The organism is Chitinimonas taiwanensis DSM 18899 (genome assembly GCF_900119825.1).
Classification (GTDB): Bacteria; Pseudomonadota; Gammaproteobacteria; order Burkholderiales; family Chitinimonadaceae; genus Chitinimonas; species Chitinimonas taiwanensis.
In genome coordinates this window covers 1-198,863 of record NZ_FPKR01000010.1, presented here as the reverse complement: position 1 = coordinate 198,863, position 198,863 = coordinate 1, and the positions used below count along the sequence as shown (strand labels likewise).

Here is a 198,863-nt window from a genome sequence, read left to right as displayed (position 1 = left end):
CGGTTTTAATCCATTCTGACCAGGGTTCACAGTACGGCAGCGATGACTGGCGTCGTTTCTGTGCCGCCAATAGGCTCGAACCCAGCATGAGTCGGCGAGGGAACTGCTGGGACAATGCGGTCGCTGAATCTTTCTTCAGTAGCCTGAAAAAGGAACGTATCCGTAAGCGCATCTACAAAACGCGTGAATTGGCTCGCGCCGATGTATTTGACTATATCGAAGCGCTTTACAACCGTGTCCGCCGTCATAGCCATCTTGGCGGCGTCAGTCCCGAGGCCTTTGAACTAGCCGCGGCGTGAGGCTGGAGGTTGTCTACCGTTTCCGGGACAGTCCACCTCTCTCATCCGAGAGCTTGTAGGGTTTTTCTGCGGGCTTGGCGCTACGAATGGCTTTGTCAGTGAGTGGCATGGAGGCTGAGCAGTGGGGGTACACAGCTTTGGGGGTATAAGGTCTGGGGCTACAAGATATACCCCCGTTTATGCCCCCAAAGTGAGCTGGCTGTCAACGGATGTGCTTGGATGAACATGGACAAAAAGACTTTAAAAAACCCGCACTTAGGCGGGTTTTTTGTACTTACCAGGACATGTCTGGAAGTGGTGATGGTGGAGCCGGCGGGAATCGAACCCGCGTCCGGAAGCACTCTACAGTGAGTTCTACATGCTTAGTCTAGCCATTTGGTTTTAACGTCTGACACGCCGACCGACAGGCTTGGCATACGCGAGCCACCTAGATTTAACCCTGCAACAAGTAGCCCGCTGCAGGGCGATCTCATGTTAATAACGCTGCTGCCGGTTGCCCGGCCTGGCCCATGAGAGAACCAGTGCAGCGACTAGCCGGGATTAAGCGGCCAGTGCGTAGGATTCGTCGTTTGCGACTAAATCGATTCAGCGTTTAACGGGGTTCTGAGATCCCGGCATGCCCTCATCCGCTTTGCAACCCCCGTCGAAGCCATGTCGACCCCCTAAGGTACAGCGTACGAAGAGCCCTGAGTATACCGAACAGTGGGTGCTGGCGGCGAGCATTTCCTGCAGAAAACGGAGTAGCGCTGGCAAGTAAAGGCCAAATGCCAGAGCTGATCCAGGCGGCTCAGATCACTTCCAGTTCGGCCTTCAGCGCGCCGGCAGCCTTCATAGCCTGCAAAATGGCCAGCAGGTCCTGCGGCGTGGCACCGATCTTGTTGAGTGCACGTGCGACCTCGTTCAAGGACACGGCGCGCGACACGGTGACAACCCCCCCCTTCTCCGCCTTCACATCTACGCTGGCGTTTTGTACTGGGGCTGTTGTGCCGCCTGAAACTGGCTTGGGCTGGCTGACCTCATTGCTGGCCGAGATGGTCACCGTCAAGTTGCCATGCGAGATCGCACATGGCTCCAGGGTCACGGCACGGTTCATCACGATGGAACCCGTGCGCGCATTGATGACCACGCGTGGCAGCACCTCTTCCGGGGTGATGTTCAGGTTTTCCATGCGTGCCATGAAAGCGACACGGGCGTCGGGGTCCTGCGGGGCGCGGACCTGGATGGTGCGGGCGTCCAGCGCACGCGCAGTACCGCTGCCCAGATTGGCATTGATGGCTTGGGCGAGCTTATTCGCGGTGCTGAAATCGGCATCGTTCAGGGCCAGCATGATATTGGTGCCGTCACCGACGCCGCCCGGTACTTCGCGCTCCACAGTCGCGCCATCTGGAATACGGCCTACGGCCAGCTGATTGACCTGGGTGCTGGAACCGGCGGCCGAAGCGCCAGCCCCCGCGACAATCACATTGCCCTGCGCCATGGCATAGATGCGGCCATCGGCGCCCTTGAGCGGACTCATCAATAGTGTGCCGCCACGCAGGCTCTTGGCATTGCCGATCGAGGAAACCACCACATCGATAGGTTGGCCCACGCGCGAGAAGGCTGGCAGGGAGGCGGTGATGCTGACCGCGGCGACGTTCTTCAGCTGCAGCTGGGTGCCGGCCGGCAAGGTCACACCCAGTTGTTGCAGCATATTCATCATGCTCTGGGTGGTAAACGGGGTCTGGGTGGTCTGGTCGCCCGTCCCGTCCAAGCCCACCACAATGCCGTAGCCGAGCAACTGGTTGCTGCGCACGCCGCCGACGCTGACCAGTTCCTTGATTTTCTGTGCCTGCGCCACGCCGACTGTGCACAACAACATCAGGCAGATCAGCAGGCGTTTGGCAGCGCAGGTCAACATGGGCAGTTTTAGAAAGGCAGGAAGCTGAAGAAGAAGCGCTGCAACCAGCCGGCATTGGTGGCGCTAGCGATGGTGCCGCTGCCCACTTCTTCGATGCGGGCCTCGGCAAGCTTGGTCGAGGATACCACATTGCCTGCGGTGATATTGGCGGGGTTCACGATGCCGGAAACACGCAAATAGCTGACTTCACCGCGGATATTGACCTGCTTCTCGCCCGATACCACCAGGTTGCCATTGGGCAAGACTTCGACCACCTGGGCGGTCAGATCGCCGGTGAAACTATTGCGAGTGCTGGCGCTGCCGCTGCCATCCGAGGACACGGTGGACGAGGTCCCCAAGCTCAGACCACGTAGCAACTTGTCGAAGAAGTTGGAGTTGGCACCGATCTCGACGGTGTTCTCACTGGTACGTTCGGCCTGGTTATCGCTGCTGCTGCTGGCATTCACGCGCTCTTCGATACGAATCGTGATGTTGTCACCGGCGTAACGGGCGCTCGGGTCTTCGAACATCATGCGCGCATTGCCGGTCTGAAAGATGGAGCCATTGGCGGCCAGCACCTGCGGTACCGCCACCGGCCGCACGCTGGTCGGCTGGCTGATGATGGTGGGCGGTACGCTGCTGGCGCAGGCGGCCAGCCATAGCGCACTACTGCACACAAGGATACGGCGGATCATGGCGGTTCTCCTGTCAGGGCCATGGGGCGGGCCGTCGGCGGTTTTGGTGCCGTATCAGCCCTGGTCAAACTGGCTTACAGCTGGGTCAAGCGCTGCAACATCTGGTCGGAGGTCTGGATCGAGCGCGAATTGATTTCATAGGCGCGCTGCGCCTGGATCATATTGATCAGTTCCTCGGTGATATTGACGTTCGAGGTTTCCACATACTGCTGGTTCAGCACACCCGAACCGTTCTGGCCAGGGTCGCTGACCTGGGGCGCGCCAGAGGCGGTGGTTTCCTTGTACAGGTTCTCGCCCACGCTTTGCAGGCCGGCCGGATTGATGAAGGTGGCCAGCTGGATATTGCCGATCTGGGTGGCCTGGGTCTGACCGGCTTGCAGCGCCGTCACCACGCCATCGCGGCTCACACCGAACTGCACCGTGCCTTCCGGCACCGTGATATTGCCCGAGATCGGATAGCCCTCGGCCGTCACCAAGACGCCTTGGTTGTTGACCTGGAAGGCACCGTCACGGGTATAGCCTATCGAACCATCCGGCATTTCAATCTGGAAAAAGCCGCGGCCGTTGATGGCGAGGTCGAAGGGGTTCTCGGTCAGCTGCAGATTGCCCTGGGTGTGGATGCGCTCGGTGGCCACCGGCTTCACGCCAGTACCGACCTGCAGGCCGGTGGGCAGCTGGGTCTGCTGGCTGGTTGCCCCCCCCGGCTGGCGTATGGTCTGGTAAAGCAGATCCTCGAAAATCGGCCGGCTGCGTTTAAAGCCATTGGTATTGACGTTGGCCAGGTTGTTCGAGATGACGTCGATGTTCATTTGCATCGCGTCCATACCGGTCTTGGCAATCCACAGAGAGCGCATCATGGCGGCAATCCTTTCCTGTTCTGTCCTGTCGTTTCGTCGCTTATTGCCGGCTTATCAGCTCAGTTGCAGCACTTGGGCCGCTGCACGCGCGTTCTGGTCTGCTGTTTGCAACATTCGTACCTGCATATCGTAATGGCGCTGGTAATCGATCATTTTCACCAGCTGCTCAACCGAATTCACATTGCTGGCCTCCAGCATGCCGCTGGTCATCTGCACGGTGGCATCCACCTGGGCCGGCTGGCCATCGCGCGGGCGGAACAGGCCGTCGCTGCCGCGCTCAAGTTCACGCTCATTCGGTTTAACCAGCTTGATCCGGCCAATTTCATTGCTCTGCGCCGGGTCTTCCACCGGCGCTGCACTGACCGTGCCATCGCGCCCGAAGGTAATCACGCTATTGGCGGGTAAGACGATAGGGCCGGCATCGCCGAGCACCGGGAAGCCATCACGGGTCTTCAAGAGGCCGGTCGCGTCGATTTCCAGGCTGCCATTGCGCGTGTAGGCCTCGCCGTTGCCGGTCTGCACGGTGAACATGCCTTCGGTAGTGATCGCCACATCGAGATCGCGGCCGGTGGTCTGCAAGGTGCCGGGGGAGAAGTCCGAGCCGGTGGTCTGCTCGAGGACAAAGGAACGGCTCTGATAGCCGGTGCCGCCCACGGCCTGCACGGCGCGGAAGGCGGCCAGCTCCTGCTTGAAGCCAGGCGTGGCGGCATTGGCCAGGTTGTTGGCAACCGTGGCCTGCTGCATGCTGCTTTGCTTGGCGGCCGTCATGGCCACGTAGATCAGTCTGTCCATCTTTACCGCTCCTTGGCGCTGGCGCCGGGAGCGGGGCCGGCAGACTTTGCCGGCCTTTCTTGCCGCTCCGCGCTTAGCGCAGGTTCACCAGTGTCTGCAGGATCGAGTCCTGCGTCTTGATCGTCTGCGCATTGGCCTGGTAGGTCCGCTGCGCGGTGATCATGTCGACCAACTCCTTGGTCAGATCGATATTCGAGTCTTCCACCGCCCCAGATTCCAGCGTGCCGAAATCTGAGGTGCCCGGGGTGCCGAGGCGCGCCTGGTTGGAGGCGAAGCTTTCGGCCCAGCGGTTATCGCCCAGTGGTTGCAAGCCCTGTGGGTTTGCGAAGTTGAACAGCGTGATCTGGCCGATCAGGCGGTTCTGACCATTGGAGTAACGGCCAAGAATGATGCCGTCGTCGCCAATGCTCAGGCCGGTGATATTGCCGTCTGCATAGCCGTCCTGGCTCAGTTCATTCACGCCGAACTGATTGCCGAACTGGGTGGTGCCGTCGAAGTAGGTGGTAAACGCGAGTGGCGTCTGCGCACCGCTCGGCGAGGGCACCGGCGAGGTATATGCAAACTGTGTGCCACCGTTCATTTTGCCGGCGGCATCAAAGGTCACATAACCAGGCTGGGTCACCGGTTCGGCGCCATCAAAGCTGGTCTGCACTTCCCAGGCATTCACCGCCACCTTGGTGAAATAGAAGGTCAGCGTGTGAGCAATACCCTGCGAGTCGTACACGGTGGCCGAGGTGGAGTGGGTGTAGCTGGTGGGATCGGAAGGCACTACCGAGGGTGTGCTGCGCGTTTCCAGCACCCCAGCGGTAAAGGCCGAGGCCTCTTGGGTCAGGCCACTCAGATTGATCTCGAAGGTCATACTGCCGGCCGGCTGGCTGCCATTGGCCGGGTAAGCGAAGTTGGCCGCCACCGGCGAGCCGCCGATCAGCTGGCCATTGGCATTGAACAGCACCGGCGAGAGCGGGCTGCCATCCGGCGCAGTGGTGATCGGCGCGCCGCCGTCAATGCTGTAGCTGCTGGCCCAGGTGTTGGCCGCCGTCTTGGTGACCGTCACATCAATGGTGTGCAGCGCGCCATTCGGGTCGCGGAACTGGCCCGAATAGGTGTGCGGCGTACCGACCGGGTCGGCGGCATCCAGATTGGAATTGCTGATCGCAATCGTGGTGTTCTGAGCGCCGGTGTCGTTGACCGTTACCGTGCCGGGAGCCGGCGTGCCGCTTTCCAGCGCGCCGGAGAAATTCAGATTGAAGTTAAAAGGCGTGGTGCCATAGGCCGGTGCGGGCGAATTGATTGGGTAGGATACCGCCTGGCTGGCGCCCGACTGCAACTGGCCGGTGGCGGTAAACACCAACGGTGTAGCGGTATCGGCGAAGCCGCCAGCGCCATCCAGCTGAGTAGCAGCAGCCCAGGTATTGGCCGCCACCTTGGTCAGCCGCACATCCAGGGTGTGGAACTGGCCGGTCGAATCGGCCACGCGGGTCTGGTAGCTGGTGGTGGTACCCACCGGCGCAGCATTGTTCAGCTGCGCGCCATTGATCGACACCGTGCTGGTGCCGCGGGTCACGATGGGCGCACGCGCGTCGAAGTTCATCCCCAGCGTCAGGCCGGCATCGGCCAGTGCCGAGCCGCCGGTGGCCTGGGCACCGATATTGGCAGTCTGAATCTGGATCGCCGCCGGTGTGGCGCCGGTCACCAGCTGACCGTCGCTATTGGCCAGATAACCGGCCAGCTTGTGATTGCCATTGACGATAAAGCCGTTGCGATCGAGCTGAAACTGGCCGTTACGCGCATAGCTATAGGTGCCGGCCGGGTCGATCATGCGGAAGAAGCCATTGCCCTGGATGGCGATGTCGAGCGGATTATTGGTGGCGGTGATATTGCCCTGGGCAAATTGCTGCGCCACGTTCGAGGTGCGTCCGCCGATACCAACCTGCACATTGGTGCTGGCCAGAGTGTTGGCATACACATCGGCAAATTCGGCGCGCGAGCCCTTGAAACCGACCGTATTGGCATTGGCGACGTTATTACCCACCACGTCGAGGAATTTGGAGGCGGAATTAAGGCCGCTCAAACCTTGCTGGAAACCCATGCTGCTTCTCCCGAAATCTCGCTCGCGCGCTTAGCTGATACGAATCACGTCGTTGAGCGACATGCTGCCATTGCCGGTTACCGTCAGCTTCAGGCTGCCACCGGATAGATCAATGCTTTCCACCTTGGCCGGCACATAGGCGGTCAGCTCCTTGGCATTGCCTTTTTCATCGGTGCTGGTGGCGACCATCTTGTAGGTGCCGGCCGGCAATTTATTCCCCTGCGCATCGGTCCCATCCCACTTGACCTCGCTCAGGCCTGCCTTGGGCTTGCCAAGCGCAATCTCATCCACCTTCACGCCATTGGCGTTGTAGATCGCCACCGTCACCGGGCCGGTCTTGTCCGGAATCGCCACGCGCGCTTCACGTGCATTCGTGCCATCGAAACTGAACTTGCTGCCTGGTGCGAGCACCTCGTGGCCGATCAGCGAGGACGCGAGGCCAGCCGCCTGCACCGACAGGCCAGCCTGGTAGCTGGTCGCCATCGAGGCAATGCTGGTGTTGAGCTCGTCGATGCCGGTCACCATCTGGATCTGGGCGAGCTGGGTGGTGCTCTGCGCGCTGTCCATCGGGTTCATCGGGTCCTGGTTCTGCAACTGGGTCATCAGGAGCTTGAGGAAGCGATCCTGGGTTTCCTCGGCTTTGCTCTTGGTGCTGCTCTTGCCGGTATTGATATCACTGCCCTTGTTGGCGGCGTTGATGTTCTCGTACAGGCTGGCGGCGCTGGTTTGATTGATGGCGGTGGTCATGACTGCCCTTCCCTATCAGACCGAGCCCAGCTGCAGCGTGCGCTGCAACAGGGTCTTGGCGGTGTTCATCATGTCGGCATTGGTCTGGTAGGAACGCGAGGCCGAAATCATATTGGTCATCTCTTCCACCACATTCACATTCGGCATGGCGATATAGCCGGTCGCGTCGGCGAGCGGATTGGCCGGGTCGTAAACGAGGCGCGCAGGGCTTTGATCTTCCGATACCGCCGCCACTTTCACGCCCACCGCCTGCGGCTGATTGGCATTGAGCTGGGTGGCGCTGAACACCACCTGCTTGGCGCGATAGGGCTGGCCAGTCGAGCTGGTCGCGCTCTCGGCATTGGCCAGATTGCTGGCCGTGGTATTGAGGCGGATGGACTGGGCCGTCATGGCCGAGCCGGCAATATCGAAGACGCGGAAGAGTGACATGCTGCTTGCTCCTGTTTAGCCTTAAGCCCGTTTTACTGCGATTGCAGGGCCGCCTTCATGCCGGCGATACGCTGCTGCATAAAGGTCAGGCTGGCCTGGTAACGCACAGCGTTATCCGTGAAATTGCTCATCTCGATATTCATATCCACCGTGTTGCCATCGATGGAGGGCTGCACATCGTTGCGGTACATAAGCAGCGCTTCCAGATCGTTCACCGGCTTGCCGGCCAGGTGGCGGCTGTCGGTGCGGCTCAGGCCCACGCCCTGGCCACGCTGCGCGGTCACCGCGCTGCCCAGCGTGGCGGCAAAATCAAAGTCGCGCGCCTTATAGCCGGGTGTGTCGGCGTTGGCGATATTGCTGGCGATCACCTCCTGACGGGTCGCGCGCAATTTCAGCGCGGTCTCGTTGAAGGCAAAGTGGCGATTGATCTTGGACAGCATGGCGAGGCTCTCTGGGTTTGCCGCTTCGATGGCAGGCAGCAGGCTTAAAGCACGCTACGTGCCAGGCACTACAGCCCTTGTATGATCAAGCAGATAGCGCGCGTCGCCCCCGCACTAGTCCTGCGGCCGGCAAGCCTTGCCGCCCGGCGCGGCAAGCCTGGTCCGGCGCAAAAACGGCAATAAAAAACCGACCCCGCAGGGTCGGCTTTCGGTACGGCAAGATCGCGCAGCGGATGCTTACTGCACAATCTGCTTGGCGGCCTCGCCCAGGGCGGCGGCTGGCTTGCTCATGCCCTCGGTGGCCTTGCCGATGGCCGGGCCCATGGCAGCCCAGAACTTGCCCATTTCCGGATTGGACGGCATCGGCTTGCCCAGATGGATATTGTCCATCGAGTTGCGGATGTTCTCGTCGTTATACAGCTGCCAGAACAGGGTGATATCGGCCGGCACACCGAGCGGCACGGCATCATTCATGGCCTTCAGCCCATCCACCTTCAGCAGGGCATTTTCCAGGAAGGCGAGCGCCTCCTTCTTGTTGCGGCTCTTGGCATTGATCATCGCGCCGAGCACACCAACAAACGGACGCGAGGGCTTGCCCTTGATGCTGGGAATCGGTGCCACGCCGAAGTCGATCTTGGCTTCGCGCAGGCCCTGCCAGGCCCAGGGGCCGCTGATCATCATGCCGAGCTTGCCGGCATGCATCTCCGACTCCATCTGACCATAATCGACACCCTTGGGCATCACGCCCTTCTCGATCAGGCTGGTCAGCATCTCCAAGCCAGCAATGGCGCCCGGCTTGGCCACGCCGGTGTCCTTCGGGTCGTAGCTGCCTTTGTTATCGCGGAAGAAGGGATAACCACCATTGGCTGCTAGTAGCGGCCAGGTGAAGTAGGTATTGTTGTAGTCCCACATGATGGCGCGCGCGCCCTTGCTGCGCAGCTGCGCATCCAGCGCCGGGATCTCTTCGAAGGTTTTCGGTGGGCGCTTGACCAGGGCCTTGTTGTAGATGAGGCCGACCGCCTCGACCGAGATCGGGTAACCCCAGGTCTTGCCGTTCACGGTGAACGCATCCCAAGCCACCGAAACGATATTGCGCTTGGCATCCGGCCCCGGATTGACCGGGGTCAGCAGGCCGAGCTTGATCCATTCGCCGATGCGGTCATGGGGCCAGATCCAGATATCGGGCCCGGCGCCCGCCTTGGCCGCTTCCTGAAATTTCAGCGCGGCATCTTCCGGGTGCTCGACCTTGATATTGATGCCGGTCTGCTTGGCGTACAGATTGCCGATCTTCTGAATGCCCTCGTAGCCCTTGTCGCCATTGATCCAGACCGTGATGGTCTTGCCGGCGGCAAATGCCGGGGCCAGCAGTGCTGTGCCGATCAGGGCCAGCAACGCCTGCGATACGCGGCGACGGACTACATTAGGAAAAGCTGCTTTCTTGCTAACGGCCGCAAGTTGCCCTTCGTTGAATCCGAAAGTCATTGTCAAATCACTCCACTGCTCTGGTTGGAAAAGTACGCTCTGACGGCGCTTTTTGCCGGACCGCAGCGAGGCGGCCCGTGCATTCACTGCAACACGGCCCGAAGGCCGTGCCTGGGTATGGCTTACTTGGCGTTCATCAAGGCCAGGGTGGTATCCAGCATGCGGTTCGAATAGCCCCACTCGTTGTCGTACCAGGCCATGACCTTAACCAGGCGCTTATTGCTGACCTTGGTCTGCGAGGCATCGAAGTTGCTCGATGCCGGGTTATGGTTGAAATCGATGGAGACCAGCGGCTTGGTCACATAGGTGAGGATGCCGCTCTTGCTGCTGGCCGCGGCGGCCTTGAGGATTTCATTCACTTCGCTGACCGAGGTGTCGCGGCCGGCAGTGAACACGAAATCGACCAGCGAGACATTGATGGTCGGCACACGCACGGCCAGGCCATCGAGCTTGCCAGCCAGTTCCGGAATCACCAGGCCGATGGCGGCGGCGGCGCCGGTCTTGGTCGGGATCATCGACTGGGTGGCCGAGCGCGCGCGGCGCAGATCGCTGTGATACAGATCGGTCAGCACCTGGTCATTGGTGTAGCTATGCACCGTGGTCATCAGGCCCATTTCCACGCCCAGTGCGGCGTGCAGCGGAGCCACCAGCGGGGCCAAGCAGTTGGTGGTGCAGCTGGCGTTCGAGATCACCGTGTCGCTGGCCTTCAGCGTGTGGTCGTTCACACCGTAGACGATGGTGGCGTCGACATCCTCACCACCGGGGGCCGAAATGACCACCTTTTTGGCACCGGCGGCGAGGTGGGCCGAGGCCTTGGCCTTGCTGGTGAACAGACCCGTGCACTCGAACACCACGTCCACATTCAGGTCTTTCCAGGGCAGCTGGGCCGGATCGCGCACGCTCAGGTAGCGGATGCGGTCGCCATTGACCAGCAGATGATCGCCCTCGTAGCCGACTTCGGCGCGGAACTTGCCGTGTACGGTGTCGTACTCGGTCAAGTGGGCATTGACTTCGATCTCACCCAGATTGTTGATCGCAACGATCTCGAAATCGCCGCGACGGTTGTATTCATACAGGCCGCGCAGCACGTTGCGGCCGATCCGGCCGTAGCCGTTGATTGCGATGCGGATGGTCATGGTAGCTCCTGATTGCTTGAGTTGATGGCGACGCCGTTGTGGCGTTCTGCTTTGTTATCGGTGTGGCCTCGAACGGGCCGCTTCACTCCGTAGAGAAACAGTGCTGCCGGCGCAGCTCAGCTTGCGTCACACCCATCGCCCTTGGCTTGCTATGGCAAGCGCCAAGATCAAAAGGTGGGCACCAGCCCTAGGGCATCTCTCGCCCCATGGCGGCCTCCAGCAATTCGAACCATTGCTGACGATCCAGTGCGAGGTTCTGCGCCGCCACCAGCTCGCGAATGCGCTGCAGCTTGCCGCTGCCGACTACCGGGTGGATGCGGGCCGGATGACGCAGCAGCCAGGCAATCGCCAGCTGTTCCGGTGTGGCGTGCAATTCATCGCCCAGCCGCTGGAGCACCCTGCCCAGCGCGCTCTCGGCCGGCGTACTGGACAGGCGGCCGCCACCAAGCGGCGACCAGGCTTGCGGCATGGTGCGCTGGCGCTGCGCAAGGTCCAGGCTGCCGTCGAACAGTGGCGCGGTATGCAGCAGGGAAATCTCGATCTGATTGGCCACCAGCGGCTCGGCCAGCCGGCTTTGCAGCAGCTCGAACTGATGCGGCAGGAAGTTGGATACCCCGAAAGCCTTGACCTTGCCGGCCTGTTTGAGCGCGGCAAACGCTTCGGCCACCTCATCGGCATCCATCAGCGGGTCGGGGCGATGGATCAGCAGCAGATCGAGCTGCTCGACACCTATGGCCTGCAGCGAATGCTCGGCCGAGGCGATGATGTGCGCACGACTGGTGTTGTAATGTTTCACCCGGTGCTGCGGACGCGCCGGTGTGACCAGCGCGATCCCGCATTTGGAAATCAGCTTTAGGCGCGGCTTGAGCGCCGGCCGCGTGGCCAGCGCGGCACCGAACATCGCCTCGCATTGATAGCCATTATAGATATCGGCCAGATCAAAGGTATCGATGCCCAGATCAAGGCAAGCCTCAATCAGATCAGCCACTTCGGCTGGGCGCATGGCCCAGTCACCGATACGCCACACACCCATGATCAGGCGCGAGAATTCGCTACTCATCTTCCATCCCTTGCATCGCAAATCCAACCGCGCCTGTGGTGCGCAATCGGCTAGGCCTTTTCCAGCAATACCGGACCCGTTGCCTGTAGTTTAACTACACCAGCGCTGACTGTCGCGCTCGTTCCGCTATATGCATCGCGCAAAACCTCACCATCGCGGAATACGCCAGCCACATTCACGCTGATCTCGCCCTGCGCCTTGAGCACCACCACTACCCGGTCGTCCTGCGTGGTACGCGCAAAGGTATAGGGTGCATCCGACAGCTTACGATGCTCGCCGCGTGCCAGTGCCACATGGCGGGCACGGAACTGAGTCAGCTTCTGCCAGTGGGCCAACAAGGCCTGGTCGATGCTGTTCCAGTTCATTGATGAGCGGGTCGATTGCTGCGGATCACCGCTGCTGGCCGGGCCATCCGGACGGGCAGTCTCATCGCCATAGAAAATCTGCACGCCGCCAGGGGCCAGCATCAGCGCGCTGGCGGCATCGAACAGCTTCTCACGATGGAATAAGCGTGTGTCGTGCGAGGAGATATAGGACAGCACATCGAAAGGCTTGCCGCCCGCCCTGCCCTGGCTGAGCTTGCCCGCGTACTCGGCATACATGCTGTCCAGCGCCTGTGGATCGAGCAGCTGGCGATCCTGCAGATCGAAGTTCAACAGGCTGTCAAAGCCGTTGTCGAAGTAGGCATCGCGCTCCACGCCATGCGGGAACACCTCACCCACCATCCAGAACGGTGCATCGTCGATCTTCTTGTCCGGATTGCGCGCCTTCCAGTCGGCCAGTGCCTGCGTGCCCGCCTGCTTGAGGTCGGCCCAGGCATCGAGCTCGACATGCTTGGCGGTATCCACGCGGAAACCATCCACGCCATAGTCGAGCACCCAGTCAGTCAGCCACTTGACCAGATAGCCACGCACGGTGGTGTTGGGCAGATCGACGGCGCGGGTATCGGCCTTCTTCTTCAGGAAGGGCGGCAGGCTGACCGGCTGCTTGGAATCGGTACGGAAATCGGGCAGATAGGCGAGCTGCATGGTCAGATCATCGCTACCACCCTCTGGGTAGCCGTGCAGACCGGCGCGCACCCAGTCACCGCCCCACCACTCGGCCCACTTCTCCTGCTCGCCGTTGTAATCAATCCAGCTGTGGTAGTTCTTCAGGTTGTATTTCTCGTATGCGCCGGGCCACAGCACGGGGATTTTTAGCTGCTGTGCGGTTTCGATATCCAGGTAGCCGGGGTGATTCATCACCACATCGAACAGTACGCGGATGCCTTGTGCATGGGCGGTATCGATGAAACGGCGCAGCTCATCCGGCGTGCCCATATTCTGGTCGAGCACCGTGTAATCGAGCGCGTAATAGCCGTGATAGGAGTAATGCTTGAATTCAGCCTTGCCACCCTGCACCCAGCCACGCAGCTGTTCATAAGGTGCGGTGATCCACAGGGCGTTCACGCCCAGATTCTTGAAATAGCCTTCGTTCAGCTTGGCGGTCAGACCCGCCAAATCGCCGCCATGAAAGGTGCCGATCTCGCGCTCGCCATCCGGCTGGCGGCCATAGCTGCGGTCATTGGCCGGGTTGCCGTTGTAGAAGCGGTCGGTGACCACGAAGTAGACGATGGGGTTGGCAGCGAAGCCAGCCTCGGCCTTGGGCGACGGCGCCGTGGCGGCCGTCGCACTGGCAGCAGCAGGGGCCTGGGCAAGCGGCGGTGTAGCGGCACAGCCGGCCAGCAATAAGGCGGCGCTCAGGGCCGCGAGACGGGGCAGGAAAGTCATCGAAGGTCCATTCAGGCGGAAAAAAAGCGCCCAACCGAAGTCGGGCGCAGGTCGACAATTGCTTACTTCTTGGCGGCGACCGCTTCGTCCTTGGAGAAGTAGATCTTCGGATCGCCCGAGTTGATCCACACTTCCTTGCCCTTGGCGCTGTCGAAGGACATGTCCTTGGCGCCCTGCTCCTTCACATCGCCCTTGTGGATGATGTAGTTGACCTTGCCCGAGGAGCCGAACTTGGCCAGCGGCTGGGTGAAATACACGCCAAAGGCATCGCAGCCCTTGGGCATCAGCGGCACGAACCAGTTGGTCAGGCCCACGTTCGGGCTGCGCCACAGATGGATGCCCCAATCGGCATAGTTGCCATCCGGACGGTTGTAATGGATCACCACTTCATCTGCAGGAGGGGTGTATTCCTTGCAATCAGCGGCGTTGGCGGCCAGGCCGGAAACCATCAAGGCACCCAGCAACACGGATTTCAACAGCGAACGCTTGTTCATCATTTCTACGTCTCCTCTTTCGGGATTGAATCCAAGATCACACTGGCTGAAGACTCAGCCCTTCACTCCACCAGCCGTCAGGCCGGAAATCATCCACCGCTGTGCCATCAGGAAAACCACCGTGATCGGCAAGCCGGACAAAATGGCAGCCGCTGCAAAATCGCCCCAGCGATAGTGCTGCGGATACAGGAACTGCTTGGAACCCACGGCCAGCGTCAGCTGGTCCTGGCTCTGCACCAGAATCGAGGCAATCGGGTATTCATTGATGCCATTGATGAAGGCCAGGATGAATACCACCATCAGAATCGGCAGCGACATGGGCAGCAGTACATAGCGGAAAGCCTGGAAGGGTGAAGCGCCATCCACCTTGGCCGCTTCCTCGATTTCGGTCGGGATGGTTTCGAAATAGCCCTTGATGGTCCAGATATGCAGGGCAATGCCGCCGGTGTAGGCCAGGATCAGCCCGCCATGACTATTGATGCCCAGGCCCGGCACATAGGTGCCGATACGGTCGAAGATCGCGTAGATACCGACCAGGACCAGCACCGAAGGGAACATCTGCAAGAGCAGCAGCGAAGTCATCAGCTGCGGCTTGAACGCGAACTTCATGCGCGCAAACGCATAGGCACAGGTGGTCGACAGCAAGAGCGCGATCAGGGCCGACAAGCCGGCCACCTTGACCGAGTTCCACAGCCAGCCCAGCACCGGGAAATCCGGCTCAATTAGCTGACCATCGGCGCCCTGATAGGAAATCCCCAGCGCCAGCTTCCAGTGATCGAGACTGATCACGGTCGGGATCAGCTCGCCGGTGGCAAAGTTACCCGGGCGCAGGCTGATGGACAGCAACATCAGGAAGGGCGCCAGCGTAAGCGCAATAAAGCAGATCAGACCCACATGCGCCGCCGCGACGCGCCAGCGATGCGATTTATCCAGAACCACAGCCATTTCAACACTCCTCTTCACCCGCTCAGCGCGAGTGGAAAACACCATCTGCGCCGCCGCGGCCCGCAAGGCCGCCAGCGGCTATTTGCACGATCAGCCCTGTTCGTTCGCCGTGGTCTTGCTGATGCGCATATTGACCAGGGAAAGCAGAACCACCATCAGGAAGATCACCGTGGACAGGGCCGAGGCCAGACCGAAGTCCTGACCCGAGTCTTCGAAGGCGATCCGGTAGGTGTAGGACACCAGCACATCGGTGGTACCGGCCGGAATCTTGGTGCCGAGGAAGTCCGGACGACCGCCGGTCAACAGCGCCACGATAACGAAGTTATTGAAGTTGAAGGCAAAGGCCGAGATCAGCAGCGGCGTCATCGGCTTGGCGATCAAGGGCAGCGTGATCTTGAAGAAATTGGTCAGCGGGCCGGCACCGGCAATGGCGGACGCTTCATACAGATCGGACGGAATCGCCTTGATCAGCCCCATGCACAGCAACATCATGTAGGGGAAGCCTAACCAGGTGTTGACGATCAACAGCATGGTCTTGGCGAGGAAGGGGTCGGTGAACCAGTTGGGGGTCAGCCCGAACAGCTGGCCAAGCACCAGATTGATTTCACCCGAGTTCTCGTTGAACAAGCCCTTGAACACCAGGATGGAGATAAAGCCCGGCACCGCGTAGGGAATGAACAGCAGCACGCGGTAGATGGCGCGACCAGCCAGGGCTTCCCAGCTCATCAGCACAGCCAGCACAACGCCTACCGAGAAGGCGAATACCACGGTCAGGCCGGCGAACAGCACGGTCCAGATGAAGATCTGCACCAGCGGCTCGCTCAGGGCGCGATCGCTGAAGATGCGCACATAGTGATCAAAGCCGATCACCGTGGTGAAGCCCGGCTGCATCTCTTCGCCAGCCTGGTTCTTGTAGAAGCCCTGCTCCATGTCCGGGCGCAGTACATCGCCGCTCTCCTGATCAAGCAGGCTGCCATCGGGCTGCTTCAGGTATTGCTTGCGCACCGGCGCAAACTCGCGCAGGCCGGCCGCACTCACGCTCAGGCCATCGGGCAGCTTGACCGTCACCAGCTTGAGGGCTTTTAGATTCTGGATCAGGGTACGGGTATCGGCGGCTTCGGCCAGCGGTGCATCTGCCGGTGTGGGCAGCAGGGCCTCGACCTCCACCGCCTTGTTCTGCAAGGCCAGCGCCGGGGTCACGAATACCTTGCCATCTTCGGCTTCCAGGCGAATACGGTAGGCCGCGCCATCCGGGTGCAGGGTGAAGGCCAGCGAGCCGCCTTCCACCGTATAGGTCTGGTCCAGGAAGTACTGCGTCGAACGCTCGAAGCTCAGCAGATGCTTGGAGCTGTAATTAGTGAAGCCAATCGAGAAGTTGATCGCGATCGGTAGGATCACGAACAGCAGGACCGCGATCAGGCCCGGGAACAGATAGCGGTAGTTGTAAGCCTTGGTCGAGGTGTACACATACACCGCAAGGCCGAGCAGGCCAACCAGGCAGAAGGCTGCCAGCGATTGACCGGACAGGTAGACCTGCAGGCTCAGGTATAAACCCGCCAGAACCACCAGCGACATCAAGACCGCCGGTGCCGCCTTTTTAAACAAACGTCCCATTCTCTATCTTCTCCTTGGCTCGGATCAGCACACTGCAGGCTAGCTGCCGGCAATGCGCTGATCGGAGCCCTCCCCTACGGGAGGGCACCTGCTACTTCAAAGCACTACACGCTTACTTGCCGCCAATACGCTTGGCTGCTGCGTCCAGACCTTCCTTGACGCTCTGACGACCGGTGGTCACGTTCTGCAGTGCCGGTGCCATCGAGGCCCAGAAGCGACCCATCTCCGGCACATTGGGCATGGGCAGACCGGCCTGGGCCGAAGCCATGGTGGCCTTGATGTTGGGGTCGTTCGCCAGTTCCTTGTAGAAGGCCTTGTTGGCCGGCACGCCCAGCGGCACATCAGCGTTGATCTTCTTCAGGCCATCCACGCTCATCAGGTGGTTTTCAATGAAGTCGACCGCGATGTCCTTGTTCTTGCTGCTGTTATTAATCATGCAGCCCAGAACACCCACGAAAGGCGCGCCCTTCTTGCCAGCGATGCTGGGGATGGTGGCCACGCCGAAGTTGATCTTCGACTGCTTGGCGTTGTCCCAGGCCCAGGGGCCAGAGATCATCATGGCGATATCGCCCTTGGCGAAGCCGTCTTCCATATCGGCGTACTGCGCGCCTTGCGGCATCACGCCTTCCTTGACCAGCTTGACCAGCATCTCGACACCCTTCTGGGCACCGGCATTGTTCACGCCGACGTCGCCGATGTTGTAGGTGCCATCAGCCTTGGGCTTGAACACATAACCACCGTTGGCGGCAATCAGCGGCCAGGTGAAGTAGGTATTGGTGTAGTCCCACAGAATGGCTTTCTTGCCTTTGGCCTTCAGTGCCTTGTCGATAGCGAAGATTTCTTCAAAGGTCTTGGGCGGTGTTGGCACCAGGTCCTTGTTGTAGATCAGCGCAATCGCTTCGATGGACAGCGGATAGCCCCACATCTTGCCGCCGATGGTGAAGGACTTCACGGCCAGCGGGTCGAGCTGGTCGAGCACCTTCTTGGACGGCTTGATCGGGCTGACCAGACCGGCGGCAACCCACTCGCCAGCGCGATCATGCGGCCAGCAGAAGATATCCGGGCCCTTGCCGGCTGCGGCAGCCTGCTGGAACTTGCCCGGGGCATCTTCCGGGTGTTCGACGGCCACGGCCACGCCGGCCTTCTTGGCGTACTCATCGCCCACCTTCTGGATGCCGTTGTAGCCCTTGTCGCCATTGATCCACAGCGAGAGCTTGGCATCGGCAGCATGAGCGGCGCCAAAGCTGCCGGCCAGGGCCAGCGCAACTAGTGTTTTGTTCAGCTTCATGATCACTCCATTCGTATTGTGGTTTGGTGGTGCTACGGCTTGGATTACGACTGATGCTCGCTTGTTTACGAGTTCTTTACGCGCTGGAAAGCCAGACCAGCGTCGTCGAATAGATAGCAGTCGGACGGCGCGGCGCCCACATGCAGGGTTTCACCGGCCTTGGCATCGTGCTCGGCATGTGCGCGCACCACGAGGTGATCCTGCGCACCTTCCACATGCACGTAGTAGATGGTGGCCTCACCCAGGTGCTCGGCGGCAATCACCTGGCCGGCAATCTTGTTGCCCTGGGCATCCACCACGAAATGCTCGGGACGAATGCCCAGGGTAACCGCGCTGCCTACCTTGCCGCGGCTGGCATCGACCTGCACCTGCACCTGTGCGCCATCGGCCAGTTTCACCGTGGCCAGCGTCTCGCTACCCGACAGCAGGGTGCCCTGGATGAAGTTCATCTTCGGCGAGCCGATGAAACCAGCCACGAACAGATTGCGCGGATGGTGGTAGAGCTCGAGCGGCGCACCGACCTGTTCCACATTGCCGGCGCTCAGTACCACGATGCGGTCGGCCAGGGTCATGGCCTCCACCTGATCATGCGTCACATAGATCATGGTGGTCTTCAGCTCACGGTGCAGCTTGGTGATCTCGATGCGCATCTGCACGCGCAGTGCGGCATCCAGATTGGACAAGGGCTCGTCGAACAGGAAGACATTCGGCTTGCGCACGATGGCGCGGCCGATGGCCACGCGCTGGCGCTGGCCGCCCGACAAGGCCTTCGGCTTACGCTCGAGCAGGTGTTCGATCTGCAGAATCTTGGCGGCCCGGTCGACCGCCTGCTTCATCTCATCCTTGGAAACGCCAGCCAGCTTGAGGCCGAACGCCATATTCTCGGCCACCGTCATATGCGGATAGAGCGCATAGCTCTGGAACACCATGGCGACGCCACGCTTGGCCGGCGGCACATCGTTGCAGCGCTCGCCGCCGATATGCAGATCGCCCGAGGTGATGTCTTCCAGACCGGCAATCGTGCGCAGCAGCGTGGATTTACCGCAGCCGGACGGGCCGACGAACACCACAAACTCGCCATCCTTGATGTCGAGATCGATGCCATGCAGGGTTTCGATCTCGCCAAATGATTTGCGAATGCCGCGCAAGACGACGTCGGACATAGCTGAATGCTCCGTGTATTGATTCTGATGAGCTGAGGGGCCGCTGGCCGCCTCAGTGGCAAATAGTGGCGAACAGGCCGCCGAAAGGCGCCAGTTCAACATAGTCCTTGTTCAGCAGACCGCCGCCCAGGCCATGACCCTGCAAGGCTTGCGCATCACGCAGGCGCTTGGGCAGCTTGAAGCGCTGCGCTTCTCCGCCCAGGTTGAACGCGCACAGCCAGGTCTGCTCGCCCAGGCTGCGGGTAAACACCAGCAGCGGCTCGGGCGCATCCAGGAAGGCAATATCGCCGGTCTTCAAGACCGGCTGCGCCTTGCGCCAGGCCAGAAACTGCCGATAGAAGGCCAGCGTGGACGCGCCATCCTGCTCCTGCACATCCACTGCGCGGGCCAGGTGTTCCTTGCTGACCGGCAACCAGGGCTTGCTGCTGGAGAAACCGCCATGCTTGGCCTTGGCCTGCCAGGGCATGGGGGTGCGACAACCATCGCGGCCCTTGAATTCCGGCCAGAAGGTGATGCCATACGGGTCCTGCAGCTGCTCGAAGGGAATATCGGCTTCGGTCAGCGCGAGCTCTTCGCCTTGGTAAATACACAGGCTGCCCTTGAGGCTGGCCGACATGGCCAGCAGCAGCTTGGCATAGGCCGGGCTGGTTTCACCCTTGCCCCAGCGCGAGACCACGCGCGCGACATCGTGGTTGCCGATGCTCCAGCACCCCCAGCCCTCGCCGCCTTCCTTCTTGCCGGTCTTCTTCAGCTGCGCTTCCAGCTCTTCCACCTGCTGGCGGATATGCGCGGCCGAGCCGTCCGGGGTGAGCAGATTAAAGCTGTAGGCCATATGCAGCTTGTCGCCGCCCGAGGTGTACTTGGCCATCACCTTGAGCGAGTTATCGTCGCCCACCTCGCCCACCGAGGCGGCGCCGTATTCGTCCAGCAAGGCGCGCACCTTCTGCAGGAAGGCGATGTTTTCCGGCTGCGACTTATCGTATTTGTGCGCTTGCAGGCCGTAGGGGTTGTCGGCGCTCACCGTCTTGCTATCGCGCACGGTGGCCGGCGGGTTGGCGCGCAGCTTGCGATCATGGAAATGGAAGTTACAGGCGTCAAAGCGGAAGCCATCCACGCCGCGCTCCAGCCAGAAGCGGATCGAATCAAGCATAGCCTGCTGCACATCCGGATTATGGAAGTTCAGATCGGGCTGGCTCGAGAGGAAGTTGTGCAGGAAGTACTGACGACGACGCGACTCCCACTGCCAAGCCGAACCACCGAATACCGACAGCCAGTTATTGGGCGGTGTGCCATCCGGCTGCGGATCAGCCCAGACATACCAGTCGGCCTTCGGGTTATCGCGACTCTGGCGGCTTTCCTTGAACCAGGCATGCTGGTCGGAACAGTGGCTGAGCACCTGATCGATCATCACCTTCAGGCCCAGACCATGCGCGGCCTTGACCAGCTGGTCAAAACCGGCCAGATCACCGAACAGCGGGTCGACATCACAGTAATCGCTGACGTCGTAGCCAAAATCCTTCATCGGCGATTTGAAGATCGGCGAGATCCAGATTGCATCCACGCCCAGGCTGGCCACATAGGGCAGCTTCTCGGTAATACCGGCCAGATCGCCCACGCCATCGCCATTGCTGTCAGCAAAGCTGCGCGGATAGATTTGATAGATGACGCCACCGCGCCACCAGTCGCTGGCTTGCTTCGTTTTTTTCATGCTCGTCGCCGCAAATAGATAGGAGCAAAACCGCTCGTCTCGACGCAGACACGCCGAGGCGACCGGATTCGCCACCGAAAAACAGGCGGGCGAGCCCGCCTGTCTCAATCAGCCTGCCCGGGAGGTCTGCGCCTCCCGGACATGGTGTTAGATCAAACCGAAGTTCGACTTACCACCAGGCTTCCATTTGCACGCCGTAGGACGAGCCGCTCTTCTTGTCGGCATAACCCGGTACGGTCACCAGATTGTCGCGACCGGTCTTGGCGCTGGCATCACCCTTGTCCGACCAGCTGGCGTAGGTGTAGTAGGCACGCAGAGCCGGACGGGCCCAGAAGCTCTTACCCAGCGACAGTTGCGGCGCAATGGTCAGCTTGTTGATGTGTGTGGAATCGCCGCCCTTCGGCTTGGTGCGGGTCGTACCAGCTTCCAGCGCCACGCTGTAGTTCTCGCTGAAGTGGTAAACCGGACGAGCCACGAAGGACCAGGTCTTGCCTTCGTTCCAGGGGAACTTCTCATTGGCAATACCGGCAAACACGGCACCGTTGATATCACCGAAGTCGAAGTTGACCGAGTCGATCACGCGCCAGGCCTTGTGGCCCTTGACGTTGGCGCCGCTCCACCACAGGCCCGCGCCATTCAGGCTGCCAGAGTCTTTGGCGGTCTGAATGGTCACGCTGTTTTGCACGCCCTTCATCAGGTTGATCGAGTGGGTAGCCCACAGGGAGTGGCCCTTGGTCTTATCCACGCCATCAGCGCTGTTGTTGCTGATGATGTTGGCACCAACCGACAGGGAGCCGATTGCACCCAGATTCACGCCTTCCAAGCGCAGGTCGTGGTTGCTCATCTGCTTACCGGCATTGCCGATACGGGTAACGCGGCCCAGTTCCTGGTCATCGCCACCGCCGCTGGCCAGCTCCAGCTGAGCGTAGTCGCCTTGGCCGGCGCGCATCAGCGCGTAGGAGAACTTACCAAAGCCGAGGTCAACATTTTCGATACCTGCGCCAGGGCCGGTCACTTCCAGCGTGAACAGGTCGACGATATGCACGTCGGCACGCTTGTAGTAGCGCTTACCAGCCCAGATATTGGCGCTGGCCAGCATGCCGGTGCCGACGCCTTCGGCAACAGCATAGGCTTCGCGGAATGCGGGGACAGATTGTTCGTAGTCTTGGTTTTGCTGTGCGCCAAAGGCCAACAGGGTGTTGATCTTGAACTTGGTGCCATTACTTTCGCCCATATCGGCACCCAGTGCGAACTCGCCATAGGTGTCGCACTCGGCGCCCAGACGGCCAGCGCTGGCAACACGGCCACCAAAGCCGAAGGTGTTGTTCAGCTGGAAGCACGCTTCCTTGCCGCCTTCGCCATTGCTACCCGAACCGCTACGGAGGTAGCCGTTGAAGGTAGTTTCGGCAAACGCACCTTGGGCCATGAAAGCAGCCATTACAGCAGCAAATACTTTGCTCTTACGAGTCATTGGAATCACTCCTCTCCGTTTGGTTGGAAAACCGGTCGCAAATGCTTCCAGTCTGGTGCTACACACCATTACCCCTTTGCTGGGGGGCGTGCTCGGCGTGCCCGGACGGAGAGATGGGCCACTTCGCTACGCCTATCCCGACATCGGCCGACGTGCGCCGCGATCGGGTGAAACTGTTGCGCTTCTCTTTTGGAAGCGTCGTTTTGATACGGTCTTGCTTATGCCTTCAAGGCTGCTGCTTCACGCGCCAATTGGGTGACAACGTGCCATTCACCTGCAGCAACCTTGTCCTTGGGTACCAGCCAGGAACCACCCACACAGGCCACATTGGGCAGTGCCAGAAACCTGGGCGCGCTTTCCAGCGTCACCCCACCGGTCGGGCAGAACAGAACATTGGCGAACGGGCCGCCCAATGCCTTGAGCATGCCCAGACCACCCGCCTGTTCGGCTGGGAACAACTTCATGGCATCGAAGCCATGGGCAAGCGCGGCAATCACTTCCGACGGGGTCATGACCCCCGGCAACAGTGGTATGCCGGCTGCCTTAGCGGCTTCAGCCAATTCATCGGTCAGGCCGGGCGTGACGGCAAAGCGCGCACCAGCTGCCTTCACCTGGGCAAACTGTTCCGGCTTGGTCACGGTCCCCACCCCGACGATGGCATCAGGCACAGCGGCTGCGATGGCTTGGATGGATTCCAGCGCTGCGGCAGTGCGCAACGTCACCTCTAGAACCCGAATACCACCGGCAACCAAGGCCTGTGCCAAGGGCACAGCATCTTCTACACGGTCAATCACGATCACCGGCATAACCGGCGAGGCGCGCATGATGTCTCGAATATTCATCTCGTTCAATTCCTGTTAACGCGGCAACATGAAGCTCATGGCGCCTTGTTCGGCACCACTTGCCACGTGACGGAACACGGCAAACAGATCGCGGCCATAGCCAAACTGGTTGGCGCTGATATCCACCTGCTCAGCCTCGCGCGCATCCCAGACCGCAGCTGGCACCAACGCTTGCAAGGTGCCCGCCTCGGCATCCAGGCGAATCAGGTCACCCGTGCGCACCTTGGCCAGCGGGCCACCAGCCAGGCATTCCGGCGTGATATGAATGGCGGCCGGCACCTTGCCCGAAGCGCCCGACATGCGCCCATCGGTCACCATGGCAACCTTGAAACCCCGATCCTGCAGCACACCCAGCGACGGAGTCAGCTTGTGCAGCTCGGGCATGCCATTGGCACGCGGCCCCTGGAAGCGGATCACCGCCACAAAATCTTTTTCCAGCTCGCCACGCTTGAAGGCATCGATCAATGCGTCTTGCGAATCGAATACGATGGCAGGCGCTTCCACGATGCGGTGCGCGGGCGCCACGGCGGAGACCTTGATCACCGCGCGACCCAGATTGCCCTGCACCAGACGCAGGCCACCATCGGACTGGAAGGGCGCTGCGGCCGAAGACAGTACGCTCTTGTCCTGGCTCTCACTCGGCGCGGCGCGCCAAGCCAGCTGGCCGTCCTGCAGATGCGGCTCGACTGCATAGCGATGCAGACCTGGGCCCATCACAGTCTGCACATCGTCGTGCAGCAGGCCGGCCTTGAGCAGTTCGGCAATCAGATAACCCATGCCACCGGCGGCGTGGAAGTGATTCACATCAGCGCCACCATTCGGATACACCTTGGCCAGCAGTGGCACGATGGCGGAGATATCGTCGAAGTCGGTCCAATCGATCACGATGCCGGCCGCCGCCGCGATGGCGATCAGGTGAATGGCGTGATTGGTGGAGCCACCGGTGGCCATCAGACCAACCAAGCCATTGACGATGGCCTTTTCACTGATCACTTCGGCAAGCGGAATGTATTCATTGCCCAGCGCGGTAATCGCTGCCACCCGCTTGGCTGCCTCGGCGGTAAACGCGGCGCGCAGCGGGGTGCCCGGGTTGACAAAGGCAGAGCTAGGGAGATGCAGACCCATGATCTCCATCAGCATCTGATTGGAGTTGGCCGTACCATAGAAAGTACAGGTACCGGCGCCGTGGTAGGACTTCTCCTCAGCCTCCAACAGACCATTGCGATCGATCTTGCCTTCGGCGTACAGCTGGCGGATGCGCGCCTTTTCCTTGTTTTCCAGGCCGGACACCATGGGGCCGGCCGGCACGAACACGGTAGGCAGGTGACCGAACTGCAAGGCACCGATCAACAGACCAGGCACGATCTTGTCGCACACACCCAGACAGAGCGTGGCATCGAACATCTGGTGGCTGAGCGCGACTGCGGTGCTCATGGCGATCACATCGCGCGAGAACAGCGACAGCTCCATGCCGGCCTGACCTTGGGTCACGCCATCGCACATGGCCGGCACACCGCCAGCAAACTGCGCCGTCGCACCCACTTCACGTGCGGCAGCCTTGATGATTTCCGGGTACTGCTCGAGCGGCTGATGGGCCGACAACATATCGTTGTAGGCCGAGACAATGGCCAGATTCGGCTGGCGCTGCTCGCGCAGCATGATCTTGTCGCCTGCCGGTGAAGCGGCATAGGCATGGGCGAGATTGGTGCAGGACAGACCCTTGCGCACCGGCTCCTTGGCAGCCCAGGCAGCCACCCGCGCGAGGTAATCACCCCGGCTCGGCTTGCTCTTTTGGACGATACGCTCGGTCACTTCGACCAGGCGAGGATGCAGACTCATTAAAACTCCCTGCGCGACCCCTCGGGATCAACACTGGCTACGCTATGGGTTTGATTCGTGAGCGCTTTTATTAGCCCTGCCCTGCGCTTCACTACGTAACTGCACTACTTGTTTTCGATAGTAGTTTTACTACAGCAGGAACGCAAGCCAGCCAGTAGAATTTTTATACTAACAACGTAGTTCTGTTGCAACAAAGCTGCACCCCGATAGTGCGCATCGTGCACCATGCATTCACACCACTAAGCATATATAGGATATCAGCGCATCATGATGATGCATTGCAACATAGAGCTGATACTTTAATACGTCTAACAAAACTACATTGCCAAGCCCAGGCGCAAGTAGTATTGTTTCAAAAAATTCGGCAAAAGCCGTTGTATTCAAACGAAGCTCTCACTCTGAGGACCAAAGGGATGACCTCGATTCAACCCTTCGACATGGTGCTGTTTGGCGGCACGGGCGACCTGGTTATGCGTAAGCTGCTGCCGGCGCTTTACCATCAACATCAAGATGGCAGCCTGCCCGAACAGGGCCGCATCCTCTGCCTGGGCCGCAGCAAGGCCGATCAGGCCGATTATCTGAGTACAGCGGAAAACGCCGCCCGTCAGTATCTGGGCGACTACTTCAATGACAAGGACTGGGCCAGCTTCGCTGCCCGCCTGCTCTATCTGAAGCTGGATGCCCAGGAGAAGTCCGCCTATGCCGCGCTGGCCGACCGCCTGAATGAATTCCCTGAGCACGTGCGCGTGTTCTATCTGGCTACTGCGCCCAATCTGTTCGCCGGCATCTGCGAGAACCTGTCCTCGGTCGGTCTGAACAAGGGCGGCTCGCGCGTAGTGCTGGAAAAGCCACTCGGCCACGACCTCGCCTCCTCGCAGGCCATCAATGCCCAGGTCGGCAAATACTTCAAAGAAGCGCAGATCTACCGGATCGACCACTACCTGGGTAAGGAAGCGGTACAGAACCTGCTGGCGCTGCGTTTCAGCAATACCTTCTTCGAACCACTGTGGCGGCGCGAGTGGATACGCGATGTGCAGATCACGGTGACCGAGCAGGTTGGCGTGGAAGGCCGTGGCGACTTCTATGACAAGGCCGGTGCACTACGCGATATGGTGCAGAACCACTTGCTGCAGTTGCTGTGCTTTATCGCCATGGAACCGCCGGCCAGTGCCGACCCGGATGCCGTGCGCGATGAAAAGCTCAAGGTGCTGCGCGCGCTGCGTCGCTTCGGCCCGCAGGAAGTGGCCAGCAAGACGGTGCGTGGCCAATACAAGGCCGGCGCAGCCCAGGGCAAGCCGGCAGTCGGCTACCTGAGCGAGCCAGGCATCGACCCGAATAGCAAGACCGAGACCTTTGTGGCCCTGAAGGCCGAGATCGATACCTGGCGTTGGGCCGGCGTACCGTTCTATCTGCGTACCGGCAAGCGCATGCAGGAGCGCATGGCCGAGATCGTGATCAATTTCCGCCAGGTACCGCACTCCATCTTCCAGCAGCCGACCGAGACCACCAGCAACCGCCTGGTCATCCAGCTGCAGCCGGAAGAGAGCGTGAAGATGTATCTGCTCGCCAAGCAACCGGGCGACCAGATGAAGCTCAAGAGCGTGCACCTCGACCTCGATTTCGACGAGATGTTCAAGGCACGTCGCCCGGACGCCTACGAGCGCCTGCTGACCGATGTGATCCGTGGCCGCCTGACCCTGTTCATGCGCCGCGACGAGCTGGATGAAGCCTGGAAGTGGGTGGAGCCGATTCTGGATGCCTGGGAAGGCAGTGACGAGCCGCCCAAGCAGTACACCGCCGGCACCTGGGGCCCGGCCGCCAGCTCGGCCCTGCTCTCGCGCGACGGCTTCTGCTGGCACGAAGAAGGCTGAGCAAGACCCCAAGGAATGTCGGGCCACCGCCCGGCATTCCGCATTTCACGGCAGCGGTCTATCCGTCCGCAAGCCGGCCAGACAATGAGAAGAGAACACACCATGGCCGACCTCCGCATTCATGACTACGACTCGCGTGTCGATCTGGATATTTGCCTGGCGCGCGAAGTGGCTGCCGCGCTGGAAACCGCGCTGCGCGAACGCGGCGTGGCCAGCCTTGCCGTATCGGGCGGACGCACGCCAGTCGGCATGTTCCAGCAGCTGCGCCAGATGCGCCTCGATTGGAGCCGCGTGTGGATCACGCTGGTGGATGACCGCTGGCTGCCCGCCGACCATGAAGACAGCAATGAGCGCCTGGTGCGCGAGCATTTGCTCAAATACCAGGTGGAAGCCGCCAACTTCGTCGGCCTAAAGACCGCGGCCGCCACGCCGGAAGCCGGCCTCGACGCAGTCGAAGCCGCGCTGGCACCGATTCCTCAGCCCTTCGATGTGCTAATCCTCGGCATGGGCGAAGACGGCCACACCGCCAGCCTCTTTCCCTGCTCGGCCGAGCTGGCCAGCGCCGCTGCGCTGGACAACCCGCGCCAGGTTGCCGCGGTCAATCCGACCAGCGCGCCCTACGCGCGCATCAGCCTGACGCTGGCCGCCATCGTCCGTTCGCGCAATCTCTTCCTGCACCTGACCGGCACAAAGAAGAAAGCCATTTTCGACGCCGCCATGGCGGCCCCCACCGATCGCCTGCCCATTGCCCGTGTGTTTGATGCCGCCAGCGGCGTCTGCCATATGTATTGGGCCGAGTAATACAGCCATGTCGTTTGCCCACACCTATCCCCGCCTGCTCGCCGATGTCGGCGGCACCAATGTCCGCTTTGCACTGATCCGCCACGAAGGCGCCTCTATCAGCGATGAGCGCAACCTCGTCTGTGCCGACTTTCCCGGCTTTTACGAAGCAGCGCGCTGCTATCTCGATCCGCTCGGCGTGCAGCCGGTCTGGTGCGCGATCGGCATCGCCACCGCCGTGGCCGGCGACGCGATCAAGATGACCAATAACCACTGGGCCTTCTCGCAAGCCGAGCTCAAGGCCCAGCTGGGTCTGGCCGAATTCCGCGTGCTGAACGACTTCACCGCGCTGGCGCTAAGCCTGCCGGTGCTGGACGAAGACGAACTGGTCAAGGTGGGTGGCGGCGAAAAGAACCCCGATCTGCCGATTGCGCTGCTGGGTGCGGGCACCGGCCTTGGTGTGTCCGGGCTGATTCCCGCCCACCAGCCGGGCGAAGCGCCGCGCTGGATTCCCTTGCAGGGCGAAGGCGGCCATGTATCCTTCTCGCCCTTCAATGACAAGGAAGACGAGATTCTGCGCATCCTGCGGCGCGAATACGGCCATGTCTCGGCTGAACGCCTCTTGTCCGGCCCTGGCCTGCTCAATATCTACAAGGCACTGGCCGAGCTGAACGGCCAGCCGAACGAGAACCTGAGCGCAGCCGATATCACCAGCCGCGCGCTGGCCGGCAGCTGCCCGCTCTGCCAGGAGGTGGTCGACACCTTCTGCGCGATGCTCGGTAGTGCGGCGGCCAATCTGGCCATCACGCTCGGTGCGCGTGGCGGCCTGTATATCGGTGGCGGCATCGTGCCGCGCCTCGGTGAGTACTTCGCCAGCTCCGCCTTCCGTAAACGCTTTGAACAGAAGGGGCGTTTCTCCAACTACCTGGCCGCGGTCCCCAGTTTCGTGATCGTGGCCAAGAACCCCGCCCTGCGCGGTACTGCAGCGGCACTCGATGCACTGGCCGTGCGCCACGCCTAAGTCGTGGCCACGGGCGAGGAGACAAGAAAAATATGCTGGAAAAGATCAAATCGCTGCTGAACGAGCTGTCCAAGTCAGAGCGCAAGGTGGCCGAGCTGGTACTGTCGCAGCCGAATTTTGTTGCCCATGCGCCGATTGCGCAGATTGCCGAGATGGCCACCGTCTCGCAGCCGACCGTGATCCGCTTCTGCCGCTCGGTCGACTGCACCGGCCTGCAGGATTTCAAACTGCGCCTGACCCGCAGCCTGGTGTCGGGTGTGCCCTATGTGCACAGCGCGGTGGAGATGAGCGATACCGCGCATGACCTGGCCGCCAAGCTGTTCGACAACACCATTTCCAGCCTGATGCGCACGCGCAATGAGCTGAACCCGGATGCGATCGAGCAGGCGGTCGACATCCTGGCCAAGGCACGCAAGATCGAATTTTATGGCCTCGGCAATAGCGGCATCATGGCTCAGGATGCGCAGCACAAATTCTTCCGCCTCGGCGTGCCCTGCATTGCCTACTCCGACCCACACATCCACGGCATGTCGGCCTCCCTGCTCAAGCCGGGTGACGCGGTGGTGGCGATTTCCAACTCCGGCCGCACCATCGACCTGATCCGCTCGGTGGAGCTGGCGCGTGAAGCCGGCGCGCATGTGATTGGCATCACTCATTCCAATTCGCCGCTGGCCAAGCGCTGCAATGTGACCCTGTACGCCGATACGCCGGAAGACCCGGATCTGTACTCGCCGATGATCACCCGCATCGTCCACCTGGTGGTGATCGATGTGCTGGCCGTGGGCGTGGCCTTACGCCGCGGGCCGGAGCTGATCGACCAGCTCGAGAAGATCAAGCGCAATCTGAAGGAACGCCGCGTACGCGGCTATGAAGATCGCTGAAGAAGATCGCTGAAGAAGATTGTTGAAGACCGCTAGGCAGCACTGCGGCGGCGACTCGCCCGCCCACGCTGCCGCGCACCAAGCCAGCCGGCGCCGCGCGCCTTTTGACTGAACCAGATACCGACCGATGACTGCACTGACCGCCCTGCCCGCCTGGCAAACCCTGCTGGAACAAGCCAGCCAGCTCAAACAGATCGACCTGCGTGCCGCGTTCGCTAGCGATCCGGGCCGGGCCGAGCGTTTCAGCCTGAAGGCCTGCGGCATCCTGCTCGACTACTCAAAGAACCGCATCGACGACGCGGCGATGGCCAACCTGTTCGCACTGGCCCGCGCCACCGGCGTGGAAAGCAAGCGCAGCGAGCAGTTCGCGGGCACGGCCATCAACCGCACCGAGGGTCGTGCCGTGCTGCACAGCGCGCTGCGTGCGCCGGCCAGCAGCGTGATCGAGGTGGATGGTGTGAATGTGGTGCCCGAGGTGCAGGCAGTGCTCGCCCGCATGAGCGCGTTTGCCGACAAGGTGCGTAGCGGCGCCTGGCTGGGGCACGATGGCCGCGCGATCACCGATATCGTCAATATCGGCATCGGCGGCTCCGACCTCGGTCCCTTCATGGCCTGCGAGGCACTCAAGGACTTCGGTGCCGCCGCGCTGAACATGCATTTCGTTTCCACGGTGGATGGCTGGCAGCTGGCCAGCGTGCTGGAAAGGCTCGACCCGGCCACCACGCTGTTCATCGTCGCCTCCAAGACCTTCACCACCCAGGAAACGCTGACCAATGCGCGTGCCGCACGCGCCTGGCTGGTGGACAAGCTGGGCAGCGAAGCGGCGGTGGCCAAGCACTTCGTGGCAGTATCGACCAATGCCGAGGCGGTCAGCGCCTTCGGCATCGACACCGCCAATATGTTCGGCTTCTGGAACTGGGTAGGCGGCCGCTATTCGCTCTGGTCGGCCATCGGCCTGCCCATCCTGCTGTATATCGGCCCCGACCATTTCCGTACCCTGCTGGCCGGCGCGCATGCAATGGACCAGCACTTCCAGCAGGCGCCGCTCGAGCAGAATCTGCCGGTCATCCTGGCCCTGCTCGGCATCTTCTATATCAATGGCATGGGTGCCAGCACCCAGCTGATCTCGCCCTATAACCAGCCGCTGCACCGCCTGCCGGCCTATTTGCAGCAACTCGACATGGAGTCGAACGGCAAGTCGGTACGCCTGGATGGCGCGCGCGCCGACTACCATACCGGTCCAGTCATCTGGGGTGAGCCGGGCATCAATGGCCAGCATGCCTACTACCAGCTGCTACACCAAGGCACCGAGCTGGTACCGATCGACTTTATCGCCGCCCTGGCCAACCCGAAGAGTTCGGCCGAGCACAACACCATCTTGCTCGCCAACTTCCTAGCCCAGACCGAGGCGCTGATGCGCGGTAAGAACGAGGCGGAGGTACGCGCCGAGCTGAGCGCCCAGGGCCTCAGCGGCCCAGCGCTCGAGGCACTGGTGCCGCACAAGGTATTTGATGGCAACCGCCCCACCAATACCCTTCTGCTCGACCAGCTCGACCCGGCCAGCCTGGGCAGCCTGATTGCGCTGTATGAGCACAAAGTCTTTGTGCAGGGCGTGGTGTGGGGTATCAACTCCTATGACCAGTGGGGCGTAGAGCTGGGCAAGCAGCTGGCCAAGACTATTGAAGCCGAGCTCAGGGACGCTGACCGGAGCGGCGAACACGACGCCTCCACCCAGGCGCTGATTGCCTATGTACGCAAGGCCCTGAACGGAAAGCAAAAACTCTAAAGGCGCGGTTGACCACGATGCAGAGCCTAGCGCTTTGCGTTATAACGTCAGCCTTGCTTACCTTTGATTTGATCTGGAGACAGGCATGCAGCATGCGTTTTCGACCCGGTTGGCCAGCTTTGCGGCCTGCCTTTTCCTGAGCAGCGGTGCCCTGGCCATCGACACCACTAAGATGTGGTCGGAAAGTGACGACTATGTGAAATTGGAGGCAGTGAATGCCACCAATAACCACCCGGTGGTGTTCTCTCCCGAACAGCTGAGCAATCTGCTCAGCCGCATTTACAAGCGCGAAGATGACAAGACGCCGCAGCCCTACTTCAGCGCCAATGAAGTCGAGCGCCTGTCGCGTAATCTGCTGCCCTTGTTTGCCAAGGCCCAGCCGGGCGATGACGTGCAGTTCGTCACCTCCTTCCGCCCCGGTGGCCTGTTCTTCATGGCGCGAGAGCTGAATGCCGGCCGCCTGTTTGTCGAGAACGGCCGCCTGAACCTGCTGGCCGGTATGTGCGGCGATGCACCCGACCTCGCCTACTACCACGCCACCGGCAACCGCCGCCCGATCAATCACGGCAGCCGTATCAAACCGGTCAATGGTATGGGCTGCACGCTGCTGAGCGGCAATGGTGCCGAGATCGTCAATAACCGTCCCGACTGGATTAGCATCGATATCAGCACCGCCCTGGCCAGCGAGCCACCCAAGACCTACCAGGGTGGCGCGGCAGCCGACAGCGGTACCACCTTCAAGCCCGCCACGCTGCCAGCCGCCGCCCCGGCCCCGCTACCCAGCGTCGCCGCACCAGCACCCGTTGCTGCGCCGGTGGCCGCCCCTGCAGCCCCGGTGACGCAGAGCGCACCCAGCGCGCCGCAGGCCGTCCTGCCGGCCGCGCCGCTGAGCAAGGCCGAAGAACGCCTGATGCTACTCAAGCGCCTGAAAGACAACGGCCTGATCAACGATGCCGAGTACGAACAGAAGCGTGCGGCCATCGTGAAGGACCTGTAAGCCCCAGGCCGGGATGTCCTCGCGATGTCCCGGCCGGTTTCATTTGGCAGCACCGCATTACTGCAAGAGGCCCTCAAGGGCCCAGCGTGCCAGCTTGGCTGGCCCAGTAAAACCCAAGCAATGAAGAGATAGCGTTGACGCGCCCATTCCTCGCTGCGCCGAAACCCATTCGGCCCCCCTTCCCGGCAACGGGCAGCGCTTCGTGCGCTGCGCGCGCCACCCTCTATCTGCAAGCACAGCCCTGCACGGCCGCCCTGCGCGCGGCCCGGGTGCGCTTGCTGTCCACCGTATAACAAACAGACCCACAAGGTACCCAAGATGGCAGAGCAAAAGCACGATCTCGACCCCGTTGAAACGCGGGAGTGGCTGGAAGCGCTGGATGGCGTGATTGATGCGGAAGGCCCACAGCGCGCGCACTTCCTGATTGAGCAGCTGATCGAGGAAGCGTCGCAAAAGGGCGCGAATATTCCTTACAGCGCCACCACCCAGTACATCAACACCATCCCGGTGGAGAGCGAACCGGCCTTCCCGGGCGACACCGCGCTTGAGCATACGATCCGCGCCTACACGCGCTGGAATGCGATGGCCATGGTGGTGCGTGCCAACAAGCACACCAATGTGGGCGGCCATATCGCCTCCTTCGCCTCGGCCGCCACGCTGTATGACGTGGGCTTCAACCACTTCTGGCACGCGCCGAGCGAAGGCCATGGCGGCGACCTGATCTTCGTGCAGGGCCATGTGGCCACCGGCATCTATTCGCGCGCCTATCTGCTCGGCCGCCTGAGCGAGGAGCAGCTGAACAACTTCCGTCAGGAAGTGGGCGGCAAGGGTCTGTCCAGCTATCCGCACCCGTGGCTGATGCCGGACTTCTGGCAGTTCCCCACGGTATCGATGGGCCTGGGTCCCATCCTGGCCATCTACCAGGCCCGCTTCATGAAGTACATGCAGGACCGCGGCATGGCCCAGACCGATAACCGCAAGGTATGGGCATTTTGCGGCGACGGCGAGATGGACGAGCCGGAATCGCTGGGCGCCATCGGCATGGCCGGTCGCGAGAAACTCGACAATCTGGTCTTCGTGATCAACTGCAATCTGCAGCGCCTGGATGGCCCGGTGCGCGGCAACGGCAAGATCATTCAGGAGCTGGAAGGCGAATTCCGCGGTTCGGGCTGGAATGTGATCAAGCTGGTGTGGGGCACCAAGTGGGACGCCCTGTTCGCGCGCGATAAGAAGGGCATCTTGCCCAAGCGCATGATGGAAATCGTCGACGGCGAATACCAGGTGATGAAGGCGCGCGACGGCGCCTACGTGCGCGAGCACTTCTTCAACACCCCTGAGCTGAAGGAACTGGTCAAGGACTGGTCGGACAAGGACATCTGGGACCTGAACCGCGGCGGCCACGATCCAGCCAAGATCTACGCGGCCTTCAAGCAGGCCAGCACCCCGAATGGCAAACCTACCGTCATCCTGGCCAAGACCGTCAAGGGCTATGGCATGGGCTCGGCCGGCGAGGCGATGAATATCACCCACCAGCAAAAGAAACTGGATATCGACTCGATCAAGCAGTTCCGCGACCGCTTCGGCATCCCAGTGCCCGACGATCAGCTCGAGAACGTGCCCTTCGTGAAGTTCGAGGAAGGCTCGCGCGAGCTCGAATACATGCGCGCGCACCGCATGGCCCTCGGTGGCTATCTGCCGCAGCGCCGCACCAAGGCCTATGCGCTGCCAATTCCGGAACTGGCCAGCTTTGACGCCTTGCTCAAGGGTTCGGGTGCCGGCAAGGAATACTCGACCACCATGGCCTTCGTGCGCATGCTGACCCAGCTCTTGAAGGACAAGCAGATCGGCAAGCACATCGTGCCCATCGTGCCGGACGAATCGCGCACCTTCGGCATGGAAGGCCTGTTCCGCCAGGTGGGTATCTGGAACCAGGAAGGCCAGAAGTATGTGCCGCAAGATGCCGACCAGCTGATGTTCTACAAGGAGTCGAAAGACGGCCAGATCCTGCAGGAAGGCATCAATGAAGCCGGTGCCATGTGCGACTGGATTGCCGCCGGCACCAGCTACAGCACGCACGGCGTGCCGATGATTCCGTTCTACATCTATTACTCGATGTTCGGCTTCCAGCGCGTGGGCGACCTGGCCTGGCTGGCTGGCGATATGCGTACGCGCGGCTTCCTCCTGGGTGGCACCGCGGGCCGTACCACGCTGAATGGCGAAGGCCTGCAGCATGAGGACGGTCACTCGCACCTGATCTCGGCCACCATCCCGAACTGCATCAGCTACGACCCGACCTTCGGCTTCGAAGTGGCGGTCATCGTGCAGGACGGCATGCGCCGCATGTATGCCGAGCAGGAGGACGTCTACTACTACCTGACCCTGATGAACGAGAACTACGAGCATCCGGCCATGCCGGAAGGCGCGGCAGCCGGCATCGTCAAGGGTATGTACCAGCTCAAGGCAGGCGGCGCGGGCGATCTGCGTGTGCAGCTTGGCGGTTCGGGCACCATCTTCAATGAAGTGATCGCCGCGGCCGAACTCTTGAAGACCGACTGGGACGTGGAAGCCGATCTGTGGTCCTGCCCGAGCTTCAATGAGCTGGCCCGCGATGGCATCGCCACCGAGCGCCACAATATGCTCAACCCGGCGGCCGAGCCGAAGCTGCCCTATGTGACCCAGCTGCTCAAGGACAGCAAGGGCCCACTGGTGGTGGCCACCGACTATATGCGCCTGTATGCGGAGCAGATTCGCGCCTATGTGCCGAACCGCTATGTGGTGCTCGGCACCGACGGCTTCGGTCGCTCGGATACGCGCGAGCAGCTGCGCGGCTTCTTCGAGGTGAATCGCCACTATGTGGTGGTGGCCGCCCTGAAGGCGCTGGCCGACGAAGGCAGCCTGCCGCGCAGCAAGGTGGCGGAGGCGATTGCCAAGTACGGCATCGACGCCAGCAAGCCGGCTCCCTGGACTGTTTAAGAGCGTGAGGCGAGCGGAGTGCGGTGTGCGGCCCCTGGCGGCCCTGCCCACTCCACGCTGCCTGATCGGGCGCCGGCTGGCCTAGCGCGCGCCCAACACCTCACCCCTCACAGGAAATGACAATGAGCAATCTGATCGAACTGAAAGTACCCGATATCGGGGACGTGAAAGACGTCGATGTGATCGAGGTCTTTGTGAAAGCTGGCGATGTGATCAAGAAAGATGATTCGCTGATCACCCTGGAAACCGACAAGGCCAGCATGGAAGTACCGGCCGAAGCCGGCGGCGTGGTCAAGGAAGTGCGTATCAAGGTGGGCGACAAGGTCTCGGAAGGCAGCCTGATCGTGCTGATCGAAGCCGCTGGCGCCGCTGCTACCGCGCCCGTTGCCGCAGCACCGGTCGCCGCGCCAGCACCTGCCCCAGCTCCGGCCGCTGCGCCTGTCGCAGCCGCCAGCAGCACGGTGGAAGTCAAGGTGCCGGATATCGGCGACGCGAAGAACGTCGATGTGATCGAGGTCTTCGTCAAGGTCGGCGATACGGTGAAGAAAGATGATTCGCTGATTACCCTGGAAACCGACAAAGCCAGCATGGAAGTGCCCTCGCCCACCGCCGGCGTGGTGCAGAGCCTGGCCATCAAGGTCGGCGACAAGGCATCGGAAGGCACGCTGATCCTGACCCTGGCCGCAGCGGGCACTGCCCCGGTGGCCAGCCCCGCAGCAGCACCGGCACCAGCCGCTGCCGCGCCAGCCCCTACACCAGCCGCTGCCCCGGTGGCCGCTGCGGCAGCCGTTGCCGCCCCGGTCGCGGCCGCCAAGGTCGATGAGGCCAGCTTCAAGGCCGCCCATGCCAGCCCCTCGGTGCGCAAGTTCGCCCGTGAACTCGGTGTGGACCTCGGCAAGGTCAAGGGCTCCGGACCCAAGGGCCGTATCGTCGCCAGCGATGTGCAGGCCTTCGTGAAGAGCGTGATGAGTGGCGCCGTGGCCGCCGGCCCTGCACCGGTCAATGGTTCGGGCGTGGGCCTGGACCTCCTGCCCTGGCCCAAGGTCGACTTTGCCAAGTACGGCCCGGTTGAGAACAAGCCGCTCAGCCGTATCAAGAAGATTTCGGGTGCCAATCTGGCCCGCAACTGGGTGATGATTCCGCACGTCACCCAGTTCGACGAAGCCGATATCACCGAGATGGAAGCCTTCCGCAAGGAAATGGGTGAGGAGCTGAAGAAGCAGAACCTCAAGATCACCCCCTTGGCCTTTCTGATCAAGGCCGTGGTGGCCGCGCTGAAGAAATTCCCCGAGTTCAACAGCTCGCTCGATGGCGACAATCTGGTGCTCAAGCAGTACTTCCATATCGGCTTTGCCGCCGATACGCCGAATGGCCTGGTGGTGCCGGTGATTCGCGATGCCGACAAGAAGTCGCTGCTGGAACTGGCCGCCGAATCGGGCGCGCTGGCCGCCAAGGCACGTGACGGCAAGCTGTTGCCAGCCGAAATGCAGGGCGGCTGCTTCTCAATCTCCTCGCTCGGTGGCGTCGGCGGTACGGCCTTCACACCGATTGTGAATGCGCCCGAAGTGGCGATTCTTGGGGTGTCCAAGTCCAGCATCAAGCCGGTCTGGAATGGCAGCGAATTCGCGCCGCGCCTGATCCTGCCGCTGTCGCTCAGCTATGACCACCGCGTGATCGACGGCGCCTCGGCGGCTCGCTTCACCACCTATCTCGCACAAGTGCTCGGCGATATCCGCCGGCTGATGCTGTAAGGGGCCGCCATGAGCACAATCGAACTCAAGGTGCCCGATATCGGCGACGCCAAGCAGGTGGACGTGATCGAGATCTTCGTGAAGGTCGGCGACACCGTTGCCAAAGAAGATTCGCTGATCACGCTGGAAACCGATAAGGCCAGCATGGAAGTGCCGGCCAGTAGCGCCGGCCAGATCAAGGAAATACGCGTCAAGGTGGGCGACAAGGTCTCGGAAGGCGATGTGATTGCCGTGGTGGAAGCCAGCGCTGCGGCCGCTGCGCCCTCGCCTGCCCCAGCCGCTGCAGCCCCGGCCGCCGCGGCACCCGCGCCGGCCCCGCAAGCGGCCAGTTTCGGCGGTGGCCATGATGGCGAATACGACGTACTGGTGCTGGGCGCCGGCCCTGGCGGTTACTCGGCCGCCTTCCGCGCCGCCGACCTCGGCCAGAAGGTGGTCTTGATCGAACGCTATGCGACGCTGGGCGGTGTGTGCCTGAATGTCGGCTGCATCCCATCCAAGGCCCTGCTGCACAATGCCGCGGTCATCGACGAGGTCAAGCACCTGGCTGCGAACGGCATCAAGTACTCGGAGCCCGAGATCGATATCGACGCACTGCGCGGCTACAAGGACAAGGTGATCGGCAAGCTGACCGGTGGCCTCTCGGGCATGGCCAAGGCGCGCAAGGTCGATATCGTGCGCGGTGTGGGCCGTTTCATCGACCCTTACCATGTCGAAGTCGAGCTGACCACGGGTGCCGAGGGCCAGACCAAGACCGGCGAGAAGAAGACACTGAAGTTCAAGCACGCCATCATCGCCGCCGGTTCACGCGTGATGAAGCTACCTTTCATCCCGGAAGACCCGCGCATCGTCGACAGCACCGGCGCGCTGCAACTGAAGGCCGTGCCGAAGAAGATGCTGGTCATCGGCGGCGGCATCATCGGCCTGGAAATGGGTACCGTGTACTCCACGCTGGGCGCTCGCCTCGATGTGGTCGAGATGATGGATGGCCTGATGCAAGGCGCCGACCGTGATCTGGTCAAGGTGTGGCAGAAGATGAATGCGCACCGCTTTGACAACATCATGCTCAAGACCAAGACCGTGGCGGTCGAGGCCAAGGCCGATGGCATCTATGTGAGCTTCGAAGGCGAAGCGGCTCCCAAGGAGCCGCAGCGTTACGACCTGGTGCTGGTGGCCGCCGGCCGCGCGCCGAATGGCAAGCTGATCGGGGCCGAGAATGCTGGCGTGGCGGTGACCGAGCGTGGCTTCATCGAAGTCGACAAGCAGCAGCGCACCAATGTGCCGCACATCTTTGCGATTGGCGACATCGTCGGTCAGCCTATGCTGGCCCACAAGGCGGTGCATGAAGGTCATGTGGCGGCCGAGAATGCCTCCGGTCACAAGGCCTACTTCGATGCGCGCGTCATTCCGGGCGTGGCCTATACCGACCCGGAAGTGGCCTGGGTCGGCATGACCGAGGACGAGGCCAAGAAGCAGGGCCTGAAGATCGAAAAGGGGGTCTTCCCCTGGGCCGCGTCTGGCCGCGCGATTGCCAATGGCCGCGACGAGGGCTTCACCAAGCTGATCTTCGACGCGGAAACCCATCGCATCATTGGCGGCGCCATCGTCGGCACCCATGCTGGCGATATGTTGGGCGAGATTTGCCTGGCCATCGAAATGGGCGCCGACGCCGTGGATATCGGCAAGACCATCCATGCCCACCCGACCCTAGGTGAAAGCATCGGCATGGCAGCGGAAATCGCCCACGGCAGCTGTACCGACGTACCACCGCAGCGTAAGAAGTAAGCGCTGCGGTGCCACTGGCCCCATTCCGGCACCTGCTGCGGGGATGGGGCTAGCGGCCAGCGCTACCGGGCTGAGGTGCGTCTGAGCCGCCAGCCTTCAGGCAAGCGTCAGCCACCTTCACCAGCACGCCCACAGTTGCTCTGCCATGCTTTTTGGTATCGCCCGAATCAGCCCCCGGCCAGGTCCGGGCAAGGGCTTCAGCAAGGCCTGTGTCGAAAGGTACTGATATGCAGATGCTTGTCCCGCTTGCCCTGTTCGTACTGTTCAGCACACCGCTGCTCGCACAATCCCCCCGCTTGAAGCAACACAGCGCCCAGCAGACGCTGGAGAAAGCCCTGGCCGCCCATGGCGGTGCAGCGCGGATCGCCGCCGCCAGCGGACTCAGCTACCAGCTTGAGGGCGGCTTCTATGCCCCCTTGCAGGCACCCGGCTATCACGGACCTTTCGAGCCGCTACCGCTCTCCGCCCGCTATGTATTCGACTGGGCCGGCCAGCGTAGCGCCATCGACAGCAAGCTGGTCTTCCCCGGCGGATTCACCCTGCATTCGCGCGAGCTGGCCGGTCCTGAATCGGTGCGCATCGATCACGCCGGCCACGCGTTCAGCCGCAATACGCCGCTCAGCCTGGCCGCCAATGCCTTTCGCTATCATCCCCTGCCCCTACTGCGCCAGCTGCAGCACCCCGATGCCGAGCTCAGCGATGGTGGCGAGGACGAGTTCTTCGGCAGCAAGGTGCGTCGGCTGACCGCGCGCTGGCCGCGTCTGGCGACGGGCTTGGAAGTATTGGTGGATGCCGATACCGGCCTGATCGCCGGCTACCGCCAGCCTCGCAGCTACCCCTTGCAGCCCAAGGGGGTGAACACGGTGCGCTTTCTCGACTACCACGAGCTGGCTGGCCTGCGCCTGCCAGCCAAGGTCAGCGGTGAAACCCTGAGTGAGCCACGCCTGGGCTTCGAGCTGGCGCTGAGTGAGCAAACCTTAGGTCCAGCACCGGCCGATGCCTTCGTCGTGCCTGCTGACTATATCGAGGTGCCCGCCGAGTCAGCGCTCGGCCCCTATGTGCGCGAGCTGGCGCCCGATGTGCACTTGGTCGAGCGCCTGGGCGGCCAGGACTATGCGGCCCTAGTGCTGGTATTCGATGATGCGGTGACCGTGGTCGAAGCACCGCTCAATGAGCAGGCCGGCCAGCAGCTGCTGGCGGCAGTCGAGCAGATTGCGCCGGGCAAGCCGATCAAGACACTGGTACTCAGCCATCATCATGACGACCATCTAGGTGGGATGGTTGCCGTGATCGATCGCGGTGCCCGCGTGCTGGCGCCGGCCGGGGCGGAAGCCACGCTCAGGGCCATCTATGCAGCCAAGCACCCGGGCCAGGCGCTGGCCTTTACCGGCATAGCGGCTGGGCAGAAGATGCTGCTGGCCGACGCCCACCACCAGGTCGAGCTGTACAACCTCAGCGACAACCCGCATGCCGAACAGATTCTCGCCCTGTACATCCCCAGCGAGAAGCTGCTGTTCCAGGCCGATTTGTTCACCAACCATGCCCAGCAAGCGGCCAATGCACCCGCCAACGAGGGTGGGATTGCCTTGGTGCGCTGGCTCAAGGCCCAGGGCATTCAGCCCGAGCGCATTGCCGGCGTGCATGGCACGGTCGCCTCGCGGGCCGATATCAATCGCATGCTTAGCAAGGCCAAGTCCGATTTGAGACTGTAGGACAAGCCTATCTGAGCACCTCGTCCCTGCATTACCAAACCGCGCACCCTATCAGAGCCTTTACAGGGTGATCGTTCGCCCGAATCGGTCATTTTTTGCTATCTTGCGGAGGTAAATTAGTAATTCATAATTCATGACCAGACCCGCTCAAGCGGGCACGTTCAGATCCCTGTCGGAGTGACAACATGTTCCAAAACCTCAAGATTTCAGCACGGCTGACCGTGCTGTCGTTGATCCTGCTCGGCCTCGTCATCGTGGTCGTCATCCTGGGCCGCACTGCCAGCGGCACCGCCACCAGTCGTCTATCCGAGGCCTATCATCTACGTGCCGTACCCATGGTGGCACTGGCGCGTGGGCAAGACAGCCTGCACCGCGCGCGCATGCAGATCGTGCTGGCCCTTGAGGCCTATAACCGTCGCAATGGCGAGGAAAATATCACCGTCATGCGCAAGATCGAAGCCGAGGCGCTCAAGCAGCTTGAGGAGGGCTTCAAGCCGCTGCAGGACAGTGCCTCGCAGCAGCTGATCACCGACTTCCGCAGCGCCTGGAAGGGCTATATCGCGCAGCGCGACCGCGTGCTGCAGCTGTATGCAGAGGGCGACCGCAATACCGCCATCAGCGCCTTCCGCTCCGACCTCGCCCCGGCCTTCGACAAGGCGGCCGACGGCATCTCCGCCCTGCTCAAGCTGCAGGCCGAAACCACCAGCAGCGAATACCAGCGCGCCAGCAGCCTGGTCGGCAAGCTATCCGGCGCCAGCCTGGCGGTAGCCGGCCTGGGTCTGCTGCTGGCTGGCGGCCTGTCCTTCTGGATCATCCGCTCGATCAGTGTGCCGCTGCGCCAGTCGGTCAGCCTGGCCGAGAAGATTGCCGCCGGCGACCTGACCACCGCGATACGTGTGCAGGGGCGCGATGAAACCAGCCAGTTACTGGCCGCCTTGGCCAAGATGCAGCAACAGCTGCGCGAGATGATAGGCGGCATCGGTGAGTCGAGCGTCAACCTGAGCCAGGCCGCCCACCATATCCATGCCGCCTATAGCGGCATACGCGCAGGTTCGGCGCAGCAGAGCGATGCCTCGAGCTCGATCGCCGCAGCGGTGGAGGAAATGACGGTCGGCTTCGACCACCTGGCCAGCCGCGCTGGCAATGCGCGCCAGCAGGCAGAAACAGCGCACCAGCTCAGCCAGCAAGGTGCGGCGCAGGCCGTGGATGCCAGTGGCGAAGTTGAGCGCATCGCCGCTTCGGTCAATGAGTCGGCCCAGAATATGGTGCGCCTGGAAGAGCATTCGGTACGCATCTCGAGCATCGCCTCCACCATCAAGGAGATTGCCGACCAGACCAATCTGCTCGCCCTGAATGCCGCCATCGAGGCCGCACGTGCCGGCGAGCAGGGGCGCGGCTTCGCCGTGGTGGCTGATGAGGTACGCAAACTGGCTGAAAAGACTGGCGCCGCCACCAGCGACATCATGCAGGCGCTGGCCCTGATCAAGAGCGAAACCGCCGAGGTGATCGGTGCCATGCGTGGCAGCGCCGGACAGATCGATAACGGCGTGCAGATCATCCGCGCCCTGGTGCCGGCGCTGGGCGAGCTGACCCGTGGTGCCGACTACTCGCGCGCCGAACTGATCGAGTTGGACAGCATCTACCGTGAGCAGGCCAGCGCCAGCCAGAGCATTGCCCAGCATGTGGAGGCGATTGCGCGTATGACCGAACAGACCAATGAATCGATCGCGCAGAGCGCCGATACGGTGGAGCAGCTGGAGAGCATGGCCGAGCAGTTGCGCGGCTCAGTGGCGCGCTTTCATATTTAAGTACCTAGTATATTGTCTAGTGCTAACATTTCCAGGCAACCCAGCTTGGAGATCAAGCCGGTGCAAACCGGCTTTTTTCATGCCCGCAATGACCTATTGTTGTAACTGTAGTGCCGCTCCTACACGGCGAAGCCATAGACCAGAGAAGGACACATCGCATGCAGTCATTACGCACCAAACTGATCGTCACCATGGCCCTCGCATTGGCGATCGTCGCCATCCTGCTCACAGCGGCTTCCTATCAGCGCATGCGCGGCGAGCTGATGGATGCACTGGAATCGCAGTCGGCCGAAGCGGCGGAAGCCAGCGCGAAGTCGGCCGATGACTGGCTGGCCAGCAAGGCACAGATCGTGACGGCGCTGGCCCCCTACAGCCAGCAAGCTGAGCTACTGCCCTTCCTGCAACTGAGCGAGAAGGCCGGTGGTTTCGACACCACCTATATCGCCTTCAGCGACAAGCGCATCGAGTTCTCCAAGCCGCAGAACCTGCCCGAGGGGTATGACCCGACCGGCCGCCCTTGGTACAAGCAGGCAGCCGAAGCGGGCAAGACCATCATCACCGAGCCCTATCTGGATGCTGCCACCAAGAAGCTGGTGATCTCGATGGCCTCCCCGGTAGGCAGTGGTGCGGCCACCACCGCGGTCGCCGCCGGTGATGTGTTCATGGATGGGCTGGTCGCTGGCGTGCTGGGCGTCAAGCTCGCCCATCAGGGTTATGCCTTTGCCGCCGATGCGAACGGCCAGGTGCTGATCCACACCGACGAGGCGCGCCGCATGAAGCCGGCCACCGAACTGGCTCCCGGTCTCGACGCCGCCAAGCTGAAGGCGCTGGCCAGCGCCAATCATATGGAAGAGCTGGAAATCGCTGGCGAGGCCAAGTTCATCCAGGTGCGCACCATTCCCAGCACCGGCTGGTATCTGGCCGTGGTGATCGACAAATCGGATGCCTTGGCCCCGCTGAACAAGCTGCTCGGCTTCTCCATCGTCATGCTGATCGTGCTGCTGGTGGTGATCATCCCGGTGCTGGCCGCCCTGCTCGGCAAGCTCTTGGCGGGCCTAGTGCGGGTGAAGGAGGCGATGCGCACCATCGCCTCGGGTGGCGGCGACCTAACCCGGCGCATCCCGGTCAGCGGCAATGACGAGATCGCGCAGACCGCACAGGCTTTCAATCAGTTTCAGGAACAGCTGCGCCAGATGTTTGCCGAACTGCAGCAGGAAGCCGGCCGCCTGACCGATGGGGTGAACGCCATCGCCGCGCTGACCCGGCGCATGGCAGGTGATTCGCGCCAGCTGGCCGACCACGGCGCCGCCAATGCCGCCACCATCGAAGAGCTAACCGTCAGCATCTCGCATATCGCCGAATACGCGAGCGACGCCAACCAGATGATGGATGGCACCGGCAAGCTGTCCAGCGAAGGCGCCAAGCGCATCGAGCAGGTATCGACCGAGATCGACAACTCGGCCGGTGCGGTGCGTGAGCTGTCCTCGCTGTTCGGCGAAGTGGGCCGGCGGGCTGACGATATCGGCGGCATCGTGCAGGTGATCAAGGAAATCGCCGACCAGACCAATCTGCTCGCCCTGAATGCCGCCATCGAGGCGGCACGGGCCGGCGAGCAGGGGCGCGGCTTTGCCGTGGTAGCCGACGAGGTGCGCAAGCTGGCCGAGCGCACCGGCAAGGCCACGCTGGAAATTTCCGAGATGATCGGTGCGATGCGCGAAGCCACCCAGGGCGCCAGCGGCAATATGCAGCGCACGCTCGACTCGGTGGAGGCAGGTGCCGGACTGACCCGCGAAACTGCGCAGAATATCGCCGCGATTCAGCAGCGCATGACCGAGGTGGTGGCGAATATGCGTGAGATCGCCCATTCGACCAGCGAGCAGCGCCAGGCCGCCACGCTGATGGCACAGAATGCCGAGCGGGTGACCAGCCAGATCCAGCAGAGCGACGATGCGCTGCAGGCCATGACCGGCACGTTGAGCGAACTCGATCAGCTTGCCAGCGGCATCCGCGCCAGCTTCGGCAAGTTCAAGTTGTAAATCGCCCTCGCCACCGAATGAAAAAGGCCGCGGGAACGCGGCCTTTTTCATGTTGGCTTGCGAGCCTAAATCAGCCAGCGCGCACGATCTTCATGGTGTTGGTGCTGCCCATCTGACCCACCGTATCGCCGACCGTCACCACCAAGAGGTCGCCCGGCTGCACAAGACCCTGGTCGAGCAGCTTGCGCTGGGCGGCATCCAGCAGCGACTTCTGGTCGCAATCGTGCGCCAGCGTCATCGGGTGCACATCGCGGAACAGGCTCAGGCGCCGGTAGGTGGACAGCTCGGGCGTCATCGCATAGATGGGCACGCCGCAGTTGACGCGGCTGGTCCACAGCGCGGTAGCGCCGGTCTGGGTCAGGGCAATAATGGCCTTCACCTTCAGATGGGTGGCGGTGAACAGCGCAGCCATGGCAATCGACTGATCGACGCGGGTGAATTCGCGGCTGAGGAAGTCGCGGTCGAGCTGGTAGTCGGACGACTTCTCGGCCTCGATACACACGCGTGCCATCGCCTCCACCGTCTCGATCGGGTACTTGCCGGCCGCGGTCTCGGCCGACAGCATGACCGCATCGGTGCCATCCAGCACCGCATTAGCCACATCGCTGACCTCGGCACGGGTCGGCACCGGGCTGGTGATCATCGATTCCATCATCTGGGTGGCGGTGATGGTCAGCTTGTTCTTGTCGCGCGCCATGCGGATCATGCGCTTTTGCAGTGCTGGCACCGCGGCATCGCCCACTTCCACCGCTAGGTCGCCGCGCGCCACCATGATCACATCCGAGGCTTCCACCAGCTCTTCCAGATTGGCTATCGCTTCGGTGCGCTCGATCTTGGCCACCACCTGCGCCTTGCTGCCGGCGGCCAGGATCAGCGTCTTGGCCATATACATATCGGCACTGCTCTTCGGGAAGGACACCGCCACGTAGTCGGCCTCCAGCTTGGCCGCCACCTTGATGTCTTCCATATCCTTGGCGGTCAGCGCCGGCGCCGACAGGCCACCGCCCTGGCGGTTGATGCCCTTGTTATTGCTGAGTACGCCGCCCACGCGCACGCGGGTCAGGATGGCGCTGCCCTGCACGCTCTGCACATCGAGCACGATGCGGCCATCGTCGAGCAGCAGCACGCTGCCTGGGCTCACATCGCGTGGCAGCTCCTTGTAGTCAAGGCCTACCCGCTCGTCATTACCCAGCTCGCACTCGGCATCCAGCGTGAAGGCCTGGCCCGGCTCCAGGGTGATCTTGTTCTTCTCGAAGCGGCCGACACGGATCTTCGGCCCCTGCAGGTCAACCATGATGGCGACCGACACACCCAGTCGCTCGGCCGCATCGCGCACCATCTGCGCCCGCCCGATATGGTCTTCCGCCTTGCCATGCGAGAAGTTGAGGCGGACTACATTCACGCCAGCCGCCAAGAGGCGGGTCAGGACATCCGGATCATTGGTGGAAGGCCCGAGGGTGGCGACAATCTTTGTGCTGCGCTGCATGGGATTCGGTGCTCCTGGCTTGGGTGTGGTGGCTTGCGCGGCCGATTCGGTAAACCGGCGCCCAGCAAGCTAGACCGGGTGGTCTTGGTTCTTATGTAGTAATTCTACAAGCCTACGCGCCTGTAATCCGCTAGCTTTTGACTACACAGAAGACAATTTAGTGCATTTGCTCACCAAAACCCGCCCAAGTCGGACGCTGGCGGCGGGCAAATCGCACCGCCGGCCGCCTATCTGCTTAGCGCTTGCCCGCCAGCAAGCGCTGGTAAACGAGGTCGAGCAGGGTTTCGCGCCTATCGCCCGACGCTTCCCAGAACATCGCCCCACCCAGGCCCTTGGCCTCCAGCAGGTCGAGCTTGTGGCGCAGCGACTCCGGGTCCTCATAGCTGACGAACTCGCCGGTCTTGGCGTTGTATAGCCAGGGCACCTTGGCGGTGTCGTTCCAGAAGCGCTGGAAGCCGCCCTTATTCACATACTTCTTTTCGATCTCGCTGTAGTCGAGCGTGCCATCTTCCCAGCTGCCACGCCCACGCCCCTGGCAAGCCTGGTATTGACCCTGACCCTCGGCCGCGCACTGCTTCCACACATAGCCATAGAAAGGCAGGCCCAGCACGATCTTCTCGGCCGGCACGCCGGCCTGGATGAACAGCTCGACCGCATCGCTGACATTGGCGGTGAGCGGCACGCCCGAGCCATCGTAGGCCGGATCACGCTTGAGCGGCGCGAGATGGCCGGAGAAGCTGTTCCATAAGCCATTGAAGTCGTAGCTCATGATATTCATCCAGTCGAGGTAGCGAATCGCCTCGGCCATCTCGGTATGCTTCAGCCATTTTTCGCCCGCACCAGTCGCGGTGGTCAGCAGGAAATGCCGACCAGCCTGCTTGCCAGCCACATCGAGCTGCTCGCGCAGCGACTTCAGCAATAACGTGTAATTGCGCTTGTCCTCGGGCCGCTCGATATTGCCGGCATTGCCGCCCTCGACCGGGTATTCCCAGTCGATGTCCACGCCATCGAAGCCGTGCTCGAGCATGAATGCCACCGCGCTGGCCGAGAAGCGCGCACGCGACTCCGGCGTCAGCGCCGCATCGGAAAAATGCTTGGACCAGGTCCAGCCGCCAATGGAAATCAGCGTCTGTAACTTCGGGTTGGCCTGCTTCATCGCGCGCAAACGCTGGAAGTTGTTCTTGCCGGTGCTGTCTATGCCCGGGTCGCCCACTACCACCTTGCCGTCCACGATATTGGCGAAGGCGAAATTGATATGGGTGACTTTGTGGGCGCTTAGATCATTGGGCAGGTAGTTACGCGCATAGCCGCCCCAGGAGATCACATAGGCGACGATTTTCTTGTCGGCTGCGGGCGCGACGGGCGGTGCATCGGCAGCCTGCAGCGGGCCGAACAGCGCCAGGCCCAGCGCGAGCAGGCAGGGAAGGATGGCTTTCATGTGGTCTCCTGATTATGGCGAGGGACAGGGGAAAACCCTGACCATCCTCAGCATAAGCCGCGCAGGATCAATACCGCAATAAGACCACTTTACTTAGCTACGCTACCCAGCCCTAGTCGGCCGCCCGTGCCTGGCGCGCTTGCTTGGCGGCCTGACGACGCTCGGCGAAAAAGGTGCGCAGTTGCTGGCTGGCCTCTTCGGCCAGCACGCCGCCGACGATCTCGGTGTGGTGATTGAGCTGGGGGATGGCGAACAGATCGAGCACACTGCCGGCTGCGCCGGTCTTTGGGTCGCGCGCGGCGAACACCACCTTGGCCAGCCGCGCATGCAGGATGGCGCCCGCGCACATCGCGCACGGCTCCAGCGTCACATACAGCTCGCAACCGGGCAGGCGGTAATTGGCCAGTGCACTGGCGGCGGCGCGCAAGGCACGCATCTCGGCATGGGCAGACGGGTCGTGCAGGGCGATTGGCGCATTGCTGCCAGTAGCGATCACCCTGCCCTCATGCACCAGCACCGCCCCGACCGGCACCTCGCCGGCCGCGCGGGCAAGCTCGGCCTCGGCAAGGGCAAGGCGCATGAAATCGGTAGCGTCGGGCATGATCGGGAGCATTTCGGCAGGATAAGGGCCGCCACGCTAGCGCATCCGGCCCGCGCTGCCAATCAGCGGGTGGCCAGCGCCTTCTCGAAGGCGGTCGACTGGATCAGATTACGCGCCTCGGGCTCAGACTTGGCTAGGCCATTTTCGCGCATGAAACGCAGCACGGCGCGTACATGGTATTCGAGCCCACCGAGCTGACCATGGCGCTTGGCCGCCTCGGCATTGCTGGGGAACTTGATGCTATTGAACATATCCATGGCAGCCGCATCGCCATCGGCCAGCAGGCCGACATGGATTTTCGGGTCGAGCACCGCGCGATAATCGGCCCATTTGAAATTGCCGGCGCGTACCCAGTTCACCGCCTTCAACCAGCCGCGGTAAAAACGCAACCACTGCTCATCCGGAATACTGGCCAGCGCCGACTTGCTGGCGGCAAAACCCATGGTCACCACGCCCGGATAGGTCGCGCTATCGGCCAGCAGTGTGTAGTCGCGCCGCGCCATATTTGCCTGCGGGTCGGGCAGCACGGCCACTGCCGGCTGGCCCTTGCGCAGACCGGCCAGGCGTGCGGCCGGGCTGCTTTCCTGCAGCTTGAAGTCGGCCAGCTGCAAGCCCTTGGCATTCAGGTAGCGCGCAAGCAGGAACAGGCTGCCCACCTCCTCCGCCCCCACGCCGATGGCCTGGCCCTTATAAGACTGGATATCGGCGCCGCGCGCCAGAATCTTCACGCTGCCATTCGAGGTATGGGTTTCCGCCGTCAGCTTGATGGCCGCACCGGCCATGGCCCAGCCGACGAAGTTGCCGGTCAGATCACCCGCCAGGTCCAGATCGCCTTCCACCAGCGCCTTCGACAAGCTGGCGCTGTCTGCATAGGGCGTCAGCGCCACCTCCACGCCGAGCTCCTTCCAGAAACCCTGCGCCTGCGCCACATTGAGCGGGCTGAAGCCGATATCGGGCAGATAGCCAACCCGGATCGGCTTGGCCTCGACGGCGGCGGCGGCCAATACGGCCACGATGATCAAGAGCTTACGCACAGCACAACACCACTGCATTGCTACTCCCTTCGCGATTGACCGTCAGTCGGCCGCTCGTCTGGCGGCCTGGAAAAAGCGGGAAACGGTAGGCGGAGACTACCCGCGCCATGGCGGGCGGCCAATATGACAATGCGCTGGATGTTGCAGGCAAGCCACGTTAAGGGCTTTAACGTGGCGCTGGCGACTCAATCGGCGCCGAAACCCAGCATCTCGCGCGCGTGCTGGCGCGTGGTCTCGGTGATGTCGACGCCACCCAGCATGCGGGCGATCTCCTCGATGCGCCCGGCCCGGTCCAGCAACTGAATCTGGCTGCTGACCGCCTGCTTGCTGCTGGTCTTGGCCACCTGCAGCTGGTGGTCGCCACTGGCCGCCACCTGGGGCAGATGGGTGATGCACAGCACCTGATGACGCTGGCCGAGGCGTTTGAGCAGCTTGCCGACGATCTCGGCCACCCGTCCGCCTATGCCGACGTCCACCTCGTCGAAGATCAGCGTCGGCACCTCCGCCACCTGGCTGGTCACCACCTGCAGCGCCAGGCTGATGCGCGACAGCTCGCCACCCGACGCCACCTTGGCGAGCGGGCGGGCCGGCGCATTCGCATGCGGCGCCACCAGAAATTCGACCTGCTCGAGGCCAAAAGCGGCCGGTGCCGGGCTAGCCTGCAGGCTGATCTCGAAGCGGCTGCCAGCCATGGCCATCTGCTGCATCTCGCTGCTGACCGCCTTGCCGAGTTTGTCCGCCGCGCTGCGGCGCGCCTTGCTCAACGGTGCCGCAAGCTTACGGTAGGCGGCCTCGCCTTGGGCCACCGCCGCCTCGAGGTTTTCCAGGCCGGCATCGCCACCAAGCTCCTCCAGGCGTAGGCGCCAGGCGCTCAGGCGTTCGGCCAATTGCTCGGCATCCACGCGGTATTTGCGCGCCAGTCGGTAGATATCATCCATGCGCCGCTCGACCTCGCCTAAGCGCTCCGGATCGAGTTCCACCCGGCCCGCATAATGACGCAGCGCATGCACGGCCTCGGACAGATTGGCATCCGCCGTGGCGAGCAGCTCCACGGTTTCATTCAGAGCCGGGTCAAGGCGAGCCAGGTCAATCAGACGACCGTGCACAGCCGCCAGCAGCGACTGGGCATTCTGTTCGCCCTCGGCCAGCGCTTCGAGCGCCGTCTGGCCGCCCTCGATCAGGCTGGCCGCGTGGCTGAGCCGGCCATGCTCCTGCTGCAGCTCGGCCCATTCGCCCGGCTGGATATTCAGGGTGGCCAGCTCATCGATCTGCCACTGCAGGCGTTCGCGCTCGGCGGCGAACTCGCCCGCATGGCGGCTGGCCTGGGCCAGCTTTTCCTCGGCCTGCTTCCAGTGCTGAAAGGCCACCCGCAACGCACGCGCCTGTTCAGTCTGGCCGGCAAAGGCATCGAGCAGATTGCGCTGCGCTTCGTGACGCAGCAGCGATTGATGCGCATGCTGGCCGTGGATATCGACCAGGAATTCGCCCAACTCACGCAGCTGGGCCAGGGTGGCCGGCGTGCCATTCACAAAGGCACGCGAGCGGCCGCTGGCGTCGATGCTGCGGCGCAGCAGCAGCACATCGTCCTCGCCCACCAGATCGTAGTCATGCAGCAGGCGCGCCAGCTCGCTGCGCCCGGCAATCGCAAACTCCGCGGCCAGATCGGCCTTCTCCGCGCCCTGGCGCACCACGCCGGCATCGGCGCGCTCGCCTAGCAGCAGGGACAGCGCATCGATAAGGATGGATTTGCCGGCCCCGGTCTCGCCGGTCAGCACGCTGAAGCCGTGCTCAAACGTCAGTTCCAGTTCATCGACAATCACGAAGTCGCGCAGGCGCAGGGTCAGCAGCATGGGAGTCATCCAGAAACACCGCTGCCCGCGGACGCAGGCAGCACAGAAACCATCAGAACAGTCTTTCGCCCCAGTGCAGCTTGTGGCGCAGCATGTCGTAGTAGTTGTAACCAAGCGGATGCAGGATGCGCAGCGAATTGCGGTAGCGCTTGATACTGACGCGATCCATCTCCTGCAGGTCGAAATGCGAATGGCCGTCGAAGTGCACCTTGGCATCCACACCGCGGGTGAGCATGAATTCCACCGTGGCCGCATCGTTGACCGCAATCGGCCGCGCGGTCATGGTCTGCGGGCAGATCGGCACCAGGGCGATGGCCGGCACGGTCGGGTGCAGAATCGGTCCGCCCGAGGCCAGCGCATAGGCGGTCGAGCCGGTCGGCGTGCTGACGATCAGGCCATCCGAGCGCTGGCTGTACACGAACTGGTCGTCAATGAAGATCTCGAACTCGATCATCGAACCGAGCGCACCGCGGCTGAACACCACATCGTTGACCGCCAGCGCGGCATGGATCTCACGTTCGCCGCGTATCACCTTGGCCGACAGCAGCATGCGCTCCTCGGGCACGAAGTCGCCGTCCAGGATGCGCGGGATGATGGCCTCGATATCGTCCACGCCGATATCGGTCATGAAACCGAGCCGCCCCTGGTTGATGCCGACCAGCGGGATGCGGTAAGGCGCCACCAGGCGGGCAATCGACAGCATGGTGCCATCGCCGCCCAGCACGATGACGAGGTCGGCCACCTTGCCGATTTGGTCGGGCGGCACGATCAGCGTATCGGGAATCGGGTGCTCGGCGGCGGTATCGGCATCCAGCACGATGGAGCTGCACTCGTACTGGCGCAAAAGCGCGGCCAGGCGGCGCAGCGGGGCGCCGATATTGGGGCTGTTGCGCCGGGCAACCAGCGCAATTTTCTTGAACAGCATGCTCATGGCCGCGATTTAACCACAGCCCCGCGCCGGGCGGTTAGCCCGCTCGCAGCCAAGCCGCGGCGGCGGCATATTTCCGTCCGCCATCCAGCAAATCGGCCACCCAGGGTGGCCGATGTTAAGCAGGCAGAAACGGGGCTTAGTACACGTTGAACACGAAGTACTTACGCTGGATGTCCTTGTACACGCCATTGACCAGGATGGTAGCCAGCGCCTTGTTGAATTTGGCCTTCAACTCCTTGTCGCCCTTGCGCACGGCAATGCCCTGGCCTTCGCCGAAGTACTTGACATCGACCACGGCCGAACCCACCAGCTCGAAGCCCTTGCCGCGCGGGGTCTGCAGGAAGCCGTAGTAGCCAGCCACGGCATCGTCCATGACCAGGTCGATCTGACCATCGGCCAGCGCGTTATACATTTCCTCGGTGCTCTTGAAGCGGGTAATCGGCGAGGTGGCCGCGTACTTGGCCGACACATAGCGGTCGTAGGTGGTATCTACCTGTACCCCAATCTTCATGCCCGCCAGGCGCTTGGGGTTGATGAACACGAAGGGAATGCGGTGCGACTTGGCGAAGAAGAAGGCCGGGGTCTGCGCGTATTTATCGGTGAAATCCACCAGCTTCAGACGCTCCTGGGTGATGGACATCGAGGCCAGGATCGCATCGGTCTTCTTGTCGTTCAGGGCCGGAATCAGATCGTCCCACTCGAAGCGCACCAGCTTGCACTTGAGCTTCATCTCGGCGCATAGCGCATTGGCGATGTCCACATTGAAGCCGCGCAGATTGCCATTCGCATCCATGTCTTCAAAAGGCGGGAACTTGCCTTCCATGGCAATGCGGATTTCATCGGCGGCATGGGCCTGGCCCAGGGTCAGCGTCAACAGCAGCGGCAGAGCAAGAATCAGGGACTTCATGATGTAACGACTCCCGGGTGGAGAGGGTGGTTCGGTAAGTAGGGCGCGATTGCGGTAACAATCTTTGCGGCCTGCAAGCCTACGCGAGGGCGAGGGAAACGAATATATATACGGGCTTGCGCATGCTGCATCGCAACAGACAGCGTTGCATTCCACCAACACGCATACCGGTATGGTCCGCTTGCCGCCCTGGCCCCACGCGCTACAATCGGGCCATGCTCAGTGAACGCGCGCAAATCCTGCTCAAGACCCTGGTCGAACGCTATATCACCGAGGGGCAGCCGGTCGGTTCCCGCACCCTGTCCAAGTTTTCGGGGCTGGAACTCTCGCCGGCCTCGATCCGCAATGTGATGTCCGACCTAGAAGAACTCGGCCTGATCACCAGTCCGCACACCTCGGCCGGCCGCATCCCGACCGCGCGCGGCTACCGGCTGTTCGTCGACACCATGCTGACCATCCAGCCGCTGCAGCAGATGCAAATCCGCGAACTGGAGGGGCTGTTGTTGCCCGACAACCCGACCCGCGCGGTGGCTGCCGCCTCCAATCTACTCAGCCAGCTGACCGAATTCGCCGGCGTGGTGTTGACCCCGAAGCGGCGCGGTATCGCGCTGACCCAGGTGGAATTCCTGCGCCTGTCGGAAAAACGCCTGCTGCTGATCCTGGTGACGGCCGACGGCGATGTGCAGAACCGCATCCTGCTGACCGAGCGCGACTACAGCCCGAGCGAGCTGATCGAGGCGAGCAACTTCCTCAGCCAGCATTGCGCCGGACGCACGCTGGAGGAGGTGCGCGAGGTGATCTACCAGGAGCTGCGCCATCTGCAGGGCGATATCGCCTTCCTGATGAATGCCGCCGTGCAGGCCGGCAGCCAGGCAATGGCGGATGAGGCGAATCCGGTGGTGATCAGCGGCGAGCGCAATCTGCTGCGCGTGGATGATCTGTCCAATAATGTCGAGCGCCTGCGCCAGCTATTCCGCGTGTTCGAAGAAAAAACCGCCCTGCTGCAGCTCTTGGACAGCGGCCAGCGTGCCGCCGGTGTGCAGTTGTTCATTGGTGGCGAGGCCGGTATCGCCCCGCTCGACGACTGCTCGGTGGTGACCGCGCCCTATGAGGTCAATGGCCAGATTGTCGGTACGCTGGGCGTCATCGGCCCAACCCGCATGGCTTACGAGCGCGTGATCCCGATTGTGGACATCACCGCCAAGCTGCTCTCTTCCGCACTTTCGCATCAAGGCAGCTGAAGCACGCTGCCCATAAGACATGAGCGGCGCCAGGCCAAAGCCGGCGCGCCGCCAAGACAGGATGGAAACCGTTTTGCGCCTTGTTGCCTTCTTGCTCGCCCTGGCCGCGCTATGCGCCCAGGCCGACAGCCCCCCAGACCAGACCGCCCAGCCCGTGCCACAGCAGGACGAGGCCCCTGCCCTGCCGGTCGATGCCGACATCGACAGCATGCCGCCGGCCGATGAGGCCCAGCTGCCGCCCCCGCCGCCCTTTGCCGAGCGCGCCGATGTGCAGGCTTTCGTGGATGAACTGGCCTTGCAGCATGGCTTCAACCCACTGGTGCTGACCGAGCAGTTCCGCCAGGTCGATCTGCGCCCGAATATCCTGGCCATTTTCGACCGCCCGTCTACCAGCCGGCCCTATTACCAGTTCCGCCCCGACTTCGTGAACCCGACCCGCATCCGGCTGGGCGTGGAGTTCTGGCACAGCCATGCCGAGCTAATTGCCGCGGTGGCCGAGCAATACGGGGTGGAGCCTGAATACCTGGTCAGCATCCTTGGGGTGGAAACCCTGTGGGGGCGCAATACCGGCAAGTTCCGGGTGATGGATGTGCTGAGCACGGCTGCCTTCGACTACCCGCGCCGCGCCGACTTCTTCCGCAGCGAGCTGCGCGAGTTCCTCTTGCTCGCGCGCGAGGAAGGCAGCGATCCGTTCGGATTCCGCGGCAGCTATGCGGGCGCCATGGGCATGCCGCAATTCATGCCCTCGAGCTACCACCGCTTCGCCCAGGACTGGGATGGCGATGGCCACCGCGATATCCGCGACAACACCGGCGATATCCTGGCCAGCGTGGCCAATTACTTTGTCGCCCATGGCTGGGCCAAGGGCCAGCCGGTGCTGCTGCCTGCCCAGGTCGAGGGCGAAGCCTGGCAGCCGCTGGCGGCGGACAAGTTCAATCTGCATTACCGCATCAGCGAACTGGCGGCGTTTGGCGTGCGTAGCGCAGTCGCCGTGGAGGGTGACCCGCTGGCCGTGCTGGCGCCCTTGGAAAGTGCACCGGGTGTGACTGATTTCTGGTTGGGCCTAGGGAATTTCTACGCGCTGACGCGCTATAACCGCAGCACGCTATACGCGATGGCCGTGCATGAGCTGGCACTGGCCATCAAGGCCGCCTGGCTAGACCCCAGCCTGCTGCCGCCCAAGCCACAGCCGGTGGTGCGCAAGGCCAACAAGCGCAAGGCCAAGCAGGCCGTCAAGCGCAAGAAAGTGCGCCGCAAATAAGGTCTAGACCGGGCCTTGCTTGCCGTACAGGCGCGCATCGAAGCTGAAGCTGCGCGTGGGGCCGAGCTGCACCTGGGCAAAGGCCGGGTGGCGTGGATTGAGCACGATATTGCGGTTCTCCGGCACCAGGATGCTGGGCACCCACAGGCCGAGGTGCTCGCCCGCTTCCAGAAAGCGCTCGCCGATCTCCATACTGGCCGGCCCGGATGGCAGTGCATCCCACCCCAAGGGTAGGCTGGCCGGGTCGAGCGCCGCATACAGTGCATCCTGATCGGGCAGTTGCAGGCAGACCAGTACACGCTGCTGGCGGTCATGATTGCCGAGGTGGGCGAAGGTCTCCAGCGCGGCGGTGGCGGGGTCCATCGACGCATACACAGCGGGCAGGCCGATCGGGTTCCAGCGTCCACCATAGATGGCCGCGCCGCTGCCGCTCAAGTCACTCGCATAGCGGGCATCGCAGATACGCCAAGCGCGCATTTACAGCACGCCACCGTGGCGCAGACTGCCGAGGATGCGCCTTACCTGCTCGGCGCCCAAGGCGGTATCCAATAGGTCGATCGGCCGCTCGCCGCCCAGGGCAAAGTTATCACTACCCAGCCAGTCGGCCGCATGGTCGGCATCGCCCAGCGTGTCGCTGGCCAGTGCAAACACATCCGCGAGGCGATCCACCCGTTCCGAAGTCGACTGATCGAGCAGCTTCTGCTCGCGAATGAACTTGCTAGCCGTAGACGGCGGCAGGCCAATCACCTTGAAGACCTCGCCCTTCTGCAGCTTGAGCACATCGGGAATTTCCACCAACACCTGGGCCGGGAAGCCGGCGCGCATCTGCTGGATGCGCGTGCTGGGGCTGGTACGGGCATTGACCAGACGCTGAAACACGCCGTCCACCGCCTGGGCCGGCGCATGACCAAGATTGACGACTTTCATGCTCAGCACTCCTTGATTTGCTATATGTAGCAATTATAGCGCTAAAAATAGCCAATCACAGCGGAAGCTCGATATGAAAACGCCCACCGCAAGGGTGGGCGTGCAGACTGCCGGGCGGGGTGGCTTAGCGCGTACCCAGGCCGGCAAAGCTGTCGATATCCAGCAGCTCCCACTCGCTGCTCAGGTCCCAGCTGGCCGGGACGGCGGGCGGTACGCTGCCCTGCACGATGCCAGCCTTGCGGCGCAGGGTCTTGTTCAGCGTGCTGTGGCTGCCACTCTTCCACTCGGTACCCGGATCAAAGCCGACCTGGCCAATCGCATCGATGACCGCAGCGCGGTATTCCAGCGTCAGCGCATCATCACCATTGAAATTGGTCACCGCGCTGACCACGCTGCCCGCCACGCTGCCGGCAAACTGCGCATGCACAAGCACCAGAGTCTGCCCGGCTGTCAAGCTGCCGCTCAGCGCCTGGGTCTGGGTGGCCGTGGTGGCGCCATTGCTATACAGCTTGACGCTGTAATCGGACAGATCGACCGCCGTGCTGGAAGGGTTATAGATTTCCAGCGCCTTATTGTTGCTACTACCCTCCACATACTCGCTGAAGAACAAGGCCGCGCCGCTGGCCGGTGGCGTGGCCGCGCTGATGGTCAGGGTGGCGCTACGCGTTGCGCTCAGGCCGCCGGCGCCGCTCAGCACCAGGCTGACCGTGTAGTTGCCGGCAGCGGCATAAGTGTGGCTGGCGCTGCTGGCAGTCAGGGCCAGGCTTTCCTGGGTACCATCGCCCCAGTCCACGCTCAACGCGCTGCCATCCTGGGCGCTGATGGCACTGATACTGACCGCGCTGCCCACGCTGCCACTGCTAGGCAGGGTGGCGTTCAGGCTGGGCGCGATAACCGGCGCGTCCGCATTCAGATTCAGGCCCACCAGCACCGGGTCGTGATCGGACGAGCGATACGGGGTAGCGGCATAGCGGTCGTCGGTCTTGAACTCGGTGTTGTAGTCGAGTACCAGCGGCTCTTCCGCATTCACATGCCACACGGTCACGCCGCTGATCTGGCTACGCAGGCTGCTGCTGGCAAAGGCATGGTCCAGCGCACCGCTCTCGCCCGAGAACACATAGGTGTAGCGCTCGGTGGTCGGCAGGCGCTTGAGCAGCGCCTCATGTCCAGCCGCTTCCAGGGTCTTGATCGGGTCCTCGTTCAGATAGGCATTGAAGTCGCCCACCATCAGCACATCCGCCTCACCCGACTGCTGGCTCAGCGTGGCCACCCAGTTCTTCAGCGCCGTGGCCTGCGTGGTGCGCGCGGCATTCCAGCAGCCCTGGCCCTGGTCGAGGTTCACATCGCCGGCAGCGCTTGGGCAGGAACCCTTGCTCTTCAGATGGTTGACCACCAGCCAGAAGCTGCCGTTATTGCTCAGCGCGGCAAAGCGCTGCGCCACCGGCGGGCGCAGGCCGCCGGCCACTTCGAAGCCTGGATCATTCGGCACCTGCGGGCTGCCGATCGGCTTGAGCTTGGCGGGCTTGTAGAGCATGGCCACCGTGATCGCATCACTACCCGGCTTACCGGCATCGATATAGGCATAGGTGCCGGCGCCGAGCTTGGTATTCACCGCGGCGGCCAGGTCGGCCAAGGCCAGCGTGCCATTGTTCTCGATCTCCATCAGACCGAGCGCATCGGCATTCAGGCCGATGATGGTTTCCACCAGCTTGGCGCGCTGGCGCTGGAATTCAGCCTCATTATTCGCGCCGCGCTGGCCCAGGGTGGTGAAGTAATTGAGCACATTCAGGCCGCTGGCGCGGATCTGGCCGCCCACATTCAGCGGCGCGGCCGGGCGCGGATTGCTGGCGGTGAACACCGGCGCGACGGTCGGATGCACACGGAAGGCATCGGCACCCCAGCTCAGTACACCCTGCACGCTGTTCAAGGTGTCGCCAACCCGCCGCGTTCCGCTGTTATCAGCGGCGGACAGATAGGGAATCGGCTTGGGGTTCTGGATGCTGCGCCCGTCGTCGAGCACGATGCGCGCCAAGGCATTGGCGGCATTGATCTCGGCCGGCGTGGCGGCGCTGGGGTGATTATTGGCCTGAAACAGGCGCCCACCGGCCGACAACAGCAGCTCGCCATAGCGACCGAGCTGGTAGACCTCGCTGACAGTCAGCATCTGGTTGAACGCCACCAGCATGCCCTCGCTCGCTTCCAGCGCATCCTTGTTTGCCAGCGGCAGCTTGATCAGCTGCGGCGCAATGCGCGGGCCAGCGCCACAGACGGTGATTGCACTGACCTCGCTCAGCTCGGTCAGGCGCTCCGCCTCATTGCTACCGCTCTTGAATTCCACCACCTTGCCACTGACCTGCACATAGTCGCCCTGCTTCACATCAGCACCGCCCGGCGCGTACACGAACAGGCCGTCCGAGGTCAGCGGGTCCTTATCGGCATCCGGCTGCTGGATGAAGAAGCCCTTGAGCTGGTCATCAGCCTGGAAATCGGCGGTCACCACACCGCGCACGCTGACCAGTTGGTCAGCCAGCGGGCTGAGCTTGCCGCTACCCTGGATGGCATTGATGGTGCGCAGGGTATTCGGCGCAGCTGCGCAGCTGGGCAAGGGCTGCACCGGCGGTACTGGCGGGGTGTCGGTCTCGTCTTCGCTACAGGCGGCCAAGAGGCCAAGCAGCAAGAGGCTGGTAGTGGCGCGCAGGGCGCCGCGGGTGAATCGGCTGGGCATGTCTCTCTCCTCGATGCCGGCCTCCGAAGGGAATGGGGCCAGCGATAAAGGCGAGCATGCTAAGTGGCAGGGATGACAGGGGCATCACCGGCGCGCTACGCCGGCGTGACAGCCAGATGACGCGCCAATCAAACGCTAATATTGGCAGGCGGGTCGGGCAGCTTGACGATCTGCAGCGTATGTCGGCCAGCCAGGAAGCGCGTCAGTATCCGGTAGCTGTCCACATCGAATTCGGCCTGCGGTGGGTCGGCCAGCAAGGCCTGCAGCGCTTCCTCGCTGCTTACCGTGCCCAGATAGGCCCAGTGGTCGAACACATGCCAGTCACTGGCCACGCTGGCCTCATCCTGCTCGCGCAGCGCCACGCGGCCGCCAAACGGCCAGCGCTGCAGCTTGACCTTGGCCAGAATGGCCGCAAGGCGCGCCTGGTGGCTGAGCAAGGGCTCCTTGCCCACGCAGGCACCGCGGCAGCGTCCTACCTGCATGCCAAAGCAGGGGTTGCCGCGCCGCTTGCCCGTTTTCTCCAGCCCAAGTGCCACCAGGCAGAGCTTGTTGGCATCGGCAATCTTCTTCAGCGTATTACTGGCCTCGCGCTGGCTCGCGTACAGACCATACAGATGCGCTTCGCGGCCGAAATCCACCTCGGCTGCCGACACCAGCTCGGGCCAGGCGCTGCCGTCGGCATTTGGCTGGTAGCGCCAGCTGAACAGGTCCTGCGTGCGGCGCAGCGCCTGGTTGTACAAGGGCTGCAGCTGCTTGATCAGCCGCGCCTCGGTCAGCAGCGAGCCGAGTTCACCGGCAGTGGAAATCCATTCGATACGCTTCACCTGCTGGCTGAGCTGACGCTCCTTGTCCACGCGCAGATCGGCGCCGAAATGGGCGAGCACGCGCTTCTTCAAGGTCACGCTCTTGCCCACATACAGCGGCAGCGCGTTCTCGCCATAGAAGAGGTAAACGCCATGCCCCTCCGGCATGCTGTCCACCAGCTCGGGGTCGATGCCAGGCGGCAGGCTGGCCTGGCGGCTCACCGCTTGCAGGGCGGCCTCGAGCGCTACATCGCCATGCTCGGCGCGCAGCTTGACCAGGAAGCGGTAGATCAGCCGCGCGTCAGTCAGCGCACGGTGGCGCTCGCCGTCCACCAAGAGGCCATTGCGGGCCGCCACCGCGTCCAGATTGTGCTTGTACTCGGCCGGGAACAGCTTCTTGGACAGCTTGACCGTGCAGACGGTGCGCGCGCGAAACGCCATCCCAACCCGCTGGAATTCATTTTTCAGAAAGCCGTAGTCGAAGCGCGCATTGTGCGCAACGAACACCCTGCCCTGCAGGCGCTCGTGCAGATTGGCTGCCAGCTCGGCAAAGCTGGGCGCATCGGCCACCATCGCATCGCTGATGCCGGTCAGCGTGGTGATAAAGGGCGGGATAGCCGTCTGTGGATTGACCAGAGTGCTCCATTCCTGCACCTGCTCGCCATCCCATTCCACCACGCCCACCTCGGTGATGCGGTCGCGCTGCGCATTCGCGCCGGTGGTTTCCAGGTCGACGAAAACAAAGGGTTGGGCAAGCAGATCGGGCATGGGAGACGCAGGGTGGATTAATCGAACAGCCAGGAGTAGAGCACATCCACGGCACTGGTCTCGCCAGCGCTGAGCGCCACCGAGACGCGGCGGGTCAGCTGGTAGGTAAGCTTGACCGCCGAACTGACCCCGTCGAGGCCCTGCTCATAACTGACATAGGCCTTGTCGGACAGGCGCTTGCCCAGGCTGATCACCCGGCCGCTCAGTGCATTACCGCTGGTATCGGTGTCGGTGCTATAGGTTTCCGAGCGACCGATGCTGATATCGTCCAGACCAAAGGTGCTGGCCAGCTGCTGGCGCAGGCTGACTGACTCGCCGGCGGTGAACAGCGCATCGGCTGCGGTCAGCAAGAGGTCAGCATCGCCCTGGTTGCCGCTGCTGCCGGTGCCGCGCCCAAGGATCAGCCAGCTCAGCTTCTCGCTGTCCGGCATTGCCTCTTCCGAGGTCAGCGTGACGCGCGGCGCGAGTGCCGTGCCGACGATCTTCACCCCCACTTCCTGGGGCAGGTTCTTGCGGATGGCCAGGATGTCCAGGGCCGGATTATCCAGTGGCCCCTGGAAGGTGATGATGCCGCGGGTGATACTCAGATTCTGGCCATAGGCGGCATAGCGGCCCTCCTCCACCTTGATCGCCCCGCTGGCGTTCAGCGGCTGGGTGGGGCTGGACGCAAGGCGCACGAGACCCGCCATGCGCGCATCCACACCCGCCCCCTTGAAGATGAATTTCTGCCCGAGGTCGAGATCGAGGCGCAGGGTGAGCAGGGTCGGCTTGCTGGCCACCCGGTTTGGATCAGTGCGGCCCTTGATGATCACATCGTCGCCGAGCTTAGCTGCGCCGCCCTTAGGCAGTTCGATCAGGCCCTCGTCGGCGGTCAGCTTGCCGGTCAGCGTCAACGCCTCACCCTGCACACCCAGTACGGTCTGGCCCGATACCACCAGATTACGGTCAGGACGGGTCAGCGCGCCGAATTGTTTGAAGTTCACCGTCAGGCCGCCCTCCGGCCCCGCGTCGCGCAACGACATGCGTCCGGCCGCCGTGGCCTCGCCTTTGCCGGCCTTGATCACGAAGGTGGACAGCTGGGCGGTATCGCCGTCCAGCGTCGCCTCGAGCTGGCCTTCGCGCCAGCTCACGCCGGCATCGGGCAAGCGCAGCGCCACATCCTGGGCCGATAGGCGGCCAAACAGGCGCGGCGCGCCAATCTCGCCCGCCGCGCTGATTTCGGCCGACAGCTTGCCCTCCACCTTGGCAGTGGGCCCAAGCAGCGGGCCCAACCAGGCCAGTGAGGGTATTTCCGCATTCAGCCGCCCTTCCAGCGCCGCCCCGCGCGCCGGACGCCAGCCGGCCTCGCTACGCTCGAAGCGGCTATAGAAGGCGCCAGTGGCACTGCCGAAGGCGGCCGACTGCAAGTCAAGCGCCACACCAGCCTGCACGCCGTTCAGGTTCAGCGCCACTTTGGCGGCGGTCAGCTTGAGCGGCTGCGGCTTGATGGTTGGGTCGTCCACCGATAGCGAGAGATCGCCGGACTGGCGTTCCACCACCAGCCGGCCGGCCAGCAACTGATCACCGCTCAGGTCGAAATCGGCCGCCAGCACCAGGTCGGTGGCCAGGCGTTTTTGCAGCGCGGGCAGGCGCGCCAGCCATTCCTTCAGCGCCACATCGCGCAGCTGGCCCTGGGCGGTAAAGCGCCCGGCCTGCCAGCTGGCACGGCGCACCTGCACCTTGGCACCCACGGCCAGTGCATCAAGGCCGAGCACCTCGCCGCCATCCTGGCGCAAGCTGAGCTGGGCCGGCGCATTCAGGCGCAGCGGCCAGGTGCCGCCGTTCTCCAGCGTCTGCACGCTACCGCGCCAGCCCTGCGCATCCAGGCCACCGTTCGCATTCAGCAGCAGCTCGATCTGCTGCGCATACCCGCTGCCCTGGCCGCGCAGGGCAATCGTATGTGCGGCCTGGGTGCCGGCCACTTCCAGATGCAGGCTGGGCACGGTGACGTCCGGCCCGGCCAGGCCGCTCACATCGAGCAGCAGATTGAGTGGGCTGGCCGCCGGCTTGCTGGGCGAGGCATCCAGGCGTGCCTGCAGATTGGCCTGGCCGAGCGCGAAGCCACCCGGCATGCGCAGACTATTCGCCTGGGCGCGGCCTTCGATACTCGGGCGTTCCAGGCTGCCGGCCAGGGTCAGCTTGGCATCCAGGCGGCCATGAAAACCCGGCCCGAAATCGCCCACATCAGGCAGGGAAAAATCCACCAGCAGACGGTCACCAGGCCGGCCAAACGCACCGCTGGCCTTCAGCACATTTGCGCCCAGGCTTAGATCAAGCGCCACATTCTGCACATGCTGACCGCGCCAGCCCGCTCGCAGACTGCCAGCCAGTGCTTGCTGGTTCAGCTGGCTGGGCAGGAAGTCCAGACGGATATCGGCTTGCTGTGGCGCGCCAAGGCGGCCGCGCGCACTCAGCTTGGCATTCAGGGCGCCCGCGGGCAGCGGCTGGCCGAGCAGTTTGCTCAACGCAGCCGGGTCGAACTTGGCCAGCTCGCCCTGGAATTCGAATGCCTGCTCACCCGCCAGGCCGAGCCGGCCTTGTGCGCTCAGACTGCCCGGCCCACTGCTGAGCACGACACGTGTAGCACGCAACTGGCGCTGCGCGTCGCTGCCTTCCAGGCCGGCCTCCAGCTGCAGACCCAGACGCGCATCGCCCAGCTTGGCTTGCAGCTGCGGCGCCTGTGGCGTGCCGCGTAGCGCCAGCTGACCCGAGATCGGCCAGTCCGGGCCACCCAATGTACGCGGGTCGAGCTGGCGTAGATTGGCCGTCAGATCGAGCGCGGTCAGGCTAGCGCTGCCGCTCAAGCCAAGTTGGCCGCCGGCAGCATCCGCCTGCAGGCTGCGGATGCGCAGCTGGTCGGCATTCAGCAGCAGCTCGGCCTTCAGCTCGCTCAAGGGCAGGCGCGCCTCGGGCAGCTTGCCGGCCAGCGTATTGCGCAAGGCGAGCTGGGCAAGCACCGCCTCGCCAGCAGGCTTGGCATCCAGGCCGATATCGAGCGCCGTGCGCGGCAACTCGGGCGCCAGCGCCTGCAGGTTCAGCCCTGCGGTTTGCAGGCGGCCCGCCTGCAGCATGGCCCAGGGCGAGCTGGCCAGCGGTGCCAGGTAGAGATCGAAATCCGCACGGAAGGGTTCAGCTTGCTCCCCTACCGGACGCAGCTGGCCGCTGGCCTTGCCGATCAGATGCAGCTTTTCCAGGCTGTTGGCCAATTGCACATCCAGCTGCCAGGGGGTCTTGGGCTGACTGCCCTGCAGGGCCAGCTGGCCCTGCAGCTTGAACGGGCGCGCACCAGCCAGCTGCAGCTGGCCATGGCCAGCAAACCACGGCGTCTGCGCGCTGATCAGCTGTACTTGGTGCTGCTCACCATTGCTGCTCGCGTGCAACAGCACTTGCGACAATACGGTCTGGCCATCCACCACCAAACTCGCCAGGCTGGCCTGCTCGATCTTGACGGCCAGCGGCAGGCTCAGGCTGTCGGGCACCGTGCTCGGCTCATTGCTGGGCTGGCTGTGCACTGCCAGCTTGCCCAGCGCCAATTGCTCGATAGCCAGTTCACCCGACAAGAGGCGCGCCGGCTGCCAGCGCAGCTCGGCCCGGTCGAGACTCAGCTGCAGGCTGGCGGTGTTGACCTGGATGCCCCCCAGCACCAGGCGCTGCCAGAGCGTGCCTTCCACCGTGTCCACCTGCAGCACGCCACCCGACAGCCGCTCGGCCAGCTTGAACAGCTGGCGCGTGCCCTGCGGGCTGAGTGCGAGTAGCACCAGGGCGCCCAAGAGCGCCACCAGACTGAACAGGCTCAGTTCCAGCCAGAGTGGGCCGAAGCGGAAGCGCCGACGCGGCTTGGCGGGCACGGAGTCCGGTTGCGTATCGGGCGAGGGTGTCGGCTGTTCGGCCATCTTAAAACCCTACGCCCAGCGAAAAATGGATACGGGTGCGGCGCGCTTCTACGCCGCGGGCCAGATCAAGCGCAAACGGGCCGACCGGGCTGATCCAGCGCGCGCCCAGGCCATAGCCGCGGTAGGCCTTGAAATTGGTCCAGTCGAGCGCCGCGCCGCCAAAGTCGGCGAACACCGCCGCGCGCCAGCGGTCGACGATCTTGTGCTGATATTCGGCGCTGGCGGTGGCCAGCACACGTCCGCCCAACACGGCGCCCTCGTCCTGCACGCCCAGGCTCTGGTATTTGTAGCCGCGCACCGAGTTGGCACCACCAGCGCGGAACAGCCACTTGGTCGGCACATCGGCGCTATCTTCCGCCAGCACCTGGCCGGCCTCACCGCGCAGCAGCCACAGGCCGCGCTCGCCCGCCGGGTGATACCAGGCGATGCGGCCCCAGGCGCGCAGGAAGTCGGTGTCGGACAGCGCCGCGCGCGTGGCGCCAGCCAGCTGCCAGCTCATCACCGTGCCACGCTGCGGATCGTTCAGATTGTCCAGATCGCGCTGGGTCCAGCTTTGCGAGGGAATCAGCGCGCGTGCGCGGTTCTTTTCCTCGCCGTCCGAGGTCATGCGCCGCGTGGTTTCACGCGTGTATTGCAGCGCCTGGGTCACTTCGATCTCGCCGCGCAGACGCGTGCGCTGCACCCCAAAGGTATGGGTCCAGCTATCGAGGCCCGACACATCCGAGTGCTCGACCTTATAGGCGGAGGAATAGCGGTAACGCTTCTCGTCCGGCGGTAGCTCCACGCCCAGATTGAAGCTCTGCTCTTCCTTTTGCAGATCGAGCCCGGTGCTGCCTATCCAGCCCAGGCGGCGCAGATTGGTATAGCGGTAGGCCAGGCTGCCGCGCGGACCCTTGTCGGTATCAAAACCCAGGCCGATATCGGTCTTGCGCGCCGGCGCCTCGACCAGCTCGACCCGTACCGGCACATCCGCGGGCTGGGCCGGGTCAAGCGGCATATCCATGAAGACGCTGGAGAAATATGGGGTGTTCTGCAGCTCGGTCTGAAAGTCGAGCAGCTTTTGCTGGCTATAGCCCTCGCCCGGGCGGAAAGTGACCATGCGCTCGACCAGCTTGCGCGGGTATTTGTTCAGGCCATTGATCTGCAGCTCGCCGAAGGTGAAACGTGGGCCGGAATCAAATAGCACGCTCAGCTCGGCAGAGGGGCGCTCCGGGTCGATCTCGGCACGACTCTCGCGGATCTTGGCGGCGGGAAAGCGGTCGATGATCAGCGCCTGCAAGCCACGCCGCTTGGCTGAATCCCAGTCGGACTGGGTGAACGGCGCACCAATCGGCAAGGGCCAGACCTCGATCAGCTCGGCCCAGCGCGGGCGGAAGTCCGGCTCGTCACGTATCGCCCCGGCCACCTGCAGGTCCACGTCAAAGATCAGTGCCTCGGCGCCCGGCTCCACCTTGAAGCGCGCCAGCCAGCCCTTGCCATCCGGCTGCAGGCTGGACTCGATGCGCGGCTTGAAATAGCCAAGCGGCCCAAGCAGCTTCTCGATCTCGGCCGGCGTCGCCTCGTACAAGCGGCTCAGCTGCTCTTGGTCGATATAGTCATTGCCGCGCCAGCGCAGAATGCCCAGATTATCTTCCAGCAGTTTCTCGATGGCCGAGGGCGCATCGATGCGCACATCGTAGTCCACACCCGCCGCGTAGCCTGGCACAGCCAGACAAAGCGGCAGCAGATAGCAAAGAGGGAGGACATAGGAGCGGTGCACGGCAGGCAGTGTAGCCAGCCCGCGCCGGGTCGTCATGGGCCTTATCGCCTGCTTCAATTCAACACCCTACAAAACAGTGACTTGCACGATATTCGGCATGCAGCACGCCCAGAAGCGGAGCTAAACTGTGAACAGGCCGTGGCTTATATACAGCCAGGAGTAGACCGGTGAGCATCGCAGGGGTTTCCAGCAGCAGTGCATCTCTTGCTTACAGCAGCATGCGCCTGCACTCGCCCGGCTGTACCTGCTCGCTGTGTAGCCCGCAGCCGGTGGAAAGCACGCGCAGCGTGCAGGTCAGCGCAAACGGACGTAGCCAGGAAGAGGCCGACAGCGGCCGGCTCAGCGAAGAAGAGCTGGCCCAGGTGCGCCAGCTCCAGGCACGTGACCGGGCCGTGCGCCAGCATGAGCAGGCGCATATGAGTGCCGCGGCGGGCCTCGCCACCTCGGGGCCTAGCTACACCTATCAACGCGGTCCGGATGGCATCAATTACGCGATCGGCGGCGAGGTGAGCATTGATGTCTCGCCCGGCCGTACACCGGAAGAAACGCTGGAAAAGGCCAAGACCATAGAACGCGCCGCCCTGGCCCCGAAGGACCCTTCCGGCGCCGACCGGGCCGTGGCTGCCCAGGCGCGCAATATGGCCCAAGAGGCCCAGCAGGAGATTGCCGTGCAGGCCGCGCAAGGCGAGCAGGCAGATAGTGCGGCAGCCCGCACGCCCGGCAGCGCAGCGGCCCAGGACACGCCCTCCCCCACACAGGAGCGCGCTCCAACGGCCCGGTCGGCGCAGGAACGCATCGCCGAACGCTATACACAGGACCGCTACTTCAGCCGCGACCTGGCCCTGATCAGCACCTATGCCTGAGGCACACCGGCTTAGGTCAGCGCACGTCCCTCAGCGGTAAACCCCCTCGAACGCCACGCTGCCATCAGGCGCCATGCGAAAGCCCTGCACATCGGCACGGTGCGGGATATAGACAGTGGAATGCGCGAAGGTGATCCACGGCCGCTCGCGCTTGAAGATCAGCTGTGCCTGCTGGTAGAGCTGATTGCGCTGGGTCACATCAGTACTGGCCCGCGCTGCTTCCAGTAAACGGTCGAACTCGGCATTGCAGAAACGTGTACCACCCTCGCTGGCCGCGCAGGACAGGCTAGGTGTCAGAAAATCGTCCGCATCGCCGGTATCGCCCGACCAGCCGCTCATATAGATATCGTGCTCGCCGCGCTTGGCGCGCTTCAGATACTCACCCCACTCATAGGTCTTGATCGTGGTCTGCACGCCGATCTTGGCCCAGTCCTGCTGCAACATCTGCGCAAGCAGCTGGCCATTCGGATTGGTCGGCCGCGCAATCGGCAGCGCCCACAGCTCGATCTGCAAACCCTTGGCGAAGCCGGCCTTGGCCAGCAGCGCGCGCGCCCGGGCAGGGTTGTACTCATTTTTCAGGCTGTGGTTATAGCCGGGCACCGCTGGCGGAAACGCGCTAACCGCCTGCATGGCATCACCGCGCGGAAACAGGGCCTTGAAGATCGCCGCGCGGTCGACCGCGATATCCAGCGCCTCGCGCACCTCGCGGATACGGGTTGGGCTGCGCTGCATATTGAAGGCCAGATAGGACACATTCAGCGCCTGGATCTTCTGCAGCACGATGTCCTTGCGCGCCGCCAGCGCGTCGACATCAATATCGCGAATGGGCGCGGTGATATGGCATTCGCCACCCAGCAGCTTCTGCACGCGCACATTCGGGTCGCGGGCGATCAGGAACAGCAGCTTGTCGGTACGCTGCGGCGCGCCCCAGTAGTCGGGATTGGCCTCCATGCGCACCACCTCGTCCTTGCGATAGCTGACGAAGCGGTACGGCCCGGTACCGACCGGATAGTTGTTGAGCTGACTGGCCTGCCCGCGCGCCAGCAGCTGGCCCGCATACTCGGCCGACTGGATGCCGGCGAAGGCCATGGCGAAATAGCTGGGGAAGACCACATTCGGCTTGTGCAGGGTGAAGCGCACCGTCATCGCATCCAGCTTTTCCAGCTTGGCGATCATGCCGGCGAGACCCAGGTTTTCCGGGTAGACGAAGTAGCCGGGCAAAGCGCGGTTGAACGGGTGCTCAGGCTGGATGAAGCGGCCGAAGGTGAACAGCACATCATCGGCATTCAGCGCGCGGCTGGGGTTGAACCAGGCAGTGCGCTGGAAACGCACATTCGGGCGCAGGGTGAAGGTGAACACGCGCGCATCGGGCGAAACCGTCCATTTGCTGGCCAGTAGTGGCTCTAGCTGGGTGGTGCCGCGCTTGAAGCCCAGCAGGCCCTGGAAGATCTGCCCGGTCACATTGCCGGTGCCGGCCGAATCCCACAGGCCGGGGTCGAAGCCTTCCGGGCTTGCATCGGCGCAGTAGATCAGCGGCTTGGCCGCCAGCGGCAGGTTGAACAGCAAGGCGGCCAGGGCGGCCAGCAGAATGGGTTTACGCATCCGGATATCCGCGCAGGGCATCAAAGACCGCCAGCTTGCGATAGAGCGCCCCAGGCTGACAAGCCACTGATACACCAAGCCTCACTTGGCCTGGCGCGGCGCGCGGGGTAAAACCACCCTACCCTTGCCAGCACCCTGCGCCCATGGACATCTATTACAGCGATCACTTCGTCCTGCCCCTGCCCGACGGCCACCGTTTCCCGATGCAGAAGTACGCGCTGCTGCGCGAGGCCGTCGCACCGTTCCTAGCACCCGGCGTGCTGTGCGAAGCACCAGCTGCCACGGCGGCACAGCTGATGCTCGCGCATGACCCGTGCTATGTAGAGGCGGTGCTGAACGGCACGCTGAGCGCGCGCCAGCAGCGCGAGATCGGCTTTCCCTGGTCGCCACAGATGGCCGAACGCGCCCGCCGCTCGGTGGGCGCCACCCTGGCCGCCTGCCAGAGCGCGCTGCGCGATGGGGCATCGGCCAGCCTGGCGGGTGGCACCCACCATGCCTTTGCCGAACGCGGCGCCGGTTACTGCGTGTTCAATGACACGGCCGTGGCAGTGGCGGTGCTGCAGGCGAGTGGCTGGCGCGGCAATGTGCTGGTGGTGGACCTCGATGTGCATCAGGGTGATGGCACGGCAGTCATGCTCGCCCACAACACGCAGGCCTTTACCCTGTCCCTGCATGGCGAAAAGAACTTCCCGTTTCGTAAGACGCGCAGCGACTGGGATATCGAGCTGCCGGACGGTAGCGAGGACGAGGCCTATCTAAGCGTGCTGGGCAGCATGCTGCCCATGGTGTTCGCGCAGGCTGCGCCCGAGCTGGTGTTCTACCTGGCCGGCGCCGACGCGCTGGCCTGCGACCGTCTGGGGCGCTTGCAGCTCAGCCACGCCGGCCTGTTGGCGCGTGACCAGATGGTGTTCGACTGCGTGCAGCAGCACGGCGCCAAGCTGGTGATCAGCATGGCCGGCGGCTATGCGCACGATATTGCCGACACGGTCGCCGCCCAGGCCGCCACCGTGCGTGAGGCGTATCGGCGCTGGGCTTGATGGACTCTGATTCGGCAGACCGGTGCGCTGGCACTGCTCAATACGGCTTGTCGCCCAGAATGGTGGCCCGATGCATGATGCGTCGATGGGGCAGATAGTCGGCCACCGCATAGTGCTGGGTAACGCGGTTGTCCCAGAAGGCCAGGTCATCCACCTGCCAGCGCCAGCGCAGCGTGAATTCCGGGCGAGCAATATGGGCGAACAGGAAGTTCAGCAACGCCTCGCTTTCCCGCACGGGCAGGTCAACGATGCGGGTGGTGAAACCTTCGTTCACGAAGAGTGCGCGCCGCCCGCTGACCGGATGGATGCGCACGACCGGGTGCAACAGCGGCGGATGCTTGCGGCGCGCCGCCTCCCACTGCGCACGGCTGGCCTCGTCGCGTGCATGGCGGCTGGCCGGAAAGGACTTGGTGAAATCGTGTTCCGCCCGCAAACCGCTCAGCAGCGTCTGTAGCGGTGGAGACAGCGCCTCGAAGGCGGCAATACCGCTCGACCACAGCGTATCGCCGCCCGTGGGCGGCAGCTGCTTGGCCGCCAGAATGGCGCCCAGCGGCGGTGTCTCGATGAAGGTGACATCGGTGTGCCAGTTATCGTTATCGGGCGGATTCTGGTCATCCGTATCCAGCACCATGATCTCCGGGTGCTCGCGGATATTCGGGTAAATGGGGTGGATATGCAGCTCACCGAACTGCAGCGCAAAGTGGTGCTGCTGGGCCGGGGTCAGCGGCTGGCGGCGGAAAAACAGCACCTGGTATTCCAGCAAGGCCGCCTGGATGGCGGTTCTTTGCGCCGCCGACAGCGGCAGGCTCAGGTCGATGCCAGCCACCTCGGCGCCAATGCTGACGGTCAGTGGGTTGATCTGCAGACTCATAGGATTTACCTCAATCTTGATCTGTTTCGGCTTGGCATCAGCCACGCCCGTGCCAGGGCACATAACGCGCCTGCAGATAACGCAGGCCCAGCTCCAGGGCAAAGGCCACCAGGGCGATCACCGCGATACCCAGCACCACCACATCGCTGACCAGGAACTGCGCCGCAGACTGCACCATAAAGCCCAAGCCACGCGTGGCCGCCACCAGCTCCGCGGCCACCAGCGTGGACCAACCGGCGCCCAGACCAATGCGGATGCCGGTCAGGATGTCGGGCAGCGCGCTGGGAAAAATGACCTGGCTGATCAGCTGGACGCGCGTGGCACCCAGCGACTGGGCAGCCTGGATGCGGCTGGGTTCGACCGCACGCACCGCGGTGGCCGTGGCAATGGCGATTGGCGCAAAGATGGCCAAGTAGATGAGCAGAACTTTGGAAAACTCACCGATGCCGAACCAGATCACGATCAACGGCAGGTAGGCGAGCGGCGGGATAGGCCGGTACAGTTCAATCAGCGGATCGAGTAGGCCCCGTGCGATCGGGCTCAGACCGATCGCCAGCCCAACGGGAATGGCCAGCAGCACGGCAGCCAGCAGCGCCAGGCCGATGCGGCTCAGGCTGGCGGCCAGGTGCTGGCCGAGCGTGGCATCCATGAAACCTTGGTTAGACACCAGCCATAGCTTGGCCAGCACCGCCTGGGGCGATGGTAGAAAAAGCGGGGCAACCCAGCCCTGCCAGCTGACCAGCCACCACAGCGTTAACAGACTGGTCAAACTCAGCACGCTCCACTGCACCGGGCTGAGCAGGACGGCCGACTTGCTGGCAGCGGCCACCTGCGCCGGACGCATGCTACGCACTTGCTCGGCCTCCTGTAGCTGGGCGATCAAGATCGGTTCAAACATGGGCAGCTCCCTCAGGCCGCGACGGCAAGTGCGCCAAGCACACGGCTCAGTACCTGTTCACGGATGCGGATGAATTCAGGGTCGGATTTGATGCTACGGACAGCTTCGCCGGCCGCATAACGGCGGCCGAAATCCAGCTTCAGGCGTTCGACAACGCGCGCAGGGCGGCTGGACAGCAGCACGAGTTCGCTGGCGAGGAAGACCGCTTCCTCGATATCGTGGGTGATCAGGAACACCCCCTTGCGGCTGGCCTGCCAGACCCTGAGCAGCAGCGCCTGCATCTGCTCACGGTTCAGCGCATCCAGCGCACCGAAGGGCTCGTCCAGCAGCAGCACACGTGGGTCGGCAGTCAAGGCACGGGCCAGGCCCACCCGCTGGCGCTGGCCACCGGACAGCGCCCAGATACGTTGCGTCTCGTAGCCGCCCAAATCCACCAGCTGCAATAGTTCGCGCGCCCTCGCCTCGCGCTCGGCACGCGCCACACCGCGCAACTTCAGACCGAATGCCACATTGCCCAATACATCCAGCCAGGGCAGCAGGGCATCGTCCTGGAACACCACGCCGCGCTCGGCGCCAGGCGCCCTGACTGGCGTGCCATCCAGCAGGATCTCTCCCCCGCTCGGTGCTACGAAACCCGCCATCAGCTTTAGCAGGCTGGTCTTACCGCAGCCCGAGGGGCCCAGCGCCACCACCAGCTCGCCGGCATTCACCTCCAGCGAGATGGCGTCCAGCACCGGTACGGAAGCGGATTCATAGCGCAGTGATACCTGCTGCAGACGCAAGCTGCTCATGCTGATCTCCTTTGGCGGCCAGGAATGGCGCGCTGCCCGCAGTCTTTGCAGACATGAGGCAGCCGCGACTTACTTGGCGGCGAGCTGCGCGTCCAGCGCGGATTTCACAAAGCGATTCGTGACATAGGGCGCGTAATCGGGCTGCAGTGCATCCACCTTGCCCTGCGACTTCAGGAAGGCGGCGGTATCAGATACCGCCTTGGAGAAGGGCTTTTGCAACAGCTCAGTCTGCTGCTTGAGCGAGGGATAGACATTGCCGGCCAGCAGCAAAGGCACATCGGCCGGGTCCGAACCGGTCAGGCGGGCAATCTTGGCCACATTGTCGGGGTTGGCCGCATAGGCCTTCGGGTCGGCGTTGTAGCGGGCATAGGCTTCGCCAGTCACCTTGGCGAACTGGGTCAGGAACTGCGGATTTTTCTCGGCAAAGTCCTTGCGTACGATCCACAGGTCATAGGTAGGCGCGCCCCACTTGGCCACCTGCTGCGAGCTGACCAGCACCTTACCGCTGGCGCGGGCCTTGCCTAGGGCAGGCTCCCAGACATAGGCGGCATCGATGTCGCCACGCGCCCAGGCTGCCGAGATTTCGCTGGGGCGCAGATTAATGATCTGCACCTGCTTGGGGTCGACCTTCCAGTGCTTGAGTGCGGCCAGCAGGCTGTAATGGGTGGTGGAAACGAACGGTACCGCCACCTTCTTGCCGATCAGGTCCTGTGGCTTGCTGATCTTGGCGCCATTGCGCACCACCAAGGCCTCCGAATCACCAATCACCGCGGTGACCAGAAAGGTCTGGATGGGCAGGCCACGGCTGGCACCGGCCGCCAATGGGCTGGAGCCGATATTGCCGATCGGTACATCGCCCGAAGCCACTGCGGCAATCACTTCCGCACCGCTCTCGAACTTGCGCCAATTGATCTTGCTGGCGGTGGCCTTCTCGTACAGTCCGTCAGCCTGGGCGACCTTGGATGGGTCGATGCCGGTCTGGTAGGCAATAGTGACTTCGTCGGCCTGTGCGGCCAGGCCGGTGACGGCCAGGGCGCTGCTTAGTGCCAGCAGCTTGATGTGCTTCAACATGGTGATCCCCTTGAGTGATGGTGCAACGGGCCAGATTGATCGCTAGGCACGGTGCAAGCGGTCGCTGGTGTAGGAGCACTCTAGCAAGGGGTTTTTATGTATTTTAATTATTTAAAATTAGATTTTTATTCCAAATATAAATATAAATCCAGTCATCAGCAGGCGCTACTCATACCGGGCGAGCCAGGCTAACCAGCACAGCACGCATGCTCAGTGCGAGACGCTACGCGAAAAGGTATTGATGACGATCACACCAGCCATGATCAGGCCCATGCCGATCAGGGCAGGTGCATCAAGGCGCTGCTTGAACAGCAGCCAGGACAGGAGCGAAATCAGCACGATGCCCACGCCGGACCAGATCGCATAGGCCACGCCGGTGGACATGCTGCGTAAAGCAATCGACAGGCAGTAGAAGGAGCCCGCATAGCCAACGGCGGTCACCACGCTGGGCCACGGTCGGGTAAAGCCATCGGAGACCTTCAGGCAGGTGGTGGCGATCACTTCCAGCACGATGGCGGCGGCGAGATAGAGATACATCGTCAAGCGGATTGCTCCTGAGGCGGAATGACAGGTGGTGGCAAGGCTTACGGGCAAAGGCGGCGCGAGGACAAGCGCGCCGCTTGCCGGAGGCGTAGCGGGCCTAGGGCCTCAGCGGCAGGGCTGCCACCGCCGGGCGGGCAAATAGATAGCCCTGGAAATAGCGTACACCCATGCTGCGCAGCATGTCGCACTCGGCCTGGGTTTCGATGCCTTCGGCGATGATGGTGATGGCCAGGCGCTCGGCCACCAGCAGCACGCCAGAGACGATGGCCTGGCGGATCGGGTCGGCATCGATATTGCGTGTGAGCTCCATATCGAGCTTGAGTACCTGGGGCTGGAAGGTGGCCAGCAGATTGAGCCCAGAGTAGCCGGAGCCGAAGTCGTCGATCGCGGTGGTGAAGCCCTGGCGGCGGTACTCGGCAAAGATATTCTTCAGGTGCTGGGTATCACTGACCCGCTCACCCTCGGTCACCTCGAACATCAGCCGATCCGCCGGAAAGGCAAAGCGCTGGCTGGCCTCCAGCGTGGCGCGTATGCAGGTTTCCGGGCGATAGACCGCATTGGGCAGGAAGTTGATGCTGAGCTTGCAGTCGGGCAGTTGATGCAGCCCCAAGTGGGCCGCCAGCTCAATCGCTTTGACCCGGCAAGCCTGGTCAAAGCGGTAGCGATTGGCATCGGTGACCTGCGCGAGCACCCAGCCCGCGCCCTCCCCGCCCGTGCCACGCACCAGCGCTTCATAGGCATAGGGCAGGCCCGTCTCGATATCCACGATAGGCTGAAACGCCATGGTGAAATCGAAGCCCAGTAGGCCTGGCACCTTGCAGTCGCTACAGCCCACGGCATGAAACGGCGTCGAGAACTGCGTTCCCATCTGCATTTCCTTCCTGCTAGATCGACCACTTGAGCATAACAAGTGTCCAGGCTTACGCAATCTAGCCTCATGCCGCGACGGTAGTGAGTAACCTCACCGACAAGCGCAAGGGTATCGACTCCGAGCCAACGCCTGCATCCATTGGTGAGAATCACGCTGAGCCTGCTGGGAGGTTGGGTTTACCCCAGCGGGATGGCGATGCCGGATGACTGGATGACCCACGCATGGCCTACCCAGGAAGGAAGGGGAGCTTGCCCCCAACAGGCTCAGCAGCACGCTCACAACAATTATTCCGGCTGAAGAAATAATTAATTAATCAACTCGGGAATTCTTCCCCGCCTTGATTCTGGGCAAAGTAACGACTCCCGCATCGCCACGCCGATGCAGAGATGACTGACTACAAGGATCCACCATGAGCCGAATCGCGCTCATCACACCTGACATGGCCACAATCGAACAGCAAGTCTTGCTGCAGGCGCCCGATAAACCATCGGGTCGTGTACCCAATCTGCTGCGAATTCTGGCCAACTCGCCCTCAGCCTTGCGGGCCTTTCTCGGTCTACAGGGTCTCGCCCGAGAGGGCAGCCTTGATCTCCCCACTCGGGAGCGGATAGCGATTGCCCTGGCCCAGAAGAACGGCAGCGCTTATTGCCTTTCGGCGCATACGCAATTGGGCAGCCAGGCTGGGCTAAGCGGCGCCGAAATGGATGCAAACCGGCTGGGCGATAGTCACGACGCCAAGGCAGCCGTAGCCGTGCGCTTTGCCTGCCGGCTGATCGAACAGCGTGGTGATCTGAGTAACGATGAACTCCAGGCCATGCGTGATGCCGGCTACAGAGAAGCGGAGATCATCGAGGTCATCACCCATGCGGGTCTGAACTTCCTGAGCAATCTGATCAGCAAGGTCAGTCAGGTCGAGATCGACTCCCCCTTGCTCACCTTGAATTGAGGGCAACCAACATGATTGCTTACCTGCTGTCCCGCCGGTGTGCTGGGCGTCCTGAGCGGCTCGCCAGGCCATCACAAGCGGTATCGGGCTTCAGCTGGCCAGTGCTCGCTAACCATGCACCGCACCTTCCCCCCATTGCCGAGGGCCGTGATCTGCTGGCCCTGGCGGACGGCGCCAATCACCTTGAATTGGCCTTGCAGCTTCATTGCACCTTCTAACCCCAACCCAACTCACCCTGGAGCCTTCCCATGTCCCGCCATCCCGTCAAACTCTATACCTTCCCCCTGTCCGGCCATGCGCACCGTGTCCGGCTGGCGCTATCGCTGCTCAATGTGCCTACCGAGCTGATCGAAGTAGATCTGCGCAAGGGCGAACACAAGCAAGCGGACTTCCTCAAGCTGAATGCCTTCGGCCAAGTACCGGTCATCGACGATAACGGCACGGTGATTGCGGACTCCAATGCCATCCTCGTGTACCTGGCCCGCCAGTACGGCAACAGCGATTGGCTGCCAACCGACCCGCTAGGTGAAGCCAAGGTTCAGCGCTGGTTGTCGGTCGCCGCAGGGTTGGTTGCTTTCGGTCCGGCCGCAGCGCGACTGGTGACGGTGTTTGGCGCTGGCTTCAACGCCGATGAAGTGATCAATCGCGCGCACAATCTGCTCAAGGTCATGGACGCCGAACTGGCCAACCGTCCGTTCCTGATTGGCAGCAAGCCCAGCATTGCCGATATTGCCAACTACACCTACATCGCCCACGCGCCCGAAGGCAATGTGGCATTGAGTGCGTACCCGAACGTGGGCGCCTGGCTGCGTCGCATTGAAGCGCTGCCCGGCTTTGTCGGCATGCAGAAAACCGCCGTCGGGCTGGCAGCCTGATCAGTCAGTTGCCCAGGGCGGGCAGCTTGCCCGCCCTGCTGGCCCGCCGCACTTTGCGGGACTTTGGCTGTGGGCATACGCCCAGGCCAGGCAGTACAAAGACACATCAGTGGATTCAAGTCGCACCCAACTGAAGGAAGCATCATGAGCCCCCCGGACACTGGCACTCCCTCCCCCTGGCATCGCGGTGAACGGGCAATCCATGAACAGATGGGTACCGCAGCCCAGATGGAGGCCTTTGGCCGTCGGGTCATCCGTGATTACATGCCGGACCAGCACCGTACGTTTTATGCGCAACTGCCCTTTATTGTGGCCGGTGGCGTCGATGCGCAAGGCTACCCTTGGGCCAGCGTGCTGGAAGGCATGCCGGGCTTCATCCAGTCACCCGATCCGCGCCAGTTGCTGATTCGTGCCCAGCCGACAGCCGGTGATGCCTTGCTCGATTGCCTGCACGATGGCGCTGCCATCGGCCTGTTGGGTATCGAGCTGCATACCCGCCGCCGCAACCGCATGAATGGACAGCTTCGCCTGCAGCCGAACGGTGATATCGCCGTTCAGGTTGGGCACTCGTTTGGTAACTGCCCGCAATACATTCAGGACCGGGCGTTCTCCTTTGCCCAGCCGCCAGGGCAGGCCTATGCCGGCGCCGTCGAGCACCTGAACGGGCTCGATGCGGCAGCGCAGGACGCCATCACCAGCGCCGATACTTTCTTTGTTGCCAGCTGCTTTCCCGGCGACGCTGACACGCCGGGGCCGCAGGTCGATGTTTCGCACCGTGGCGGCAAGTCGGGCTTTGTCCGCGTAGAGGGCGACACCCTCACCATTCCCGACTTTGCCGGGAATATGCATTTCAACACGCTGGGCAATCTGCTGGTCCACCCCAAGGCAGGCCTGGTGTTCATCGACTTTGCCAGCGGCGACATGCTGCAAGTAAGCGGCAGTACTGAAATCCAGTTTGCGGGTGACGACATTGCCGCCTTTCAGGGTGCCGAGCGCCTGTGGCGCCTCAAGGTCGAGCGGGTCGTGCGCCGCCGTGCCGTGTTGGCTTTGCGCTGGCAACTTCGGGGCTTCTCGCCCAATTCGCTGATGACCGGCTCATGGGAGCAAGCAGCAGAGCGGCAGGCTGCGGCAAAGTTGCAGAACACCTGGCGGCCATTCCGCATCGAGCGGATTGTCGAAGAGAGTTCAGCGGTACGCTCCTTCTACCTGAGCCCGGCCGATGGCCTGGGCCTGGCCAGCTTCCAGGCGGGCCAACACCTGCCAATCCGCCTGTCCCTGCCGGGGCAGGACAAGCCAGTGATCCGTACCTACAGCTTGTCGGCGGCGCCGTCCGATGGTTTCTACCGCATCAGCGTCAAGCGTGGTGGCCGCGTCTCCGGCCATCTGCACGATGCGCTGAACATTGGCGATCTGATCGAAGCACGTGCCCCGCAAGGCGACTTTGTGGTGGATGCGGCGGAACGGCGACCACTGGTATTGCTGGCCGGTGGCATCGGCATCACCCCCATGCTGGCCATGCTGCGTCATGTCGTATACGAGGGCTTGCGTACCCGTCGAGTCCGCCCGAGCTATTTGTTCTATGCCACCCGCACGGTCGCCGAGCGGGCATTTGACACGGAAATCGACGCGTTGCTTCATCGCGCCGGCAACGCGCTGCAGGTGGTACGACTGGCCAGCCAGCCCGAAGCAGACCGCGTTCATGGGCGCGATTACGAAGTCGCCGGCCATATCGATCTGGCCTTGCTCAAGTCGGCGCTGCCGCTGGATGACTACGACTTCTATCTGTGCGGACCGGTGCCCTTCATGCAAAGTCTGTATGACGGCCTGCGCGATTTACGCATTGCCGATGACCGCATCCACGCCGAGGCCTTCGGGCCGGCGGCGTTGACGCGTCGAGCGGATGCCAAGACGGCGATGCCGGCAATGGCACCTGTGGCCGATCACGATGTGAAGGTCCTGTTTGCGGAATCAGGCAAGGAAGCACGCTGGCAAGCCGGTGATGGCAGCCTGCTCGAATTGGCCGAGGCGCGCGGTCTGACACCCGAGTTCAGCTGCCGCGGTGGCAGTTGCGGCACCTGCAAGGTGGCACTGCTGGAAGGCGCGGTCACCTACGCGCAACAGCCGGCGTATGCGCTCGCCGAGGGGGAGGTCTTGCCATGCTGTGCCCTACCCGCCCGTAGCGCCGATCAAGCTGCGCGCATCGTGCTCGCGCTCTGAATCTGTTTGCCGAGCAATAAATCATGTTCAGTTCAGATGCTTGTCGGCCCGTAGGCGATCTGCCATCAGGTCGATGAAGCTGCGCACCTTGGCCGACCCATACTTGCTCTCGCGGTGCACGATGTGAATGGGCAAAGGCGCGTTTTCATATTCGGACAGCACGATCTTGAGTTCGCCCGCTGCCAGATGGGGCGCGATCTGATACGACATCAGTCGGGTGATGCCCAGACCGCTGCGGGCGGCCTCGATCGCGGCGTCGTTGCTGGTCACCGTGAGTCTCGGCTTCAGCTTGATGTTAGCCGGAGCAGACTCCGGCCCGAACTTCCATTCCACCGCCGGTGATACCCCGCTTGCCGCAATGACCGTCCGCTCGCGCAAAGCCTGCGGCGATTGCGGAATCCCATGCTGCTCCAAGTAAGCCGGTGAGGCGCACAGCACCCGCCGCACCTGGCCCACTTTGATGGCACGCATGCTGGAGTCCGGGAGTGGGCCGATACGCACCGCCACATCCACGCCCTCTTCCAGCATGTTCACCACGCGGTCCAGAAACAAGGCCGAGACATCGGCATCGGGGTAGCGACTCAGGTAATCGACAATGCCGGGCATCACGAACATCTTGCCGAACAGCACCGGGGCCGTCACCGTCAGATGGCCACGTGGCGCGGCATTGATGCCCGCCGCGGCCTCGTCAGCCTCGTCTACTTCGCCAAGAATGCGGCGGGCATCGTCCAGATAGCGCTGGCCAGCCTCGGTGACCCGAACATAGCGTGTCGTGCGCTGCAGCAGCTTCACGCCCAAGCGGGCTTCCAGGGCCGAGATGGCCCGCGTCACCGCCGGTGGCGACATGCCCAGCCGCCGTGCCCCACCGGCAAAACTCTCTTCCTCACCTACCGCCACGAACACCGTCATCAGGTGCAGTCTGTCCATGCTTTCATTCCCATAATCGGAATAATCTATTGCATTTTAAGGCCATTCTTCTACCAGGTGAACTTTGGCAAAGTGGCATCACTCGCAACGCACCAGGCGCTGCGAACCGCAAGCCACCCAACCAAGGACCCATCATGAGCCGAATCAGCATCCCTACCGTCGAACAATCCGTCGAAGCCAGCAAGCCGCTGCTGGCCGCCGTGAAGCAACAACTGGGCGTCGTGCCCAACCTGATGAAACTGGTCGGCCACAGCCCCGCGGCACTGGAAGGCTATCTCTCGCTCAATGCTGCGCTGAACAAGGGCAAGCTCGACGCCGCGCTGCGCGAGCGGATCGCCCTCACCGTGGCCGAGTACAACGGCTGCGACTACTGCCTGTCGGCGCACACCTATCTGGGCCTGCATGTTGCCAAGCTCAGCGAAGCCGAAATCGCCGCCGCCCGTGATCACCACAGCAGCGACACCCGAACCGCCGCCGCTCTGCGCTTTGCATACCGCGTCGCCACCGAGCGTGGCCGCGTCAGCGACGCCGACCTGGCCGCGCTGCGGCAGGCTGGCTTCGACGAGGCTGAGGTGGTGGAAATCGTGCTGGTCGTTGCCCTGAATGTGCTGACCAACTACGTCAACAACGTCGCCCAGACCGATATCGACTTCCCCAAGGTATCGGCCAAGTAAACCGCCGCCTAACGCATCTGCCCACTCACTTGAATCGGAAACCATCATGAACATCGCCCGCACCCGTCTCTTCGCCCAACTGGCCCTGGCCGCCGCCCTGATCGTCCCCGTCTTTGCAGCCACGCCGGTGACCAAGGACGGCGTCACCACCATTCACCTGACCGAGTACAACGGCTACTTTGCTGCCAAGGAAACCCTGACCGACCTCAAGCCCGGCGAGTACGACTTTGTCGTAACCAATAAGGCCGGCAAGTTTGTCGGCTTCAATGTGCAGGATCAAAAGACCCATGAACTGCTGGGCGGCTTCGGCCTGAATCCGGACGAGACCAAGACGACCCGCGTCACGGTCACGGCCAATGGCTTCCGTTACCGCTGCCCGATCAATGTTACGCCCTGGTACGACGTGGACATGAGCAAATAAAGCCATCCCATCACGGCCTGCACAACGATGTGTCGGATGGTGCCTCGGCAAGAGCAAGGCCTATCCGACACTGCGCTGTACCGTGCAGATATCAATATCTCTCGCTACCGATACGTAACAATCCTCGCCATGACGCATTTGCCCATTGAAGCCCGCCAAGCGCCTCACCAACACGGCCTGCTGCGCAGCCTAATGCTGATGGCCTGGATGGTCGAAGCACGCGACCCCTACACCGGCGGCCATCTATGGCGCGTGGCGCGGATGGCCGAGGAACTGGGGCGATCCCTGGGCCTGCCTGACAAGGAAATACGCCGCATTGCCCTCGCTGGCTTCCTGCATGACATCGGCAAGATCGGCGTCCCCGATGCCGTGCTACGCAAGCCGGGCAAGCTGGACAATGACGAATATGCGGTGATCAAGACCCACCCGACCATCGGCCAGCGCATTCTGGCCGAGCACCCGCTGGCACATTTGGTCATGGACGTGGTCTTCCATCATCACGAAACACCGGATGGCTTGGGCTACCCGATGGGGCTGGTCGGCACAACCATCCCATTGGATGCGCGACTGGTGGGCATTTGTGACGCTTTCGATGCCATGACCAGCACCCGCCCCTATCGCCAGGGCATGCCCATCGCGAAGGCACTGGCGGTGATCGCCAACGCCGCAGGCACGCAGTTTGACGCCGAACTGGCCCGCCACTTTGTCGCCCTGGGCGAGACCGGTGTCTTTGACCATATCGTCGGCCACAGCGACGAGGGCATTCCGCTCGGGGTCTGCGTCAGCTGCGGCCCGGTGATTCAGCGTAATCGCACCACCCAGCCCGGTGAGCATGCCGACTGCCCGGCCTGTAATGCGCGTTATCTGTGGCAGGAAAGCGGCGGTGGCCTGCACGCAGCACATATTGGTCAAACCCATGGCAGTCAGAGCCTGCCCTTGCCTGATACCAGTCTGCTCAGCACCCTGCTGGACGCATGGACCCCGCTATTGGTGTGAGTCACTGTTAGCGCGGCCAGCGGCACGCTGGCACATTCGCATTATTCCGCATAACGAAACAGTGATTTGCCATGAGCGCGCATTCCACGCAGCTAGCAACAACGTCAGAGTATGGCCTGTTCACAAAACACGCACCCCAAGGAAGCACCATGACCGACATCACCCTGTATCACACCAGCACCTGCCCCTACTGCGTGCAAGCAGAGCGCTTACTCAGCCGCAAGGGCATCACCGCGATTAACAAGCTCAATATCGCGCAGTCGGAAGCCTTGCGTGACGAGATGATCACCCGCAGCGGACGACGCACCGTGCCGCAGATCTTCATCAACGGCCAGCACATCGGCGGCTTTGACGATCTGGCACGTCTTGAACAGAGCGGTGATCTCGCTCCCTTGCTGGGACTCAAGCCCTAAGCGCTAGATGATCGTCCTCCCACAACTCACAAATCGGTAACGCATCATGAGCAACCCACTGAGCAGCAGCCGGCCGCCTCTTCCACCTTTTGACCACGATAGCGCCGTTGCCAAGGTTAGGGCTGCCGAAGATGCCTGGAACGGCCGCGATCCAGCCCGTATTGTGCTGGCCTATACGGCAGACAGCCGCTGGCGCAACCGCGACGAATTCCTGCAGGGTCGAAAACAGATTGAAGCCTTCCTGCACCGGAAATGGCAGCGCGAGCACGATTACCGGCTGATCAAGGAACTGTGGGCTTATAACGGCAACAGGATCGCCGTCCGCTTTGCCTACGAATGGCATGACGATACGGGTCAGTGGTTCCGGGCTTACGGCAACGAAAACTGGGCATTCGATGGACAGGGTCTGATGGAGGTTCGCCACGCCAGTATCAACGACTTGGCTATTCCTGAATCTGAGCGGCTATTCCACTGGCCGCAAGGGAAGCGCCCGGACCATCATCCCGGTCTGAGTCAAATGGGGCTGTGAGCTAGCCCGCCGGGTTTACACTGAGGCTAGGATAAGTTGTACCCGGCGAACAAAACCGTTAGAAATTTGTGGGTAGGTTTGTTGCCGTTAGCAAGATGATCGACGCCATCCCCGAGCGCGAGCAACGGTAGCGCCTAGGTGTAGTGAATAGCTTTCAGTAGACCAGGCGCTTAACCTTGAGCTCAAATATCCACTGAATGCAGGCATACCTAGCCTTCGACATTTCTCATGAAATCAGCCGTGCGCATGAAAGCCTGTTCCAGATGTTCGCGCAGCGCGGGCTGTTCGCCCAGCTGCTCGTCCATCGCCTTGTACATGCAGTACAGCCATTCATCACGCATGCGCGTGTCTACCCGGAAGGGCATATGGCGTGCCCGCAGGGCCGGGTGGCCATATTTCTCTACGAAGAGCGGCGGGCCGCCCAGCCAGCCGGACAGGAACATGAACAACTTATTGGCTGCATCGCTCAGATCGGCCTGGTGGATGGCGCGCACGCCGGCGGCCACCGGGTCGGTGTCCATCACTTCATAGAAGCGGTCGACCAGGCGGCGTACGGCCGCTTCGCCACCGATCTGCTCGTAGGGGGTGATTTCCTGTGTTTCGCTCATCAAGGTACTCTGTCAATCAAAAGGTTTAGTCGGCCACCGGCAGCGCGGGCAGGCCATGGCGGCTGCGTGCGCGATTACAGGCGGCGGGGAAGATGCCGTGCTCGGCCAGTGGGGCGAATTCGCGACAGGGGCCGGGGCGTTCGGCATAGATGCCACAGCTGACCTGTTCGCCGATCTTGCCCACCAGCGCCACACAGCGCGGCCGCGCGTAATCGGTGCCGCGCAGGCGGCAGGTGTAGTCATTCTCGAAATCGGCCAGCCCGGCCGGCACCCGGCCGCCTTCGCTGTCGAGTTCCGAGCGGTCGAAGCTGACCCGAAAGGCCGCGCAGCAGGCGCCACAGCTCAGGCAGGTATTGTCGTGCATCGGCTTTCCAGTTCGCTTTGCGCTAAAGCAAGCGGGGCTAATTGATGGCGCGCCCGCGCGGCCGTGCACTGGCTATCGCCTGGCTGTACCTCGCGGCAGGGGCTGGGGCGCGCCGCGTACACACTGCATTGCGTAGCCTGCCCCACTTCGCCCTGCAAGGCCGTACAACGCGGTGCCGCACGCCAGGTGCCGCGCATGCAGGCATAGAAGTCATTGACCCGTTCGGTCAAGGCCTCGGGCAAACCCCGCTCCGGGCCTTCACCCCAGTAAAACGACACACGAAAGGCGGCACAACAGGCACCGCAGGCCAGGCAGGGGTGAGGGTCGCGAACGGCAGTCATGGTGTTTCAGTGGGGGCGTATAAGCGTTACCGGTTGGTGATCAAGCTGCCTGCCATTCAGGCGGGCAGCACCTGTAGTGCTTGCTGGGTGCGAATCTGGCGGAACAGCGCGATGGCTTCCGGATAGCTGCGGCGCAGATAGCCGAGCCACTGCTTGAGCCGACCCGGGGCATAAGTCGGCGCACCATGGCCGATCAGGCCCTGATGGAACTCGGCAATCACCTCGAGCATCTCGGGCCATTCGACCGTATCGCTTTCCTCGCCCGCCACGGCGGCGCGAATCTGCCGCGCGAGATCAGGGCGCGCCACCAGGCCGCGGCCGAGCATGAAATCCTCGCAGCCCGATTCGGCCTTGCATTGCAGAAAGTCGGCCACCGTCCAGATTTCACCATTCGCCACCACCGGCACGGCCACCGCCTCATTGATGCGGGCAATCCAGTGCCAGTGCGCGGGCGGCTTGTAGCCATCGAGTTTGGTGCGCGCATGCACGACCAGCTCCTCGGCACCGCCATCGGCCAGCGCGCGCGCGCAGTCCAGCGCCAGATCGGTGTTCTCGTAACCGAGGCGCATCTTGGCGGTCACCGGAATCGCGGCCGGCACCGCGCGGCGCACCGCGCTGACGATAGCGTGCAGCAGCTCGGGTTCCTGTAGCAGCACGGCTCCGCCGCGATGTCGGTTGACGGTCTTGGCCGGGCAGCCGAAGTTCAGATCAATGCCGGGCGCGCCAAGTTCCGCTGCCCGTGCGGCATTCTCGGCCAGGCAGGCTGGGTCGGAGCCGAGCAGCTGCAGCTTGAGCAACACCCCGGCCGGGGTGTGCCAGTTGTTCGCCCATTCGGGTGCCACGCGCTTGAAGTAACGTGGTGGCAGCAGGGTGGAGGTCACGCGCACGAACTCGGTCACGCACCAGTCCACACCGCCGATACGGGTCAGGGCGGTGCGCAAGGGGGCATCGACCAAACCCTCCATCGGTGCAAGAGCAATGCGCAAGATGAAATCCAAGTTCTTGAAAAGGCGCGGATTCTAGCAAATACGGCCGGCTTTTCCGAATCCGCATGCCGGCGCATTCCCGTCTATAAAGCGGATACAAGCCTGGCTCGGCGGCAGCAGCATGCCCGCTGCGACCAGGCAGGGCTCATCCAGCGCGCCGGCCCGGGCGCGGGCGAGCCACGGGCGATGATTCGGGTCACAGCGGAGCAAGCAAGCATGAAAAACCTCAGTTTTGCCTTACGCATCGGCATCGGCTTTGCCTTGCTGCTGGCCCTGATGCTGGCGGTGGCGATCACCGGTAGCTGGGGCGTGGAAAGCCAGTACACACGCGTGAAGACACTGGTGGAAGGCGATATTGCCCTGAACACCGCGGCCAGCGACACGCGCTATCACGTCGGCAATCTGCGCCGTTATGAGAAAGACAGCTTCATCAACCTCGATTCGGCCGAGAAGGTGAAGGAATACCAGGCCAAATGGCAGGAATCGCTGCAGAAGGCCAAGGCCAGCCTCAAGCAGGCCGAGGGCCTGGCGGGCGCCGACACGCGCGAGCAGATCGTCAATCTATCCAGCCAGATGGACAAGTACGCGGAAGGCTTCAACAAGGTGAGTAGCCAGCTTGGTCAAGGACTGAGCAGCACTGCCGATGCGAATAAGGCCATGGGCGAGTACAAGGCCTTTGTGCGCGGCATGGAGGATTCGCTCAATGACCTGCTCAAGCTGACCGAGGCCAAGGCCGCCCAGGTAACCCAGGAGCTGGCCAGTGCCAAGGCCAGCACCGAGCGTGCACTCTGGCTGCAGTCGGGCGTCGCCTTACTGATCGGCGTGGCAGTGGCGATCGGCGTGGCGCAATCGATACGCCGCCCGCTAAACGAGGCACAGAGTGCCGCCAGCCGAATTGCCGACCGCAACGACCTGACCGTGGCCATGCCCAGCAATGGCGATAATGAGGTCGGGCGCACGGTGAATGCCTTCTGCCGGGTACTGGACGGCCTGCGCAAGCTGGTGCAGGAAACCCGCAGCGGCGCGCGCGAGGTGGCCAGCTCGGCCAGCGAGATGAACAGCATCTCCGAGCAGGTGGCCACCGCCTCCAGCCACCAGGCCTCGGCCTCGGCAGCCGTGGCCGCGGCCATCGAGCAATTGACCACCAGCATCGCCGTGGTCTCGGACAATGCTGACAGCGTGCGCAGTGATGCCAGCGAAGCGGTGCGGCAGGCCGATAGCGGACAACAATTGGCCGGGCGCACCGCCGACGAGATCGCCCATATCGCCGATGCACTGGCCGCAGCCAGCCAGGCCATCCAGGCCCTGAATGCGCGCTCGGATGAAATCGGCGGCATCGTGAAGGTAATCAAGGAAATCGCCGACCAGACCAATCTGCTCGCCCTGAATGCCGCCATCGAGGCCGCGCGCGCCGGCGAGCAGGGACGCGGCTTTGCCGTGGTAGCCGACGAGGTGCGCAAGCTGGCCGAGCGCACCACCAATGCCACCATGGATATCTCCAGCAAGATCGACACCGTGCAGCGTGATACCGACAGCGCCGACCAGCGCATGCAGGAGGCCAGTAGTCGCATCGACACCGGCGTGGCGTGTGCGCGCGAACTGGCTGGCGCCATGGATCAAATCCGTACGGGCTCCAGTAACACCGTGCGTACATTAACCGAGATTGCCGATGCGATACGCGAGCAGCGCATTGCCGCCACCCAGATTGCCCAGAACGTGGAGCAGATCGCCCAGATGAGCGAGGAGAACCATGCCTCGGTGTCGTCGGCCAATCTGCTCGCGCGCCGGCTCGGCGAGTTGTCGCAGGGCTTGAATGTGCAGATCGGCCGCTTCGTGGTGGACTGAGATGCGGCGCCCCGGCAGCGCCCTCATCCCTGTCTTGCTCGGGCTGAGCCTATTGGCCCAGGCCGAGCCGGTGCAGCTGAACAGCCTGGAATGGCCGCCCTATTCGGGCAGTTTGGCGGGCCAAGGCTTTTTAAGCAGTCTGCTGCGCGAGGCGCTGGCGCGGGAAAACTATCAGCTCACGGTCAAGATCTACCCATGGAAGCGTGCGACTAGTCTGGCCATGCAGGGCGAGGAAGGCGCGCTGGGTTTCTTTTCTGCCTCGCCCATCGAATGCGCGGCCGCGCGCGGCCAGCTGTCCGACCCGATCGGCTCTTACCAGCTCACGCTCGCACAGCGTAGTGATGCACTGACCATCTGGCGCGAGGCGAGCGAATTCCATGGCAAGCGCATCGGCGTGGTGGAAGGCTACGACAATGGCAAACAGATCGATGCGCTGATCTATGCCGGCAAGGTGCAGGCCGACTACAGCAGCAGCGATGTGCAAAACCTGAACAAACTGGCCGCTGGCCGGCTGGCGGCGGCGGTGGTCGACAAGCGGGTGTTCAGCTATTACCAGCACAAGCTGGGGCTGGACCAGCTGCTGGTCGGCCCGGCCAATCTGACCCGCCGCCTGCCCCTGCATGTCTGCTTCAATCAGTCGCCCAGTGCCGAGCGGCTGCGCCAGGCTCTGAACCGCCAGCTCAGCGGGCTTGATCTCGAACAGTATGCCGAGCGCTATCTGGCCCACCTCGCCAAGGCCAGCAAGTCATCAAACACTACGCCCAAGCCAGATACAGCCGGGCTGGCGAAATAAGGGATGAAAACCAAAGCGCCCATACCAGTCGAGTGCGCGCTGATTGCGCGGATCCACGCCCAGGTGCACGGCCGTGACCCCGGCATTGGTGAGTGCTGTCAGCGCGGTCTGCAGCAGCTTGGCGCCCAGGCCCTGCCCTTGCGCACGCGGCAGCAGGTCGATATGCAGATGGGCCGGCCAGTCGTGCAGTGCGGGAGCCAAGGCCCAAGGCTGATTGAGCTGCGCCAGCAGTGCGGCATCGCGCGGATCACCGGCTTGCGCCGCGTACTGCGCGCGCAGGGGCGGCAACCAGTCGCGCTCCATGCGCGCATAGAAATCAGCCGAATCAGGGGTGGCCAGTACATAGCCGCAGGGGCCATCGGCGTCCTCCAACACCCAGGCGAAATCGGGCTGCAGGGCCAGATAAGGGCCGGCATACAAATGGCCGAACAAGCTGGCATCGCGGCCCGCTGCGCTGGCGTCCGCTCCGGCATCGGCGGTAAGCAGACAAATCCGGTACAGCGCGGCTTGGTCGCCGGGCACCGCCGGTCGAATGATTGTCATATCAGCACATCCTTATCTTGATCGAACACGCACGCTTCTCCATACTGCCCCGCCGAGCGTCGCGACCCGCACCCTGCCCCGCGCGCTGAAACCGCTGCCCAATCCATCGCCCACCGGGAGAATCGACCCTTGCAACGCCAGCTTGCCCGCCTGATGCCGCATACCGCGCGCACCAAGATTCTGCTGGTGTTCATGCTGGTCAACCTGGCCGCCACCATCGCCTACGCCGCCTATGCCTGGAATATGCAGGCGCGTAGTGTGCGCGAAACCGTAGACGCGCGGCTGAATACCGCGGCGGCTGCGCTGCCCAAGATCATCGGCTATGAGTATCTGCGCGCGCTGCCACAAAGCGGTAGCGTGCCCGAAGAGCGCTACCTGGCCATGAGCCGCCTGCTGCATGACTACGCGAACAAGGTCGGCGTGCGCTATCTGTATGTGTTCATCCGCGATGGCGACACCGTGCGCTATCTGGCCGACGGTGCCAGCGAGGAAGAAATCCGCGCCGGCAATTATGGCCGCTATCTGAGCGCCTACACCGACCCGCCCGCCGCACTATTTGAAGCATTTAATGAACGCGAAGCACGCTTCGCCGAATACCGTGACCGCTGGGGCCAGTTCCGCTCGGTCTTTGTGCCCATGCAGCGCGAGGATGGCAGCACGCTGATCTTCGGTGCGGATATCGACCTGGACCAGCTGCAGGTGGAACTGGACAAGGCGCTATTGCATGCGCTGGGCATCGGCATGCTGACCTTCCTGGCCGGCCTGATCGGATCGCTGCTGCTGGCCCGCCTGCTGGCCGCACCCATCGCGCAGCTGGCCAGCGCGGCCGAACGGGTGGCGATGGGAGATTACAAGGCGCGCGTGCCCATCCGTGGCAATGACGAAGTGGCGCGCCTGGGGCGGGCCTTCAACCTGATGAGCGGTGCGATTGCCGAGCGCGAACAGGAAATCACCCGCCTCGCCTATATCGACCCACTGACCGAGCTGCCCAACCGTGTGCGCCTGGCTGAGCTGATCAGCGAGGAAATCCACAACGCCCAGCAGGGCGAGGACAGCGTAGCGGTGATCATGGTGGACATCGACCGCTTCAAGTACATCAATGACTATCTCGGCTATAGCGTGGGCGATGCCGCGCTGAAGAGCATTGCCCAGCGTCTGCGCCAGGTGCAGCGCGAAAGCGACCATCTGGGGCGCTTCTCGGGCGATGAATTCGTGCTGGTGCTACCTGGCGTGAATCGCGGCAATCTGGAGCCGGTGCTGCGCCGCCTGCACAGCGTGCTGGAAAACCCGCTCGCGATTGCCGGCCAGAGCATCGACGTGGCCGGCAGCACCGGCGCGGCCTTCTTCCCAGAACACGGCACCAGCGCACATATGCTGCTGCGCCAGGCCGAATCGGCCATGTATATGGCCAAGCGCACGCTGGCCAACTTCATGGTCTACGACGCGCACCAGGAAGAAAACCGTAAGAGCCAGCTCTCGTTGCTGGGCGAGCTGAAGACCGCCATCGAGCAGCACCAGCTGGTGGCCTTCTACCAGCCCAAGGTCAATCTGCAGGATGGCTATATCAACAGCGTGGAAGCGCTGGTGCGCTGGCAGCACCCGGAACGCGGCTGGGTGCCGCCCAACCAGTTCATCCCCTTTGCCGAGCAGACCGGCAAGATACGCAGCCTGACCCTGTGGATGCTGCGCGAATGCATGCAGCAAAGCCTGCGCTGGAACGCTGCCGGTCGCCAGCTGCGCGTATCGGTCAATGTGTCGGTCAGCGATATGGAAGACCCGGGCTTCGTGAGCCTGGTGGAATGCCTACTGAATGAGACCGGGGCCAATGCGCAGGACCTGTGCCTGGAAATCACCGAGTCCGCCGTGATGGGCGAACCCGAGCGGGTGATGGCCGCGCTGCGCCGCCTGCGTGAGCTGGGCTTCAAGCTGTCCATCGACGACTTCGGCACCGGCTATTCCTCGCTCGCCTATCTCTCGCGCCTGCCGGTCAATCAGCTGAAGATCGACCGCTCCTTTATCCTGCGCCTGCACGAGGCCGAGGGCATCCAGATTGCGCGCGCGATCGTTCAGCTTGGGCATATCCTCAAGCTGGAAGTGGTGGCCGAAGGGGTGGAAAGCGCCGAGGCCTGGCAGACGGTGAGCAGCCTGGGCTGCGACTCGGTGCAGGGCTATCTGGTCGCCCGCCCAATGCCGCAGGCCGAATTCGACGCTTGGTTCAGCGCCTGCAATGGACGCTGGAGCCTGCCAGCCTGAAGCGGCCGGCCGGTATCACGCATCACCTAGCGGCTTCTGCATGAACACCGTCAAATCATCGGCCTGCTGGCCGCCAAACGGCGCACAAGGCGTGTAGCCAAGGCTGACATACAGGGCCACCGCCTCGGGCTGACGGGTACCGGTGGCCAGGCGCGCCAGCTGAATGTCCACACTGCGCAGATGCGCCTCGAGCGCCTGCATGATGGCGCGCGAATGCCCGCGCCCGCGTTGCGCCTCGGCCACGAAGACCGCCTTGATCTCGCCATAGGCCTCCGCGCCCTCGACCAGCTTGACGGCACCACAGCCGACCAGCTCGCCGTCCTGCCTCACGCCCAGGAAGTGCACATTCGGCTGCTGCATGGCCTGGGTGCTGCGCGCGAGATCAACCTGATAGCCATACAGATCAGCCAGATGCATGCTCAGCCCAGCCAGCAATATCTGGGCAGCCGGCTCGGCGGGGTTCAAGCGTGTAATTGTCATGATCTAGCCTAAGCGGCGTCTGTTTCCTGGCCAAATACGATGCGATGGCCATCCGGCGTGCTGAGCATGAACTCACGCATGCCCCAGGGTTTGTCCTCGGGCGGCGGCAAGGCCGCCAGGCCGCGTGCGCACAGCTCCGCATGCAGGTCATCTACCGCCTCGACTTCGATATAAGCGAAATAGGCGTGATCACCGATCTGGGCCGCCGGCAAGGCATTGGGGCAGTGCCCAAGCATCAGCTGCACGCCATCCCGGCTCAGAAAACACCAGTCCTCCGACGCGAAGTCGATGCTGAACCCCAGGCCGTCACGGTAAAACGCCACCGAAACCGCCAAATCCTTGACCGCCAGAACCTGGCGCGCTGCGACGAGCTTGGACATGTTTCTCCTAGTACTTTTGATCGCCTATCTCGCCAGGCCGTCCTCTTATCACGCACTGCATAAAATCTGAATGGGCCCTAGACATGCGAGGAATGTGCTTGGAAGACGATTGGTACAACAATTCTATTCAGTGCTGCCCACACGCAGCGCTTGCTCATCAGACATGACGGGGTTCCTATTAGTGGTAAGCACGCTAAGGACTTGGGGAAACCTTGCATTTTTTACTGCCCGACGTGACGATGATCTCGTCTGGCCACTCTGCCCCAAAACCACAGTAGTATCTATTTATTCCCGATGGATCAATCAGATAAGCACTACCCACTTTACGGATGCTTACTACTGATTCCTCGCCATCGTCATTCACCATCAATGTCGTCAGCGCACCTTGCACTGACCACTTCGCGGTCTTATTTAATTTGGAGGTATTGAAGGCACACAGATACCCGCCGCCCTCCGCCCCTGAAGCTATCGTGCTATTTACATAGAGCGCAGTGATTTTCCCTGCCCCCAAAGTAATATTCGCTGAATAACTTACCGAGCCACCATCTTTGTACCGTTTGGCTAGCTGGCAAGACACTTGCTCAGCAAACGCAAAAGTATTCACAGCAAGAAATAGGGTGCAAGCCATCACACCCGAAAAGCCATCTTTCATTGAAAACTCTCCAGAATTTTGACAAAAATCTCAATAAACAAGCACAGCAAGCATTATCAATGAACGTTCCAACCTAGACCGCTCTCGCATTCATCAACGCACAAAGACTAATTGACGCCTAGATGCCCCATAATTTTTTCTTAATAAGAAGATTGACATAACCATTCCAACTCGTACCTCCAACAAGCAGAGCTTGTTTATCAGATACCACTGCCATGAAAATCATCGGCAGTTTCTCGGCGGAAGGTCTGGGTCATTCGGTGGCCCATGCCGTGGGGAATTAATAAAGATATATGTGTCTTTAGAGTCAGAGCCAAACTCGTAAAAGCGACCCGAACTATCCTTCCAGCATTCTGGCTTGATTTTCTTTGCACAAGATCCAAGCTTGCTAGCGATATCAAAGTGCGCCGACTTGAGGTCGCTTGTTTTGAATCGCAGATTCGATTGAAAAATAATGTGCTTATAGGTACCAAATGCAACCAAATCCGCAACAGGAGCAGAAACACCAATGTTATCGAACTTGTCTTTCTCGAAAGTCCAAAAATCTTCATCTGGCAGTCTTCTGTAGCCAGACGGCCCTAATTTTTTTGTAATGCGGTACAACGATTGACCGATAGCTGCTCGGTTGTCGATGGAAACAAAGCCGCAGGCAGCATTTGCATATCCCGTCAGGCAGAGCGCAACTATTGCTGTTGTAAGGGAAGAAATAAAAGTCATCGCATATATGTACATCGATATCAATCTCGCCAAGAATTGGCCCCAATTGCATGTGGGCCTACAGTGCCTACTTCAACCGCGCCGCAAATTTCTTCACCGCCTTGCGCACCTTGGGGGCGACCACGGCCATGCAGTAGGGTTGGTAGGGGTTGGCGTCGAAATAGCCCTGGTGGTAGCCCTCGGCCGGCCAGAAGGTGCTGGCGGGAGCCAGCTCGGTGACAATGGGGCTGGCGAAAGCACGTTCGGCCGTCAGCGCGGCGATGGCCGCCTCTGCGGCGGCCCGCTGCTCGGGCGAGTGGTAGAAGATGGCCGAGCGGTACTGTGGGCCGACGTCATTGCCCTGGCGGTTCAGCGTGGTGGGGTCGTGGATCACAAAGAAAACCTCTAGCAGGTCTTCAAAGCGGATCTCATTCGGGTCGTAGTGAATCTGCACGACTTCGGCGTGGCCGGTATCGGCATTGCAGACCTGCTTGTAAGTGGGGTGCTCGATATGGCCGCCCATATAGCCGGATACCACCCGCTCCACGCCACGCAGGCGCGTGTACACCCCGTCCAGACACCAGAAACAGCCCCCGGCCAGGGTGGCAATGGCTTGCGACATGATCAACTCCCATTGTGTATGGATAAGGACTGGGGCGCGATGCGCAGACAACCGATGCCGCCTTGCGCCCCGTGCTTGGCTACTTGGTCGCCACCGCAGCCGATTTCTGATGCGGCCCGCGCAGCCATGCCAAGCAGACTGCGCGGGCTGGGCGCGCGCTAAAGCACTAGGTTCAGCGAACGTAGCAAGGCGCCGGGCAGGCGCTGGCTGGTGCTGGAACGGCCGCCATAGCTGCCAGCATCCACCAGCAGCTCGCGCTCGGCAGTCAGCGCTTCCAGCTCGCTGCCCAAGAGGCGGAATAGCGAATCGTCAAAGCGCATCACATTCAGCGGCGCGACGATCTGGCCATCTTCCACCCAGAAGCAGGCGAAGCGGGTCATGCCGGTGATGCGTGCTGCGGCACGATCAGACCAGTTCAAGTACCAAAGATTAGACACATATAAACCAGAACCCAGCGCCTTCAGAGCCTCAGCCATCGGCAAATCGCCGGCAGCCATATCCAGTGCTTCGCTACCCTCGCCTGCGCCGGCGCCATTGCTGGGCAGGTCGAACTCGCGCGCGGTGCGCGGGCTGACCAGGCTGCCCGCGTACTTGCCCTCGCGGACCAGCGCCACCTCGGCCGGCTTGATGAAGCCTTCGGCCTGGAAAGCCGGCGCCAGGCCCGCGGCGGTGTTTTCGCTCAGGCTCAACATGGGTGAGAAGCTCACTTCGCCAGCCTGCAGCTTGAGCAGGGACGAGCGTTTGCTGCGCATTTCGCGCTCGGAGAAGCCGCCCCAATTCAGCATGCTGACCAGCTCGCCGACCGCGGCCGGGGTCAGATAGGCGCGATAGCTGCCCGGTGCCAGGGTCTTGGCTGGGCGCGCCAGCAGAGCCAGCTGGGCGCGTGCCTCGGCCATTGCCGTCTGCAGTGCAGCCGCATCCCATTCGGTGCCGGCCGAACCACGCTTGACCGCTTTGTCGCCGTGCGAATACAGGCTCCAGTCGAAGTTCCAGCTGGCGGTTTCATGCCAGTTGCGCTGCCCAAGGCTATTGGCAAAGCCCATATACACCGGCCCGGCCGCCAGAATGCCGACCAGATCGGCACCCGCGGCGGCGGCCACGATATCGGCCACCATCTGCTCGGCCGGCGGCAGGCGGCTTGCCTCGCTGCGCTGGGTCGATTGCAGCGCCGTGTTCAGCAGCAGATAGGGGTCGTCGGCCACATCACCGAGCGCATCACGCAAATCGGCCAATACGCCCAGCAGCATATGCTGGTCCTCGTCCAGCACATGGCTGAGCGTCACCGTCTGCGCCACATGCTTATTGCCCAACACCAGCTGCACCGTCAGATAGCACTGTTTGACCTGGCCGGCCTGGCGCACCTTGCCGTGGTTGAAGCGGATGAAATCGCTCTGTTCACCCGACAGCCACAAGGTGGCCTGCTCGGCCTCATCCAGCGCGGCAAACACCGCCTCGGCCACAGCCTCGAAATACTGGCGCATCATGCTTCCCCTCCAAATACATCTACCGCGCCGAACAGACAGGCCGGCGAGGCATGACCAACGCGCACCACCTGGTTCGGTTCGCCCTTGCCGCAGAACGGCGTGCCCATCACATCCAGCGTGCTTTCGTCGCCCACAGCCTTCAGCGCGCGCCAGAAGGTGGCCGAGATGCCGCGATAGCCAGGGTTCTTCACCACGCCCTTCAGCTCGCCGTTTTCAATCAGGCGGCCATATTCGCAGCCGAACTGGAATTTATTGCGCGAGTCGTCAATCGACCAGCTGACATTGGTATCCATGAGCACACCGCGCTCCACGCCAGCGATCAGCTGTGCGAGCGATTGGTCGCCCGGCTCGATATTGAGGTTGGCCATGCGGTCTATCGGTGCGCGGTTCCAGTTGCAGGCGCGGCTGTTCGCCACGCCGGGCAGGCTGGCACGCGCCTGCGAGATCGCCCCACCCAGCGGCACCTTCAACAGGCCCTGCTTGATCAGCCACACCTTCTCGGCCGGCGTGCCGTCGTCGTCCCAGCCATAGGCGGCGAATTCATTGCTGCGCTGCGGATCGTAGGTCACGTTCAGGTGCTCGGAGCCATATTGATAGCTGCCGAACATCTCGGGCGTAACAAAGCTGGTGCCAGCGTAATTGCGCTCGTCACCCAGAATGCGGTCGAGTTCAAGCGGATGGCCGATCGATTCATGGATCTGCAGCATCATCTGACTGGGCATCAGCAACAGGTCCATGCTGCCGCTCGGGCAGTTGGGCGCGGCCAAGAGTTGCAGCGCCTCTTCCGCCACGCGCTGGCCAGCGCCGGCCAGGCCGGCCTGGGCAAGGATTTCCATGCCGCCCTGACGGCAGTAGCCGTTGTACTGGCCGCCGAGCGAGCGCGTCTGCGCCACGCCGTCGGCGTAGGCGGTCACCACCAGGCTGGGAATCAATGCACGGAAGCGTTGCTCCACGCTGCCGCCATCATGGGTGATATAGAGCTGGTGCACATCGAGCCGGCCCAGGCTAGCGGCACGGTCGACGATGCGCGCATCGATCTGGCTGGCGGCATCTTCGGCCAGCAGCAGCTCAGTCAGCTCGCGGCGCTGCCAATCCAGTGGCTGCTCGGCACCGGGGCCGATATAACGGCCGGACGGCCGCGCCGGCTCGTAGCCGCTGAAGTCGAATACCGCCTGGCTGCGGCTCGCCTCGGCCCACTGGCGCGCGCGTTCCAGCGCTGCCTGCAAGCCGGCACTGGATAGGTCGGATGTGGCCGCATAACCATAGCCACCACGATGCAGCACGGTAATCATCGCGCCGCGGTCCAGGCTGCGTGCCAGCGGTTCGGCCACGCCCTGGCGCACGGCCAGGGTTTCGCGCGCTTCTTCCACATAGCGCAGCGAGCAGAAATCGACGCCCGGGTTCAGGGCCCGGAAGCGGGCCTCAATCAGTTCATGCATGGGATTCTTCCAGCCAAGGGGAGTGGTGCAAGCCTAGACCAGCCAACACCGAAAAGGTGCACCATGATAGCCGGCGCGCGCCGCGCCAGTCATGCCCAGCATGTCCAGACAAGTCGTACCCAGCAGCGGCGCTACAACACAGCCCGCCGCGACGCTCGTCGCCCCCGCAGCGCCCGGCACAGACGTGGCAGGCATAAGCTGGCACAATGCGCGCCCGCCAGCCGGCTGCCTGTATGCGCCTAGCGGATTGATTTACTTGAACAATCGCCCCTCGCCCGCGCGCCGTACGTACAGCCGGGCCAGGGTGCCACCAGCCTGGAAATGCGCATGTCCACCGCGCCGATTCGTGTTCTGTCGCTGATTCCGCCGATGACGCAGCTGAACACGCCCTATCCGTCCACTGCCTACCTCACCGGCTTTCTGCGTAAGCACGGTTTTGATGCTGTGCAGGAGGACCTGGCCCTGGGCCTAGTGCTCAAGCTGTTTTCACGTGCCGGGCTGGAACAGGTGCGTGATGTGGTGGCCAAGCAGGCGGTGGGCGAACGCACCGCGCTGACCCATGGCTTTGTCGAACATTTCGAGCTCTACGCCAGCACGATTCACCCGGTGATCGCCTTTCTGCAGGGGCGCGACAGCACACTCGCGCACCGCATCTGCAGCCGACGCTTTCTACCCGAGGGTCCGCGTTTCGATGCGCTCGATGTGTATGTGGACCCGAACGACCCGGACGGTGGCGACCCGCTGGCCTGGGCCTTCGGCGCGCTAGGCAGTTACGACCGCGCGCGCCATCTGGCCACGCTTTACCTGAACGATGTGGCCGATGTGGTGCGCGAAGCGATCGACCCGCGCTTCGAGTTCGTGCGCTATGCCGAATCGCTGGCCATGGCCCAGCCCACTTTCGAGCCGCTGGCGCAGGCGCTGGCCGCGCCGCGCAATCTGGTCGACGATACCCTGCATGCGCTGACCCTGGCCGCCATCGAACGCCATCAACCGAGCCTCGTGCTCCTGTCGGTGCCGTTCCCGGGCGCCATGTATGCGGCGCTGCGCATTGCACAGAGCATCAAGGCAGCCGACCCCGAGATTGCGATTGGCCTCGGCGGCGGCTTTGCCAATACCGAGCTGCGCGAGCTGAAAGAGCCGCGCCTGTTCGACTATGTCGACTATGTGACGCTGGATTCGGGCGAGCGGCCGCTCTTGGCCCTGCTCGACCATCTGGCCGGCCAGCGTGGCCGCGGCCGACTGGTGCGCACCTTTGTGCGCGAGCCGGTGGCAGACGGCGGCGCGGTCCGCTACATCAACTTCCCCGAGCCCGATGTGCCGTTCGAGGACTGGGGCGCGCCGACCTGGGATGGCCTGCCGCTCGACCAGTATCTGTCCCTGCTCGATATGCTCAACCCCATGCACCGGCTATGGAGCGATGGGCGCTGGAACAAGCTGACCGTGGCGCATGGCTGCTACTGGAAGAAGTGCAGCTTCTGCGATGTGACACTCGACTATATCTCGCGCTATGAGACCGCCTCGGCCAAGACCCTGGTCGACCGCATCGAGGCCATCATTGCCGAGACCGGCCAGACCGGTTTCCACTTCGTGGACGAGGCCGCGCCGCCCAAGATGCTACGCGCGCTGGCCGAGGAACTGTTGGCGCGCAATGTAGCGATCTCCTGGTGGGGCAATATCCGCTTCGAAAAATCGTTCACGCCCGAGCTATGCCAGCTCTTGGCCGATTCGGGCTGCATCGCCATCTCGGGCGGGCTGGAAGTGGCGTCCGACCGCCTGCTCAAGCTGATGAAGAAGGGTGTGTCGGTCGACCAGGTGGCACGCGTCACCCATGGTTTTGCCGAGGCCGGCATCCTGGTGCATGCCTATCTGATGTATGGCTTCCCCACCCAAACCGTGCAGGACACCGTGGATGCGCTCGAATACGTGCGCCAGCTGTTCGAAGCCGGTTGCATCCAGAGCGGCTTCTTCCACCGCTTTGTCTGCACCGTGCACTCGCCGGTGGGCCAGAACCCCGACGAGTACGGGGTGACGCTGCTACCGCTGCCCGAGATCACCTTCGCCAAGAACGATGTCGGCTTTATCGACCCAACCGGCGTGGACCACGCGGTGCTCGGCGAAGCGCTGAACAAGGCGCTGTACAACTTCATGCATGGCATTGCCGTCGATGAGGATGTGCGGCGCTGGTTTGCCGGCAAGGTGCCGCGCAGTACGGTGCCGCGCCAGTTCGTGCAACGCGCGCTGGCGGCACGCTAAGGCTGGAGCGCGTCACCCGGCCGTCAGACGAAGCGGGTAAAGTAGGCGCGCCTGTTTGTGGAGCCCTACCGTGCAGCCCTTGATCGATCTCTTTGACCAGCACGGTCCCCTGCTGGTGTTCCTGAATGTGTTCATTGAACAGCTGGGCGCGCCGATACCGGCCGTGCCCACGCTGATGCTGGCCGGCACGCTGGCGGCCCAGGGTCTGCTCTCGGCCTGGAGCGCGCTGATCTTGGCCGTGCTCGGCTCGGGCATGGCCAATTTCATCTGGTATCTGGCCGGACGCCGCCATGGCCACAAGGTGCTGGGGCTGATGTGCCGAATCTCGCTCTCGCCCGATACCTGCGTGGGGCGCACCACGCGTGCTTATACGCGCTGGGGCGTGGCCTCGCTGCTGATTGCACGCTTTGTGCCCGGCCTGTCCGCGCTGGCTTCGCCGCTGGCTGGGGCGCTCGGTCTGCCGGCCGGGCGCTTCGTGCTGTTCGATACCCTGGGCACCAGCTTATGGGCCGGCAGCGCGATTGGCACGGGCTTTTTGCTGCATAAGCAGGTCGATGCCATTCTGGCCGCGCTCTCCGCCATCGGAGCGGTGGCCATTCCGGTGCTGCTCGGCCTGCTGGCCCTGTATGTGCTCTACCGCTGGCTGGAGCGCCAGCGCCTCTTGCGCTTCGTCCGCCTGCACCATATGCCGGTGGCGGCGCTGCGCGAACGCTTGCAGCAGGGCCATGCGCCCATCGTGGTCGATGTGCGCTCGGCTGCCAGTCGCGCCAGCGATCCACGCCGCATTCCCGGCGCACTGGAGATGGAGGTCAGTGAGGTGCAGCGCCTGCTGGCCGATGTGCCGAAGGATGCCGAGATTGTCTTCTACTGCAGCTGCCCGAACGAAGCCTCGGCCGCGCTGGCCGCCCGGGCACTGCAGCGCCACGGCTACCGGCATGTGCACCCACTGGCAGGCGGCCTGGATGCCTGGCTCGCGCAGCAGGACTGAATCGGCGTCGCTCGGCCTCAGGGCTGCAGGCGCGGTCTGAGTTCGGCCAGTTCGGGCTGAGCCGGCCAGCGTTGCTGGGCGCGCTGCCACAGCGCCAGCGCCTCCGCGCGCCGGCCTTGCTCCAGGTAAAGCTCGATCAGATTGTGCCACCACGCATACTGGCCGCCGGCCAGCTCGGTTAAAGGCAGCCAGGCCGCTTCGGCCGCGCGCAGATCGCCAAGCTGATAAGCCATATTCCCCAGCCCGAAACGGGCCAGTGGCTGATCGGGCCAGCGCGCCACGATGGCCGCATACAGCGCGCGCGCCGCCGCATGGCGGCCAATGCGCTCCAGGGCCAAGGCCTGGCGCTGTGCCTCGGTGGGTGTCACAAAGTCGGGAATCTGCTCGGGCGCCACCACCACCATCGCCCAGAAATCACCGCGTGCCCAGGTGTGCTCCAGCGTATCGAGTGGCATCAGCTCACGCTCGGTGATGCCCGAGCGTAAAATCGCCTGGCGCTGCGCCAGGTCGTAACCGATCAGCACCGCGTAGTGCCAGAGCGGGCTGATCGGCAGGCTCAGGTTCTGCAGCAACAGCACCGGCCGGCCCTGCGCCACCTGATCGAGCGCAGCATCCAGGCGCGGTGGAATCCGGTAGGCGACGCGATCATAGCGGCGCACGGCGGCCAGCATCTCGATGGCCAGGCTGCCCTCACGCCCGGGTACGAAGACCTGCGGGGTCAGTGCCTCCGGGCTAACCGCCACGCCGGCATCGTTGAGCAACATGGCCAGCGCGGCCGGGCCGCACTGATGCTCGGTCTGGGCGTGGAAAGGGACGCGGCTGAGTTCCAAGGGGGTGGGCCGCCCGGCCGGCTCGGCCAGGAGCGCGCGCGTCTGCGGCGCCGCACAGGCAGAAAGCAAAAGGGTGGCCAGCAAGGCCACCCCCTGTTTGCACAACAGTTGCAAATCAGCGTACCGAGCGGGTGAAGGGGAAGACCTTGGTCAGGCCGAGGATGTCGGTGACCAGCAGGATGATGAACACGGTGAACAGCACGCCGACGATATCGCCACCGGCCGGCAGGTTCTTGATCTTGCCATTCAGTTCACGCACTTCCTCATCGCTGAGCGTGGCCACGCGCTCAATCGCATCAGCGCTGCTCACGCCTTGCTCAGCCAGGGCCTTGGCCACGTGCTCGCGTTGCAGGAAGTCGACCACCTCAGCGCGTTCGTCGTTCAGGGTCAGGGCCGACTGCTCGGCGGCGCGCTCGGTGGGCAGCATGGCGGCGTGCAGCGGCAGGTTGGCGGCGCCAAAGCTCAGCAGCACGGCATAGGAAAGGGTAGAGACGAGGCCTTGTTTCATTGTTGTAGCTCCGGTGAAAGTCGCGAGGGTAAGCGCTGTAAGCTTAACCCAAGCTGAAAAATTAGCACCTTGGCATATACCTGGCGACACAGGCACGTGGCGGCATGCCAACACCAGGGTCTGCTCACCTAGCTGCGGCTACGCCCCAGCCAGGCACCGCTCAGTATCAGCAACAGGGCCAGCGCGGCCTGCCAGCCGAAGTGACCGCCGCCAAACAGCGCCAGCAAGGCAGTCGACAACAGCGGGGTCAGATAGGCCAGCGTACCTATAGCACGCGCATCGCCGCGCTTCAGTGCGGCATCCCACAAAAAGAAGGCCGCGCCCATCGGCCCGAGGCCGAGCAAGGCCAGCCAGCCCCACTCGCTGGCATTCAGGCTATAGGCTGGTTCAAGCGCCGCATGGGCGAGCAGTGAGAGCAGGCCGGAGGCCATGCAAAAGCCGCCGATGGCGCCGGTGGGAAACGGCGCTACGCGCTGGGTGAGCAAGGAATAGCTGGACCACATCAGCGCGGCCAGCGCGGCGAGCAGATAGCCAAGTCCATGCTGGCCGCTCAGCGACAGGCTGCCCTTGCTCAGTACGATCAGCACACAGCCGGCGAGACCCAACAGCCCACCGAGCCAGTGGCGGGTTTCCAGGCGCGTAGGCGGCAGCAAGACCGGCGAGAGCAGCACGATCAGCAGCGGCCACAGGTAGTTGATCAGGTTCGCTTCCAGCGGCGGCGCAAAGCGCAGCGCAAGAAACAGGCAGAAGTGATAGCCAAACAGGCCATAGCAGCCCAAGAGCAGGGTCTTGGCCGGCACGCGCCAGTCACGCCAGCGCGGCAGCCCGCACAGGCCGCCGATGATGAGCGCCAGGCCAACCAGCAGAAAGGGCGGCACATTGGCCAGCTGCACCGAGGTCAGCGCAAGCGAGCTCCAGATCAGGATGGCGGCCAGGGCATACAGCGTGGAAGCGGACATGGGCGGGCAGACAGAAAACGGGGAGGCACCAGTGTAGGCATAGCCCGCTGCTTCGCAAACTACGGCAAACGGCAAGATACAAGCGATGCGCCCACTTCACGCTACGCGTCCCACCCTATAGTGGCGCATACCCGTCTTTCCTCCAGGAGGCATCATGCCGATGCACACATCGCACGACCCCAGCCCAGTATCAACGCCTGCCCATGCTGACCCGCTGCGCTTTCACCGCCCGCATGCGCATCTGTCCGCTCCGTTCGGCAATGACTGGTTTGCCCTGAAGGCCGAGGCCTTCGCACGCTTCTTTGGCACGCCGGTCTTCCTGATAGGCCAGACCGCCATCGTGCTGGTGTGGATAGGCCTGAACGTGGCCGGCCATACAGCGTTCGACCCCTACCCGTTTATCCTGCTCAATCTCGCCTTCAGCCTGCAGGCCGCCTATGCCGCTCCCTTGATCCTGCTGGCGCAAACCCGTCAGGCCGCACGCGATAAGGCTCACTCCGACGCCGATGCCCAGCACCGTGAGATGCTGGCCGCAGCGAACAATCAGCGCCTGGAGATCGCGGCCCAGCAGACCGCGCAACTGATGAGCCTGCTGCAGCAGAACACCGAGCTGACCAGCACCACCAAGCAGCTGAGTGAACGCATTGAGATGCTGACCCAGCAGTTGCACCAGCATGTGCTGGGTGGAGACAGCACCAAGCAGGCATGAAAAAGGCCACCCGTGGGTGGCCTTTTGCTTGGGTACTCAGGGCGCTGAACGCCTCGTGTTTTACATCATGCCCAGATAGGTGGGCAGCCAGGTGGAGATTTCCGGCACATAGGTGACCACGCCGAGGAAGCCCAGCATGGCCAGCAGCCACGGCCACACCGCCACGGTCAACTCGGTAATGCCCATCTTGGTGATGCCGGAAGCCACATACAGATTCAGGCCCACCGGCGGGTGACACATGCCCACCTCCATATTCACCACGATCAGGATGCCGAAATGCACGGGGTTGATACCGAGCTGCATGGCGACCGGGAACAGGATGGGCGCGAAGATCAGCACGATAGACGAGGGCTCCATCACATTGCCGGCCAAGAGCAGCAGGATGTTCACCGCCAAGAGGAAGACGATGGGGCCGAAACCCATTTCCAGCAGCCAGGCACCCATGGCTTGCGGAATGTTCTCGTGCGCCATCAGGAAGGAGAACAGCACCGCATTGGTGATGATGTAGAGCAGCATGGCGCTCATGGCGGCCGAGCTGGTCAGGATGCGGGGGATATCCTTGAAGCCGATGTCCTTGTAGACGAACACCGCCACGAAGAAGGCATACACCGCACTCATCGCCGCCGCTTCGGTCGGGGTGAACATGCCGGCATAAATGCCGCCCATGACGATCACGATCAGGAACAGGCCCCAGATCGCACGGCGAAAGGCCGACCAGCGCTCGGCCCAACTGGCCTTGGGCATGCGCGGATAGCCAAACTTGCGCGCACGCCACCAGGCCACGAAGCCAAGCAGGAAGGCCAGCATCAGGCCCGGAATCACCCCGGCCATGAACAGCGCGCCCACCGAGGTATTGGTGGCCACCGAATACATCACCATCACGATGGAGGGCGGGATCAGGATGCCCAGCGCCCCCGAGGTGGTGATCACCCCGGCGCCAAACTGCTTGGGGAAGCCCTGCTTGACCATGGCTGGCAGGATGATGGCGCCGATGGCCACCACGGTGGCCGGGCTGGAACCCGATACCGCGGCAAACAGCGCACAGGCCAGCACGCCTGCCAAACCAAGGCCGCCGTGCCAGTGGCCGACCATGCTGGTGGCGAAGTCGATCATGCGCTTGGCCACCCCACCATGGGTGAGGAAGTTACCGGCCAGGATAAAGAACGGAATCGCCATGATTTCGAACTTCTCGATGCCGGTGAACAGCTTGAGCGCCACCGACTCGATGGGCACCTGGGTCATGGTGAACAGGAAGGTCAGCACCGACAGGCCGAGCGCGATCGAGATCGGCATACCAGTCAGCATCAGGCCCAGCAAGAGGCAGAAGATCATCGCCTTCTGGCCACCGACCACGGTAATCGCGACCAGGGCGGCAATGATGCCGAGCGGCCACTTCATCGACAGCGGCTTGGCCGCTGTTGCTGCAATCGCATTGCTCATGCTGGCTGTCCTTTCACTTCGTCTTCCAGGCCATCGACATGGCCATGATCATGGTGGGGCAGCTCGCCGCCGCGGATGAAGGTCCAGGCCACCTGGGCAAAGCGGAAACACATCAGGTAGGACCCAACCGGCACGGCGAGGTAGACGATCCAGATCGGGATCTCGAGGTCAGGCGAAGTCTGATCGGTATGGGCGATATGCCAGACGAAGCTCGCGCCCAGCGTGCCGATGATGCCGGTGAACAACATGCCGGCCGCCAGGGCAATCAGCACGAAGATGCGGCGGTTCTTCTCTTCCAGACGGTTGACCAGCACATCGACACCCACATGGATGCCGGTACGCACGCCATAGGCGGCGCCGAACTTGGCCATCCACACGAAGAGATAGATACAGACTTCCTGGGCCCAGGCCAGATTCAGCGATAGCAGCCAATCCTGCAGGCCGGGAATGGCAAAGCCGGTCAGGTAGCGGTGCAGCACCGCCACGAAGATGATGACCGTGGCGGCCGCCATCAGAAAGGCGATGAACGCCTCTTCGAGGTAATCGAAATATTTCATATATCGCGCTCCAGATGAGTACGCCGCGCGGAGTGAAACCATCTGCGGCCGCCGGGTGCAAGGCCCCCGCCAGCCTCACAGGCCGCAGCACGCGGCGCACTCGTGAACGGCACCCGGCCAAAAGCCTGGGTGCCGCGTGGGCTTAGCCGTGGATCAGTTGCTGGCCGAGAAGCCGGTTTCCTTGTAGATGGACTGGATCAGGCCTTCGCCGATCCGGTCAGCCATCTGCTTGTGTACCGGCACCAGCGCCTGCTTCAGCGCGGCACGTTCAGCTGGTGTCAAATTGACGATCTGGGTCTTGCCCGACTTGCGCACATTCTCGATATCGCCCTCGTTTTCGGCCTTGGCAATATCGTTGGCGTACTTGGTGGCATCCTTCATCGCGCTGTCGAGCTGGGCGCGCACGGCCGGCGGCAGACCGTCCCAGAACGGCTTGTTCACGATCACGGCATAACCGAGGTAGCCGTGGTTGGACAGCGTCAAGTAAGGCTGCACCTCATGCATCTTCTGGGTGTAGAAGTTGGAAGCCGGGTTCTCGGTGCCATCGACCACACCAGTCTGCAGACCCTGGTAAACCTCGGAGAAGGCCATCTGCTGCGGGATGGAACCGAGTGCGCGCATCTGGGCATCCAGCACCTTGGACGACTGGATGCGCATCTTCAGACCCTTGAAATCGGCTGGGCTCTTCAAAGGCTTCTTGGCGCTGAATTGCTTGAAACCGTTGTCCCAGTAAGCGAGGCCCAGAATGCCCTTGCTTTCCAGCTTCTTCAGCAGGCTGGCACCGACCGGGCCCTGGGTGACCTTATGCAATTCGTCGTAATTGTCGAAGATGAAGGGCAGGTCAAACGCTTCGAATTCCTTCACGCCCAGCGGGCCGAACTTGGCTAGCGAAGGGGCAAGCATCTGGATCGCGCCCAGCTGCAGCGCTTCCATTTCTTCCTTGTCCTTGTAGAGCTGGCTGTTCGGGTAGACCTCGACCTTGACCGCACCCTTGGTGCGCTCTTCGGCCAGCTTCTTGAAATACAGTGCGGCCTTGCCCTTGGGCGTGTCGTTCGCCACTACATGGCTGAACTTGATCACGATGGGGTTGGCGGCAAAGGCGGCGGAGGCGGAAAGGGCAAGCGCGATTGCGGCGCCCAGCATGGTGCGACGTTGCATGGTTGTCTCCAGTTGTAGGTTTGACTGCGTGTCGCATTCTTCGCCCGCCCCTGGCCAGCAACAATTGTGGTTGTCCGCCTGTGGTTAACCACAATGCTGCACTTGTCATAAGCCACTAGCATATGTAGATGCAAGCCCTGCCCCCCGCCCTGCCGGCCCACCCCCAGCTCTGGCTGCTCCCGCGCCTTGCGCTGCTGCTGTTCGTGGCGGCCGTGCTCGGCCTGCTCAGTTATCTGCGCGTGAGCGAGCGCGAGGAAGCCCGCCTCGTGCTGATCAGCGATGTGCTGTGGATAGAGCAGAACCTGCGCTTTCAATTCGATCAGACCGAGGAGCGACTGACTTCGCTGCTGGTCAGCGCACGCGAGGGCAAGCTGGACGAGGCGAGCTTCCGCCTGCGCGCGCGCCTGATCGGCGAAGGCAACCCGGCGCTCAGTGGCGTGCGTCTGCAGCTGGGCAAGCAGGTGTTCCTGTATGGTGAACAGGCCAGCGATGCGGGCCTGGCTGACGCGCGCAAGCTGGCCCAGGCGCGCAGCAAGGCCGCCTATACCGATCTGCTCAACCGTGATGGCCAGGTGGCCGTGGTGCTGCGCGATAGCGAGCACGAGGTCAGCGCGGTGCTGACCCTGCCGCGCCTGCTCTCTCAGCAGGTGCCGTGGTGGTTCGCCAATAAATACCGGCTCGCCCTGCTCGATGCCCAGGGCCAGGAAGTGGCCAGCAAATCGCGCGTGGCGGCCGATGACGATGCGCTCAGCTACCAGCTGTCCTTCGACCCGCCCGGCCACGGCATGGTGCTCAAGGTAGTCGCCTATCGCGCGCCCACCGGCATCGTGCAGAAGGGCTTGGTGGCAGGCGTCATCGTGCTGGCGCTGATCGTGCTGTACACCTGGTGGCGCCTGCACCGCCAGGTGCAGGGCCGGCTAAGCGCCGAGCTGGCGCTGCGCGAGGAACATGCCTTCCGTACCGCCATGGAAAGCTCGCTCTCGGTGGGCATGCGCGCGCGCGACCTCGACGGGCGGATGATCTATGTAAACCCGGCCTTCTGCCGCATGACTGGCTACAGCGCCACCGAGCTGATCGGCAGTACCCCGCCCTACCCTTACTGGACCGAGGACGTGGCCAGCCACCAGGCGCTGAACGAGGCGGTGCTGGCCGGGCGCGCGCCGCACGATGGCTATGAGCTGACCATGCGCCACCGCGATGGCCACCTCGTGCACACCCGCGTCTACACCACGCCACTGATCGATGCGACTGGCAAGCAGCGCGGCTGGATGAGCTCGGTGGTCGATATCACCGCCCAGAAGGCGGCCGAGGCACGCGAACATGAACAGGAAGAAAAGCTGCGCCAGACCGGCCGCCTGATCGCCATGGGCGAGATGGCCTCCACCCTCGCGCACGAGCTCAATCAGCCGCTGATGGCCATGAGCACCTATGCCAGCGCCGCACGCCAGTTCGCCAGCCAGGGCGAGGCCAACATGCTCGACTCCACGCTGAGCAAGATCGCCGAGCAGGCGCAGCGTGCCGCCGGCGTGGTGCGGCGCATCCGCGAATTCGTGCGCAAGCATGCGCCACATAGCGAGCCTTGCGACCTGAATGCGATTGCACTCGATACGCTGGAACTGATCGAGCCCGATGCGCGAGCGCGCCTGGTGCGGCTGCGCTACGAGCTGGTGGCTGGCATGCCCATCATCCAGGCCGACCGCGTGCTGCTTGGCCAGGTGATGGTCAATCTGCTGCGCAACGCGGTCGACGCCTGCGTCGACCAGCCCACCGAGCGGCGCGAGGTGATGCTGCAGACGCGCTTTGACGCGCACAGCGTGCAGCTGAGCGTGCGCGACCGCGGCCATGGCATCAGCCCCGAGGCGGCCGAGCGGCTGTTCGAGGCCTTTTACACCACTAAATCCCTGGGCATGGGCATAGGCCTGAATATCTGCCGCTCCATCATCGAGCAGCACCACGGCCAGCTCGGCTTCAGCAATCTGCCCGAGGGCGGCACCCACTTTTATCTGAGCCTGCCACGATGAATACCAAACCGGTTTACCTGATCGACGACGATGCCGCGGTACGCGATGCCCTGGCCCTCTTGATGCTGTCGCACGGCTACACGGTGCGCGCCTTCGAAAGCGGCGAGACCTTTCTGGCCGCCATCCAGGCCGATAGCGAGGGCGTGGCCGTACTCGATGTGCGCATGCCCGGCCTGTCCGGCCTCGATGTGTTCGACCGCCTGCGCGAGCAGGACAGCGAGCTGATCGTGATCTTCCTGTCCGGCCACGGCGATATCCCGATGGCCGTGCAGGCGGTCAAGCAAGGCGCGTTCGACTTCCTGGAAAAGCCGTGCAGCGAGCAGGCGCTGCTGAACAAGATCGACGACGCGCTGGAGGTGGCGCTGGGCCGCCAGGCCTCGCGCGGCAACCAGCACGAGGCCGAGAAGCGCCTGGCCACCCTGTCGCCGCGCGAGCGCGAGGTGATGGAGCGCGTACTGGCCGGCAAATTGAACAAGCAGATCGCCGACGAACTGAATATCGCCATCCGGACCGTAGAAGTCCACCGCGCCAATGTGTTTGCCAAGATGGGCGTGCGCTCCGCGCTCGACCTGGCCCAGCTGCTGGCGGCGCGCTGAAACCTGTTTCCCCACCCACCCAAGCAATGGAAGAGACCGTATGAAAATCCTGCTGACCCTGCTGGCCACAAGCCTGGCAATCGGCGCCCACGCCGACGACCTGGACAAGATCCGCGCCAAGGGCGAAGTCATCATCGGCGTGCGCGACAGCTCACCGCCGTTTGGCTTCTTCGATAAATCCCACGGCACGGTGTCCGGCTATGACATCGACTTTGCCAACTATGTGGTACGCAAGCTCGGCGTGAAGCCGGTGTTCAAGACCGTGGACCCGGCCGACCGCATCAAGGCCTTGAAGGACGGGCGTGTGGACCTGGTGTTTGCCTCGCTGGCCAAGAATGCCGAGCGCGAGAAGGAAGTGGACTTCAGCGTCGGCTACTATGTGTCGACCCAGAAGCTGGTAGCCAAGAAGGGCCAGTTCAAGGGCCTGCTGCAGCTCGACCAGATGACCGTGTGCGCACCGACCGGCACCACCAATGCCCGCTATCTGAAGGACCTGTCGCAGACGGTCAAGGTGGTGGCGCTGGCCGACTACGCCGAATCCTTCAATGCGCTGCGCGATGGCCGCTGCGAAGCGGTTTCGGGCCCGGAAGCCACGCTGCTCGGCAATCTGTCCAAGATGCCAAACAAGCAAGCTTACGAGGTGCCCGATGTGCCGATCGCCTCCGAAGCGCTCGGCGTAGGCATCCGCAAAGGTGAGAAGCGTCTGCAGCAGGCCGTGAATGAAGCGCTGGCCGATGCCGAGACCACGGGCGAGGCCGCGAAGATCTATGACCGCTGGTTTGGCACTGGCGCCGCCGTGCAGCTGCCACGCTCGTTCAGGATCAGCCGCTAAGCGGCTTCCCCGCCCGCATGGCGCAGCAGACCGAGCAGGTCCTGCTGTGCCATCGGGCGGTGGAACAGAAAGCCCTGGAATTCGCTCAGGCCCAATGCGGTCAACACCGCCAGCTGGCTGGCTGTTTCCACGCCTTCCGCCACCAGGGCCATGCCCAGCGCGTGACACAGGTCGACAATGCCGGCCAAGAGCTTGCCCGAGCGACTATCGCGTTCGATATCGCGCAGAAAGGCCCGGTCTATCTTCACCACATCGAAGGGCAGATCGCGCAGATAGCTGAGCGAGGAGTAGCCGGTACCGAAATCGTCGAGCGCCAGCGTGAAGCCATGCTGTTTGAGCCGCAGCAATAGCGTCTCGATGACCAGCTTATTGTCGAGAAAAGCCGATTCGGTGATTTCCAGCTGCAGGCGCTGCGGCGCAATGCCCTGCTTGCGGCAGCTGTCCAGCAGCACTTGTTCGAGCGCTGGGTCCTGCAATTGCAGCGGCGACAGATTGACCGCCACCGATAGCTGATCGGCCCCGGCCGCATCGAATTCGCGCACCAGGGCGGCAGCCTCGCGTATCGCCTGATGGCCGATCTGCACGATCAGGCCGGTCTCCTCGGCCAGCGGGATGAACTGCACCGGCGACACCGCACCATATTCCTCGGTATGCCAGCGTATCAACAGCTCGCAGCCGCTCAGGCCACCATCGGCCCGCACCTTGGGCTGGGCCACGAAACTCAGCGCATTGCGCTCGACCGCCTGGCGCAGCAAGGCAATCAGGCGCATGCGCTGCAGACCGCCGGAATCCAGATCAGGATGGTAATGCCGCGCCTGATCGCGCCCAGCGCGCTTGGCCGCATACATGGCCACATCGGCACGGCGCAGCAAGGTGCCCGCATCGTCGCCATCGTCGGGTGCCACGGCAATCCCGATGCTGCCGCTGATGCCAGTCAGATGCCCACCGATGGCAATCGGCTGACGCAGCACATGCAAGAGACGCTGGGCCAGTTTGTCGCTGCGCTGGGTGGTCTCGCTCTCGTGCAGCACCGCCACGAATTCATCACCCCCCCAGCGCGCCAGCATGTCCTGGCTGGATAGCTCGGCCTGCAGCTGGCCCGCCACGATCTGCAGCAGGCTATCGCCCGCCTCGTGGCCGAGCGAGTCGTTCACGCTCTTGAAGCCATCCAGATCGATGAACAGGAGGCTGATCAGCTTGCCGGGCACCAGGCTGGCCAGGCGTACCGCCAGCACTTCCTGCAGCGCGTGCCGGTTGGGCAGGCGGGTCACCGCGTCCTCGCGGGCCAGGCGCTCCAGTGTGCTGGCCGCCTGGCGCCGCTCGGAGATATCGCGCAGCGTGGCGATCAGATAGGGCGCGTTGCCGGCCTGGGCCGCGAAACGGTTGATGCTGATCTCCAGCGGCAGGCCACGCTCATGCACGCGGTTGAGCATGATCTCGGCACGGCCGAAGCCCTGGTCGCGCAGGCGGCGCAACATGGCTTCCGGCAGGTCGATAAAGCGGCAGAAGCTGTCGCCGCCCACGTTCTGCTGACGCAGGCCAATCAGGTCGAGAAAGGTCTGGTTGGCCTCGATGATCTGCCACTGCTCAGTCATCACGACCATCGCATCGCGCGAGCTGGCAAAGGCTGAGGCCATCAGGCGCAGCGCGTCCTCGGCCGCGCGGTAACGGCTCACATCCTTGACCGTACCCACCACGCGCTCGGCCCAGCCATCGGCGCGGCGCGTCACTGCCTGGCCGCGCACGCGTATCCAGCGCCAGCTGTCGCCGCGCCGAAAGCGCAGCAGCAGGTCGAGCGTTTCATGGTTGCCGGCCAGGTGCATGCCCCAGATCAAGCTGGTCGACTCAACATCGTCGGGATGCACGAGACGCAGGAGGTCGAAAAAAGTCTCGTCGCTGAAGGCCGGCTCGCCGCGCGCGCGGCTGAAACTGCGCAGCAGAAAGGTGTCCTTGGCGGCATCCCATTCCCAGATCGCCTCGCCACTGGCCCAGAGCGCCAGCTCGAGCTGGCGCTGCGACTCGGATGCCTGCTGCAGGGCCAGATACAGCTCATCGCTCTTGCTGGACAAGAGCACCTCGGCCGCCTTGCGCGCCGCCCGCTCGCGCTCCAGGCGGCGCTGCATCAGGGCCAGCTCGGCGGCTTGTGGGTCGGATTGTGTATCGCTCATGGCTGCCGGTCTATCTGGAAACGCACTATCGCCCGCCCCTCGAACTCAGCCGGCGCCTGCGAAATCTGCACGGCTTCGCGGTAGTGGCGGGCGGCACCGCGCATCAGGCCCAAGGCCAACGCTTCCATGCCGCGCGGCGATTCATAGGCCAGCATCAGCTGCTGCGCGCTGCGCGCCAGCACGGTGAAGCGCGGCAGCTGGGCGGCCGGGTAGAGCTTGCGTACTTCGCGGTGGATCTCGCCATCGATGCTGGCCAGGAAGTCGAACAGATTGGCGCGTGCGCTGAACATCTGCGGATAGGCAGCCACGAAGCGGCCAAGCAGATGTTCGCCAAATGCGCACACCAGATCGGCCACCGCGATGCCGCTGCGCTCGGACAGCGCCGCCAGCAGCGCGAGCATTTCCGCATGTGGGTAATAGCCAACCGCGGTATACGCGCCACCATGCGGCAGCGCCGCCGCCGCGATCACGCTATCGGCCAGCTCGGGTGAAAAGCGGCTTTCCACCATCTCGATGAATTCGGTAAACACCATGCCCAGCATTGGCCCATTCCTTTTCGGGCTATCGCGCCCTTTGCTGTGAACCACTCTGGCACGTGGCAGGCAATTTTGAAATATCGGCCTTCCGCAGCCCAAGCCCTCATAGGCGTGGCGCGAATTCGGCACAGCCGCTGCCGCAGATGGTCAGCCGGCATCGCCAGCGGTGCGTGTACCGGCCAACCAGGCTAGGGCGCGTAGCCTGGTGACCACCCTCAGCATTCGAGCGCCACTTTATTTTCCAGATCAATCACTTGCCGTATTCACCCTCACTATTCAGCCGCCGCTGAACACCCATCCATACCAAACTGTCAATCTCAGTTACGACATTGGCATAGCAAATGCTTACAACTTACTTACATTTCCTCGCACGTACATCGCCGTGACGGGGAAGAAGAACAATCGGTGCACCCAATCGCCATCACGAGGTGAGATGTTATGGATAGGCAAACTTCCCCGGCCGCTTGGCTGTTGGGCGGCCGGCTGCTGGTCGGCTTATTGATTGGATTACTCGGCCTGAGCGCCTGCGGAGGCGGCGGTGGTGACACCGGCAGCAGCGCCCCACCCAGCAGCACGCCACCGGTGAGCAACCCGCCCACCAGCGGTGACAGCTATGTGCCGCTGAGCTGGAATGATGCCGAGCCCCATAGCCAGTACACGCTGGCCGACGGCACGCTGGTCAGCCGCCTGGGTGGCCGGGTGCGCGACCGCCATGCGCGCGAGCAGTCCGAGGCGGCCAGCAATCTGGGCCAGGACCTCTATCAAGTGTTCGCCCCGCACTACTTCGAGCGGCGCACCCACGACATCACGCTGTACGACCAAGCAGTACCGGGCAAGCCGGATAACCGCATGCTGACCGTGGTGGTGCGCCCGCAGTGGTGGTGGTATGGCACCAACTTCCGCCATGGCTTTATCGGCCGGCGCGATGACGACCCGCAAGGGCCGGCCGCGGTGGCGCTGTATGGCGATAACGGCGGCATGAAACTGCTGCCGGCCTTCAGCCTGAAAAGCGGCCAAGAGCTGAAAACCCCGCTCGCCAATTACGACAGCCTGCCTGGCGACCCAAACAGCAATTACGACACCGACCTGGCCGTGCCGCCCAAGGATGGCGAGTTCGTGCTGGTCAAGGAGATACGCTACTCACCCGGCCTGCGCCGCGAGCTGCGCGCGGGTGATCTGGTCGAGTTCGAGCTGGGCATCTTCCTGGCTGGTAAGCAGGGTGATGCGCTCGGGCGCTTCAACTATTACGCCGATGCCATCGTCTACCAGATGGGCAGCCCCGGCGCGCGCGCCTGGCAGCGCGGCCCCTGCTGCAACGCCGGGCAGACTCCCTGGGATTCGAAGCTAATGCCAGACAGCGCGCTAGCCGGTGGGCGCAATATGACCTTGCACGAAGATGCATCCTACGAGCCGGAAATGAACCTGATGCAGGCCGGCACCAATATCGCCGGGCGCAATATCCAGCGCTTTGCCGAAGGCCGCCGCCTATTCCATTCCTCCTTCCTGAACGGCGCGCATATGGAAGCCGGCAACCCCACCTTGCTCAGCCAGGTGGCGAACAAGGCCGGACCGAACTTCCAGCAGGCCACCTGCATCCAGTGCCATTTCAATAATGGCAAGAGCTCGCCGGGTCTCGGTGTCGCGCTCAGCAATATGGTGGTGCTGACGGGCGAGAACGATGCGGCCGGCCAGCTACGTATCGATGGTCGCTTTGGCGGACGCATTGCCATGGGCCTGGTGCAGGACGGCAACAAGACCCATGACGGCCGCCAGGCCGTGTTGAAGATTGCCAGCTACAGCAGCGTGGACGGCCAGTACGCCGATGGCACGCGCTATACCTTGCAGAAGCCCAACTACACGCTCAGCGATCTGGATGGCAAGCCGCTGGCTCTGCCGGCCCGCTTGTCGGTACGCGCCACGCCGCATCTGGCCGGCATGGGCTTGCTGGAGGCGGTGCCGGAAGCCGATATCGCCGCCCTGGCCAAGGCCAGCGAGCATGACCCGGATGGCGCCGTGGGCCGCCTGCAGCTGGTGCCAGACCTCGCTAACCCCGCCATCCAGCGCCTCGGTCGTTTTGGCTGGCGCGCCACCTCAGCCAGCGTGCTCGACCAGACGGCAGAAGCCTTGAACGGCGATATGGGCGTGACCAGCCGCCTCAAGCCCAAGCATCTATGCGGTCTGGCCGATGGTGGTAGTGCCTGCAGGACTGCTGATGCCGCCGGCCCCGAAATCAGCGATGCCGAGATCGATCTGCTGACCCGTTATGTGAGCCTGCTCGGTGTGCCGCCACAGCGCCACTTCGCTGGCCAGCAGCCGCAGGGCATCGTGGCCACCAAGATCCTGAGCCAGGGTGCGGCCACGACTGCGGCACAGGAAGCGGCTGAACTGGCCAAGCAACAGGATGTGGCACGTGGCGGCCAGCTGTTTGCCGCGGCCCGCTGCACGGCCTGCCATGTGGCCAGCCTGAACACCGGCAGCCAGCATCGTTTTGCCGAGCTGCGCCAGCAGACCATACGGCCGTATACCGACCTGCTGCTGCACGATATGGGCCCCGAGCTGGCCGATAGCTACCCGCAGGGCCGCGCCAGCGGGCAGGAATGGCGTACCGCGCCGCTATGGGGCCTGGGTCTGCTGGCCAGCATCAATCCGAATACCCGCTATCTGCACGACGGCCGCGCGCGCAACCTGGAAGAAGCCGTGCTTTGGCATGGCGGCCAGGCCAGCAAGAGCCGCGAGCGCTTCAAGGCGCTCAGTGCCAAGGAACGCCAACAACTCCTCGACTTCGTGAGTTCGCTATGAGCCACTTACTGCAAACCCGCCGTGACTTCCTGCTGGCTGCCAGCATTGCCCTAGGCCTGGCGGCCTGCGGTGGCGATGGCGGCACGGCGGCCACGCCCGCCCCGACACCCACGCCGGAAACACCGCCCAGCCCGCGCAAGAGCGCCAAGCGCGGCATTGCCTATGATCTGGCCAGCGCGGCCGACCTGGCAGCCCTCTCGTCCGGAGTCAGCTGGTGGTACAACTGGAGCCCGCGCCCGCACGCCAACCTGCCGGCCGACTACCGCCAGCGCTATGGCATGGACTTCTATCCGATGCTGTGGAACGGCAATTTCGATGCCGCCGCCGTCATCGCCTGGTTACAGGCCAATCCCTCGGTGCGCTATCTGCTGCTGATGAATGAGCCGAATCTGCGCGACCAGGCCAATCTGACCCCCGCCCAGGCGGCTGACATCTGGCCGCGTTACGAGGCGGTGGCGGCCGCCACCGGGGTGCAACTGGTCGGCCCGGCCATCACCTGGGGCACCCTGCCCGGCTTTGAAGACCCTATCGTCTGGATGGATGCCTTCCTGGCCGCCTATGCGGGCGCGAATGGCGGCCGAGCACCGCGCATCGATTACCTGGCCTTCCACTGGTACGACTACGGCCTGGCCGGTCAGCTCGACCGCCTGGCCAAGTACGGCAAACCCTTCTGGGTGACCGAGTTTGCCAACTGGCACGCACAGGCCGACGGTGCGCAGATCGACACCCTGGCCAAGCAAAAGCAGCAGATGAGCGAGATGGTGGCGGTGTGCGAACAACGCGCCGATGTATTCCGCTATGCGTGGTTTACCGGGCGCTGGACCAATGATGTGCACCACACCAGCCTGCTGGGCGGCGAAGGCCGGCTGAGCGAGCTGGGCGAGCACTATCTGGCCCAGCCGTTCCGCTAAGACCGGGTCAGGCATACACAAGGGCCGAGTGGCACCCGCAAGCCACCCGGCCCTTGCGTGCTGGCGAGGCAAACCCGCTAGCTGCGGTGCCAGCCAGACGCCAGTCTGGGTTACTGCACGCCGCTGTCAGCCCGTGCGCGCCACCTTAAGCGCTGCTTAAGCCAGCCATGGCCTAATAGCCGCCATTGCCAATGGGCGATGCGGCCGGCCAAGGGGGTTGTGCGCATCGGCCCGGCTGGATGGGTCGATGCAGCTTTCCTTTCACTTTCCCACGCCACTGCAGACCAGCCGCTGGGGCTGGCTCAGCCAGCGCCCGCGCCTGAGCAGCGAGACGCTGACCGCGCTGCTATGCGCTTACTTCGTACTGTTCTGCAATGCCGGCTTCTGGCATGGCGCGCTGAGCGGGCGGCCATTCTGGGCCTGGCAGAGCTGGCTGTTCACGCTGGCCGTGGGCCTGGCGCTGCTCGGCCTGCATTTCGCCCTGCTCGCCCCCTGGGTCAATCGCTGGAGCGCCAAGCCGCTGCTGGCCACCGCGGTGCTGGCCAGTGCCGCCGCCAGCTATTTCACCCAGCGCTACCAGGTGTATTTCGACACGAGCATGCTGCGCAATCTGCTGAAAACCGATGTGCGCGAGGCGAGCGAGCTGTTCAACTGGGGTCTATTGACCCATCTGCTCGCCTACGGCGCCTTGCCCTTGCTCCTGCTCTGGCGCGTGCAGTTGCGCCCTGCCCCCGTGCTGCGCGCCACCTTGCGCCGCCTGGCCTGGGTGCTGGCCGCCCTGCTCTTGTCCGCCGGCGCCATCCTGCTGGTATTCCAGGATTTCTCGTCCCTGATGCGCAATCACAAGGCACTGCGCCATCTGATCACCCCAGGCAATCTGATCGTATCGACCCTGCGCGTGGCCGCGGCCGAGAGTGCTCTGCCCAGCGGCCCCAAGCTGCCGGTCGGCACCGATGCGCAGCTGGGTGCCAGCTGGCGCAGCCGCAGCAAGCCAGCCGTGCTGGTCGTGGTGGTGGGCGAAACCGCCCGTGCCGCCAACTGGGGGCTTAATGGTTATGCGCGCCCGACCACGCCGGAACTCGCCAAGCTCCCGATCATCAACTTCCCCGCGGTCAGCGCCTGCGGTACCAATACCGAGGTCTCGCTGCCCTGCATGTTCTCGCCCTACGGCCGGCACGATTACGACGAGCGCGCCATCCGCCAGCATGAATCGCTGCTGCATGTGCTGCAGCACGCCAAGCTCGGCGTGCTGTGGCGCGACAATCAATCCGGCTGCAAGGGCGTGTGCAGCGACCTGCCGCTTGAACAGCTCGATGCGGCCAAAGACCCTGCGCTGTGCGAGGGCGAGCACTGCCTGGACGAAATCCTGCTCAAGGATCTGGACGCGCGTATTGCCGCCAGCCCGGGCAGCCTGGTCATCGTGCTGCACCAGCTGGGTAACCATGGCCCCGCCTATTACCGGCGCTATCCGGCCAGCCAGCGCGTATTCACCCCGACTTGCGATACGGCCGAGCTGCGCGACTGCACGCGCGAGCAGATCGTGAACAGCTACGACAACGCGCTGCGCTATACCGACCACCTGCTCGCGCAGACCATACAGCTGCTCGGTGCACAGACCAGCCACGACGCCGCACTGATCTATGTCTCCGACCACGGCGAATCGCTGGGCGAAAACGGCGTCTTCCTGCATGGGCTGCCGCGCGCCATCGCGCCCACGCAGCAAACCCAGGTGCCGATGCTGATGTGGTTGAGCCCCGGCTACCAGCAGAGCTTCGCTCTAAGGGCCGACTGCCTGGCCCGCCAGGCCCACAAACCGATCAGCCACGACTACCTGTTCCATACCGTGCTAGGGATGCTGGATGTGCAAAGCAGCGTGTATGCGCGCGATTACGATCTGAGCGCCGACTGCCGCAGCTAGCGTGTGCGCCGCCTGCGCTGTGGTGAAGCACGCAACAGCCGCGCATGCCCCTGTACTGGCATACCCACCGGTTTGCTATAGTCGCCCGCTTCTTCGGCTTGCGCCGAATCACCGAGGAAGCACCATGAAGCGGCTATCTACCCTGGCCCTGCTCGCCTTGCTGGCACTACCCACGCTGGCAGCACCGCTCCCGATGCGCCTGCCCGATGTGGCGGTGCCGCTCGCCTATCAGCTCTCGCTCGAGGTCAACCCCAATCAGCCGCGCCATCGCGGCGACGTCGTCATCGACCTGGAAGTGCGCAAGCCCAGCCGCACGCTGCGCCTGAATGCGACCGATATCGCCGTGCATGCGGCCCAGCTCGAGATGGACGGCCGCCGCTATCCGGCCCGCGCCAAGGTGCTCGACGATAATCTGCTCGAACTGCAGTTTGCCCAGCGCCTGCCCAAGGGGCGCGCCAAGCTCAGCCTGCGTTTTGGCGGGGCGATTCAGGACAAGGATGTGGCCGGGCTGTTCCGCCAGCAGGAGGGCGGCGACTGGTATGCGTTTACCCAGTTCGAGGCGACCAGCGCGCGCATGGCCTTCCCCAGCTTTGACGAGCCGGGCTGGAAAGTACCGTGGACACTGGCGCTGACCGTGCCCGAGCAGCTGACTGCGGTGGCCAATACGCCCATGCTGCGCGAGCTGAAGACCAAACCGGGCTGGAAGCGGGTCGAGTTCCAGACCAGCAAGCCCATGCCCAGCTATCTGCTCGCTTTCGGGGTCGGCCCTTTCGATATCGTGCCGGGTGGCAAAGTCGGCAACACCGCGCTGCGCTACATCACCCCGCGCGGCCGGGCAGCCGATGCCCGCTATGCGGCCAGCGTGACGCCGGCCATCGTGCGCGAGCTGGAAGCCTATTTCGGCATGCCCTACCCGTATGAAAAGCTCGACAGCCTGGTGCTGCCGCTGACGGTGGGCTTTGGCGCAATGGAGAATGCCGGACTGATCACCTATGCCTCCGGCCTGATCCTGGCCAAGCCCGAAGAAGAGACGGCCGGTTTCAAGCGCGACTATGTGGCGGTGGCCGCGCATGAGCTTGCCCACCAGTGGTTTGGCAATTACGTGACCATGGCCTGGTGGGACGATCTGTGGCTAAACGAGTCGTTTGCCTCCTGGATGGGCGACAAGATCACCGCGCGGCTGATGCCCGACTGGCATTGGGATAGCAGCGTGCAGTTCTCGCGCGCCAATGCCATGCGCGTGGACCGGCTCGCGTCGGCACGGCGCGTGCACCAGCCGGTACTGGTGAACCAGGACCTGGGTGGCGCGTTTGATGGCATTACCTATGACAAGGGCCAGACGGTGCTGGCCATGTTCGAAACCTGGCTGGGTGAAGCGCGCTTTCAGGCCGGTGTGCGCCGCTATATGGACCGCCATGCCTGGGGCAATGCCACCGGGGCTGACTTTATCGCCGCACTGAGCGCCGGCGATGCCGAGCTGGCTGAAGCTTTCGCGAGCTTTATCGAACAGCCGGGCATTCCGCGCCTCGATGTGCAGCTGCTATGCGACGCGCAGCCGCGCCTGCGCATCCGCCAGGCGCGCTTCCTGCCGCTGGGCTCGCAGGCCAAGGCCGAGCAGCTTTGGCAGATTCCGCTCACCGTGCGCAGCCCGGCCGGCCAGACCCAGCTGCTGCTGAAAAGCGCCAGCGCCGAGCTGCCACTGCCCGATGCCAGCTGCCCGGCTTGGGTACTGGCGAATGTGAACGGCGTCGGTTACTACCGCGCGGTGTATGCGCCGGGCCAATTGCGTACCCTGCTGCGCGAGGCGCCACTGAATGTGAACGAAACCCTGGCGCTCCTGAACGATGCCGGCGCGCAGACTGAATCGGGTGATCTGCCGCTAGCCGATGCGCTCGACCTGGCCGAGCAGTTTGCCAGCCACCAGCGCCGCGAAGTGGTAGAAGCCGCGCGCGATCTGCTGCTAAAGGCCGAGGTACTGATCGGGCCGGCCGAGGCGGCCGCCTATGCACAGCGCTGGCAACGTGCGTTTGGTGAACGCGCGCGGGCGCTGGGGCTGCTCAGTAAGCCAGGCGATAGCGAGGACGACCGCCTGCTGCGTGCCGCCCTGCTGGAGAAGGTGGCCAAGCTCGGCCAGGACCGCGTCTTGCGCGATCAAGCCGGCAAGCTGACCCAGGCTTGGTTGCGCGACAAGACTAGCCTGGACCCGGCCAGCCGCCGCACGGTGCTGCGCAGCGCCGCCCTGGAGGGCGACCGCGCGCTGTTCGATGCCTTGCTGCAGGCCGTGGAAAGCACCAGCAACCGCAATGAGCGCGACGATCTGTATGCGGCACTGGCCAGCTTCAGCCGGCCCGAGCTGGCCGAGGCCGCGCGCCAGCTGATGCTGAACCCACGCCACGATCTGCGCGAAACACGCCGCATGCTACGCGTGCAGAACGAGGACGCTGTCCTGCGTGAGGGCGCGCTGCGCTTCGTGCTGCGCGAATTCCCGGCGCTGAGCCAGCGCATGGCCAAGGATGCGCCCGGCGGCCTGCCGCGCGACTTCAATGGCTTTTGCAGCGAGGACAAGGCCGCGGAACTGGCCGCCTTCTTCGGACCCAAGGCCAGCCGCTACGATGGCGGCGAGGCCACTCTGCGCCAGAGCCTGGAAAGCATACGGCTGTGCGCAGCCTTCCGTGCCGCACAGTCCGCTCATCTGCAGGCCGCCCTGGCCACACCTTGATGCGGGGGGCGGGCTTAGCCCCGCCCTGCTCTGCCGCCCTGAGCCGCAAGACCGGCCATGGCGGCAGGCCGCGCTAGCCGGCCTTGGCTTGGCCTGCTTCGCCCGCAAAAGCCTGCGGGTATTCGCGTGCATACCAGTCCTTGGCCGTGGCATGGTCAAGCGAGAGAAAGGCGCGAAAGCCGGGCAGCCATGGGTAGCAAAGCGCACAGAGCAACATGCCGAGGCCACAGATCAGATAGACGAGATCGACCTCGGCCTGCAGTAGCAGGATGCCGACCAGGGCTGGACCGAGCGTACCAGCCATATGCATGACCATCAGATTGCAGGCGCTGAAGCGGCCACGGAACTGATCGGGCACCGCCAGCATGCGATGGGTCTGGCCGATCAGCTGCATGCACGCGAGGCACAGCCCAGTGAAGAAAAAGCACAGCGGCAAGGCATAGCGCGCATCAAGAATGCCAACCAGCCCCAGGGCGACGCCCTCGCCAGCCAGGGCGGTAATCGCGATCGGATAGCGGCCGAAACGCTCGGTCAGTGCGCGCGCGGCATACAGCGCGCCGATCAGCATGCCGGCCGACAGCGCGGCCTCGCACCAGCCCAGCCAGGCGGCCGACCAGCCCAGGGACTGCACGCGCAGCGGCACCAGAAGGCCAATGGCCGGGCCGAAGAACAACATGGTGAAGAAGGAAAGGATGGTCCAGTAACGCTCGACCGGGATCACCCATTTGGCGCGCAGGCCGGCGGTCAGCTCGCGCGCCCAGTGGCGTGCCTCGCTGGGCGCCCGGTGCGAGCCGGTAGGAATGCGGAATGCCGCCCAGGCCGCCACCACGAACAGCGCCACATGCAGCCACAGCGCGGCCAGCACACCGGCCGTGGCCAGGATCAAGCCGCACAGGGCTGGGCCCAGCATGCGCCCGAGCGCCTGGGCGCTTTTCTGCAGCGCAAATGCCTCGGCCAGCTGCTCATGCGGCACCAGCTCGGCGGCAATACTCATCGCGGCCGGCTGCATGACGGCCAGGGCCATCACCGCCACCATCTCCAGCAGCACCAGCGGCAGCAGCGCGTACTCGAGCCATTGCACCATGCTGGCGAGCAGCAAGGTCTCCAGCACGAAGACGCTAAGGCCGGCGCCCAGCAGGGTGCGCTTCGGGTAACGGTCGGCCAACGGCGACAGCAGCGGCATGGACACGAAGGCGGTGGCCGACATCACCACGCCGTAGATGGCCAGATGGGCGGCACCGCCCTGCTCGGCCACCCACCAGGACACGGCCAGATGGCCGACCAGCAGGGAGAACACCGTCAGCACTTCGCTGATCATCAGCAAACGCACTGGCCGGCCCAGGCGGCGCATGCGCTCGCGGGTAGCACTCAACATCGTCTTGGTTTTCCAGGCGGGATAGCCGGCCCCGCTAGCGGGGCCGCCCGATTGATCGTCAAGCCAGCAGGGAGGCCAGGCGTTCGGCCGCCTCAATCAGCTGGGCTTCGCTGCTGAGCAGGTCCGGGCACAGGCGCAAGCCGGCCGAACGTGCATCGCCATTCACCCCCAGCGCACGCAGGCGTTCGGCCAGCTGCATGGGCTCGGCATGCGGAATGCTAAGGAAGGCGCCGTAATGGGCGCTGGCACCAAAGCTGGCAATGCCGCGCTCGGCCAGCGCATCGGCCAACAGTTGCTTTTGGCGCAGCGAATAGTCACGCAGGCGCGCTACGCCGATCGCGCTCAACAAGGCCAGCCCCGAGCGGGCCTGGTAGAAGCCGAGCGGGTTGAAGGTGGATTCCAGCCAGGCATCGCCACCGGGCGCAAAGGCGGGCGGCATCGGGCGCTGGTAGCTGAACGGGTCGAGCTTGGCGAACCAGCCGGTATCCAGCGTAGTGAGGCCGCTATCGAGCACCAGGGGCGATACATATAGCCAGCACACGCCCGGCCCGCCACGCAGGTATTTGTAGCTGCCGCCAATCGCGTAGTCGGCCCCGAGCGCGCTCAGATCAACCGGCAGCACGCCATAGCTGTGGTAAACATCGACCAGCACACGCACACCAAGCGCATGCGCGGCGGCGATCAGGCCGGGTAGGCCTTCCAGCACTTGGCCGGTGGCAAAGAACACCTGCGACACCACCACCAGATCGACACCGGCCAGGCGGGCGATCAGGTCCTCGGCATGAAACAGGCCATCGGCACGCGCCGGTACCCATTCGACTTCGGCACGGCCCTTGGCGGCATACTGCTTGAGGATATGGTCGATGGAATCGAACTCGCCGCTGCTGGTCAGCACGCGCGGCACATCGGCATAGCTATTGAGCACCGCGCGCAGGCCCTGGCCAGCACTGCTCTTGGGTACGATGGCATCGGCACGCGCCACATTGAGCACGGCGGCTGTCGCGGCGCGCCACCGCTGCATCTCATCCCACCATGGCATCCAGGCGTTATCCAGCTCGGCATACCAGGCTTGCAGGCCCTCAGCCACATCGCCGGCCAATGCATCGAGCGGGCGACCAAGCGAATGGTTGGCCAGGTAGATTTCGCGGCTGTCGCGCGCCAGCACCTGGCTGAACAGCGGGAAGAGGTGTTCGCGCAGGGCGGTTTCAGTCAGCGGACCAGTGCCCAAGGCGCTGACGGCCTGGGCAATGCGGGTAGCGGAAGGCGAAGAGGACATGCAGAAAGCGCTCGGGTCGGATAGGAACCAACAGCGCAGGCTGCCGGGTAGGCAGCCGCACTGGCCAGCGCGCCATGCTACTCCGCCGCGCCCGGCTTGCCGAGCGCGGCAGGCTAGCAACTAGCCGGGCAAGGCGTCCAGCAGGGTCGGGATGCCGAGCGGATAGTCGGCCGCGTCATCGCCCCAGATGGCAGCCAAGTCAATTTCCACCGGCAAGCTGGATGGGCTCAGGGTATCGACAATGGCGAACTCGGTGATGCGGGTTTCACGCTGTAGCGGCTGCTCGTAAGCACTGCCATCACGCGCGCGCAGCACATGCACCCAGGGTGCATCGACCAGGCCGCTGTGTGCGCTGACCACGCCCACTTCGCCATTGGCCAGCAACACCACCGTGCCAATCGGGTAGACGCCGAGCGCGCGGATAAACCAGGCGGCCTGCAGGCCATCGAATAGACGGCCACGCTCGATCAGCACATCGCGCAGCACCAGGCGTGCATCGTCGGCATCGCGATAACCACGCTCGCCCACCCGCGCGCAGAACAGGTCGGCCAGGCCGATCAGCTGCGCGGCGGCACTCACCTGTTCGCCACGCAGGCCCTGCGGATAGCCACTGCCATCCACCGCCTCGTGGTGTTCGAGCACCGCGCGCAGCCAGAGCGGGTCAACTACGCCCAGCTGAGCCAGCCTGTCGGCGCCCACCGTCGGGTGGCGGGTCACGATCAGCTGCTGAAGCGCGCTGAGCGGGCCGGACTGATTCGCCAACGCGTCGTGCAGCTCGTGCATGCCGATATTCATGGTCAGCGCGGCGGACAGGATGCCGCGCCGGCTGGTATCGCTGGCCTGCATAGCCTCCAGCACAATGGCCACGATGCAGGCGGTATTGACCGCATGGCGTGCCGCGCTGGGGCCGCCGCGGTGCAAAAGCGCGGTGGCAGTCAGCACGGCCGGATTACGCCGGCTGGCCTGCTCGATCAGCTCGACCACATGGTGGATGGCGACGGTGAAATTGGCTTGCGCCTCGGGCGCGGCCAGCAGCTGGGCCATGCGCGCGGTGGCGTGCAGCACGGTCTGCAAGGGGGTATGCGGTGGGCGCTGCCAGAGCGGCGTGGCCTCGACAAATAGGCCCAGGTCAACCAGGGCCTCGAGCGCCTCGCTGGCGAGCACGCTGCCTTCGGACAAGATCAGATTATTGCGCTGGCTGTACAGCGGCCAAGGCAGCGGCTGCTCAGCCGTCAGCTCGCCAGCGCGGATGCGACGCAGAACCATACTTCCTCCTGTGATACCGCAGGTCCGCGCAGCGTGTGCAAGCGGCCTGCTTCTAAGTGTCTACGCCCGCAAAGCCTTGCCCGGGGCGCTTGCGCTGATCTTAACGGTAAGCACCCATCACAGGAGCATATCTAGCTATGCCGCTACAGCTCGCTACGCACCTGGAACAGCTCGGGGAAGAAGGTCAGCTCCAGCGCGCGCTTCAGGAAAGCCACCCCGGACGAGCCGCCGGTGCCTTGCTTGAAACCGATGATGCGCTCTACCGTCTTCATATGCCGGAAACGCCAAAGTTGGAAGGCCTCTTCCACATCCACCAGCTTTTCGGCCATCTCATACGCCTCCCAATGCGCCTTGGGCTGCTGGTAGATGGTCTTGAACACGGCCACCACGCCAGGCTGCGCGCTATAGGGCTGGCTGAAATCGCGCTGCAGGCTTTCAGCAGGCACCGGCAGGCCACGCCGCGCCAAGAGCTGCAGGAAGGCATCCCACAGACTGGGCGCGTGCAGATCATGCTGGATCTGCGCATACAGGGTCGGGTCGTACTTGAACACCTCGGCCTGGCCGGCGTGCTTGTTGCCGAGCAGGAATTCCAGCGTGCGGTACTGATAGGACTGGAAACCCGAGGACTGGCCCAGCACCGGGCGGAACTCCGCATATTCGGACGGCGTCATGGTCTCCAGCACCGCCCACATATTGAACAGCTGCTGCTGGATCAGCTTCGCGCGCGCCAGAATCTTGAAGCAGGGTTCCAGCTCGTCCTGGTTCACATGCGCAATCGCCGCGCGCAGCTCATGGATCAGCTGTTTGAGCCATAGCTCGGATACCTGATGCTGGACGATGAACAGCATCTCATCATGGTGAGGCGGGTTGGACAGCGGCTGCTGGGCCGCCAGCAGCTGATCGAGGCGTAGATAGCCGCCATAGCTGAGCCGGTTGCTGAAATCGGTCTGAATGCCGGCCTCGAGATCACGCTGATTCGCTTGCATGGGAAGCACCTTGAATAGACAAGTGCCGGATGATGCGCGGGCCGGGCGCGATGCTCAAGCGGCATAGGCATGCACTATTGATTCACTTGAATCATTCAATTTTCATCAATCACCATCGCTTGCCATACTGCTTCCACCCCAGTGCCACACAAGGAGACCCGCGATGCATACACAGACTTTTGCCGGCTGGCTGAACGAGCTACTGGCTAATTACGCGCTCAGCCATTGAACACCTCTGCCCGCCCAGCATCCTGCTAGCGGCATCAGCGACCTCGTAAGCGCGAGTCAATCCCCAGATGACATCTGGCTGGCAAAAGCTCGGAGCTTGGTCTACACCGCTGCTGAGCGGCAAGGAAGCCGGTTGGTGTGGGCGCAAGCCTCCCGGCCGGCTTTTTTCTTGCTGCCGCAGCAGCACGGCCTTTGCGGCTGGTGTTCAGGCCACGCCCGTCTATAGTGGAGAAAAATATTCTAAGTAGCGGGCTGTCGTTATCGTCGTGGGAGGAAAGTCCATGCACACCCTAGCTCCAAGCCGGCACGCGCTAGCGCTTGCGGCCTTGCTGAGTATTAGTCTGGGCGTCAGCGCGCTCGACAAGCCCAAGGGCAAGCCCATCCTCGAACTCAGCGGCCAGATCAGTCAAACCAATGCCCCGCAGCAAGCCCAGTTCGATATGGCCATGCTGGCCGCCCTGCCCCAGCACAGTTTCAGCACCCAAACCCCGTGGTATCCCAAACCGGTCAAGTTCACCGGCCCGCTGCTACGTGACGTGCTGCGTGCGGCTGGCGCCCGTGGCAATACCATCGTGGCCGTGGCCTTGAACGACTACAAGACGGAAATTCCCTTTCAGGACGCCATGCAGTATCAGGTGATCGTGGCCCGCCTGATGAATGACAAGCCGATGCCGGTCAGGGAAAAAGGGCCGCTTTTCATCATTTACCCCTTCGACAGTCAGTCCGAGTTGCGCGCCGCCCTGTACTACAACCGCTCCGCCTGGCAGTTGCGCAGCCTGCAAATCAAATAGCCATGCGTAATCAGCGTCTGCTGCTCTTGCTGATCACCAGCCTGGCGCTCCTGTATGTGGCCATCGGCGCCATCCTGGCCCACCAGTACCAGAATCTCAGCCAAGTCATGCGGCGCGGCGACGACAATGCCTTGTGGGCCTTCATGCAGCTGAATGTGGAATTCCAGCGCCTCGATCATGCGCTGGACCGCTATGCCTTTGCTGCCAATACAGACCCGGCGGCCACGCCGCCAGCCAGTGACATCGACCGCGAAGCACTGCAGCTGCGCTACGACATCTTCGTCAGCCGGGTCGGTGCGATCCAGATCGGCGCGGCCCACACCCTGATGCGCGACCAGCCCATCTACCGCCAGACCCTGGACGCATTGGCGGCGTTTATCCAGCACGGAGACCGCTATCTGGGCGAGCAGGCCGAGCTGAGCATCGAGCTCTACCAACAGCAGTTGCGCAGCCAGCTACGCACCCTCCAAGACGAGGTGCAGGACCTCGCCTACACGGCCGCCCAGGTGTCCGCCAAGGTGGTGGACGAACGCACCGCCGCGCTGCGCCGCCAGGTGGTGATCACCACGGCGCTGACCGCCTTCCAGGGCCTGCTCACCCTCTTGTTCGCGGTGGCCATGCTGCGCCAGTTCCGCCAGCGCCAGCAGGCGCAGCTGGAGGTGATGTCCGCACAAGCACGCCTAGTGGACAGCCTGCAGCGCAGCGAGGAAGCACTCGAGGCACGCGTGCAGCAGCGCACCCATGAGCTGGCCGAGGCGAATGAAGCACTGCAGCAGAACGAGGAGGCACTGCGGGCTGCGCGCGCCAAGGCCGAAGATGCTTCGCAGATGAAGTCGGACTTCCTGGCCAATATGAGCCACGAGATTCGCACCCCAATGAATGCGGTGATCGGCATGAGCCATCTGGTGCTCGGCACCGAGCTCAATGCCAAGCAACGCGACTATGTGGAAAAGATCCAGCGTTCGGGCCAGCATCTGCTCGGCCTGATCAATGACATCCTCGACTTCAGCAAGATCGAGGCCGGCAAGCTCGAGGTGGAAAACATCCGCTTCGATCTGCATGCGGTGCTGGAGAACGTCGCCAATCTGATCAGCGAGAAGTGCGCGGCCAAGGGCCTGGAGCTGATCTTCGATATCGACCCCGAGCTGCCCGACAGCCTGGTCGGCGACCCGCTGCGCCTTGGTCAGGTGCTGATCAACTACGCCAACAACGCGGTCAAGTTCACCGAGAGCGGCGAGATTCTGGTGCGCGTGCGGGCGCTGAGCCGGACGGCGGAGCGCCTGCGCGTGCGCTTCGAGGTCGAGGACACCGGCATCGGCCTGAGCGCCGAGCAGCAGGCCAAGCTGTTCCAGTCCTTCCAGCAGGCCGATAGCTCGACCACGCGCAAATACGGCGGCACCGGCCTCGGCCTCGCCATCTCGCGCAAGCTGGCCGAGCTGATGGGCGGTGAGGTCGGCGTGAACAGCACGCTCGGCCAGGGAAGCACCTTCTGGTTCAGCGCCGAGCTGGGCATAGGCAGCGAGCAGCCGGCCCGCACCCTGCTGCCCGAACCCGATCTACGCGGTCGTCGTGTGCTGGTGGTCGACGACAATCCGCACGCGCGGCTGATCCAGGCCGAGATGCTGCGCAGCATGAGCTTCGTGGTCAGCGAGGCCGATTCGGGCCAAGCCGGGCTGGACCTGGCCACCGAGGCCGTGGCTGCGGGCCAGCCGTATACGATCGCCTTCGTCGACTGGAAGATGCCGGGCATGAATGGCCTGGACGCCTGCCGGCAACTGGCCAAGCTCACGCCGGCACCCAAGTCGGTCATCGTCACCGCCTATGGGCGCGAGGAAGTCTTCCGCGAGGCCGAGCGCATCGGCATCCAGCTGATCCTGGTCAAGCCGGTCAGCCCCTCACTGCTCTTTGATGCCGCCATCCGCGCCCTGGGTGGCGAAGCGGCCGAGCACGATGCACCCCGCCGCGCCGCCAGCATCGGCCACACCGATCTGAGCAGCATCCGCGGCGCGCGCGTGCTGCTGGTGGACGATAACGACCTAAACCAGCAGGTCGGCCGCGATCTGCTCGAAGGTGCCGGCCTGCAGGTCAGCATCGCGGAAGATGGCCAGCAGGCGCTCGAGCAGCTGGCCGAGGCCGAGTTCGATCTGGTGCTCATGGATATGCAGATGCCGGTCATGGACGGACTGACCGCCACCCGCCTGATCCGTGCCGAGCCGCGCTGGGCCGCGCTGCCGGTACTGGCCATGACGGCGAACGCGATGAGCAGCGACCGCGAGCGCTGCCTGGAGGCTGGGATGAATGACCACCTGGCCAAGCCCATCGACCCGGACGAGCTGTTCAAGCTGCTGCTCGCATGGATTCCCGCCCGCACCTCTCCCGCGGTGCCGCCCGCCAGCTTGGCCCACGCAGCCGTAGCGGAACCCGAAGCCATGCTGCAGATCGCCGGCGTGGATGTGGCGGCGGGTATGCGCCGGGTGTTGAACAAGCGCGCCGCCTACGAAGGCATGTTGCGCAAATTCGTGCAAGGCCAGGCCGATGCGGTGGCACAGACCGCGCAGCAGCTGGCACGTGGCGACCGCGAGGCCGCCACCCGCCTCGCGCATACGCTCAAAGGCACGGCCGCCACCATAGGCGCGGAAGGCCTGGCCGCCCAAGCGGCCGCGCTTGAATTGGCCCTGCAGCAAGGCCAGCCGGCCGCGCAGATCGAAGCGCTGTTCCCCGCCCTGGCTGCCAGCTGCGCCGCCTTGATCGAGGCGATCAAAGCGGCAATGCCCGCGGAAGTAAGGCCAGAGGCCAGCACGGCCGAGCTCGATTGGCCGGCCGTACGCCAGCTGGTCGAGCGCCTCGAGCGCCTGCTGGCCGATGACGATTCCGATGCGATCGAGCTGTTCGAAACCGAAGCAGCACAGCTGAAAGCCGCGTTGGGACCGGCCTTTGCCGGACTGGAGCGCGCCATCAATAGCTACATCCTGGTCGATGCCCTGACCGCCCTGCGCGCGGCCAAGCATGCGATCCCAGCCTTGAGCGAGGAAACCGCACCATGAGCAATCCACTCGACTTCACCGAAAAGCCCACCCTGCTGGTAGTGGACGACACGCCGGACAATCTGTCGCTGATGAGCGGCCTCTTGCGCGGCGACTACAAGGTCAAGCTTGCCCACAATGGCGAGCGCGCCTTGCAGATCGCGCTGGGCGATGCGCCGCCCGACCTGATCCTGCTCGACATTATGATGCCGGAGATGGATGGCTATGAAGTGCTGCGCCGCCTGCAGGCCGACCCGCGCGGGCGCTATATCCCGGTGATCTTCCTCACCGCCATGAATGCGGCCGAGGACGAAAAGATCGGCCTCGATCTGGGTGCGGTCGACTACATCAGCAAGCCGATCAATCCGGCCATCGTGCTGGCGCGCGTGCACAACCATCTGCAGCTGAAGCTGGCGCGCGACTTCCTGCAGAACCAGAACGCATTTCTCGAGCAGGAGGTGGCCAAGCGCACGCGCGAGGTGGTGGCGATCCAGGATGTGACCATACGTGCGATGGCTTCCCTGGCCGAGACGCGCGACAACGAGACGGGCAACCATATCCGCCGCACCCAGCACTATGTGAAGGCGCTGGCCGAGCATCTGGCGCCGCATCCACGCTTCAGCGCCGAACTCAGTCCCAGCAATATCGAGTCGCTTTTCAAATCGGCCCCGCTGCACGATATCGGCAAGGTCGGCATTCCCGACCGCATCCTGCTCAAACCGGGCAAGCTCGATCCGGACGAGTTCGAGATCATGAAGACCCATACCACACTGGGGCGCGATGCCATCGTGCATGCCGAGCTTGAGCTGGGCCAGTCGATTCCCTTCCTCAGCTATGCCAAGGAAATCGCCTACTCACACCAGGAGAAGTGGGATGGTAGCGGCTATCCGGAAGGGCTGAGCGGCGAGGCGATTCCGCTCTCAGCGCGGCTGATGGCGGTGGCCGATGTCTACGACGCGCTGATTTCGCGCCGCGTCTACAAACCGGCCTTCCCGCACGAGAAAGCAGTCGAGATCATCCGCGCCGGGCGCGGCAGCCATTTCGACCCCGATATCGTCGATGGCTTCCTGGCGATTGCCGAACGCTTTCAGCGCATTGCCCTGCAGTACGCGGATGGTGATGCCGCCGTGGCAGCCGAGGCCGAGCGCCTGGCGCGGGAATTCCCGCTCGAACACGTCGCGGTGGCGGCACGCAACTGAGCTCGGCCAAGCACCGCGCTGACAGCGTGTCCAGGCGCCAATCAGGCAGCGCACCGCGCAAGTCTTTCTCTATTGACCGACTTGGAACAATCAATTTCACAAGCACGGTTGGCTGCACCAAGATGTGTCATCCCACATTTTCAGGAGTCAGACCATGGACCTGCACCTAGGCATTCCCGAACAACAGCGCCAAACCATTGCCGACGGCCTGGCCCATCTCTTGGCCGACACCTATACGCTGTATCTGCAAACCCATAACTTCCACTGGAATGTCACCGGGCCGATGTTCAACAGCCTGCATCTGATGTTCGAGACCCAGTACACCGAGCTGGCCCTGGGTGTGGACCTGATCGCCGAGCGCATCCGTGCCTTGGGTTTTCCCGCCCCCGGCACCTATGCCGCTTTCAGCAAGCTATCCAGCGTGGCCGAGGTCGAAGGCGTGCCGCCGGCCAAGGAAATGATCGCCATCCTGCTCAAGGGCCAGGAAACCGTGGTGCGCACCGCGCGCGGCATCCTGCCGCTGGTGGGCGAGGTCAATGATGAATCGACCGCCGATCTGCTCACCCAACGTCTGCAGGTGCATGAGAAAACCGCCTGGATGCTGCGCAGCCTGCTCGAGTAAGCCAGCAGCACCTGCCCCTGCCGACGACGCCCGCCTTGCGCGGGCGTATTCACTTCCCGTCTGCTAGCCCGACCTAAACCGAAGCGGTCTTGGCCGCACCGAACTGCCACAGGCCTAGAGCCAGGGACGTACCAGCCAGGATGATGCCGCCACCGAGCAGCATGGGCGTGCTCAATACCTCGCCCAGGAACAAGCCGCCCCACAGGATGGCGAACAAGGGAATCAGGAAGGTCACCGCGATGGCCTTGCTCGGCCCCACATGGGCGATCAGACGGAAGAAGAGCAGATAGGCAAGCGCCGTGCAGGCAATGCCCAAGGCCGCGCTGGCCTGCCAGGCCGCAGCCGCCACCGGCTGGGCTGGCCATAGCCAGATCGCCAAGGGCAGAAGCAGCAGACAGGCCGCCAGCTGGCTGCCGCCGGCTACCAGGAGCGGCGATATCTGAGCCAGTTTCTGCTTGCTGTAATTGGCGGCAATGCCGTAAGAGAGCGTGGCCAGCAGGGCCGCACCGATCGCCCAGCCATCACCGCCCGGTTTGAAACTGACCTTGCCCCATACCAGCACCAGCACGCCGAGAAAGCCAATGGTCAGGCCCAGAACACGGCTGAACGGCAGTGCGGTTTTCAGCCACAGATAAGCAACCAGTGCCCCCCACAGCGGCGCGGTGGCATTCAGCACCGAGGTGAACCCGGCCGATAGCGAGAGCGTGGCCCAGGCGAACAGGCAGAAGGGCAAGGCGGAATTGAGCAGGCCCACCAGCAGCAGCGGGCGCCAGTTATCGATCAGGCCACGCGCTTCGCCACGCCAGAGCAGGATGGGCAGCAGGCAGGCGCTGGCCACGGCCACGCGCACGAAGATCAGCGCAACCGGGCCGAAAGCTGGCGCGGCCACGCGCATAAACAGGAAGGACGCACCCCACAGGGCGGCCAGCACAATCAACTCGGCCAGATCTGCTGCTTTCATCGTGCTGCCTCCAAGCTATCGGTCTGCCATTGTGCCCTGGCCGGTCGCGGCGTCCAGCCGTTTCTTGCAGCGCTGCGCGCATAAAAAAACGGCGCCCGAGGGCGCCGTTTACTGACCAGAAGGCAGTAGCGATTAGGCTACGGCATCCTTCAGCGCCTTCACGGCGGTGAAAGCCGGCACGCGCTTGGCCGGGATCTGGATCTCGGCGCCCGTCTTCGGGTTGCGGCCGGTCTTGGCAGCCTTGTCCTTGATCTTCAGCTTGCCCACGCCAGGCAGGGTGACTTCTTCGCCAGCCTTGAGCTGAGCGTGCACCACGCCAGTCAGGGCTACCAGCACGCGGGTCACGTCAGCCTTGGAGACCGATTGGCCGTCTTGGCCAGCCTGGGTGGTGATCGCTTCGATCAGTTGAGCTTGATTCATGCATTTGCTCCTTGAGCGGATGAGTCTTATGGAAAAAACCGGATTTGGGCGAGACGCGCCGGCGCGAACACGGGGCCGGCGGCTGCGAAGCGCGCAGTATTGCGGCTTTGCGTCCAAGGCTCAAGCACCGTTTACGAACGCAGGGCGCATTATTACTCGTTAATACTCCCTTTTGCTTCACCTTTTTTCGTATCGCAGTGCAGCAAATCAATTACTTGCCTAGCCAAGTGCCCAAAGCGCGGCCGGCTGCGCTTTGACCAATGATTCTGCGCGCGGGAGGCTGTTTTTTGCCCGACTCAGCCCGCCTCGTGCGCGGCAATCACCTCGCGGGCAGCACGAAACGCGTCCACGCACAGCGGTACGCCAGCGTAAACCGCCGAGTGCAGCAGGGCCTCCTGGATCTCGGCCACGCTTGCGCCATTGTTTAGCGCGCCACGTACATGACCTTTCAATTCCTGGCTGCGCCCCAGCGCGGCCAGCATGCCCAGGGTGAGCAGGCTGCGCGTCTTCAGGTCGAGCACGCCGCGTTGCCAGACCGTACCCCAGGCCTGCTCGGTCACGAATTCCTGCAGCGGCAGGGTAAAGGCATCGGCCTCGGCAAAGGCCTTGTCCACGAAGGCATCGCCCATGACCTGGCGACGCATGGCGAGGCCCTGTTCGAATTGGGCGCTGGGTGTTTTCGGTTCCGACATGCTGGCTCCTGACTGAAGCACGCGGCGTAAGGCCACGTAGCCCTTGGGGTTGTAAAGGTCGGCACGCATAATAAACCGCTCCACCACCTTCCTCCGCCGCCATGCATGCCAGCCTGCGCTTTCTGCTCTGCCTGTGTTTGATGTTTGCCACGCTGACCGGCCACACCGAGCCAGTCATGCTCGACGGGACGGCGATCTACCAGATCGATGTGCCGTTCAAGGGCAGCAGCGCCGCGCGACGCGCCGAGGATGCCGGCCAACGCCTGCAGCAGGCCGCCCAGCAGGGCCTGCCCGCCCAGGCAGTGCGCGTGGTGGATAGCGCGCTGGGCACCGACCTGATGCTGGGCGACACCTATCTGAGCACCGTGTTTGACAGCGATGCGGCCGCCGCCGGTCTGCCGCGCACCGAGCTGGCCCAGCAGCAGGCCCAGGCGGTGGCCGCCGCGCTCAGCCGCTACCAGCGCGCGCACAGCGAGGAGAAACTGTGGCTGGGCGGGCTGTATGCGGCACTCACCCTGCTGGCAGCCTTTGTGCTCGGCCATCTGCTCAATCGCACCTATCGGCGCCTGCATGCACTGATCGTGGGCGCCAGCCGGCGCAGCATGCGCAGGCTTGAACACCGGACCCATCACATCGTGCGTGCCGCGCCGCTGCTGCAGCTGCTGGGCGGGCTGCTGCGCCTGGGTCGCCTGCTGCTGTTCGTGCTGCTGCTTTACCTGACAGTGGAACTCCTGCTCAGCTACTTCGCCACCACCCGCCCCTATGCAGGCCGGCTACTGGGCTGGATGCTGGCGCCGCTGCAGCAGGGCGGCCTGGTGGTGGCCGAGCAGATTCCCAAGCTGTTCTTCCTGGCCGTGCTGATCATCGTCACCCGCTATCTGCTGCGCGTGATCCGCTATCTTTTCCGCGAGATCGAACGCGGCAATCTGCGCTTCGAGGGCTTTTATCCCGATTGGGCCAGCCCCACCCAGAAGATCGTCAGCTTCCTGCTGATCGCCTTTGCGCTGATGGTCGCCTACCCCTACATCCCCGGCTCGGAGTCGGCGGCCTTCAAGGGTGTATCGCTCTTTCTGGGCGTGCTGTTCTCGCTGGGCTCCACCGGCGCCATCTCCAATCTGGTGGCCGGCGTCATCCTCACCTATATGCGCGCCTACCGGCAGGGTGATCTGGTGCGCATCGGCGATTCGCAGGGCGTGGTGGTCAGCCATTCGCTGCTGGTCACCAAGCTGTTCACTATCCGGAACCAGGAAATCACCATCCCGAACTCGGTGGTGCTGCAAGGCCATGTGACCAATCTATCCTCGGGCGGCGCCTCGCGCGGCGCCCTGGTCAGCACGGCGGTGACCATAGGCTACGACACGCCCTGGCGCCAGGTGCATGCCTTGCTGCTGGAGGCGGCCGCACAAACCGAGGAAGTGCTGAAGACCCCGGCACCTTTCGTGTTGCAGACCGAGCTGCAGGATTTCTACATCCGTTACGAACTCAATGTGTACACCGATCAGCCGCAGCGGCTGCCCTTCGTGCTGTCGGCCCTGAATGCCAGCGTGCAGGACAGCTTCAACCGCCATGGCGTGCAGATCATGTCGCCGCACTTTTTCGACCGCGCGCGCGGCCCGGTGCTGACCCCACCCGAACACTGGTATGAAGCGCCCGCACGCCGGCCCGAGGGGGGTGCAGAGTGAGTTTTATTCGCCCTTTCGGCAATTTGGGGGATGAAAGCCAGCCGCTGCGCTGCTAGCATCGGCGCCTTCGTGTTTGGGCCTGGCCCGCACCCGCCTTACTTCACTGACATCGCAAGGGCTGCCATGGCAGCCAATACAGCAAGGATTCCGTATGCGCATTCTCCTGCTCGCCCTGCTGGGCAGCCTGTTTTCCGGCCCCGCCCTGGCCGAAGTGGTACTGAGCGGCAGTGCCAGCTACCCAGCCAAGATGACCCTGCCCGTCGACGCGGTCTTCGAAGTCCAGCTGCAGGATGTATCGCTGGCCGATGCACCGGCCAAGGTGATTGCGCGCAGCACCCAGATTTCCCCCGGCAAGTCGCCGCTGGCCTTCTCGCTACGTTTCGATAACAAGCCGCTCAACCCCAAGCACAGCTATGCGCTGCATGCGCGGGTCAGCGTGGACGGCAAGCTGGTGCTGATCACCGACACGCGCTACACCGTGAAGGCCGATGGCAGCGATGCGGCACAGAATCTGGAGCTAGTGAAAGTGAGCGAAGCCGACGTGAAAGCCACCCCCTTGCAGGACAGCTACTGGCGTCTGGTGCAGTTGAATGGCGAGCAGGTGATCAGCGCCAAGCTGCCCAATGAGCCGCACCTGCTGCTGAGCAGCGCCGGCCGCCGCGCCTCGGGCTCGACCGGCTGTAACCGCATCCTGGCCGGCTATGCACTGGTCGGCAGCGGCATCCATTTCACCGGGCTGGGCAGCTCACGCATGGCCTGCCCGGATGGCGCGGCGATCGAACAGGCCTTCCTCGACGCACTGCTGAAGACCAAGCGCTGGAAGCTGGAAGCCAATCAGCTCAGCCTGCTGGATGCCCAGCGCAAGCTGCTCATGGTGTTCCGCGCCGGTACACCGCCCAAGCCCTAAGCACTAGACGTGCGAAAAAAGCCGGCCGAGGGCCGGCTTTTTCTTGCGCGTTCGATGTTGCGTCGCATCATCTAAGCTGTAGGCAGTGGCAGGCCCACCTGCCCCTCAGCCAGGAGGTGTGTATGTTTCCGAATCAGTTTGTCTGGGCACCGCAGTACCGCCTACCCTTCAGCGGCGCGGTCGAACAGGATATCGAGGCCAATCTGGCCCCCTTCTTCCGCGCCATTCCGTCCGGCGCCGGCAATGGCCAGATTGAGCAACGGGTGTTCGAACGGCATTCCTACGGCAGTCAGCTCGATGCGCTGCATCAGGCGGTCCGCGCGCTGGCCGGGGCGCTCCAGCAGCAGGCACTGCCCGAGCTGCAAGCCCTGGGCGCCATGCAGGATGAGATCGCCGCCATCAAGGCCACATTGAAACCCGACCCGCTGGCGGCGGCGCGCGAGGCGCTGCAGGACTTGGCGCGCACCGATCAGGCCGGCTATGCCGCGCTGCTAGCCGAGTTGCAGGCGCGCGGCTAGCGCCTCTTCCTAACTCGACGCACCAAGCTGGCCGCCCTGTACCGGCAGGGCCAGCGTCTCCTTGACCTCCTCCATCACCACATAGCTGCGCGATTCCACCGCGCCGGGCAGATTGAGCAGGATATCGCCCAACAGCAGCCGGTACTGCGACATATCCGAAATGCGCGCCTTGACCAGGTAGTCGAAATCGCCCGAGACCAGATGGCATTCGACGATATTGGGCAGCTTCATCACCTCGCGGCGGAACTGGTCGAAGATTTCCGCCGACTTGGCGGCCAAGCGCAGCTCCACAAACACCAGCTGGGCGCAGGCCACCGCGCGCGGGTTGACCCGGGCGTAATAGCCTTCGATCACCCCTTCGCGCTCCAGGCGCTTGACCCGTTCCGAGGTCGGTGTGGTGGACAGGCCGACCTTGTCGGCCAGCTCGGTCAGGGCCATGCGGCCATCCTGCTGCAAGAGGGTCAGGATCTTGCGGTCGATACGGTCGAGTTCGCGCATAGGTGTTGTATCCAGATTTATTCGCCTTATTTTGCCATTTAACGTGAATTTATCCTGCTTAGCCAAGTAATCTTGGCGGCACTTTTTGTAGTTTGGTCAATAAACTGCCGGAATTCACTATTCCCTACTTCAGGCAGGCAAGCATGCAAGTCATCGTTCTCGGCGGCGGCGTAATCGGGGTCTCTACGGCCTACTATCTGGCGCGTGTCGGTGCCCAGGTCACGGTGCTGGAACGCCAGGACGGCGTGGCGCTGGAAACCAGCTTTGCCAATGCCGGCCAGATCTCGCCCGGTTATTCCACGCCCTGGGCCGCGCCCGGCATTCCGACCAAGGGCCTGAAGTGGCTGTTCCAGCGCCATGCACCGCTGGCAATCAAGCCCGATGGCAGCCTGTTCCAGCTGCAATGGATGGCGCAGATGCTGGCCAACTGCAATGACGCCGCCTATGCGCTGAACAAGGAACGCATGATGCGGCTATCCGAGTACAGCCGGGACTGCCTGCGCGAGCTGCGCGCCGAGATCGGTCTGCATTACGAGGAACGCAGCGGCGGCACCCTGCAGCTGTTCCGCACCCAGAAGCAGCTGGATGGCGCGGCGCGCGATATTCCAGTGCTGGAAGCCTGCGGCGTGCCGTTCGAGCTGCTCGATGAAGCCGGCTGCGTGCGCGCTGAACCCGCGCTTGCCATGGTGCCGGGCAAGGTGGTGGGCGGCCTGCGCCTGCCGAATGACGAGACCGGCGACTGCCAGCGCTTCACCACCGAGCTGGCCAAGCGTGCCGAGGCGCTGGGCGTGCAGTTCCGCTTCCAGACCGAGATCGAGGCGCTGCAGGTGCAGCGCGGCCGCATTGCCAGCGTGCTGCTCAAGGGTGGCGAGCAATTGCAGGCCGACCACTATGTGGTGGCCATGGGCAGTTTTAGCCGTCAGCTGGTGCAGGACCTCGGTTTGAACCTGCCGGTCTACCCGACCAAGGGTTATTCGCTGACCATCGACATCCGCAACCCGGCTGGCGCGCCGGTCTCCACTGTGCTGGACGAGACCTACAAGATCGCCATCACCCGCTTCGAGCAGCGCATCCGCGTGGGCGGCATGGCCGAACTCAGCGGCTACGATCTGAGCCTGAATCCGCGTCGGCGCGAAACCCTGGAGATGGTGGTCAACGACCTATTCCCCACTGGTGGCGACAGCAGCCAGGCCAGCTTCTGGACCGGCCTGCGCCCGATGACGCCGGACGGCACGCCCATCGTCGGCCGCACGCCGTATGCGAATCTGAGCCTCAACACCGGCCACGGCACGCTGGGCTGGACCATGGCCTGCGGCTCGGGCAAGTTGCTGGCCGATATCGTCACTGGCCAGCGCCCGGCCATCAGCACCGAGGGCCTCGATATCGGCCGCTATGGCAATAAGGCCATCAACAGCCGCCTGGCCGAGCTCAAACCCGCCACGGTCTGATTTTCACGCTGTTCCCCTGTGTTTGCCCGCCGCGCCGGACTGTACCGGGCTGCGGGCGATTTTTTGCCCGATAATTGCACCAGTTCCGACCAAGCCGATTCCATGAGCCGCCCGCTAACCGCCACCATCGATCTGAAGGCCCTGCGCCATAACTATCTGCTTGCCAAGCGTCTGCATGGCGGGCGCGTGCTGGCCATCGTCAAGGCCAATGCCTATGGGCATGGCGCGGCGCGCTGCGCGCGCGCACTGGCCGATATCGCCGATGGCTTCGGCGTGGCGACCATTGAGGAAGCCATCCAGCTGCGCGAGGCCGGCATCACGCTGCCCATCCTGCTGCTGGAAGGCTGGTTCGAGGCACAGGAGCTTGCGCAGATCCAGCACTACCAGCTGTGGACCGCGCTGCACAGCGCCTGGCAGGTGGACGAAATCGAAGCGGCCGAGATCAACGCGCCGCTGACCGTGTGGGTGAAGATAGACAGCGGCATGCATAGGCTAGGCCTGCATCCGGATGAATTCCCGGCCGTGGCCCAGCGGCTGAGCGCCAGCCCCAAGATCGCCAAGCTGGTGGCGATGACCCATTTCGCCCGTGCCGACGAATTGGACAGCCAGGCCACGCCACAACAGATCGACCGCTTCCAGCAGGCCGTTGCCGGCCTTGGGCTGGAAACCAGCCTGAGTAATTCGGGCGGCATCCTGGCGTGGCCAAAGGCGCATGGCGACTGGGGGCGCGCGGGCGTGATGCTGTATGGCGGCGCGGCGACCGACCGGGTGCTGGCCAACTGGCCCAAGCCAGTCATGCAGCTGGACAGCCGCATCATGGCGGTGCGCGAGCTAGCCGCCGGCGAGCCGATAGGCTATGGCGCGCGCTTTCATACCGAGCGGCCGACCCGCGTCGGCGTGGTGGCCTGCGGCTATGCCGATGGCTATCCACGCGTGGTGCCGGCCGGCACACCGGTGCTGGTGAACGGCCAGCGCAGCCGCATCATCGGCCGGGTTTCCATGGATATGCTGACCGTAGACCTGAGCGACTGCCCAGGCGCCGGTGTGGGTACGGCGGTACGCCTGTGGGGCGAGGGCCTGCCGGCCAGCGAAGTGGCCGCCGCGGCGGGCACCATCGACTACGAGATCTTCTGCAATCTGAAGCGCGCACGCCTCAACTACCTAGATTGAGGTGCGCTGCGCTGCCGGTAAAAAGCCGCTGCCTGGGCAGCGGCTTTTTCATGCCCAGGCCCGCCGACGATCAGCTGGGGCGCAGCGCGCGCGGAGTCTGGCCGAACTGGCGCTTGAAGGCAGTGGCGAAATTGGCCGGGCTGCCATAGCCGGCGTCCAGCGCCGCCTGGGTGACGGTGGCGCCATGCAGCAAGGCCTGGCGTGCCTGGCCAAGCTTGTAGCGGCGCAGGTAGTCGAACACGCTGCAGCCCTGTGCGGCGCGGAACTGGCGCTGCAGGGTGGTCGGATTCGTGCCCACCGCGCGTGCCATCTGCGCCAGGCTCCAGCCCTCGGCCGCGCCGCTATGCAACAGCTCAAGCAGGCATTGCACACCGCGCGTGCTGCCGCTGGCCGGCGCCCCCGCCCCCGCCTCGGCCTGCGCCTGGTGCAGCCGAGTCAGCGCACTGAGCGCCAGCTCGCTGGCCAGGCATTCGCTATGCAGGGCTTGCAGATGCTCGGGCGTGGCGCGCAGATCGAGCAGCTGGTCAACCAGGGCGGTCTGGCGCGCATCGGGCACCCAGCGCTGGTAGGCCAGCTGTTGCTGGCAGAAGGCCGCGCTGCGGGCAAAGCCGGGCTGGGCATCCAGGCCCTGGGCGCTGAACCAGGCGCTCGGCATGCTCAGCACCAGCTGCTTCTGCTGGCCGGCGCCCGGCAGGGTACGCAGAAAGCTGTCGGCCTCGCGCGCTGCCAGCAGCAGGCACTCCGGCCCCTGCCCGCCCACGCTGACCCGCTCGCGCCCCAGCTGCATCTCCACCCTGCCCTGCAGCATGACGATCAGCTTCAGCCCCGGCTCGATCTGCGCCTGCCCCTGCAGGCGGCGGCGTATCGCCACCCAGCTCGCATGCAGGTCCAGGCCCGATGCCAACCGCTCCTGCAGCCACATGCCCTGCACCACCGGCGCATCGGCCTGGGCACCGCTCCACATCTTCAACTCGCGGCCTTGCAGCTGCGCGCGCAGCGCCTCCACATCCAGTGCGGCATTCATCGGTTTTTCCTCGCAGATGGCATTTACGCAAAGGTTTGCTTGTCGCCGGCAAAGGACAGGGGTTGCCGGCCATGACAAAATGCCATTCTATTGATATCAATTCTCATTTACAAATCTAAACCCCGGCCAAGCTGCCCCTGGAAACCCGCCATGTATCGCCATCCCCCGCACACCCCTACCTTGCTGGCTGCCCTCTTGCTACCACTGTTCAGCGGCCTTGCCCTGGCTAACGAGGTCGAGCTGAGCACCATCACCATCGAAGCCAGCACCCCGACCCAGGACAATACCGTCAGCGCCGCCGACATCGCCCAGAGCCAGGCGCGCGACCTCAATGATCTGTACCGGCGCGATGCCGAGATCGCGGTAGGCGGCGGCGCCAACCCGATTGCCCAGAAGGTGTATATCCGCGGCATGGAGGAGTCGCTGCTCAGCATAACCGTGGACGGTGCATATAACAGCGGCAAGGTCTACCACCACCAGAGCGCGCTGATCATCGACCCGCAGCTGATCAAGCGCATCGAAGTAGAAAAGGGCACCGCCGCTGCCAGCGCCGGCCCTGGTGCACTGGGCGGAGCAATCCGCATCAGCACACTGGATGGCCGCGACCTGCTCGCCGATGGTCGCCGCTTCGGCGCCAAGCTCAGCGCTGGCCTAGCCAGCAATCGCGGTGTGCGCGGCCTGGTCAGCAGCTATGGCAAGCTTGGCGAACAGGCCGACTTCCTGCTGTCGGCCAGCCGTCTCGATACCCGCAATTACCGCGATGGCGCGGGCAACCAGATCGCCCATTCCGATACCGAGCAGCAGCATCTGCTCGCCAAGCTGGGCCTGGACCTCGGCAGCGGCCAGCGGCTCAGCCTCGGCTACCAGGCCAGCGAAGACGAGGGCGTGCGCGATGCGCGCGCCAATATGGTCGCCTTCCCGCATCCGGTGCTGCCGAACGACCCTATCCCGCAGAACCTGCAGCGCCGCACCAGCACGCTCGCCTACACCGCCCAGCCCGGCCATGGCGTGGACCGACTGGCAGTCAATGCCTATCACAACCAGGTGGAAACCGAGCGCACCAATCTGGCCGGGCGCAACTGGGGCGAAGCACTGCGCAGCCAGGGCGTGGACCTGGCGCTGCAAAGCGCACTGGGCGCCCATCTGCTCAAGTACGGTCTGAACTGGCGCGAGGAAGACTCGGCCGCCCGGGCGATCCGTAATCCATACAATCTGACCGGCAGCGGCCGCGAGGATGCCAGCGTAGGCGGCGCCTATATCGAGGGCCTGCTCGACTTCAGCCCGCTCGAGCTGTCGCTGGGCCTGCGCCATGATCGCTATCGCTATCAGGACAACCACGGCCAGACCTTCCGCAGCAGCGGCGCCAGCCCGAGCGCTGGCCTTGTCTGGCAGGCCAACGCTGCGCTGCGCCTCAAGCTCCGCTATGCGAAGGCCCTGCGTGGTGTGGGCATGAAGGAGGCCTTCATGCTCGATATCGCGCGCTGGAAGAATGTGGCCAACATTGAGGCCGAGCAGGCCAGCAACCGCGAAATCGGCTTCGAATACCGTCAGGGCGGCTTCAGCCTGAACGGCAATGCCTATCGCCAGCTGATCGCCAACTACATCACCACCGTGGCCTGCGCGAGCAGCGCCGGCGGCTGCCGCCAGAATGCCGGCGCGGCGCGCATCAGCGGCTATGAGCTGGGCAGCGCCTATGCACAGGGCGGCTTCAGCGCCGGCCTCAGCGTGGCGCACAGCAAGCCGCGCTTCAATGGCCAGCCCTTCAGCGATGCCGAGCTCGGCCTGGGCACCAGCAGCGGGCGCAGCTGGGTGTTGCGCAGCGCCTATCGCGGCTGGGACGACAAGCTGGAGCTAGGTTGGTATGCGCGCCTGGTAGAAGGTTTCGATTACCGGCCGGTGGGCAGCAGCAGCCAGCGCCGCAAGGCCGGCTACGGCGTGCACGATGTGTACGCAAACTGGCAGCCACGCGGCAAGCAGGGTCCCAGCCTGAACCTGGCGGTGAAGAACCTGTTCGACAAGTTCTATTACGACCAGGCCACCTATGGCTGGAACGGCTACCAGAACAAGCAGCTCGGCTATGCCGAGGCCGGGCGCGATGTGCGCGTGGAAGCCGCCTGGACCTTCTGACCCTAGCCCTTATTCACCCCACCCATCCCGCCCAACGAGGCGGGATTTGGCCTATGCACGCTTGGCGGCTGCACCCGCAGGCCGCCCTGCCTACCGACAAGGAAAACCGATGCCTACCCTTCTGCGCAGGCTCTGCCTGAGCCTGCTGCTCGCCCCCCTCGCCCCCCTCGCCTGCCTGGCCGATGGCCTGATCGACCTGGCCGGCCATCCGGTCAAACGCCCGGCCAAGCTTGAACGCATCCTGCTCGGCGAAGGCCGCATGCTGACCAATCTGGTCATCCTCGACCGCGAACTGCCGCGCCAGCGCGTGGTCGGCATGCTGGACGACTTCGCCCAGCTCGACCCCGGCCTGTATGCGCAATACCTGCGCGTCTACCCGGAGCTGGCCAAGATCAGCCGCCTGAGCCGTGGCAGCAACGGCTTCAGCGTCGAGCAGGCGCTGGCCCTGCGCCCGGACCTGGCCATCTTCGGCCTGGGCGGGCACGGCCCGGATGCCAGCGATGTGGCCACCCGCCAGCGCCTGGAGGCAGCCGGCGTCAGCGTGGTCTACATCGACTTCACCGCCGACCCCTTGCGCAACACCCGCCCCAGCCTGCGCCTCTTGGGCGAGCTGCTCGGCCGTCAGGCCCAGGCCGACAGCTTCATCCGTTTCTACGAGGCCGAGCTGGCCAAGGTCAGCCAGGGCCTGGCTGGCCTCAAGCAGAAGACCTCGGTCTTCATCGACAGCCGGGTCGGCCTGGCGCTTGGCTGCTGCGAGACCCTGAGCAATGGCATGCTCGGCCGCCTGGTCGACCTGGCCGGCGGCGACAATATCGCCAAGCCGCTGGTACCCGGCGCCCATGGCACGGTGAATCTGGAATTCCTGCTGCAGCGCCAACCCAGCGTGTATGTGGCCACCGCCATCGGCAACCCGACCACCTTGCGCCAGCAGAGCGCGCGCATTCCGCTCGGCGCCGGCATCGATGCCGCCACCGCCCAGGCCGGCCTGCAGCGCGCCTTGCAGCGCGAGGGCATTACGCATCTGCAGGCAGTCCGGCAGGGCCGCGCCCATGCGCTCTCGCATCATTTCAACTACAGCGCCAGCCATGTGGCGGCCGTGCAGGTGCTGGCCAAGTGGCTGTATCCGGCGCGCTTCCGCAGCCTTGATCCGCAAGCCACGCTGCAGCAGTACTACGCGCGCTTCCAGCCAGTGCCGCTGCCCGGCCTGTATTGGGTCAGCGCGCCATGAAGCCGGACGATCTGCCGCTCGCGCTGCGCTACCGGCGCCATAATCGCGGCCGCTTGGCCGTGCTGGGCGGGCTGGCCCTGCTCTTGGCGGCCAGCTTCCTGTTCGACCTGAGCAGCGGCCCGGCCGGCCTGTCGCTGGGCAGTGTGCTGCACGGCCTGTGGCAGCCGGCCAGCCTGGATGCCGCCCAGCGGGTCATCGTGTTCGACGTGCGCCTGCCCTATGCGCTGATGGCGCTGGTGGTGGGCGCCGCGCTGGGCCTAGGTGGCGCGCAGATGCAGACGGTGCTGAACAATCCGCTCGCCAGCCCATTCACGCTCGGCCTCGCCGCGGCCGCCACGCTCGGCGCCTCGCTGGCCATCGTGTTCCAGCATCTGCAGCCACTGCCCGCCAATCTGCTGGTGCCGCTGGCCGCCTTCGCCTGTGCGCTGGGCGTGACCGGGCTGATCCTGCTGCTCAGCCGCTGGCACGGCGGTGGCGGCGCCACCCTGGTGCTATTCGGCATCGCCCTGCTGTTTGCGCTGGAAGCGCTGGTCTGGCTGCTGCAATTCCTGGCCGAGGCAAATGCGCTCGAACAGATCGTGTTCTGGAGCATGGGCAGCCTGGCGCGCGCCAGCCTCCAGCATGTGGGGCTAATCGGCGTGGCGCTGGCGTTGTGCTTTACGCTGGCCATGCGGCGCGCCTGGGCGTTGACCCTGCTGCGCGGCGGGGAAACCCATGCCGCCAGCCTGGGCGTGAATGTGGCGCGTCTGCGCGCGATCACCCTGGTCGAAGTCAGCCTGATGACCGCGGCAGCGCTGGCCTTTGTCGGCACCATCGGCTTTGTCGGCCTGGTAGGCCCGCATATCGCCCGCCTGCTGGTGGGCGAGCAGCATCGCTTCCTGCTGCCGGCCAGCCTGCTGTGCGGCGCCCTGATGCTGTCGCTGGCCTCCATCGCCAGCAAGACCATCGTGCCGGGCCTGATCATCCCGATCGGCATCGTGACCGCCCTGGTCGGCGTGCCGGTATTTATCGCGCTCATCCTCAGCCGCAAGGGGGGCGTATGAGTTTGCAACTGGACAATCTGAGCGTGCGGCGTGGCGGCCAGACCGTGCTGGACGGGCTAAGCCTGCCGCCACTGCCCGCCGGCAGCCTGACCGCGCTGATCGGCCCGAATGGCGCCGGCAAATCCACGCTGATCCATGCCCTGGCCGGCCTGGTGCCCTTCCAGGGTGAGGCCAGCCTGCAGGGCGTGTCGCTGCGCCAACTGCCCCCCGCCGAGCGGGCGCGCCGCGTGGGCCTGCTGCCGCAGGCGCTGCCTCAGGGCTCGGGGCTCAGTGTGTATGAATTCCTGCTCGGCGGCCTGCGCGCGGCCGGCGCCTCGGCACGCGAGGCCGAACAGGCCAGCGAAGCCATGCTGGCCGAGCTGGGCCTGTTGCCACTGGCGCTCAAGCGCATGGACACGCTATCGGGTGGTCAGCGCCAGATGGTAGCGCTGGCCCAGGCGCTCGCGCGCCGCCCCGGCCTGCTCTTGCTGGACGAGCCGAATAGCGCGCTCGACCTGCACTGGCAGCTGACCATGCTGGATGCCGTGCAACGCGTGGTGGCCGAACGCCAGGCCGTTGCCCTGCTGGCTCTGCACGACCTGAACCTGGCCCTGCGCAGCTGCGCGCGCGTCATCGTGCTGGCCGGCGGACGCTGTCGGGCCGACGGTCCACCGCAGCAGGTGCTCAGCCCCAGCCTGCTGGCCGAGGTCTATGGCGTGCTCGGCCGTATCGAACACAGCAGCCGCGGCGAAGCGCTATTCGTGCTCGAACGCCTGCCGTCCTAGGGTCTGCTCACACGATTTGAGATGCCCTGATCCAGGCCGGCCCGCCGCGGCCGGCCACTCCCTCACTCTTCAAGGTTTACCGTCTTCCCATGATCGAATGCCACACCACCGTGCACACCAAGCGGGCCGCGCAATTCCTGTTCAAGCTGTGCAAACACTTCGCGCGCAAGATTCCGGTCGATTTCGACGCCCAGCAGGGCGTGGCCCACTTTCCCTTCGGCATCGGCCGCCTGTATGCAGACGACGCCACGCTGCGTCTGGAAGCCGCCGCGGCCGACCCGGCCCTGCTGGCGCGCGTCTGCCAGGTGCTCGAGGACCATCTGCAACTGATGCGCCGCGCCGAGAACGCCGCACTGGACTGGCAGCCACGCCAGCCATGAAAAACGGCGCCCTCATAGCGCCATTTTTCATTCCGGCCACTAGGGCCAGCTTGGTGAATCGCTTAGGCGCTAAGCACGCGCCTGGCGCGGCAGGCTCAGCGCGGTCAACATGCCGATCAGCGCCACTGCGGCCACATAGTAGGCCGGCGCCAGCGGCGTAGCCTTGGCCAATAGGCTGACCAGTATCGGGGTCAGCCCGCCGAAGATCGCGTAAGCCATGTTGTAGCTGAAGGACAGCCCGCTAAAGCGTACCGCGGGCGGAAACGCGCGGATCATCACATAGGGCACCGCACCAGCCACGCCAACGCTAAGGCCAGCCAGGGCATACAGCGGCAGTAGCCTGTCCGGATGGCTGGGCAGCAGGCCATAGAACAGCGCGCTAGACAGGGCCAGCAGCAAGCCGCCGCCGAACATCGCGCGCCGCGCGCCGAAGCGGTCGGCCAGCGTACCGGCCAGCACGCAGCCCATGGTCAGGAAGACGATGGCCAGGCTATTGGCTTGCAAGGTCGTCACCGCATCAAAGCCTAGGCTCTTCTGCAGCAGGGGCGGCGTGAGTAGGATCACCACCACGATGCCGGCCGACAACATCCAGGTCAGCAGCATCGACTGCAGCACGGCCAGGCGATGCTCGCGCAGCACGGTCTTCAGCGGCAGCTCGGCCGCCAGCGCCTTTTTCTGCTTCATCTCGGCAAACACCGGTGTCTCCTCCAGCCAGCGGCGCAGATACATCGAGCAGATGCCAAAGATGCCGCCGAGCAGGAAAGGAATGCGCCAACCGTAGTCATGCAGCTGGGCCGGGGTGAACAGGCTATTGGCCGCGGTGGCCACCAGGGAGCCGAGCAGGATGCCGGCAGTGAGCCCCGCGGTCAGCGTGCCGCAGGCATAGCCGATACGCTTGGCCGGCACATGCTCGGCCACAAACACCCAGGCACCCGGCACTTCGCCACCCACCGCCGCGCCCTGCAGGATGCGCAGGGCGAGCAGCGCAATCGGCGCAGCCAGGCCGATGCTGGCATAGGTGGGCAGCAAGCCCATCAACAGTGTGGGCACCGACATCAGGAGGATGCTGAGCGCGAACATGCGCTTGCGCCCCAGCAGATCACCGAAGTGGGCCATGATGATGCCGCCGAGCGGGCGGGCCAGATAACCGGCGGCGAAGATGCCGAAGGTCTGTAGCTGGCGCAGCCAGTCGGGAATCTCGGGCGGGAAGAACAGCTGGCCGATAACAGTGGCGAAGAAGACGAAGATGATGAAGTCGTAGAACTCCAGCGCGCCGCCAAGCGCAGCCAGGGCCAGGGTCTTGTAATCGCTGCGACCCAAAGGGCGTTGCGCCGCCAATGCGGCGGAGGGGGAAACGGTTTGCATGGAAAACTCGGCAGAGTGACAACAGGGGGAAGGAAGCGCTGCACATGGGGGTAGCGGTGCAGAAACATGCCGAGATAGGGGCAAACAGGCGCAGGCCCGACGGGGGTGGTATCGGGGCAGGCGGAACACGCTTCGTAAGGCAGCGTAGCAAAATTAGCGCGCGCTAACGCTTGGGGATATCCACATCCGCCACGGTCAGTAAGGCCTCCACATCGTCGCACCCAGGCCGGAGCCGGCACGCTAGACCAGCTTGCCTCCCTCGCGGCTGAATTCCTGGGCCAGGAAGTCGACCAGCACGCGCACGGCCGGCAAGAGGCCGCGCCGGTGTGGATAGACAGCCTGCAGATGGCCGACCGCCAGCGACCAGTCGGGCAAGAGGCGCACCAGGCTGCCATTAGCCAGCTCATCCTGGCAGTAAGGCGCGGGCAGCATGGTGAAGCCCAGCCCGCGCAGGGCCGCCGCCTTGCGCATGGCAAAGTCCTCCACCGCTAGGCGCGGCTCGGCGACAAAATTCTCCACCCGCCCATCGACGTGGCTGAGTTGCAGATGCAGGCGCCGGTCCAGCTCCAGCGCCCCCAGCGCCGGCAGCTGCGCCAGATCGGCCGGCGTGCGTATCTTGTACTGGCTGCGCAGGCTGGCCGCCATCACCAGCGCGCCAGCCGCCGGGCGCAGGCGGCGCGAGACTAGCGAGGGGTCCTCATCGCCACTACCGCGCACGCGTAGCGCCACATCAATGCCCTCCTCCACCAGGTCCACGCGCCGATTGGTCATCACCAGCTCAAGGCGGATCTGCGGGTAGGTGGCCAGGAAGGCCGGAATCATCTCGGTCAGCTCGGTCTGCACCAGGGCAATCGGACAGGACAGCCGCAGTCGACCGCGTGGCTCGGCACTGAGCAGGGCCACGGTTTCATCGGCCGCTTCGGCTGCCTGCAGCATGGCCTGGCACTGCTGGTAATAGCGCTCACCCACCTCGGTCAGCGCCAGCTTGCGCGTGGTGCGCTGCAAGAGCCGTACACCCAGGCGCCCCTCCAGCTCGGCAATGCGTCGGGACAGGCGCGACTTGGGAATGCCCAGCAGTCGCCCCGCTGCGGCAAAGCCACCAGCCTCCACTACCCGGGCGAAATAGTGCAGATCATTCAGGTCTTGCATGAGATTGTCCCACCAATAGAACGATTCATCGCATTTTAGCCAGCTAGTCGCCTATTCGCACCACACATAGTATTCGCCCCAAGCAAGTCGCCGGCCTTGGCGACCCAAACCGGAGAACAGCATGAAACTCGTCCATATCGATTCCAGCATCCTCGGCGACGCCTCGGCTTCGCGCCAACTGAGCCGTGAAGTGGTGAACGCCTGGCGCGCCGCCCAGCCCGATTTGCAAGTCAGCTACCGCGACCTGGCTGGCGATGCGCTCGCACAGTTCTCGGGCTTTACCCTGGGTGCCAACGGCACGCCGGCCGAGCTGCGCGATGCCGCCCAGGCCCACGAGGCTGCGCTGTCGGAAAGCGTGTTGAATGAATTCCTGGCCGCCGATGCGATCGTGATCGGCGCACCGATGTACAACTTCGCTATCCCCAGCCAACTCAAGGCCTGGATTGACCGCGTCACCGTGGCCGGCAAGACCTTCAAGTACGGCGCGAACGGCCCGGAAGGCCTGGCCGGCGGCAAGCGGGTGATCATCGTGTCCACCGCAGGTGGCAACCATGTCGGCCAGCCCAGCGCCGCGGCCCACGAGGACTACCTGAAGTTCGTGCTCGGCTTTGTCGGCATCAGCAATGTGCAGGTCGTACATGCGCACGGTCTGAGCATGGGTCCGGAAGCGCGCGAAGCGGCCTTCACCCAGGCACGCCAACAGATCGACGCACTGTTCGAGACGGCCAGCGCCTGAGTCGGGGTTATGCTTCACGGTTGGGCATCAGCACCCAGCCCAGCCATCAAAACGGGGCCCTTGCGCCCCGTTTTGTTGCATCTGGCGCAGCAGAAATGGGCGCGACAGCGGATGGTAGAGCTAACAGTCGATTCACCATGACCGAGGCGGGTCATTCCTCTAGAATCGCGCGTCCGAGCGCTTGCTCAGGAGAAATTGCTAGCAGATTCAAATGACTAGCGCCCTGTGCTCGCGTCGTCCCGTTTCAGGAGATTTACCTTATGCGTCTTACGCTACGCCCCCTGCTCGCCGTCCTGGCCAGCGCACTCTTGCTTGCCCCGGCCCAGGCCGAAGTGGTCACGGTCGGCCATGTCGGCCCGGTCAGCAGCCAGCTGAAGGAATTGGCTGAAAGCGCCGAACAGACGCTGGACGCCTATTTCGCCGAGTTCAATAAGAAGGCTGGCGTCAACGGCATCAAAGTGAAGATGGTGTATGGCGACGATGCCTTCAATCCGCAAAAGCATGCCGAAGAAACCCGCCGCATCATCCAGCAGCACAATCCGATTGCCATGCTGGGCGCCGGTGGTTCGGCCGGTCCGCTCGAACTGCTCAAGCAAAACATCCTGTCCGACGCCAAGATCCCGCTGATCGCACCGATCTCCGGGGCACCAGCCCTGCGCAGCAACCCTTGGATGTTCCATCTGCGCGCCGCCTGGCCAGACGAGATGAATAAGCTGGCCCAGCAGATGGCCTCGCTTGGTCACCAGCGCGTCGGCGTGTTCTACCAGAACGACCCGGACGGCAAGTTCGGCCTGTTCTCGGCCCGCCAAGAAGCGCGCAAGAACAATCTGGAGGTGGTGGCGACCGGCGCCTACGAGAAGAACACCGTCAATGTGGATGCCGCGGTCAAGGCGATCAATGAGCAGAACCCGAGCGCGATTCTGGCCCTGGGCACCGATGATGCGGTAGGTAGCTTCCTGAAGGCCTATCGCAAGGCGGGCGGCATGGCACAGATCTACACGGTGTCGGTGGTCGGCGCCAAGGAGCTGATCGCCACGGCCGGTCTGGATGCAGCACGCGGCACCGGCATCAGCCAGGTCATGCCCTATATCTTTGCCGATTCCTCGCAGCTGGCCAAGGAATACCGCGCCTTTGTGAAGCGCAACAAGCTCAAGCTCGGCTATATCGAGTTCGAGTACTACATTGCCGCCCGCCTGTTCACCGAAGCGCTGGGCAATATGAACAAGAACAATCTGAGTGGCGAAGCGCTGATCAGCGCACTCGAAGGCATCGGCAATCTGAATATGGGTGGCTTCCGCCTCGCCTTCGGCCCCAACCAGCGCGTGGGTTCGAAGTTCGTGGAAGTGACAGTGATCGGCCCAAGCGGCGAGCTGATCCGCTAAGCCCTGATCGTCTTGCAAAGCAAAAGGCCACCGCGAGGTGGCCTTTTGCTTGCTGCGCCAGCGCGCTTACACGCGCATCTCCGGCACCTCGGCCGGCACGATCAGGCGACCGGCCGTCTTGGCGACGATCTCTTCCACGCTGACGCCCGGTGCGCGCTCACGCAGATGGAAAGCCCCATCGGCAATATCGAGCACGGCCAGATCGGTCACCACCTTGCGGATGCAGTTCACCCCGGTCAGCGGTAGGCTGCAGCTGGGCAGCAGCTTGGAATTGCCGGCCTTGTCGGTGTGCTGCATGGTCACCACGATATTGCGTGCGCCCGCTACCAGGTCCATCGCCCCGCCCATGCCCTTGACCAGCTTGCCCGGCACCATCCAGCTGGCAATGCTGCCGTGCACATCCACTTCGAAAGCGCCCAGCACGGTCAGGTCGACATGCCCCCCCCGTATCATGGCAAACGACTCGGCCGAGCTGAAAAACGCCGCACCGGGAATCGTGGTCACGGTCTGCTTGCCGGCATTGATCAGATCGGCATCCACCTCATCCTCGGTCGGGAACGGCCCCATGCCCAGCAAGCCGTTTTCCGACTGCAGCATGACCTGCATGCCAGCCGGAATATAGTTGGCCACCAGGGTCGGAATACCGATGCCCAGGTTCACGTAATAGCCGTCGCGCAGTTCCTGGGCGACGCGCATGGCGATTTGTTCGCGGTTCAGTGCCATGGTGCTCTCCTCAAGCCTTGCGGACGGTACGTTGTTCAATGCGCTTCTCGAACTGGCCCTTGACCACACGCTGCACATAGATGCCTGGGGTGTGGATCTGTTGGGGGTCGAGCGAGCCCGCCGGCACGATCTCTTCCACTTCCGCCACCGTGATGCGGCCAGCAGTGGCCATCATCGGATTGAAGTTCATCGCCGTCTTACGGAACACCAGATTGCCGTACTCGTCAGCCTTCCAGGCGCGCACCAGCGCAAAATCAGCCGTGAGTGAGCGCTCCTGCACATACATGCGCCCGTCGAATTCGGCGGTCGGTTTGCCCTCGGCCACCTGGGTGCCATAGCCGGTCGCGGTGTAAAAGGCCGGAATGCCGGCGCCACCGGCACGAATCTTCTCGGCCAACGTACCCTGCGGGGTCAGGATCACTTCCATCTCACCCGAGAGCAGCAGCTGTTCGAACAGCGCATTCTCGCCCACATAGGAGGCGATCATGGTCTTGATCTGGCGCTTCTCCAGCCACTGGCCAAGGCCAAAACCATCCACACCGGCATTATTGGAAATCACCGTCAGGCCCTTCTGGCCGTTCTGGTACACGGTACGGATCAGGCCTTCGGGAATCCCGCACAGGCCAAAGCCACCTACCATGACGGTCATGCCGTCGACCAAGCCCGCCAATGCCTCGGCATGGGTGGCTACCACCTTATTGAACCCTGACATCTGTCTGTCTCCTGTTTTGCGGGTCGTCCCGCTCGCTATGGCATGCGCTCTCAGCGTCATCTGCCGCGCTATTGGACCGGCGTATTGACGTTAACGTCAACTTGGATTCTAGCATGGCAAAGCAGGCTGAACGCCAGTGCCAGCGGGCAGTTCAGACTGCCCGCTGTGATAAACTTGTGCCCATCCATGCCAGTCTGGCCCTGTGCGCGAGGCCAGTTTGCATTCCACGCGATCGAATCAAAGAGGCCAGCAATGTCGGGTAGTTCCTTGGGTCTGCTGTTTACCGTCACCTCCTTTGGCGAAAGCCACGGCCCAGCCATTGGCTGCGTGGTCGACGGCTGCCCACCTGGCCTCGCTCTGTGCGAGGCCGATATCCAGGCCGAACTCGATCGCCGCAAGCCCGGCACCAGCCGGCATGTGACCCAGCGCAAGGAACCGGACACGGTGGAGATTCTCTCCGGCGTCTTTGAGGGCAAGACCACCGGCGCGCCTATCGGCCTGCTGATCCGCAATCAGGACCAACGCAGCCAGGACTACGGCAAGATCGTCGACACTTTCCGTCCCGGCCACGCCGATTACACCTATTGGCACAAATACGGCATCCGCGACTACCGTGGCGGCGGACGCAGCTCGGCGCGGGAAACCGCCGTGCGCGTGGCGGCCGGCGCCATCGCCAAGAAATGGCTGAAGGAGCGCTATGGGGTGAAAATCCGCGGCTATATGAGCCAACTGGGCGAGATCACCATCGCCTTCAAGGCCTGGCAGCATGTGGACCAGAATGCCTTCTTCGCTCCGAACGACGAAGTGATCGCGCAGCTGGAAAGCTATATGGACCAGATCCGCGCCGAGCGCGACTCGGTCGGCGCCAAGATCGAGGTGGTGGCCGAGAACGTGCCAGTAGGCTGGGGTGAGCCGGTTTACGACCGCCTGGATGCCGATATTGCCTATGCGATGATGAGCATCAATGCGGTCAAGGGCGTGGAAATCGGCGACGGCTTCGACACCGTGGCCCAGCGTGGCAGCGTACACGGCGATGAGCTGACCCCGGCCGGCTTCGCCAGCAATCACGCGGGCGGCGTGCTGGGCGGGATCTCCACCGGCCAGGACATCCGCGTCAGCCTGGCACTCAAGCCCACCTCGAGCATTCCCCAGCCACGCAACTCGATCGACAAGGCCGGCCATGCCGTGGAGATGGCCACCACCGGTCGCCACGACCCCTGTGTCGGTATACGCGCCACCCCGATCGCCGAAGCGATGCTGGCGCTGGTACTGATTGACCACGCATTACGTCACCGCGCCCAGAATGCCGATGTCCAGGTGGATACACCCCGCATCCCCGGGCGCATCGCCTGAGATAAGTAGCTACGCACTTGAATGCAAAAAAGGACGCCAGGGCGTCCTTTTTTGTTGGCTGCATCGCAACCAACCCACACACGACAGGCAAACAAAAAGCCGGCCAAGGGCCGGCTTTTCATGCAATCGCTTGCGAAGCCGAATTACTGCTTCGGAGCTTCAGCAGGAGCGGCAGCAGCGTCAGCAGCCGGAGCAGCAGCAGCGTCAGCGGCCGGAGCAGCAGCAGCGTCAGCAGCCGGAGCAGCAGCAGCGTCAGCGGCCGGAGCAGCAGCGTCAGCGGCCGGAGCAGCAGGAGCTTCAGCAGCAGGAGCTTCAACAGCCGGGGCTTCAACAGGAGCTTCTTCCTTTTGACCGCAAGCAGCCAGACCCAGGGCGATAAGAGCAGCAACGAGGAGCTTGTTCATGATTTTTACCTTAGTAGAGGTGAGTTTTAACAACACTTGTAAAGCAATCGACCGTTGATCGAGGGCTTTGAAACCTTTGACGCATCAAATTCGACCGACGGCAAAATTCTAGCAGCTTTTTTGGAAAAAACTAGTAGCAAATTGCAGTGCAGCATTCACTGTCCGCACAGGGCTAAATATGCAGTCGCCGCCCTTCGCTCGGCGGCTCGGCGCGCAGCCACAAGGCCTCGAAACGCTGCAGGCAAAGGCTGCGGCTACCGGCATGATCACTGGCTTCGCCGCGCAGGCTCTCGCTATGAAAAATACGCACGACGCTTTGCTCAGTCAGTAAAAAACGCTCACCCGCGCCTTTATCAATTTCATTGCTCAGGCGCAATTCAAATGCATGCCCATATATATTCAGCAACTGCTGCAATCGTGGGCATTTTCGCCAGAACCAAGCGTCGTCGTTCAGCAGTATCTGCACTTTGGCCAGCGACGACCCCACCAGCAAACGTTTAAGCTGGGTCGCCAGCTCCAAACTATCAGCTGCGGTATCGCTCAGATCATCATCGAACCACAGAATCTGGCGCTGTGCTGTGGTGCAGGCCTGGGCAATTTGCTGCTGGTAATCATGCAGGCTGTCAAAACGTATGGCGGACATGGACTACCCCATCAGAAAACGTATCAAGGCAAACACGGCATAACCCGCCAGCAGACCACCGGCTAGGCGCCGCAGCCAGGGTTGCTGGCGGACTCGGTTCAGCTGGCTGGCCGCAACACCCATGGCGAGCAGATTGGGCAAAGTGCCCAGCCCAAAAGCCAGCAAGGTTGCCGCCCCTTTCCAGGCCGAGCCGCTGGCCAGGGCACCGGTAGCCGCCGTATAAACTAGGCCACAAGGCAGCCAGCCCCACAGGGCACCGGCCAGATAGGCCTTGTACAGACTATCCACAGGCAGCAAGCCAGCCAACCTCGGCTGTAAACGTCGCCACAGCGGCTGGCCCATGCGTTCCAGGCGCGTCAACCACGATAGCCAGCCGGCCAGATAGCAGCCCAGCAGGATCAGTAGCGCAAGCGAAAGCAGATACAGCAGTTGCTGAAGCAGATTGGCCCAAGGCAGCAGCGCCAGGCCAGCCGCCACGCCACCCAGCAGTGCACCTATCAAGGTATAGCTGCTGATGCGGCCCAGATTCGCCACCAGTAGTAGCAGGAAGCGCCGGTCCTGCGCCAGATTCAAGCCCAGCGCAGCGGCCAGCCCACCGCACATACCCAGGCAATGCACACCACCCAGGAATCCGGCCAGCAACCAGCCGGCCAAGCCAAGTAGATAAGTTGATTCGAACATGGACCGAGCTTATCAAGTGCTGCGGCTTGCAGACAAACCCGACGCTTGCCGGCCCTAATTCCGCTAGCTGCTTCACGCGGCCTGCACCGAGATTTGCGAAGTCTGCCTGCCCTGTGACTGCCCGCGCTGCGTCGCTGCGGAACACCCAGGCTTGTTTATGCCGAACTTAGCCATCAAACTCTCGCCTTAGACCATCGCTTCGAAGCCGCTCACCATGACTGGTATCCCAGACTTCATCCCACTGCATGAACTTCGCTCGGGTTGCCCCGCCTGCTCCCTGCGCGAGCTCTGCCTGCCGCTGGGCTTGGCCCGCGACGAAATGGCACAGCTGGATGAGGTCATCCGTCAGCGCATTCCGGTCAAGCGCGGTGAAGCACTGTTCCGCGCCGGTCAGCCCTTCCATTCGCTGTATGCGGTACGCACCGGCTTCTTCAAAACCACACTACTGGCCGAAGATGGTCGCGAGCAGGTCACCGGCTTTCACATGGCCGGCGAGCTGCTGGGCCTTGATGCGCTGGGCGGCACCCAACATGCTTGCACGGCCATCGCGCTGGAGGATTGCGAAGTCTGCGAGCTCCCCTTCCAGCAGCTGGACAGCCTGTCACGCGAGATTCCCTCGCTGACGCGGCATTTCTACAAGCTAATGAGTCGCGAGATCGTGCGCGATCAGGGCCTGATGCTGCTGCTGGGCAATATGCGCGCCGAAGAACGCTTGGCGGCCTTCCTGCTCAATATGTCGCAACGCCTCGAGGCGCGTGGCTTCTCCGCCAAGGGTTTCCATCTACGCATGACGCGGGAAGAAATCGGCAGCTATCTTGGCCTGAAGCTCGAAACCGTCAGCCGCACCTTTTCGCGCTTCCAGGCAGACGGCCTGATCAAGGTGCAGGGCAAGCAGATCGACCTGCTCGACCTGAACGCCATACGCTCATTACTGGGCGCCTGCGCACCGACCGAGAGTCACTAAGGCTTTGACCTCTAAACAAAAAAAGCGACCCGCGGGTCGCTTTTTTTGTTTTGCATCCGCCGAGTGCTTCAGTGTGCGAGGTGTGCCTGCTTGTCTTCTTGTGGTGCATGGTTGAAATCCACCGGGCAGTAGCGGTTGATTTCGCTGCGATCGCGTTCGAAGAACAGCGTCAGGCCGCTGGACAGGCCGGCGAACAGCCAGCAAATAAAGAAGCCGCAGGAATAGGCGACGACGCGGCTGTCGAACAGCGGTTCGCTGCCCAGCATCAGCTCCAGGGGGTCGAACAAGGTGAAGAACAGGCTATTCAGGATGCCTGCAACCAGAAAAGACGGCCACAGCACCAGGATGGACTTCATTTTCATGCGGTAGGTCTCCACGATCGGGTTCCAGTCTAGCGCCGGAACTGCGATGCATCCTACTCCGCCCCACCGCCATGGAAAACCCCTATTGATCAATCACCTACAGACATTTTTTGTGCTGCAGCGCAGCATGCATTCAGGCGTTTCGATGAATATTTCGGCAAACCGGGCCAGCTCGACCATAATCCGAAGAGCACTGGCTTGTGAATGCTGAGTCCCACTACTTCGGAATCATTGAAATGCGCCTGTCGCTCGACGCCCTGATCGTGCTGGATGCCATAGACCGCAAAGGCAGTTTCGCCAGCGCGGCCAGCGAACTGCATCGCGTTCCTTCTGCAATTACCTACACGATCCAGAAACTGGAGCAGGATCTGGACGTGTTGATTTTCGACCGTAGCGGCCATCGGGCCCGGCTCACACCGGCCGGCCAGGAGCTGTTACGCGAGGGCCGCCCCCTGCTGGATGCGGCAGCGGCGTTGGAAGCACGCGTCAAGCGCGTTGCCACCGGCTGGGAGCCCGAGCTGCGCATTGCCGTTGGCGATCTGATCGACTTTGATGTGCTGCTTGAATCGGTCGCCGCCTTCGACCGTATCGGCGGCGAGACCCGTCTGCGCTTTCTGCACGAGGGTTATGGCGGCGTATGGGATGCGCTGTACACCGGTCGGGCCGATCTGGCGATTGGCGCGCCCGATGAGGCCCCACCTGGCGGCGGTTTTCGCAGCCAGCCGCTGGGGCAGGTCGAATTCGTGCTGGCGGTGGCGCCGCAACATCCGCTGGCGCGCGAGCCGCAACCGATTCCGATGCAGACGATACGTGCGCACCGCGCGGTCAGCGTGGGCGATAGCTCGCGCACGCTGCAGCCGCGCACCTCCGGCCTGTTGACCGGCCAACCTACGCTAACGGTGGCCTCGCAACGCGACAAGCTGGCCGCCCAGCTAGCCGGCCTGGGCGTGGGTTTTCTGCCGCGCCGCAATGCCGCGCCTTATCTGGCTAGTGGGCAGCTGATCGAGCTGCTGGCAGAGGAGGAAAAGCAGATTGCGCTGCTGAACGTGGCCTGGCCGAGCAAATCGCGCGGCAATGCACTGCGATGGTTTCTCGAACACTTGAGCAGCGATAGCGTCAAGCAGCGCCTGTGCGAACAACTCGAGCAGGACGAGGCTGTATGCGATTGATGGCTTATGGCCTGCCTGCGGCCATGCAAAGCCGCCTGCAGGCTGCGGGCCTGTTGCAGCAGGCAGACAGCACGAGGTCAGGCACGCCCGATGCAGCGCGGCTATGGCTACACGCCGGCGACACGCTGCCGCCCTTGCAGCCAGATGATCTGGTGCTGCATTTCGGCCCCTTGTCGGCCGCCAGCCTGCCGGTCAGCGCAGTGCTCGTGCTGTGGCAGGACAGCCCTTTCGCCGCGCAGTACGGCTATATGCTGATCGCTGGTGGACCAACGCCAAGCCTGCGCGCTACCCAGGCGGTGCTCGATGCGCTGGCGCCAGCTCCTGGCGCCTGGCTGCAGGCCGGTGGCCAGCATGCGCCGGCCTTTTTGGGCCAGCTAACCAGCGAGCTCGGCGGTGGACTGCTGGGCCTGGCTGGCTTGATGCAATCGGCAGCCAGCACCGGCTTCAACCCGCTCTGGCTGGCCCAGCGCCAGCTGCAAAGTCGCCTGGCCAGGCTGGCCAATGCCTATCTGGCCGCCAGCGTGGACGAAGGCTACGAAAGCCTGCAGCCGCAAGCCGCATGGCCGATCGATCTGCCCGGCCTGGCCGACAGCGGCAAATCACCGGCCCGTAAGCTGGCCAGCCTGCTGCTGTGGCTGAACGCCAGCATGCCCAGGCCGGCCAACGAACAGCCCGAAACGCCATGAAAAAAGCCCACGCAATGCGTGGGCTTTTTCTAACTGTCTTGACGATGCAGACTTAAGCCGCAGCGGCAGCAGCCTTGCGTGCCGAAGTCTTGGCCACGCCAGCGGCAGCCTTGGCCGAGGTTTCGGCGGCAGCAACACCGGCTTCGGCGAAATCACTGGTTACCTTCTTGGCGGTCTTGGCCACGGTGTCATAGGCCGAAGCGGCGGTCGCCACAGCCGTCTTGACGGCGGACACGATGATTTCGGAACCAGCCGGCGCTTGCTTGACAGCCTTGTCGAGCGAGGAAACCAGATCCTTGTTGAACTCGACCACCTGCTCTTCCACGAAGGCACCCAGCTCAGCCTGTGCGCTGCTGGTGGCTTCGTAGACGGTCTTGGCAACCGCCAGGGCCTTATCGACTGCTGGTTGGGAAATTTGTTGCTGCACGGCGATGAAGCCTTGGAAATCCTTCACTTCGGAGAAAGCTTTGACGGCAGCAGTGTTGTCGGCAATCAGATCGCGGGCCACATCCAGCTGCAGCGCAACCAGGCGCTCCACACCGGCAAGGGCGATATTCGACAGACGAATCGATTTTTCAACTTGGGTTTGGCCAAAGGCGGCGAAATCGGTAGTAGCGAACATAAGGTCTTCTCCTGGCTGACTGTGGGTATATGCGGCTGTGCACGCTCTTTTCCGCACCGCAGCATGAACCCATTATGGGCAGGCCATTTCGACCCGTCAACCATTTTTTGTGCAGCGCACAAAGACCAGAATCTACTGATTTTCCATTGAAGAACAATACATTACAAAGTAGAGCAAAAAAGCTAATGCGGCGACGCACGCTAGGCATTCGGGGTTTTCTGGCGAATGGCCAGAATCGCCTGATTACGCAGGGTCTTGCACAGCGCCAACTCCTTGGCACCCAGCACCAGACCAGCCGGCTGCGAGTGATCGGCGTAGAAGGTCCCAACCACCTTGCGGTCTATCACCACCGGCATCAGTAGGAAGGTGCGTCCCGGCCCGCTCTGACGGAACCAGTCAGGTATGCGCTCGCGGATCGAGGGGCTGTCGATATCCTCGATCAGCACATCCGCATTCTTGACCAAGGTGATGCGGAACATATCCTCGCTATCGCCCAGCGGCAGGGTGAAGCGCGGCAGGAACTGCTCGATATCGGCGCCAAAACCAAAACGGCCGACCACGGCATTGCGCTGCACGCTACGGGTAGCAATCAGCACCCGTTCCACCCCCAGTGCGCGATACAGCGTTTCCAGAATCATGCGCAGCAGATCATTGAGGCGGAACTCGCCCACCAGTGTCTCTGCCACCTCCTGCACGCAATTGGCCAAGGCCTCGACCACCTCGGGTCTATCGCTGTCACGCACCGCCAGCGGCAGTGCCGTTGGGCCCGCCGCTTCGGCAGCGGGCGCGCTGGCAGGCGGACTGGGCGGCGCCAGCGCTGCCGCTTCCTCGCTGCCAAGGCCGGCTGCGGTCTGGCTGGCCATGCCGGGCAGGCTGGGCAGGCCGGCCAGATGGCGCAGGCGCGACAACACGCCATCGGCCTGCGCTTCCAGGCCAAATACGCCCGCCTCGCGCAGCGTCTCCCGGCTCGCCTCATCCACAGCAATACGCAGCTCGCGCTCGCTCAGGCGCAGCGCATCACCCAGCTGGTCGCGCACGGTCAGAAAGCCCTTGAAACGCGCCGGTTCGCCCTCAGCCAGGGTCGCAGCCATCAGGCCGGCGCCCGCATTGGCAAACAGCCGCAGCCAGTCGCTGTCATGGCGGGGCGGACGCGGCTTGCTGTTTTCCTGTGCCATGCTGCTGACCAGGCGGTCGGGCAGATGCCAGTTACGTGCCACCCCCATGCCCAGCTCGGCATAGCTGAGACCGATCAGGCGCTGGGCGGCGAAGGTCTCCGCCTCGCCCTGCGCTACTAGTCGGTCGATCTCCTGCGCCTCGCGGTGGAAGTAGAACAGCGTCAGCATGCGACCAAGCAGGTGGAACATGCCGGCCACACGCGCCTCCTCCAGATCGCGGTAGCCGCAACGCTCGGCCAGCTTGCGCGAGATCAGACTGGCGAAGAAGGCACGGGCAACCTCCTCCTTCAGAGCGCCGGCCTGCTCGCGATTGGTCAGGTGCTCGATCAGCACCAGGGTCATGGCCAGCGATTTGACCGTGTCGAAACCCAGCACCATCACGGCGCGCGAAATGGTGCTCGCCCCACCGCCAAACTGGCTATAGCTGGCCGAGTTGGCCAGGCGCAGCACCTTATTGGTCAGCGAGAAATCGCGCAGGATCACGGTGGCCAGGGATTGCAGCTTCTCGGTATCGGCATCGGCGATGCGGTTGATCGCGCCGATGGCGCGCGACAGCGCCGGAAAATCATCGGTGTTCTCCATGCGCCGCACCAGACGGCCGAGCGGACTGTTGTCCACCTCGGGCACTACCTCATCTAGCTCGCCCAACTCGGTCAGATAGGCGGTCAGCGCACTGCGCAGATCAAGCAGGTGCTCGCAGGCTGGATAGGCCGGATCACCCAGGGCACCGGCCACAATGGCCTCGAGGCGCGGGTCGATCTCGGGACTGAAGCTGGACAGCAGCGGAATCGTGCCGTCTTCATCGCGGCGCGGTAGCTGGCCGCTCAGGGTATGGAACAGCAGCTCGGCCATGCCGGCCAGCGGCGGCTCGCCTGGGCTGCCCTTGGGCAGCACGGCGGCCAGGCTGACCGATTTGTCATCGCCCAGCAGCACATATTCGGCGCGCAGGCGGCCAAGTGGAAAACCGAGCAGACGGGCATGGGCCGCGCCTTCCAGCAGCTGCAGCAGTAATTGCAGCGCCGCTACCGTGCCCAAGGGCCCGAGTGCTAGGCGCTCGGACAGGCGCTCACCATCGCGCCAGCGGTAGGCGAGCCAGCGCTCGCCGTCGATTTCCGCGCGCCCCTCCAGGGGCGCCAGCACCGAGTGGCCGGGCAGCACTTCAGGGTGTTCATCCAGTATGCCCGGATCGGGCAGGAGCAGGGCCAGATGGCCCTCTTCGGCGCGAGCCAACCAGCTTGCCCCCGCCTCGCTGATCAGCGTGTAAACCGTCTCGTGGTCCATCCCGGTGCCCATCATGCGGGCGGCAGCTTCCTGGACTGCCTATTGGTCGTTTATCGGCCGCCGCATCGCCTTCAGGCGGGGCTGGCTTGCTTTTTATACTGTGAAGACTAGCAGAGCTGCGCGCACAGGGCTGCGCTACTGGTCGGCGACTTCCGGCACGATCAGCTGGCCCAGTTCGGCCAGTGGCGGCAGTTCGCTACGGCTCTTCAGGCCCATATCGTCGAGGAAGGCCTTGGTGGTCGCATACAGGCCAGGGCGGCCCGGTGTTTCGCGATGGCCGACCACTTCGATCCAGTTGCGCTCCTCCAGGGTCTTCACGATCTGGGTCGATACCGCCACGCCGCGGATCTCCTCGATCTCGCCACGGGTCAGCGGGCCCTTGTAGGCGATGATGGCCAGCGTTTCCATCACCGCGCGCGAGTAGCGCGGCGGCTTCTCCGGGTTCAGCCGCTCCAGATAGGGCTGGTACTCGAGCCGGGCTCGGAAGCGCCAGCCACTGGCCAGCTTGACCAGCTCCAGCCCCTTGCCCTGCCAGGCTTGCTGAATCGCCTCCAGCACCTCGTGCAATAGCTCGGCGCGCAGCTCTTCGGCAAACAGCTTCTTCAAATCGTGCAGGTTCAGCGGTTCGGCCGACACCAGCAAGGCGGTCTCGATGATGGTCTGGATGTGCTGACGATCGTGCAGGCTGGATTGCATGGCTGGACTAGGTCGCCTCGGCTGCGGGCATCGCCGCCTCGGCACTGGCCAGGCGGACATAGATGGGCTGATAGGGTTCGGACTGGCTCACTGCGATCAGGCCTTCCTTGGTCAGTTCCAGCACGGCAATAAAGCTGACCACCAGGAGCGGCACGCCGCGCGTGGTATCGAACAGCTGCGAGAACTCGCGGTATTCGCCGCCGGCCAGCAGCTTGAGGATGGCACTCATCTGCTCGCGCACGCTGAGCTCGTCCGGACGCACGGTGTGGTGCTTGGTGTGTTTGGCGCGCGCCAACAGCGCCAGCCAGGCCTGCTTGAGATCGAGCGGCGTCACCTCGGGCAGCTGGACCACCATCTCGCGGTCGAACCAAGCATCGGCCCAGCGGAAATCGCGTCCGGCCTGCGGCAGCTGGTCGATCTCGTAAGCGGCCAGCTTCATCTGTTCATATTCGAGCAGGCGGCGCACCAGCTCGGCACGCGGGTCGTGTTCATCGCCCTCCACCACCGTCTGGCGCGGCAGCAGCATGCGCGATTTGATCTCGATCAGCATGGCGGCCATCAGCAGGTATTCCGCCGCCAGCTCCAACTGCTGCACGCGCATGGCTTCCACATACACCATGTACTGGGCGGTGACCCGCGCCATGGGAATATCGAGGATGTCGAGGTTTTGCTTGCGGATCAGATAGAGCAGCAGGTCGAGCGGCCCCTCGAAGCGCTCCAGCATCACGCGCAGCGCATCGGGGGGAATGTAGAGGTCGCTGGGCAGCTCGGTGACCGGCTGGCCAAACAGCAGCGCAATCGGCTCGGCCGGGTGCGACATCAGTCGGTGCCGTCCTCGACGGTCTCGCTGGTATCGAAGCTCGGATCACGAGAGGCCAGCACCTTGTCGATGCGCTTGCCATCCATGTCCACCACTTCAAAGATCCAGCCACCCCAGTCGAGCTTGTCGGCGGTCTGTGGCAGGCGGCCCAGTAACAGCATCAGCATGCCGGCCAGGGTGTGATAGCGCCCCTTGTCTTCCTCGGGCACTTCGCGCAGCGCCAGCCTGTCCTTGAGCTCCGGCACCGGAATCAGGCCATCCAAGAGCCAGCTGCCATCCTCGCGCTGCACGGCCCAGGCGTCTTCGATGTCATGCGGTTTGAACTCGCCGGTAATCGCTTCCAGCAGGTCCTGCAGCGTGACCAGGCCCTGGATTTCACCGTATTCGTCGATCACCAGCGCCATCTGTACCGAGGTGGTACGGAAGTTCTCCAGCAGCTCCATGCCGGTCAGGGTTTCCGGCACATAGGCCACCTGCTGCAGATGGGTGGAGAACTCAGCGGTTTCACCGCGCAGGGTCTGACCAAGAATCTGCTTGGCGGTGGCAATACCGAGCACCTCATCCAGGCCACCCTTGCACACCGGGTAGCGTGAGTGATCAGTCTCGGCAATCTTGTCCAGGTTCAGCTTGTGCTCGTCCTCGATATCGAGGAAGACGATTTCCGAGCGCGGGGTCATCAGCGAGCCGATCTGGCGGTCATCCAGGCGGAACACATTGCGCACCATCTCGTGCTCGTGCTGCTCGATGGCGCCCGATTCCGAGCCTTCGGCCAGCAGGGCGTGAATTTCTTCCTGGGTCACCTGATTGGTCTGATCGGTACGCACCCCCAGCGTGCGCAGGATCAGCTCGGTCGAGGCGGTCAGCAGGCGTACGAAGGGCTTGGTCAGCGCGGCCAGCCACTGCATGGGGCGAGCCACCAAGCGGGCAATTGGCTCTGGGCTCAGCTGGCCGATGCGCTTGGGTACTAGCTCGCCTACCACGATGGAGATATAGGTAATGCTGACCACCACCAGCACCAGGGCCAGCATATCTGCCGCTTCGGCATTCATGCCCAGGGTTTCCAGCCAGGTGGAAAACGGGCCGGCCAGCGCCGACTCACCAACGATACCGTTCAGCACCCCGATGGAGGTGATGCCGATCTGGATGGTGGACATGAAACGGGTGGGGTTCTCGCCCAGCTTGATGGCGGCTTTGGCGCCGGCATCACCCGATTCGGCAAGCACTTGCAGACGGGCGCGACGGGCGGCGACGAGGGCGATCTCGGACATGGCGAACACGCCATTGAGCAAAATCAGTCCGAGTAAAAGGGCTATCTCCATTATGGGGGGCAGGTTGTGGCGAAGGCGCTAGTGTAACCGCGCACTGCCTGCAATGGGCAGACTACACAGCAGCGCACCCCAAATGCGGCTTTTTCGGCGGCACAGCAGCCAGGTGCCCAAATTTGCAGCAAGCTAAGCGGCGTCCTGCTCATTCAAGCGCTTGCATGATTTATCCACATGCGACACACAGGCTTGTCCCAGCTGGCTGTGGGTCAATCACACCCCGCTAAGCACGCTGCGCAGCAGCTCGGATGCACCATTCCAGAAAATCTGCACCCCGATGCACAGCAGGATGAAGGCCGACAGGCGCAGGAAGACCGTGATGCCGGTCTCGCCCAGCCGCGCCAGCAGGCGGTTGGCGAAGCGGTAGCTGTAGTAGACCACTGTGCACAGCAAGAGGATGCCGATCACCCCGCCGGCAAGGTTGAGCGCATCGATCCCGCCGCGCGAACGCAAGGATGCACCCAGGGTGATCGCCACCGAGATCGAGCCGGGGCCAATGGTGAAGGGGAAGGTCAGCGGGAAGAAGGCGCGGCGCAGAATCACCCCATCGGCCGGTTTGTTGCCGGCCGGTTCATGGCTGTTTTCCTCGGCATTCAGCAGATTCCAGCCGGCGGCCGCCACCACCATGCCGCCACCCACCTTGACCACGGCCAGTGAGATGCCGAAGAACTTCAGCACATAGGTGCCGATGAACATGGCGCCCAGCAGCAGGAAGAAGCCATTGATGGCAATGCGCTTGGCGATGATCTTGCGTTCGCGGTCACTGCTGCCCTGGGTGTAGGACAGAAAGATCGGCGCGCCGCCCGGGGGGTTGATGATGGGCAGCAGAGCAGTCAGCACCAGCAGGATGCTTTTGATGAACTCGATCAGGTCGTAGGTCATGGTGGCCACAAGGTGAGCAATGTCGCGATGATGGCAGCGGGCGCCGCCGCTGTGAACCCTGGCCTGCCTGCTCAAAAACCAGGCAGGCCGGCAAACTGCCTTTTCCTCAGTGAGTTGGCGCAGCTATCCACAGGCCGTGCACAGGCTTGTGCCCCTTTGGCTGTGTAGAACAGCGCGGCGCCGCTTGCTGGCAGCCGGTTTGTCCACTGCGCACCCCTTATCCGGGCCCGCCAAGCCCTATGCCTAAAAAACAGGCAGAGCAAGAAATAGCCCTTGCCTCAGTCACTTGGGCAACTTGCCCACAGCTCACCCACATGCTTGTCCCTGCGCCACTGTGTGCAATTGTGCGCAAAGCCAGCACCCACGCCATCTCAGGGCAATTTCCACCCACAACTGGGCCAAAAACCCCGTTTGCTTAAATTTCAGGCAGTAGCGAATAAACCTGTCGCTTCAGTGCCTTGGCGCGCTTGTCCACATGCGTCCCACAGGCTTGTGCGGTCAAAGCTGTGGGGGAAAGTGCAAGGTCGCGCACAGGCCGGCCTGGCTGTGGAAAGCCACGCTGCCGCCGTGCAAGGCCATGACACGCCGCACGATGGATAGACCAAGCCCGCTGCCCGGGCGCAGGCTGCCAGCGCGGTAGAAACGCTCGCCCAGGCGGGCCAGCTGCTCGGCCGGCAGACCCGTGCCGCTATCCTGCACCTGCAACTGCACGCCCTCGCCCCCTTGCAGCACGCGCAGGGTCAGGCTGCCGCCGGCCGGCGTATGGGCGAGTGCGTTGTCGATCAGATTACGTAGCGCGAGGCTCAGCAGCTCGGGCGCGCCACGCACCTGGACGGCCTCGCCTTCCAAGGCCACGTCCACACCGGCCTGCAGCGCACGCGGGCTGGCCTGCACCAGCGCCTCGCGCGCGAGTGCGTGCAGATCGCACATGCCGGCATCTGGCACGGCATCCAGATGATCGAGCCGCGCCAGGGTCAACAGCTGCTCGGTCAGCCGCGTGGCGCGTGCAATGCCCAGTAACGCCTGCTGCAAAGCATGCTGGCGCGCAGCAGGGTCCGGTTCGGCCGCGGCCACTTCCACTTGGGCACGAATCGCTGCCAAGGGGGTGCGCAGCTCGTGCGAGGCATCGGCGGTGAAGCGCCGCTCGCCTTCCAGCGCGGCGTCCACGCGGCGCAGCAGCAGATTGATCTCGCTGACCAGCGCCGCCGCCTCCAGCGGCGTGGCTTCGGCCGCCACCGGGGCCAGATCATCCGGTCGCCGCCCAGCGATCTGGCGCGATAGCTCGGCCAGCGGCGCCAGGCCGCGCCCGATCGCCCACCAGATCAGGCCAACCAACAACAGTAGCGAAAGCAGCCAGGGCACACCCAGGCCAACGGCGAGGCCGGCCGCCAGTTCGTCGCGCTCGTGCAGAGGGCGCGCTACGGCCAGCCAGCGCCCACTGGCCGGCTCCTGCACGCGCAGCACGCGCCAGTTCTCCTCCTGCAGGGCCAGGGTCTGCAGGCGCTGCGGGCGGGCGTCGAAGGGAATCAGTGGCGCGAACTCGCCGCGCAGTAGCAGCTGGCCGTCGCGGCTCCACAGCTGGGCGGCAAACGCGTCATCGCCATCGAAATGCTGAAAACCAGGCGCATCAATGGCCGCCTGCAACTGCGACAGATCGAGCAGGAAGAAGGTCGCAGCCACCTGTTCGAGCTGGTGGTCGAACAGCTCGTCCACTTCCTGCAGCGTGTAGCGATAGGCGAGCAGCGCCACCAGCAGCCAGACTGGCGCCAGCACCGCCAGCAGCAGGACGATCAGGCGCTGGCGCAAGGAGCGGCGGATCATGCCTCGCTCTCGGGCTTAAGCGCGGGCTTGAGCACATAACCGACCCCGCGCAGGGTCTTGATCCATTCGCTGCCCAGCTTCTTGCGCAGATGGTGCACATGCACCTCGATGGCATTGCTCTCCACTTCCTCGCCCCAGCCATACAGCGCATTCTCGATCTGCTCGCGCGACATCGGGCGGCCGGGCTGGGCAATCAGCAGCGCCAGCAGGTCGAACTCGCGCGCCGATAAGTCCAGCGGCTGTTCGGCCAGGGTCACGCTGCGCTGGGCCGGGTTCAGCTGCAGCGCGCCATGGCGGAAGACCGGCTCGCTGCGCCCGGCAGCACGGCGGGTCAGCGCGCGCAGGCGGGCGGCCAGCTCGGCAATCGCAATCGGTTTGATCAGGTAATCGTCGGCCCCGGCATCGAGGCCGGCAATCCGGTCCTCCAGCACATCACGCGCGGTCAGCATCAGCACCGGGGTCGCATCGCGCCGACCACGCAGGCGGCGCAACAGGGTCAGGCCATCCTGGCGCGGCAAGTTCCAGTCCAGCACCACGGCGGCAAAGCTGTTCGCGCTGAGCGCCGCATCGGCCGCCATGCCGTCCTCCACCCAGTCCACGGTAAAGCCGGACTGGGCCAGGCCCGCGCGCAGGCCATCACCCAAGAGGGCATCATCTTCAACAAGTAGGATACGCATAGGCAGGAAGCTAGGTGGAAAAGCGCCGCAGCGCAACGCGCGACGTGAAGAGGGAGAGGTGCTGAGCGTCGACTTGCGCCGCTTCAGCCTCCCTGCCAACGCAGGCCGCCGTGACCATAGGCCCAGGCCGTGGCCTGGTACCAGCTGATCGCATCGGCCAGCAGCTCGGGGTCGGGCGGCGCGGGCTGAGCCGAGCCATCCTGCTCGTTCGGCTTCAGCAGCTGCGCACCGTGGCGGGCATCGAGCTTGACCAGACGCTCGCCGCGTAAAAAGCCGAGGTCCTGGTAGGTGCCGATAAACGCGCGCTCACGCCCCGGCTGCAGATCGAACAGATCGTAGCCGAGGAAGCGGCTGGTATAGCGAAAGCGCAGCAGGCCGAGCAATGTGGGCGCAAGGTCCATCTGGCTCGCCAAGCGGTCGAACTCGGCTGGCGCCACATGCTTGGGCGAATAGATGAGGGCCGGAATATGGTAGCGATTGAGCGGCAGATCGCTCTTGCCCGCACTGGACGCGCAATGGTCGGCCACGATCAGGAACACGGTGTCGTCGAACCAGGGCTTCTGGCGCGCCCGTGCGATGAAATCGCCGATGGCCCAGTCGCTGTACTTGACCCCACCCGCGCGACCGCTGTGCGAGGGGATATCGATGCGGCCATCCGGATAGGTGAAGGGCCGATGGTTGCTGGTGGTCATGATGTGCATGAAGGACGGCTTGCCGGCCTGGTAAGCCGCATCCGCCTCATCCAGCGCCTGGCTGAACAGGTCTTCGTCCGCCACACCCCAGATGTTTTCGTGATGGATGCGCACGGCCGGTATCGCGCTGCGATCGACCACCTGATAGCCATTCGCGCTGAAGAAGGCATTCATATTGTCGAAATAGCCATAGCCGCCATACAGATAACGCGCCGCATAGCCCTTGGACGCAAACACCTGGCCAAGCGAGAACAGGCCGGCATGCTGCGGCCGCTTGACGATGGACTGGCCCGGTGTGGGCGGCACCGACAGCGCCAGCGACTCCAGGCCGCGCACGGTGCGCGTGCCATTCGCATACAGGCGGGTGAACAGGAGGCCCTGGCGGGCCAGGCTATCCAGGTTAGGCGTCAGGCCCTGGGTATTGCCAAAGCGGGCCATGAAGTCGGCCGACAAGCTCTCCACCGAGATCAGCACCACATTCAGATGCTGCTCTGGCTCGGGATAGGCGACCAGGCGGGTCAGGTCATGTGGATTCGTACTGGCCAGGGGCGAGTGCGGCGTGGGCAGCTGACGGCGCAGGCGCGCGAAGGCCTGATCAAGCGGCAGGGTGCGGTAGAAGCTCGGGTAATCGAGCTCATTGTTGTAAGCGGCGGCGAAAAACTCATACACACCATTGCCCGACAGTGCATTCACATAGCGGTTGTCCGACAGCGCCTTCTGGCGCGCATCCACGGTGTAGAAACTCAGCAGCGGCAAGGCACACAGCACCAGCAGCCAGGGCGCGCGGCCACGGTAATGCGAGGGCGCCTGCAGGGATGCCCACCAGGCGTGGCGCAGGGCCAGGCTGATCAACAGCGCCGCGGTAGCAAGGCCCGCCAGAATGGCGCCGACCGGATAAGACTCGCGGATATTGCCGATCACCTCATGGGTGTAGAGCAGGTAATCCACGGCGATGAAGTTGAAGCGGCTGCCAAACTCCTCCCAGAACGTCCATTCCGCCGCTGCGCTGAACAGCAGCAGGAACAGCCATAGCGCAAAGCCGGCCAGCCAGAGCCAACGCAAGGGCGGCCAGCGGTAGAGACGGTCGGGTAGCGCAAACAGCCACAGTGCCAGCGGCAGGAAGAGATAGCTGGCGGCAGCCAGGTCGAAATAGCTGCCGAGCAGGAATATCTGCAGTAGGTGCAGCGGCGTGGGTTCGGCCTGGGCGCCCGTCTTCAGCAAGAGGGCAAGGCGTATCCCCAGCGAGAACAGCCCGAACAGCGCCAGCAGCAGCAGCCAGGGGCCGAAACGATGGGCAAGCCAGCCAGGCAGTCGGCTGCGCTGGCTGCCCGCTTGGGCCGGCAGCGCGTTCAGAATCGATAGCATGGCGAGTCTCAGTCGTGTGGTGCGATATCGTGTGCGGTCGGGGCGCGCTTCTTGCCATGCACCATGGCGCCGATCAGATTGTCACGCTCGCGCCAGCTCTCGAACACGGCGGCCGCCACATGCAGGCCAACCAGTACCAGGAGGCCATTGGCCAGCAGCTCGTGCAGGTCTTCCAGCCATTCCTCGCCCCAGAAGGCATCGGTGCCCATCAACCAGCCGCTCGCCACCAGCGCGAGCAGATTCGCCCACAGGGCCAGCATCATCACGGCGGCGGCCGGATTGTGGCCGAGGTAACGCGGCGCGCGGTCCTGCAGCAGCGCGCGCAGGTAGGCCAGCACCTGGCGCGGACGCGGCCAGAAGCTGCTCAGGCGCGCATAGCGGCTGCCTACCACGCCCCATAGCAGGCGCAGCAGCACCAAGCCCAACACGGTGTAGCCGGCATAGCGATGCCAGGTCTCCCCTTCCTCGTTCAGGAAATTCCCCAGCACCAGCAGCGCCACCAACCAGTGGCTGATCCTGACCAGTGGGTCCCAGACGGCGATGCGTGCAGGCTTGGTATGCATGATTCAGCGCCCCCGCTCAGGACTCGGACTTGCTCTTGACCACGTCCCCGTTCACCGGGTTGAAGTAGATCTCGACCTTCTTGCCGGCCTTGTCGCGGCCATAGATTTCGTAGCAGCTGTCCTCCACCTTGAACTTCTTGATCTGGTAGCCCTCGGCCTTGAGCTTCTCCTGCAGCTTGGCTTCCGGCATCCACTTGGACTTCGGTTCGCTGGTGCAATCGGGCGCGGCCAGGGCGCTCAGGCTGGTGGTCAGGGCGATCAGGGTAAGAACGGCTTTCATGCTGCACTCCTTGGGGTTGAATGACGGAGTGCATTAAAAGCCCGCAGGCTTAAAGCCAGCTTAAGCCGGCCAAGCTGGGCATGGCGCACCAGAACGGATGAGCGCTTGCTCGATTCAACAGCCAATGACTTGCCCAGGTGCCGCGCAAGCGGGTGCGTGTTGAACAGGCTGGCCCGGCGGCCTGAATATGCCGCGTGCCTGTCTCGCCAATTAAACCCCACCCTAAAAGCATTTATGGCCGTGGATAACCTCGGCCCGAACAAGGAAGTCACCATTCGCCGCCAGCAGCAAAATGGCAGCTGGGTGGATATTCCGCTTTATTACCAACGCGCAGCCGGCAGCAATAAGGAAATATGGATTGGTGGGTTAAGCGCGCATGCCAGCCTGCAGCCGGGTGAGAAATTCGCAGTCCGATATAAAGTGAATGGCGTGGAATACTGGGACAATAATAACAATCAGGATTACCGCATTCTCGACCAGGGTCCACTTTTGGGTCGGGGCAAGCAAATCAGCGGTTCCTTATCGGTAGCGGCCGGCCTGAATAATAACAAGATCGCCAATGGCTTGATCCATGTGCGCAATCTTGCCCTGAATAAGGAAGTCAAACTGGTTTACACCACCAATAACTGGGCCAGCGCCACGGTGGTCAATGCCAGTTATGGCGGTACGCCGTTCAGCATCGGCTACGGCAGCCATAGCAATCCCAACCTCAATGGCGCGGAAACCTGGCGGGTGGTGTTTGAATTCCCGGCCAATGTTCAAGGCCAGTACTACCTCGAATACAAGGTGAACGGCCAGAGCTATTACGACAATAACTTCGGCGCCAACTACCCGCTTTACTAAGCGCCCCCCCGCCCCACCGGCCTGCGCGCATCGATCCTGCGCGGGCAGGCCCAGCGCGCCGGCCCCACTTTCCGGCGCGCTGCATAGGGCAGCGAGTGCCGCATGCCCGGCTGGCTAGAGAAGTGGCGCGCAAGCCGCTATGCTCGCAGCAGGCCTTCGTGCCACTCGCCTTGCTGCCCATCGCACCGGCAGCCCAGTCCGCCAAGGAATCCGCATGCCGCTGCCGCCCGATCTGATTGCCGACCTGCATCTATCTGACTTGGCGGCCGAGCCACAATGGCCGTCTGCCCTGGTGGCGGGCGCCGCCCACTATGCCGATGCGCCACTGCGCGCCATGCCCTCCCCCATTGATGGCGCCCTGCTCGGCCATTACGCGCCAGCCACCGCCGGCCTCGTCAACCATGCCGTGGAAGCCGCACACGGCGCCTATCTGAAATGGCGCAGTGTGCCCGCCCCGCTGCGCGGCGAGCTGGTGCGCTGCATCGGCAACAAGATTCGCCAGCGCAAGGCCGCCCTTGCCCAGCTGATTACCCTGGAAACCGGCAAGATCGTCGCCGAGGCCGAGGGAGAGGTGCAGGAATGCATCGATATCTGCGATTTCGCGCTGGGCCTATCGCGCCAGCTGCACGGCCTAACCATGGCCAGCGAGCGCCCGCAGCACCGCATGATGGAACAATGGCTGCCGCTGGGTGCGGTAGGCGTGATCACCGCCTTCAACTTCCCGATGGCGGTGTGGTCATGGAATGCCATGCTGGCCCTGGTCTGCGGCGATGCCGTTGTGTGGAAGCCGAGTGAAAAAACCCCGCTATGCGCGATTGCCCTGCAGCGCGTGGTGGAAGAAAGCGTGGACGAGCTGAGCGAGCGGGTGCCCGCGCATATCTGCCAGCTGATCCTGGGCGAGCAGGCGGCCGGCGAGCGCATGGCCGCCCACCCGCTGCTGCCGCTGCTGTCGGCCACCGGCTCTACCCGTATGGGGCGCAGCGTAGCCCAGCAGGTGGCCGCACGACTAGGGCGCAGCCTGCTTGAGCTGGGCGGCAATAACGCGGCGATTGTGACCCCAAGTGCCGATCTGGAGCTGGCGCTGCGCGCCATCGTGTTTGCCGCCGCCGGCACGGCCGGCCAGCGCTGCACCAGCCTGCGCCGACTCATCGTGCACGACAGCGTGATCGACACCGTGTGTGCGCGCCTCACCCAGGCCTTCGACAGCCTGCCGGTAGGTGACCCGCGAGTGGAAGGTACGCTGGTTGGCCCGCTGATCGACGCCGACAGCTACTGGGCCATGCAGCAGGCACTGCAGGCGGCCGAGCAGCAAGGCGCCGTACGCCTGAGTGGCGGCGGCCGGCTGGAAGACGGCGTGCCGGCCGGTGGCCACTATGTACGCCCTGCCCTCCTGCGCGTGCGCGGCAATTTGCCGGTAGTGCGCGAGGAAACCTTCGCGCCGATTCTATATGTGATGCCATATAGCGAACTGCTCGATGCCATCGACCTGAACAATGGCGTGAGCCAGGGCCTGAGCTCGGCCATCTTCACCGACAGCCTGCGTGAAGCCGAGGCCTTTATCGGCCCGGCCGGTTCGGACTGCGGCATCGTGAACCTGAATATCGGCACCAGCGGCGCCGAGATTGGCGCGGCCTTCGGCGGCGAAAAGGACAGCGGCGGCGGCCGCGAGGCCGGCTCAGATGCGTGGAAGAACTATATGCGCCGGGTCAGCAATACCATCAACTATGGCGACAGCCTGCCGCTGGCCCAGGGCATACGCTTCGGGCAGGGCTGAACGCGAACCGATGCAACCCATCGATCTGTTCAGCCTCGAGCAGCACCAAGGCGACTATGCGAGCTGGCCACTCAGCTCGCTGCTCTTTCACCGCGGCCAGCCCACCGCTACCCACCTGCCCGGCTATGGCTTCGAAGCCCAATACCGCTGCGCGGCCGGTTATTTGCTGATCACCCATGAGGATTGCCCGTTCGAGGAGGCGAATCACTTCCTCTTGCTGGACGAGCATTTCCGCCTGCTGGCGCGTCAAGACCTGGCCCATGCGTATGCCAGCCATCTGCTGCATGCCCACTGGCCAATCTCACCGCGCGCCTTGCGCCTCCACTATTACGGCGACCAGATCATGACCCTGTCCATCGCGCCGCGTCGCTGGCCCTGGGGCAGCCGCTGGCGCCTGGTACTGACTCCCCTTGAGCAGCCCGACTCGGACCCGCTTGCGCAAGCCTCGATCATGGAACTCAATCAGCGCCTGCGCGCGCAGCGCACCGAATACGAAACGTAGCGTCGCGCATGCACTTACCAGATGTGGATAAGTTTTTTGCTACCCAGGCGGCAGCCCTCCCGTTTGGCACTGCGTACGCGCGACCGCAAAGCTGAGCAGCTGGACCGCAATACGTACACCTCACGACTTCACACGCCGCAAAGCGTCTGCCTGCAAGCCTTGGCGGCAATCTTGGCTCGGCGACGGCATGCGTCCAGGCCCGGAATACACACGCGCACCAAACCGTTGGCCATCCGCCAGAGTCGGCTACTCGATTCGCATATCCCAATACGCTTGCATACCAGCGGCATGGCTGATTTCGCCGCCTTGCTGGCGCTGGCGCGCGCTTCCTAACATGGCGCGTCGTGCTGGGCCTGCATGGGTCCGGCACGGCGGAGTGAAGCGTGCCCCGGGCGACCAGCCGGGGCATGAATGACAACAGGCCATGCCGCCCAAGTGGCAGGCCATAAGCCCACAGGGACACCATGAAACACACACTGATCGCCGCCAGCCTTGCGCTGGCCAGCAGCGTCGCGCACGCCTACACGCTGAGTGCCTTGCTACCCGCCAGCAACAATGGCAGCGGCTGGACGGGCAGCAGCGCCCCTACCCAGATCATCAGCGCGCCGAGCGGCACGGCGGGCGAGAACGAATGGTTCTCGCGTTATGCGCTAGGTAATGGCGATGCCGGCTTCAATATCGACGCGAGCCTGCTCGCCCAGCTGAAGCATGCCCCGCTGCAGCAGGACAATGGCGCGGGCCTGATTGCCACCGGCAGCACGGTAAGAGTGAGCTTTCTGGGCACCGGTGCCGCGCGCGATTCCTGGCTCTTCCTCGCCCATGCCGGCAGCACGCCCTTCAATGCAGCCGATTTCTGGGCGCCCATCTATGCAAGCGGTGGCAGCAATCAGCTGGCCGGCTACAACCCGCTCAGCAGCGCGAACACCCTGTTCCAGACCCGCGGCGGCTGCAGCTATGCTCAGGCCAAGGCCGGGAATCAGTGCGCACCGGGTCAGATCGGCCAATCGCGCGAAATCAGCGGCCTGACGGCAGGCGACAGCCTGGTTTTCGGCCTGCAGGCCAGCGTGCTGCACTACCAGGCCGACCGCATCCACTACCCAGATACCCATTATTTCTTCAGCGGCGAGACGATCAACAATATCGACCCGCTGGGCTGGAACGATGGGCGCATCCATACCAAGGCGCTCAAGCTTGGCGTAGGGCGCTATCTGGTCGGCTTCGAGGACAGCTGGGGCGGTGGCGACCAGGACTACAACGACAATCTCTTCCTGTTCGAAGGGGTAAGCGCGAGTGTCGATGCGCCGCCTGCCGGCCAGCTTCCGCTGCCCGGCAGTGCTGGCTTGGCCTTGCTCGGCCTCGGTCTCTTGGGCGGCATCCAGCGGCGGCGCTGAGCGCAACATAAAAAAAGGCCAGCGCAAGCTGGCCACTTTATGTTCACGCCACCGCTCAAGCAGACTTCAGCAAGCCCTGGCAGATCGGCTTTTGCGCATCCTTGGCGGGCAGCTTGGCGCAAATACCGCCCAGCTGGCCCAGGCTGCGCTGCACCACGGCTTGGTGCTGCTTGTCCTGGTTCCAGGCATGCAGCTTGGCCACGATCTTTTCCAGCGAACGCCGGTTACGCTCGTAAAACGCGTTCTGGGTCGCCGCCACCTCGGCCAGCACCGCCAGGGTGGCCTTCTCGATGCGCGCCTCATCCTGCGGCGCCAGCTCGATCAGCGCGCTGATGTAGCTGCTACCCCATTGCAGGCGCGTGGCCGGGCCTTCCGACTTCTGGTAGGCCTGCTCATACCAGTTCAGCGCGGCAGCCTTGTCACCGCGCTTCTTGGCATTGCTGGCCAGCGAGAGCATGAAGTAATACGGCGAATGCGAGCGCTTGAGCTCGGCCTGTAGCAGTGCGTCCGATTCGCCGATCAGGCCGGCCTCGGTCAGCGTATAGGCGGCGGTACTGATCACCGACTGGCGCTCATAGCCATTGCTGGTCTGCTGGTCGGCTTCCGCCACGCGCTCGCGCACCTGCTTGAGCAAGGCCGGCGGCAGCGCTGCGTTGCCGGCCTGTTTGGCCAGGGCGACCTGCGCGGTCACCGCACCGAGGCGGTCGGTGGTGGACAGGCTGCGGTCCACCGCCAGCTGCTGCAGCGCCTTGTTCCAGGCGGCCAGCAGCGGCGCACGCTCGGGCGACTTCGGCGCGGCAAGCAGCGTGGCGATATCGGCGGCGTAATTGACCAGCACATCGAAGTTGGCGCGCGCGAGGCGCGGGTCGGCCAGCACACGCTGCACAGTGGCGAGGCCCGCCGCCTTATCCAGCGCGGGCGGTGTTTCGGCAGTGGCCGCAGCGGCCAGCGCCTTCAGCTGCAGGCGGGCGCCCACCTCGGGTTGCGTCTTGGGCACGGCGGCCGCCAGTTTGAGCAGAGTCTCGGCCAGCTTGCGGTCGGGCACCAGCTGGGCCTCGTCGGTATCCCAGGAATAATCAGCCAACAGGCGCCACTCATCGCCAGCCAGGCTCTTACCATCGCGCAGCGCGGCGGCCAGGGTGGCCTTCACTGGGCGGGCAGCCGACAGGCCCAGGGTCAGGGTCTGCAGATAGCGCTCAGCATCCACTTCGCCCGGCAGGCGGGTCAGCTCGGTGCCGTCCGGCTTGAACAGAATCATGGTCGGATAGCCGCGTACCTTGAACTGGCTACCGAGCTTCTGGGCCCCCGGGCTGTCGCCGTCGATATAGACGGGAATAAAGGCGCGCGAGCGCTCGATGAATTCCTGGCGGTTGAAGATGGTGGCCTTGACCTGATTGCACGGCGGGCACCAGTTGGCGCCCCAGTACAGGAATAGCGGCTTGTTGCTGGACTTGGCCAGCGCAAAGGCGGCGGCCACATCGCCCTTTTGCCAGGCAATACCGGCCACCTCGTGGGTAGCCGTGCTGGCCAGCACCGGGGTGGCCAGCAAGAGAGAAAACGCGATCGCGAAGGTCTTCATGTTTTAGAACCGGATAGGTTGAAACATGCGAACCTTCACACAAAGCAGGCATAAAGCCAAGCCGCCGGCCGGAAAGCGCCTGCGGCTGTGGCATACAGCACGACTAGCCCAGATCCTCGGCCAGACGCACATCCAGCCCCAGGCCGTAATACACCTCGACCAGCTGGGTTTCGTCCACGCTGCGGCTGATCCAGCCCACATAGCTGTCGCTTTCGCTATTCCAGCACCACAGCGTATAGCCGGCATCCTGCAAGGATAAGAATGCGCGACGCAACAGCTGCGGCACGGTGACCGCGGCCAGGAAGTCCTCGTCCTCGCTATCGCCGCCCCAGTCTATGCGCAGCTCTGGCTCGGGCAGCAGGGCCTCGAGCGCTTCGATCAGCTCAGCCTTACCACGCCAGCTGGCCTGAAAACTCGCCTCGCCAACAATGACTTCCTGCAGGGTGTGCATCAGCGCCACCGTGCTGTCGAGCTCGTCTTCGTCCTTTACCGCAAGCTCGGACAGGAAGGTTTCATGCTGCGCCTCGGCGCGCTCGGGGTCGGCCGGGTTGATCAGTTCGAGCAGATGACGCGCCTGCTCGGCCCAGTATTCGATGTCTTGATTGTGCATGGTGAACCGCTTTCGTTTTGGCCTGGCGGCGGCGCCAAGCCCGGCGCGCATTCTAAACCGCGCCGCCCGCTCGCCGCAGCTGGCGTGAGCTATGGTGAAGCTGATTCCACTCTCTGGCCACGCCCATGCCCGAATCCCAGCCCACCGACAGCCGCAGCAGCCTGATCGGCGCAGTCAAAACCTATCTCGGCTTCTTTGTGCTGCTCGCCCTGATCATGGAGTCGGTGCTGGGCGCCGTCGCGCTGAAGACGGTGGGGCAAACCCAGTGGCTGGCCGTGAGCGGCATGCTGGGCGTGCTGGTGCTGCTCATTCTGCTGGTGGGTGCTTTCGCCTACTTCAAGCCGCATGCACTGCTGCAAGATGCACAGCAAGTCAGCCAGCCGGCCGCGAATACCCCGCTACAGGATTTCTGCGCACGGCTAGAGGGATATTGGTGGGAGAACATCAAGCAGGACGAAGTCTCCGCGTTGAGCTTTCTGGAAATCCGCGCCGACCCCAGCAGCGGCACCGTCAAGCTGCAAGGCAAGGCCTACGACAAGCAGGGCCAGTTAGCGGCCAATTGGGAGAGCGTGGCCAGCTGCGTCAACCTGCCTGACCGCAAGCTGTTCTATTACTGGCGTGGCCTACATCCAAGCCGGCCGAATGAACCGTATGAGGGCTTTGGCGAACTGAGCCTGGAATCGGTCGATGGCCGTATCGATAAGGGCAGCGGCTTCTTCTTTGACTGCAAGGTCACCGAGATGGCACTGACCACGCGCAAGTCCTTCATCTTGCAACGTGCCAGCAAGAAGGACTGCACGATCATGCATGGCGATGACGCGGAGGCGGTCACTGCGCTGGTCCGCCAACAACTGGCTTGAGGCGAGTGCGCCTACCTTTCCCACTCACACGCGGCAAAAGCGCATTTCCCACCCAACCCAGGCGCTAACTACTCAGGCGCTGCTGCAAGACGGCCAGAAAATGCTGCAAGCGCGGCGACTTGTCCTGGCTCGCATGGGCCAGCGCCAGCGACAGATGCGCGCCCTCATCCAGAATGGGCAGATAACGTACACCGGGCATCTGCACGCATTCCAGCGGCGAGGGCAGCACGGCAATGCCGAGGCCAGCCGCCACCAGACCGATCTGGGTAGTCGCCTCGCCGGCTTCCTGCACCACGCGCGGGCTAAAGCCGCTGCGCGCACACAGCTGGCGCACCAGCACCGGCAGGCCGGTGCCCACCTCACGCGGATAGCTGATAAAGCCCTCATCGCGCAGCTGCGCGAGCGCCAGCGCCGGCTGTGCGGCCAGCGCATGCTGGGCCGGCAGCACCACGCGCAAGGGGTCGCGGTGGATCTCACGCAGCACGATGCCCTCGGGGGCTTCCAGGCCGGTAAAGCGCACAAAGCCTACGTCCAGGCTGCCGGCCGCCAGTGCCTCGAACTGCTGAGCGGTGAACAGCTCGCGCAGGCTCAGGCGCACCTCTGGCCAGGCCGCGCGGAAGTCGTGCAGCACGGCCGGCAACAGGTTGGTGAAGGGCAAGGACGAGGTGAAACCCAGGCGCAACTCACCCACCTCACCCTGCGCAACCCGGCGCGCCTGCTCGGCCGCCGCCGCCGCGTCAGCCAGAATGCGCCGCGCGCGCACCAGGAAAAGCTGGCCGGCCTCGGTCAGCTGCACGCGGCGTTGATGGCGCTCGAACAGCTGGGCACCGATCTCCTCCTCCAGTGCACGAATCTGCTGACTGAGCGGCGGCTGGCCGATATGCAGGCGCTGGGCGGCGCGGGTGAAATGCAGCTCCTCGGCCACGGCCACGAAATAGCGCAGATGACGCAGCTCCATTGATATTTCCAAAGTATGAATACCAGCAGAAACATATATTGGACTGCCAGTAAGTGCCAGCCCTAGCATGCAGCCATCGTCCTGCTGCGTCTGAAATCCATGTCTGCCGCTACCCTTGCCGCACCCATCCAGCCGTCCCTGAAGCTAAGCACCGCCAGCCCCGCCTTTCGGCGCACAGCCTTCGGCGCCTTTATCGGTGGCTTTGGCACCTTTGCCATGGTCTACAGCCTGCAGCCGCTGATGCCGCAGTTCTCGCAGGCCTTTGCGGTCAGCGCAGCCACGGCCAGCGGGGTGGTCTCGGCCAGCACCGGCATGCTGGCCTTGGGACTGATTCCAGCCAGCCTGCTGGCCGACCGGCTCGGGCGCAAGCCGGTCATGAATGCCGCACTGGCCCTAGGCGCACTGCTGATGCTGCTCAGCGCCTGGGCGCCCGACTTCACTAGCCTGCTCTGGCTGCGCGCCGCCCTGGGCCTGGTACTGGCAGGCCTGCCAGCGGTGGCCATGGCCTATCTGAGCGAAGAGATCGAGCCAGCGGTGCTGGGCCGGGTGATGGGCCTGTATATCGCTGGCAATGCGCTGGGCGGCATGCTGGGGCGCTTTCTGACCGCCCTGCTGGCCGAATGGTTTGCCTGGCCGGTCGCGCTGGCCGCGCTGGGCGGGCTGGGCCTGGTCTGCGCCGGCCTGTTCTGGCACAGCCTGCCCCCATCACGCCATTTCCAGCCGAAGCCAGTCGGCCTGGCCCAGCTATGGCGCGATGCACGCCAGCATTGGCGGGACCCTGGCCTGCCCTGGCTGTTCACCAGCGCCTTTCTGCTGATGGGTTGCTTTGTCAGCCTTTACAACTACCTTGGCTACCGCCTGCATGCCGCGCCCTACTCGCTGAGCTCAGCCCAGCTGGGCCTCGTTTTCCTGCTGTATGTACTGGGCATGGGTGCCTCGGCCTGGGCGGGTCAGCTGGCCGACCGCATCGGGCGGCGCAATGTGCTGTGGTTGATGGTGGCCACCATGGCGGTTGGACTGCTGCTCACCCTGCTCGACCCGCTGCCCCTGATCATCCTGGGCCTCGCCATCGCCACCCTGGGCTTCTTTGGCGCCCATTCGGTGGCCAGCAGCTGGGTGGGCCGACGCGCGCTGCAGGCACGCGCCCTGGCTTCCGCGCTCTACCTGACCGCCTACTACCTGGGCGGCAGCCTGATAGGCTGGCTAAGCGGCCTACTCTGGCCGCTGGCCGGCTGGTCTGGCCTGGTGAGTTTCCTGCTGCTCACACTGCTGGCTTGCCTCGCCATTGCATTGCGGCTGCGGGGCTTGGCGCCATTGGTGCCGGACCGGGTGATGCCAACCTATTCAGCGGCTGGTGTAGCCCCATCTGCGCATTAAGTTCGGAATGTTGGGGGTAGCTCGCTATTGCAAACCCTGTAGCTGCTACTGAAACAAGGCGTGATCCGACTCAATATGAAGACAAACACCAGAGGCACTACCAGAAAGAGCGTGAAACCCAAGCCATAGACCCAGGCAGCCAAGCACAGCCAGCCCGTCAACTCTACAGCGCCCCGACATGGCGGTGAGCGCTGTAGATAACAATCTCTTCTATCGGTGCTTACGTAAGACAGGCGACCTTGAGCACCGCGCTAAATCGGGCGCCAAGTCGCAGGCGATTAGACTTCCAGTGTTTTGATGCATCTTGCTAGCCAGCACCATTCGGCATACACGCGATATATTTGCTCTTAAAATCAGCATGCAACGCCTCACCCTCATCAATCACCATTTTCTGCTGATTAGTCTTTAGATTTTCCTTAGGAATATAAGCAATCTGCCTACTTACAGACATTTCACCATACTGACCGAGAAGCACCTTTATCTTTCTGGACCGCCCCCCAGCACCAGCAGGAAAGCTTGGTTCAGACGGGAGGTGGTCATTAACAGCAGAATGCCAACTCTGATCATCGCCATATTGCCACTCAAGCCAAATGCGCTTACCAATGACGACGGGGATGTATCGCACCTCCGCATAGTCGCACTCCGTAGCAAGACGAGGATTTAATGAGAGCAAATCCCAACCATTAATCTTCACTCGAACAATATCTCTACCAGAATAGTTATATAACTCTACCTGGGTAGCATAGTAGGCTTGCCCCTCTGCCAGCCAATCAATAAAAAGTGCCGTCTCGATGTGATCTTCATATTGATACAATACCGTACCCAATTGCTTTGGCCATAACCACGCACCTTTAGGAGAAACAGACTCACGCCCTCCATCCAAGCGAACAAATGGCTCAATTGCAGAATAATCAATGGCAGGCACCGACAAATGCCCAACTGGCGATCGGGAATCTCCATCTCCAACCTTTATGCTTAGGACATTATCGCCCTTCAGCTGATAACCGTCATACCCTGACAGCCCCAGCCCCTCACTGCGATACTCGCCATGCCACATCACCAAGCGCTTTCCATTCCACTCGTATCGCCAGTCAGTATGCCTATCCACACTAGGAAAATCGTCCCGATAGAGTTTAATAATCTTTATACCGCTGGGCTCAACAGCATAGGAAAGCCTCTCTATGCTCTCTTCATGTCTGCCCTTTAATACATCCAAGATGGGCATTGCAACCACCCCCGCAACCAAACTAGGCAACCATATAAAGCCCCAATAGCTTGCTGCCCGATCAGAGTCGATAAAAGAAAAAGCAATACTTAATACACATGCAGCAACAACCAAAGGCAGATAGAATCTCATCGCATAATAGTAGGGAGCCACACCGCCCAACTTGGAATAAACCTCATACAAGAAAATTACGGTTGAAATTGCCAAACCCCAGCCAATGACACTAGCCAGTCGCATACCGACGCCTGCAGGGCATATTAATTTTGCAATCAACATCAACACTCCCTCTTCACACCCATCTCACCTATTGCAATCCGCCGCCACCTCATACTAGCCAACTCAGCTTTCAAGAGCAGCGAATAAACTATCGCCTTATTCGTGCCAACTTTTTATGCAAGCAATGCAAAATACAATCAAGTAAAGCGTTTCATAGTCTCATAAATTGAATATGAAAAAAGCCCTGTATTACAGGGCTTTTTTCATCACAAGTATCCAACTATTCCCACTCGATCGTCGCCGGCGGCTTGCCGCTCACGTCGTACACGACCCGGTTCAGGCCACGCACTTCGTTGATGATGCGATTCGACACGCGCCCGAGCAGGCTGTAAGGCAGCTCGGCCCAGTGGGCGGTCATGAAATCGCTGGTCACCACGGCGCGCAGGGCCACCACCCATTCATAAGTGCGGCCGTCGCCCATCACGCCCACCGACTTCACCGGCAGGAAGACCGCGAAAGCTTGGCTGGTCAGCTCGTACCAAGTCTTGCCGCTGTGCTCGTCCACGGTGTTGCGCAGCTCTTCGATAAAGATCGCATCGGCGCGTTGCAGCAGTTCGGCGTACTCGGCCTTCACTTCACCGAGGATACGCACCCCAAGGCCTGGACCCGGGAAGGGGTGGCGGTAGACCATCTCGTGCGCGAGGCCCAGCGCCACGCCGAGTTCGCGCACTTCATCCTTAAACAGGTCGCGCAACGGCTCCAGGAGCTTGAGGTTCAGCGTCTCGGGCAGGCCACCGACATTGTGGTGACTCTTGATCGCATGCGCCTTCTTGGTCTTCGCACCGGCCGATTCGATCACGTCCGGGTAGATGGTGCCCTGGGCCAGCCACTTGGCCGCCGGCAGCTTCTTGGCCTCCGCCTGGAAGACCTCGACGAATTCACGGCCGATGATCTTGCGCTTCTGCTCGGGGTCGGTCACGCCAGCCAGATGGCCCATGAACTGCTCGCGCGCATCGACGCGGATCACCTTCACGCCCAGACCGCGCGCGAACATATCCATCACCATATCGCCTTCGTTCAGGCGCAACAGGCCGTGGTCGACGAACACGCAGGTCAGCTTGTCACCGATGGCGCGGTGGATCAGCGCGGCGGCCACGCTCGAATCCACGCCGCCCGACAGGCCAAGGATCACTTCCTCGTCGCCAACTTGCTCACGGATCTTCTGGACAGCCTCTTCGATGTAGTTGGGCATGGTCCAGCTAGGCTGCGCGCCGGCAATGCCGAGTACGAAGCGGTGCAGGATGTCAGTGCCGCGCTTGGTATGAGTGACTTCGGGGTGGAACTGCACGGCGTAGAACTTGCGTGTTTCGTCCGCCATAGCGGCGATCGGGCAGGACGGGGTTTCGGCGATCACGCTGAAACCGGCCGGCATGGCGGTCACCTTGTCGCCGTGGCTCATCCACACGTCCAGCAGGCCATGGCCTTCGGCACTGCTGCGGTCCTGCAGACCATTGAACAGCTGCGAGTGGCCGCGCGCACGGATCTCGGCATAACCGAATTCGCGCTTGGCACCCGCCTCCACCTTGCCGCCCAGGCTTTGCGCCATGAACTGCATGCCGTAGCAGATGCCCAGCACCGGCACACCGAGTTCGAACAGGCCAGCATCGGCCTGGTAGTCGCTCTCGTACACCGAGTTCGGACCACCGGACAGGATGATGGCCTTGGGGCCAAAGGCCTGGATATCGGCCAGCGACATATCGAAGGGATGCAGTTCGCAGTAGACGTGGGCTTCGCGAACGCGGCGGGCAATCAGTTGGGCGACTTGCGAACCGAAGTCGAGGATGAGGATTTTGTCCATGGCGGGCCGGCTTTCCTTGCAAAAACCGGATTTTACAGGAGCCGGCCGGCTTAGCCTAACCCCTGTCGCGCATCAGGCCGCTTGCAGGCTGGGCAGCGGTAGCAGGCAGATCCGATTGCTACCCGCCGCGCGCGCGGCTTGCAGCGCCTGCTCGGCCTGCTTGAGCACCAGCTCCAGCTCGTTTTCCAGCTCGGGCAATACGGCAATACCAAAGCTGGCGGTAAACCAGATCGGCCCGGCCGGCGTATACACGACCAGGTCCTGAATACGTCGACGCAGCCGCTCGGCCACCACCTTGGCACCGGCCTCATCGGCATTCAGCAGCAGCACGGCGAACTGCTCGGCCCCCAGGCGCGCCAAGCCATCCACATCGCGCAGCTCTTCCTGCACCGCCTCGGCAAAAGCCATCAGCGCGCGGTCGCCAGCCTGACCGCCGTAGCGGCGCAATAAGCTCGGGTAATCGTCGATGGCCACGCGTAGCACCGCGGTACTCGACCACTGGCGCACCAGGCGATGCGATTCCTGGCTGAGCAAGGCACTGAAGCCGCGCCGGTTATGGCTGCCGGTCAGTGCATCGCGCGTGGTGGCGTGAATGAGCCCGGCAGACAGCCGCTCGTGCATGAGTAGCCAGCAGCACAGCGCCAGCCAGACCCCAAAGAACAGCGCCATGACGAAATAGCTGAGCTGAACCACCTGATTGATGGCCGAGTACTGCTCGGGGCTGAACAGCACACAGATGATGCGGGCCAGATTGATCGCGCCCCAGCCCCAGGCCAGCATGCGCATCAGCTTGAAACCCAGTCGGCGCTGGCCGGACACCGGCTGATACAGGCGCGGTAGCAGCAAAAGCACAAACAGGATCTGTACGCTGCCAAAGGTGGTCACGCGCAGCGCATAGCTGCTCCACCAGAAGGACTGCAGCAGGAAATCACACAGTGCCAGGCCCGCCAGCGCACCAACGCCGCGCCAGTTGCGGCCGCGGTCGGCAAAGTCATCAAAGCCGATCAGTACCGCGCAGCAACCCAGTGCAGCCGGCAGATGGTTGAGCAGCTGATGCGGGCCGTGCTCGGGGCTATCGAGCCAGATGAATAGCAGTTGCGAGGCGGCAAAGCAGAACAGGCCCAGGGCCCAGAAGGTTGGCCCGCGGAAGATATCGCGCATACGCACGCCGGCCACATAGACCAGTGCCGCCAGCTGAATCAGGATCAGCGCTTCGGTAATGACGAGGGTGGGCAGGTCTAGCGCCATGGGCTGAGCGATTTCCGGCATTGGGAGCAAGGCAAGGAAACGGAATATATACCGATACGCCGCGCGGGCGCAGGCCTGGCTTACTTCTGCCTGACTTTCATCGCGCGCTGTACCTCGCGCTGGGCATCCTTATCGCGCTCGCTGCTGCGCTTATCGTGCAGCTTCTTGCCCTTGGCCAGGCCAATCGCGAGCTTCACCCGACCGCCCTTGTAGTGCATATCGAGCGGCGCCAACGTGTAGCCGGCGCGCTCCACCTTGCCAATCAGCTTATTGATCTCGGCCTGGTTCAGCAGCAGTTTGCGGCTACGGGTTGGGTCGGGCAGCACATGGGTGGAGGCCGAGGTCAACGGCGAGATATGGGCGCCGACCAGCCAGAATGCGCCATTGCGCAGGATCACATAGCCTTCCTTGATCTGCACGCGCCCGGCGCGGATGGATTTGACCTCCCAGCCCTCGAGCACCAGACCAGCCTCGAAGCGGTCCTCGATGAAGTAGTCGTGAAAGGCTTTACGGTTATCAATGATGGACATGGCTGGCTAGTCGAGTGAGAGCGCGGTAAAGTCCGGCCGGTATTAATGCCAAATGCTTAGCCTTGACCGACCTGCGCGCAGAGCAAAGCGCGGATTTTACTCGAATCCCCCACCCCATGCCCGCTAAACGCCTCTTTGTTATTTACGCCGGTGGCACCATCGGCATGCAAGCCACACCGCAAGGCCATGCGCCGGTGGCCGGCTATCTGCCGCAGGAACTGGCCCGCATCGCCACGCGCACCAAGGATTTCCCGGCCTATACGCTGAAGGAATATGCGCCGCTGATCGACTCCTCGAATCTGCAACCCGCGCACTGGAACAGCATGGCGGCCGACATCGCCGCCCACTATGCCGACTACGACGGTTTCGTGATCATCCACGGCACCGACACACTGGCCTACACCGCCTCGGCACTCAGCTTCATGCTGGAGAATCTGGCTAAGCCGGTCATCGTCACCGGCGCCATGGTGCCGCTGTCCGAACAGCCGAACGATGCCGAGCAGAACCTGGTCGACGCGTTTCACTGGGCCACCCAGGCGGGCCTGTACGAAGTCTGCGTGGCCTTCAACCGCCAGCTGCTGCGCGGCAATCGCAGCCGCAAGCTGTGGGGGGCAGAGATGGGTGCCTTCGGCTCACCGAATTTCCCCATCCTGGGCCGTGTGCAGGGCGAGTATGAGTTCAATCGCGCGCTCTGCTTGCCCAAGCCCAGCGCGCCCCTGCGCGCGCACCGTATCGATCCGGCGCTGCGTATTGCCGGGCTCAAGCTCTATCCAGGTTTCAGTGTCGAGATCATCAAGCAGCTGCTGACCGCCGAGCTGCCGCTGGCAGGGCTGGTCCTGGAAAGCTATGGCGCCGGCAACGCACCGGATGCCGATCAGGCGCTGATCGTGGCCTTGAGCCGCAGCACGCAGGAACAACACACGCTGATCGTGAATATCAGCCAGTGCGTGTCCGGCCGGGTCGATATGGATAACTACGCGGCGGGCTCGGCGCTGGCGCGCGCCGGCCTGGTCTCGGGTTGCGATATGACCCCGGAAGCCGCGCTGTGCAAGCTGTACTTCCTGCTCTCGCAGCAGGCCGACATCCTCGGCCCGAACGACCGTATGCCGGTCAATCTGCGCGGCGAACTCAGTGCCGGCTAATGCAGCAGCCCACTTCTCTGCCCTATTCACCGCGCCCGCCATGCCGCTGACCGCCCCCTATCAACTCGATGCCCTGCAAGCCCTGCTGCTGCAGGAGGGCTCGCAATACATCGCCCAGCACGCAGGGCTGACCCTGCATAGCCATTTCCAGCCTATTTTCAGCTTCGCTCATCGCCGCGTGGTCGGCCACGAAGGGCTGATGCGCGCCTGGACGCCGATAGGCAAGGCCATGTCGCCGGCCCATGTGTTCGCCTCTGCGGGTTCAGAGGCCGAGCTGGTCACACTGGATAGGCTGTCGCGCCTGCTGCATGCGCGTAATTTCTGCACCTTATCCGAGCAGATGGGTGATCCGCCGCATTGGTTATTCCTGAACGCGGAACCGAATGCCTTCGCCCATGCCGGCCAATATGGGCGCTTCTTCCCCGAGCTCCTGGCCCGGCTGGGCCTGGCGCCCGAGCGGGTGGTGGTCGAAGTGCTGGAAACGGCGATCGAGAACCATCGCGCGCTGACCCGCGCGGTCGATTACTTCCGCGACATCGGTTGCCTAATCGCCATCGATGATTTCGGCGCCGGCCATTCCAATGTGGACCGGGTCTGGCGGCTGCGCCCCGACATCGTCAAGCTCGACCGTACGCTGATCACCGATGCGACGCGCAATCACGACGCCCGGTTGATTCTGCCCGGCCTGGTGAGCCTCGTGCATGAAGCGGGTGCGCTGGTGCTGGCGGAAGGCGTGGAAACCGAGAACGAGGCGCTGCTGGCGCTGGAAGCCGATTGCGACCTGATCCAGGGCTATTACTTCGCCCGCCCGGCCCCGGGCCTCTGGCATAGCGAGCCGAGTCAGCCGCTATTCGAAACGCTGTGGGACAACTTCAATGCGCGCATGCGCCTGGAGATCGAACACAATCAGCAGCAGCTGGCACCGTATTGCACTGCCATCCTCAAGGGCGCCGCACGCCTGACCGAGGCGGAGGGCTTTGCCGCCGCCGCCCAGGCCTTCATGAATGAACCGGCCGCGATACGCTGCTTCCTGCTCGACGTGAACGGCCGCCAGGTCGGCGCCAATCTGCACAATCCAACCCGCGAGCAGCGCGTCACGCCGCGCTTCTCGCCGCTCGACGATGCGCGCGGCGCGGTCTGGTCGCGCCGCCAGTATTTTCGCCAGGCCATGAAACGCTTCGGCGAGCTGCAGATTTCACGTCCCTATCTGTCCATCGTGGGCGAGGCGCAGTGTGTAACCCTGTCGCTGGGCTTGATGCTGAATGGCGTACCCCATGTGCTGTGCGGCGATATTCAATGGCATGGTCCAGTGGAATTCGACTCGGGCGATGGGTCAGTGCTAGAATAGCGCCGTTCGTCGCGTTGGCGGCGAATGTTGTGCTCTATGGCGGGTCTCCCCGCATTGCCAAGTCGTGAATCTGGTCAGGTCCGGAAGGAAGCAGCCACAGCGGTGTAGGCAAGTGCCGGGGGTCGGGCTCGCCACCTCTCCTCTCTCAGTTTCAACTATGCGTATTACCCATGCCCGTTGCCATGCCGACGGAATAATTAGAGCTTCAGCTCAAATTCGGGTAAAATTACGTCATTCTTACGCTTAGCTAGTAGAACGACGATGAAGACCTACGACCGCATCGTGCAGGAGAGTCTCAAGCTCTTTAACGAGCATGGTGAACGTCCGATCACGACCAATCATATTGCTGCCCACCTGGGCATCAGCCCTGGCAATCTCTACTACCACTTCCGCAATAAGGAAGAGATCGTTTACCAGATCTTCCGCCTGTACCAGGACTATATGCGCGAGCATATGCGGGTGCCGGAAGACCGCGAACTGGTGGCCGAGGACCTAGGCCAATACCTGGATGCCGCCTTCAATGCAATGTGGCAGTACCGCTTCCTGTTCTACGACCTCCCCGGCCTGCTCAGCCGTAACCCGCAGCTGCAAGCCGACTACCAGGCCTTCGTGAAGAACGATATCGCCCCGGTGCTGGCGCGCGCTTTCAGTGAGTTCGCCAGCATCGGCTTCCTGTCGGTCAAGCTGGGCGAAATCCAGCCGCTGGCCACTACGGCCTGGTTAATCGTGAAGTTCTGGTTCACCTTCCAGCAGACCGTGCGCCCCGATGTGCCGCTGACCGAGGAAACCGGCAAACAGGGTGTGAGGCAAGTACTGGCGCTGCTCAAGCCCTATGTGCAGCCCGATTACGCAGCCGTGTTCGAGAAGATCGAGGCACGCTACAAGCCAGGCTAAGGCCATGCATAAGCAAAAAGCCCCGCAAGCGGGGCTTTTTGCTTTGGTGCTGCGCTTATTGCATCTTGGGCATCAGCGGCCAATCCGGTTGTTTGCCGGTCAAGCTTGCAGCTAGCAAGCTGGCATTACGCGCCACCAAGCCGTAGATGGACAGCTGCGGATTGGCGCCGATCGAGGTCGGGAACACCGAGCCGTCCATCACATACAGGCCGTCAAGTTGGTGGAAGCGCCCTTCGCTATTCACCACGCCATCCTGCGGCTGGGTGCTCATGCCTGCTCCACCCATCACATGGGCCGAGACAATCTTGGCCCGCAGCGCCTCCAGCGGCAGGCTCTGGATGCCAGCACGTGCTTCGGCCCAGCTGGCATAGCCTTCGGCGCTCACATCCTCGTGGATGGGCATCACTCGGTTGGCGCCGGCGGCAAACTGCAGCTCGGCCATGGTCAGATAGGCATGGCGCAAGCCGCTCCATACATAGTCGCTGATCGGGTAGTCGAGCTGCGGCGTGCCGTCCGATTTCAAGCCGACCGTACCGCCCTGGCTGCCTTCATGAAAGCCATCACGCAATAGGGCCAAAATCACCTGCAGCCGATCAAAACGCGCCATCAGGCTACGGTGCTTTTCACCGAAACCGCTCATGGTGATGGCCGTCAGCACCGGGTGCAAAGGCGGCACCTCCAGCTTGTAGCCGATCGGGCCATCCACTGGCAGGGTGTCGAGGAAGTGATCGGAATAGATGCTCTGCGGCGCACCCTGCCAGCCTTCCACCTTGAACGGCATGATGGCGCCGGAGATATTGACCGGGTGCAGAAAGGTGCGCTTGCCAATACGCGCATACGGGTCAGGCAGCTCAGAGCGCAGCATCAGGGCGGGCGTGTTGATCGCGCCGCCGGCCAGCAACACCGTCTTGGCCTTGACCGTAATGCGCACGCCGTTTGGGTAGAGGCCACCGCTATCCATGGCGACCCCCGCTACGCCGACCGCACGCTCGCCCTCAAGCAACACGCGCTCGGCGCGTACATGGGTGAGCAGGGTGGCGCCTTGCTGCAAGGCGCTAGGAATGGTGGTCACCAGCATCGATTGCTTGGCGTTCACCGGGCAACCCATGCCGCAGTAACCCAGGTTCAGGCAGCCGTTCACATTGCGGCGTATCTTCGACCAATGAATGCCGATGCGGTCCGCGCCCTGGGCCAGCACGCGGTTATTCATATTCGACTCGACCTGCCAGTCGATCACGTTCAGACGCTGCTCAGCCTTGCCAAACCAGGGTGCCATCGCCGCCACGGTCATGTCGGCCAGGCCGTAGTGCTGCTGCCAGTGTTGCAAGGTGGTGGGCGGGGTCCGGAAGCTCGAGGTCCAGTTGACGGTGGTCGAACCACCCACGGCGCGCCCCTGCAGAATGGTGATGGCCTTGTCCTTGGTCTGCCGACCGGCTGATTCCTGGTAGAGCTGCGGATAGGCATCGGCCTCCTTGAGCTTGAAGTCGCGTGAGGCGAAGTTCAGCCCGCCCTCCTCCAGCATCACCACCTTGAGCCCAGCCTGGCTCAGAATCTCCGCCGCCACGCCGCCACCAGCGCCAGTGCCGACAATCAGCACGTCGGCCTCCAGCATCTGGTCCTGCATGAATTGCGCCGCATCGCGCACATCCCATTTACCGGAGGCCAAGCCCTCGGCAATCACATCCTTAGGCATGCCAATAACCTTTCACGAATTCCGGCGGGCCTTCATAACCTATCCCCACCCAGGCCTGCGGATTGCCATACCAGGCGGCAAAGACGATCTGGTGCAGCGCCTGGTAACCGCTGCGCAGCAGCAGGAAGGACGAAAAGCGCCAGCGGCTGAGGAAATGGGCAATCTCCGCCTCGCTCGCCTCACTCCAGGCCGAGCTGACCCCCGCTACCCAGCGGCGGGTAAAGCGCCCGGACAGCAGGGTCAGCAGCTCCTTGACCTCGTCCTGTACTGCACCGGGCAGGCCCGCAATCGCGGTATCGCAGCCGAGCACCGCGGCATGCAGCGCGGTTTCGAACTCAGCTTCATCGCGCGGCAAGGCACCCTTGAGCATCACGCGGGCAATCGCCGCCAGCGCGGTGCGGCTCTGCGCATCCAGCACCTTGAACTGATGCGGCTTGGGTACTTCATACGGCGCATCGGGTCGCCAAGGGCCATAGAGCAGACGACTGATACCCAGCACAGCCGCACCAGCCACACCAGTCTTCAAGAGTTGACGTCGGGTCAGCATGACAGGCCCTAGCGCAACATGAACTTCAGCAGGCGCTCGACGCGCGGCCCATAGGGCGGGCGCATCATCCACAGGCCATTCAGGCGGCTTTGCGCAAACACCGGCTTCATCTTGGAGAAGGTCTCAAAACCCTCGTGGCCATGGTAATGACCCATGCCCGACGGACCGACGCCGCCAAACGGCAGATCGTCCTGGCCGACATGCATGACGGTCTCATTGATACCCACACCGCCCGAGGTGGTCGCCGCCAGCATCCGGCCGATGCGCGCATTGTCGTAATCGAAGTAATACAAGGCCAGCGGACGTGGGTGGGCATTCACATAGTCAATCGCCTCGTCCAGATCGCGGTAGCTCAGCACCGGCAGGATGGGACCAAAGATCTCATCCTGCATCACGCTCATCGTCTCATTCACACCCAGGACCAGGGTCGGCGCCAGCTTGCCACTGGCGGGGTCGGCATCGGCCAAGGGCACGATCTGCGCGCCCTTCTCCTGTGCATCCTGCAGATAAGCCTGCAGGCGGCTCAGATGACGCCCATTCACCACCGCGCTGTAGTCAGGGTTGGCCGCCAGATTCGGATACCAGCGCGCCACCGTTGCGCGTGCGGCCTCGATAAAGGCAGCTTGTTGACCTTCCGGAATAAATACGTAGTCCGGCGCCACGCAGGTCTGGCCGGCATTCAGGCATTTACCATGCAGGATGCGCTCTGCCGCGGTGGCAATCGGAAAGTCGCCATGCACGATGGTGGGAGATTTGCCGCCCAGTTCCAGCGTCACCGGAGTCAGATTCTCGGCCGCGGCACGCATGACCTGTTTGCCCACGCTGGTTGAGCCGGTAAACAGCAGATGGTCCCAGGCATAGCCCGAAAAGGCTTGCGCGACCGGTACGCCGCCATTCACTACTGCGACTTCCGATTCATCAAAGCTTTCCGCCAGCGCCAGCCTCAGCGCCTCGCCGAAACGGGGGGTGAACTCGGAGACCTTGATGATGGCCCGGTTGCCGGCCGCTAAAGCCGCGGTCAGCGGGCCAATCGCCAGAAACAGCGGATAGTTCCACGGCACAATGATGCCGACCACGCCCAGCGGCTGCGGTACCACGGTATTGCTGGCCGGCATGAACCAGATCGACACGCCGCGCCGGCGCGGCTTCATCCAGCGCGCCAATTTGCTGGATGCGTGCTGGATGCCGGCCAAGCTGGGAAACAGTTCCAGCAACTGGCTTTCATGCCGCGAGCGGTGCCCAAAGTCAGCCGAGATCGCCGCGCACAGGCTGTCCTGATGCTTGAGCAGCGTCTGCTTGAGTCGACTCAGCTGCGCGCGCCGCTGCGCAGCGGAAGGAAACGGCGCTGCCGCGAAAGCTGCGCGCTGGGCCTGGAACAAGCTCGCCAAACGCGCCAGCTCGGCCTGATTGTCATGGGGTTCAAAGACAGCGTGCATGGGCACTCCACTAGTCCGGGTGAAATCTTGCTGCCCATTCTAAAGCACCGGCACAGGCAGAACCTGAGCAATCGCTCGATTGAATCAAAATGCCGACAGGCACTTGCCCAAGCCTTGCCGGCGTTAGAATGCGTCGTATCCCATCTGCAACACCGACCATGCTTATCGACTTCTTCTACCAGCTGCGCGATGCCAAGCTGCCCGTCTCGACCAAGGAACTGCTCGCCCTGCTTGAGGCACTGGACGCGCGCGTGATCAGCGGCAGTCTGGATGACTTCTACTTCCTGTCACGCGCCATCCTGATCAAGGACGAGAAATACTTCGACCGCTATGACCAGGTGTTCGGCCACTACTTCAAAGGCGTGGAAAGTCTGCTCGAGAAGCTGGAAACCGCCATTCCCGACGAGTGGCTGGCCAAGCTGATCGAAAAGCAGTTGTCGGAAGAAGAGAAGGCCCAGCTCAAGGGCCTGGGCTGGGACAAGTTGATGCAAACCCTGAAGGAGAGACTGGCCGAGCAGAAGGAGCGCCATCAGGGCGGCAATAAGTGGATAGGCACGGGCGGCACCAGCCCATTTGGCGCCTATGGCTATAACCCGGAAGGTATCCGCATCGGCCAGAATGAGTCACGCCACCGCCGCGCGGTCAAGGTATGGGATCAGCGGGAGTTCCGTGATTTCGATGACAGCCGCGAGCTCGGCACGCGCAACTTCAAGGTGGCGCTGCGCCGCCTGCGCCAGCTGGTGCGCCAGTCCGAAGCCAATACACTGGACCTCGACGCCACCATTCGCGCTACCTCCGACAATGCCGGCTGGCTGGATCTGAAATTCGCCCATGAACGCCATAATGCGGTCAAGGTGCTGCTCTGCCTCGATGTGGGTGGCTCAATGGACGACCATATCGAAGTCTGTGAGGGCTTGTTCTCGGCCGCGCGCAGCGAGTTCAAACACCTTGAGCACGTGTACTTCCACAACTTCTTCTATGAATCGGTATGGCGCCACAATCAGCGCCGCAATAGCGAGCGCCAGCCGACCTTCGACCTGCTACACACCTACCCGAGCGATTACAAGTTGATCATCGTCGGCGACGCCACCATGAGCCCCTACGAAATCCTCTACCCAGGCGGCTCGGTTGAGCATATGAACGAGGAACCGGGCAAAGTCTGGCTGGAGCGCCTGCTCGCACACTTCCCGCATGCGGTCTGGCTGAATCCGGTTCAGGAGCCTTACTGGGACTACACCGAGTCGCTACGCATGACGCGTGAACTGATGGGCGGGCGCATGTTCCCGCTCACCCCAGCCGGGCTGGAAGCCGCCATGCGCAAGCTGCAGAGCAGTTAGCGCCGCCTGAATGAAAACGGCCGGAAAATCTCCGGCCGTTTCATCTTGCAGCAGCGAATAAGCGCGCCTGTCGATCAGGCAAGCTTACGTTCGAGCACATGCACATTGTCGCCATCGATAGCGATCTTGCGCGGTTTCAATGCCTCGGGAATCTCACGCACCAGCTGGATATTCAGCAAGCCGTTATCAAGTGCGGCACTTACCACGCGCACATGGTCGGCCAGGCGGAAGCGATGCTCAAAATCGCGCGTGGCGATACCGCGGTGCAGATAGGTCGGCTTGTGTTCAAGCCTTTGCTTGCGACCGATCACCTTCAGCACATCGTTCTCGGCCTCGATCTCCAGCTCGGCACGCTCAAAGCCCGCCACCGCCATCGAGATGCGGTACTCATTCTCGCTCAGCAGCTCGATATTGTAGGGGGGGTAACTCGGTTGGGCATCGCTGCGCAATGCTTCATCAAACATCTGCGCCAGGCGGTCATAGCCGATAGCCGAGCGATAAAGGGGGGAAAAGTCGTAATGGGTCATGGCAATATCCTTTCAGATCAAGCGATATAGGGTTGGGCAAGCCTCAACATCGAGCGCCTGCATCGCTTAGATAAGTGCCGGGGCAGTGCATTTCAAGCCCCGGTATGAAGCTGCCCGGCAAGCCCAATTCCAAGCCAGCGAACCCCGCGCAATCCGCACCGGCATGCGAGACCAAGCCGTGTTACTACGGCACTTTCAGCGCCTTCAAGAGAGGATGGGCAAGCGTAGATAAAGCGCATATAGTTGCGGCTTCGCGATTTGCAGCACAGTCCGCGCAGGAGATGCACCTTGGCTCAAATGCCAATCGAACCGGCCCGCAACGCCCCGGCTCAGCCCACCCAGAAGAAGCCTGGCGTGTTCGGCAATCTGTTGATGAACATCATCATCCCCACCGTGATCATGACCCAGCTGAACGATGAAAATCGCCTCGGCCCAGTCTGGAGCATGCTGGTCGCACTGATGTTTCCCTTGGGCTTTGGCCTGCACGAGTACTGGCAGACCCGCAAGACCAATCTGATCTCCATCCTCGGCCTAGTTTCCATCCTGCTGACAGGCGGGATGGCGCTGCTCAAGCTCCCGCCGCAATACATCGCCATCAAGGAAGCAGCCATCCCCTCGATTCTGGGCCTGGCCTGCGTGATCTCGATGTACACGCCCTACCCCTTCGTGCGCACCCTGCTGTTCAATGAAGAGATCATGCAGGTCGGCAAGATCGACGCCGCGCTGCAACGCCTGGGCACCGAGAACGAATTCAGCCGCACCTTGCAGCTCAGCTCCTGGCTGATTGCCTCCTCCTTCCTACTCTCGGCCGTGCTCAACTACGTGCTGGCCAAGTGGATCGTCGTCAGCCAGCCCGGCACACCCGAGTTCACGGCTGAACTCGGACGCATGACCATGCTCAGCTACCCAGTCATCGTGTTGCCCAGCACGCTGATTCTTGCCGGCGCCTTGTTTTTCTTGGTCAACCGCATCGAGAAACTCACCCAGCTGAAACTGGAAGAGATCATGCAGGGCAGCCACTAAGCGATTAACGAGCCAACACCATGTACTACGCAATTACCGGCATTGATGTCGACAATTCCCTGGAAAAGCGTCTGGCCGCCCGCCCCGCACACTTGGCACGTCTCGAGGCGCTGCAGGCTGAGGGGCGCTTGCTACTGGCCGGCCCTTTCCCAGCCATCGACGCGATCGACCCGGGTACCGCCGGTTTCTCTGGCAGCTTGATCGTGGCCGAATTTGCCGATCTACCCAGCGCGCAAGCGTGGGCGGCAGCCGATCCCTATCAGACGGCAGGCGTGTATGCCCGCGTCGAAGTCAGACCCTTCAAGAAGGTCCTGCCCGCGTGAACATTCCTGAGCAAATCCATGCGAAACTTGCGGCCCTGCAGCCCATTGAACTGGCACTACGCGATGACAGCGCCAAGCATGCCGGTCATGCTGGCGCTGCATCGGGTGGCGGGCACTATCAGCTGTATATCGTGTCCGAGTGTTTCGCAGGCCTGACGCTGGTGGCGCGCCACCGGCTGGTATATGAAACCCTGGGCGAATTGATGCGCCGCGATATCCATGCGCTGGCCATTGATGCCCGAACCCCTGGCGAAGCACAACGCTGAACCTCTCTTAACTTGCAACTACTGCAAACTAGCCATCAAGACCTAGAAGGACGTATTCGATGCAAACCAAGATTCGCTTCGCCCCTGCGCTGATCGCCGCCCTCGTGGCCGGCGCGGTATTCGCTGCCGACAAGCCGGTGGCCGTGGTCAATGGCGTTGCCATCCCTCAGAGCCAGATGGACTTCATCCTCAAGCAGCTCGCTGAACGCGGCGCCAAGGATAGCCCCGATCTGCGCGCCAAGATTCGTGACGACCTGATCACCAAAGAAGTGATCGCCCAGGAAGCCACCAAGCAGGGTCTGGACAAGAATGTCGACGTGCAGACCGAAATGGCCATGGCACGCCAGAACGTGCTGCTGAAGTCCTTCGTACAGGGCTATCAGAAGACCGCCGTCATTCCGGAAGCCACACTGAAGGCCGAATACGACAAGCTGAAGGCCCAGGCAGGCGGCGGCAAGGAATACAGCGTGCGTCACATCCTGGTGAAGACCGAAGCGGAAGCCAAGGCCGTGATCGCCGATCTGAAGAAGGGCAAGAAGTTTGCTGATCTGGCCAAGGCCAAGTCGCAAGACCCAGGCAGCAAGGACAACGGCGGCCTGTACGACAAGGTCATGGAAGGCCAGTTCGTCCCTGAGTTCGACCAAGCCATGCGCACCCTGGCCAAGGGCCAAGTGACTCAGGCACCGGTCAAAACCCAGTACGGTTTCCACGTGATCAAGTTGGAAGATGTGCGTACCGCACAAGGCCCGAGCTTCGATGAAGTGAAGGGCAATATCCAGCAGCAGATGCAAGGCCAGGCACTGGACAAGATGATTGCCGACCTGCGCGCCAAGGCCAAGGTCGAGTAAGCTCAGTACCTTAGCCAGATAGAAAACTACAAAGGGCCGCAAGGCCCTTTGTCATGAGGAGCCAGGACATGGATATGAAGAAAGTCGAAGCGGTTATCAAACCCTTCAAACTCGATGAGGTGCGCGAGGCACTGGCGGAAGTTGGCGTCACCGGTCTCACCGTTACCGAGGTCAAGGGCTTTGGCCGACAGAAAGGCCACACCGAACTCTATCGCGGTGCGGAATATGTGGTCGACTTCCTGCCCAAGGTGAAGATCGAAGTGGTAATCACGGCCGAGAAGGTCGACCTGGCCATAGAAGCCATCGTCAAAGCCGCCCGTACGGGCAAGATCGGTGACGGCAAGATCTTTGTCACTGCAGTGGAGCAAGTAGTGCGTATCCGTACTGGTGAGACGGGGGCTGAGGCTGTCTGAGTCCGGCATGAAGGCATATCCAGGCAGGCAGTCCATCCTTGCCTGGAGATTCTCTTGAGCTTGCTCGCCTCAGTCTCCAAGGCCCTCAAGCAGCCAATTTGCGACTCGCTTACCGGCAAAGACATCGCCGGTCCGCCAAGCGCCCGCGTTCCCATTCACTGCGTGTGATGACTCGGGATGCCCGCTTAGCCCACATCGCTGGATGCTGAAGCCCTTATGCTCATACCTCCCGCTCATTCAGGCATCGTCATAATGAGAAACCAACGATTACATTTAAGGTACCTCGCAGTATTTTTGATAGCAAGTCCTGTGTTGTCGCACGCGGGCGTGTGGAAAGTATGTGACTATCGGATCGAAACCGTCGAAATTGGCAAAAAAGATTTGATTGCAAGAATCACGCAAGCCGCAGCCGGCAACCCTGACGGATGCCTGAAAACAGGAGATACCGTTCGCTTTAGACCAGAAAGTGAAAACTATCAGCGCATGCTGCCAAGAAAGCTGTGGCCAAGCGTTGGTGCAATATCAAGATTAAAATACAGAGCACTAAGCGGAATATGTAAAAACGACGGTAATTCCATACCCTGCACGATAAAGCACTACTCCATTATTCGACCGAAGTCATAAGCACTGCTAACAAGCCAAGATAAACAGAGTCCTTACTAATGCCACATGAAGCTAGGCTTCAACACGAAATAACCCTGAAAAACGTTCGACCATTGCTGCCTATCCAACTAGGTTGACGCCAAGTCGGTCGCCCACGGTTGAGAAATAGCACGATGCGCAACTTAAATAGCAGTTTTTCGAACTTCACGCCACGACTGACGTCAAGGCCGACCATCGCTCACACAAGCAATAATCAATGAGCATTACAAGTTCCGCCATACGAATGCTGAGGGGCGAGTCCGTTGTGCTCGAAAACTATAGCAAAACAAAACTACAGTTCTTGGTAGAGCTACCTATCGCATTCGCTGCTTCGGTTATGTGTTGGTTCCTGATTACCAGTTTGATCTTCATTACTTGGCCTGAGGCGTTCAATGTATTACTGAACCCTATCGGCTTCGGTTTATGCTTCGTCATATTTGCTGCAATGTCTTGGCACGATATCGACATGCGCAAGGTATATGTGGAACCCAAGCACAGAAGTCTCACCATTATCAATAAGGGATGTTGCAGCGAATTAGAAACTCAACAGGTCTCCTTCGATAGATCGCTCCTAGTAAGGTACTGGAGCAGTGGGAGCGAAGGTGAATCTGCTTACTTTGTCATTGAGCTAATCGCACCGAGGATCTTTTATCATCTAATTGGTGTTGGCTACTCACTACATCGCGAAATTGCAAATGACAATCCCGAGCAGGCAGACCGAATCACAGACGACATATGCCGCAAGCTGTCTGCTCAGTTTGACATTTAGTACATGGACATTCAGAACTGTGACGATCCACAGTATGCAGCGTGGTCGAACCCATCTATCACTAGAGTGTCTGCCGATGCTCCACGTTTGCCAGATGCCCCTTGATATCAAGATTAGTACCCAGCGCCTCCTTCACTTGTCGAGCTAAGGTCAAGTGACCTTACCCCAATCGGTCTACCACGCATAAATTAGCAATCTGAGCGGTTGGGGGTTGATGCTTTTCCCGGTATTCCGCCGGGGTCAAATAGCCCAGCGCACTATGTGGCCGGGCCGCGTTGTAATCGAGACGCCACGCCTCGATCTTCTGTTGTGCATCATGCAGGCTACGGAAGGTATGCTGGTTCAAGCACTCATCCCGGAACCGACCGTTGAAGCTTTCTATGTGCGCGTTATCTACCGGCTTGCCAGGCCGAATGAACTGCAATCGCACACCATGCTCGGAAGCCCATTGATCCAGTGCCTTGCTGGTGAACTCCGGTCCATTGTCCACCTGGATCTGGCT

The 198,863-nt window shown here is 63.1% G+C and carries 175 protein-coding genes and 2 other RNA genes; 74 read left to right on the top strand and 103 right to left on the bottom strand.

The window, feature by feature from the left end; translation table 11 throughout:
• Positions 1-299, top strand: a 299-nt coding sequence (locus tag BT173_RS13540; protein ID WP_139256163.1) for an IS3 family transposase, incomplete at its 5' end; no start/stop codon positions are given.
• 301 nt (positions 300-600) lie between these two features.
• On the opposite strand, the gene ssrA is transcribed toward BT173_RS13540, so the two are convergent.
• From ssrA to edd, 22 genes are all read right to left on the bottom strand, one after another.
• Positions 601-961: a transfer-messenger RNA gene (gene ssrA, locus BT173_RS13535) on the bottom strand.
• A gap of 125 nt (positions 962-1,086) precedes the next feature.
• Entirely contained in the window at positions 1,087-2,196 is a 1,110-nt protein-coding gene (locus BT173_RS13530) for a flagellar basal body P-ring protein FlgI (protein WP_084658601.1), read from the bottom strand.
• Positions 2,197-2,204: 8 nt separating this feature from the next.
• The gene (locus BT173_RS13525) at positions 2,205-2,870 is read right to left on the bottom strand and encodes a flagellar basal body L-ring protein FlgH (RefSeq protein ID WP_072429194.1); all 666 of its coding nucleotides are present in this window, start codon (positions 2,868-2,870) and stop codon (positions 2,205-2,207) included.
• A gap of 74 nt (positions 2,871-2,944) precedes the next feature.
• Complete coding sequence (gene flgG, locus BT173_RS13520; RefSeq protein ID WP_072429193.1) at positions 2,945-3,727, bottom strand: flagellar basal-body rod protein FlgG; 783 nt, start codon at positions 3,725-3,727, stop codon at positions 2,945-2,947.
• Positions 3,728-3,781: 54 nt separating this feature from the next.
• Positions 3,782-4,519 carry a flagellar basal-body rod protein FlgF gene (flgF, locus tag BT173_RS13515; RefSeq protein WP_072429192.1) on the bottom strand — a complete coding sequence of 246 codons (738 nt, stop codon included), beginning with the start codon at positions 4,517-4,519 and terminating at the stop codon, positions 3,782-3,784.
• 73 nt (positions 4,520-4,592) lie between these two features.
• Entirely contained in the window at positions 4,593-6,608 is a 2,016-nt protein-coding gene (locus tag BT173_RS13510; protein ID WP_072429191.1) for a flagellar hook-basal body complex protein, read from the bottom strand.
• A 30-nt stretch (positions 6,609-6,638) separates the two neighbouring features.
• A complete protein-coding gene (locus BT173_RS13505; RefSeq protein ID WP_072429190.1) occupies positions 6,639-7,355 on the bottom strand; it encodes a flagellar hook assembly protein FlgD in 717 nt (238 codons plus the stop codon).
• Positions 7,356-7,370: 15 nt separating this feature from the next.
• Entirely contained in the window at positions 7,371-7,784 is a 414-nt protein-coding gene (gene flgC / locus BT173_RS13500) for a flagellar basal body rod protein FlgC (RefSeq protein ID WP_072429189.1), read from the bottom strand.
• A 32-nt stretch (positions 7,785-7,816) separates the two neighbouring features.
• Positions 7,817-8,224, bottom strand: a complete 408-nt coding sequence (gene flgB, locus BT173_RS13495; protein WP_072429188.1) for a flagellar basal body rod protein FlgB — start codon at positions 8,222-8,224, stop codon at positions 7,817-7,819.
• A 237-nt stretch (positions 8,225-8,461) separates the two neighbouring features.
• Positions 8,462-9,706, bottom strand: a complete 1,245-nt coding sequence (gene malE, locus BT173_RS13490; RefSeq protein ID WP_084658598.1) for a maltose/maltodextrin ABC transporter substrate-binding protein MalE — start codon at positions 9,704-9,706, stop codon at positions 8,462-8,464.
• Between the two features lie 122 nt (positions 9,707-9,828).
• Positions 9,829-10,842: a type I glyceraldehyde-3-phosphate dehydrogenase gene (gene gap / locus BT173_RS13485; RefSeq protein ID WP_072429186.1), complete on the bottom strand. Its 1,014-nt coding sequence runs from the start codon at positions 10,840-10,842 to the stop codon at positions 9,829-9,831.
• Between the two features lie 187 nt (positions 10,843-11,029).
• On the bottom strand, positions 11,030-11,902 hold the full coding sequence (locus tag BT173_RS13480; RefSeq protein WP_084658596.1) for an aldo/keto reductase: 873 nt from the start codon (positions 11,900-11,902) through the stop codon (positions 11,030-11,032).
• A gap of 50 nt (positions 11,903-11,952) precedes the next feature.
• The gene (locus BT173_RS13475; RefSeq protein WP_072429184.1) at positions 11,953-13,671 is read right to left on the bottom strand and encodes an alpha-amylase family glycosyl hydrolase; all 1,719 of its coding nucleotides are present in this window, start codon (positions 13,669-13,671) and stop codon (positions 11,953-11,955) included.
• Positions 13,672-13,733: 62 nt separating this feature from the next.
• A complete protein-coding gene (locus BT173_RS13470; RefSeq protein ID WP_072429183.1) occupies positions 13,734-14,168 on the bottom strand; it encodes a pullulanase-associated domain-containing protein in 435 nt (144 codons plus the stop codon).
• 51 nt (positions 14,169-14,219) lie between these two features.
• Entirely contained in the window at positions 14,220-15,110 is an 891-nt protein-coding gene (gene malG / locus BT173_RS13465; RefSeq protein ID WP_072429182.1) for a maltose ABC transporter permease MalG, read from the bottom strand.
• A gap of 90 nt (positions 15,111-15,200) precedes the next feature.
• Positions 15,201-16,685, bottom strand: a complete 1,485-nt coding sequence (malF, locus tag BT173_RS13460; RefSeq protein WP_245794180.1) for a maltose ABC transporter permease MalF — start codon at positions 16,683-16,685, stop codon at positions 15,201-15,203.
• Positions 16,686-16,836: 151 nt separating this feature from the next.
• Positions 16,837-18,012 (bottom strand): maltose/maltodextrin ABC transporter substrate-binding protein MalE, encoded by a 1,176-nt coding sequence (gene malE / locus BT173_RS13455; RefSeq protein WP_072429180.1) that lies wholly within the window; start codon positions 18,010-18,012, stop codon positions 16,837-16,839.
• Positions 18,013-18,077: 65 nt separating this feature from the next.
• Positions 18,078-19,175 carry an ABC transporter ATP-binding protein gene (locus BT173_RS13450; RefSeq protein ID WP_072429179.1) on the bottom strand — a complete coding sequence of 366 codons (1,098 nt, stop codon included), beginning with the start codon at positions 19,173-19,175 and terminating at the stop codon, positions 18,078-18,080.
• Positions 19,176-19,227: 52 nt separating this feature from the next.
• The gene (locus BT173_RS13445) at positions 19,228-20,883 is read right to left on the bottom strand and encodes an alpha-glucosidase (protein ID WP_072429178.1); all 1,656 of its coding nucleotides are present in this window, start codon (positions 20,881-20,883) and stop codon (positions 19,228-19,230) included.
• Positions 20,884-21,052: 169 nt separating this feature from the next.
• Positions 21,053-22,309, bottom strand: coding sequence for a maltoporin (locus BT173_RS13440; RefSeq protein WP_175545604.1), 1,257 nt, complete (start codon positions 22,307-22,309; stop codon positions 21,053-21,055).
• Positions 22,310-22,572: 263 nt separating this feature from the next.
• Entirely contained in the window at positions 22,573-23,205 is a 633-nt protein-coding gene (locus tag BT173_RS13435; protein WP_308417582.1) for a bifunctional 4-hydroxy-2-oxoglutarate aldolase/2-dehydro-3-deoxy-phosphogluconate aldolase, read from the bottom strand.
• A 6-nt stretch (positions 23,206-23,211) separates the two neighbouring features.
• On the bottom strand, positions 23,212-25,035 hold the full coding sequence (gene edd / locus BT173_RS13430; RefSeq protein ID WP_072429175.1) for a phosphogluconate dehydratase: 1,824 nt from the start codon (positions 25,033-25,035) through the stop codon (positions 23,212-23,214).
• A gap of 413 nt (positions 25,036-25,448) precedes the next feature.
• Here edd and zwf point away from each other — a divergent pair, with 413 nt between their 5' ends.
• From zwf to BT173_RS13370, 12 genes are all read left to right on the top strand, one after another.
• The gene (gene zwf, locus BT173_RS13425; RefSeq protein WP_072429174.1) at positions 25,449-26,906 is read left to right on the top strand and encodes a glucose-6-phosphate dehydrogenase; all 1,458 of its coding nucleotides are present in this window, start codon (positions 25,449-25,451) and stop codon (positions 26,904-26,906) included.
• A 102-nt stretch (positions 26,907-27,008) separates the two neighbouring features.
• Positions 27,009-27,707 (top strand): 6-phosphogluconolactonase, encoded by a 699-nt coding sequence (gene pgl / locus BT173_RS13420; protein ID WP_072429173.1) that lies wholly within the window; start codon positions 27,009-27,011, stop codon positions 27,705-27,707.
• Positions 27,708-27,714: 7 nt separating this feature from the next.
• The gene (locus tag BT173_RS13415) at positions 27,715-28,707 is read left to right on the top strand and encodes a glucokinase (RefSeq protein WP_072429172.1); all 993 of its coding nucleotides are present in this window, start codon (positions 27,715-27,717) and stop codon (positions 28,705-28,707) included.
• Between the two features lie 32 nt (positions 28,708-28,739).
• Complete coding sequence (gene hexR / locus BT173_RS13410; protein WP_072429171.1) at positions 28,740-29,588, top strand: transcriptional regulator HexR; 849 nt, start codon at positions 28,740-28,742, stop codon at positions 29,586-29,588.
• Positions 29,589-29,715: 127 nt separating this feature from the next.
• On the top strand, positions 29,716-31,374 hold the full coding sequence (pgi, locus tag BT173_RS13405; RefSeq protein ID WP_072429170.1) for a glucose-6-phosphate isomerase: 1,659 nt from the start codon (positions 29,716-29,718) through the stop codon (positions 31,372-31,374).
• An 85-nt stretch (positions 31,375-31,459) separates the two neighbouring features.
• The gene (locus BT173_RS13400; protein WP_072429169.1) at positions 31,460-32,371 is read left to right on the top strand and encodes an SHOCT domain-containing protein; all 912 of its coding nucleotides are present in this window, start codon (positions 31,460-31,462) and stop codon (positions 32,369-32,371) included.
• A gap of 318 nt (positions 32,372-32,689) precedes the next feature.
• Positions 32,690-35,344 (top strand): pyruvate dehydrogenase (acetyl-transferring), homodimeric type, encoded by a 2,655-nt coding sequence (aceE, locus tag BT173_RS13395; protein ID WP_072429168.1) that lies wholly within the window; start codon positions 32,690-32,692, stop codon positions 35,342-35,344.
• Between the two features lie 122 nt (positions 35,345-35,466).
• Positions 35,467-37,095 (top strand): dihydrolipoyllysine-residue acetyltransferase, encoded by a 1,629-nt coding sequence (gene aceF, locus BT173_RS13390; protein ID WP_072429167.1) that lies wholly within the window; start codon positions 35,467-35,469, stop codon positions 37,093-37,095.
• A 9-nt stretch (positions 37,096-37,104) separates the two neighbouring features.
• Entirely contained in the window at positions 37,105-38,877 is a 1,773-nt protein-coding gene (gene lpdA, locus BT173_RS13385) for a dihydrolipoyl dehydrogenase (RefSeq protein WP_072429166.1), read from the top strand.
• A gap of 227 nt (positions 38,878-39,104) precedes the next feature.
• The gene (locus tag BT173_RS13380) at positions 39,105-40,589 is read left to right on the top strand and encodes an MBL fold metallo-hydrolase (RefSeq protein ID WP_072429165.1); all 1,485 of its coding nucleotides are present in this window, start codon (positions 39,105-39,107) and stop codon (positions 40,587-40,589) included.
• Between the two features lie 185 nt (positions 40,590-40,774).
• Positions 40,775-42,397 (top strand): methyl-accepting chemotaxis protein, encoded by a 1,623-nt coding sequence (locus tag BT173_RS13375; protein ID WP_072429164.1) that lies wholly within the window; start codon positions 40,775-40,777, stop codon positions 42,395-42,397.
• Positions 42,398-42,555: 158 nt separating this feature from the next.
• On the top strand, positions 42,556-44,433 hold the full coding sequence (locus tag BT173_RS13370) for a methyl-accepting chemotaxis protein (RefSeq protein ID WP_072429163.1): 1,878 nt from the start codon (positions 42,556-42,558) through the stop codon (positions 44,431-44,433).
• A gap of 70 nt (positions 44,434-44,503) precedes the next feature.
• Here BT173_RS13370 and pyk read toward each other — a convergent pair whose 3' ends face one another.
• The 7 genes from pyk to BT173_RS13335 all read right to left on the bottom strand — a co-directional run bounded on the left by pyk (position 44,504) and on the right by BT173_RS13335 (position 52,680).
• Positions 44,504-45,919 carry a pyruvate kinase gene (pyk, locus tag BT173_RS13365; RefSeq protein WP_072429162.1) on the bottom strand — a complete coding sequence of 472 codons (1,416 nt, stop codon included), beginning with the start codon at positions 45,917-45,919 and terminating at the stop codon, positions 44,504-44,506.
• 235 nt (positions 45,920-46,154) lie between these two features.
• The gene (locus BT173_RS13360; RefSeq protein WP_072429161.1) at positions 46,155-47,357 is read right to left on the bottom strand and encodes a glycoside hydrolase family 18 protein; all 1,203 of its coding nucleotides are present in this window, start codon (positions 47,355-47,357) and stop codon (positions 46,155-46,157) included.
• A 112-nt stretch (positions 47,358-47,469) separates the two neighbouring features.
• On the bottom strand, positions 47,470-47,958 hold the full coding sequence (gene tadA, locus BT173_RS13355; RefSeq protein ID WP_245794179.1) for a tRNA adenosine(34) deaminase TadA: 489 nt from the start codon (positions 47,956-47,958) through the stop codon (positions 47,470-47,472).
• Between the two features lie 62 nt (positions 47,959-48,020).
• Complete coding sequence (locus BT173_RS13350) at positions 48,021-48,992, bottom strand: ABC transporter substrate-binding protein (protein WP_072429159.1); 972 nt, start codon at positions 48,990-48,992, stop codon at positions 48,021-48,023.
• Positions 48,993-49,177: 185 nt separating this feature from the next.
• Positions 49,178-50,842, bottom strand: a complete 1,665-nt coding sequence (recN, locus tag BT173_RS13345) for a DNA repair protein RecN (protein ID WP_072429158.1) — start codon at positions 50,840-50,842, stop codon at positions 49,178-49,180.
• Positions 50,843-50,894: 52 nt separating this feature from the next.
• A complete protein-coding gene (locus BT173_RS13340; RefSeq protein WP_072429157.1) occupies positions 50,895-51,773 on the bottom strand; it encodes an NAD kinase in 879 nt (292 codons plus the stop codon).
• A gap of 136 nt (positions 51,774-51,909) precedes the next feature.
• Entirely contained in the window at positions 51,910-52,680 is a 771-nt protein-coding gene (locus BT173_RS13335; RefSeq protein WP_072429156.1) for a transporter substrate-binding domain-containing protein, read from the bottom strand.
• A 215-nt stretch (positions 52,681-52,895) separates the two neighbouring features.
• On the opposite strand from BT173_RS13335, the gene hrcA reads away from it, so the two are divergent.
• A complete protein-coding gene (gene hrcA / locus BT173_RS13330; RefSeq protein ID WP_072429155.1) occupies positions 52,896-53,921 on the top strand; it encodes a heat-inducible transcriptional repressor HrcA in 1,026 nt (341 codons plus the stop codon).
• Positions 53,922-53,994: 73 nt separating this feature from the next.
• The gene (mltB, locus tag BT173_RS13325; RefSeq protein ID WP_072429154.1) at positions 53,995-55,182 is read left to right on the top strand and encodes a lytic murein transglycosylase B; all 1,188 of its coding nucleotides are present in this window, start codon (positions 53,995-53,997) and stop codon (positions 55,180-55,182) included.
• Positions 55,183-55,185: 3 nt separating this feature from the next.
• Here the strand turns inward: mltB and BT173_RS13320 are convergent, their stop codons facing one another.
• From BT173_RS13320 to BT173_RS13295, 6 genes are all read right to left on the bottom strand, one after another.
• A complete protein-coding gene (locus BT173_RS13320; RefSeq protein ID WP_072429153.1) occupies positions 55,186-55,659 on the bottom strand; it encodes an RES family NAD+ phosphorylase in 474 nt (157 codons plus the stop codon).
• Positions 55,660-56,109: an Xre family toxin-antitoxin system antitoxin gene (locus tag BT173_RS13315; RefSeq protein WP_072429152.1), complete on the bottom strand. Its 450-nt coding sequence runs from the start codon at positions 56,107-56,109 to the stop codon at positions 55,660-55,662.
• Positions 56,110-56,233: 124 nt separating this feature from the next.
• Positions 56,234-58,834 carry an ExeM/NucH family extracellular endonuclease gene (locus BT173_RS13310; protein WP_072429151.1) on the bottom strand — a complete coding sequence of 867 codons (2,601 nt, stop codon included), beginning with the start codon at positions 58,832-58,834 and terminating at the stop codon, positions 56,234-56,236.
• A gap of 128 nt (positions 58,835-58,962) precedes the next feature.
• Positions 58,963-60,405 carry an exonuclease domain-containing protein gene (locus BT173_RS13305; RefSeq protein ID WP_072429150.1) on the bottom strand — a complete coding sequence of 481 codons (1,443 nt, stop codon included), beginning with the start codon at positions 60,403-60,405 and terminating at the stop codon, positions 58,963-58,965.
• A gap of 17 nt (positions 60,406-60,422) precedes the next feature.
• Entirely contained in the window at positions 60,423-64,337 is a 3,915-nt protein-coding gene (locus BT173_RS13300; protein ID WP_072429149.1) for a translocation/assembly module TamB domain-containing protein, read from the bottom strand.
• A gap of 1 nt (position 64,338) precedes the next feature.
• Positions 64,339-66,132 carry an autotransporter assembly complex protein TamA gene (locus BT173_RS13295; protein ID WP_084658584.1) on the bottom strand — a complete coding sequence of 598 codons (1,794 nt, stop codon included), beginning with the start codon at positions 66,130-66,132 and terminating at the stop codon, positions 64,339-64,341.
• Positions 66,133-66,263: 131 nt separating this feature from the next.
• On the opposite strand from BT173_RS13295, the gene BT173_RS13290 reads away from it, so the two are divergent.
• Positions 66,264-66,959, top strand: a complete 696-nt coding sequence (locus BT173_RS13290; RefSeq protein WP_245794178.1) for a putative metalloprotease CJM1_0395 family protein — start codon at positions 66,264-66,266, stop codon at positions 66,957-66,959.
• 30 nt (positions 66,960-66,989) lie between these two features.
• Here BT173_RS13290 and BT173_RS13285 read toward each other — a convergent pair whose 3' ends face one another.
• Positions 66,990-68,561 (bottom strand): ABC transporter substrate-binding protein, encoded by a 1,572-nt coding sequence (locus BT173_RS13285; protein ID WP_072429146.1) that lies wholly within the window; start codon positions 68,559-68,561, stop codon positions 66,990-66,992.
• 143 nt (positions 68,562-68,704) lie between these two features.
• On the opposite strand from BT173_RS13285, the gene BT173_RS13280 reads away from it, so the two are divergent.
• Entirely contained in the window at positions 68,705-69,598 is an 894-nt protein-coding gene (locus BT173_RS13280) for a histone deacetylase family protein (protein WP_072429145.1), read from the top strand.
• A 37-nt stretch (positions 69,599-69,635) separates the two neighbouring features.
• Here the strand turns inward: BT173_RS13280 and tauD are convergent, their stop codons facing one another.
• From tauD to BT173_RS13250, 6 genes are all read right to left on the bottom strand, one after another.
• The gene (gene tauD, locus BT173_RS13275; RefSeq protein ID WP_072429210.1) at positions 69,636-70,469 is read right to left on the bottom strand and encodes a taurine dioxygenase; all 834 of its coding nucleotides are present in this window, start codon (positions 70,467-70,469) and stop codon (positions 69,636-69,638) included.
• A gap of 37 nt (positions 70,470-70,506) precedes the next feature.
• Entirely contained in the window at positions 70,507-71,367 is an 861-nt protein-coding gene (gene tauC, locus BT173_RS13270) for a taurine ABC transporter permease TauC (RefSeq protein ID WP_245794177.1), read from the bottom strand.
• An 11-nt stretch (positions 71,368-71,378) separates the two neighbouring features.
• Positions 71,379-72,158: a taurine ABC transporter ATP-binding subunit gene (tauB, locus tag BT173_RS13265; RefSeq protein WP_072429144.1), complete on the bottom strand. Its 780-nt coding sequence runs from the start codon at positions 72,156-72,158 to the stop codon at positions 71,379-71,381.
• 69 nt (positions 72,159-72,227) lie between these two features.
• On the bottom strand, positions 72,228-73,229 hold the full coding sequence (gene tauA, locus BT173_RS13260; RefSeq protein WP_072429143.1) for a taurine ABC transporter substrate-binding protein: 1,002 nt from the start codon (positions 73,227-73,229) through the stop codon (positions 72,228-72,230).
• Positions 73,230-73,439: 210 nt separating this feature from the next.
• The gene (locus BT173_RS13255; protein WP_139256160.1) at positions 73,440-73,772 is read right to left on the bottom strand and encodes a DMT family transporter; all 333 of its coding nucleotides are present in this window, start codon (positions 73,770-73,772) and stop codon (positions 73,440-73,442) included.
• Between the two features lie 97 nt (positions 73,773-73,869).
• Positions 73,870-74,640: an EAL domain-containing protein gene (locus BT173_RS13250; RefSeq protein ID WP_072429141.1), complete on the bottom strand. Its 771-nt coding sequence runs from the start codon at positions 74,638-74,640 to the stop codon at positions 73,870-73,872.
• Between the two features lie 412 nt (positions 74,641-75,052).
• On the opposite strand from BT173_RS13250, the gene BT173_RS13245 reads away from it, so the two are divergent.
• The 3 genes from BT173_RS13245 (at position 75,053) to BT173_RS13235 (ending at position 78,681) form a co-directional block, all read left to right on the top strand.
• Positions 75,053-75,589, top strand: coding sequence for a carboxymuconolactone decarboxylase family protein (locus BT173_RS13245; RefSeq protein WP_072429140.1), 537 nt, complete (start codon positions 75,053-75,055; stop codon positions 75,587-75,589).
• A 248-nt stretch (positions 75,590-75,837) separates the two neighbouring features.
• The gene (locus BT173_RS13240) at positions 75,838-76,464 is read left to right on the top strand and encodes a glutathione S-transferase family protein (protein WP_072429139.1); all 627 of its coding nucleotides are present in this window, start codon (positions 75,838-75,840) and stop codon (positions 76,462-76,464) included.
• Positions 76,465-76,608: 144 nt separating this feature from the next.
• A complete protein-coding gene (locus BT173_RS13235) occupies positions 76,609-78,681 on the top strand; it encodes a 2Fe-2S iron-sulfur cluster-binding protein (protein WP_072429138.1) in 2,073 nt (690 codons plus the stop codon).
• 27 nt (positions 78,682-78,708) lie between these two features.
• Here the strand turns inward: BT173_RS13235 and BT173_RS13230 are convergent, their stop codons facing one another.
• Positions 78,709-79,608: a LysR family transcriptional regulator gene (locus tag BT173_RS13230; protein ID WP_072429137.1), complete on the bottom strand. Its 900-nt coding sequence runs from the start codon at positions 79,606-79,608 to the stop codon at positions 78,709-78,711.
• A 134-nt stretch (positions 79,609-79,742) separates the two neighbouring features.
• Here BT173_RS13230 and BT173_RS13225 point away from each other — a divergent pair, with 134 nt between their 5' ends.
• The 5 genes from BT173_RS13225 to BT173_RS13205 all read left to right on the top strand — a co-directional run bounded on the left by BT173_RS13225 (position 79,743) and on the right by BT173_RS13205 (position 82,641).
• Positions 79,743-80,282 carry a carboxymuconolactone decarboxylase family protein gene (locus BT173_RS13225; RefSeq protein ID WP_072429136.1) on the top strand — a complete coding sequence of 180 codons (540 nt, stop codon included), beginning with the start codon at positions 79,743-79,745 and terminating at the stop codon, positions 80,280-80,282.
• A gap of 46 nt (positions 80,283-80,328) precedes the next feature.
• Positions 80,329-80,703, top strand: a complete 375-nt coding sequence (locus BT173_RS13220) for a hypothetical protein (protein WP_139256158.1) — start codon at positions 80,329-80,331, stop codon at positions 80,701-80,703.
• A 129-nt stretch (positions 80,704-80,832) separates the two neighbouring features.
• A complete protein-coding gene (locus tag BT173_RS13215; RefSeq protein ID WP_072429134.1) occupies positions 80,833-81,699 on the top strand; it encodes an HD-GYP domain-containing protein in 867 nt (288 codons plus the stop codon).
• 149 nt (positions 81,700-81,848) lie between these two features.
• Positions 81,849-82,112, top strand: coding sequence for a glutaredoxin 3 (grxC, locus tag BT173_RS13210; RefSeq protein ID WP_072429133.1), 264 nt, complete (start codon positions 81,849-81,851; stop codon positions 82,110-82,112).
• A gap of 46 nt (positions 82,113-82,158) precedes the next feature.
• Positions 82,159-82,641: a nuclear transport factor 2 family protein gene (locus BT173_RS13205; protein ID WP_072429132.1), complete on the top strand. Its 483-nt coding sequence runs from the start codon at positions 82,159-82,161 to the stop codon at positions 82,639-82,641.
• Between the two features lie 209 nt (positions 82,642-82,850).
• On the opposite strand, the gene BT173_RS13200 is transcribed toward BT173_RS13205, so the two are convergent.
• From BT173_RS13200 to BT173_RS13185, 4 genes are read right to left on the bottom strand one after another with little or no spacing between them, the layout of a single operon-like run.
• Complete coding sequence (locus BT173_RS13200; protein WP_072429131.1) at positions 82,851-83,249, bottom strand: group II truncated hemoglobin; 399 nt, start codon at positions 83,247-83,249, stop codon at positions 82,851-82,853.
• 25 nt (positions 83,250-83,274) lie between these two features.
• Positions 83,275-83,613 (bottom strand): YkgJ family cysteine cluster protein, encoded by a 339-nt coding sequence (locus BT173_RS13195; protein WP_072429130.1) that lies wholly within the window; start codon positions 83,611-83,613, stop codon positions 83,275-83,277.
• Complete coding sequence (locus tag BT173_RS13190; RefSeq protein ID WP_072429129.1) at positions 83,592-83,954, bottom strand: YkgJ family cysteine cluster protein; 363 nt, start codon at positions 83,952-83,954, stop codon at positions 83,592-83,594. The genes BT173_RS13195 and BT173_RS13190 overlap by 22 nt, the downstream gene beginning before the upstream one ends.
• A gap of 56 nt (positions 83,955-84,010) precedes the next feature.
• The gene (locus BT173_RS13185) at positions 84,011-84,940 is read right to left on the bottom strand and encodes a tRNA dihydrouridine synthase (RefSeq protein ID WP_072429208.1); all 930 of its coding nucleotides are present in this window, start codon (positions 84,938-84,940) and stop codon (positions 84,011-84,013) included.
• Between the two features lie 216 nt (positions 84,941-85,156).
• On the opposite strand from BT173_RS13185, the gene BT173_RS13180 reads away from it, so the two are divergent.
• Together BT173_RS13180 and BT173_RS13175 are read left to right on the top strand one after the other, a co-directional pair.
• The gene (locus BT173_RS13180) at positions 85,157-86,785 is read left to right on the top strand and encodes a methyl-accepting chemotaxis protein (protein ID WP_072429128.1); all 1,629 of its coding nucleotides are present in this window, start codon (positions 85,157-85,159) and stop codon (positions 86,783-86,785) included.
• Position 86,786: 1 nt separating this feature from the next.
• Positions 86,787-87,578: a substrate-binding periplasmic protein gene (locus BT173_RS13175; RefSeq protein WP_072429127.1), complete on the top strand. Its 792-nt coding sequence runs from the start codon at positions 86,787-86,789 to the stop codon at positions 87,576-87,578.
• Here the strand turns inward: BT173_RS13175 and BT173_RS13170 are convergent.
• Positions 87,534-88,121 carry a GNAT family N-acetyltransferase gene (locus BT173_RS13170; protein WP_072429126.1) on the bottom strand — a complete coding sequence of 196 codons (588 nt, stop codon included), beginning with the start codon at positions 88,119-88,121 and terminating at the stop codon, positions 87,534-87,536. The two genes, BT173_RS13175 and BT173_RS13170, sit on opposite strands and share 45 nt — an antisense overlap.
• Before the next feature lie 129 nt (positions 88,122-88,250).
• Here BT173_RS13170 and BT173_RS13165 point away from each other — a divergent pair, with 129 nt between their 5' ends.
• The gene (locus BT173_RS13165; protein WP_072429125.1) at positions 88,251-90,374 is read left to right on the top strand and encodes a putative bifunctional diguanylate cyclase/phosphodiesterase; all 2,124 of its coding nucleotides are present in this window, start codon (positions 88,251-88,253) and stop codon (positions 90,372-90,374) included.
• A 15-nt stretch (positions 90,375-90,389) separates the two neighbouring features.
• Here BT173_RS13165 and BT173_RS13160 read toward each other — a convergent pair whose 3' ends face one another.
• From BT173_RS13160 to BT173_RS13140, 7 genes are all read right to left on the bottom strand, one after another.
• Complete coding sequence (locus BT173_RS13160; protein WP_072429124.1) at positions 90,390-90,854, bottom strand: GNAT family N-acetyltransferase; 465 nt, start codon at positions 90,852-90,854, stop codon at positions 90,390-90,392.
• Between the two features lie 8 nt (positions 90,855-90,862).
• Positions 90,863-91,234, bottom strand: a complete 372-nt coding sequence (locus BT173_RS13155; protein ID WP_072429123.1) for a bleomycin resistance protein — start codon at positions 91,232-91,234, stop codon at positions 90,863-90,865.
• Positions 91,235-91,427: 193 nt separating this feature from the next.
• Positions 91,428-91,886 (bottom strand): hypothetical protein, encoded by a 459-nt coding sequence (locus tag BT173_RS19375; protein ID WP_139256157.1) that lies wholly within the window; start codon positions 91,884-91,886, stop codon positions 91,428-91,430.
• Between the two features lie 222 nt (positions 91,887-92,108).
• Positions 92,109-92,603 (bottom strand): hypothetical protein, encoded by a 495-nt coding sequence (locus BT173_RS19370; RefSeq protein WP_139256156.1) that lies wholly within the window; start codon positions 92,601-92,603, stop codon positions 92,109-92,111.
• 67 nt (positions 92,604-92,670) lie between these two features.
• Positions 92,671-93,204 (bottom strand): peptide-methionine (S)-S-oxide reductase MsrA, encoded by a 534-nt coding sequence (gene msrA / locus BT173_RS13150; protein ID WP_072429122.1) that lies wholly within the window; start codon positions 93,202-93,204, stop codon positions 92,671-92,673.
• Between the two features lie 158 nt (positions 93,205-93,362).
• A complete protein-coding gene (locus tag BT173_RS13145) occupies positions 93,363-94,688 on the bottom strand; it encodes a TldD/PmbA family protein (RefSeq protein ID WP_245794176.1) in 1,326 nt (441 codons plus the stop codon).
• Positions 94,685-96,127, bottom strand: a complete 1,443-nt coding sequence (locus BT173_RS13140; protein WP_072429121.1) for a TldD/PmbA family protein — start codon at positions 96,125-96,127, stop codon at positions 94,685-94,687. The genes BT173_RS13145 and BT173_RS13140 overlap by 4 nt, the downstream gene beginning before the upstream one ends.
• Before the next feature lie 327 nt (positions 96,128-96,454).
• Here BT173_RS13140 and BT173_RS13135 point away from each other — a divergent pair, with 327 nt between their 5' ends.
• Together BT173_RS13135 and BT173_RS13130 are read left to right on the top strand one after the other, a co-directional pair.
• Complete coding sequence (locus BT173_RS13135) at positions 96,455-98,380, top strand: B12-binding domain-containing radical SAM protein (RefSeq protein WP_072429120.1); 1,926 nt, start codon at positions 96,455-96,457, stop codon at positions 98,378-98,380.
• 70 nt (positions 98,381-98,450) lie between these two features.
• Positions 98,451-99,368, top strand: a complete 918-nt coding sequence (locus BT173_RS13130; RefSeq protein WP_084658575.1) for a rhodanese-like domain-containing protein — start codon at positions 98,451-98,453, stop codon at positions 99,366-99,368.
• 17 nt (positions 99,369-99,385) lie between these two features.
• Here BT173_RS13130 and BT173_RS13125 read toward each other — a convergent pair whose 3' ends face one another.
• The 3 genes from BT173_RS13125 to BT173_RS13115 all read right to left on the bottom strand — a co-directional run bounded on the left by BT173_RS13125 (position 99,386) and on the right by BT173_RS13115 (position 101,665).
• The gene (locus tag BT173_RS13125; RefSeq protein WP_175545603.1) at positions 99,386-100,282 is read right to left on the bottom strand and encodes a PA2778 family cysteine peptidase; all 897 of its coding nucleotides are present in this window, start codon (positions 100,280-100,282) and stop codon (positions 99,386-99,388) included.
• Between the two features lie 31 nt (positions 100,283-100,313).
• Complete coding sequence (locus BT173_RS13120) at positions 100,314-100,706, bottom strand: PA2779 family protein (protein ID WP_072429118.1); 393 nt, start codon at positions 100,704-100,706, stop codon at positions 100,314-100,316.
• A 128-nt stretch (positions 100,707-100,834) separates the two neighbouring features.
• Positions 100,835-101,665 (bottom strand): DMT family transporter, encoded by an 831-nt coding sequence (locus BT173_RS13115; RefSeq protein WP_072429117.1) that lies wholly within the window; start codon positions 101,663-101,665, stop codon positions 100,835-100,837.
• 154 nt (positions 101,666-101,819) lie between these two features.
• Here BT173_RS13115 and BT173_RS13110 point away from each other — a divergent pair, with 154 nt between their 5' ends.
• Positions 101,820-102,374, top strand: coding sequence for a DUF1003 domain-containing protein (locus tag BT173_RS13110; protein ID WP_217651469.1), 555 nt, complete (start codon positions 101,820-101,822; stop codon positions 102,372-102,374).
• 60 nt (positions 102,375-102,434) lie between these two features.
• Here the strand turns inward: BT173_RS13110 and BT173_RS13105 are convergent, their stop codons facing one another.
• The 3 genes from BT173_RS13105 to BT173_RS13095 form a co-directional block, all read right to left on the bottom strand.
• Positions 102,435-103,814 carry a TRAP transporter large permease gene (locus tag BT173_RS13105; RefSeq protein ID WP_175545602.1) on the bottom strand — a complete coding sequence of 460 codons (1,380 nt, stop codon included), beginning with the start codon at positions 103,812-103,814 and terminating at the stop codon, positions 102,435-102,437.
• Positions 103,811-104,371 (bottom strand): TRAP transporter small permease, encoded by a 561-nt coding sequence (locus tag BT173_RS13100; protein WP_072429116.1) that lies wholly within the window; start codon positions 104,369-104,371, stop codon positions 103,811-103,813. The genes BT173_RS13105 and BT173_RS13100 overlap by 4 nt, the downstream gene beginning before the upstream one ends.
• Before the next feature lie 153 nt (positions 104,372-104,524).
• On the bottom strand, positions 104,525-105,529 hold the full coding sequence (locus BT173_RS13095) for a TRAP transporter substrate-binding protein (RefSeq protein ID WP_072429115.1): 1,005 nt from the start codon (positions 105,527-105,529) through the stop codon (positions 104,525-104,527).
• A 128-nt stretch (positions 105,530-105,657) separates the two neighbouring features.
• Between BT173_RS13095 and BT173_RS13090 the strand changes: the two genes are divergently transcribed.
• The 3 genes from BT173_RS13090 to BT173_RS13080 are packed head-to-tail and all read left to right on the top strand — an operon-like array spanning position 105,658 to position 108,978.
• Complete coding sequence (locus tag BT173_RS13090; protein ID WP_084658572.1) at positions 105,658-107,550, top strand: sensor histidine kinase; 1,893 nt, start codon at positions 105,658-105,660, stop codon at positions 107,548-107,550.
• Positions 107,547-108,146, top strand: a complete 600-nt coding sequence (locus tag BT173_RS13085; protein WP_072429114.1) for a response regulator transcription factor — start codon at positions 107,547-107,549, stop codon at positions 108,144-108,146. The genes BT173_RS13090 and BT173_RS13085 overlap by 4 nt, the downstream gene beginning before the upstream one ends.
• A gap of 40 nt (positions 108,147-108,186) precedes the next feature.
• Complete coding sequence (locus BT173_RS13080; RefSeq protein WP_072429113.1) at positions 108,187-108,978, top strand: transporter substrate-binding domain-containing protein; 792 nt, start codon at positions 108,187-108,189, stop codon at positions 108,976-108,978.
• On the opposite strand, the gene BT173_RS13075 is transcribed toward BT173_RS13080, so the two are convergent.
• Positions 108,975-111,146, bottom strand: coding sequence for a putative bifunctional diguanylate cyclase/phosphodiesterase (locus BT173_RS13075; RefSeq protein WP_072429112.1), 2,172 nt, complete (start codon positions 111,144-111,146; stop codon positions 108,975-108,977). The two genes, BT173_RS13080 and BT173_RS13075, sit on opposite strands and share 4 nt — an antisense overlap.
• Positions 111,143-111,688, bottom strand: a complete 546-nt coding sequence (locus tag BT173_RS13070; protein WP_072429111.1) for a heme NO-binding domain-containing protein — start codon at positions 111,686-111,688, stop codon at positions 111,143-111,145. The genes BT173_RS13075 and BT173_RS13070 overlap by 4 nt, the downstream gene beginning before the upstream one ends.
• A gap of 432 nt (positions 111,689-112,120) precedes the next feature.
• On the opposite strand from BT173_RS13070, the gene BT173_RS13065 reads away from it, so the two are divergent.
• The 4 genes from BT173_RS13065 to BT173_RS13050 all read left to right on the top strand — a co-directional run bounded on the left by BT173_RS13065 (position 112,121) and on the right by BT173_RS13050 (position 120,029).
• Positions 112,121-114,481 carry a di-heme oxidoredictase family protein gene (locus BT173_RS13065; RefSeq protein WP_084658566.1) on the top strand — a complete coding sequence of 787 codons (2,361 nt, stop codon included), beginning with the start codon at positions 112,121-112,123 and terminating at the stop codon, positions 114,479-114,481.
• Positions 114,478-115,392, top strand: coding sequence for a glycosyl hydrolase (locus BT173_RS13060; protein ID WP_072429109.1), 915 nt, complete (start codon positions 114,478-114,480; stop codon positions 115,390-115,392). The genes BT173_RS13065 and BT173_RS13060 overlap by 4 nt, the downstream gene beginning before the upstream one ends.
• A 247-nt stretch (positions 115,393-115,639) precedes the next feature.
• Positions 115,640-117,310, top strand: a complete 1,671-nt coding sequence (locus tag BT173_RS13055; RefSeq protein WP_084658563.1) for a phosphoethanolamine transferase — start codon at positions 115,640-115,642, stop codon at positions 117,308-117,310.
• A 124-nt stretch (positions 117,311-117,434) separates the two neighbouring features.
• Positions 117,435-120,029 (top strand): M1 family metallopeptidase, encoded by a 2,595-nt coding sequence (locus tag BT173_RS13050; RefSeq protein WP_072429108.1) that lies wholly within the window; start codon positions 117,435-117,437, stop codon positions 120,027-120,029.
• A gap of 73 nt (positions 120,030-120,102) precedes the next feature.
• Here BT173_RS13050 and BT173_RS13045 read toward each other — a convergent pair whose 3' ends face one another.
• The 4 genes from BT173_RS13045 to kynA form a co-directional block, all read right to left on the bottom strand.
• Positions 120,103-121,404, bottom strand: coding sequence for an MFS transporter (locus BT173_RS13045; protein ID WP_084658560.1), 1,302 nt, complete (start codon positions 121,402-121,404; stop codon positions 120,103-120,105).
• A 58-nt stretch (positions 121,405-121,462) separates the two neighbouring features.
• Positions 121,463-122,680 carry an aminotransferase class V-fold PLP-dependent enzyme gene (locus BT173_RS13040; protein WP_072429107.1) on the bottom strand — a complete coding sequence of 406 codons (1,218 nt, stop codon included), beginning with the start codon at positions 122,678-122,680 and terminating at the stop codon, positions 121,463-121,465.
• A gap of 120 nt (positions 122,681-122,800) precedes the next feature.
• Positions 122,801-123,946 carry an HD-GYP domain-containing protein gene (locus tag BT173_RS13035; protein ID WP_072429106.1) on the bottom strand — a complete coding sequence of 382 codons (1,146 nt, stop codon included), beginning with the start codon at positions 123,944-123,946 and terminating at the stop codon, positions 122,801-122,803.
• Between the two features lie 143 nt (positions 123,947-124,089).
• A complete protein-coding gene (gene kynA / locus BT173_RS13030; RefSeq protein ID WP_072429105.1) occupies positions 124,090-124,932 on the bottom strand; it encodes a tryptophan 2,3-dioxygenase in 843 nt (280 codons plus the stop codon).
• 509 nt (positions 124,933-125,441) lie between these two features.
• Between kynA and BT173_RS13025 the strand changes: the two genes are divergently transcribed.
• The 4 genes from BT173_RS13025 (at position 125,442) to BT173_RS13010 (ending at position 130,795) form a co-directional block, all read left to right on the top strand.
• Complete coding sequence (locus BT173_RS13025) at positions 125,442-125,951, top strand: putative pterin-binding protein (protein ID WP_072429104.1); 510 nt, start codon at positions 125,442-125,444, stop codon at positions 125,949-125,951.
• Positions 125,952-125,953: 2 nt separating this feature from the next.
• Complete coding sequence (locus BT173_RS13020; RefSeq protein ID WP_072429103.1) at positions 125,954-128,995, top strand: response regulator; 3,042 nt, start codon at positions 125,954-125,956, stop codon at positions 128,993-128,995.
• On the top strand, positions 128,992-130,173 hold the full coding sequence (locus BT173_RS13015; protein WP_072429102.1) for a response regulator: 1,182 nt from the start codon (positions 128,992-128,994) through the stop codon (positions 130,171-130,173). The genes BT173_RS13020 and BT173_RS13015 overlap by 4 nt, the downstream gene beginning before the upstream one ends.
• A gap of 154 nt (positions 130,174-130,327) precedes the next feature.
• Complete coding sequence (locus BT173_RS13010; protein ID WP_072429101.1) at positions 130,328-130,795, top strand: Dps family protein; 468 nt, start codon at positions 130,328-130,330, stop codon at positions 130,793-130,795.
• 73 nt (positions 130,796-130,868) lie between these two features.
• On the opposite strand, the gene BT173_RS13005 is transcribed toward BT173_RS13010, so the two are convergent.
• The 3 genes from BT173_RS13005 to pcaC form a co-directional block, all read right to left on the bottom strand.
• Positions 130,869-131,756 carry a DMT family transporter gene (locus tag BT173_RS13005; protein ID WP_072429100.1) on the bottom strand — a complete coding sequence of 296 codons (888 nt, stop codon included), beginning with the start codon at positions 131,754-131,756 and terminating at the stop codon, positions 130,869-130,871.
• A 132-nt stretch (positions 131,757-131,888) separates the two neighbouring features.
• Entirely contained in the window at positions 131,889-132,176 is a 288-nt protein-coding gene (locus BT173_RS13000) for an HU family DNA-binding protein (RefSeq protein ID WP_072429099.1), read from the bottom strand.
• Between the two features lie 296 nt (positions 132,177-132,472).
• Positions 132,473-132,868 (bottom strand): 4-carboxymuconolactone decarboxylase, encoded by a 396-nt coding sequence (pcaC, locus tag BT173_RS12995; protein ID WP_072429200.1) that lies wholly within the window; start codon positions 132,866-132,868, stop codon positions 132,473-132,475.
• Positions 132,869-132,969: 101 nt separating this feature from the next.
• On the opposite strand from pcaC, the gene BT173_RS12990 reads away from it, so the two are divergent.
• The 3 genes from BT173_RS12990 (at position 132,970) to BT173_RS12980 (ending at position 135,975) form a co-directional block, all read left to right on the top strand.
• Positions 132,970-134,550 carry a mechanosensitive ion channel family protein gene (locus BT173_RS12990; protein WP_072429098.1) on the top strand — a complete coding sequence of 527 codons (1,581 nt, stop codon included), beginning with the start codon at positions 132,970-132,972 and terminating at the stop codon, positions 134,548-134,550.
• Positions 134,551-134,701: 151 nt separating this feature from the next.
• Entirely contained in the window at positions 134,702-135,457 is a 756-nt protein-coding gene (locus tag BT173_RS12985; RefSeq protein WP_072429097.1) for a YbaY family lipoprotein, read from the top strand.
• 122 nt (positions 135,458-135,579) lie between these two features.
• The gene (locus BT173_RS12980; protein WP_072429096.1) at positions 135,580-135,975 is read left to right on the top strand and encodes a hypothetical protein; all 396 of its coding nucleotides are present in this window, start codon (positions 135,580-135,582) and stop codon (positions 135,973-135,975) included.
• 9 nt (positions 135,976-135,984) lie between these two features.
• On the opposite strand, the gene BT173_RS12975 is transcribed toward BT173_RS12980, so the two are convergent.
• Complete coding sequence (locus BT173_RS12975) at positions 135,985-136,473, bottom strand: Lrp/AsnC ligand binding domain-containing protein (protein WP_072429095.1); 489 nt, start codon at positions 136,471-136,473, stop codon at positions 135,985-135,987.
• Positions 136,474-136,616: 143 nt separating this feature from the next.
• Between BT173_RS12975 and BT173_RS12970 the strand changes: the two genes are divergently transcribed.
• Both BT173_RS12970 and alr read left to right on the top strand, forming a co-directional pair.
• Entirely contained in the window at positions 136,617-137,921 is a 1,305-nt protein-coding gene (locus BT173_RS12970) for a D-amino acid dehydrogenase (protein ID WP_072429094.1), read from the top strand.
• Between the two features lie 102 nt (positions 137,922-138,023).
• Positions 138,024-139,091, top strand: a complete 1,068-nt coding sequence (gene alr, locus BT173_RS12965) for an alanine racemase (protein ID WP_072429093.1) — start codon at positions 138,024-138,026, stop codon at positions 139,089-139,091.
• A gap of 70 nt (positions 139,092-139,161) precedes the next feature.
• Here the strand turns inward: alr and BT173_RS19950 are convergent, their stop codons facing one another.
• Complete coding sequence (locus BT173_RS19950; RefSeq protein WP_072429092.1) at positions 139,162-140,115, bottom strand: helix-turn-helix transcriptional regulator; 954 nt, start codon at positions 140,113-140,115, stop codon at positions 139,162-139,164.
• 150 nt (positions 140,116-140,265) lie between these two features.
• Here BT173_RS19950 and BT173_RS12955 point away from each other — a divergent pair, with 150 nt between their 5' ends.
• The 5 genes from BT173_RS12955 (at position 140,266) to BT173_RS12935 (ending at position 145,657) form a co-directional block, all read left to right on the top strand.
• Positions 140,266-142,242, top strand: coding sequence for a TonB-dependent receptor domain-containing protein (locus tag BT173_RS12955; RefSeq protein ID WP_072429091.1), 1,977 nt, complete (start codon positions 140,266-140,268; stop codon positions 142,240-142,242).
• Positions 142,243-142,351: 109 nt separating this feature from the next.
• Entirely contained in the window at positions 142,352-143,470 is a 1,119-nt protein-coding gene (locus BT173_RS12950; RefSeq protein WP_072429090.1) for an ABC transporter substrate-binding protein, read from the top strand.
• Positions 143,467-144,513, top strand: coding sequence for a FecCD family ABC transporter permease (locus tag BT173_RS12945; protein ID WP_072429089.1), 1,047 nt, complete (start codon positions 143,467-143,469; stop codon positions 144,511-144,513). The genes BT173_RS12950 and BT173_RS12945 overlap by 4 nt, the downstream gene beginning before the upstream one ends.
• Positions 144,510-145,277, top strand: coding sequence for an ABC transporter ATP-binding protein (locus BT173_RS12940; RefSeq protein ID WP_072429088.1), 768 nt, complete (start codon positions 144,510-144,512; stop codon positions 145,275-145,277). Before BT173_RS12945 ends, BT173_RS12940 begins: the two co-directional genes overlap by 4 nt.
• Before the next feature lie 89 nt (positions 145,278-145,366).
• On the top strand, positions 145,367-145,657 hold the full coding sequence (locus tag BT173_RS12935; RefSeq protein WP_072429087.1) for a DUF2218 domain-containing protein: 291 nt from the start codon (positions 145,367-145,369) through the stop codon (positions 145,655-145,657).
• Positions 145,658-145,726: 69 nt separating this feature from the next.
• Here BT173_RS12935 and BT173_RS12930 read toward each other — a convergent pair whose 3' ends face one another.
• Complete coding sequence (locus BT173_RS12930) at positions 145,727-147,022, bottom strand: MFS transporter (RefSeq protein WP_072429086.1); 1,296 nt, start codon at positions 147,020-147,022, stop codon at positions 145,727-145,729.
• Between the two features lie 240 nt (positions 147,023-147,262).
• Entirely contained in the window at positions 147,263-148,171 is a 909-nt protein-coding gene (locus BT173_RS12925) for a LysR substrate-binding domain-containing protein (RefSeq protein ID WP_072429085.1), read from the bottom strand.
• A 121-nt stretch (positions 148,172-148,292) separates the two neighbouring features.
• On the opposite strand from BT173_RS12925, the gene BT173_RS12920 reads away from it, so the two are divergent.
• On the top strand, positions 148,293-148,907 hold the full coding sequence (locus tag BT173_RS12920; protein ID WP_072429084.1) for an FMN-dependent NADH-azoreductase: 615 nt from the start codon (positions 148,293-148,295) through the stop codon (positions 148,905-148,907).
• 260 nt (positions 148,908-149,167) lie between these two features.
• A complete protein-coding gene (locus BT173_RS12915; protein ID WP_072429083.1) occupies positions 149,168-150,289 on the top strand; it encodes an ABC transporter substrate-binding protein in 1,122 nt (373 codons plus the stop codon).
• A 66-nt stretch (positions 150,290-150,355) separates the two neighbouring features.
• Here the strand turns inward: BT173_RS12915 and BT173_RS12910 are convergent, their stop codons facing one another.
• Entirely contained in the window at positions 150,356-151,012 is a 657-nt protein-coding gene (locus BT173_RS12910; protein ID WP_072429082.1) for a CoA transferase subunit B, read from the bottom strand.
• 10 nt (positions 151,013-151,022) lie between these two features.
• Complete coding sequence (locus BT173_RS12905; RefSeq protein WP_072429081.1) at positions 151,023-151,724, bottom strand: CoA transferase subunit A; 702 nt, start codon at positions 151,722-151,724, stop codon at positions 151,023-151,025.
• 252 nt (positions 151,725-151,976) lie between these two features.
• Here BT173_RS12905 and aroC point away from each other — a divergent pair, with 252 nt between their 5' ends.
• Positions 151,977-153,077, top strand: coding sequence for a chorismate synthase (gene aroC / locus BT173_RS12900; RefSeq protein ID WP_072429080.1), 1,101 nt, complete (start codon positions 151,977-151,979; stop codon positions 153,075-153,077).
• A 118-nt stretch (positions 153,078-153,195) separates the two neighbouring features.
• Here the strand turns inward: aroC and BT173_RS12895 are convergent, their stop codons facing one another.
• The 3 genes from BT173_RS12895 to BT173_RS12885 all read right to left on the bottom strand — a co-directional run bounded on the left by BT173_RS12895 (position 153,196) and on the right by BT173_RS12885 (position 154,805).
• A complete protein-coding gene (locus tag BT173_RS12895) occupies positions 153,196-153,465 on the bottom strand; it encodes a hypothetical protein (protein ID WP_175545601.1) in 270 nt (89 codons plus the stop codon).
• Positions 153,466-153,653: 188 nt separating this feature from the next.
• A complete protein-coding gene (locus tag BT173_RS12890) occupies positions 153,654-154,124 on the bottom strand; it encodes a DUF7931 domain-containing protein (RefSeq protein WP_072429079.1) in 471 nt (156 codons plus the stop codon).
• A gap of 3 nt (positions 154,125-154,127) precedes the next feature.
• Positions 154,128-154,805: a sulfite exporter TauE/SafE family protein gene (locus BT173_RS12885; protein ID WP_072429078.1), complete on the bottom strand. Its 678-nt coding sequence runs from the start codon at positions 154,803-154,805 to the stop codon at positions 154,128-154,130.
• 214 nt (positions 154,806-155,019) lie between these two features.
• Here BT173_RS12885 and fnr point away from each other — a divergent pair, with 214 nt between their 5' ends.
• The gene (gene fnr / locus BT173_RS12880) at positions 155,020-155,769 is read left to right on the top strand and encodes a fumarate/nitrate reduction transcriptional regulator Fnr (protein WP_072429077.1); all 750 of its coding nucleotides are present in this window, start codon (positions 155,020-155,022) and stop codon (positions 155,767-155,769) included.
• A 68-nt stretch (positions 155,770-155,837) separates the two neighbouring features.
• Here the strand turns inward: fnr and BT173_RS12875 are convergent, their stop codons facing one another.
• Complete coding sequence (locus tag BT173_RS12875; protein ID WP_072429076.1) at positions 155,838-156,131, bottom strand: hypothetical protein; 294 nt, start codon at positions 156,129-156,131, stop codon at positions 155,838-155,840.
• Between the two features lie 236 nt (positions 156,132-156,367).
• Here BT173_RS12875 and BT173_RS12870 point away from each other — a divergent pair, with 236 nt between their 5' ends.
• Together BT173_RS12870 and BT173_RS12865 are read left to right on the top strand one after the other, a co-directional pair.
• Positions 156,368-157,300 (top strand): LysR family transcriptional regulator, encoded by a 933-nt coding sequence (locus tag BT173_RS12870; RefSeq protein WP_072429075.1) that lies wholly within the window; start codon positions 156,368-156,370, stop codon positions 157,298-157,300.
• Complete coding sequence (locus BT173_RS12865) at positions 157,291-157,986, top strand: hypothetical protein (RefSeq protein ID WP_139256154.1); 696 nt, start codon at positions 157,291-157,293, stop codon at positions 157,984-157,986. The genes BT173_RS12870 and BT173_RS12865 overlap by 10 nt, the downstream gene beginning before the upstream one ends.
• Positions 157,987-158,038: 52 nt before the next feature.
• Here the strand turns inward: BT173_RS12865 and BT173_RS12860 are convergent, their stop codons facing one another.
• The 11 genes from BT173_RS12860 to BT173_RS12810 all read right to left on the bottom strand — a co-directional run bounded on the left by BT173_RS12860 (position 158,039) and on the right by BT173_RS12810 (position 170,182).
• The gene (locus tag BT173_RS12860) at positions 158,039-158,608 is read right to left on the bottom strand and encodes a phasin family protein (protein WP_072429073.1); all 570 of its coding nucleotides are present in this window, start codon (positions 158,606-158,608) and stop codon (positions 158,039-158,041) included.
• 200 nt (positions 158,609-158,808) lie between these two features.
• On the bottom strand, positions 158,809-161,079 hold the full coding sequence (locus BT173_RS12855; protein ID WP_084658557.1) for an HDOD domain-containing protein: 2,271 nt from the start codon (positions 161,077-161,079) through the stop codon (positions 158,809-158,811).
• A gap of 120 nt (positions 161,080-161,199) precedes the next feature.
• A complete protein-coding gene (scpB, locus tag BT173_RS12850; protein WP_072429071.1) occupies positions 161,200-161,760 on the bottom strand; it encodes an SMC-Scp complex subunit ScpB in 561 nt (186 codons plus the stop codon).
• A 7-nt stretch (positions 161,761-161,767) separates the two neighbouring features.
• Positions 161,768-162,580 carry a segregation and condensation protein A gene (locus BT173_RS12845; RefSeq protein WP_072429070.1) on the bottom strand — a complete coding sequence of 271 codons (813 nt, stop codon included), beginning with the start codon at positions 162,578-162,580 and terminating at the stop codon, positions 161,768-161,770.
• Complete coding sequence (locus tag BT173_RS12840; protein WP_072429069.1) at positions 162,580-163,899, bottom strand: hemolysin family protein; 1,320 nt, start codon at positions 163,897-163,899, stop codon at positions 162,580-162,582. The genes BT173_RS12845 and BT173_RS12840 overlap by 1 nt, the downstream gene beginning before the upstream one ends.
• Before the next feature lie 216 nt (positions 163,900-164,115).
• Positions 164,116-164,784, bottom strand: a complete 669-nt coding sequence (locus BT173_RS12835) for a MarC family protein (RefSeq protein WP_072429068.1) — start codon at positions 164,782-164,784, stop codon at positions 164,116-164,118.
• A gap of 498 nt (positions 164,785-165,282) precedes the next feature.
• The gene (locus tag BT173_RS12830) at positions 165,283-166,605 is read right to left on the bottom strand and encodes an ATP-binding protein (protein WP_072429067.1); all 1,323 of its coding nucleotides are present in this window, start codon (positions 166,603-166,605) and stop codon (positions 165,283-165,285) included.
• Positions 166,602-167,282, bottom strand: coding sequence for a response regulator transcription factor (locus tag BT173_RS12825; protein WP_072429066.1), 681 nt, complete (start codon positions 167,280-167,282; stop codon positions 166,602-166,604). Before BT173_RS12825 ends, BT173_RS12830 begins: the two co-directional genes overlap by 4 nt.
• Before the next feature lie 83 nt (positions 167,283-167,365).
• The gene (locus BT173_RS12820) at positions 167,366-169,339 is read right to left on the bottom strand and encodes an LTA synthase family protein (RefSeq protein ID WP_072429065.1); all 1,974 of its coding nucleotides are present in this window, start codon (positions 169,337-169,339) and stop codon (positions 167,366-167,368) included.
• A gap of 8 nt (positions 169,340-169,347) precedes the next feature.
• Positions 169,348-169,902, bottom strand: coding sequence for a cytochrome b/b6 domain-containing protein (locus tag BT173_RS12815; protein ID WP_072429064.1), 555 nt, complete (start codon positions 169,900-169,902; stop codon positions 169,348-169,350).
• Positions 169,903-169,918: 16 nt separating this feature from the next.
• Positions 169,919-170,182: a PepSY domain-containing protein gene (locus tag BT173_RS12810; RefSeq protein ID WP_072429063.1), complete on the bottom strand. Its 264-nt coding sequence runs from the start codon at positions 170,180-170,182 to the stop codon at positions 169,919-169,921.
• A gap of 156 nt (positions 170,183-170,338) precedes the next feature.
• On the opposite strand from BT173_RS12810, the gene BT173_RS12805 reads away from it, so the two are divergent.
• The 4 genes from BT173_RS12805 to BT173_RS12790 all read left to right on the top strand — a co-directional run bounded on the left by BT173_RS12805 (position 170,339) and on the right by BT173_RS12790 (position 174,692).
• Positions 170,339-171,025 (top strand): carbohydrate-binding protein, encoded by a 687-nt coding sequence (locus BT173_RS12805; RefSeq protein WP_139256153.1) that lies wholly within the window; start codon positions 170,339-170,341, stop codon positions 171,023-171,025.
• 214 nt (positions 171,026-171,239) lie between these two features.
• Positions 171,240-172,799 (top strand): L-piperidine-6-carboxylate dehydrogenase, encoded by a 1,560-nt coding sequence (gene amaB / locus BT173_RS12800; RefSeq protein WP_084658554.1) that lies wholly within the window; start codon positions 171,240-171,242, stop codon positions 172,797-172,799.
• A gap of 10 nt (positions 172,800-172,809) precedes the next feature.
• A complete protein-coding gene (locus BT173_RS12795) occupies positions 172,810-173,301 on the top strand; it encodes a hypothetical protein (protein ID WP_072429061.1) in 492 nt (163 codons plus the stop codon).
• Positions 173,302-173,765: 464 nt separating this feature from the next.
• The gene (locus BT173_RS12790; protein WP_139256152.1) at positions 173,766-174,692 is read left to right on the top strand and encodes a DUF4114 domain-containing protein; all 927 of its coding nucleotides are present in this window, start codon (positions 173,766-173,768) and stop codon (positions 174,690-174,692) included.
• A gap of 55 nt (positions 174,693-174,747) precedes the next feature.
• Here the strand turns inward: BT173_RS12790 and BT173_RS12785 are convergent, their stop codons facing one another.
• Both BT173_RS12785 and BT173_RS12780 read right to left on the bottom strand, forming a co-directional pair.
• On the bottom strand, positions 174,748-176,271 hold the full coding sequence (locus BT173_RS12785; protein WP_072429060.1) for a thioredoxin family protein: 1,524 nt from the start codon (positions 176,269-176,271) through the stop codon (positions 174,748-174,750).
• A 103-nt stretch (positions 176,272-176,374) separates the two neighbouring features.
• On the bottom strand, positions 176,375-176,881 hold the full coding sequence (locus BT173_RS12780; RefSeq protein WP_072429059.1) for a DUF6630 family protein: 507 nt from the start codon (positions 176,879-176,881) through the stop codon (positions 176,375-176,377).
• 125 nt (positions 176,882-177,006) lie between these two features.
• On the opposite strand from BT173_RS12780, the gene BT173_RS12775 reads away from it, so the two are divergent.
• Positions 177,007-177,741 (top strand): hypothetical protein, encoded by a 735-nt coding sequence (locus tag BT173_RS12775; protein ID WP_072429058.1) that lies wholly within the window; start codon positions 177,007-177,009, stop codon positions 177,739-177,741.
• Between the two features lie 64 nt (positions 177,742-177,805).
• Here the strand turns inward: BT173_RS12775 and BT173_RS12770 are convergent, their stop codons facing one another.
• On the bottom strand, positions 177,806-178,699 hold the full coding sequence (locus tag BT173_RS12770; protein ID WP_072429057.1) for a LysR family transcriptional regulator: 894 nt from the start codon (positions 178,697-178,699) through the stop codon (positions 177,806-177,808).
• 99 nt (positions 178,700-178,798) lie between these two features.
• Between BT173_RS12770 and BT173_RS12765 the strand changes: the two genes are divergently transcribed.
• Positions 178,799-180,076 (top strand): MFS transporter, encoded by a 1,278-nt coding sequence (locus BT173_RS12765; RefSeq protein ID WP_072429056.1) that lies wholly within the window; start codon positions 178,799-178,801, stop codon positions 180,074-180,076.
• 307 nt (positions 180,077-180,383) lie between these two features.
• On the opposite strand, the gene BT173_RS19365 is transcribed toward BT173_RS12765, so the two are convergent.
• From BT173_RS19365 to smpB, 4 genes are all read right to left on the bottom strand, one after another.
• Entirely contained in the window at positions 180,384-181,577 is a 1,194-nt protein-coding gene (locus tag BT173_RS19365) for a hypothetical protein (protein WP_139256151.1), read from the bottom strand.
• A gap of 220 nt (positions 181,578-181,797) precedes the next feature.
• Positions 181,798-183,375: a glutamine-hydrolyzing GMP synthase gene (guaA, locus tag BT173_RS12755; protein WP_072429054.1), complete on the bottom strand. Its 1,578-nt coding sequence runs from the start codon at positions 183,373-183,375 to the stop codon at positions 181,798-181,800.
• Positions 183,376-183,447: 72 nt separating this feature from the next.
• The gene (locus tag BT173_RS12750; protein ID WP_072429053.1) at positions 183,448-184,623 is read right to left on the bottom strand and encodes a GGDEF domain-containing protein; all 1,176 of its coding nucleotides are present in this window, start codon (positions 184,621-184,623) and stop codon (positions 183,448-183,450) included.
• An 80-nt stretch (positions 184,624-184,703) separates the two neighbouring features.
• Positions 184,704-185,153: an SsrA-binding protein SmpB gene (smpB, locus tag BT173_RS12745; protein ID WP_072429052.1), complete on the bottom strand. Its 450-nt coding sequence runs from the start codon at positions 185,151-185,153 to the stop codon at positions 184,704-184,706.
• 116 nt (positions 185,154-185,269) lie between these two features.
• Between smpB and BT173_RS12740 the strand changes: the two genes are divergently transcribed.
• From BT173_RS12740 to BT173_RS12725, 4 genes are all read left to right on the top strand, one after another.
• A complete protein-coding gene (locus BT173_RS12740; protein WP_072429051.1) occupies positions 185,270-186,295 on the top strand; it encodes an asparaginase domain-containing protein in 1,026 nt (341 codons plus the stop codon).
• A gap of 40 nt (positions 186,296-186,335) precedes the next feature.
• Entirely contained in the window at positions 186,336-187,643 is a 1,308-nt protein-coding gene (locus tag BT173_RS12735) for a sensor domain-containing phosphodiesterase (RefSeq protein WP_072429050.1), read from the top strand.
• Between the two features lie 38 nt (positions 187,644-187,681).
• Positions 187,682-187,779, top strand: an RNA gene (gene ffs, locus BT173_RS12730) — signal recognition particle sRNA small type.
• A 125-nt stretch (positions 187,780-187,904) separates the two neighbouring features.
• Positions 187,905-188,537, top strand: a complete 633-nt coding sequence (locus BT173_RS12725; protein ID WP_072429049.1) for a TetR/AcrR family transcriptional regulator — start codon at positions 187,905-187,907, stop codon at positions 188,535-188,537.
• Positions 188,538-188,592: 55 nt separating this feature from the next.
• On the opposite strand, the gene BT173_RS12720 is transcribed toward BT173_RS12725, so the two are convergent.
• The 3 genes from BT173_RS12720 to BT173_RS12710 are packed head-to-tail and all read right to left on the bottom strand — an operon-like array spanning position 188,593 to position 192,213.
• Entirely contained in the window at positions 188,593-190,230 is a 1,638-nt protein-coding gene (locus BT173_RS12720) for a GMC family oxidoreductase (protein ID WP_072429048.1), read from the bottom strand.
• Positions 190,223-190,777, bottom strand: a complete 555-nt coding sequence (locus BT173_RS12715) for a hypothetical protein (RefSeq protein WP_072429047.1) — start codon at positions 190,775-190,777, stop codon at positions 190,223-190,225. Before BT173_RS12715 ends, BT173_RS12720 begins: the two co-directional genes overlap by 8 nt.
• An 8-nt stretch (positions 190,778-190,785) precedes the next feature.
• Positions 190,786-192,213 carry a coniferyl aldehyde dehydrogenase gene (locus BT173_RS12710; protein ID WP_072429046.1) on the bottom strand — a complete coding sequence of 476 codons (1,428 nt, stop codon included), beginning with the start codon at positions 192,211-192,213 and terminating at the stop codon, positions 190,786-190,788.
• 158 nt (positions 192,214-192,371) lie between these two features.
• Here BT173_RS12710 and BT173_RS12705 point away from each other — a divergent pair, with 158 nt between their 5' ends.
• Positions 192,372-193,550, top strand: a complete 1,179-nt coding sequence (locus BT173_RS12705; protein ID WP_072429045.1) for a vWA domain-containing protein — start codon at positions 192,372-192,374, stop codon at positions 193,548-193,550.
• Between the two features lie 74 nt (positions 193,551-193,624).
• On the opposite strand, the gene BT173_RS12700 is transcribed toward BT173_RS12705, so the two are convergent.
• Positions 193,625-194,077: an Hsp20 family protein gene (locus tag BT173_RS12700; protein ID WP_072429044.1), complete on the bottom strand. Its 453-nt coding sequence runs from the start codon at positions 194,075-194,077 to the stop codon at positions 193,625-193,627.
• Between the two features lie 297 nt (positions 194,078-194,374).
• Here BT173_RS12700 and BT173_RS12695 point away from each other — a divergent pair, with 297 nt between their 5' ends.
• The 5 genes from BT173_RS12695 (at position 194,375) to BT173_RS12675 (ending at position 196,950) form a co-directional block, all read left to right on the top strand.
• Positions 194,375-195,100 (top strand): VC0807 family protein, encoded by a 726-nt coding sequence (locus BT173_RS12695; protein WP_072429043.1) that lies wholly within the window; start codon positions 194,375-194,377, stop codon positions 195,098-195,100.
• 20 nt (positions 195,101-195,120) lie between these two features.
• Positions 195,121-195,423: a YciI family protein gene (locus BT173_RS12690; RefSeq protein ID WP_072429042.1), complete on the top strand. Its 303-nt coding sequence runs from the start codon at positions 195,121-195,123 to the stop codon at positions 195,421-195,423.
• Positions 195,420-195,689 carry a BolA family protein gene (locus BT173_RS12685; protein ID WP_072429041.1) on the top strand — a complete coding sequence of 90 codons (270 nt, stop codon included), beginning with the start codon at positions 195,420-195,422 and terminating at the stop codon, positions 195,687-195,689. The genes BT173_RS12690 and BT173_RS12685 overlap by 4 nt, the downstream gene beginning before the upstream one ends.
• Positions 195,690-195,748: 59 nt before the next feature.
• Entirely contained in the window at positions 195,749-196,537 is a 789-nt protein-coding gene (locus BT173_RS12680; protein WP_072429040.1) for a peptidylprolyl isomerase, read from the top strand.
• 74 nt (positions 196,538-196,611) lie between these two features.
• Positions 196,612-196,950 (top strand): P-II family nitrogen regulator, encoded by a 339-nt coding sequence (locus BT173_RS12675; RefSeq protein ID WP_072429196.1) that lies wholly within the window; start codon positions 196,612-196,614, stop codon positions 196,948-196,950.
• Between the two features lie 1,571 nt (positions 196,951-198,521).
• Here the strand turns inward: BT173_RS12675 and BT173_RS12660 are convergent.
• On the bottom strand, positions 198,522-198,863 hold a 342-nt coding region (locus BT173_RS12660), incomplete at its 5' end, for an integrase core domain-containing protein (protein WP_084658878.1).

Excerpts from the sequence above, each read along its gene's own strand:
- BT173_RS13530 (WP_084658601.1), bottom strand. The coding sequence starts at position 2,196 with ATGTTGACCTGCGCTGCCAAACGCCTGCTGATCTGCCTGATGTTGTTG.
- BT173_RS13525 (WP_072429194.1), bottom strand. The coding sequence starts at position 2,870 with ATGATCCGCCGTATCCTTGTGTGCAGTAGTGCGCTATGGCTGGCCGCC.
- flgG (WP_072429193.1), bottom strand. The coding sequence starts at position 3,727 with ATGATGCGCTCTCTGTGGATTGCCAAGACCGGTATGGACGCGATGCAA.
- flgF (WP_072429192.1), bottom strand. The coding sequence starts at position 4,519 with ATGGACAGACTGATCTACGTGGCCATGACGGCCGCCAAGCAAAGCAGC.
- BT173_RS13510 (WP_072429191.1), bottom strand. The coding sequence starts at position 6,608 with ATGGGTTTCCAGCAAGGTTTGAGCGGCCTTAATTCCGCCTCCAAATTC.
- BT173_RS13505 (WP_072429190.1), bottom strand. The coding sequence starts at position 7,355 with ATGACCACCGCCATCAATCAAACCAGCGCCGCCAGCCTGTACGAGAAC.
- flgC (WP_072429189.1), bottom strand. The coding sequence starts at position 7,784 with ATGTCACTCTTCCGCGTCTTCGATATTGCCGGCTCGGCCATGACGGCC.
- flgB (WP_072429188.1), bottom strand. The coding sequence starts at position 8,224 with ATGCTGTCCAAGATCAATCGCCACTTTGCCTTCAACGAGACCGCGCTG.
- malE (WP_084658598.1), bottom strand. The coding sequence starts at position 9,706 with ATGACTTTCGGATTCAACGAAGGGCAACTTGCGGCCGTTAGCAAGAAA.
- gap (WP_072429186.1), bottom strand. The coding sequence starts at position 10,842 with ATGACCATCCGCATCGCAATCAACGGCTACGGCCGGATCGGCCGCAAC.
- BT173_RS13480 (WP_084658596.1), bottom strand. The coding sequence starts at position 11,902 with ATGAGTAGCGAATTCTCGCGCCTGATCATGGGTGTGTGGCGTATCGGT.
- BT173_RS13475 (WP_072429184.1), bottom strand. The coding sequence starts at position 13,671 with ATGACTTTCCTGCCCCGTCTCGCGGCCCTGAGCGCCGCCTTATTGCTG.
- BT173_RS13470 (WP_072429183.1), bottom strand. The coding sequence starts at position 14,168 with ATGATGAACAAGCGTTCGCTGTTGAAATCCGTGTTGCTGGGTGCCTTG.
- malG (WP_072429182.1), bottom strand. The coding sequence starts at position 15,110 with ATGGCTGTGGTTCTGGATAAATCGCATCGCTGGCGCGTCGCGGCGGCG.
- malF (WP_245794180.1), bottom strand. The coding sequence starts at position 16,685 with ATGTCGCTGGTGGTTCTGGCGGGTTTATACCTGAGCCTGCAGGTCTAC.
- malE (WP_072429180.1), bottom strand. The coding sequence starts at position 18,012 with ATGAAGCTGAACAAAACACTAGTTGCGCTGGCCCTGGCCGGCAGCTTT.
- BT173_RS13450 (WP_072429179.1), bottom strand. The coding sequence starts at position 19,175 with ATGTCCGACGTCGTCTTGCGCGGCATTCGCAAATCATTTGGCGAGATC.
- BT173_RS13445 (WP_072429178.1), bottom strand. The coding sequence starts at position 20,883 with ATGAAAAAAACGAAGCAAGCCAGCGACTGGTGGCGCGGTGGCGTCATC.
- BT173_RS13440 (WP_175545604.1), bottom strand. The coding sequence starts at position 22,309 with ATGGCCCAAGGTGCGTTTGCCGAAACTACCTTCAACGGCTACCTCCGT.
- edd (WP_072429175.1), bottom strand. The coding sequence starts at position 25,035 with ATGAGTCTGCATCCTCGCCTGGTCGAAGTGACCGAGCGTATCGTCCAA.
- zwf (WP_072429174.1), top strand. The coding sequence starts at position 25,449 with ATGACCTCGATTCAACCCTTCGACATGGTGCTGTTTGGCGGCACGGGC.
- pgl (WP_072429173.1), top strand. The coding sequence starts at position 27,009 with ATGGCCGACCTCCGCATTCATGACTACGACTCGCGTGTCGATCTGGAT.
- BT173_RS13415 (WP_072429172.1), top strand. The coding sequence starts at position 27,715 with ATGTCGTTTGCCCACACCTATCCCCGCCTGCTCGCCGATGTCGGCGGC.
- hexR (WP_072429171.1), top strand. The coding sequence starts at position 28,740 with ATGCTGGAAAAGATCAAATCGCTGCTGAACGAGCTGTCCAAGTCAGAG.
- pgi (WP_072429170.1), top strand. The coding sequence starts at position 29,716 with ATGACTGCACTGACCGCCCTGCCCGCCTGGCAAACCCTGCTGGAACAA.
- BT173_RS13400 (WP_072429169.1), top strand. The coding sequence starts at position 31,460 with ATGCAGCATGCGTTTTCGACCCGGTTGGCCAGCTTTGCGGCCTGCCTT.
- aceE (WP_072429168.1), top strand. The coding sequence starts at position 32,690 with ATGGCAGAGCAAAAGCACGATCTCGACCCCGTTGAAACGCGGGAGTGG.
- aceF (WP_072429167.1), top strand. The coding sequence starts at position 35,467 with ATGAGCAATCTGATCGAACTGAAAGTACCCGATATCGGGGACGTGAAA.
- lpdA (WP_072429166.1), top strand. The coding sequence starts at position 37,105 with ATGAGCACAATCGAACTCAAGGTGCCCGATATCGGCGACGCCAAGCAG.
- BT173_RS13380 (WP_072429165.1), top strand. The coding sequence starts at position 39,105 with ATGCAGATGCTTGTCCCGCTTGCCCTGTTCGTACTGTTCAGCACACCG.
- BT173_RS13375 (WP_072429164.1), top strand. The coding sequence starts at position 40,775 with ATGTTCCAAAACCTCAAGATTTCAGCACGGCTGACCGTGCTGTCGTTG.
- BT173_RS13370 (WP_072429163.1), top strand. The coding sequence starts at position 42,556 with ATGCAGTCATTACGCACCAAACTGATCGTCACCATGGCCCTCGCATTG.
- pyk (WP_072429162.1), bottom strand. The coding sequence starts at position 45,919 with ATGCAGCGCAGCACAAAGATTGTCGCCACCCTCGGGCCTTCCACCAAT.
- BT173_RS13360 (WP_072429161.1), bottom strand. The coding sequence starts at position 47,357 with ATGAAAGCCATCCTTCCCTGCCTGCTCGCGCTGGGCCTGGCGCTGTTC.
- tadA (WP_245794179.1), bottom strand. The coding sequence starts at position 47,958 with ATGCCCGACGCTACCGATTTCATGCGCCTTGCCCTTGCCGAGGCCGAG.
- recN (WP_072429158.1), bottom strand. The coding sequence starts at position 50,842 with ATGCTGCTGACCCTGCGCCTGCGCGACTTCGTGATTGTCGATGAACTG.
- BT173_RS13340 (WP_072429157.1), bottom strand. The coding sequence starts at position 51,773 with ATGAGCATGCTGTTCAAGAAAATTGCGCTGGTTGCCCGGCGCAACAGC.
- BT173_RS13335 (WP_072429156.1), bottom strand. The coding sequence starts at position 52,680 with ATGAAGTCCCTGATTCTTGCTCTGCCGCTGCTGTTGACGCTGACCCTG.
- hrcA (WP_072429155.1), top strand. The coding sequence starts at position 52,896 with ATGCTCAGTGAACGCGCGCAAATCCTGCTCAAGACCCTGGTCGAACGC.
- BT173_RS13320 (WP_072429153.1), bottom strand. The coding sequence starts at position 55,659 with ATGCGCGCTTGGCGTATCTGCGATGCCCGCTATGCGAGTGACTTGAGC.
- BT173_RS13315 (WP_072429152.1), bottom strand. The coding sequence starts at position 56,109 with ATGAAAGTCGTCAATCTTGGTCATGCGCCGGCCCAGGCGGTGGACGGC.
- BT173_RS13310 (WP_072429151.1), bottom strand. The coding sequence starts at position 58,834 with ATGCCCAGCCGATTCACCCGCGGCGCCCTGCGCGCCACTACCAGCCTC.
- BT173_RS13305 (WP_072429150.1), bottom strand. The coding sequence starts at position 60,405 with ATGCCCGATCTGCTTGCCCAACCCTTTGTTTTCGTCGACCTGGAAACC.
- BT173_RS13300 (WP_072429149.1), bottom strand. The coding sequence starts at position 64,337 with ATGGCCGAACAGCCGACACCCTCGCCCGATACGCAACCGGACTCCGTG.
- BT173_RS13295 (WP_084658584.1), bottom strand. The coding sequence starts at position 66,132 with ATGACGACCCGGCGCGGGCTGGCTACACTGCCTGCCGTGCACCGCTCC.
- BT173_RS13285 (WP_072429146.1), bottom strand. The coding sequence starts at position 68,561 with ATGCGTAAACCCATTCTGCTGGCCGCCCTGGCCGCCTTGCTGTTCAAC.
- BT173_RS13280 (WP_072429145.1), top strand. The coding sequence starts at position 68,705 with ATGGACATCTATTACAGCGATCACTTCGTCCTGCCCCTGCCCGACGGC.
- tauD (WP_072429210.1), bottom strand. The coding sequence starts at position 70,469 with ATGAGTCTGCAGATCAACCCACTGACCGTCAGCATTGGCGCCGAGGTG.
- tauC (WP_245794177.1), bottom strand. The coding sequence starts at position 71,367 with ATGTTTGAACCGATCTTGATCGCCCAGCTACAGGAGGCCGAGCAAGTG.
- tauB (WP_072429144.1), bottom strand. The coding sequence starts at position 72,158 with ATGAGCAGCTTGCGTCTGCAGCAGGTATCACTGCGCTATGAATCCGCT.
- tauA (WP_072429143.1), bottom strand. The coding sequence starts at position 73,229 with ATGTTGAAGCACATCAAGCTGCTGGCACTAAGCAGCGCCCTGGCCGTC.
- BT173_RS13250 (WP_072429141.1), bottom strand. The coding sequence starts at position 74,640 with ATGGGAACGCAGTTCTCGACGCCGTTTCATGCCGTGGGCTGTAGCGAC.
- BT173_RS13245 (WP_072429140.1), top strand. The coding sequence starts at position 75,053 with ATGAGCCGAATCGCGCTCATCACACCTGACATGGCCACAATCGAACAG.
- BT173_RS13240 (WP_072429139.1), top strand. The coding sequence starts at position 75,838 with ATGTCCCGCCATCCCGTCAAACTCTATACCTTCCCCCTGTCCGGCCAT.
- BT173_RS13235 (WP_072429138.1), top strand. The coding sequence starts at position 76,609 with ATGAGCCCCCCGGACACTGGCACTCCCTCCCCCTGGCATCGCGGTGAA.
- BT173_RS13230 (WP_072429137.1), bottom strand. The coding sequence starts at position 79,608 with ATGGACAGACTGCACCTGATGACGGTGTTCGTGGCGGTAGGTGAGGAA.
- BT173_RS13225 (WP_072429136.1), top strand. The coding sequence starts at position 79,743 with ATGAGCCGAATCAGCATCCCTACCGTCGAACAATCCGTCGAAGCCAGC.
- BT173_RS13220 (WP_139256158.1), top strand. The coding sequence starts at position 80,329 with ATGAACATCGCCCGCACCCGTCTCTTCGCCCAACTGGCCCTGGCCGCC.
- BT173_RS13215 (WP_072429134.1), top strand. The coding sequence starts at position 80,833 with ATGACGCATTTGCCCATTGAAGCCCGCCAAGCGCCTCACCAACACGGC.
- grxC (WP_072429133.1), top strand. The coding sequence starts at position 81,849 with ATGACCGACATCACCCTGTATCACACCAGCACCTGCCCCTACTGCGTG.
- BT173_RS13205 (WP_072429132.1), top strand. The coding sequence starts at position 82,159 with ATGAGCAACCCACTGAGCAGCAGCCGGCCGCCTCTTCCACCTTTTGAC.
- BT173_RS13200 (WP_072429131.1), bottom strand. The coding sequence starts at position 83,249 with ATGAGCGAAACACAGGAAATCACCCCCTACGAGCAGATCGGTGGCGAA.
- BT173_RS13195 (WP_072429130.1), bottom strand. The coding sequence starts at position 83,613 with ATGCACGACAATACCTGCCTGAGCTGTGGCGCCTGCTGCGCGGCCTTT.
- BT173_RS13190 (WP_072429129.1), bottom strand. The coding sequence starts at position 83,954 with ATGACTGCCGTTCGCGACCCTCACCCCTGCCTGGCCTGCGGTGCCTGT.
- BT173_RS13180 (WP_072429128.1), top strand. The coding sequence starts at position 85,157 with ATGAAAAACCTCAGTTTTGCCTTACGCATCGGCATCGGCTTTGCCTTG.
- BT173_RS13175 (WP_072429127.1), top strand. The coding sequence starts at position 86,787 with ATGCGGCGCCCCGGCAGCGCCCTCATCCCTGTCTTGCTCGGGCTGAGC.
- BT173_RS13170 (WP_072429126.1), bottom strand. The coding sequence starts at position 88,121 with ATGACAATCATTCGACCGGCGGTGCCCGGCGACCAAGCCGCGCTGTAC.
- BT173_RS13160 (WP_072429124.1), bottom strand. The coding sequence starts at position 90,854 with ATGACAATTACACGCTTGAACCCCGCCGAGCCGGCTGCCCAGATATTG.
- BT173_RS13155 (WP_072429123.1), bottom strand. The coding sequence starts at position 91,234 with ATGTCCAAGCTCGTCGCAGCGCGCCAGGTTCTGGCGGTCAAGGATTTG.
- BT173_RS19375 (WP_139256157.1), bottom strand. The coding sequence starts at position 91,886 with ATGAAAGATGGCTTTTCGGGTGTGATGGCTTGCACCCTATTTCTTGCT.
- BT173_RS19370 (WP_139256156.1), bottom strand. The coding sequence starts at position 92,603 with ATGACTTTTATTTCTTCCCTTACAACAGCAATAGTTGCGCTCTGCCTG.
- msrA (WP_072429122.1), bottom strand. The coding sequence starts at position 93,204 with ATGTCGCAAGCCATTGCCACCCTGGCCGGGGGCTGTTTCTGGTGTCTG.
- BT173_RS13145 (WP_245794176.1), bottom strand. The coding sequence starts at position 94,688 with ATGATGCGCCAGTATTTCGAGGCTGTGGCCGAGGCGGTGTTTGCCGCG.
- BT173_RS13140 (WP_072429121.1), bottom strand. The coding sequence starts at position 96,127 with ATGCATGAACTGATTGAGGCCCGCTTCCGGGCCCTGAACCCGGGCGTC.
- BT173_RS13135 (WP_072429120.1), top strand. The coding sequence starts at position 96,455 with ATGTCCACCGCGCCGATTCGTGTTCTGTCGCTGATTCCGCCGATGACG.
- BT173_RS13120 (WP_072429118.1), bottom strand. The coding sequence starts at position 100,706 with ATGAAACAAGGCCTCGTCTCTACCCTTTCCTATGCCGTGCTGCTGAGC.
- BT173_RS13115 (WP_072429117.1), bottom strand. The coding sequence starts at position 101,665 with ATGTCCGCTTCCACGCTGTATGCCCTGGCCGCCATCCTGATCTGGAGC.
- BT173_RS13110 (WP_217651469.1), top strand. The coding sequence starts at position 101,820 with ATGCCGATGCACACATCGCACGACCCCAGCCCAGTATCAACGCCTGCC.
- BT173_RS13105 (WP_175545602.1), bottom strand. The coding sequence starts at position 103,814 with ATGAGCAATGCGATTGCAGCAACAGCGGCCAAGCCGCTGTCGATGAAG.
- BT173_RS13100 (WP_072429116.1), bottom strand. The coding sequence starts at position 104,371 with ATGAAATATTTCGATTACCTCGAAGAGGCGTTCATCGCCTTTCTGATG.
- BT173_RS13095 (WP_072429115.1), bottom strand. The coding sequence starts at position 105,529 with ATGCAACGTCGCACCATGCTGGGCGCCGCAATCGCGCTTGCCCTTTCC.
- BT173_RS13090 (WP_084658572.1), top strand. The coding sequence starts at position 105,658 with ATGCAAGCCCTGCCCCCCGCCCTGCCGGCCCACCCCCAGCTCTGGCTG.
- BT173_RS13085 (WP_072429114.1), top strand. The coding sequence starts at position 107,547 with ATGAATACCAAACCGGTTTACCTGATCGACGACGATGCCGCGGTACGC.
- BT173_RS13080 (WP_072429113.1), top strand. The coding sequence starts at position 108,187 with ATGAAAATCCTGCTGACCCTGCTGGCCACAAGCCTGGCAATCGGCGCC.
- BT173_RS13075 (WP_072429112.1), bottom strand. The coding sequence starts at position 111,146 with ATGAGCGATACACAATCCGACCCACAAGCCGCCGAGCTGGCCCTGATG.
- BT173_RS13070 (WP_072429111.1), bottom strand. The coding sequence starts at position 111,688 with ATGCTGGGCATGGTGTTTACCGAATTCATCGAGATGGTGGAAAGCCGC.
- BT173_RS13065 (WP_084658566.1), top strand. The coding sequence starts at position 112,121 with ATGGATAGGCAAACTTCCCCGGCCGCTTGGCTGTTGGGCGGCCGGCTG.
- BT173_RS13060 (WP_072429109.1), top strand. The coding sequence starts at position 114,478 with ATGAGCCACTTACTGCAAACCCGCCGTGACTTCCTGCTGGCTGCCAGC.
- BT173_RS13055 (WP_084658563.1), top strand. The coding sequence starts at position 115,640 with ATGCAGCTTTCCTTTCACTTTCCCACGCCACTGCAGACCAGCCGCTGG.
- BT173_RS13050 (WP_072429108.1), top strand. The coding sequence starts at position 117,435 with ATGAAGCGGCTATCTACCCTGGCCCTGCTCGCCTTGCTGGCACTACCC.
- BT173_RS13045 (WP_084658560.1), bottom strand. The coding sequence starts at position 121,404 with ATGTTGAGTGCTACCCGCGAGCGCATGCGCCGCCTGGGCCGGCCAGTG.
- BT173_RS13040 (WP_072429107.1), bottom strand. The coding sequence starts at position 122,680 with ATGTCCTCTTCGCCTTCCGCTACCCGCATTGCCCAGGCCGTCAGCGCC.
- BT173_RS13035 (WP_072429106.1), bottom strand. The coding sequence starts at position 123,946 with ATGGTTCTGCGTCGCATCCGCGCTGGCGAGCTGACGGCTGAGCAGCCG.
- kynA (WP_072429105.1), bottom strand. The coding sequence starts at position 124,932 with ATGCAAGCGAATCAGCGTGATCTCGAGGCCGGCATTCAGACCGATTTC.
- BT173_RS13025 (WP_072429104.1), top strand. The coding sequence starts at position 125,442 with ATGCACACCCTAGCTCCAAGCCGGCACGCGCTAGCGCTTGCGGCCTTG.
- BT173_RS13020 (WP_072429103.1), top strand. The coding sequence starts at position 125,954 with ATGCGTAATCAGCGTCTGCTGCTCTTGCTGATCACCAGCCTGGCGCTC.
- BT173_RS13015 (WP_072429102.1), top strand. The coding sequence starts at position 128,992 with ATGAGCAATCCACTCGACTTCACCGAAAAGCCCACCCTGCTGGTAGTG.
- BT173_RS13010 (WP_072429101.1), top strand. The coding sequence starts at position 130,328 with ATGGACCTGCACCTAGGCATTCCCGAACAACAGCGCCAAACCATTGCC.
- BT173_RS13005 (WP_072429100.1), bottom strand. The coding sequence starts at position 131,756 with ATGAAAGCAGCAGATCTGGCCGAGTTGATTGTGCTGGCCGCCCTGTGG.
- BT173_RS13000 (WP_072429099.1), bottom strand. The coding sequence starts at position 132,176 with ATGAATCAAGCTCAACTGATCGAAGCGATCACCACCCAGGCTGGCCAA.
- pcaC (WP_072429200.1), bottom strand. The coding sequence starts at position 132,868 with ATGTCGGAACCGAAAACACCCAGCGCCCAATTCGAACAGGGCCTCGCC.
- BT173_RS12990 (WP_072429098.1), top strand. The coding sequence starts at position 132,970 with ATGCATGCCAGCCTGCGCTTTCTGCTCTGCCTGTGTTTGATGTTTGCC.
- BT173_RS12985 (WP_072429097.1), top strand. The coding sequence starts at position 134,702 with ATGCGCATTCTCCTGCTCGCCCTGCTGGGCAGCCTGTTTTCCGGCCCC.
- BT173_RS12980 (WP_072429096.1), top strand. The coding sequence starts at position 135,580 with ATGTTTCCGAATCAGTTTGTCTGGGCACCGCAGTACCGCCTACCCTTC.
- BT173_RS12975 (WP_072429095.1), bottom strand. The coding sequence starts at position 136,473 with ATGCGCGAACTCGACCGTATCGACCGCAAGATCCTGACCCTCTTGCAG.
- BT173_RS12970 (WP_072429094.1), top strand. The coding sequence starts at position 136,617 with ATGCAAGTCATCGTTCTCGGCGGCGGCGTAATCGGGGTCTCTACGGCC.
- alr (WP_072429093.1), top strand. The coding sequence starts at position 138,024 with ATGAGCCGCCCGCTAACCGCCACCATCGATCTGAAGGCCCTGCGCCAT.
- BT173_RS19950 (WP_072429092.1), bottom strand. The coding sequence starts at position 140,115 with ATGAATGCCGCACTGGATGTGGAGGCGCTGCGCGCGCAGCTGCAAGGC.
- BT173_RS12955 (WP_072429091.1), top strand. The coding sequence starts at position 140,266 with ATGTATCGCCATCCCCCGCACACCCCTACCTTGCTGGCTGCCCTCTTG.
- BT173_RS12950 (WP_072429090.1), top strand. The coding sequence starts at position 142,352 with ATGCCTACCCTTCTGCGCAGGCTCTGCCTGAGCCTGCTGCTCGCCCCC.
- BT173_RS12945 (WP_072429089.1), top strand. The coding sequence starts at position 143,467 with ATGAAGCCGGACGATCTGCCGCTCGCGCTGCGCTACCGGCGCCATAAT.
- BT173_RS12940 (WP_072429088.1), top strand. The coding sequence starts at position 144,510 with ATGAGTTTGCAACTGGACAATCTGAGCGTGCGGCGTGGCGGCCAGACC.
- BT173_RS12935 (WP_072429087.1), top strand. The coding sequence starts at position 145,367 with ATGATCGAATGCCACACCACCGTGCACACCAAGCGGGCCGCGCAATTC.
- BT173_RS12930 (WP_072429086.1), bottom strand. The coding sequence starts at position 147,022 with ATGCAAACCGTTTCCCCCTCCGCCGCATTGGCGGCGCAACGCCCTTTG.
- BT173_RS12925 (WP_072429085.1), bottom strand. The coding sequence starts at position 148,171 with ATGCAAGACCTGAATGATCTGCACTATTTCGCCCGGGTAGTGGAGGCT.
- BT173_RS12920 (WP_072429084.1), top strand. The coding sequence starts at position 148,293 with ATGAAACTCGTCCATATCGATTCCAGCATCCTCGGCGACGCCTCGGCT.
- BT173_RS12915 (WP_072429083.1), top strand. The coding sequence starts at position 149,168 with ATGCGTCTTACGCTACGCCCCCTGCTCGCCGTCCTGGCCAGCGCACTC.
- BT173_RS12910 (WP_072429082.1), bottom strand. The coding sequence starts at position 151,012 with ATGGCACTGAACCGCGAACAAATCGCCATGCGCGTCGCCCAGGAACTG.
- BT173_RS12905 (WP_072429081.1), bottom strand. The coding sequence starts at position 151,724 with ATGTCAGGGTTCAATAAGGTGGTAGCCACCCATGCCGAGGCATTGGCG.
- aroC (WP_072429080.1), top strand. The coding sequence starts at position 151,977 with ATGTCGGGTAGTTCCTTGGGTCTGCTGTTTACCGTCACCTCCTTTGGC.
- BT173_RS12890 (WP_072429079.1), bottom strand. The coding sequence starts at position 154,124 with ATGTCCGCCATACGTTTTGACAGCCTGCATGATTACCAGCAGCAAATT.
- BT173_RS12885 (WP_072429078.1), bottom strand. The coding sequence starts at position 154,805 with ATGTTCGAATCAACTTATCTACTTGGCTTGGCCGGCTGGTTGCTGGCC.
- fnr (WP_072429077.1), top strand. The coding sequence starts at position 155,020 with ATGACTGGTATCCCAGACTTCATCCCACTGCATGAACTTCGCTCGGGT.
- BT173_RS12875 (WP_072429076.1), bottom strand. The coding sequence starts at position 156,131 with ATGAAAATGAAGTCCATCCTGGTGCTGTGGCCGTCTTTTCTGGTTGCA.
- BT173_RS12870 (WP_072429075.1), top strand. The coding sequence starts at position 156,368 with ATGCGCCTGTCGCTCGACGCCCTGATCGTGCTGGATGCCATAGACCGC.
- BT173_RS12865 (WP_139256154.1), top strand. The coding sequence starts at position 157,291 with ATGCGATTGATGGCTTATGGCCTGCCTGCGGCCATGCAAAGCCGCCTG.
- BT173_RS12860 (WP_072429073.1), bottom strand. The coding sequence starts at position 158,608 with ATGTTCGCTACTACCGATTTCGCCGCCTTTGGCCAAACCCAAGTTGAA.
- BT173_RS12855 (WP_084658557.1), bottom strand. The coding sequence starts at position 161,079 with ATGATGGGCACCGGGATGGACCACGAGACGGTTTACACGCTGATCAGC.
- scpB (WP_072429071.1), bottom strand. The coding sequence starts at position 161,760 with ATGCAATCCAGCCTGCACGATCGTCAGCACATCCAGACCATCATCGAG.
- BT173_RS12845 (WP_072429070.1), bottom strand. The coding sequence starts at position 162,580 with ATGTCGCACCCGGCCGAGCCGATTGCGCTGCTGTTTGGCCAGCCGGTC.
- BT173_RS12840 (WP_072429069.1), bottom strand. The coding sequence starts at position 163,899 with ATGGAGATAGCCCTTTTACTCGGACTGATTTTGCTCAATGGCGTGTTC.
- BT173_RS12835 (WP_072429068.1), bottom strand. The coding sequence starts at position 164,784 with ATGACCTACGACCTGATCGAGTTCATCAAAAGCATCCTGCTGGTGCTG.
- BT173_RS12830 (WP_072429067.1), bottom strand. The coding sequence starts at position 166,605 with ATGATCCGCCGCTCCTTGCGCCAGCGCCTGATCGTCCTGCTGCTGGCG.
- BT173_RS12825 (WP_072429066.1), bottom strand. The coding sequence starts at position 167,282 with ATGCGTATCCTACTTGTTGAAGATGATGCCCTCTTGGGTGATGGCCTG.
- BT173_RS12820 (WP_072429065.1), bottom strand. The coding sequence starts at position 169,339 with ATGCTATCGATTCTGAACGCGCTGCCGGCCCAAGCGGGCAGCCAGCGC.
- BT173_RS12815 (WP_072429064.1), bottom strand. The coding sequence starts at position 169,902 with ATGCATACCAAGCCTGCACGCATCGCCGTCTGGGACCCACTGGTCAGG.
- BT173_RS12810 (WP_072429063.1), bottom strand. The coding sequence starts at position 170,182 with ATGAAAGCCGTTCTTACCCTGATCGCCCTGACCACCAGCCTGAGCGCC.
- amaB (WP_084658554.1), top strand. The coding sequence starts at position 171,240 with ATGCCGCTGCCGCCCGATCTGATTGCCGACCTGCATCTATCTGACTTG.
- BT173_RS12795 (WP_072429061.1), top strand. The coding sequence starts at position 172,810 with ATGCAACCCATCGATCTGTTCAGCCTCGAGCAGCACCAAGGCGACTAT.
- BT173_RS12790 (WP_139256152.1), top strand. The coding sequence starts at position 173,766 with ATGAAACACACACTGATCGCCGCCAGCCTTGCGCTGGCCAGCAGCGTC.
- BT173_RS12785 (WP_072429060.1), bottom strand. The coding sequence starts at position 176,271 with ATGAAGACCTTCGCGATCGCGTTTTCTCTCTTGCTGGCCACCCCGGTG.
- BT173_RS12780 (WP_072429059.1), bottom strand. The coding sequence starts at position 176,881 with ATGCACAATCAAGACATCGAATACTGGGCCGAGCAGGCGCGTCATCTG.
- BT173_RS12775 (WP_072429058.1), top strand. The coding sequence starts at position 177,007 with ATGCCCGAATCCCAGCCCACCGACAGCCGCAGCAGCCTGATCGGCGCA.
- BT173_RS12770 (WP_072429057.1), bottom strand. The coding sequence starts at position 178,699 with ATGGAGCTGCGTCATCTGCGCTATTTCGTGGCCGTGGCCGAGGAGCTG.
- BT173_RS12765 (WP_072429056.1), top strand. The coding sequence starts at position 178,799 with ATGTCTGCCGCTACCCTTGCCGCACCCATCCAGCCGTCCCTGAAGCTA.
- BT173_RS19365 (WP_139256151.1), bottom strand. The coding sequence starts at position 181,577 with ATGTTGATTGCAAAATTAATATGCCCTGCAGGCGTCGGTATGCGACTG.
- guaA (WP_072429054.1), bottom strand. The coding sequence starts at position 183,375 with ATGGACAAAATCCTCATCCTCGACTTCGGTTCGCAAGTCGCCCAACTG.
- BT173_RS12750 (WP_072429053.1), bottom strand. The coding sequence starts at position 184,623 with ATGGCGCTAGACCTGCCCACCCTCGTCATTACCGAAGCGCTGATCCTG.
- smpB (WP_072429052.1), bottom strand. The coding sequence starts at position 185,153 with ATGTCCATCATTGATAACCGTAAAGCCTTTCACGACTACTTCATCGAG.
- BT173_RS12740 (WP_072429051.1), top strand. The coding sequence starts at position 185,270 with ATGCCCGCTAAACGCCTCTTTGTTATTTACGCCGGTGGCACCATCGGC.
- BT173_RS12735 (WP_072429050.1), top strand. The coding sequence starts at position 186,336 with ATGCCGCTGACCGCCCCCTATCAACTCGATGCCCTGCAAGCCCTGCTG.
- BT173_RS12725 (WP_072429049.1), top strand. The coding sequence starts at position 187,905 with ATGAAGACCTACGACCGCATCGTGCAGGAGAGTCTCAAGCTCTTTAAC.
- BT173_RS12720 (WP_072429048.1), bottom strand. The coding sequence starts at position 190,230 with ATGCCTAAGGATGTGATTGCCGAGGGCTTGGCCTCCGGTAAATGGGAT.
- BT173_RS12715 (WP_072429047.1), bottom strand. The coding sequence starts at position 190,777 with ATGCTGACCCGACGTCAACTCTTGAAGACTGGTGTGGCTGGTGCGGCT.
- BT173_RS12710 (WP_072429046.1), bottom strand. The coding sequence starts at position 192,213 with ATGCACGCTGTCTTTGAACCCCATGACAATCAGGCCGAGCTGGCGCGT.
- BT173_RS12705 (WP_072429045.1), top strand. The coding sequence starts at position 192,372 with ATGCTTATCGACTTCTTCTACCAGCTGCGCGATGCCAAGCTGCCCGTC.
- BT173_RS12700 (WP_072429044.1), bottom strand. The coding sequence starts at position 194,077 with ATGACCCATTACGACTTTTCCCCCCTTTATCGCTCGGCTATCGGCTAT.
- BT173_RS12695 (WP_072429043.1), top strand. The coding sequence starts at position 194,375 with ATGCCAATCGAACCGGCCCGCAACGCCCCGGCTCAGCCCACCCAGAAG.
- BT173_RS12690 (WP_072429042.1), top strand. The coding sequence starts at position 195,121 with ATGTACTACGCAATTACCGGCATTGATGTCGACAATTCCCTGGAAAAG.
- BT173_RS12680 (WP_072429040.1), top strand. The coding sequence starts at position 195,749 with ATGCAAACCAAGATTCGCTTCGCCCCTGCGCTGATCGCCGCCCTCGTG.
- BT173_RS12675 (WP_072429196.1), top strand. The coding sequence starts at position 196,612 with ATGAAGAAAGTCGAAGCGGTTATCAAACCCTTCAAACTCGATGAGGTG.